This is a genomic window from Kutzneria chonburiensis, from assembly GCF_028622115.1.
GTDB classification, from domain to species: domain Bacteria; phylum Actinomycetota; class Actinomycetes; order Mycobacteriales; family Pseudonocardiaceae; genus Kutzneria; species Kutzneria chonburiensis.
Map to the genome: position 1 here is coordinate 5300079 of NZ_CP097263.1, position 229839 is coordinate 5529917.

Here is a 229839-nt window from a genome sequence, read left to right on the forward strand (position 1 = left end):
CGTCTCAAGCTCGCCCGCCAGCGGCGTCAGCTGACCGCCGCGGCCCTCGCGCGAGCGCTGGACGTGGGCCCGCGGTCGGTGTCGGACTTCGAGCACGGCCGGCGGACGCCGACCGGGGCCGAGCTGGCCGAGCTGGCGCGGGTGCTGGGCTTCCCGGTGGAGTTCTTCGCCGCCGGCGAGCCGGCGGAGCTGGCCGAGGACGTGGTGTCGTTCCGGGCCCGGGCCAAGCTGCCGGCCCGGCGGCGCACCGGCGCGCTGGCCGCCGGCCGGCTGGCGATCGAGTTCAACGCCTTCCTCGAGCGGCGGTTCACGCTGCCCGAGGTGGACGTTCCGGTGGTCGACAGCACGCCGAGCGCGGCCGTTGACGCCGTTCGCGAGCAGTGGCAGCTGGGCAGCAAGCCGGCGCCGAATCTCGTGCATCTGTTGGAGGCACACGGAGTTCGGGTGTTCTCGCTCGGCGTGGACCACACCGATGTTGACGCCTTCTCGTTCTGGCACGACGGAACCCCGTATGTCTTCCTCAACACGGCCAAGTCGGCCGAGCACGGGCGGTTCGACGCCGCGCACGAGCTCGGGCACCTCGTCCTGCACGCCGGCGGCCGGCCGCTGAACGGCGTCGACGTCGAGGCGGAGGCCGATGCCTTCGCCAGCGCCATGCTGATGCCGGACGTGGACGTGCTGACCTACGTGCCGGACGACCCGACCAAGGACCAGGTGCTGCGGGCCTGTCCGCGCTGGCGGGTGTCGCCGCTGGCGCTGACCCGGCGGCTGCGCGAGCTCCGGCAGGTCGGCGACGACGTCTACCGGGCGCTGGGCGCCGACCTCGCGAAACTCGACAGCGACAGCGACCAGGCCCGGGAGTCCTCGCAGCTGCTGGCCAAGGTGTTCAAGGCGCTGCGTGAGCAGGGCATGAGCCCGCACGAGCTGGCGGCCGAGCTGATGCTGAGCACGCAGGAGCTGAACAACATCGTGTTCGGGCTGGTGGTCACCGCCCTGCCCGGCCGCTCCTCCGCGCTGCGCACGCCCGGCGGCCGGACCGCCCACCTGCGGCTGGTGTGACCACCCGCCAGGGTCTTTCCGCCGCCGCGTCCCACCGCCTATCGTCGAGTGATCTTGTTCAGCCGGCGGAAAAGGGTGAGTCATGGCGACGTGGGGCGACCTGGTGGCCTTCGTGCGCAGCGAGTACCAGGTCGTCGACCTGACGGCCGACGAGGTGAGCATCCACGTCGAGTTCGACGACGAGCGCAGCCAGGTGATCTGGCTCAGCCACGAGGTGCTCGACGGCAAGGAGGACTGGGTGCAGATCGCCTCGCCGTGCGGCTTGGCGGCCAAGGTCGATCTGGCCGCGCTGCTCAAGGAGGTCGGGCACACCACCGTGGTCGGCGGCGTCGCGATCATCGGCGAGCACGTGGTGCTGCGGCACGCGCTGCCGCTGGAGAACCTGGACATCAACGAGTTCGTCGACCCGCTCACGCTGCTCGCCGGCACCGTGGACACGCTGGAGGAGCAGTTCTCCGGCGGGGACTCGTTCTAGCGCCATGAGACACGCGCTGGTCGGCCTCGCCGCGCTGTCACTGCTCGCCGGCTGTTCCGGCGGGCCGGCCACGCCGCCCGCGGCCACCTCGACGTCCACAGTGGACCCGGTGGCGGTGTGCACGAACCAGCTTGTCTACTGGGCCAAGGACATTCTCGGCAACGCCAAGGACACCGGGCTGGACTACCAGGAGATGGGCCTGGACGGCGACCAGTACGAGGCGTTGCAGGCGTTGATCGACGAGGCCCGCAAACACCAGTCCGGCGGCGCGGTGCCGCCGGACTGGTTGCAGGAACAGGCAAAGGCCGCCTGCGTGAAGCTCGCCGCCAAGCCGACGCCGACGTCACGCGGCAACGGCTGGCCGTAACGCCTCAGGCGCCGGCGTTGAACGTGTCGGGGTCCGGGCCGGTGCGGTGGCCCCGCTCAAGGGTGGCGATGGCCGCCAGGTCGTCGCCGTCCAGCTCGAAGTCGAACACCTCGATGTTCTCCTTGATGCGCTTGGGCGTCACCGACTTGGGGATCACGACGTTGCCGAGCTGGAGGTGCCAGCGCAGCACGACCTGGGCCGGCGACTTGCCGTGCTTCTCAGCCGCCTTGGTGATCTCCGGGGCGTCCAGCACCTCGCCCTGGGCCAGGGGGCTCCAGGCCTCGGTGGCGATGCCGTGCTCGGTGTGGAACGCGCGCAGCGTGGCCTGCTGGAGCGCCGGGTGCAGCTCGATCTGGTTGACCGCCGGCAGGGTCAGGCCCTCGTCCAGCAGCCGGCGCAGATGCGTGGGCTGGAAGTTCGACACGCCGATGGCCCGGATCCGGCCGTCGGAGTGCAGCTGCTCGAACGCCTTCCAGGTCTCGACGAAGCGGTCGGCCTTGGGCACCGGCCAGTGGATCAGGTAGAGGTCCAGCTGCTCGAGGCCGAGCTGCGCCATGCTCTTGTCGAAGGCGCGCAGCGTGTTGTCGTAGCCCTGGTCGGCGTTCCACAGCTTGGTCGTGATGAACAGCTCGTCGCGCTCGATGCCGGACGCCTTGATGGCCTCGCCGACGCCGCGCTCGTTGCGGTAGGCCGCCGCCGTGTCGATGCTGCGGTACCCGGCCTCCAGCGCCGCCGTGACGGCCGCGGTCGTCTCCTCGTCGGGCACCTGGAACACGCCGAACCCGAGCTGCGGGATCTCGACGCCGTTGTTCAGCTTGATGGTGGGCACGAAAGGCATGGAGACGCTTCCCTCACACTTTCTCGATTCACGGTCCCTGTGGGCAACAGCGGGGCCGCAGGGTCTTCTTCCACCCTGAGAGCCATGTCTCACCCTCGCAACTCGAACCCCCGCGAGTCCCGCTCAGCGTCAGGCCGAAACGCTGAATCGGTTTCACACATTCGGTGTGACGCTAGGCGGGACTCGCGGGGGTTAGGGGCGGGCTGGCAGGCGGACGGTGACCGCCAGGCCGCCGCCGGGGACGGCGTCGGCGTGCACGGTGCCGTGATGGGCCAGCACGGCGGCCCGGACGATCGACAGGCCAAGGCCGGTGCCCGTACGGGCGGTGCGGTCGACGCCGCCGCGGCGGAAGGGCTCGAACAGCTCGCTGACCAGTTCCGGGGCGATCAGCTGGCCGCTGGACGACACGCGGAGCTGGGTCCACTCCGGATCGCTCTCCGTGGCGACCTCGATCCAGCCGCCGTCGAGGTTGTGCCGGACGGCGTTCTCCAGCAGGTTGCCGGCGACGCGTTCGAGCAGCGCCGGATCGCCGACGGTCGGGGCCGGCGAGGTGGCGAAGCGGGCTTGCACGCCCTCGCAGCCGCCTCCCGGCCGGCTGAGCGCCAGGCCGAGGCGACGACGGCGGCGAGGTCGACGGGCTCGTGCACGGCCAGGCCGATGCCGTCCGTGCGGGCCAGCAGCAGAAGGGCCTCGACGAGCTGTTCCGCCCGCAGCGCGGCGGTGCCGACGACGTCAGCCATCCGGCGCAGCTCCTCCACGTCGGCCTTGTCGTCGGACAGGGTCACGTCGAGCTCGGTGCGGATGACGGCCAGCGGGGTCCGGAGCTCGTGGCTGGCGTTGGCCACGAACCGGCGCTGGGAGTCGAACGCCCCCTGGAGCCGGTCCAGCATGGCGTCGAAGGTGTCGGCCAGCTCGGCCACCTCGTCGTTCGGGCCGTCGAGGGCGATCCGCTCCCCCAGCGACTCGGCCGACAGCCGCCGGGCCGTCGAGGTGACGTCGTGCAGGGGCCGCAGGGCACGGCCGGTGAACGTCCAGGCCAGGATGGCGGCGGCGGTCAGCAGCAGCACGAAGGCGACGATGCCGGCGCCGAGGACCTGGGTGCGGGCGTGCTGCTCGAGCACCGCGCCCAGGCTGGAGGCGTCGACCGCGACCCCCTCGACGAGGATCTTGCTGCCGGTCGGCAGCTGCGGCACCGCCCCGCGCACGACGAGGCCGACCAGCAGCCAGCCCAGCCACAGCAGCAGGGCGCTCACGGCAGCGACGATGACCACGGCGACGGCGGTGATGCGCAGCCTCAGCCCCGGCCCACGCCGCCGGGGCGATGCCGCGGGCACGTCAACTTTCAGCAGGTCGGGCTCCTGTTGCCGAGTCCAGTGCCGGCCCGGTGGCCCGGCCGGCGGCAGGCACACGGTAGCCGGAGCCCACGACCGTCTCGATGATGCCCGGCTCGCCCAGCTTCTTGCGCAACGTCATCACGGTGACCCGGACCGTCGTGGTGAACGGGTCGGCGTTCTCGTCCCAGACCCGTTCCAGCAGCTCCTCGCTGCTCACCACGGTGCCGCCGGCCGCCATCAGGACCTCGAGGACACCGAACTCCTTGCGGGTCAGGTCGACCAGCTGGCCGGATCGCGTCACGGTCCGCTTGGCCGGATCCAGCTCCACGTCCGCCGCCACCAGCACCGGCGGCGTCGCCGGCGTCGCCCGCCGGGCCAGCGCCCGCACCCGGGCCACCAGCTCGGCGAAGGCGAACGGCTTGGCCAGGTAGTCGTCGGCGCCCAGCGACAGGCCCTCCACCCGGTCCTCGATGGCCGAGCTCGCGGTGAGCATGATCACCCGGGTCAGCGCCCCGGATCGCACGATCTCCTGGCACAGCTCGTCGCCCGACATCTTCGGCAGGTCGCGGTCGAGCACGACCACGTCGTACCGGGTGACGGTGACCTTCTCGTGGCCGGACTCGCCGTCGAAGGCGACGTCCACGGCCATACCCTCACGCCGCAGGCCCCGGGCGATCGCCTCGGCCAGCGGCTGTTCATCCTCGACTACCAGGATCCGCACCTGTCCACCGTGCCACAGCCCGGCGGGAAAGGGCGCGGCGGGAGGTCGGGGCGGAGAAAGCCGGCCGGGCGAAACGGGCGGCCGGGAGCCGTGCGGGCGGGAAAGCCGGCCGGGGCTGGTGGCTCCCCGGCCGGCGTCCTCACAGGTACTCAGCCGTGCTTGCGCTCCTCGGCCGGCACGTCGGCCTGCGCGGCGGTCGGCTCGCCCATGCGGCCGGCGACCCACTCGGTGACCCGGCGGGCGACGTCCTGGGCGGTCAGGCCGACCTGGGCCAGGACCTCGGAGCGGGAACCGTGCTCCAGGAACTGCTGCGGCACGGCCAGGTCGCGCATCGGCACGTCGACGCCCGCGTCACGCAGCGCGGCGGCCAGGGCCCAGCCGAAGCCGCCGTGCCGGCCGCTGTCCTCGACCGTGACGACGAGGCGGTGCTCGGCGGCCAGCTCGGCCAGCTCGGCCGGCACCGGCAGCACCCACCGCGGGTCGACGACCGTGACGCCGATGCCCTGGTCGGCCAGCCGCTGAGCGGCCGCGACACCGAGCTCGCCGAAGGCGCCCACGGCGATCAGCAGCACGTCGGAACCGGTCGAATCGGCCGGCTTGCTGAGCACGTCGACGGTGCCCACGCGCTCGAGCGCCGGCACGTGCTCCACCACCGCGCCCTTGGAGAAGCGCAGCGCCGACGGCCCGTCGTCGATGGCCAGCGACTCCCGGAACTCCTCACGCAACGTGACGGCATCCCGCGGCGCGGCGACCCTGATGTTGGGGACGATGCCCAGGATGGACAGGTCCCACATGCCGTTGTGGCTGGGTCCGTCGGAGCCGGTGATGCCGGCCCGGTCCAGCACCAGCGTGACCGGCTGCTTGTGCAGCGCCACGTCCATCAGCAGCTGGTCGAAGGCCCGGTTGAGGAAGGTGGAGTAGATCGCCACAACCGGGTGCAGCCCGGCCATGGCCATGCCGGCGGCCGAGGTCAGCGCATGCTGCTCGGCGATGCCCACGTCGAAGCAGCGGTCCGGGTAGGCCTTGGCGAACTTGTCGAGACCGGTCGGGCCGAGCATGGCCGCGGTGATCGCCACCACGTCCTTGCGTTCGGCCCCGGCCCTGATCAGCTCCTCGGCGAAGATGGACGTCCAGGAGGTCGCCTTGGGGCCGAGCGGCTTGCCGGTGACCGGGTCGATCGCGCCGGTCTGGTGCATCTGGTCGGCCGGGTCGTTCTCGGCCGGGGCGTAGCCGTTGCCCTTGCGGGTCACCGCGTGCACGATGACCGGCCCGTTGAACGCCTTGGCCCGCTTGAGCGCCGCCTCCAGCGCCACCAGGTCGTGGCCGTCGACCGGGCCCAGGTACTTCAGGCCCAGGTCTTCGAACATCGCCTGCGGGGCCAGCGCGTCCTTGATGCCGCGCTTGGCCGCGTGCAGCGCCGCGTAGACCGCCGGGCCCACCACCGGAGTCCGCTGCAACGTGCGCTTGCCGCTCTCCAGCGCCCGTTCGTAGCCCGGCTGAAGGCGCAGCGACGCGAGGTGGTCGGCGAAGCCGCCGATCGTCGGCGAGTAGGAGCGGCCGTTGTCGTTGACCACGATCACCACCGGCCGGGTCTGGTCGGCCGCGATGTTGTTCAGCGCCTCCCAGCACATGCCGCCCGTGAGCGCGCCGTCGCCGACCACCGCCACCACGTGCCGCCGGCTGCCGGCCAGCTGGAACGCCTTGGCCATGCCGTCGGCGTAGGACAGCGCCGTCGAGGCGTGGCTGTTCTCGATGAAGTCGTGCTCGCTCTCCGCGCGGTTCGGGTAGCCCGAGACGCCGCCGGTCTGCTTGAGCAGGTCGAACCCGTCGGCCCGGCCGGTCAGGATCTTGTGCACGTAGCACTGGTGCCCGACGTCGTAGAGCAGCGCGTCGCTGGGCGAGTCGAACACCCGGTGCAGGGCGAGCGTCAGCTCGACGATGCCCAGGTTGGGGCCGAGGTGGCCGCCCGAGCGGGCCACCTTCTCCACCAGGAAGGACCGGATCTCGGTCGCGAGCTGCTCCAGCTCACCCTGCTCCATCCGCTTCACATCGGTGGGTCCGTGCACGGATTCCAGCAGCGTCACCGCTTCACCTCGCCTTTGGCGCCGGGGTCAATTCCTCGCCGTCCACTGCGTCACGTCGCCGCCGCGGCGGCGCATGTCAGTCTACGGAGATCGTGGGATTTCACCTGTCGAGGTGGTGACGGAACGTACCGTCACCGCCCCGGGTCCCTCGCCCGTCCAGCAGAGCCGGCGTCTCCGACGGCCGGTCGAGTCCCCGCTCAATTAGACGCTCGGTGCGCGGCGCAGTTGACGTTCTGCACAGGATCACCACATCGATGAGTCCTTACTCACGGTCGGTCGCCGGCCGGCAAGGGTTGGCCCGCGACGCACATCACTGGCGTCGCCCTAGAAACGCCGCCAGCGCGTCGGCTGCGGTGGCCCCGTCCGGAACCGGTTGCGGATCATCGAACGGCATCGCCGGCGGCCGTGGGCCGTCCCCGAGCCGGGCCCGCCATGCCGCCAGGGCGTTGGCCGCCAGCGTCGGGGCGATGTCCGTCTCCTGACCGGTCGCGGCGGCAATGTCCCAGCTGTGCACGATCAGTTCGTTGATCCGCATCGTCACCAGGAACGAGCCGGGCTGCGGTCCCAGGGGCGTCGGATAGACCTGCTCCAGTACCCCCGGCTCGGACAGCGCCGCCCGCAGATCGTCCAGAGCCGCCTCGAACGTCGCCACCGGACGCGGGCCGAGGTGGTCCGCCTGTCTGTCCGGCGGCGGTCCTCCGCGGATCGCCGACACGGCCATCAGGCCACCGGTCACCATGTGGTTGAGCACGTCTCTCACGGCCCAGCCCGCGCACTTGGACGGCGCGCCGAGCTGGTCGGCGGTAAGGGCCCTCGCCACGCGTCGGGCCTCGTCAGCGGCTACATCGAAGTCATCGAGAACGGCCATGCGTCGATGGTGGCACCGCACCCTGACAGAACCGGAGCGGCGAGGTCGTTGTTGCGTGTCGGTCCGGTCTGGTGCCCGCGCCGCGCGCTCACCGCGTTAGTGATTGCCAATCGCCCACGGATCGACAGCGCCTGGCGGGCAGAAGGTCGGCAAATGCGCGGCGCGGGCACGAGACGTGGCCCCGCACCAACCGACCGGCGCGGCCCTACACGACCTGGTGGTCCGGACTAGCGCCCGCCCCGCGCGCTCACCACCCTGCCCGTCGCCAACCACCCACGAATCAACAGCCCCCAGGCAGGCAGAAGATCGGCAAGCGCGCGGCGCGGGCACCACACGCAGCCCCGCACCAATCGACCGGCGCGGCCCTACACGCCTGGTGGTCCGGACTAGCGCCCGCCCCGCGCGCTCACCACGTTGGTGATTCCCAATCGCCCACGGATCGACAGCGCCTAGCGGGCAGAAAGTCGGCAAGCGCGCGGCGCGGGCACCAGACGCCACCCCGCGCCAACCTCCATCACGACAAGGCCGAGATCAATCTGGTGGCCGAGTCGGATGCCCGCACCGCGCGCGCACCACCCTGGTGATGGCCAACCACCCACGAATCGACAGCTCCCCGACGGCAGAAGATCGGCAAGCACGCGGCGCGGGCGCCCCAACGCGACCACAACCCAACCGCCCAGAACGGCCCTACAAAACCTGGTGGTCCGGACTAGCGCCCGCCCCGCGGGCTCACCACCCAGCCGGTCGCCAACCACCCACGAATCGACAGCCCCAGGCAGGCAGAAGACCGGCACACGCGCGGGCACCACACGCCACCACGACCGATCCCTACCCGACACCAAGCCGCACAGCGACATCGCCCGCCACACCCAAGGGGGCCACCGCCACGGCCAATTCTACCGCCGCGAAGCCCTGAGCGATCTTGAACTGGGCTCGCCTGTGGACAGCCCGGAGTTGTCCACAGTCCTGGCGGGAAGGCTTGACAGGTCAGCGAACCAACAGCGCGATGCACTCCACGTGATGGGTCATGGGGAAGGCGTCGAACGCCCGAAGTCGCTCCAACCGGTAGCCGTGCTCGGCGAAGCCGGCGACGTCGCGGGCCAGAGCGGCGGGGTCGCAGGCGACGTAGATGACCCGAGAGGGCTGGCAGGCGGCGATGGAATCCACCACAGCCTTGCCGGCGCCCTTGCGGGGCGGATCCAGGACGACGACGTCGGGCCGGCCGGTCAAGGACGTCTCCTCGACCAAGCCGGTCTTGAAACGGACCTGGGGCAGGTCGGCGAGGTTGCGACGGCCATCGGCGACGGCGCTGCGGGAAGACTCGACGACGAGCACGGAGCCGTCGGGACCGACCTGTTCGGCCAAGACGGCGGCGAAGAGGCCGGCGCCGCCGTAGAGGTCCCAAGCGGTCCCGCCGACGGGGGCGGCGGCCCACTCGGCGACGATGTCGGCGTACAGGTCGGCGGCCTCGGGATGCACCTGCCAGAAGCCGTGGGCGTCGACCCGCCACTCACGGCCGCCGGCCCGCTCTACGGCGACGCCGTCACCGGTGACGGTCCGAGGCCGACCCCGCTGCGGCCGCTCGACGATGTCCATGTGCCCCATGGAGTCGGCGGTCAGGTCGAGCTCGGCCCCACGGGTCCAGTGCCGAGCGGTGACGTCCTCGACCAGGTCCGGCGCGGCGATGGTGCAACGGCGCACGGGCACAACCTTGTGGCTGCGATGGGCCCGGAAACCGGCCCGCCCCTTGCCGTCCACGACCATGCGCAAACGTGTGCGCCACTCACCAAGGCCGCCGGGCAACGCCTCCATCTCCACGGCGACGTCGAGCCCGGCCAAGCGCTGGAGCTGCTCGGCGACGACGGCGGCCTTCAACGACCGCTGCGCCTCGGCGGAGGCGTGCTGCCAGTCGCAGCCGCCGCAACCGCCGGGACGGGCCACCGGGCACGGCGGCTCCACACGGTCCGGTGACGGCGACAGCACCTCCACGGCGTCGGCGCGGCAGAAGGAGCCGCCCTTGTCCTCGGTGACCTCGACGACGACCCGCTCCCCTGGCAACGCATGCCGGACGAACACCACCCGCCCCTCGGCGCGGGCGACGCAGTGGCCGCCGTGGGCGACCGGGCCGACCTCGACCTCGAGGCGGCGGCCGGTCCAGGGCTGAGTCTGCGTCACGTGCGCGTCTTCCGTTTCTCGATAGGGGTGTCCAGGCCGCGGCGGATCTGGCCGGGAGTGACCAACTGGTCGGACTCGGACCGCGCCTTGGCCGACGCCAGCTGCCACGGCACGCTGGTCACCATGACGCCGGGCTGGAACAGCAGCCGGCCCTTGAGCCGCAACGCGCTCTGGTTGTGCAGCAGCTGCTCCCACCAGTGGCCGACAACGTACTCGGGCAGGAACACCGTCACGACATCACGGGGGTTGTCGGTGCGGACCCGCTTCACGTAGTCCAGCACCGGCTTGGTGATCTCCCGGTACGGCGACTCGATCACCTTCAGCGGCGTCTTGAACGCCTGCCGGTCCCACTCGGCCACCAGCTCGCGGGTGTCGGCGTCGTCCACGTTGACGGTGACCGCCTCCAGGATGTCCGGCCGGGTCGCCTTGGCGTAGGACAGCGCCCGCAGCGTCGGCAGGTGCAGCTTGGAGATCAGCACGATGGCGTGGTTGCGGGACGGCATGACCGCGTTGTCCCGCTCGGACTGAGCCATCCTCAGCTCGGTGGCCACCGTGTCGTAGTGCTTGCGGATGGCCGTCATCAGGGCGAAGATCGCGGCCATCGCGGCGATGGCGATCCAGGCGCCGGCCAGGAACTTGGTGATCAGCACGACGATCAGCACGGCCCCGGTGCAGACCAGGCCGATGGTGTTGATCGTCTGCGAGCGCCGCATGCGGCGCCGCACCGACTTGTCCTCCTCGACCGCCAGCAGCCGGTTCCAGTGCCGGATCATGCCGGCCTGGCTGCACGTGAACGACACGAACACGCCCACGATGTACAGCTGGATCAGCCGGGTCACCTCGGCGTCGAAGGCGACGATGAGGATCACCGCCAGCGCGGCCAGGAAGATGATGCCGTTGCTGAAGGCCAGCCGGTCGCCACGGGTGTGCAGCTGCCGGGGCAGGTAGCGGTCCTGGGCCAGGATGGAGCCGAGCACCGGGAAGCCGTTGAACGCGGTGTTGGCCGCCAGCACCAGGATGATGCCGGTGACGAACGAGATGTAGTAGAAGGCCGGCGGGAAGTTGCTGAACACCGCGGCCGCGATCTGGGCCAGGATCGTCTTCTGCTGGTAGCCGGCCGGCGCGCCGACCAGCTGGGAGGCCGGGTCGTCGGCGAAGTTGACGTGGGTCAGCGAGGCCAGCGAGATGATGCCGATCAGCATCACCACCGCGATCAGGCCCATCATCAGCAGCGTGGTCGCCGCGTTGCGGGACTTCGGCTTGCGGAAGGCCGGCACGCCGTTGCTGATCGCCTCCACGCCGGTCAGCGCGGCGCAGCCGGAGGAGAACGAGCGCAGGATCAGGAACGCGAAGGCGACGCCGGTCATCGAGGTCTCGGCGTGCAGGGTGAAGCCGGCGCTCTCGGCCCGCAGGTCGGCGCCGGCGATGGCCCGCACGAAGCCCCAGATCATCATGCCGACGATGCCGATCATGAAGCCGTACGTCGGGATGGCGAAGGCGGCGCCGGACTCGCGCAGGCCGCGCAGGTTCATCGCGGTCAGCAGGCCGACCACCAGCAGGCAGAACAGCACCTTGTGCTCGCCGACGAACGGCAGCGCCGAGCCGATGTTGGCGATGCCGGAGGCCGTGGACACCGCCACCGTGAGGATGTAGTCGACCAGCAGCGCGCTGGCCACGGTGAGCCCGAAGTAGCGGCCGAGGTTGGTGGTGGCCACCTCGTAGTCGCCGCCGCCGCTGGGGTAGGCGTGCACGTTCTGCCGGTACGAGGCCACCACGACCAGCATGACCAGGGCGACCACGACGCCGATCCACGGCGCGAAGCCGTAGGCCGACAGACCGGCCACGCTCAGCGTCAGGAAGATCTCCTCCGGGGCGTAGGCCACCGAGGACAGGGCGTCGGACGCGAACACCGGCAGGGCGATCCGCTTCGGCAGGAGCGTGTGCGCCAGCCGGTCGCTGCGGAAGGGTCGGCCGAGGACGAGGCGTTTGGCCGCGGTCGCAATCTTGGACACAACGGCACAGCGTAGGCGAGGTCGTCACCACTTCGGAGCAGTCGTCGGTAGGTTGGGGAACAAACCGGTCCATTGGTGCATTGGGGGGTTGCGGGGGATCGCCGTCTCCGCCGCCAGGTACGGTGCAGCCGCATCGCGGAGGAGGACTATTCGTGCACGTGGTGGTCATGGGCTGCGGCCGGGTGGGGGCATCGCTGGCCAAGGCGCTGGAGCGCCTCGGCAACCAGGTCGCCGTCATCGACAAGAACGGGCAGGCCTTCCGCCGGCTCGGCAGCGATTTCCACGGCCAGCAGGTCGTGGGCAACGGCTTCGACCGGCAGGTACTGGTGGCCGCCGGCATCGAGCGGGCCGGCGCGCTGGCCGCCGTCTCCAGCGGCGACAACTCCAACATCATCGCGGCCAGAGTGGCCCGCGAGACCTTCGGCGTGCAGCACGTCGTGGCCCGGATCTACGACCCCAAGCGGGCCGCCGTCTACGAGCGCCTCGGCATCCCGACGGTGGCCACCGTGCCGTGGGCCACCGACCGCTTCCTGCGCATGCTGGTGCCCGAGGGGCAGGCCGCGGCGTGGCGGGACCCGTCCGGCACGGTGGCGGTGATGCTGCTGCCGGTGCACGAGGGCTGGGTCGGCCGCAAGATCGCCGAGCTGCAGGAGACCGTGGGCTGCCGGGTGGCCTTCATCATGCGCTTCGGCACCGGCGTGCTGCCCGAGCCGAGCACCGTCGTGCAGGCCGACGACGAGATCTACGTCGCCGCCCTGTCCGGCACCATCACCGAGATCACCGCGGCGGCGGGCCAGGCACCCGAGGAGAGCCACTGATGCGAGTCGCGATCGCGGGCGCCGGCGCCGTCGGCCGGTCCATCGCCCAGGAGCTGCTGGGCAGCAATCACCAGGTGATGCTCATCGAGCGGGACGCCGCGCACTTCGAGCCGAGCACCGTCGAGCAGGCCGAGTGGGTGCACGCCGACGCGTGCGAGCTGTCCTCGCTGGAGGACGCCGGGCTCCAGCTGTGTGACGTGGTCATCGCCGCCACCGGCGACGACAAGGTCAACCTGGTGGTGTCGCTGCTGGCCAAGACCGAGTTCGCGGTGCGCCGCGTGGTGGCCCGGGTCAACGACCCGACCAACGAGTGGCTGTTCACCGACGCGTGGGGCGTCGACGTGGCCGTGTCCACGCCGCGCATGCTGGCCGCCATGGTCGAGGAGGCCGTCAACATCGGCGACCTGGTGCGGCTGATGACGCTGCGGCAGGGCCAGGCCAACCTGGTGGAGATCACGCTGCCGGACGACACCTCGCTGGCCGGCCAGGCCGTCAGCCAGCTGGCGCTGCCCCGGGACGCGGCGCTGGTGACCATCCTGCGCGGCGGGCGGGTCATCGTTCCGCAGGCCGACGACCCGTTCGAGCAGGGCGACGAGCTGCTGTTCGTGGCCTCGGCCGACGTCGAGCACGAGATCAGGATCGCGCTGGGCCTGGACTGACCGACGTACGAAAATGGCCCCCGGCATTCGCCGGGGGCCATTTTCGTGCTGACGTCAGGTTGCCGGGTCGGCCTGGGGCGCCGAAGGCTCGACGGCCGGCGGCTCCTCCTCGGCAGCCAGCTGGGCCAGGCGCTTGTCGGCCTTGCGCACGGCCCACACCGTCACGGCGATGGCGATCGCCGTGAGCGGGTAGCCCATCGCGATCCGGGCCAGGCCGAGCAGGCCGACGTTGTCCTCGCTGTACAGCCACTGCTGGACCACGAACTTGGACCCGAAGACCAGGATCCAGACCAGCGTGGCGACGTCGTAGTAGAGGCGGGCGGCCTTGTCGGACCGCCACTTGAAGCCCGAGTTGTTCAGCGTCGACCAGATCACGCCGGCCAGCGGCCAGCGGACCAGCGCCGAGACCAGGAACGCGCCGCAGTAGACCAGGCTGCTCCAGATGCCGAAGGCGAAGAAGCCCTTGGCCGAGCCGGTGCGGATGGTGATGAACGCGGCCACGGCGATGCCGAACAGGCCGGAGATGGCCGGTTGCAGCGGCTCGCGGCGGACCAGCCGGACCACGGCGATGGCCACCGCGACGCCGACCGCCGCCCACAGCGCGGCCTGCCACTCGAACAGGTAGTTGACCAGCACGAAGACCACGATCGGCACCGAGGAGTAGATCAGGCCGCTGATGCCGCCCATCTGCTCGAGCAGCGTCGGCATCGGCTTGGACGACTCGTCCTGCGCCGGTTCTTCGGTGACCGACTCGGCGGCCGGGGCTGGCTGTTCGCTCATGAACTCGTCTGCAACTCGTAGTAGGGGTTGTAGAGCACCTTGCGGCCGTCACGGACCGCGATCCGACCCCGGGCCTTGATCGTGCGCCCCGGCTCGATGCCGGCGATGCGGCGACGGCCGAGCCAGACTAGCGTCACGCCCTCGGTGCCGTCGTAGAGCTCCGCCTCCAGCGTCGCCGCCGCGTCCCGGGGGCACAGCTCGACGCTGCGCAGGCGGCCGAGCACGGTGACCTCCTCGCCGGAACGGCAGTCGCACGCCCGCTGCGCCCCGACGGCGTCGACCTCGCGCGACAGGTCGTCCGCGTCCAGTTCGGTGACGTCGCTGGTCAGTCGGCGTACGAGACGGTTCCAGTAGCCGCCCCTTGTGCTCGCCATGGTCCGCGCTCCAATGCGCCTCGTCGGCCCCCACGCCGGGCCGTTCACTCGCCAGGGTAACCGCGCCGGGGCTCCGAGAACCGCCTCCGAACCGGCAAGATCTGGCAATGTGAGCGACACGGCCGTCCTGCTGCCCGGAACCGGATCGGATGACGTTTTCATCCGTTCGGTCTTCGCCGCCCCGGTGGCCGCCGCCGGGGTGACCCTGGTCGCTCCGGAACCGGTTCCAGGGCCCGATCTGGGCCGTCGGCACCTGCTGTCCCTCGACGCCGCGTTCGATGCGCACGGCCCCGTGCTCGCCGGCGGCATCTCCTTCGGCGCCCACCTCGCCGCCGAGTGGGCTTGCGCACACCCTTCCCGCTGCGCCGGTCTGCTGCTCGCCATGCCCGCCTGGCACGGCTCCCCCGGCGACTGCCCAGCCGCCGTCGCCGCCCGCCACTCCGCCGCCACCGTCCTGCGCGACGGTCTCTCTTCCGCCCTCACGTTCGGCCCCGACGTGCCCCCTTGGCTCGCCGCCGAGCTCTCCCGCGCCTGGCACCGTCACGGCCCCGGCCTCGTCGACTCCCTGCTCGCCGCCGCCGACCGCCCCGCGCCGACCTTGGCCCAGCTCGCCACCCTGTCTGTGCCCGTCGGCATCGTCGCCGTGCACGACGACCCCCTGCATCCCGCTTCGGTCGCCGCCCAGTGGGCGGCCACGATTCCCGGGGCCGAGCTGCGCTCGATCTCGTTCGCCGACTTCAGCGCCGACCGCTCCGCCCTCGGCCGCGCCGCCGTCGCCGCCTGGCAGGCGTCTAGGTCAGGCTCTCGGCCAGCTGCCTGAACAGGGCGGTGCCGGGGTCGTCGATGCCGCGACGCACGTGGGACATGAGCAGGAGGACGGCCAGGGCGCGGGACCACTCGTAGGCGCGGTCCTCGTCGAGCACGTCCAGGGCGGCGATACGGGTACGGACCTCGTCGACGGTGGTGACGTCGAACAGGGTCCAGTCGACGACGTCAAGGTCGGGGTCGCCGAGGCAGGGTCGGGGGTCGATGGCGACGGGGCCACGGGCGGAAGCCAGGACGTTGCCGGGATGGAGGTCGCCGTGCACAAGACGCGCGACGGAGCCGGTGTCAGCGAGGCGTCGGGCGGCGGCGTAGGAGGCGTCCAACAAGGCAGCGGGCACGCCGGGGTTGCGGCGATGAGCCAGGGTGAACATGAAGTCGACGCGGTCGGCGACGGTGGGGAAGCCGATGGGCGCGGGCACCTCGCGGAGTTGACGGAGGAGTGCGCCGGCGGGGCGCCAGTCGGACAGCGGGGTGCCGGGCTCCAAGGCCTCGATGAGCAGGGCGTTGTCCTCATCGGCGACGTCGAGCAAGGAGACGACGGCGGGGCAGGAGGCCCAGGCGCGCAACGCGGCCGCCTCGGTCCCGAAGACCTCGGCGTCGGGGGTGAGCTTCAGGTACGCCAAGGAGCCGTCAGCACGGCGGCAGCGGAACGTACACGAGGTGCTGCCGGCGCTCATGGTGGCGAGCACGGTCAGCCCCCACCGGACGGCCAGCCGCTCGACCAGGGCGGCGACCCCGTCGAGCCACGGCTGGACGTCCGGCCCGAAGCGCAGGCGGAGGCGCTCGGTGAGACCGTCGGAGAGCATCAGCCCTGCTGCTGGGCCTGAATGTGCTGGGCGATGGCCGGCGGCAGCTCGACCGGCAGCGGGGTGCGGACGGGCTGGGCGGAGTCGCCACGGACCACGACGGTGCCGCGGATGACATTGCGCAGCAGGTCGGAGGCCATGACGTTGTGCTCACCGGGACCGGCGACGACCCCACGCAGCATCCAGCGCGGCCCGTCGACGCCGACGAAGCGCAGCACGACGTTGTTGGCGGTGGCGGCCAGCTCGGTGCCCCACTCGCCGGCTTCCTTGATCACCCGGGCGCCGTCGCCGCGCAGCTGGGAGACCAGCTCCTCGCAGATCTCGGGCCACAGGTCGCCGCTGCGGGGCGCGGCGTAGGCGCTGACGGTGATCTGACCGATCGGCGTCACCAGGTGCACGGCCCGCACCGGACCGGAAGGGTCGACCTCGACCTGGAGCTGGGCCCCATCGGGCACGGGCACCCGCACGGACCCGAGGTCGAGCCGGGACAGGCCGTCCTGCGGGGCGTCCGCCTCGTCGAACGGACCGGCGGTGACGACCGCCTCCTCGACGACCTCGTCGACGTCGTAGTTCGGTACCCCCAGGCGGCCGCTGTCCTTGCTGACATGGTGCCGCCCGCGCTTGCCGCGCTTGCCGAACATTCCGCTACTCCTTCGTCCCCTGCTGGGCCCCGGCGCCGGCCGCGGCCGCGAGCACCGCGTGCCCGCCGGTGGATCCGTAGCCGCCGGTGCCGCGCTCGGAGTCGGGCAGCTCGTCGACCTCCTCGAAGACCACGTGCTCGACGCGCTGCACGACCAGCTGCGCGATCCGGTCGCCCCGGCGCAGCGTGATCGGCTCACGGAGATCGTGGTTGATCAGGCATACCCGGATCTCGCCGCGGTAGCCCGCGTCGATGGTTCCCGGGGTGTTCACCACGGACAGCCCGACCCGCGCGGCCAGCCCGGACCGCGGGTGCACGAAGCCGGCGAAGCCGATCGGCAGCGCGATGGCGACGCCGGTGCCGAGCACCGCCCGTTCGCCGGGAGCCAGGACGACGTCCGAGGTCGTCACAAGATCGACACCCGCGTCGCCGGCCGTGGCATAGGACGGCACGGGGACCCCGGGATCGATTCGGGAGAGGAGGACCTGCACGCTGGGCACGGCGCGTGACACTACCCTGGACCCGTGACCGAGAGCGTGAGTGCGGTGGCAAAGACCGAGGCCAAGTCCAAGCCGGTGTTCTTCGAACGGCTGTACGTGCCGGCGTGGGGCTGGCCGCTGCCGCTGATCGCGGCCGTGCTGATGGCCGCCGAGGTGCACATGGGCTACCCGGGCGTCCGCGCATGGCTGCCCTACCTCATCACGATCCCGCTCGTCGTCGGCGTGATGCTGTGGCTGGGACGGGCCACGGTGAAGGTGGTCGACGGCGAGCTCTGGGTGGGCGACGCCCACGTGCCGCTCGCGCTGATCGACGAGGTCGAGGTCATCCCGGCCAAGGCCAAGCGCAAGGCGCTCGGCCCCGACCTTGACCCGGCCGCGTTCGTGTCGCACCGCGGCTGGGTGGGGCCGGTCCTCCGGGTCTACCTGAACGACCCGGCGGATCCGACCCCGTACTGGCTGTTCAGCGTCCGCAAGGCGGACAAGCTGGCCGCCATCGTGCACAACTGACCCCCAGAACGCCCGAAGGCCGCGCCGACGACGGCGGGACGGGCCCGCGCGCCGTCGGGACGCGTCCGCTCAGGCGCAGTCCCGGCAGATCAACTGCCCGTTGTGCTCCTCGGCCAGTCGACTCCGGTGGTGCACCAGGAAACAGCTGGAACAGGTGAACTCGTCAGCCTGCTTCGGCAGCACCTTGACGGTAAGTTCCTCGTTGGACAGGTCGGCGCCTGGCAGCTCGAAGTTCTCATCCGGTGCATCCACGTCGACGTCGACCACGCCGGACTGCGTCTCGTTGCGCCGCGCCTTCAACTCCTCGAGGGAGTCCTCGGCCAGGTCGTCATCCTGGCTCCGGCGCGGAGCGTCGTAGTCGGTCGCCATACTTCTTTCACCCCTGCAGTCACAATTCAGACTGTGTTCGTGCCGCTGGTCAACGCTCCAGGGCCCCAATTTGTGCCCGCCGCCGGAAGTGACGGTGGTCTCGCTCCCCGCCGGCTGCCACCCAGTGATCGTCAAACGATTCCAGCCGCACCCGCAGTGGCTCGGAGCGCGTGGATGATAGCCCACTACGCAAGGGCGCACGCACACACTCACCCATCCGTGGCCCTAGCTGGCGGGACGGGCAGCGCCCTTGAGGGAATTCGGCCGGGAAAACCCTTGCCGGGACGGCGCGGCCGTGGTGCGATTCCGCCCGTGCGGGGTTGACGGTACGCGCACGGCCGATCGCGGGGTGCGATCACGGCCCACAGCGGGACACGGACCGGACACGGACGGCGGTGCCGGCCGACGCCGGTCGGCGGTAACGCCTAGGCTGATCACAGGCGACGGTCCGGGCACGGGGTTTCACCAGTCACGAAGCGTCGTGTTGGCCGGGGTCGAGGAGGGGTGGGGACGTGACTGCGCCAGTCGGGGTCAGAGGCAACGGGAAGCCGCTGTACCGGAAGCGGCGGCCGTGGCCCGCGCTGGTCCTGTTCGCCGTCCTCGTCGTCGTCGCCGGCTTCGTCTGGGTCAAGGTCATCAACGCCACCGACGACGTGGACGCGGCTGTGCACTGCAACACACCGGGCCCGCTGCCGGCCGGGGCCGCCCCGCCGGCCACGCCCGCGCCCAAGCTCGGCACCGAGCTGGCCCACGACGCGCTGGACAAGACCGCGCCCGCCCCCGCCGCCCAGGTGCAGGTCCGCGTCTACAACGCCAGCGAGACCCGCAACCAGGCCTCGATCGTCAAGTCCGCGGTCGACCAGGCCGGCTTCGCCAGCGCCGGCACCCCGGCCAACGACCCGATCTACCTGGCCGGCGACATGAACTGCCGGGCCCAGATCCGGTTCGGCCCCAACGGCGCCGCCGGGGCCCGCACGCTGAGCATCGTCGAGCCGTGCGCCGACCTGATCCGCGACGACCGCCAGGACGCCACCGTTGACCTGGCCGTCGGCAAGAAGTTCGACGAGTTCCGGGTCAACCCCAGCGCCAAGCAGGTCCTCCAGCAGCTGGCGACGTGGGCCAAGAGCCAGCCGCCCGCCCAGGGCGGACAGCTGGCCCAGCCGACCGGTCAGCCCCCGGTCAGCTCCGACCTCATCGACGCCGCCCGCAACGTGCATTGCGCGGGCTGAGCAGCCCCTTCACCCCCCGCCCCACTGTCACATGAGCGTCATACTTGCCTCCCAGAGGCACATCCGGACCGCATGTGCCGATTGAGGGGGTAGGGGCTACACCTTTCCGAAGCCGCTTTCCACCAACGCTGCCCTGAGCTGCTCGGCTACGCCGGGGGCGGCGGCGAAGGTTGCTTCCGTGCCCAAGCCGTCGGTGTCCGGGCCGGGTGGGCGGAAGACGGCGCCGGCCTCCTCGGCGATCAGGCCGCCGGCGGCCCAGTCCCAGCGGTGCAGGCCGTGCTCCAGATAGGCGTCCTCCCAGCCCGCGGCGACGGCGCACAGGTCGAGCGACGCGGCCCCACAGCGGCGGATGTCCCGCACCTTGCCGAGCATGCGGCTGATCGCGTCGGCCTGACGCAGCCGCCGCGCGTGGTCGTAGGAGAAACCGGTCCCCAGCAGAGACAGGTCCAGCCGGGTGGTGGCGGCGGCCCGCAGCCGACGGCCGTCCAGGAAGGAACCGCCGCCCCGGCTGGCGGTCCAGATCCGACCGGAGACGGGCTCGACGACCGCGCCGGCCACCGACACCCCGTCCAGCTGCGCGGCGATGGACACGGCGTAGAAGGGCAGTCCGTAGAGATAGTTGACGGTGCCGTCGATCGGATCGACCACCCAGACCAGCCCGTCCAGCGACGAGGTCCCGCCCTCCTCCTCGCCGAGCACGGGCTCCCCCGGCCGCAACTGGGCCAAACGGTCCCGAACCAGTTGTTCGGAAGCGCGATCTGCGGCCGTCACCACGTCAGTTTCGCTGGACTTGGTGTCCACCTGGGTGACAGCGTGGCTTCGGGCGTTGGTGACCAGCTCGGCGGCTTCCGTCGCGACGGTGACTGCGATCCTGACGAGTTCCTCGGATTCAGCGGCTAGCACGCTGTCCACCGAACCACACACGTTAGGGTCTGCGCACACTCCCGAAGACCCGCGCGCAGGGTCGAGGACTGACAGCGGACTGAATCGAGTAGGAAGGGTCCGACGGATGGGCACAACCCGCGGGTTCGGGATCGACATCGGTGGATCCGGCATCAAGGGCGGACTTGTCGACCTGGAGACCGGCGAACTGGACGGCGAGCGCCTGCGCATCGTCACGCCGCAGCCGTCCACCCCGGACGCGGTCGCCGACGTGGTCGCCGACATCGTGGAGAAGTTCGGGTGGACCGGCCCGGTCGGGGTCACCCTGCCCTGCGTGGTCAAGCGCGGTGTCGCGCTGACCGCCGCCAACGTGGACAAGGGCTGGGTGGACACCGACGCGGCGGGCCTGTTCGCCCGCAGGCTCGGCCGCGAGCCGGGCGGGGTCGTCGTGCTCAACGACGCCGACGCCGCCGGGCTGGCCGAGGTCCGCTACGGCGCCGGCAAGGGCCAGGACGGCGTCGTGGTGCTGCTGACCTTCGGCACCGGCATCGGCAGCGCCGTGTTCCTGGACGGCAAGCTGCTGCCCAACACCGAGTTCGGCCACCTCGAGGTGGACGGGCACGACGCGGAGAAGCGGGCCGCGGCGTCGGTGAAGGAGGAGAAGGACCTGTCCTGGGAGGAGTGGACCCACCGGGTCAGCAAGTACCTCCGCACCCTGGAGGACCTGATCTGGCCGGACCTGGTGATCGCCGGCGGCGGCGTCAGCAAGAAGGCCGACAAGTGGCTGCCGCTGCTCCAGGTGCGCACCAAGGTCGTCGCCGCGGCGCTGAAGAACGAGGCCGGCATCGTCGGCGCGGCCGCGGCGGCCGCCCACGGAATCGGCCACTAGTGGTACCCCGAAAAAACTGACCGAATCGTGTTCCGGCGATCTACCTGCGGGAACACCGCAATTGGGCCCGACGGCGGCCGTGTGGCGGCAACGCGGCACGGCCGCCGTCGTTACAATGGAACAGCGCCCACGGTCAGCGACCGCCGGGCGATCCCCCGAAACCCCCTGGCGGCCGAGGTTCGCGCCCTTCGGTCTGCCGTGAAGGACCGTCGCGAAAGGGCGTACGTGGCAGCCGCAGAAACCGCAACCCGACGCTCCGCCACCCCCGCGAGCGCCGCCGCGAAGGCACAGCAGCCGGGCGATGCCGAGGAGGCCGTGAAGGCCACCCCGGCGCGTGGCGCGGCCAAGACGGGCGCCGCGAAGCCGGCGGCCAAGAAGCCGGCCGGCCCCCGCGCCGCCGCCAAGAAGGCCCCGGCCGGTGGCAAGGCCGCGCCGGCCAAGGCCAAGAAGGACGGCGAGGAGCCCGAGGACCTCGACGGCGACGTCGAGATCGACGCCGCCGAGCTCGAGGACGTCGTGGTCGAGGACGTGACCGTCGAGGAGCCCGACGAGGAGGAGAGCAAGAACAGCTCCGACTTCGTCTGGGACGAGGAGGAGTCCGAGGCGCTGCGGCAGGCCCGCAAGGACGCCGAGCTCACCGCGTCGGCCGACTCGGTCCGGGCCTACCTCAAGCAGATCGGCAAGGTCGCCCTGCTCAACGCCGAGGAGGAGGTGGAGCTGGCCAAGCGGATCGAGGCCGGGCTCTACGCCGCCGAACGCGTGCGCAAGGCCGAGGACGAGACCGAGAAGCTGCCCCCGCAGATGCGGCGGGACCTGCGCTGGATCGTGCGTGACGGCGAGCGGGCCAAGAACCACCTGCTGGAGGCCAACCTCCGCCTGGTGGTGTCGCTGGCCAAGCGCTACACCGGCCGCGGCATGGCGTTCCTTGACCTGATCCAGGAGGGCAACCTGGGTCTGATCCGCGCGGTCGAGAAGTTCGACTACACCAAGGGCTACAAGTTCTCCACGTACGCCACCTGGTGGATCCGACAGGCGATCACCCGCGCGATGGCCGACCAGGCCCGCACCATCCGTATCCCGGTGCACATGGTCGAGGTCATCAACAAGCTCGGCCGCATCCAGCGCGAGCTGCTCCAGGACCTCGGCCGCGAGCCGACGCCGGAGGAGCTGGCCAAGGAGATGGACATCACCCCGGAGAAGGTGCTGGAGATCCAGCAGTACGCCCGGGAGCCCATCTCGCTGGACCAGACCATCGGCGACGAGGGCGACAGCCAGCTCGGCGACTTCATCGAGGACTCCGAGGCCGTCGTCGCGGTCGACGCGGTGTCGTTCACGCTGCTGCAGGACCAGCTCCAGTCGGTGCTGGCCACGCTGTCCGAGCGGGAGGCGGGCGTGGTGCGGCTGCGCTTCGGCCTGACCGACGGCCAGCCGCGGACCCTGGACGAGATCGGCCAGGTCTACGGCGTGACCCGCGAGCGGATCCGCCAGATCGAGTCGAAGACGATGTCCAAGCTGCGTCACCCGTCCCGGTCCCAGGTCCTGCGCGACTACCTGGACTGAGCGCCGGTTTTCTCCCGAACGCCCCGTTCGACCGTTTCGGTCGGGCGGGGCGTTCGGCGTCTCTTCGGCCGGGAGATCGACTAGAGGTGGGGTGTTCACCCCGCGGCCGGCCGTTCGTGGCCCCCAGTTGGCCCGTGGGACGCCCGTGACGCGGTCGCCGGGCTGGCGGGACCCCCGAGCCGTCGGCACGCTCACGACGGCCGAAACCGAGCCCCGAACAACTGTTCGCCAGAAGCGAATATCACGCTCTGTAGTGTGACTCATCCCACAACTGGGGTGGTGATACGAACCCGGTCGTGGTTCGCTGACGTAGCTTGAGTCACTGAGTTCGTTGCACTGAGTCAGATCGGACCCGATCCGACGACAAAATGTAACCGACTCGGCACCTGTGGGTGGCCCCGGCAACGGACCATCGACAGAGTGGGATGTCACGGAGTGTGGCTTGCTGCATCTGGGTACATCTCACGTGACGGGCGTCGCCACTACGGTGGGGAACACCGACGAGGCGCCGAACGTCTGCAATGGTGATGGCAGCGAACACCGCGCGACGGGCGGCGACCCGGAAGCGTTGTGGTCGCAGCTGTGTAGTAGGCACCGGAGCACCGGTGCCGGGACGGAGGGAGATTTCCATGACGACCTTGCTCACCCGCCCCGAGCTGACCGCTGTCGACCGCTGCGACCGGTGCGGCGCAGCCGCTCAGGTACGCGCCGTTCTCCCGTCCGGAGGCGAGCTCCTCTTCTGCGGACACCACGCCCGTGAGCACAGCGCCAAGCTGCGTGAGCTCTCGGCCGAGATCCAGCAGGGCTGAGCCCGGAGGGTTCGGGACCGGACAAGTCCACCACTTTCATAGCGACACAAGAGGCGCGGGCCAGGTGTGGGCCCGCGCCTCTTCGCTACCCGACAACGGCAGTGATGCAGGGAAGGACGCCTTACCTGCGTCCAATGCAGGTAAGGCGTCCTTCCCTGCATTGACTGGTCAGCCGGCCAGGGCCTGCTGGAAGGCCAGCTCGGCGGCACCGATGATCTTGGCTTCCTTGCCCAGCGGGGAGGCCACGATGCGGATACCGCCGACGGCCCGGCTGACCAGGCTGCGTTCCCGCACGGTCGCGGCCGCCTCGTCGACGACCGCGTCGGGCAGGGCGGCCAGCAGGTCGCCCAGCACCACCAGCTGCGGCCCGAGCAGGTTGACCACGTTGATCAGCCCGAGCCCGAGCCAGTCGGTGAACTCCCGCAGCCGGTTCAGCGCGACCTGCGGCGGCTCACCGGCCAGTGACCGCAGCTCGCCGACGACGGCCTCACGCGGCGAGCCCTCGGGCAGGCCCAGGGCTCGGCACAGGGCGTCCTCGCCGATCTCGGTCTCCCAGCAGCCCTGGCAGCCGCAGTAGCAGGGCCGGCCGCCGGGCCGGACCACCATGTGCCCCAGCTCGCCGACGTAGCCGCCGCTGCCCCGCAGCGCCGCCCGTTCGGAGATCACCCCGCCGCCGACGCCCACGTCCACCGACACGAACACCATGTCGGCGGCCTCGGTCGCGACACCACGCGTGTGTTCGGCCAGCGCCCCGAGCTCGGCGTCGTTGCCGACCAGCACCGGCCGGTGCAGGGCCGCGGACAGCCGCTCCCCCACCGGCACGCCGGCCCAGTGCAGGTTGGGCGCTTCGTGCACGTAGCCGTCACGACGGACCACACCGGGCACCGACACCCCGACGCCGACCGGCTCGGAGCCGATCCGCTCGGCCAGCCGCCGCCCGGCGGTGCCGACCTTGGCCAGCAGGTCGTCCGGCGACCCGGAGCCGCGCGGCAGCGTCCAACCCCTGGTGCCGAGCACCTCGCCGCCGAAGCCGACGGCCGCCACCGTGGTCTGCTCGACGCCGACGTCGACGGCGAGCACCCACAGGGACCGCGGCTGCGGCAGCACCAGCAGGGACGGCCGGCCGGCGCCGGTGCGCTTGACCGAGACCTGCTCGACCACCACACCGGCATCGGCCAGCCCGTCCACCAGGGCCTTGATCGTGCTGCGGTTCAGCCCCAGCTCGGCGGCCAGCTCCGCCCTGGTGCACGGGCCGCCGACGTGCAGCCGGCGCAGCAGGGCGGCCCGGTTGTGCCTGCGGACCTCGTCGGGACGGGTGCCCGCGGTTGGCGGACCGCTCACCGCACACCCCCTCGTGTCCCTTCGGGACTGCTAGTGGCCGGTCGCCTTGGCCCGTCGACGGGACAGCGCGTCGACGCTGGCGGCCAGCAGCAGGACCGCACCGGTGACGATGCTGACCACGGCCGCGGGCGCGCCGATCAGACCAAGGCCGTTGCTGACGATCTGGATCACGAAGCCACCGATGATGGCGTTGGACAGCCGGCCCTTGCCGCCGAACAGCGACGTGCCGCCGATGACCGCGGCGCCGACCGCGAACAGCAGCACGTTGCCGCCACCGGCGTTCGGGTCGACCGAGCCGACCTTGGACGAGTAGACGATGGCGCCGATGGCCGAGACCGTCGAAGCGATCACGAACACGCTCATCCGGATCTTGGGCACGTTGATACCGGCGCGGCGGGCCGCCTCGGCGCTGCCGCCGACCGCGTAGATGTGCCGGCCGTACTTGGTGCGGTCCAGCACGAACGTGCCGACCACCAGCAGCACCAGCACGATCGGCACCACGTAGGGCACGCCGGAGATGGTGATGCGGTCCGGGTTGGGCGAGCGGTTGACCGTCAGCAGGTAGGTGGCGACCGCGCCGAGCACGACGACCACGGCCACCTTGATCAGCAGCAGCGAGGTCGGCTGGGCCACCAGGCCGCGGCGGACCCGGCCGGCGTGGCGGAACAGCACCACGGCCGCGTAGCCGCCGGCGAAGATCACGAACAGGATCCAGCTGCCCAGCGTGTTCAGGTTGTTGTTGGCCACGCCGAACAGCACCGGGTCCTGGCTGATGGACAGCGTGCCGCCGTCACCGATCAGCTTGAGGATCACGCCGCCCCAGGCCAGGAACAGGGCCAGGGTCACGACGAAGGACGGGATGCCGATCTTGGAGATCATCACGCCGGTGAGGCAGCCGATGACCGAGCCGACGCAGACGGCCAGCAGCATCTCGACCCACGGGTTGGCCGGCACGCCGAGCAGCAGGATCAGCGTCGCGACCGCGGACAGCACCGCGCCCAGCCAGATCCGCTGCCAGACGGCGACGCCGATGGCCAGCACGCCGCCGATGATGAAGGCGTAGAAGACGGTGTCGCCCATGCCGGCCTGGAGGTTGCCGCCCTTGACGTAGTGCAGCGCCATCACGGCGGCGGCGACACCGGAGCCGGTGCCGGCGGACAGGTCGATCTCGCCCAGCAGCAGCACGAACACCAGGCCCATCGCGATGATGGTGATGCCGGCGGCCTGCGCGAGCAGGTTGGAGATGTTGTTCAGGCTGAGGAAGGTGCTCGACGAGAGGCCGAACAGGATCACCAGCACGATCAGGCCGGCCAGCGCCGGCAGCGAGCCGAGCTCGCCGCCGCGGACGCGGTCGACGTAGTCGCGCAGGGCCTGGCCGGCGGAGCGGCGGGTGGTGTCGATGCCGAAGTCGGCGACGGCCTGCTCCTGCTCGGCCGGCTTCTGGTCCGACGGCGGGGCGGCGGCGGCAGGTGTGTCAGTCATTGGAGGAGATCCCTTGCGATTCAGACCGTGGCGACTTCGGGCTTGGCCAGGCCGATGTCACCCGACCGGCCGGCGGTGATCAGCTCGACGACCTGCGTGTTGGTCAGGCTCTTGGTCGGCAGCTGCGCGACCATGCGGCCCAGGTAGAGCGTCGCGACGTTGTCGGCGACCTCGAAGACGTCGTTCATGTTGTGGCTGATGAGCACGACGCCGAGGCCCTGGTCGGCCAGCCGGCGCACCAGGTCGAGGACCTGGCGGGTCTGGGCGACGCCCAGCGCGGCGGTCGGCTCGTCCAGCAGGACGACCTTGCTGTCCCACAGCACGGCCTTGGCGATGGCCACGGTCTGCCGCTGGCCGCCGGACAGCGACGCGACGAGCGTGCGCACCGACTTGACCGTGCGGACCGACAGCGAGGCCAGCGTCTCGCGGGCCGCCTGCTCCATGTCGGACTCGTCGAGCAGGCCGTACTTGCCGCGCTCACGGCCGAGGAACATGTTCTGGACGATGTCGAGGTTGTCGCACAGCGCGAGGTCCTGGTAGACGACCTCGATGCCGTAGGCGGCGGCCTCGCGGGGGCCGGAGATGTGCACCGGCTCGCCGTTGAACAGCACCTCGCCGGAGTCGATGCCGTGGATGCCGGCGATGCACTTGACCACCGTGGACTTGCCGGCGCCGTTGTCGCCGACGAGCGCGGTGACCTCGCCCGGCCGGATCGTCAGGTCCACGTCGTGCAGCACGTGGACGGGCCCGAAGCTCTTGTTGATCCCGCGCAGTTCGAGGATCGGCTGCTCGGTCATGGGGGTGTTCTCCAGACTGTCACTGCCCGCCCCGGTGGCGGCGGGGTGGTGGGCATGGGAAGCCGCCGCGGCCGGCCCGGGTCGGGGGTCCGGGTCGGTCGCGGCGGCGGCCTGAGCATCGGCCGTCAGCTACTAGCTGATGCCGTTCGCGGTGCAGAGCGCGGCGATGTCGCCGGTGCAGACGTCGGACTTCGGCACGGCGCCGGCCGAGATGACGTCCTTGACCTTGTCCTTGGTGATCGCCTGCGGGTCGAGCAGCAGCGACGGGACCTCACGCTTGGTCTTGGGGTCCGTGGTCTTCTGCGTGGCGATCTTGTCGGCGTCGGCCTTGCTGTTCTTCAGCAGGGCGGTGGCCAGCTTGGCGGCCGCCTCGGCCTCCAGCTTGATCGGCTTGAAGACGGTCATGTACTGGTCGCCGCGCAGGATGGCCTTGAGGCCGTCGGCGGTGGCGTCCTGACCGGTCACCGGGACCTTGCCGTTGAGGCCGTTCTTCTGCAGCACGGCGATGACCGCGCCGGCGAGGCCGTCGTTCGCGGCGAGCACGCCGTCAACCTTGCCGCCGTTGGCGGTCAGGAAGTTCTCGAACGTGGTGCCACCGGTCTGGTTGTCCCACTTGTCGATGAACTGGCTCTTGACCAGCTTCAGCGTGTTGTTGGCGTAGAGCGGCGCGAGGACCGACTCCTGGCCGTCGTGGAACAGCGTCGCGTTGTTGTCGGTCGGCGCACCCTCGATCTCGATGACCTGGGCGCCCGGCTTGTCCTTCAGCGCGGTGGCCAGCGCCTGGCCCTGGAGCTTGCCGACGCCCGGGTTGTCGAACGAGACGTAGTAGTCGGCGCTGCCGCCGGCGTTGAGGCGGTCGTAGTCGATGACCGGCACGCCCTGCTGGGCCGCCTTCTTCTCGACCGCGGCGCCCACGTCACCGGTGGTGGAGGCCAGGATCAGCACCTTGACGCCCTGGCTGAGCATCTGGTCCGCCAGCTGCGAGACCTTCTGGTCGTCACCCTGCGCGTTCTGGATGATCGGGTCGAAGCCCTCGGCCTTGAGCGCCGCTTCCAGCAGCGGGTGGTCGAAACCCTCCCACCGGGCGGACGTCGTGGTCTCGGGCAGGATCACGCCGACCTTCGCGCCGTTGCTGGCACCGCTGCTGCCCGACGTCGGGCTGCTGCCATTGCTGCTGTTGGCGCCACACCCGGTGACCGCCAGCGCGAGCCCGGTGCTCACGGCGAGCACGGCGAGAGTTCTGCTCCGCATCCGGCTGTTCCCTTCATCGTGGCGCGGGTCACTGGAGGAGCCCGCGAAAATGTTGTGGCGCAGAACATATGCCCCCGGAGCCCGCTCCGAAAGGCAGCTGAAGCGGTTAAGTTCGGTTCTGGCGACACGACTCGGCAACGACCCGGTAACCGGAAGGCCGCCGCTACACCGAAAGGCCGTCTGTCAACTACGCGTTGTGACTAATACGGGGTGAACTGCCCCACGCTCGCCGCACGGTTGGCCGCTGACGCTGCGGCGAAAGGTTCACGGGTTCGATCACGGACAGGCATGAGAGCGCTACCAAGCGCCCTGCATCCATTCGGTCGTGCGGTCTAGACCACCCGCCTGGGTGAGACCCGAATGCGAGGCACGATCACAGCCGAGGGTAGCGACCGGCTGCCGCACCCCAGCAGGAGGGCCCCGTTGCCACATGCGCTTCCTATGTGGCGTCTGGTGCCACATAGGAAGCGCATGTGGCACCAAGCAGCGGGGGTGTGGTTCCCGGCGGGCGCGATGCGTGCGAGCCGGCTACCAGGAGCGCAGGGTGGCGATGCGTTCCTCGAGCTGCTCGACCGAGGCCATCGCCGTGGGTGGGCCGCCGCAGTAGGCGCGGAGCTCGCTGTGGATCTTGCCGTGGGGCTTCTTGGTGCGGTGGTGGTGCATGGACACCAAGGTGTTGAGCTCACGGCGGAGCTCGGCCAGGCGCTCCTGGGTGGTGCGGGTGCGGGCGGGCTGGGCAACGGGGTCGGGCTCGGCGGCCTTGCGGGCGGAGACGTCGGCCAGCTGCTTGGCCTGGCGCTGGCGGAGCAGGTCACGGACCTGGTCGGGGGCGAGCAGACCGGGTAGGCCCAGGTAGTCCTGCTCCTCCTCGGTGCCGACCATGGCGGCGGTGCCGAACGAGGAGCCGTCGAAGATGAGCTGGTCCAGCTCGGCGGACGCGCCCAGCGAGGTGTAGCCCTTCTCCTCCTCGCCCTCGTCCTTGGTCCGGTTGGCGTCCTTGAGCAGCTCGTCGTCCCAGCCGTCGGACTCCCGGTGCGGCTTGCCGAGGACGTGGTCGCGCTCGGCCTCGAGCTCGGCGGCCAGCTGGAGCAGCACGGGCACGCTGGGCAGGAAGACGCTGGCGGTCTCGCCGGGCCGCCGCGAACGCACGAAGCGGCCGATGGCCTGGGCGAAGAACAACGGGGTCGACGAGCTGGTGGCGTAGACGCCGACGGCCAGCCGAGGAACGTCGACGCCCTCGCTGACCATGCGGACGGCGACGAGCCACCGCGACTGCCCGGCGGCGTACTCGGCGATACGGCCGGTGGCCTTGGGGTCGTCGGAGAGCACGACCGTGGGCTCGACGCCGGTGAGCTGGGTGATGATCGTGGCGTACGCCTTGGCCGACTCCTGGTCCGACGCCAACACCATGGCGCCGGCGTCGGGAATCGACTGGCGCACCTGGTTGAGCCGCTGGTCGGCGGCGCTGATCACGGCGGGCATCCACTCGCCGGTCGGGTCCAGTGCCGTGCGCCAGGCCCGGGCGGTCTGCTCGACGGTCAACGGTTCACCCAATCGAGCGGTGAACTCCTCGCCGGCACCGGTCCGCCAACTCGCCTCGCCGGAGTAGGCCAGGAACAACACCGGCCGGACCACGCCGTCCCGCAACGCGTCGGAATACCCGTACGAGTGATCCGCACGGCTGCGCATCGCCCCGGCGCTGTCGGGCTCGTAGTTGACGAACGGGATCGGGCTGTCGTCGCTGCGGAACGGGGTTCCGGTCAGCGCCAACCGGCGCACGGCCGGCGTGAAGGCCTCACGGATGGCGTCGCCCCACGACTTCGCGTCGCCGCCGTGGTGCACCTCGTCCAGGATCACCAAGGTCTTGCGGTTCTCGGTGCGCACCCGGTGCAGCGTCGGATGGGCCGCGACCTGGGCGTAGGTGACGGCGACACCGTTGTAGTCGTTGGACGTCTGCCCGGCGCCGTTGCGGAAGTTGGAGTCGATCGCGATGCCGGCCTCGGCCGCGGCCTTGGCCCACTGGTGCTTGAGGTGCTCGGTCGGCGTCACGATGGTGACCCGCTCGACGGTGCGGTCGGCCAGCAGCTCGGCGGCGACCCGCAGCCCGAACGTGGTCTTGCCGGCGCCGGGCGTCGCGACCGCGAGGAAGTCCTGCGGCTTGGACGTCAGGTACCTGGTCAGCGCGCGGCGCTGCCAGGCCCGGAGCGGTCGTGCGGCGGTCGTCGTCGGGTTGAGGGTGTCCGTCAACGCCGTTCACCCTCCCTAGCTGCGACAACCTGCCGATGACGTGCGAATGCCCTCACGGTGGGGTTCCCTGAGGGCTGCCAGCAGCTTACCGAACGCCTCGGCGACGCACCGCTCGATGGCGTGTGCCGATGGACACGAGATGACGTTTCGGGGGGTGATCCAGCCGCGGCTGCCCTTATGCCGCATGCTTTGGGGTGCCATGGGTCAGCAGCCTGAGCAGGACACCGGCGCGGTCGCACCCGTCAAGCGGGGGCCGTGGCGACTCGTGGTGCGCACGGCCGGCAAGGCCTGGCACGGCGACATCTTCTCGGAGGCCGCGGAGGCGGCGTTCTGGCAGACGCTGTCGCTGCCGCCGCTGCTGCTCGGTCTGCTGGGCTGCCTGAGCTTCGTCGGCGACTGGTTCGGGCCGCAGATCGTCACCGCCGTGCAGTCCAAGATCCTTTCGTTCTGCCACACCATATTCAGTCCGAACGTCGTTGATCAAATCATCGCCCCGACGGTGGTGAGCATCCTCACCGGCGCGCACACCGAGGTGGCCTCGATCGGCTTCCTGATCTCGCTGTGGGCCGGCTCGTCGGCGATGGCCTCGTTCGTGGACGCCATCACCGCCGCCTACGGGCAGCACGACGTGCGGCATCCGGTGTGGCAGCGGATCTTCGCGCTGTTCATGTACGTCGTCGGCCTGGTGCTGGCGGTGATCGGGCTGCCGCTGCTGGCGCTGGGACCGGACCTGCTGGCGACGGTCGTGCCCGGGCAGTGGCGGCCGCTGGTGCAGCAGCTGCTGAGCACGTTCTACTACCCGGTGATGGCCGTGCTGCTGGTGCTGGCGCTGACCACGCTGTACAAGGTCGCCCTGCCGCGCAAGCTGCCGTGGCACCGGGGGCTGCCCGGCGCCGGGCTGGCCATGGTGCTGTTCCTGCTGTCCAGCATCGGGTTGCGGCTCTACATCGCGTGGATCACCACCACCGGCTACACCTACGGCGCGCTGGCCACGCCCATCGCGTTCCTGCTGTTCACGTTCTTCCTGGGCATGGCGATCATCGTCGGCGCGCACTTCAACAGCGCCATCGAGGAGATCTGGCCGGCGCGGATGACCCGCCGGCAGCGGCGCAAGTGGCGGCGGCTGGAGCTGGAGCGGGCCGCGGTGCAGATCCGGGCCGGCGAGCAGGCGGCGAAGTGGCTGGCCGAGCAGCCCGAGACCCGCGAGCTGGCGACCCCGCCGCCGGCGCCGACCAACGGCGCCGAGGGTGTCACCGAGAAACTCGACACGAACGGCGTCGAGCTCACCGAGAAGTGGCAGGCGCCGTCGCCCGCCGACGTGAACGACACCGAGCAGCTCGAGCGCCCGTCGGCGGAACGACAGAGCAAATAGCCAGCCTCACCCGGCCGCCACCCGGAGATCGCTCGGCCCCGCCCCTGTTTCGCCCGGTTGCTGGATTTTCGAGGGCCGCGACCTACGCGCCCCACGACCGAGCCGGATGCGGCCCTTGAAAATTCGGCAAGGGCGAGGCAGGGGTCACGAGGGGCCGAGCCGCCCTGCCGGAGGCAGGGCCATTCAACACAGTGCCGAGCCGCGACGCCGGAGGCGGCGCCAACAAGCACAGCAAGTAGCTGCTACTCGCTCATCATCTCGTAGATCTTCTTGCACTCCGGACACACGGGCGATCCCGGCTTCGGCGACTTCGTGACGGGGAACACCTCGCCGCACAGCGCGACCACGTGGGTGCCCATGACCGCGCTCTCGGCGATCTTGGCCTTCTTCACGTAGTGGAACATCTTCGGCGCGTCGTCGCCGGTGGTCTCGTCGGCGTCCCGCCGGGTGTCGGTCTCGGGCAGCGTCTGGGTCATCGGGCTCACTCGTTCATGATGCCTGATACACGCTGACGGCAGGAACGGGAGAAGATGGCTACACAACCGCAGGTCAGCAACGAGGTGCGGGCCGCGCTGGACGAGGGCCGGGCGGTGGTCGCGCTGGAGAGCACGATCCTGGCCCACGGGCTGCCGCCGGGCCGCAACCGCGAGGTCGCCGACCGGGTGGAGCAGGTGATCAGGGACGCCGGCGCGGTGCCGGCGACGATCGCGGTGCTGGACGGGCGGCCGGTGGTCGGCCTGGACGCCAAGCAGCTGGACCGGGTGTGCGACCCGGCGTCGGCGCTGGTCAAGCTGTCGCGACGGGACCTGGGGCCGGCGATCGGGCTGGGCCGGGACGGGGCGACGACGGTGGCCGGCACGGCCTCGATCGCGGCCAGGGCCGGTATCGGGGTGTTCGCGACGGGCGGCCTCGGCGGCGTGCACCGGGGCGCGGCCGAGACCTGGGACGTGTCGGCCGATCTGGGCGTCTTGTCGGAAACGCCGGTTCTGGTGGTGTGCTCGGGCGTGAAGTCGGTGCTGGACATCGGGGCCACGCTGGAGCTGCTGGAGACCAGCTCGGTGCCGGTGCTCGGCTGGCGTACGGACCGGTTCCCGGCGTTCTACCTGCGGGAATCGGACTTCGAGGTGCCGTGGCGGGTGGACGACGCGAAGCAGGCGGCCGCGGCGGTCCGGGCGCACCGGGAGTACGCGCCGGGCCAGGCCGGAGTGCTGCTGGCCAACCCGGTGCCGGTGGAGCACGAGATGCCCCGCGAGCTGCACGACCGGCTGCTGGCCGAGGGCCTGGAGCTGCTGGTCACGCGGAACGTGCGCGGCAAGGACGTGACGCCGGTGCTGCTGGAGCACTTCCACACCGCCAGCGGCGGCGTGAGCCTGGACACGAACGAGCAGCTGGTGCTGTCCAACGCGCGGGTCGCCGCCGACGTGGCTGTCGAGCTGGCCCGATGACGGTGATCGTGGTCGGCGACGCCGCGATGGACGTCGTCGCCAAGCACCACACCGCGATCGAGCACGCCGGCGACTCACGGGCCGACATCACGCTGGCCGTCGGCGGCGCGGGCGCGAACACGGCCGCCTGGCTGGCCTCACTCGGCGTGGACACCGTGCTGGTCGGGCGGGTCGGCGACGACATGGCCGGCCGGCAGGTGCGCTCGGAGCTGGAGGCGGTCGGGGTGCGGTGCGCCTTCGCCACCGACCCGGCCGCGCCGACCTGCTGCGTCGTCGTGCTGGTCGACACGGAGGGCCAGCGCAGCATGCTGGCCGATCGCGGCGCGAACGCCCGGCTGGCCGGGCCCGATCTGACCGTCAACCTGCTGGAGACGGCCAGTCACCTGCACCTGTCCGGTTACGTGCTGCTGGATCCGGCGTCACGGGACGCGGGGCTGGAGATGCTGGCCGCGGCGCGGGGTGCGGGGCTGACCACGTCGGTCGATCCGCAGGCCGCGCTGCACATCGTCAAGCAGGGGGCGGAGACGTTCCTGGCCATGGTGGCCGGGGTGGACCTGCTGCTGCCCAATTCCGAAGAATTGTCCGCTTTGACCGGTTCACGGGATCCCGGGTCGGCGGTCGAGCTGTTGGGCCACGTCGGCGCGGTGGCCGTGACGACCGGACCGGACGGGGCCAGCTGGATCGACCGGATCGGCCGCTGGGACGTGCCGGCCGTGCCCGCGACCTGCGTGGACTCGACCGGCGCCGGGGATGCCTTCGACGCCGGCCTGCTGTCGGCCTGGCTGGACGGCAAGCCGCCGCTGGACGTGCTGCGGGCCGGCGTCACCGCCGGCTCCAAGGCCGTCTCCCACGTCGGCGGCCAGCCGCAACCGTGACCCCGAATGTCACATGAGCGTCATACTTGCCTCTATTCGGCACCTGCGGACCGCATGTGCCGAATAGGGGCGGGACTCTCTCAGCCCTCGATGGACTTGGGCGGGGTCGCCGGCTTCGGCGGCTCGTCGTGCTCGGAGACCTCGCGGGCCAGGGCGCGGCGGGCGGCCTTCTCGGCGTTGTAGCGGTTGATCTCCTCCTGCTTGCGCGGCGGGCGGTCGTTGGCGATCAGCACGGCCACCCACGGCAGCGGAATCGACAGCACCAGGAACAGCAGGCACAGCCACCAGATGTTGATGAACGCCACGGCCAGCAGCAGGCACGGCACACGCATCAGCATCATGATCGTGTACTTGCGTTTGCGTGCCCGTGACTCGTCCGCGTACGAGGGCGCGGCCCCGGTGATGAGAACCGGTGTGTCGTCCCGGTCAGAGCCCTTCACGACACCACCTCCTGCCGTTGATGCTAGTCGCCGTCAAGGGCGTGCAAACATTCCGGTCGTGTTTTCTGACAAGTTCTGTGACCAGCTGCGAGACGCCTTCCGCGAAGCCCGCTACGAGCCGGACGCGGTCGTCGACCTGCTGGGTGGCCCGGCTCACGCGGCGCTGGGCCGCGGCGAGCCGGAGCCGGCCCGGCGGGCCAGTGCCGACGGCGGCGCGCTCGGCACCCTGATCCGCGTGTTCCTGCTCGGCGACAGCGCGTCACGCGCCGAGACGCAGGCGGCGCTGGGGTCGCTGTCCGTGTCCGACGCGGTGGCCGAGGGCTTGCTCCGCGAGGATGGCGGGAACCTGCGCGCGGATCTCGACGTTCGACCGTACGGAGACGATCAGGGCTCCTGGTGGGTGGTGTCGGACCAGGACTCCGACCTGCGCGGCGCACCTGTCCGCCCGGACCACGTGCTGGGCGTCGGACACGCGTCCCTGAGCCTTGCTCGCGCAACGGCCCGCCGGCCGGTGGACACCTTGCTGGACCTGGGAACCGGCTGTGGCGTGCAGGCGCTGCACGCCACCCGCCATGCGCGCAGGGTCACCGCCACCGACCTGTCCGAACGGGCGCTTTCCCTTGCCTCGGCGACGTTCCGGCTCAACGAGCTGGACGTGGACCTGGCCCGCGGCGAGTGGTTCCAGCCGGTCGCCGGCCGCCGCTTCGACCAGGTGGTGTGCAATCCCCCGTTCGTCGTCGGGCCGGCCCGCGTCGACTACACCTACCGCGACTCCGGCCTGGCCGGCGACGACGCGAGTGCGTTGGTGGTACGGCAATTGCCGGCGTTCCTGAACGAGGGCGGGGTCGGCCAGCTGCTGGCGTCGTGGGTGCACCGCAAGGGCGAGGACTGGACCGACCGGGTCGCGTCCTGGCTGCCGCGCGGCGGGGTCGACGCCTGGTTCGTGCAGCGCGATGTGGCCGAACCCTCGCTGTACGTGGGCACCTGGCTGCGTGACGCCGGCATCGACCCGCGGTCCGACGAGGGCCGGGTCAAGGCGGCGGCGTGGCTGGACTGGTTCGAGGCCAACGATGTTCTCGGTGTCGGCTTCGGTTTCGTCACGCTGCGTCGCACCGGCGCGGCCCACCCGGAGATCGTGTGCGAAGACCTGCGGCACGCCTTCGACGACCCGCTGGGCCCGGAGGCCGCGGCCTGGCTGGATCGAGTGAGTTGGTTGCGGCAGCACGGATCCGCCGAGGGTCTGCTGGCCACCCGGTTCCTGGTGCCCGCAACCGTGATGCTGGAAGAGGTGTCGCAGCCGGGCGACGAGGGCTGGGACGCGGTGGTGCGGCGGCTGCACCGTACGGACGGACCTGGTTGGCAGCACGAGGTCGACGAGCTGGCGGCCGCGCTGCTCGCCGGTTGTCGCGGCGCGCTGCCGCTCGGTGACCTCTTGCACCTGTTGGCGTACGGACACGGCCAGTCGGTCGATGACCTTGTCGCAGCGGCATTGCCGATCGTGCGCGACCTGGTCCGGCATGGAATGGTCATCCCCGCATGAGGGCAGTTGTCATGCGGGTGACAAGGGCGAGCGTCACCGTCGGCGACGAGGTCGTCGGCGAGATCAAGGAGCCCGGTCTGTTGGTGTTGCTGGGGATCACCCACACCGACGGCGCCGAGCAGGTCGACACCATGGCGCGGAAGCTGCACGAGCTGCGGATACTCGACGAGGAGCAATCCTGTGCGAGCACAGGGGCTCCGCTGCTCGTGGTGAGCCAGTTCACGCTGTACGGCGACACCAGGAAGGGCCGCCGTCCAACGTGGACGAAGGCCGCGCCCGGCTCGGTCGCCGAGCCGCTGGTGGACGCGGTCGTCGACGCGCTGCGGGCGCGGGGCGCCACCGTGGCCACCGGTCGGTTCGGCGCCGACATGGCGGTGGAAAGCGTGAACGACGGTCCGTTCACGGTGCTTGTCGAAGTGTGATGATTCGCGGGTTTCCTGGCATTGGAAACGTATGGACCGGCGATTCGGTTCAGTCGTCCAACATGGACTTCACGTTTCACCGGGACGGTTGCCGGCCGAACGGGTAGAGGTGGCCCTCTCTCAGGGAAACCTCAGGTTCTCAGGGCAACCGCTCCGGCCGCGGAGACGTCATGAGGGGTGAGAAGACGGGAACGATTTCGCGATCGCTCGCGTTTTCACCAGTGTCCAGCCAGCAAGCGCAAGGCATTCCCGACCCGGGTGCCTCGCCCGAAAGGCTCGCCGCGCAACGCAGCGCCGGTGTGTGACGCGACAACACACCAGCCCGCGACCGGGGAGGGAGTCACCGTGACCATCCCGTTGACCATCGACAAGGAGATCGGCCACGAGGCCGATCTGGACGCGCAGGGGCCGGCCGCCGACCTCGTTCGCGTCTACCTCAACGGCATCGGCAAGACCAAGCTGCTCACCGCCGAGCAGGAGGTGGGGCTGGCCAAGAGGATCGAGGCCGGCGTGTTCGCCCGGCACATGCTCGAGACCGCACGTGTGCTGGACGCCACCAAGAAGAGCGAGCTCACCGCGCTGGTGCGGGACGGCGAGCGGGCCAAGAACCACCTGCTGGAGGCGAACCTGCGGCTGGTGGTGTCGTTGGCCAAGCGCTACACCGGGCGGGGCATGCCGCTGCTCGACCTGATCCAGGAGGGCAACCTCGGTCTGATCAGGGCCGTCGAGAAGTTCGACTACACCAAGGGCTTCAAGTTCTCCACGTACGCGACGTGGTGGATCCGGCAGGCCATCACGCGCGGCATGGCCGACCAGGGTCGCACCATCCGGCTGCCCGTCCACCTGGTGGAGCAGGTGAACAAGCTGGCCCGGATCAAGCGGGACCTGCACCAGCAGCTGGGTCGCGAGGCCACCACCGAGGAACTGGCGCGGGAGTCCGGCATCGCCGAGTCCAAGATCGCCGACCTGCTCGACCACTCGCGTGACCCGGTGAGCCTGGACATGCCGGTCGGCACCGACGAGGACGCCCCGCTGGGCGACTTCATCGAGGACGCCGAGGCCACCGACGCCGAGAGCGCCGTCATCTCCGGTCTGCTGTCCGACGACCTGCGCCGGGTGCTGGCCACGCTGGACGAGCGGGAGCAGTCGGTCATCCGGCTGCGCTACGGCCTCGAGGACGGGCAGCCCCGCACCCTCGACCAGATCGGCAAGCGCTTCGGGCTGTCGCGGGAGCGCGTCCGCCAGATCGAGCGCGAGGTCATGTCCAAGCTGCGCCAGGGCGACCGGGCCGAGCGGCTGCGCGCCTACGCCAGCTAGCCCGAACAGCCGTCTTGACTTGTGATCTGCATCACGGCAGAGTCACTCCACACGACGAGAAGCTTCGCGACGCGAACCATCGGGTGACCGACTGTTTCGCGATCGCTCCCCACAGGAGGTCGGGGCGGCCGGGGGCCGCCCCGGCCTCTTGATTTGGCGCCGCCTCCGGCGTCGCGGGCTCGGCCCCCTTGAGCCCCTGCCTCGCCCTTGCTGGATTTTTCGAGGCCCGCATCGGCTTGTGTGGTGGGGCGCGTCGGGTGGCGGACCTCGAAAAATCCAGCAACCGTGCGAAGCAGGGGCGGGCCGAGCCGACTTCGGGTTGGCGGACAGCCAGCTGTGCAGGTGTGATGTGCACCGTCACACCGGGGATGGCGCTGGGCCTGCGGATCGCGGCAGTACCGTAGGCCGGGTTACCCGAGTTGCGTGCAAGGGAGCCCGCGGACGTGTCCACCACCTCGTTCCAGTACGTCGATCCGCTGCCGCTGGGTAAGGACACCAGCACCGAGTACCGACTGGTCAGCCCGGACGGCGTCCGGGTGACCGAGGTGGCGGGGCGGAAGTTCCTCGAAGTCGAGCCGGAGGCGCTGCGGCTGCTGGCGCGGGAGGCGATCAAGGACATCCAGCACCTGCTGCGGACCAGCCACCTGCGGCAGCTGCGGGCCATCATCGACGACCCCGAGGCCAGCGGGAACGACCGGTTCGTAGCGACGGACCTGCTGCGCAACGCCTGCGTGTCGGCCGGCGGCGTGCTGCCGATGTGCCAGGACACCGGAACGGCGATCGTGGTGGGCAAGCGCACCGAAACCGTGCTTACCGGCGGTGACGACGAGGCGGCCCTGTCGGAGGGCATCTACGACGCCTACCAGCAGCTGAACCTGCGCTACTCGCAGATGTCGCCGACCACCTTCTGGGACGAGCGCAACACCGGCACCAACCTGCCGGCCCAGATCGAGCTCTACCACAAGACGGGCCAGGAGCCGGTCTACGAGTTCCTGTTCATGGCCAAGGGCGGCGGCAGCGCCAACAAGACGTTCCTGTACCAGGAGACGAAGGCGCTGCTGAACCCGACGCGGCTGGCCCGCTTCCTGGACGAGAAGCTGCGCTCGCTGGGCACCGCGGCCTGCCCGCCCTACCACCTGGCGATCGTGGTCGGTGGCACGTCGGCCGAGTACAACCTGAAGGTCGCGAAGCTGGCCTCGGCCCGCTACCTGGACAACCTGCCGACCGAGGGCTCGGCCGACGGCCGCGCGTTCCGGGACACCGATCTCGAGCAGCAGGTGCTGGCCATGACCCGCGAGTTCGGCATCGGCGCGCAGTTCGGCGGCAAGTACTTCTGCCACGACGTGCGCGTGATCCGGCTCCCCCGGCACGGCGCGTCCTGCCCGGTCGGTATCGCGGTGTCCTGCTCGGCCGACCGCCAGGCCAAGGCCAAGATCACCGCCGAAGGCGTCTTCCTCGAGCAGCTGGAGCACGACCCGGCGCAGTTCCTGCCCGAGGTGCACGACGAACAGCTGTCCGACGACGTCGTCCGCATCGACCTCAACCGGCCGATGGACGAGATCCGCCGGACGCTGGCCGCGCTGCCGGTGAAGACCCGGCTGTCGCTGTCCGGCCCGCTGGTGGTGGCCCGCGACATCGCCCACGCCAAGATCAAGGAGCGCCTGGACGCGGGCGAGCCGATGCCGCAGTACCTGCGCGACCACCCGGTCTACTACGCCGGCCCGGCCAAGACGCCGGAGGGCTACGCCTCGGGCTCGTTCGGCCCGACCACGGCCGGCCGGATGGACTCCTACGTCGAGCAGTTCCAGGCGGCCGGCGGCTCGCTGGTGATGCTGGCCAAGGGCAACCGCTCCAAGCAGGTCACCGACGCGTGCCAGTCGCACGGCGGCTTCTACCTCGGCTCGATCGGCGGCCCGGCGGCCCGGCTGGCCAAGGACTGCATCCGCAAGGTCGAGGTGCTCGAGTACCCCGAGCTGGGCATGGAAGCGGTGTGGAAGATCGAGGTCGAGGACTTCCCGGCCTTCATCGTGGTCGACGACAAGGGCAACGACTTCTTCTCCGAGACCTCCGCGCCGACGCTCCAGATCTCCTTCCGGCGGTAGCGGCGGTCCGATGTGGACGATGGCCGCCAGTTCGGCGGCCGTCGTCGGCACGGAGTAACAATGGCCGGCATGCGTGAACTCACCGGCAAGGTCGCGGTTGTCACCGGCGGTGTGCGGGGCCTTGGCCGGCAGATCGCCACGGCGCTGCGTGCGGCCGGGGCCGAGGTCGCCATCACCGGCCGTGACGTCGACGCGGTGGCGGTGGCCGCCGAGGAGATCGGCGACGGCGTGCTGCCGGTGGTCTGCGACATCCGGCACGAGCGGTCGGTGGACGGGCTCGTGCCGGCGGTGCTCGAGCGGTTCGGGCGGATCGACGTCCTGGTCAACAACAGCGGCATCGCCGGGCCGACGGTGCCGCTGTGGGAGTGCTCGCCGGGCGCGTGGCGCGAAGTCATCGACACCAACGTGCTGGGCACGTTCCTGTGCTGCCGCGCGGTGCTGCCGACGATGATCCGGCAGCGGTCCGGGTCGGTGATCGTCATCGGCTCGGCCACCGGCAAGCGGCCGCTGGCCGGCCGGACCAGTTACGCCGCCAGCAAGACGGCGCTGATCGGGCTGACCCGGTCACTGGCCACCGAGGCCGGCCCGCACGGGATCCGGGTGAACCTGGTGTCCCCCGGCGCGATCGACGGCGACCGGTTCCGCGGTGTCGTCGACGCCATGGCGGCCAGCCGTGGTGTGCCGCCGGAGATCCTGCACCGGGAGGCGACCGCCGGCTCCCCGCTCGGCCGCCTCGTGCAGCCCGAGCAGGTGACCGACGTCGTCACGTTCCTGGCCGGCGACGGCGCGGGCGGCATCACCGGCGACGACATCAACGTCTCCGCCGGTTTGGTCATGTACTGACGGCCGCGTTGACCGTCCGGAACCGCCGGACCGCGACGAGCACCACGGCCAGCAGTGCGCCGAGGGCGAGCAGTCCGACGTACGGGTCGGGGGCCTCGATCCGGCTCTCCAGCAAGGGATCCGCCGCACCGGGTGCGTCCAGGACCGGCACGAACCGTTCGGGCCCGTACGTGACCAGGGCCCAGGCGACGGTCGTGATCAACAGCGCCGACGACATGGCCGCGGCCAACCCCGCCACCGGATTGCGCGTCAGCCACACGCCCACGACACCGGCAACGGCGACGGAAAGCAGGGCCAGGGCAAGGGATACGGGCGGAATCAACGCGACCACGGCCAGCCACAGCACCGCGGCGGCCACACCAGTCGCGACCGCCGACAGATCCGGGCGTCCGTACAGGAACGCGACCAGGTAGGCCGCGAGCAGCACGCCGAACACCGGGCCACCCTCGCCCGCCTTGTCGGGCGAGGCGACCAGCATCAGCACGACCAGGGCGGCCATCGCGGCCACCAGCACGCATCCGAGCACCCGAGCCATCGCGGTCGCCTCTCGTCGACGGACAACGCGGGTTATCGCCGGCGGCGGGTCTAGCGTTGCACCCCGGTCTTCATGGTGAGCACGACCTTGCGGGTGCCGAGCGGGGCGTCGAGGTGCGCGGCCACGGGGACGTTGCGGATGTACTGCGGGCAGATCTTCTGCGTAGTGGCCACGGTGAGCAGCGTGATGTCGACCTCGTCGGCGGTCTGCTTGGTGACCTGGGCGTCGACCTTGGAGCAGCCGCCCTCCTCGGCCATCAGGACGAGGGTCTTGCCGTCGTCCTGCTGCCATACGGTGTCCGGCACGGCTTCGGGGGCGACGTAGGTGACCTGGTTCGGCGGCACGGTCGGGCCGCTGGCCTTGGGCGGCGTGCCGGCGTCGGAGGTCGGGGCGCCGGAGGTGGGAGCCCCGGAGCCGGACGGCGACGGAGTGCTCGTCGGGGCGGACCCGGTGATGCTGGGCGAAGAATCGCCGACCGGGACGTTGGCCCCGGTGCTCACGGCCTTGCCGCAGGCGGCCAGGACGAGCAGTCCGGTGCCGAGGACCGCGGCTCTGAGCCAGCGGTGTCCCGACAGCTGCGGCAGGGCCGCTCTGCGCCGGCTGTGGGGACGGCGCCCAGCCGGCTGGGGCGAGCCGGCCGGGCGCCCGGTGGTTGGCTTCGTCATGACCGCACTGTCCTCTCCTCGAGCACGACCTTGCGCTCGGCCAGCGGTTTGTCCAGCTGCACGGTCAGCTGCGTCAGCCGCAGCTCCTTGGTGCAGACCCGGTTGGTGTCGGTGAGGTCCCGGACGAGCACCACGTGCACCTCGCCCGGGTCCTGAGCGGTCAGCTGCGCGCGCGAGTGCTCGCACCCGCCCTCCTGACCCTGGACGGTCAGCACGGCGCCGTTGTCGTCCAGCTGGACCCGCGCGGGATAGCCCGCCGGCAGCCTGCTGGTGTCGACCTGGGCCGCCGGCACGTCACGAAGGCTGCCCTGGCCACTGGCGGCGATGCCGTTGGCCCCAGGCTCACTGCCGGGCTGGGTCGTCGTCCGGGTCGAGGTCTGGCCGCAGGCGCCGATCGCCAACACCAGCGCGCCCGCGCCGACCACTGTCGTCAGTCCCTTCATGCACCAGGGACGGAGTCACCACCGGGATGGGTTGCATCGCCCTTGCCGGATAGCGCTACCACGGTCGTGCGGCCGTGATCCGGGGCGTGAACGTCGGGGTGAACGTGCTGATCGGCGGCAGGGCACCTGGCAGATGCTGGTGCTGTGGCTGGTCGCCGTCGGTCGGCACTTCGGCATCGACTACCTGTCCGAGCGACAGGGCGCGCCGGCCGGGCTCGGGTCGTCGACCATCGTGCTCTACCTGGCGGTGACGCTGGGCATCCAGCGGTACCTCACGCAGCAGCGGGCCGCGCGGGTCCGGTCACAGGTCTAGCAGCTGGATCGGGTCGAAGCAGACCGGGAACGGCTCGGTGATCTCGAAGCGGCCGCCGGTGTGGGCCACCGCGACCTCCTGGTACTCGCCGTCCTCGAGCCGGTAGAACCACAGGGTGGCGGTCTCGGTGCGCAGGTCGACCTCGCCGCGCAGGTAGTACGGGATGCCCTCACGGGCGCACATGGCCGGCTTGTCGAGGCGGTCGCGCTGGCGCGAGGAGGGCGAGACGAACTCGCCGACCACCACGGCGTCGGCGGCCTGGGCCCAGGTGCTCGGCACCGGCGAGCGCATCACCGTGATGTCGGGCTGGATCCACCGCTGCGCGGTCATCTGGAGGTTGACCGTGGTGTACACGCGCAGGCCGACGGCCCGGGCCGGCCCCTTGAACAGGCCGCGTAACTCGTCCGCGGCGTACACGTTCGGGCCGGCCTCGTACGGGCTCAAGATCAGGTTCCCGTCAACGCACTCGTACTTGCTCGGCAACAGCCCGGGGTCCGGGAGGTAGCGCTCGGCCAGCTCCGTGGTCCACATGCCGGCGAGCTCGACGAGCGGGTCGAACGAGACCGAAGCGGACATGTGGTCACCTCCCATGGGTGACCAATAGTACTGCGCCCGGTGGCCGCCGAGCAGTATCGGCGGCCACCGGGGAGCAAATGTCACATGCGCGTCGGACTTGCCTCCATTCGGCACATCCGGACCGCATGTGCCGAGAGGGGCGGCGGGGTCAGGGGAGGCGGGAGAGGGCGTCGCGGATGGCGTCCAAACGGCCCTGGGAGGCCAGACCCGGGTGGTAGACGTGCAATTCGGACGCGCCGGCGTCGAGGTACTGCTGCCATTCGGCGGCCAGGGCGGCGCCGTCGACGGGACGCGGCGGCAGGGCGAGGACGTAGGCGGCGAGCGCCTTGTCGGTGATGCCCTGCAACGCCTTCAGCACGGGCAGGGCGGCGTCGGGCCCGGGCCACGCGGTGAAGGTCAGCGTGTCCACGTCGGCGTCGACCCCACCGGCCACGGTGGCGAACGGGCCGGTGGCCCACTCGTCGGCCGCGGCGTGGGCGATGATCTTGGCGGACGGGTTGAGCTCCTTGATCCGGCCGACCAGAAGCTGCCGCAGGCCACGGGAAAGCCCCGTGCGGACACCGGAAACGGTGTCGGCCAGCTGCTCCCCCAACGCTGCGCGAACGCTCTCGGCCCGGCCGTCGACACCGGCCTTCACGGTCCGCCGGAAGGCCACCACGTCGATGCCGGCGTCGCCGTACAGGCCGATGCAGGCGGTGCAGAAGCACAGCGACAGCAGCTGTGTCTGGGCCGGCGACCAGTCGGTGCCGTCGGTCTTCTCGTGGTGCCCGCCGTGCACGAAGCCCAGCGGCCCGCAGGCCTCCAGCACGACACCGTCCAGCGATCCACTGTGGACGATCTCGGAAACCAGGGTCTCGCAGTACTCGACGACATCGGCCTGCGCCGGGCACAGCGCGTACGGGTATCGATCACCGAAAGCGTTCTGCACCACGAGGTCCGGGTTGGAGTCCCCGAGACGGCTGGAGTGCGTGAGCACGGTCCAGGCGTGCACGGGAAGACCGACCGCCCGCAGCCGCTCCGCCGCGACACCGAACGAGTCACCGTCCACCCAGGACGGTTCCGCCGGCACGAGTCGCTTGCCCTGCCACGCTTGCGTCCGCACCGGCACGTACGAAGCGGCGTGCCGGGCGTCGATCATCCGGTGCCGCGGGTGCAGCGGCGTAGCGGCCCGGGTGGTGTGGTACGACGCCGCCAGGGCGACCGCGCCGACGCCGAGGCCGGCGAACCGCTCCGCCGCGGCGTCGTCGCCGACCAGGTCCCACGAGTAGGCGTGGGCGAGCGTGGTCACCACCGGGGGTTCTTCCTCTCGTACGACGGGACGACCCGCTGCATGTAGCCGGTGTCGTCCCGGCCGCGGATGTCGGTGTCCAGGAAACGCTGATGCGCCACGGCAAGCGCGTCCCGATCGAGCTCGACCCCCAGGCCGGGCCCGCTCGGCACGGGCACCGCACCGTCCACGAAGGACAGTGCGCCCGGCTTCACGACGTCGTCCGCGGCGTTCCACGGATAGTGTGTGTCGCAGGCGTAGCGCAGGTTCGGGGTGGCGGCGGCCAGATGCGTCATCGCCGCCAGGCTGATGCCCAGGTGCGAGTTGGAGTGCATGGACAGCCCGATGCCGAAGGTGTCGCACAGCAGCGCGAGGCTGCGGGACCGGGTCAGACCGCCCCAGTAGTGGTGGTCGGACAGCAGCACCTGGATGGCGTTCTGCCGGATCGCCGGCGGCAGGTGGTCGAAGGACACCACGCACATGTTGGTGGCCAACGGAATTTCCACCCGGGAGGCGACCTCGGCCATGCCCTCGATGTCGGCCGTCGGGTCCTCGAGGTACTCCAGCACGCCGTCCAGCTGCTCGGCCACCTTCACCGAGGTGTCCGGCGTCCACACGGCGTTCGGGTCCAGGCGCAGCGGGTGGTTCGGGAACGCCTCGCGCAGCGCGCGGATGGCCTCCATTTCCTCCTCCGGAGGAAAGACGCCGCCCTTGAGCTTGATCGAGCCGAAGCCGTACTCGTCGATCAGCGTGCGCGCCTGGGCCACGATGCCGGCCGGGTCCAGCGCTTCGCCCCACTGGTCCGGTTCGGCACCGGGGTGCCCGGCCCACTTGTAGAACAGGTAGGCGCTGTACGGCACGGCGTCGCGGACCTTGCCGCCCAACAGGTCCACCACCGGGCGGCCCTGGTGCTTGCCCTGGATGTCGAGGCAGGCCACCTCGAACGGGGAGAAGACCCGGTCGACGGTGCCGATGCTGGACATCTGGCCGGTCAGGCCGTGCTGGTCGGAGCCGATCGTGCCGCCCAGCCCGGCGGCCACCGCCGCGTGCAGGCCGTTGAGGTCGTAGACGTCAAGGCCGATCAGCCCCGGCAGGACCTTGCGGGTGCGCTCCAGATGCCCGGCGTCGCCGTAGGTCTCGCCGAGACCGCTGACGCCCTCGTCGGTGTGGATCTCGATGATCGTGCGCAGGGCCAGGGGCTCGTGCACGCCGACCGAGTTCAGCAGCGGCGGGTCGCGGAAGGCGATCGGCGTCAGGTTGATCTCGGTGATCTTCATTCCGCGATCAGCTTCCGGCCGGCCTCGATGATGCGGTCCAGTTCGGCCAGGTGCTCCTCGGTCGGGTCGAGCAGCGGCGGCCGCACGCCGCCAACGTCCAGGCCGCCGCGCACGACGGCCGCCTTGACCAGGGACACGGCGTAGCCGGGCACCTTGTCGCGCAGCTCGACCAGCGGCTTGTAGAAGCCGTGCAGCAGGGCGTTGACCTTGTCGGTGTCGCCGGCCGTGACAGCGTTGTAAAAGGCCAGCGAGATCTCCGGCGCGAAGCAGAACACGGCGGAGCTGTAGAGCTCGACGCCGATGCCGCGGTAGGCCGGCTGGGTCATCTCGGCCGTGGGCAGGCCGTTGAAGAACTGGAACGGCTTGTCGACGTTCTCCCGGACCGACAGCACGATGCGCTGCATCAGGTCCAGGTCGCCGATGCCGTCCTTGAAGCCGATCACGTTGGGCAGCTTGGCCACCTCGACCGCGGCCTCGGGCGTGAAGACGGCGTTGTTGCGCTGGTAGACGATCACCGGCAGGTCGGTGGAGGCGGCGACCTCAGTGACGTAGCGGGCCACACCGGGCGCCGGGCAGCCGACGAGGTACGGGGGCAGCAGCAGAATGCCGTCCGCGCCGGCGTTCTTCGCGGCGGCGGCGAACTTGCGGGCCATCGGGAGGGAGCCGCCAGCCCCGGCGAAGACGGGCACGCGCCCGGCGGTCGCCTCGACGGCGACGCGCACCGTGCGCTCGAACTCCTCGGGCTCGAGGGCGTGGAACTCACCGGTGCCGCAGGCCACGAACACCCCGCCGGGTCCGGCGGCGACGCCGTGCTTGACGTGCTCGGCCAGCACGTCCTCCGCGACCTCCCCGTCCGGGGTGAACGGGGTCACCGGGAAGAACAGCACTCCATCCAGTTGCATTCCAGACCTCTCGACTTCGCCCTGTGACGGCATCCGTGACGATCGTTGCTCGTGAAAACGTTTACACGCCACGACGCGGTCTGCCCAAGACCCGAAGGGTGGGTACCCGCGAGGCGGTGCGTCGGGCACCGCCTCGCGGGCTTGTGGGACTCAACGACACCGCCGCCGTTAGCCGTCGAGCCCACGCCTGTCGCGACCGCCATCAGGTGATCCACCGCGACGATGGAGCCCTGGCTGCGTCCGCGATCCCTGGCGCGGACCCGGAGGCCGACTGCCTGGAGATCGGGGCTGCCATTGACCCTCTCCTCGCGGTTCACGTATCTGAATGCCGGTCGTACTTGTGAACGTTGGCACGGACTGTAAGAATCAGAACCACCGTGTGTCAAGGTCCTGGAGGCCGATCAGATGTCAGAGGCAGTCGACAACGCGGCCCCCACCAGGCCGGCAGCGGTGAAATCCGCGGATCGAACCGTGGAGCTGCTCGAGGTCATGTCCCGCTCCGAGCGCCAGCTCACGCTGACCGAGCTGCACAAGGAGCTCAGCTACCCCAAGTCCAGCCTGTACATGCTGCTCCAGACCCTGGTCAGCCGGGGCTGGGTCGAGGTCGACCCGCAGCGCGGCAGCTACGGCATCGGCGTGCGGGCGCTGCTCGTCGGCACGTCGTACCTCGACCACGACCCGGTCGTGCGTACGGCCATCCGGGTGATGGAACAGGTGCGCCAGCAGATCAACGAGACCGTGCACCTGGCCCGGCTGGACGGCGCGGACGTGGTCTACCTGGCCAGCCGCGAGTCGGAGCACCACCTGCGCGTGGTGTCCCGTGTCGGCCGCCGGCTGCCCGCGCACGCCACCTCGCTGGGCAAGGCGCTGCTGGCCGAGCGCAGCCGTCCCGAGGTGGACGCGCTGCTGCCGGAGCGCCTGGAGGCGCTGACCCAGAACACCGTGACCGACCGCAACGAGCTGCACGCGCAGCTCGCCCGCTTCCACGCCGAGGGCTACGCGCACGAGCGCGAGGAGAACACCCCCGGACTCGGCTGCTACGCCGTCGCGCTGCCGTACCGCAACCCGGTGATCGACGCGATGAGCTGTTCGGTGCCGCTCGGCCGGCTGGACGCCGAGCACGAGCGCCAGGTCGTCGGGGCGCTGCTCGCCGCCGCCCGGACCATCACCGAGGTCTTGCGTCAGTTCGGTCGCTGAGTACCGTTCTGAAGCAATTGTAAACGTTTGCAAGATGGAGGCCACATCCCGTGACCGAACGCATCCTGATCACTGGCGCCGCCGGCGGCGTCGGCACCCTGATGCGGCCAAGACTCGCCGCCGCCGGCCGGGTCCTGCGGCTGCTGGACATCGGCGAGCTGCCGACCGGCGCCGACGGCGAGCACGTCGAGCTGCTCACCGGGTCGGTGACCGACCAGGCCGCGATGGACGCCGCGTGTGCCGGCGTGGACGCCGTGATCCACCTCGGCGGGCACAGCCTCGAGCAGCCGTGGAAGGACATCCTGTCCGTCAACATCGACGGCACCCACACGGTCCTGGAGGCCGCCCGGCGCAACGGCGTCAAGCGCGTGATCCTGGCCAGCTCCAACCACGCCGCGGGCTACCACCGCCGTGGCGCCGAGGACACCCCGGACTACGCCTTCCCGCGCCCTGACACGTACTACGGCGTCAGCAAGGTCGCCGTGGAGGCGCTGGGGGCGCTGTACTCCGACCGCTACGGCCTCGACGTGATCGCCGTCCGGATCGGCTCGTGCTTCGAGAAGCCGCGGGACGTCCGGATGCTGTCCACGTGGCTGTCCCCCGACGACTGCGCCCGCATGCTGGAGGCGTGTTTGGCCACCCCCTCGCCCGGGTACCGGGTGATCTGGGGCGTGTCCGACAACACCCGGCGCTGGGTATCGCTGGACGAGGCAAAAGCGTTGGGATATCAGTCGGAGGACGACTCGGAGCGGTTCGCCGACGAGGTCATCGCCGAGCACGGCATGCCCGCGCCGGACGGCCCCGAGCTGAACTACGTTGGCGGCGTCTGGGTGACATCCGCCTGGGACACCGCCGTCAAGGAGGCAACGCAATGACCGCTGTGCAAGGGTACAACCCTCGCACCGGGGAGGCTTTCGGTTCACCGGTCCCGTCCACTTCGGACGCAGAACTGGATCTTATCGTCGCCAAGGCTGTCGCTTCTGGTTGGTCGGCAACGACTTCGGCCGACCGGGCCGAGGCGCTGGAGCGGGTGGCCGACGCGCTGGACGCGGAGTCCGAGCTGCTGGTGTCCACTGCGGACAGTGAGACCGCGCTGGGCCTGCCCCGGCTGACCGGCGAGCTCAAGCGGACCACGAACCAGTTGCGGCTGTTCGCTTCCGTGCTCCGTGAGGGCAGCTACCTCGAGGCCACCCTCGACACCGCGGACGCCAACACCGTGCCGCCGCGGCCCGAGCTGCGCCGCATCCTGCGGCCGATCGGCGTAGTCGGCGTGTTCGCGGCCAGCAACTTCCCGTTCGCCTTCTCCGTGGCCGGCGGCGACACCGCGTCGGCGCTGGCCGCCGGCTCGCCGGTGATCGTGAAGTCGCACCCGTCGCACCCGACGACGTCGGTGGAGACCGCGCGGATCGTGGCTTCGGCGTTGCCGGAGGGCGTTTTCGGCATCGTGCACGGGTTGGAGGCCGGTCCTGCACTGGTCAAGCACCCGTCGGTCAAGGCGGTCGGCTTCACCGGGTCCACCGGCGGCGGGCGGGCCCTGTTCGACCTGGCCAGCGGCCGGCCCGACCCGATCCCGTTCTACGGCGAGCTGGGCAGCGTCAACCCGACCGTGATCCTGCCGGGCGCGGCCACCGCGGAGACAGCGGCCGGCTTCGCCGGGTCTTTGACCCTTGGCGTCGGCCAGTTCTGCACCAACCCCGGGCTGACCTTCGCGCCGGCGTCGATGGTGGAGGCGCTGACCGCTGCCGTTGGCGCTTCTTCCGGCGGGCCGATGCTCAACGAGCGTATGCAGCAGGGCTATCAGTCCGGTGTGGACTCGTTGGCCGCCAGCGATCTCGTCGAGCTGGCCGCTACGGGGTCCGACCCGGCGCAGGGCTACAGCGTGGCGCCGAAGCTGTTCACCACCGAGCTGAAGACGTTCGCCGCCAACCTCGGCACACTGACCGAGGAGCACTTCGGGCCGGCGGGCGTGGTCGTCACGTACACCGATCCCGAGGAGCTGCTGGAGGTTCTCCCGCAGCTGCCGGGTTCGCTGACCGCGACCGTGCACGCTTCCTCGTCCGAGCACGCGCTGGCCGGGCGCATCGGTTCCGCTTTGCAGGCCGTCGCCGGGCGGCTGATCTTCAACGCGTGGCCGACCGGCGTGGCCGTGGCGTGGGGCATGCAGCACGGCGGCCCGTGGCCGGCCACCACCAACGCCCTGTTCACCTCCGTCGGCTCCACGGCCATCCGGCGCTGGCTGGTGCCGGTGTCGTACCAGAGCTGGCCCGAGGACCTGTTGCCGCCGGAGCTCCAGGCCGGCAACCCCCTCGGCATCCCCCGCCGCTTCGACGGCGTGCTAGGCACCAAGTAGTTGATGCTTGGAAGGGGGCCTTCCAACACTCGGAGTGGAGGAAGGCCCCTTCCAAGCGTTCAGGCTTGCGCGGCGGGGGTGCGCTGGGGTAGGGCGAGGAGGCCGAGGAAGGCTACGACGGCGCAGCCGACGATGTACCAGCTGATCCACGTGCTGGAGGCGGTGCCGGCGAGGATGGCGGTGGCGATCAGGGGCGCGGGGCCGCCGGCGATCACCGAGGCCAGCTGATAGCCGAGGCCGGCGCCGGAGTAGCGGACGTTGGTGCCGAAGGACTCCGCGATCAGCGCCGCCTGCGGGCCGTACTGCATGGCGTGGAACACCAGGGAAGCGATGATGGCCAGCAGCACGAGGCCGGTGACTTTGGTGTCCAGCAAACCGAAGTACGGGAACGCGAACAAGCCGACGCAGCCGATTCCGATGCCGTACATGAGCTTGCGGCCGATGCGGTCGGACAGCCAGCCGAACAGCGGCACGCACACGACGCCGAACGCGGCGGCGATCAGGGTGTAGCCAAGCAGGTCGTCCTGGTTCAGCTTGAGCTGCTTGGTGCCGTAGGTCAGCACGAAGTTCGTGAACAGATAGAACGGCGCCTGCTCGGCCATCCGCAGGAACGCGGAGCTGAGCACCTCGCGCGGGTGGTCCACGATGGCCCGCCAGACCGGTTGGCGCACAACGGCCGCCTTGGCCACCACGCTCTCGAACTGCGGCGATTCCAGCACACGCAACCGGACGTACAGGCCGATCCCGATCAGCACCACGCTGAGCAGGAACGGGATCCGCCAGGCCCAGGCCAGGAAGCCGTCGCCGGCCCAGGTGGAGATCAGGCGCACCACACCCGTGGACAGCAGCAGCCCGATCGGCACACCCAACTGCGGCAGGCTGGCCATGAACCCGCGTTTGTTCTGGTCACCCCACTCCATGGCCAGCAGCACCGAGCCGCCCCACTCGCCGCCGACTCCGATGCCCTGCACGATGCGCAGGATCGTCAGCAGCACCGGTGCGGCGAGGCCGATCGACGCCGCCGTGGGCAGGCAGCCGATCAGCAGGGTGCCGATGCCCATCGTCAGCAGCGTGCCGATCAGCGTGCCGCGGCGGCCGATCCGGTCGCCGAAGTGGCCGAACAGCGCTGCGCCGATCGGCCGGGCGGCGAAGCCGACGAACTGCGTGCCGAACGCGGCCAGGGTCCCCGCGTACGGCGTGCCACCGGGAAAGAACAGGTGCGGAAAGATCAACGCCGCAGCCGTGTTGTAGAGGAAGAAGTCGTACCACTCGATCGAGGTGCCGATGGTGCTCGCGACCGCGGCGCGCCGCCGCTGGGTGCGGATGAGAGCCAGGTCACTCATGCGGACACCTTGATCGCACACCGTTGCCATGTCAAGAACGTGTGAGTTTCTGGCCCGCAAGGTTCGAGGCGGCCAACATATAAACCCCTTTCTGCATTAGTTAAAACAAGTCGTGGCTTTGCATCCGGACGGCGCTTGTGAAGCCCATGACCGGGCCATTACCTTCCGTCAAACCCTGCTCACCGGGAGGTACCAGTGCTCCGTCGGCGTGGTGGCATCTTGCTCGCCGTTTTCCTGGCCATGGCGGGCCTTCCGGCGGTCGCCGGGGCATCACCCGGACCCGCGCCGGCCGACGCCGTCACGCTGCTCACCGGCGACAAGGTCATCCCGGCCACCAACGGCGGCCCCGGCCGGCTGCTGCCGGCCCCCGGCCGGGAGAACGTGCACTTCACCAGCTACCAGTCCCCGGGCCACAGCTACGTGATCCCCGAGGACGCGATGTCGTTGCTGGCGGCCAAGACCGTCGACCTGCGGCTGTTCGACGTCGACGCGCTGCGGGCCTACCACGGCACGCTGCCGTTGATCGTCCAGTACTCGGGGACGCGGCGGGCGCTGGCCCGGACGACCGGGGCGATGGACCTGCCGAGCATCAACGCGACGGCGGTGAAGGCCGACCCGGCCACGTTCTGGCGCGACCTCACCGGTTCCTCGCTGCGGGCCAACGCCTTGCAGAGCAACGGCATCGCCAAGATCTGGTTGGACGGGCAGAAGCACGCCACGCTCGACCACAGCGTGCCGCAGATCGGCGCGCCGACCGCGTGGGCCGCCGGTTACACCGGTACCGGGGTGACCGTCGCCGTGCTCGACACCGGCGTCGACAACGCCCATCCCGACCTGGCCACGCAGGAGATCGGCGAGAAGAACTTCTCCGGCTCCGCCGATGACAAGGACCACTACGGCCACGGCACCCACGTGGCGTCGATCGTCGCCGGCACCGGCGCGAAGTCCGGCGGCAGGTATCGCGGTGTCGCGCCGGGCGCGCGCATCCTTGACGTGAAGGTGCTGGGGGACAACGGTTCCGGTGCCGACTCGGGCATCATCGAGGGCATGCAGTGGGCCGCCGAGAACGGCGCCAAGGTGATCAACATGAGTCTCGGCGGCGACAACGGCCCCGACATCGACCCGGTCGAAGAGGCCGTGAACACCTTGTCGGCCAAGTACGGCGTGCTGTTCGTGATCGCCGCCGGCAACTACGGCCCGGTCAAGGGCACCATCGACTCGCCCGGGAGCGCCGACGCGGCGCTCACCGTCGGCGCGGTCGACCGGGACAACCAGATCGCCGAGTTCTCCGGCCGCGGTCCCCGTGTCGAGGGCGGTTTGATCAAGCCGGACATCACCGCACCCGGCGTGGACATCACCGCCGCGCTGAGCACGACCGCCAAGATCGGCGACCCGGCCGCCGACGGCTACACCAAGCTGTCCGGCACGTCCATGGCCACCCCGCACGTTGCCGGCGCGGCCGCGCTGCTGGCCCAGCAGCACCCCGATCTCACTGGCGCACAACTGAAGGCGCTGCTCGTCGGGGCCAGCACGCCGACGCCCGGCGCGACGCCGTTCGAGCAGGGCGCCGGCCGGGTCGACTCGGCCAAGGTGCTCACCCAGACCGTCACCGCCTCGCCGATCAGCCTCGGCTTCGATCCGCAGCAATGGCCGCATGTCGGAAAGCCCGCTGCCACCAAGGAAATCACGTACACCAACACCGGCACCGCGCCACTGACGCTCTCGTTGAAGACCGACAGCAACGGCGTTTTCGGTGTGTCACCGGCCCAGCTGACCGTGCCGGCCGGCGGCACCGCGGCGGCCACCGTCAGCGCCGAGGTGAGCAAAGCCCCCAACGGCGGCAAGTTCGGCGGTGCTGTCGTGGCCACCAGCGGCACCATGAGCGTCCGCACGGCCATCGAGATCGATCTTGAGGTCGAGAGCTACGACGTCACCTTCACCGCGCACGACCGCACCGGTGCCGCACCCGACTACGCGCACTTCTTCGTGACCAATGTGGACACCGGCGAGCTCTTCTCCCCCGCGGACTTCGTTGCCGGCAAGGTGGTTCAGCGCCTGCCGGCCGGGCGATACCTTCTGTCCGGCTCCGTCTCGACTTCGTCATCCAACGGCTACGACGTGATCAGCGCACCCAACCTTCGCGTCAGCAAGGCCACCACCATCGACCTCGACGCCCGTACGGCCAGGCCTCTGGACGTCAAGCTGCCCGATGCCAAGGCCCAGCTGGCGCAGTTGAAGGTCGGGTTCCAGCGGATCGCCGGGGCCAACCGTTGGACCATCACCAACTTCGAGCGCAGCGGTTACGTCGGCGACGTCGGCTTCGCCCAGCTCGGACCGGATGCTCCCGCCGGCGAGGCCACCGGCGAGGTCGCCACCACCTGGAGCAGTGACGCCGGCGTGTACGGTCTTTCCTGGTACCGCAAGGGCGGCGCGCAAACCGGTCTGTCCACTGTGGTCAAAGCCAAGGACCTCGCCACTGTCAACGTCCAGGTCGGCAATGTCGGCGAGGCCTACCTGTGGTTGACCTCCATGCCGCACAACGCCCGTAACGACTGGGGTTACGACCAGCCTTTCCCGGTCAAACCCGGTCTGCACAAGGAGTTCTTCGGCGGCGACAATGTCGATTGGGCCCGGCGGGTCAGCCTTCCCGGCGACAACTACGAGGACTTCGAGGGTCCGGTCAGGTACTACGCTCCCGGCTACACCTACTCCGAGTCCGTCCACCGCGGCGTTTTCGGCCCCGCTTTCCCTGACACCCGCGACGATTTGTGGGTGCAGCAACGCGGTGACCTCATGGTCGTCGCCACTCCCCTTTTCGGCGACGGTTCCGGCAATGCCGGCTTCTCCGCCACCACCTCCGCGTCGACCAAGCTCTACCGTGACGGCGTTCTGTTCGGGCAGACCAACCAGGCCGGCTCCGGCCGCTTCACCCTGCCTGCCGGGAAGGCCTCCTACCGCGTGACCACCGAGGCCACTCGGACCGGCCATGCCCAGGCGACGAAGGTCAGCGCCACTTGGACTTTCTCCGGCGCACCCAAGGCCGGCGTCTCCCAGTACCCCGTCTCCGCCGTCCGCTTCACCCCCGCTCTGGACGACAACGGCACCGCTCCCCGGGGCACCTTCTGCCTTCCCGTTTCCGTCCAGGACCAGCCCGGCACCACGTCCCGGCAGCACTTGCGTTCTTTGCAGGTCTCCTACGACTCCGGCTTGACTTGGCAGACCGTTCCCGTCGTCGGCGGTTACGCCACTTTGCACCACCCCGCCGACGCCAAGACGGTCTCTTTGCACGCCACCGCCGCCGACAACGCTGGCAACTCCGTGGACCAGACCATCATTGACGCGTACCTGCTGCGCTGAGCCGTCCCACCGAATGGCCGATCCCTTACCGGGGCCGGCCATTCGGCCGTTTTCGGGCAGCGCGATCCCCGCCCACCTAAACTCCAGGCGACATCCGTCCGCCAGGTTCCAAGCTCGACAGTCGGCCGCAAGGGGTGAAGATGTACCGCGAGTTCGTTTCACACTATCCACCCGACTCGACCGGAATGACGGTCTCCAGCAGCGATCCACGACTGGCAGCCCTCGAAGGGTTCGCGGAGCTGGCGGCAATCGGGGCCGGAGCTTCCTTCGGAAACGGCATTGTCCGAGTGCACTCGGAAGGCGAGATGCGCCGCGCGCAGTCCCTCATCAAGGAGGCGTTTCCCGAGTACACCAACCGAATCCTCCCGGTCGCGAAGGATTGGCTCGGGCGACAGTACGCCGGACTTCTCGACGAAGAGGCCGGCATGGTCAGCCAACTACTGCTGATCGAACCCGGATCGGGCGACGCGTTCGAGATCGACTGCGGGATTGCCACCCTCTTCGACGTCGAGTTCGTCGCCGACCCGGTCACCTACCTGGCGACGGACCTCTTCGCGGAGTGGACGATCGATCACCCGGAGACTCCCAAGAGCGGGGACTGTGTCGGATTCAAGGTTCCGCTCTTCCTCGGCGGAGCTGGTGCCGTCGACAATCTCGAAGTGACGGACGAGGAGGTGTACTGGTCGATTTTCGGCCAGCTCAAGGCCAAGACCAGGGATCTCCCGCCCGGCACAGGCATCGGTGGAGTCCAGATCGACTGAGCACAGGCCCTGCTGCGTCAAAATTGCCTCGACAGTAGTCGGCGAACCTGGCAGAGCTCGGACGGTGGGTCGACCGCCGATAGGCCTGATGGCACGGCTGCGAGACGATTCGGGCCAGGAAGCACGGCACTGGCGGCACCGTTCGGACACGGGTCGTCAATAAGTCGATCGTGCCGACGGCGGTTGTCGCTCTAGCCTTGCCGGCATGGCGATGACGACCGTGCCCGGGAAGCACGTGGATATCAAGATGTGGACGCGGGTGGACGAGGTGGAGCCCGCGGCCATGGCGCAGCTGCGCAACATCTCGGCGCTACCGTGGGTGGTCAAGCACGTCGCCGTGATGCCGGACGTCCACCTGGGCAAGGGGGCGACGGTCGGCTCGGTGATCGCGATGAAGGACGCGGTCTCGCCGGCGGCGGTGGGGGTGGACATCGGCTGTGGCATGACGGCGGTGCGGACCTCGCTGACGGCGAACGACCTGCCGGGGGATCTGGCGGGCATCCGCTCGGAGATCGAGCAGGCGGTGCCGGTCGGCTTCAACGCGCACAAGGACGCGGCGTTCGGGGAGCGGGATGCGGGTGACTGGAAGCAGTTCTGGGCCCGCTTCGACGACCTGACGCCGGCGGTGAAGGCGCGCGCGGACCGTGCGGTCAACCAGCTCGGCACGCTGGGCGGCGGGAACCACTTCATCGAGGTCTGTCTGGACACGTCCAAGCAGGTCTGGGTGATGCTGCACTCCGGCTCCCGCAACATCGGTAACGAGCTGGCGCAGCACCACATCGGCGTGGCCCGCAAGCTGGCCCACAACGAGGCGCTGCCCGACCGCGAGCTGGCGGTGTTCCTGGCCGGCACGCCGGAGATGGAGTCCTACCGGCACGACCTGTACTGGGCGCAGGAGTACGCGCGGCGCAACCGCTCCGTGATGCTGCGCCTGATCAGTGACGTGCTGCGCAAGCGGTACAAGCACATCCGCTTCGACGAGGCGATCAGCTGCCACCACAACTACGTGGCGGAGGAGAAGCACTTCGGGGAGGACGTGCTCGTGACGCGCAAGGGCGCGATCCGGGCGGGCAACGGGGATCTGGGCATCATCCCGGGTTCCATGGGCACCGGCTCGTTCATCGTCCGCGGCCTCGGCAACCCGGACTCCTTCGAGTCCGCGTCCCACGGCGCGGGCCGCAAGATGTCGCGGACCAAGGCCCGCAAGATGTTCAAGCGCACCGACCTCATCGAGCAGACCAAGGGCGTCGAGTGCCGCAAGGACACCGGCGTGATCGACGAGATTCCGGCGGCTTACAAGAACATCAACGAAGTGATCGCGAACCAGTCCGACCTCGTGGAGGTCGTGGCCAAGCTGAAGCAGGTCATCTGCGTGAAGGGCTGAGCCCCGGCCCCGTGATGCCGGTGTCGGTGATCCGATAGATCGCCGGCATCGGCATCGCGTTGCTGAAGGGCCAATCGACCGGGATGCCGAAGCCGGCGAGGGCACGGGCGACGAAAGTGCCGTGGCTGCCGATGACGACGGTGCCGGCGAAGGTATGGAGAACGGACACGGCTCGCTCGGTGAGCTGGTGCAGGCTTTCGCCGCCGGGACGGGCGAAGGACGGGTCGGCCCAACTGGCGGCGTAGTGGCGGGCGTAGTCGGGGGTCGGTTCGAGGCCGGAGTCCCATTCGCGGAGCGAAGGGTCGGTGTCGACGGCGAGGCCTAGGCTGTGGGCCAACGGTTCGACGGTCTGGACGGCCCGGAGATAAGGGCTGGCAACGATACGGTCGGGTTCGAAGGCGGCCAACTCCGAGACGAGGTGGGCGGCCTGGGCATGGCCGATCGGGGTCAGCGGGCGGTGATACTCGTCCGGCCCGCCGGCAACGGGATACACGGACTCGGCATGGCGGACAAGGATGATCTCCACGTCACACGAGTACCACACCGGCGGGTACGGTGCTCAACCCCAGGTCGGTGGTGGAAAGAACCGTCAAGGACTGGGCGTCGATCTTGGTGACGGTGCTGGACGCGTTGTTGGTGACCCAGATCTGGTCCTTCGAAGCGGTGATGCCGGTGGGGATGTGTCCAACCGGGATGGTGGAGACGACGGCGCGGCGAGAGGTGTCGATGACGGATACGGTGTCGGAGTTGGCATTGGTGACGTAGGCGACCTCGCCGTCGGGGCGGAAGGCTATGTTCCACGGGGCCTTGCCGACGGAGATGGTGGCCTTGACGGCATGCGTGACACTGTCCACAAGGGACACACTGTCGTGCCAGGTGTTGGCGACGTAGACATGCCGGCCGCCAGGGCAGGCGGTGACGCCATGGGCTCTGGCCAGACCGGGTAAGCAACCCCGGACGCGACGGGAAGCGGTGTCGACGATCCACAGCCCGTCCTGACACGAGACGTACAGGGTCGCACTGTCGGGACTGACGGAAACGGACTGGGGCGCAAGGCCGACGGAGATGGACCCGAGGACGGAGTTGGTCCTGGCGTTGATCACCGACACGGACTTGGAGCCGCCGGGGCCGGTGTCGGGACCGGTGTTGGCGACGTAGAGGAAACGTCCGTCGGGCGAAGCGGCTATGCCGTGCGGGTAAAGGCCAACCCTGATGGTGCCGGTGATACGGCCGGCGAAAGTGCTGAACACGGTGACCTTGTCGGCGCCGCTCTCAGTCATGTACACGGTCCCGCCATCGGCCGAAGCGACGATGCCGTAAGGGTTGATGGGCCCCTGCACGGTGGACAGCAGCTTGCCGGTGTCGACGTCGATCACGGACAGGGTGCAGGCGACAATGCCGGTGGCATAAGCCTTCTTGGACGGTGGGGCGGCCTCGCCCGCGGCCTTGTTGCGGGCGAACAGCTGTGTGCCGGGGAAGCTGCTGCCGGCCACGCCGTCGGGGAAGTCGGAGGCGTGGGTGGTGAGGGTCTCGTCGAGCCGGCTCCTCCCGCCCTGGTGCGGCGGAGTCTGGCCAACGCCGGGAATCTGCACCGACGGCAGGTGTTTGACGTTGTATTCGGCCTGCCACAAGGGAGCCTTGGTCGGCGGCAGCGGAGCCAACGGCTGGGCGGAGCCGCCGAGCCCCAGGGCTGACGTCAGATCGCCGAAGGTCCGCCGCCGCCAAGCGCTGATGTTGGTCTCACGCACACCGGTGACGGCCTCGATCAACCGCAGCACCGAGGTGTGGTCGAACGGCTCGGTGGCAACGAAACCGCCGCGCGTCCACGGCGAAACGATGGTGCACGGCACGCGAATGCCGGCACCGATGGGCAGTCCGTTGACGAACTCGTCGGGCGTGCCGGCGGGCGGCAGGGGCGGAACCATGTGGTCGAACAGGCCGTCGTTCTCGTCGTAGTTCAACACCACCACGGTTTTGGCCCACACGTCGGGATTCGCGGCGATGGCCTCGAGCTTGCCGGCCACGAAGTCGGCGCCGGCGGCGGGAAGGTAGTCGGGGTGCTCGCACTGCGGGGAAGTCGGGATGATCCACGAGACGGTCGGCAACCGGTCGTGCCGCGCGTCGTACTCGAACTGGTCGGCCGGCCCGATGGCCAGACCATGTTGGTGCAGCGGGGAATCCGGCCCGGCGTCCTGATACGCCTTGAAGAACTCCAACGGGTTGCAGCCGTAGTCGTCCTCCTGCTGGTACACGTGCCAGCTGACACCGGCGGCGGTGAGCCGCTCCGGGTAGGTGGTCCACGTGTACGGGGACGGCACGATGTTGCTGACGATCGGCCCGCCGTGCCGCCCGCCGGGGTCGATGGTGCCGCTCCAGTGATAGAGCCGGTTGGGCCAGGTCGGCCCGAGCACCGAGCTGAAGTAGGCGTCGCACACGGTGAACTCGCGGGCCAGCGCCCACTGGAACGGAATGTCGTCCTCGGTGTAGTAGCCCATGGTGTACGGGCCATGCCCGTCGCCGTCGGCGGCCCGGTGCGCGGGCAGCCAGCTGTCCATCTTGCCGCCGTTGACCGCCGCGTGCTGCACGGCGAAGGCGTGACTGGTGGACGGGATGGACTGCGAACTGGTGCGCCGCGTGTCGAGGTGGAACGGCAGCAAGTAGCCGTCGGGGCTCTTGGTGTCGGGCTGGTAGAACACCGACCGGCCGGTGGACAGCGTGATGGCGTGCGGGTCGTCGAAACCGCGAACGCCGGGCATGGTGCCGAAATAGTGGTCGAACGACCGGTTTTCCTGCATCAGCACGACGATGTGCTTGATGTCGCCGAGGGTCGCCGGGCCACGGGCGGCGACGGCGTTGCGCAGGGCAGGCGGCAGCGCCGAGGCGACGGCCACGCCGGCCGCCGATCCGAGCAGGCGCCGGCGCGAGATCCCAGCCATCGGTCCTCCCTGGCACGGACGTACACGCTCAGCAGACACCACGCCGGCAGCCGTCGCAACGGTTCACTCCGCCGTTCGGCCGAACCCCCTGTCCCGTAAGAGGTCTAGACCTCCCTTGACAGCAAAGACATGGGACGTCACCCTGATTGCACGCCGCCGCTTAGTTAAGAAACTTTCCTAACTGGAGCGAAGATGCGCGATCGATCCGGTCGGCTGGTGGCGGTGGCCGCTGCTGCCGCGACGATTTCCCTGTCCGTGTTGGTCTCCTCGGCTACTCCCGCCGCAGCCGCCGGCGAGAGCCACCCCTTCCCCACGCACGTCACGTACAAGACCGGGGTGATGCCGTCGGCCAGCGCCGCCGATCGGGACGCTGCCGTCAAGAAGCAGTACGACTCCTGGAAGAAGGCCTACCTGCGCTCGGCCTGTGGCGGCTACCTGGTGTACGCCACCGGCGACGCGCCCAACAAAGGCACGGTCTCCGAGGCCCAGGGCTACGGCATGAACATCGTGCCGCTGATGGCCGGCTACGACACCAACGCCAAGGCCGAGTTCGACGGCCTGTGGAAGGTCGTGCAGGACCACCGGGACAGCCAGGGCATGATGATGTGGAAGCTCGACGGCTCGTCCTGCAAGTACGCCGACTCCGGCACGCCGGACGCGGCCACCGACGGTGACCTCGACGTCGGCTACGGCCTGATCCTGGCCGACAAGCAGTGGGGCGGCTACACCGCGGCGGCCAAGGACTGGCTGGCCAAGTTCTACGCCGCCGACGTGGCCCCCGACGGGCACCTCAAGTGCGAGGACGACGGCCCGAACACCGACACCCGGCCGTCCGACTTCATGCTCGACCACCTGCGCGCCTTCGCGGCCTACGACACCGCGCACGACTGGAACAAGGTCGTCACCCGCACCGAGGCGGTGATCCAGGAGTTCACGGCCAAGTACTCGGCCACCGCGAACCTGCTGTCCGACTTCGTGGTCAGCGCCAACACCACCAGCCCGAAGCCGGCCCCGGCCGACTACCAGGAGAGCCAGCCGGACAACATCGTCGGCTACAACTCGGTGCGCGTGCCGTGGCACATGGGCACCGACGCGCTGGTCTACGGCAGCTCGGTGGCCAAGTCGGTGGCGACCAAGGAGTCCGCCAGCTACAAGGCCAAGGCCGGCGGCAACCCGGCCAAGATCTACCCGCACACCAAGCTGGACGGCACCCCGACCAACACCGGCGACCAGTGCGAGTGCGCCAACGACCCGGTCGGCGTGGCCGCGATGGCCGCGGGCGACCAGGCCTGGACCGACTCGCTGTGGAACTTCCTGGCCACCAACCCGTACGGCGACACGTACTACGGCGAGACGATCAAGATGCTCGTCTACATCGTGATGGCGGGCGACTACTGGACACCCGCGTCCTGAAGTAGATCGCCGGTAGGTCCACCTCCCGGGGCTCCCCGACCCGGGAGGTGGACCGATTCAGCATTTTCGTCCACACTGTCCGCCCATGAGAGGCGGCACCGATGCCGACCGCGCGCTGCCGGTGATCGCCGCCGCCTGCGGTCTCGGCTTCAGCAGAGTGAAACCCCTGTCCGGCGAGCACGGCGCGGTCGAGGCGACCGTGGCCGGGCGCGGCCGGTACGTGGTGAAGTGGACGTGGCATCCGCACTCGTGGCCGCACGAGGTGGCCGAGGTGACGGCCCGTCTGCGGACGCTGCGCTACCCGGTGCCGCGGGTCATCGCCGCCGACCGGCTCGACGGAATCGCCTTCTACGTCCAGGAAAAGCTGCCCGGCGCGCCGTCCGACGAGCTCGACTGCGACCAGCTGGAACAGATCGTCGACCTGGTCGAGCTGCACGCCGGCTCGGCCTCCGGGCTGTCCTCGCCGCGGAGCACGCTGCCGTGGGCCGAGCAGATCCGCCGCGACCTGGCCGATCCGGGGCACTGGACGCCGCGAAAACGGGCGCTGGCCGCGCATTCGCCCCGTGCCGCCGACCTGCTGCACGGCATCGAGGACCGCGCCGGCCGCCTCGATTTGTCCCGGGTGCCGCAGGACGACGTCGTACACGGCGACTACGGGCTGGGCAACATGCTGTTCCACGCGGGCGGTCTGTCCGGCGTGATCGACTGGGACGGCTGGCGGCCCGGCGACCGGCGGGCCGACCTGGTCACGCTGTGGTTCGCGCTGCGCATCGGCACCGACCAGACCCGCACCTCCACCGAGCTGCGCCGCCACCTGCGCCGGGTGATGGAACCCGAGCTGCTGTGGGCCTACTCGGCGCACAACGTGCTGCGCACGTTGGGCTGGTTCGCCTTCCGGCACGGCGGTTTCCCGGCCCCGACCTGGCTGGCCGCCAGCGAGCTCCTGCTGCGAACGGCGTTGGCCTAGATCAACACGTTGCCCACACCTCGCCATGTAGAAGAGCTCGGTATACGGCTCGCGAACGTCGGCTCGCTCGGTCATCCACTGCTCGACCTGCGAGGGAACCTGGCCGACCACGGGCATGCCGTCCGCGAGGACCTGGGGCCCGCACAGGGCGTCGACCACGATCCCGGCCAGTCGCTCGTCCCAGTAGTAGAGCTTCAAACCGAACTTCCGGTAGACGCCTTTGGTCGCCACAAGGTCTGTGCTGCCCGCGGGACGGTGCCACGTGTGCTGCTGCGACTCGGCCGTGAAGTCGCTCAGCGCCTCCGACACCTGATCAGGGGCCATGCCAAAACGCAGCGGCCCCACGCCCACGAAGGGCTCCAGCGTCTACCGCAGCCGCTCCTCCTCCGGCAAGATGTGCCACCACTTGAACATGACCATGAAAGCTACCGCGACTCGTCTGCCGCCGGACCTGAGCGGCTCATGTGCCTTCCAGCGCCGCCCTGAGCCACTCAGGTGCGGCGCTGATACATCGGATGTAAACGTCTGCATCTTGCTGAAATCGGGTTCAAGGCGCAGGATTCACCCGATGACCCGTCCGCCGCCGGGGCCCTTCGACGAAGGAGTGCAGCATGACCAGGTGGCGGATCGGCGCTGCCCTGCTCACGGCGGCGGCCGCCCTGCTGGCGACCGGCGGCGCGGCGGTGGCGCTGCCCGAGCATCACCCGACGATCTCCAGCACCCCACCGATGGGATGGAGCAGCTGGAGCTCCTTACGCGGCAACATCTCCGAGGCGATCATCGAGGCGCAGGCCAAGGTCATGCACGACCAGCTGCGCAGCCACGGCTACCAGTACGTCAACATCGACGCGGGCTGGACGGCCGGCGTCGACGAGTTCGGCCGCAGCACGTGGAACACCACGAAGTTCCCCAACGGCATGGCCGCGGTGGCCAAGTACGTGCACGACCTCGGCCTGAAGTTCGGCATCTACATGGTGCCGGGCATTCCCAAGGCGGCGGTGGACGCGAACTCGCCGATCAAGGGAACTCCGTACCACGTCAAGGATGTCATCGACCCGACCGCGCCGGGCAACACGGCGGCCGACGGCTCGGGCAAGCTGGACTTCAGCAAGCCGGGGGCGACGGCCTACGTGCAGTCGCAGGCGGATCTGTTGGCGTCCTGGGGAGTCGACTACATCAAGATGGACTTCGTCGGCCCCGGCGGCGGCCGGGTGGCGACCGACAACCGGGCCGACATCCAGCAGTGGCGCCACGCGCTGGACGCCACGCGCCGACCGATCCACCTGGAGCTGTCGAACTCGCTGAGCTTCGACAACGCGGCGGTGTGGCAGCAGTACAGCAACGGCTGGCGCATCGAGGGCGATATCGAGTGCTACTCACATTGTGTCGGCCTGACCAACTGGGCGGTGCGGGCCTCGCTGCGCTGGGACGACGCGCCCAAGTGGGTGCCGTTCGCCGGCCCGGGCCACTGGAACGACCTGGACTCGCTGGAGATCGGCAACGGCGCGAGCGACGGACTGAGCGCCGACGAGAAGCAGTCGGTGATGACGCTGTGGGCCATCGAGTCCTCGCCGCTGTTGCTGGGCACCGACCTGACCAAGCTGGTGCCCGAGGACATCAAGATGATCACCAATGACGAGGTGCTCCGGGTCGACCGGTCCGGCCATGCGGCGCATCCGCTGTCGCAGGCGACCAAGCAGCAGGTGTGGGTGAGCGACAACCACAACGGCAGCTACACCGTGGCCCTGTTCAACCTCGGCGACGCCCCGGCGACGGTGACCGCCAACTGGACCGATCTAGCACCCCATCGGCACAACGCTTTCGTCCGCGACCTCTGGTCGCACCAGAGTCTCGGCGTGGCCCGGGATGCCTTCTCGGCCACACTGGCGCCGCACGCATCGCGCCTGTTGACGGTATGGCTCTGAGATACATCGGCAATACCACGGGGCCCGCATTCGGCGGGCCCCGTTCCGTTTCACGACCAACGGCGGCGGCCGAACGGAGTAGCCAGGCAACGGTCTCCCTATTGGTCTAGGCCAAAGCCTTGACTTCGGTAATGGTCTAGTCCACATTTCTGAACACCGGGCCCGGCGAAAGACGAACGTGCAAGTGCCTTCGACGAGGAGGGACCTATGCAGCGAGCCAGACTCGCCGCTACTGCGATGGCGGCGGTTGCCGTGGCGGGCGTCGCCGCGGCAGTAGCCGCCAACGCCAGCACGGCGCAGGTCCAGCCGGCCGCTTCCGCCGCCGCGCTAGCGCCCAACGCCCTGTCCAACAACTGGTACGCATCAGCCCCGTACCTCATGCCGGTCAGCAACAACCCGCCCGACCCGACCGTGGTGATGGCCGCGACCGGGCAGAAGGCGTTCCAGCTGGCCTTCATCCTGGCCCCCGACGGCGGCGGCTGCAGCCCGACCTGGGACGGCAAGAACGCCGTCTCCAGCGACACGGCCGTGGCCGGCGTGATCAGCAAGATCCGCGCGGCCGGCGGCGACGTGTCGGTGTCGGTCGGCGGCTACGGCGGCACCAAGCTCGGCCAGACCTGCGGCACCGTGGCGGCCACCGCCGCGGCCTACCAGCAGGTGATCGACAAGTACTCGCTGCACGCCATCGACTTCGACCTCGAAGAGCCGGAGTACGAGAACGACGCGGCCGTCAACAACGAGCTGGGCGCGGCCAAGACGTTGCAGGCCAACAACTCCGGTCTGTTCGTCTCGGTCACCATGCCGGGCACCTCGGCCGGCACCGGCTGGTTCGGCACCCAGCTGCTGGACAAGTCCAAGGCGTTGGGCTTCTCCCCCAACAACTTCTCCATCATGCCGTTCGACGGCGGCTTCGCCGGCGGCTCGGCCCAGGTGAGCGCGCTCGAGGCGCTGCACGGCCTGCTGACCAGCCACATGGGCTGGGACAGCGCGACCGCGTACGCCCACGAGGGCTTCTCCGGCATGAACGGCCACTCGGACAACGGCGAGGTCTTCGCCCAGTCCGACTTCCAGACCGTGTACGACTACGCGACCAGCCACGGCCTCGGCCGCTTCACGTTCTGGTCGGTCAACCGGGACCGCCAGTGCGGCTCCAGCACGGACAACGGGATCTGCAGCAACATCACGCAGAACGACTGGGACTTCACGAAGTTCACCACCCGGTTCGCCGGCGCGACGCCGCCGCAGTCCCCGCCGCCCACCACCACGACGACCACGACGACTCCCGGCGGCGGCTCCTGCACCGCGGCGGCCTGGAACGCGTCGACCCCGTACAACGGCGGGGCGGTCGTCTCGTACGGCGGGCACCAGTGGACGGCCAAGTGGTGGACGCAGGGCGACACCCCCGGCGGCTCGCAGAACGTGTGGACCGACAACGGCGCGTGCAGCGGCGGCACGACACCCCCGGGTGGCGGCACCTGCCCGACGGCCTGGAACGCCTCGACCCCGTACAGCGGCGGTGCGGTGGTGTCCTACGGCGGCCACAAGTGGACCGCGAAGTGGTGGACCCAGGGCGACACCCCCGGGGCCAACAGCCAGAACGTCTGGACCGACAACGGTTCCTGCTGAGCAACGCTTTCGCCGGCGGGTCGGTGCCCCCGATCCCGACCCGCCGGCGAACACCAACCTTCTTTTCCTCCCGCCCACCCACCCTTTCCGCCTTCGGCTCAGCTTCCGTCACTCTCCCTGCTCTCGGAAGGCCCCCGCAGATGAAGTTATCCGTGAGAACGGCCCTGATCGCGGCGGCGGCCGCGACCGTGGCCGTCGGCAGCCTGACTGCCGTCGGCTCCGTCGCGGCGCAGCAGCAACCCCAGTCGGTGGCGGTGACCCCGGCGGCGGCGACCGCCGCGGCGACCAGCGGCGGTCTGCGCATCGCGTACTTCGACCAGTGGTCGATCTACCAGAACGCGTACTACCTGAAGAACGTCGACTCGATCGCCAACAACCTCGACTACCTGATCTACGACTTCGAGAACATCGACCCGTCCGCGCTGACCTGCTTCGAGGCGACCAAGGCCAGCACACCGGACCCGGGCGGCGAGAACGACCCGAACGCCGGCGACGGCGCCGGTGACGCGTTCGCCGACTACCAGAAGTCGTTCGGCTCGGACATCAGCGTCGACGGCACCGCCGACGCGTTCGGCATGCCGATCGTGGGCAACTTCCACCAGCTCCAGGAGCTGAAGAAGCGCCACCCCAACCTGAAGGTCGTGCTGTCGATCGGCGGCTGGTCGTACTCGAAGTACTTCTCCGACGCGGCGGCCACCGACGCGTCGCGCAAGAAGCTGGTCAGCTCCTGCATCGACATGTTCATCAAGGGCAACCTGCCCTCGCAGGGCGGCTACGGCGGCGCCGGCACCGCGGCCGGCATCTTCGACGGCTTCGACATCGACTGGGAGTACCCGGCCTCGACCGGCGGGCACCTCGGCAACCACACCAGCGCCAACGACACGGCCAACTTCACCGCGCTGCTGGCCGAGTTCCGCACCGAGCTGGACGCGCTGGGCAAGCACTACTCTCTGTCCGCGGCCCTGCCCGGCGGCCAGGACAAGATCGCGAAGATCCAGACCGACAAGATCGGTCAGTACATGGACTTCGCCGACGCGATGACCTACGACATGCACGGCGCGTGGGACGCCACCGGTCCGACGAACTTCCAGGACCCGCTGTACTCCTCGCCGAGCGACCCGTCCGGCACCATCCCGCCGGGCACCGAGAAGTACACCATCGACTCGGTGATCAAGGCCTACACCAAGGGTTCCAGCGCCTACGGCATTCCCGGCGGCTTCCCGGCCAACAAGCTGACCGTGGGCATCCCGTTCTACTACCGCGGCTGGACCGGTGTGCCGGCCGGCAGCAACCACGGTCTGTACCAGAGCGCGACCGGCCCGTCCCCGGGCCACGCGCTCAGCGGCAACGTGCCGGGTGTGGCGATGTACAAGGAGCTGTCCGGCGTCGTCGACAACCCGGCCGACACCTTCTTCGACTCCACCACGCAGTCGGCCTGGTTCTACGACGGCACCAACTTCTACGGCGGCTCCTCGCCGCAGTCGATCAAGGCGCGGACCGACTACATCCACTGCAACGGCCTGGCCGGCGCGATGATGTTCTCGCTCTACGACCTCGACCCGGCCTCGACGCTGTTCAACGCCGTGGTCAACGGCCTCGGCGCCGGCACGCCGAGCTGTGGGGCCCCGCCGACGACCACCACGACCACCACCACTACGACGACCACGACGACCACCACCACGACCACCCCGCCGGGTAGCTGCACGGCGCCGGCGTGGAACGCCTCGACGCCGTACAACGGTGGCGCCGTGGTGTCGTACAACGGTCACCAGTGGACGGCGAAGTGGTGGACGCAGGGCGACACCCCGGGCGCCAACAGCCAGGGCGTGTGGACCGACAACGGCGCCTGTGGCGGCGGGACCACCCCGCCGGGCGGCGGCACCTGCCCGACGCCTTGGAGCGCAACGGTTCCGTACAACGGCGGCGCGGTCGTCTCCTACAACGGCCACAAGTGGACCGCGAAGTGGTGGACCCAGGGCGACACCCCCGGGGCCAACAGCCAGAACGTGTGGACCGACAACGGTGCTTGCTGAGGTAGGGGAGTAAAGGAAAGGGCCCGGCTTTCAGCCGGGCCCTTTCTGTTTGTCAGTAGGAGAACTGCTGTACCTGGTGGGCGTCGCCGGAGAACGTCCAGCCGGTCCGGGTGGCCGGATCGAGCTGCACGCCGCGGCCGGAGCCGGGGCCGACCAGGCCGGTCGAGTAGTTCATGCCTCGCACGGTGCCGACTGCCTTGCCGGTGGCCAGATCCACGACCGCCAGCTGGCTGGTGGCGTTGTTGTCGAAGATCAGCCCGCCGACCGCGCCGAATTGCGGCACCGCCGGTGGCGTCTGGAACGCGACCAGGGCCAGGTGGTGCCCGCTGTCCACGGCCAGGGTCAGCGGCGGCTGCTGCCGCACCGCGATGGCGTTGCTGGGCACCAGGGTGTCGCCGGCAACCGGGATCAGGTTGGCGGTGCCGTTGATGTTCACGCTGAACGACCGGTACGACAGCTGGTACGCGGTGTTCGTGCCCTCATCGACGGCCAGCGCGCCGGCGCAGCCGTCCGATTGACCGGCCGGCGTGACGGTCGCGGCGTCGAGGTCGACGCGGGCGACGAGCGCATTGCCGCCGGCGAAGCAGATCAGCCCGCCGCCGGCCTTGGACAGGAACACCTGGCCCGTCTTCTGATTGACGTCGATCAGGAAGTACGTGCCCGCGGCGACGCCCTTGTCCGCGGCGATCGGCTGGCCGACCGTCACGGTGGCGAGGTCGACCGACACCACGGCGTCGGCACGGTCCCCGTTGTGCCACAACAGGATTGCCGCTCGATGCCGGGTGATATCGACCCGACCGCCGATCGGCAGGTAGTCGCCGAGCGACGCGGTGCCGGCCAGCTTCGCCGTCTGGACGTCGTAGACCTCGAGGGCGTTGCCGTGCAGCACGGCCGCGCGGTGCGAGGACGGGTCGACGCCGACGAGCCGGAAACCGTTGCCGGTGGCCAGGTTCGCGCCGTAGGTGCCGGTGATCGGGTCGTAGCGGCGGACGGCCTGGTGGCCGTTGCCGTCATCGGTGACGACGACGGAATCCGTTCCATGGGCGGCGAAATCGACGACCGCGGTGTTGTCCGGCGTGAAACCGTCGTCCAGTTCAAGGAACGAGCTCGGGCTGGCCTGCCCGACCGTCTTGCCGTCGCGACCGAGCGCGATCACCCGCACGTTGTACGAATCCGAAAGGCCGAGGCCCAGCCTGGTCGCGTCGAGCTTGACGGAACCGTTGCGGCCGGCCAGTTTCCGCACCAGCGCGGAACCGCCGTCGATGCCGTCGTTGTCCGGCTGCGTGCCGTTGGCGTTGGTGACCGTGTTGTAGGAATTGAACAGGGTCGGGGCGGGCGAGGAGAATTCCAGCTCGGCGTCGACCGCGCCGGGAAGGCCTCGCACGTCGTAGTTGACGGTGAAGTTCGGCGTGACTCGGTTGAGCGTCAGGCCGTGCAGATTGTCGTTGAAGGTCGGCGCCTGGGCTCGGTGGTCGGCGGTGCCGCCGTCGACCCGGATGGCCACGAATTCGCCGTACACCGGGCGAAGGCTGGTCGAGTCCTGGACGACACCGAGGCCGTAGAGGCCGCCACCGCCGTTGAAGGCGCTGGCCGGGATCGTGACGTCACCGGCGGTCGCGGTCAGCGGAACCTTGTACGGGGCCGAGAAGATCGGCGCGGTCAGCGGGTTCCAGTGGCCGATCGAGGACACCACGAGCTGCGGCGACTTGGTGCTGCGGACGCCGGTCAGGTCATAGTGCACGGTGACCGGCGCGCCGAGCTTCGCCGTGGCCGGCGCGATCGGGGCGGTCGCCTCGGCGTAGGTTCCGTCGGTCGGGCCGATCGCCAGGGTCTTCTTGGCCGACGCCAACACCTTGTGGCCGTCACGCACCTGGAACGTCAGGTCGACAGTGCGGTCGGTCGTGGACACGATCGGCAGCCCGGCGGCCTGGAGCAGCTGCGTCGGCGTGATCCGCACGGCCGGCTGGTCGGCGTGGAAATCCTTGCCGTTGACCGTGACCACGTAGTCCAGCTTGTGGTTGGGCGCGCCGGTGACGTCCGCGCCGATGGTCACCGGGCCGACCAGGCCCTCGCCGCTCGTACCGGTCTGGAGGTCGATGCGGTTCGGGTCGGACGCCTCGGTGAAGTTGCCGCCGAGATTGCCGAACGTGACCCGGTGGGCGACGGAGATCCGTTGGATCTCCGTCTTGGAAGCCTTGGGCAGCAACGAGTCCACTGCCGCGGTGATGTCGACCTGGTTGCCCACGGTGAGCTTGCGGTCGATCTGCGGCGGCGTCGCCACCGCCCGGCCGGTCTTCTGCAACACCTTGCGCACATCGGTCGGGTCCAGGTGCTTGCCGGCGATATGCGCCGCCTGCAACACGACCGCCGCGGCCGCCGCGACTTCCGGCGCGGAGGCCGAGGTGCCGCCGTTGAACACCGCGGTCACGGCCTGCGGCGTGCCGCCGGCCGTGTGGATGAACGACGGAATCCCGTTGCCCGGCGCGGAAACGTCGACCCGGTCGCCGAAGCCCGACGAGTAGCTCATCGCGCCGTTGGTGCGGGTCGTGGCGTACGTCCCGTTGGCCGAGCCCGGCTGCGACAGCGTGTCGTCCAGGGTCGTGCCGCCGACCGCGATCGCGCCGCTGTCGACCACCTTGCTCGGGGCGGTGGAGAAGCTGTCCTCGCTGATGTCGGTGGTCTCGGACACCTTGCGCGCCAGGTCGGTCGGCGTGCTGCCGCCGTCCGGGCCGACCGCCGCCGGGGTGTAGAGCCGCGTGCCGTCGTTCGAGGAGATCGTGACGACGATGTGGTAGTCCCGCACGATGGTGCCGACCACGGACTGGAGCAGGGCGTCGTCCTCCAGGTACCGGCCGGGGAAGCCGTACTGGTCGACGCCGAAGCCGAGGCTGGCGGTGATCACGTTGGGGCGCGGGTTCTGCCGGGCCGCGGCCAGCAGCGCCTCGGCGACGCCGTCGGTGCTGGCCTGCTGCGGCACCACCAGCCGGTACTGCGCGCCGGGCGCGATGCCGAGCAGGTCGGTGGACTTGCTGCCGAGCGCCTCGGGGCGCTGCCTGTCGTGCGGCAGCGGGGCCATCACGGCGAAGTCGAGCAGCACCTCGGCCAGCTGCGCGTCCTGGCCGGTGGTGGTGCCGGTGGCGTCGAGGCCGCCGGAAGTGTTGACGTAGGTCGGGATCAGCGGCATGGACGGGATGTCCAGGTAGCGCTGGCCGTCCTTGACCACCGTGGTCTGGTCGGTCAGGTCGCCGCTGCTGACGTTGGTGATGATTTCGCCGGCGCCGGGCAGCTGGCCGTAGCGGGAGGTCAGGGTGTCGTACGCGCCAAGGGCATTGACACCGTTGGCGTTGAGAAAGCTTTGCAGGGACGAGGTGACGCCGTAGTTGTCGGGCCCGGTGACCGGCAGGTTCGCGGCGTAGCCGGGCAGCGGCAGCTGGCCCGAGCTCATGCTCGTGACGGCCCGGTTCGGCTCGGCGAAGCGCACGCCCGGCTGCTTGCGCAGTTCCTGCGCCGCCTTGTCGACGTCGCCGTCGACGTGCACCAGGGAGGTGTTCGGGAGGCCGTCGATCGCCTTGGCGTTGGCCCCGAACTTGGCGGTGCCGTCCGTGACGACGATGACCGAATCCGGCTTCGGTGACGCCGGTGCTGTTGGTCTGCCGACGAGGTCGCCTAAAGCGGAAGTTCCTTGCTCGGTAAGGGGTAATGGTGCCGCCGAGGCGACGGATGGACCGGCTGCGGTCAGGGCGACGGCCGAAGCCGCCGCCGTGACCAGGACCAGACCGCGCAGCATGGTGCTCCTTCAGGGTCAGCCTGTGTGCCCGAAAACGACCGTGGCGGCGGTCATTCGGGCAACATCGCAGGCTGTCCCGAAGGGAGCAACGTGACGGCAGTCACCTAATGATGGGAGGTGTCCGCGCTTGCGCCTGTTGGACTAACGATCTCCTCGGGCAGCCGGCTGACTGTGTTCAAAGCGCCCACACCGACCGCGGCCAGGGCTGCGACCACGGCGAACGCGTAGAAGCCCCACGGGTAGACGACGCCTGCGGTGAGCAACAGGCCGCCGAGCAGCGGACCGCAGATCGCGCCGATACGTCCGATGCCTGCCGTCCAGCCCAGTCCGGTGGCCCGGGCCTCCGGCGGATAGGCCCGGGTGGTGTAGGCGTAGACCAGCACCTGCGCGCTGAACACGAACGAACCGGACAGGAAAACCGCCACGTACAAGGCAAATCCGGGCATCTTGACACTGAGCACGGCCAGCAGCACGGCCGCCACGACGAACCAGCCCAGCGTGGCCCGCTTCATGCCGACCCGGTCGGCCACCAGGCCGGCCACCAGCAGGCCGACCACGCCGCCGAGGTTCAGCGTCAGCAACAGGCCCAGCGCCGCGCCGAGCGGATAGCCGGCCTGCCGCATGATCTCCGGCAGCCAGGTGTTCAGGCCGTACACCAGGATCAGGCCCATGAACGAGGTGACCCAGAACGCGATGGTCACGCCGATCATGCGGCCGCGGAACAGGGTGGCCAGCGCCTGCTTGATCGAACCGGCGCGGTGTTCGGCCGGTGTCGTCGAGTCGGGCAGGTACTTGATCATCAGCGGCACCACGGCCAGCGCCGGCAGCGCGCCGACCACGAACATGGCCTGCCAGCCCAGCGGCTCGATCAGCGCGATGCCCAGCAGGGCGGTGGCCATCGCGCCGACGTGGTAGCCGGTCATCACGGTCGTGGTGGCCGTGCTGGGCCGGCCGGTGCGGGCGTAGTGCTCGCTGACCAGCGTGATCGCCGTGGGCAGACAGCCGCCGAGGCCGAGGCCGGCGACAAAACGCAGCAGCCCGAACAGGAACACCGACGGGGCGAACGCGCACAGCAGCGTGCACACGGAGAACACCGTCACCGACGCGATCAGCGCCCGGCGGCGGCCGAGCACCTCGGTCACCGTGCCGAGCACCAGCGCGCCGATCGTCATGCCGACCAGGCCGATGGTGGACACCACGGTGGCCGCGGCCGGCGTCAGCCCCCACACGTGGCCACGCAGCAGCACCGGCAGCACGGTGCCCAGCACGACCAGGTCGAAACCGTCCAACAGGACGGCCGACCAGCACAGCGGCAGCACCCACCCTCTTGGGGGAGCTTCGGCGGAAGTCACAGGGCCTCCCTTTTGTTCGCAATGCGCACGGACATGCGTGATGCGAACAGAGTAACGCCGGCGGGGCAACCCGGACAGAAACTCACAGACTTCTCTGCGAATCGGGCAACATCAGGGCGGCGACGTGCCCAGTTCGGTCACGCCCGCAGCAGTTGGTAGGCCGGCAGCTTGGCCGTGACACCCTCGCCGGCGGGGCGACCGGTCAGCCGCCGCCACAGCCACGGGCCGACGTGGTCGGCCACCCACCGCAGCTGCTCGACAAGCCCGGCCGCCACCGTCTTCTCGTGGGTCGAGCCGTCGATGCCCGACGGCAGGCCGTGCAGGAAGGCCAGGAACTCGTCGGCGATGAGCTGATGCCCGTACGGACTGGGGTGCAGCTTGTCCGAGCTCCAGATGGCCGGGTCGACCGGCGCCGTACGGGCCAGGTCAAGGCAGCGCACGTCGTGCTCGGCGGCGGCCTGGCGGATCGTGTCGTTGAGCCGGTGCGCGCGGCGGACGAAGCTGGCCCGCATCTTGGCCGGCAGCGGCACGCCGATCCCCGGCTCGGGCAGCGTCGCGGTCAGCACGGTCGCGCCGGTCGCGGCCAGCTCGCCGTAGAGCGTGCCCAGGTCGCGGCGGAGCGCGCCGAGGTCGAGCCGGGGCCGCAGCAGGTCGTTCATGCCCACGATGACGCTGGCCAGGTCGGGCGCGAGCGCGACGGCCGGCCGCAGCTGCGTGGCCAGCACTTGGCTCGTGGTCAGGCCACGAACGGCCAGGTTGGCGTACTCCACCTCGCCGCGCCTCGCCGCCAGGCCCTGCGCGAACCGGTCGGCCCAGCCGCGCGGGCGACCGTCGTCGGCCAGGTCGCCGATGCCTTCGGTCAGGCTGTCGCCCAGCGCGACATAACGTCTCACAGCATTCGACGGTACCGGGCTCACGGTGACGCGAACCGCTTCTCGTCCCAGCGGCCGTGCGCCTCCAGCATCTTGCGCCCGATCCGCGCCGCGGCGGCGATGTCGTCGGAGTCCAGGATGGACTCGAAATGCTGGTTCACCGCCTGCCAGTAGACGACCATCGTCGTGCCCTGGAGCATCCGCAGGCCTTCCTCGGTCGGCGTCGCGCAGACCGTGCGGCGGTTGTCCGGCGGCTGCACGCGCTCGACCCAGCCGCGCTTGACCAGCCGGTCGACCAGCCGCGTCGTGCCGCTGGGGCTGATCGACAGCAGCTCCGACAGCTCGGCCATGGTCAGGCGACGGTCCTTCGCGCTCTTCAGCCGGTACAGCGCCGCGTGCTCACTGAGCGTGCAGCCGCAGTGCTCCTCCATGATCGCGCTGAGCGCCTCCTCGATGGTCTTCACACCCTGCTGGATGTACAGCCACGCGAGCAGTGGATCGTGATCCGCCATGGCCAAGAGTTGACGGCAGAACACTTCCACTGTCAACTAAAGGCTCACCTGGGGAGTCTTCGTGGAGTTGCAACTGCTGGGGCCGGTGCGCGTGCGCGTCGGCACGGCGGCGGTGGAGCCGGGACCGCGGCAGCGGCGGCTGGTGCTGGCCCTGCTGGCGCTGGAGGTCAACCGGCCGGTGTCGCGGGAGCGCATCATCTCCTGGCTGTGGCCCGACGACCCGCCCCGCAGCGCCGCGCACGCCGTCCAGGTGCACGTGTCCCATCTGCGAGCCGTGCTCGGCGACGAGATGACCATCACCGGCAACTATGTGTTGCAGGCTGATCCGCGGCGGATCGACGTGCACCGGTTCCTGGACGGGGTGGCGCGGGCGGCCGCCGCCCCGAACGACCGGGCCCGGGTCGGCCTGCTGGACCAGGCCTTGGCGTTGTGGGTCGGGCCGGCGCTGGCCGATGCGGCCACGCCGGAGATCCGGTCACGGCTGTGCGGCGGGCTGGAGGAGACCCGGCTCGTCGCCATGGAGGACCGGTTCGACGCCCTGCTGCGGCTCGGCGGGGACGCCGTCGTCGGCGAGCTCACGGCGCTCGTGGACGCCCATCCGACCCGGGAACGCCTGGTCGGGCAGCTGATGCTGGCCCAGCACCGCGGCGGGCAGACCGCTCAGGCGTTGGACGTCTTCCGGCGCACCCGGGCGCTGCTGGCCTCGGAGCTGGGCATCGACCCCGGGGCCGAGTTGCAGCGGCTCGAGCTGGCCATTCTCCGTGACGACCCGGCATTGTCCCCGGTTGCCTCGACCGTGTCCGAGTCGGTCGGCCGGACCCGGTTGATCGGGCGGGACGGGGACATCTCCGATGTCGTCGAGCGGCTGCGTCAGGGCACCAGGCTGCTGACGCTGACCGGGCCCGGCGGCGTCGGCAAGACGCGGCTGGCCGTGGCAGCCACGCGTCGGCTGGCTGAAGACGTGCCGATGGTGTCGCTGGCGCCGGTGCGCGATCCCCGTCTGGTGTTGGCGGCGATCGCCGACGCACTGTCCATTCAGGACACCGGCGATCTGCGCCATACGCTGCCGGCGTACCTACGGGAGCGGCGTTTGGTGCTGCTGCTGGACAATCTCGAGCATCTGCTCGACTCCGCGCCGGACATCGGGTGGCTGCTGGATGCCGCGCCCGGGCTGACCGTCGTCGCCACCAGCCGTGCGCCGTTGCGGTTGAGCGGCGAGCAGGTGCGACCGGTGGAGCCGTTGGACGGGCCGTCGTCGGTGGCGTTGTTCCTTGAACGGGCCCAGCAGGCAGGGTCGCCCGGTGTGTTGGATCCCGTTGTGGTGGCGGAGATCTGCGCACGCATCGACCGTCTGCCGCTGGCCATCGAGCTCGCCGCTGCTCGCACTCGGCTGCTGTCGGCGTCGGCGCTGTTGGACCAGCTGCGTGGTTCGCACGACCTGCTGACCGACGGTGCCCGGGACCTGCCGGCCCGGCACCAGACGCTGCGCGCCACCATCGCGTGGAGCTACGACCTGCTGCCGTCCGAAGAGCAGGCCCTGCTGCGGGCGGTGGCGGTGTTCGCCGGCGCCTGGACGGTCGACGCCGCGGCCGCCGTCGCCGACCTCGACACGACGACAACCTTGCGGCTGCTCGGTTCCCTGCTGGACGGCAGTCTCGTCGTCCGGCAGGACGATCGGTTCCTGCTGCTGGAGACCGTGCGGACTTTCGCTTTGGCCCAAGGGGATTCCACTCTTGCCCGGGACCGGCACGCCACGTATGTCGTGCGCACCTTCGCGGCGGCTCGGCGCGATATGGAGGGGCCGGACCAGGCGCTGTGGTTCGACCGTCTGCACCGCGAGCAGGACGACCTGCGGGCCGCGCTGCGGTGGCTGCTCGACCGGGGGCGGTTCGAGGAGTGCGCGTCGGTGCTGTTCTTCATGCCGTACTGGGTGGTCGGCGGGCACCAGGCCGAATACCGGCGTTGGGCCGCCGAGGTGCTGGCCGGCCCGCTGAGCGTCGACGCCCGCGCCGGCGTGCTGGGCATCCACGGGTTCGCCGTGTACGGCGTCGACCAGGCCGAAGGCCTGCGGGCCACCGAGGAGGCGGTGCGGCTGGCCCGTCAGGCCGCCGATCCCGCGATCCTCGGGCCGGTGCTGCTGATGCGCGGACATGTCGTGATGTGGCGTGAGGACAACGCCCTCGCCGACGAGGTGTTCGCCGAGGCCGAGACCGCGCTAATGGAAAGCGGCCAACCGAGCCATTACGCCGTGGCTCGGGCCGCGCACGCCACCGTGGTGCTGGCGCTCGGGCGGCCCGACGAGGCCCGTCGGATGCTGGCCCGGCTGGAGGCCGACCGCCGGCAGGCCGGCATCGGCTGGGACCTCGGCGTCACCCTGGTCTACCGGGGGCTCGTGCTGATCCGGCTCGGCGACTGGGACCGGGCCGAGCGGCTCATCCGCGACTCCGTCGCGCTGACCCACCATTTCGGCACCGGCACCACGATGATGTACGCGCTGAACTACCTCACCGTGATCGCCGCACACACCGACCGTCCCCGTCGCGCCGCCCGTTTGGCCGGTGCCGCCGCACGCCTCGTCGAGCAGGCCGGGCCCCACACGCTGCGGGACATCGTCCGCCACCTGACGCAGGAGGCCACCGACAAGGTGCGGGCCCTCGTCGGTCCGGCGGACTTCGACGTGCTGTTCGGCGAGGGCCATGCCCTGACCTGGGCGGAAGTGGTGGCGCTGGTGGCGACCGAATAAAAGACTTGCTTGCGGAACATTTTCACGGTCAAACTTTGTGCATGGAACCTTTGACTGTTGCGGTGACCGGCGCGACCGGAACCCAAGGCGGCGCGACCGCCCGAGCGCTGGTGGCGGCCGGCCATCACGTTCGCGCCCTGACTCGACGGCCCGATGCCGTCGAGCTCGACGGCATCGAGGTCGTCGCCGCCGACTTCGACGACCCGGCGTCGCTGGACCGGGCGTTCGACGGGGTCGACGCGGTCTTCCTCGTCACGACACCGTTCGGCACCGACCTGGACACCGAGGTCCGCCAGGGCGTGACCGCTGTCGACGCAGCCGTGCGGGCCGGCGTCGCGCACATCGTGTTCACCTCGGCGACCAACGCCGACCGGGCCACCGGCATCCCGCACTTCGACAGCAAGTGGGTGGTGGAGCAGCACCTCGCGCAGGCGACCGACAACTGGACGGTGATCGCCCCGGCGGCGTTCATGGACAACGTCGCCGGCGGCTGGGCGGCACGGTCGCTGCGACAGGGCCGGTACTCGCTGCCGCTGTCGCCGGGCACGCCGCTCAAGCTCATCGCCGCGGCCGACATCGGTGCCTTCGCGGCCCTGGTCATCGGCCGGCGCGAGGAGTTTCTCGGCCGCCGCATCGACATCGCCTCGGACGAGCGCACGGGCAAGGAGATGGCCCGCACGCTCGGCACCCGACTCGGCCGTGCCATCGAGTACGACGCGGCGAGCGTCCAGGACGTGGCGCACTACTCGACCGACCTGGCGGCGATGTTCGAGTACTTCGAGCGCGTCGGCATGGACGTCGACATCAGCCGACTCCGCTCGGACTACCCCGAGGTCGGCTGGCATACCTTCACCGAATGGGCCTCGTGCCTCAGCTGACCAGCACCGGCAGGCTTTCCACGGCCCGGCTCAATCTCGTGAACTGCCAAGGGATCCGCGCGGCCGGCACGGCCAGGCGCAGGTCGGGGAAGTCGCCGATCAACAGCTCCAGCACGGTCTCGGCCAACACGCGGCCGAGCAGCGCGCCGATTCGGTACTGCACGCCGAGCCCGACCGTGCCGACGAAGCGGCGGTCGGACGGACAGTCGATGCCGGCCAGCATGACGACCTCACCGGCCGGGATCACCGTGCCGCCCAACCGAACCGGTTCGGTGGTGCAGCGGAATGTGCCGACATGCAACGGATCGCTGCCGGTGACCAGATCGGCGACGACATCGCCCAGCAGCGCGGGCTCGTTGCGTACCAAGGCAATTCGGCGCGGGTCGGCCAGCAGCGCCGTCATCGCGTTGGCCACGAAGCCGCCGGCGATCTCGACGGCGCCGATGACCAGCATGGCCACGAGGTTCAGCATCTCGTCGGGCGACGCCTTGGTGGCAGCCAAGGCCGACATGAGCTCGTTGTCGGCCTGGGCCGAGCCGGCCCGTTCGTGGACGGCGAGCAGAATCTCCGTCCACGAACGGGTTTTGTCGTCGGCCGGCAGCCCGAGCAGCTCGCACGTGAGCAGCAGCGGCAGCGGCCGGGCCACCTCGGCGACCAGGTCCACCGACCGCTGGTCGTGCAGCGGCGCGAGCAACTCTGTTGCCAGCAACCCGATCAGCGGCCTTAGTGGTTCCACGTGATCAGGCGTGAACACCTCGTCGGCGAGCCGCCGCAGCCGGTCGGCCGATTCGGGGCACAGCAAGGGTTCCGCGACCGCCAGGGGCAGCGCCCGCAGCGCCTGGCCGTCGATGTCGCAGCCGTCGATCACGTGCTCGACGGCCCGCGTGTCCTTGCTCAGCCGCTGGTCGGCCAGCCCGGCCCGGACGTCCTGATATCCGGTCACCAGCCACACTTTCGCCCCGGCCGGCGTCGCCGTCGGGACGATCCTCGGTAACTCCGGTCGCTCACACATGTCCCACGCACCCCCGTGCCGATCGAGTCGAGTGTGGGTGACACGAGCGGTAACGCGGGTCGGTTCAACCCCGAACGAAATCGGCCAGCCGCGCGGCCACCTCCGGCGGCGACGGCATGGCCGCGACCTCGGCGGCGACCTCGGCCGCGGCGGTGCGGAACTTGTCCTCGGCGAGCAGGTGGTTGATCACCCCGGCGTCGAGCTCGTGCTCCTCCACCTGGAGGCCGACGCCGCGGTCGTGCACGGCGGCCGCGTTGATGTGCCGGTCCGCGCCGCTGGGCGCGACCAGCTGCGGGACGCCCATGGCCAGCGGCGTCATCGCGGCGCCGGCGCCGCCGTGATGGATGAGCAGGGAACTGGTGGCCAGCAACGAGTTCAGCGGCACCCAGCCGGCCGCCCGGACGTTCGGCGGCAGCGGGCCGAGGCCGTCGAGGTCGACCTTGTCGCCCAGCGCCAGCACGAATTCGGCGTCGACGCCCGGCGCCGCCTCGATGATCCGCTCGACCGGGCCGAGGCCGTTCATCGAGGGCGCGACCGTGCCGAGGGTGACCGCGACGCGTGGCTTGTGCGCCTCCGCCAGCCAGGACGGTTCGACGCCGCCGCCGTTGTACGGCACGTACCGCATCGGCCACCCCTCCGGCTCGGCCATGCTCGGCGGCGCGACATCGACGTAGGCGCGGCGTTCCGGCAGGTCGACGCCGTACTGCTCGAACCCGTCGGCCATGTGCTCGCGGAACGTCTCGGCCAGTTGGCCGCCGCGCAGGAAGCCGAAGCCGTGGCCGACCCAGGGCACGCCCAGCTTGGCCGCCGCGACCAGGCCCGAGCCGCCCATCGCGCCTTGGAGCACCACGTCCGGGCGGAATCGCTCGGCCGCCGCCATCGTGCCCGGCAGCAGGGGGCGGGTCAGCCACGGGAGGATCGCCCCCACCTCGCGGACGTCCGTGACGCGGCGATTGGCCAGTTCGGCGAAGCGTTCCGGGTCCTGCCGGCGGAGCTGTTCGAACTGGTCGCGGACGTTGCTGCCGGGCAGCGCGTCCACCACCGGCAGGCCCGCGTCGGCGACCGCCAGGCCGTCACTCGACGTGACGACCAGCACGTCGTGTCCGGCCGCGCGCAAAGCCCAGGTCAACGGCACCATCGGGAAGACATGCCCCACGCCGGGGGCCGAGACTACGAGAACACGCACGAGGACTCCCCCATAGAGAACGAAACGTTTTCTATCTCCACGGTAGCCTCGGGCGTTAGAGAACGCAACGGACTCTATTCGAACGGACGGGTGGCGTGGATCACCGCAAGGGGCCGCGGCGGCGCGGCGACGAGCTCAACAGGGCGATCTTCACTGCCGCCTTGGACGAGTTGGTTGAGGTCGGCTACCAGCGCCTGACCATGGAGCGGGTCGCGGAGCGCTCCCGCACCAGCAAGGCTTCCCTCTACCGCCGTTGGCCCGGCCGCGCCGAGTTGATGATGGACGCCATCCTCAACGTCTTCCCCACCGTCGAGGAGCTCCCCGACACCGGCGACCTCCGCGCTGACCTCCTCGCCGCCCTCCGCGCCATGGCCGATGCGCTCAACAGCCCCCTCGGCGTCGCCGTCCGCTCCGTCATCGCCGAGCTCGACGCCGTCCCCGGCGCCCTCACCTTGCACCGCGAGCGCTTCGTCGAGCGCCGCAACCAGCTCATGCTCGACCTCATCCAGCGCGCCGTCCTCCGTGGCCAGGCCCGCCCCGCCGCCCTCACCCCCCGCGTCGCCTCCGTCGGCCCCGCCCTCATGCGCGACCACTTCCACACCCACAACGGCCCCATCACCGACGACGTCATCCTCGCCATCGTCGACGAGGTCCTCGTGCCCTTGATCAGCGTCTAGCCGACCTGCCCGCCGCAACACGACCGGATCAGGGCCGGGGTCAGTTCCGTCGGCGCGTCCGTGAGGAACCGGCGCACGGTCGGTTCCAGGGAACGCAGCGGTTCCGGGATCTCGCCGTCGGCCTTGATCACCTCGATCAGCTCGGGATCGCGTTCCAGGTGGCCGGCCAGCAGGGGCCACCGGATCAGGATGATCGTCCACAGCGCCAGCGGGTCCGTGCCCACGGTGGTGCTCTCCATCGTGCGCAGGATGCGCAGCACGCTGTACGTGTTGACGAAGCGTTTCATGCCTCGGGGTTGGCCAGCAGCAGCGGGGCGAACTTCTGCAGCGTGTGCTCCGTCGCCTCGCTCACCTCCGGCGCCGACATCTTCGTGACCGCGTCGGAGATCACCGCCTGCCTCGCCGCCGGGCTGGCGTTGTCCAGCGCCTCGAGCACGTCTCCCTCGGTGCGGCCGCTCACCACTCGGGCGCGTACCTCTTGGACCTCCTCCGTCAGCTCTCTTCGCGCCGCCGGGGCGATGCCCAGCAGCGTGTCGAAGTAGCCCGATTGGACCTGCGTTCCCATTGCCGGCATCGGCACGCTCAGCTGGAACAGCTTGTCCAGGAACAGATGCCCCAGCGGTCGGCCCGGTTCATCCACCGCCCCTTGGAAGTTCTCGTACGTCTTCTCGTACGCCCTGCGCAGCCACGCCCCGTCCGCCGCCACCACGAAGTTCGCCGCCCGCGGGATCCTCCCCGTGCCCGCCGGGGCGTCCCGGACCAGGTTCTGCACCGCTTCCAGGATCGCCACCACGAACTTCTCGTCGCACCGGTCCAGGTCGTCGATGAACAACACCACCGGTTTGCGGGAATGCTCCACCAGCCAGGCGAAGTGCTCGGTCACCTCGTGCATCGGGTTCGTGTGCGACTGCTCGAACAGCCGCGCACCCCGGGCCGAGTTCCACAGCAGCAGGCGGCTCACGACCTTCCCCGCCGACCACAACACGGCCAGCGCGGCCAGTCCCCCCGCCACCGCTTTGCCGTAGTCCCCAAAGTCCTTCGGTGTCAACGGAATCGGCCCCAGCAGCATCACCACCCCGACGCCGAGCAGCACCAGCACCAACATCGCCAGCAGATAAGACGCCCCGGATCTCCTTATCCGGGCCACCGTCTCCCTGATCCTCAGCCACCATTGCCGCCGGCCGATCAGCTGATCGCGCATGCAGGTGATCAACGCCCACCAGGGCGGTTCCACGCGCGCATACCGCCAGGCATTGAACATCACGACGTTCGTGCCGTGCAGACGGTCTTGCAGGAGATTCAGCAGGCTCGTCTTGCCCGCTCCCCAGGGCCCATCGAGGTGGATCAGGAAGGACACATCTGGTTGCTCCTGCTGCGCCTTCCGTAACCGATCCGCCAGGACGCCCGCCAGCGGCGTGCGGTTGAGCCGGTCGACCCGCGCCGGCATGTCATCGGCCCAGTCCACGTTCTGCCGGGGCTGCCTGGTGATCTTCCGCAGCCGCCCCTCGGCCGCCAGCCGTTCCTGCTCCTCCTCCCAGAGCAGCAGTTCGTGAGCATAGGAATGGACCAACGCGTGCAGCCGATAGTCACCGGCGAGCATGTTCTGTCTGACGAGCTCGTCGAGTGCGTCAGTCGCGGTGTTCGGGGGCAGGTCGACGAGCGCGGCGGCCTCTTCGACCGTGACCTGACCACCGGGATGCAGGCCGAGAAACCTGAACAGCCGCGCCGCGTTGGCCGAGAGGTGCTGGTACGTCCAGGAGAACGCGGTCTCCACCGAGATCTCGCCGAACTCTCCGGCCCCGACCGCCGCCAACTCGGTCGCCAGCTCGGCCAGCGGCCGCTTGCTGTCCGCCGCACGTGCGCCCACGATCCGAAGGGCGAGCGGCAGACCCGCGCACTCGTTGATGATGGTTGCCACCGCGTCGGGCTCTGCGTCCGTCCGGTCAAGGCCGAGCACCTGATCCAGCAGCTCTCGCGCCAGATCAGGACTCATCGGGTCGACTCTGAACGCCGAGACACGGGAGGTGGCCAGGGTCAGTTCGCTCAGCGACTGGCGGCTGGTGACCACCAGTCGACAGTCGCCGGATCCGATCACCAGCGGCAGCACCTGCTCGGCGGCGGCCACGTTGTCAAGGATGATCAGCAGCCGTCTGGAGCTGACCAGGGTGCGGAACTGACTCGCACGAGCGTCCAGATCGGCTGGCAGCTCATCGGCGGTGACCCCGAGGGAGCGCAGGACCAGTCCCAGTACCTCGGCCGACGAGAGCGGCGTGCCGGCGGCCGAATACCCCCGCATGTCGACAAAGATCTGGCCGTCCGGGAACTTGCCGGCCATCCGTTCGGCCCACATCACCACCAGGGCCGTCTTGCCCACACCGCCCATGCCCTGGACCACGCACATGGTCGGCCCGCCGGCCTCGGTCAGCCGGTCGAGAGTCCTGAGCTCGTCCTGCCGCCCGACGAAGTGGGCCGGCATGGGCGGGGTCTCTCGCGGCACCAGAGCAGGCCCGCCTCGGAACGACAAGGCCTCGATCCGGCCGGCCTGGATGACCTGGCCGCTGACTTCGCCGCTGATGAAGTTGTGCGGCTCCGCCATTTCGGTCTCCTTCTCCGCGCGATCCGTACAGGATGGCACCGGGAGGTCGCCGAGGATGACGGTTCGGACAGTGCTCGGAGTTTTCGCCCATCCGGATGACGAGTGCACGAGTGCGGGCGGGGTGTTGGCCCTGTATTCGGACGCGGGCGTCCGCGTGGTGCTGGTGTCGTGCACGAACGGGGAGTTCGGGGATGACGTGGGCGGGGTGAAACCTGGGGAGGCGGGGCACGACCGACGGCGGGTGGCGGAGGCGCGGAGCCGGGAGCTGGATGCCGCGTGCGGGAGGCTCGGCGCGCAGACCGTGGAACGGTTGGCATATCACGACTCGGGCCTGCCGGGCTGGGCGAAGTGGGCCGACACAACGGTGTTCAGCGCCGTAGGGGTCGAGGAAGTAGCGGCGAGGGTGCGAGTCCTGCTGGCCCAGTACCGGCCGGAGGTGGTTCTGACGCACAACCCGGACGCGGGCCACGAGCACGTGGATCACCGGCACGCGGCCGCCGCGACGGCGCTGGCGGTATTGCCGGAGACCACGCTGTACTTCGGGGCGCACGGGGCGAAGCGGGCCGAGCAGCTGAGGGAAGCGCTGGGACGTAACGGGATCGAGCGGCCGAAGCCGGACGGGGAGCGGAAGCGGGTACTGGAGCTGATCGAGCAGCGGATCACCACCCGCATCGAGCTGGGACCGTACGTGCACCGCAAACGCCAGGCGCTGTTCGAACACCGCAGCCAGCTCACCAGCTCCGCCGCCGCCCAGCTGACACCTCAGCAATACGAACAGGTCTTCGCCACCGAGACCTTCATCCGCGTGCAAGGGGACATCGAGCTGTAGTCAGGAGGCTCGCAGTCGGGCCTTCACCTGATCCCGGAACTGCTCGAAGCGGGCCCGGTCGGTGTCGACGACGTTGAGGATGTCCATCACTTCCTCGGTATCGGCCGGATTCCCGTGCAGCAGCTCGCGGTAGAACAGCCACAACCCGGCCCTGGCAACCTCCTGGGCCCGCACCTCCAGGTCCGGTCGGCCCGCCTCGATCTCGCTGTGGTGGGTGTCGCCGTTGACGATCTCGCTGATCAGCAGGAGCACATCACGCCGAGCCGCCGCCGACAGGTCGTCGGTCAGCGCGGCGCAGAGCACCGACACCAGCGGCACCGCCGCCTCGAACAGGTTGGACTGCACGACCACCCCGTTAACCAGGCAGCCGGTGTGCCGGTCAGCCTCCTCGGCAGTGGTCGCGGCGACCAAGCCCGCCACCGCCGCGGGCACCTCGGCGGCCGTGCCTTGGCCCGCGACGAGCGACCCCCAGTCGTGGCGGCTCAACTCGATCGACACAGCGGACAACACGATGCCCTCTCCCATTCTCGAACCCACTGGCCGGACACCCGTGCCACAAGGAGTAACGAATGGGGTCCCGACGCGGGCCCTCGCCGGGTCTCGGGCAGCCGCGACCACATCAGGTCACCGAGCACGCCGAAACTCCACCCCATCGCTGTCACGTCGGCATCGTAAGCACATCGGCCGGGAACGTACCTCGCTATATTCGGACGTGATGGAACTACGGCTGCTGGGGGCGGTGAGCGCACACGTCGGGGGCGACGTGGTGGCGCTGGGGCCGCGGCAACAGCGGCTGGTGCTGGGGCTGCTGGCGTGGGAAGTGAACCGGCCGGTGGCGGTGGAGCGGCTGGTCGACCTGGTGTGGCCGGAAGGCCCGCCGAGGAGTGCGCCGCACGCGGTGAAGGTGGCGGTGTCGAACCTGCGGGCGATCCTGGCCGACGACGGGGACATGACGATTGCCACGGAGAGCGCGGGATACGTGCTGCGGGCGGATCCGATGAGGATCGACGCGAACCGGTTTCTGGACGGGGTGGCGCGGGCGAGGCTGGCGCCGAATGACGTGGCCAAGCTGGGACTGCTGGATCGGGCGCTGGAGCTGTGGCGGGGGCCGGCGCTGGCGGAGGCGGCACAGGAGACAAGAGAGCGGCTGTGCGGAGGCCTGGAAGAGACGCGGCTGGTCGCGATCGAAGACCGGGTGGATGCGCGGCTGCGGCTGGGACAGCACAACGAAGTGCTGGGGGAGCTGACGACGCTGGTCGAAGATCACCCGACCCGGGAACGGCTGGTGGGGCAGCTGATGCTGGCGCTGCACCGGGCGGGCCAGTCGACGAAAGCGCTGGAGCTGGCGAGGAAGACACGGGCGAGGCTGGCGGACGAGCTGGGGATCGACCCGGGAGCGGAGCTGCAACGGCTGGAAGTGGCGGTGCTGCGCAACGATCCGACGCTGGATCCGCTGCCGCCGCGAGAGCCGGAAGAGGCGCTGCCGGCGCACCGGACAAGGCTGATCGGCCGTGATCGGGATGTGGCGGACGTGGTGGAGCGGGTTGGGAAAACCCGCCTGGTGACGCTGACGGGCCCGGGCGGCGTTGGCAAAACGCGGCTGGCGCTGGCGGCGGCACGGGAGTTGGAGACGAGCTTCGCCGACGGCGTCACGGTGGTGCCGCTGGCCCCGGTCCGCGACCCGAGCCTGGTGCTGCCGACGATCGCGACCAGCCTGGCCATCAAGGACCTGACCGGGGTGTCGCTGCGCACCACCGTGCAGACGTACCTGCGGGACCGAAATCCGTTGCTGCTGCTGGACAATCTGGAACACCTGCTGGACGCCGGCCCGGATATCAGCTGGCTGCTGGACGCCGCGCCGAGGTTGACGGTGCTGGCGACCAGTCGTGCGCCGCTGCGGTTGGGCGGGGAGCAACTAAGGCCGGTGCAGTCGCTGGACCGGCACGCGGCCGTCGAGTTGTTCACCGAACGCGCGCAGCAGGCCGGGGCTGCCGACGACCTCGACGCCGAGACGGTCGACGCGATCTGTGAGCGGGTGGACCGCCTGCCGCTGGCCATTGAGCTCGCGGCGGCCCGAACCCGGCTGCTGTCGCCGAAAGCGTTGCTGGAACAGCTTTCCTACTCCCACGACCTGCTCGCCGACGGTGCACGGGACCTGCCGGCGCGGCATCAGGCGCTGTCGGCGACGATCGCCTGGAGCTACGACCTGTTGACGGCCGACGAGCAGGCCATGCTGCGGGCGACCTCGGTGTTCGCCGGCGGTTGGACCGCGCCCGCCGCAGCCGAGGTCGCCGACCTGGACCTGACCACGACGCTGAGGCTGCTCGGCGCGCTGCTCGACGCCAGCCTGATCGTCCGCGACGGCGACCACCGCTTCACCATACTGGAGACGGTCCGCGGCTTCGCCCTGGCCACCGGCAATCTGGACCAGCTGCGCGAACGCCATGCCGCGTATGTCGAGGGCTTCATGCGGCAGGCCCGGTACGGAGTCGACGGGTCGGACCAGCGGGCATGGTTCGTCCGGTTGACCGCCGAGCAGGACAACCTGCGGGTGGCCATGCGCCGGCTGCTCGACCGGGGTCAGTTCACCCGCTGCGCCGCCATCCTCGACTTCCACCCGCTCTGGCTGGTCGGCGGCAGCTTCCGGGAGTACCAGCAGTGGGCAAGGGAGATACTGGCCGACAGCGACCAGGCCGGTGTGCTCGCCCACTACGCGTACACGGTGACCGGCCGGGACCTGGCCGAGGTGGCCCGGCTGACCGACGATGCCGTTGCCAGGGCCCGGCTCGGCGGCGATCCCGAGGTGCTGGCCTCGGCGCTGTGCCGGCGGGCCCACATCGGGATCTGGTCCGAGGACTACGCCCTGTCCCACGCCACCTTCACCGAGGCCGAAACCGTGCTGCGGCACCTGGACTGGCCGAGCACCCATGGCGGCGTACGGGCGCTGCGGGCCAATATGGACTTTCAGCTGGGCCGGCGTGAGCAGGCCGAACGCGAGCTGATCGCGTTGGAGGCCGAACGCCGCCGGGCCGGCGCGCCATGGGACCTGGGAGTGATCCTGTTCTGGCGGGCCGTCATCCTGACCTGGCGAGCCGAGTGGGCGGCGGCCGAACCGATGATCCGCGAGGCGGTCATGATCCTCGAGCCGGTCGGCGCACCCCTGATCATGGTGCACGGACTGATCTATCTCACGGCCATCGCCGCGCGCCGGCGCGATCCGGCCCGGGCCGCCCGCCTTGGTGGGGCCGTTGCCCCGCTCGCCGACCAGTTCAGCCCGGGGATGATCAGCCGTTCGGTGACCCGGATGTTCACGAGCGGATTGGCCACGGCCCGAGACGCCCTCGGCGCGCAGTCCTACGACACCCTGTTCGCCGAGGGCCGGGCCATGAACTGGCGTCAGACCGTGGAACTGGCCCTCAGCTGAGCAGGGCCGGCAGGTCCCGCACCGACTCCAACACGTGAGTTGCTCGCACCGCCTCGAATTCCGACCGGGTCGAAGCCCCGGTGAGCACGCCGGCGGCGATGGACGCGCCGGCCCGCAGGCCGCTGACCACGTCGGACGGGGTGTCGCCGACCACGGCGACGTGCCGGACGTCGTCGATCCCCAAGCGCAGCACGGCCGTGAGCACCATGTCGGGGAACGGCCGTCCGCGACCGGCATCGGCCGGCGTGAGGGCGATGTCGGCCAGGTCGGACCAGCCCAGGGCGGCGATGATGGCGTCCTGGGTGGGACGGGCGAAACCGGTGGTCAGTGCGACCTTCACGCCGGCGGCCCGCAGATCCTTGATCGCCTGTTCGGCCCCGGGGATCGGCTCGCAGTGCCCGGCCTCGACCAGTCGGCCATAGGCGGCCTCGAAGGCGGAATTGGCCTGCTGCGCCTCGGTTTCCGGCAACAATGCCCGGAACACGACGATCTTGGACTGGCCCATGGTCGCCCGCACGTGGTCCAGCATCGCCGGGAACCGATCGTCCGATGTGGACACTCCGACGGCCCCGACGGCCTCGGCGAAGGCGCGCTCCACCAGGCCGTCGTCGGCGACCGTCGTGCCGGCCATGTCCATTACTGCCAATGTTATCCCGAGGTTGATCATTACAGTCCAGCCTCCACGAAAGTGCACTCGGCGATGGCCGGCGAGCAGGTCATGCCCCGGCCACCGGGTCCGGTGATCAGCCAGGCGTTGTCGGCGATCGCGGCCCGGTGCACGACCATCGCCGGATCGGTGTGCTGCGCGTACACGCCGGCCCAACGCCGGCGGATCGGCGGAAGTGCCCGCCCCAACAGGGATTCCGCCACGGTGACGAGGTGCCCGTACGGTGCCGAGTCGACGTCGAAGGTGAACGGCTCGTCGTACTCGTGGGTGTCGCCGATCGTCAACGAGCCGTCAAGTCGTTGCACCATCAGGAGTTGCATCTTGTGCTCGACGGCAACGGCCGACTGGGGCTGCTCAGCATTCAGCGCATCCAGTGCGGCACCACGATAAGCCGGGTAGTACCGGAAGCTGTCACCGTCAGCGATGGACGTGGTCAGCCGAGAATCCAACGGATCGGTCTGCATCATCTGCAACCGAACCCGCCGCACCGGCACCTCGCCGACGATCTCCCGCACCAGCCCGCCGAGCACCGCCCCCGTGCACAGCAGCACCAGATCCGCCTCGTGCACATCGCCGTGATCATCGCGTACGCCATGAGGTAGCAACGCCCGAACCTCACGCCCCGGCAGCCAGCTATACCGCCCAGACGCCACTAAGTGTTGCCGCAGCGCGGGTTGCGCCACGCGGGGTTCAACCGCAGCGTCCCGCTCACACAGCAAGCCGCCCAGCATCTCCCCACGCAGGGCCGGGTTCACGGCCCGAACCTCGGCCGGCGTCAACAACTTCAGACCACGCTCGGCGGCATCATCACGGGCCACCACCTCCGAAGCGACCGCCAGCTCCAGCGGCGTCCGCAGCGCGGTCAAGGAACCGTTGGCCCGGAAGCCGATGCCGTCGACCTGACGGCCGATCTCCTCCCACAGCTCACGGGCCCGCTGCGCGGTCGCCAACTCCTCGCCGGGCGCGCGGCCGCCCACCCACACCAGGCCGAAGTTGCGCACGGACGCGCCCCTGGCCTGCTGTTCTCGTTCGATCTGAAGGACTTCGTGGCCGCGTTGCACGGCCTGCCATGCGTGCATCGTCCCGAGCACGCCTCCGCCGACGACCAGTACTCGCACGGGCCCGACCGTAGCATGGACTAGAGCAGTTACCAATTCGTTATCCCAGGGCGGATCGAAGCCGATACCACCCAGACGGCAGAATCGACGCCGTGATGTCCATTGAGCAGAGGATCGCCGACGAGCTCGGCGTGCGGGACGGGCAGGTGACCGCGGCCGTCGGCCTGCTCGACGGCGGTTCGACGGTGCCGTTCGTCGCCCGCTACCGCAAGGAAGCAACCGGCGGCCTTGACGACGCCCAGCTGCGCACCCTGGAGGAACGCCTGCGCTACCTCCGGGAGATGGAGGAGCGGCGCACCGCGATCCTGGAGTCGATCGCCGAGCAGGGCAAGCTGGACGACGCGCTGCGCGAGCAGATCATGGCCGCCGACTCCAAGGCCCGGCTGGAGGACATCTACCTGCCGTACAAGCCGAAGCGGCGGACCAAGGCGCAGATCGCCCGCGAGGCCGGGCTGGAGCCGCTGGCCGACGGCCTGCTGACCGACCCGACCCAGGACCCGCAGGCGACCGCCGCGAGTTACGTGGACGCCGAGAAGGGCGTGGCCGACGCCGCGGCGGCGCTGGAAGGCGCGCGGGCCATCCTGGTCGAGCGCTTCGGCGAGGACGCCGACCTGATCGGCGCGCTGCGTGAGCAGATGTGGACCCGTGGCGCGATGGTGTCCAAGGTCCGCGACGGCCAGCAGGAGGCCGGCGCCAAGTTCAGCGACTACTTCGAGTTCTCCGAGCCGTTCACCAAGCTCCCGTCGCACCGCATCCTGGCCATGTTCCGCGGCGAGAAGGAGGAGGTCCTCGACCTCAGCCTGGAGCCGGAGGAGCCGGTCGAGGGCCAGCCGTCGGACTACGAGCTGCGCATCGCCGCCCGGTTCGGCATCGACAACCAGGGCCGCGCGGCCGACAAGTGGCTGACCGACACCGTGCGCTGGGCCTGGCGCACCCGCATCCTCGTGCACCTCGGCGTCGACCTGCGCGGCCGGCTGCGCCAGGACGCCGAGGACGAGGCCGTGCGCGTGTTCGCGGCCAACCTGCGCGACCTGCTGCTGGCCGCGCCGGCCGGCACCCGCGCCACCATGGGCCTCGACCCGGGCTTCCGCACCGGCGTGAAGGTCGCGGTCGTCGACGCCACCGGCAAGGTCGTGGCCACCACCGCGATCTACCCGCACCAGCCGGCCAACCGCTGGGACGAGTCCCTGGCCACGCTGGCCAAGCTGTGCGAGCAGCACAAGGTGGAGCTGGTCTCCATCGGCAACGGCACGGCCTCCCGGGAAACCGACAAGCTGGCCGCCGACCTGATCAAGCTGCGGCCCGAGCTGAAGCTGACCAAGATCGTCGTCTCCGAGGCCGGCGCCTCGGTCTACTCGGCGTCCGCCTTCGCCTCGGCCGAGCTGCCGGACATGGACGTGTCGCTGCGCGGCGCGGTGTCCATCGCCCGGCGGCTGCAGGACCCGCTGGCCGAGCTGGTCAAGATCGACCCGAAGTCCATCGGCGTCGGCCAGTACCAGCACGACCTGGCCGAGGCCAAGCTGTCCCGGTCGCTCGACGCCGTGGTCGAGGACTGCGTGAACGCCGTCGGCGTCGACCTGAACACCGCGTCCGCGCCGCTGCTGACCCGGGTGTCGGGCATCGGGGCCGGGCTGGCCGAGAACATCGTGCAGCACCGCGAGGCCAACGGCCCGTTCCGCTCCCGCGACGCGCTCAAGGGCGTGGCCCGGTTGGGCCCCAAGGCGTTCGAGCAGTGCGCGGGCTTCCTGCGCATCCCGGGCGGCGACGACCCGCTGGACTCCTCCAGCGTGCACCCCGAGGCCTACCCGGTGGTGCGGCGCATCCTGACCGCCAACAACCTGGCGCTGACCGAGCTGATCGGCAACAGCGGCAAGCTGAAGGCGATCAAGCCGGCCGAGTTCGTCGACGACAAGTTCGGCCTGCCGACCGTCACCGACATCCTCAAGGAGCTGGAGAAGCCCGGCCGCGACCCGCGCCCGGCGTTCAAGACGGCGACCTTCGCCGACGGCGTCGAGAAGCTTGGCGACCTGAAGCCGGGCATGGTGCTGGAGGGCGTGGTCACCAACGTGGCCGCGTTCGGCGCGTTCATCGACATCGGTGTGCACCAGGACGGCCTCGTGCACGTGTCGGCGATGTCGAAGACCTTCGTCAAGGACCCGCGGGACGTCGTCAAGTCCGGTGACGTGGTGCGGGTGAAGGTGCTGGACGTGGACATCCCGCGCAAGCGCATCTCGTTGACGCTGCGTCTGGAGGACGAGCCCGAACGCGGCGGTTCGGCCGCACAGAACAAGGGCGGCGGCGGTCAGCGCCGGCCGGACCAGAACCGTGGCGGCAAGCGGGGTGGCGGTCAGCCGCGCCGCGAAGAGCGCCCGGCCAGCGGTTCCATGGCCGACGCGCTGCGCAAGGCCGGGTTCGGCAAGTAGTGCCCACAGCGGGGTAGTCGCCTTCGGCGGCTACCCCGCCAGGACCTTGGCCAGCGTGTCGAGCTGGCTGGTCACGCCCTGCTCACGCCATTCCGGCTGCTCCATGTCGTCCAGGAACGCGCCCTGCTCGGCCAACACCAGCCGCGTGCCGCCGCCGTCGGCGATGAACTCGACGGTGGTCTGCGAAACCGTGGACAGCTTGTCCCCGTCGTGCAGCGTCGCGCTGTAGACGATCCGCTCGCCGTCGACGATGTCCCGGTACGTGGCCTCGAATCGCAACTCGCCGCCGCGGGCGATTTCCGTGCCACCGACCCGGAAATCCAGCTCGTGCTGGTGGCCGGGAGCCATCAGCCAGCTCGCTTTCGTTGCCGGGTCGGCAAAAGCCGCGAAGACCTTGGCCGGCGGCTGCGGGTAGGTCCGGTCGATGGTGAACGTCGAATGCTTGACGGTCATGGCTTCTCCTCCAATACGTCGGCGAGCCGGTCCAGCTTTCGTTCCCAGGCGGTGCGGCGTTCGTGCAGCCAGTCCTCGGCCGCCCGCAGCCCCGCCGGGTCGATCTGGCAGGTGCGGACGCGGCCGACCTTCTCCGTACGGACCAGGCCGCACGCCTCCAGCACCTGAAGGTGCTGCACCACCGCCGCCAGCGTGATCGGCAGCGGCTCGGCCAGCTCACTGACCGAGGCCGGGCCGCGGGTCAGCCGGTCGACCAGCGTCCGTCTGGTCGGGTCGGCCAGCGCCTGGAACACCCGGTCCAGCTCATGGTTAAGCACACACTTGAGTATCGGCGCGTTCAACACTCAAGTCAAGGCTTAAGTGTCTGGGCAAGATCAAGGGACCGAACCTCACGTTGAACGTCAGTAAGGGGCCCTTCCTGACATGCCCGTCAGGTCGCGGTGGACGGCGCGGTCGCTGCCGCGGTCTGCATCGCTGTGATTCGTCGGACCAGCAGAATCGCCATGACGGTCGTCGCGGCCTCCAGCACCGTCATCACGATCCACAGCGACAGCGTCGAGTGCAGCGTGTACCGCTGCACGTGGTACTCGACGATCTCGCCGCCACGGGTCACCCACGAGTAGGTGTTGAAGTAGCCGTGGCCGGCAATCTCGGTGATCAGGAACAGCAGCCACCACAGCGTGACGAACCGCCGCGACGACCGCCGCCAGCCCGAGCTCGCGTCGGCCACGTTGGCCACGACCAGCGCCGGCAGCACGAAGTTGGCCAGCGGCACGAACCAGCTGCCGATCGTCCAGCCGCGCTGCCAGCGCATCTTCCGCGGCGCGACGATCACTTCGGCATTGCCCCACGCCTGCCAGAGCCAGGCGATGAACAACCCCGCCGCGCCGGCCAGCACCAGCGCGTCCACCGCCATGAACACCATGGTGACGACGGGATTCTGAACCCTGAAGTCGGACTGCGTCGCACCGACATGCACCACGGCGCTCAGGCCGATGGCCACCTGAACAAGACTGGCCAGACCACCGTTGGGGCGAACCACCGCCGGCTGCTCATACGTCATTCTCGTCCCCTCCCCGCCGGCAACCGTACGCCGGAAAACCCGGTGGGGAGGGGCAAATCAGCTGTCGGTCCGGCGGGTCACACCGGGGAGACGCGCTGCCACTTGCTGATGCGCAGGATGATGACGATGGCCAGCACGGCGGCGGCGATCTCCAGGACGGTGGCGACGACGGCCACCGGGATCCGGTCGGCCACGCCGCGGTCGAGCGCGGGCACGAGCTTGCTGGCCAGCCAGGTGATCCACCAGGCCATCACCAGGCGCTCGCCGCCATGGCCGTCGGGCGCGCTGGCCCGCCACACATCGCTCACGTACCGCGCGACCCAGGAGAACCGGGCCCAGTAACCGCGCTGCCGCGGCGCGAACCGCTGACCGGCGACGAGATGGACGTTGGCCCGGGCCCGCCGCACCCACACGATGAACACGACCGCGGCGGCGATCAGCGCGACGACGTAGAGCAGGATGTACAGCAGGGCCAGCTGGACGCGCCCGCTGACCACCGCGATGGTGCGCAGGCCGGCGAGCAACGCCACCAACCCGATCAACACCGACGCGGCCATGCCCAAACCGCCGACCGGCTGCCAGCCGGTGTGGCCACGCCGGTAATCGGCCGACATCGGCGCGCCGAGCGGCGGTCTGTGATTCGACTCCACGACTTCCCCCTTCGGGCATGAAACCCCGACCCGGAGGGCACAGTACAGCCGAAAAGTCACGGATCAACCCCCGTTATGTGCGGGGCAGCGCCTGCCAGTCGCTGATTTGCCGCACGACCAGCAGGGCGAAGACGCCGGAAGCCAGATTCAAGGCGCACGACAAGAGGAGCGGGGCCACGTCGACAATGCCGACCAGCGTGATGAATCGGGTGAAAAGCCACGAAACCGCGAAAGTCATCCACCACCACACGACCAGCCCGTCGCGAAGGCAGCCGCGATCGGGGGCGCTGGCCCGCCACACGTCGACCACCACCTGGTACGGGAACCAGAGGTTGACCACCGGGCAGAACCAGGAGCCGATGACCCACTCGCGGGTCAGCCGCTGGCCGTGCGGGCCGACGAGCAGTTCGGCATTGGCCCGGGCCCGCCACAGCCACCCGATGAACGCCACGCCGGCCAGCACGAACAGGCCGGCGTTGATCCACAGGACGACGTCGTCCACCGTGGCGGCGCCGGCGATGTCGGCGGCGGTCTCCACGATGTCGGTGACGAGCACCAGCGCGATCAACACCGAGGCGATGAGCGCCGGCCGGCCGACGGCACGCCAGTTCTTGGGCAGGCGCCGACGTGCCGGCGGCGCAACCGTTCTGCTCACAACACTCCCCTGTCGACCCCGGGGAAACGACGTCACAGATTCAGCTGCGTTATGAAGCTGAAACGGTCACCGCGATACAGAGATCGCACACGCTCGATCGGAACACCGGCTTCGTCCCTGGTCAGCCGGTGCAGCAACAGCATGGGGACGGCCGGATTGGTGCCGATGAGCAGCGCTTCCCGCGGGGTGGCCAACACCGTCTCCACCCGTTCCTCGGCCTGCGCCAACACAATACCCGCCGCCTGTGTCAAATAGGCGTACAACGAGGTGGCCGGATCGAACTCCGACAACAGATCGGGAAAGCGACGGGCCGACAGATAGGTCGATTCCAGCCCGATCCGCTCCGAATCGGCCAGCAGCACCCGCTCGATGTGCAGCGCCGGGTCGCCCGGCGCGATGGCCAGGTCCTCGGCCAGCCGGTCGTCGGCGGCCATGTGCTCGGCCGTGACGAGATAGCGGCTCGGCTCGACGCCCTGGCTGCGCATGCCCTCCGTGTACGAGACCAGGGCCAGCGGCTGCACCAGCTTGGGCGGCGCGACGAACGTGCCGGCGCCCTGCCGACGCACCAGCCGCCCCTCCAGCACGAGCTCGCTCACGGCCTGCCGGAACGTCACCCGCGACACCTCGAACCGTTCCGCCAGCTCACGTTCCGACGGCAGCGCCACGCCCTCGCCGAGCTCCTCGATCAGCCCGAGCAGCCGCGTCTTGACCGCGTAGTACCGCGGCACGCGCCCGTGCTCCGGGATGCCGGCGCGAACGGGTTCCCCTGCGCGATGCGACGGCGTTGGCATGGCTCACCACCTTAGAGTGGGTCTCGTGGAGATCAACGAGGGGTTGCGCCGGATCACCGAGCTGGCCAGTCGCGAGCACTGGCTGGCCGTCCTGGTCACCTTGCGCGCCAACGGAAAGCCCAGCACGTCCGTGCTCAACGCGACAGTCTTCCCGCATCCGGTCACCGGCGAGCCGACGGTGGCGTTCGTGTCCCGTGGCAACACGGCCAAGCTGGCCAACCTGCGCGGCGGCGGCGAGGCGACGCTGGTGTTCCGGGCCGGCTGGGAGTGGATCTCGGTGTCCGGCCCGACCGAGATCGCCGGTCCGGACGACGAGCTGCCCGGCGTCACCGACCTGCCGCGGCTGCTGCGCGACATCTACCACGCGGCCGGCGGCCAGCACGACGATCTCGACGAGTACGACCGCGCGATGGCCGAGGACCGCCGCGCGGCGGTGTTCGTGAAACCGGTGCGGTTCGCCACCAATCCCTGACCGCTACTCCGAAACCGCGCCAGCTACTCGGATACAATCTGTCTCAGCCGGCGGGGGCCGGTGTCGGGTTGCGACGGCGGCTCGCCGACGGTGATCCGCGCGGAACTCACATACGCCCCCGCCGCCGAGGCCAGCACCGGTTCGAGCACCAGTTGCCGCACCTCGGGCAGGTCCTCGGCCAGCGCCGACAGCCGCAGCGCCAGGTCTTCCAGCGCGGCCAGGTCGGCGGGATGCCCGCCGCGATAGCCGGCCAGCAACGGGGCGGCCTTGGGCGCGCGGACCAGCGCCGCCGCGTCCACGTCGGTCATCGGCACGGCCCGGTAGGCCCGGTCGCCGAGCAGGTCGCTGACCACGCCACCGAGCCCGAAGCTGACCAGCGTGCCGAAGGACGGGTCGTCCTGGAGCCCCAGCTGGCAGGAGACACCCTTGGGCGCCATGCGTTGCACGTACATCTCGGTCGACCCGGAGACTTCGACCAGGTCCTGGTACGCCGCGCGGACGGCCTCCAGGCTGCCCAGATCCAGCCGTACGCCAAGGAAATCCGTACGGTGTCGAAGTTGCTCGCTGGTCGACTTGAGCACCACCGGGAAGCCCAGCTCCTCGCAGGCGGCCACGGCCGAGTCCACAGTGGACACCGTGCGGAACGGAACGACCTCGATGCCGTAGCAGGCCAGCAGAGCCACCACGTCCTCGTCGCTGGACGTCTTCAGCACCAGCTCACGGGCCCGCTCGGTGTCGATGCCCTCCGGCCGCAGGAACTCGCCGCGCGGCCGGGACCGCCACTGCGCGTACCGCGTGGTGCGGGCCAGCGCCGACACGGCTCGTTCCGGGCTCGGATAGGACGGCACGGAGCCGCGCGACGGCGACCCGTCCGGACCGGGCACCGCCAGCTCGTCCGGCACGCCCTCGACCGCCAAAAACGTTGTCACCACGGGCTTTCCCGTGGCGGCCTCGCGCAGCGCCTTGGCGTACGCGGCGGCCGGCATGGCGATCGGCGGCACGAACACGACCACCAGCGCGTCCACGTCCTCGCACCGCGCGGTGGACCGGACGGCCTCGGCGAACTCCTCCGGCCCGGCGTGCGCACCCACGTCGACCGGCTCCCGCGCCAGCTCCAAACCCTGCGCCAGCAACGCATCCGCGGCCAGTAGCCCGATGGCGTTGGAGTTGCCGACGACCGCCACCCGCGGCCCGGCCGGCAGCGGCTGGTGCGCCAGCAGCAGAGCCGTGTCGAACAGCTGCCCCAGCGACTCGACGCGGATCACGCCGGTCTGCTCGAACAGCTGCTGCACGCTGGCCTCGTCCACCGCGACCGTGCCGGCGATACCGGTGTTGATCGCGTGCCGACCGGTCTTCACGGCCACGATCGGCTTGCGCCGCCCCAGCCTCCGGGCCAGCCGGGCGAACTTGCGCGGATTGCCGAACGACTCCAGGTACAGCAGCACGACATCGGTGTCGGGGTCGTCGGCCCAGTACTGCAACAGGTCGTTGCCGGAGACGTCGGCCCGGTTGCCGGCCGACACGAACGTCGACAACCCGAGGCCACGCTCCGCCGCCGTGGCCAGAATGGCGATGCCCAGCGCGCCGGACTGGCAGAAGAAGCCCGTACGGCCACGCCCCGGCAGCTTCGGCGCCAGCGTGGCGTTCAACCGCACCTCGGGATCGGTGTTCACGACGCCGAGCGCGTTCGGCCCCACGACGCGCATCCCGTGCGCCCGCGCCTGCGACACGAGCCGCCGCTCGGCCTCACGGTCCATCACCGTCGACACCACCAGGAGCGCCTTCACGCCCTTGGCCAGGCAGGCGTCCAGCACGTCCTCGATGCCGGCGGCCGGGATCGCCACCACCGCCAGGTCGACGTCGTCGGGAATGTCGAGCACCGACGCGTACGACCGCACGCCGCGCACCGAGCGGTGCTCGGGGTTGACCGGGTACACCGGCCCGGCGAAGTCGGCCACCAGCAGGTTGGTCAGCACCGCGTGGCCGACCTTGGCGTGGTCCGTGGACGCGCCGATCAGCGCCACCGAGCGCGGCGTGAGCAGGTTGCGCACGCTGCGCGCCTCCGCCGCCTGCTCACGGGAGCGCGCGACCGCCACCGACTGCGCCGTCGGGTCCAGCGCGAACTCCAGGTGCAGCGTGCCCTCCTCGAACGACCGCGCGATCTGGTAGCCGGCGTCGCGGAACACGCGCACCATCTGGCCGTTCTCGGCCAGCACCTCGGCCACGAAGCGGGTCAGCCCGCTCTCCCGCGCCGCCGCGGCCAGGTGCTCCAGCAGGATCGACCCCAGCCCACGGCCCTGGTGCGGGTCCTCGACCACGAACGCCACCTCGGCCGAGTCCGTGTCGTGCAGCCGGTCGTAGCGGCCGACGGCGACGATGTCGTGCCCGAGCATGGCCACGAAGGCCACCCGGTCGCAGTGGTCGACCGTGCTGAACCTCTCCAGGTCGCGCTGCGGCATCCGCGGGTACGGCCCGAAGTAGCGGAAGTAGCGGGTGCGCTCGGACAGCCGGCCGTGGAAGGCCAGCAGCCGGTCCGCGTCGTCCGGGGTGATCGGTCTCAGGTGGACGGTGCCGCCGTCGGACAGCACGACGTCGGCCTCCCACTGCCGCGGGTAGTCGTACGGGTCCACGGCTTCAGTCTCTCGGGTCGTCGGGGTCGAGCCCGAACAGCGGGAACGCCGCGCGGCGCGTGCCGAGCACGGCCATGTCCACCGGGTCGCCGCCGCCGCCGGACCAGCGTTGGAACGCCGTGCCGCCGCCGTCGGTCATGTCCGGCACACCCAGCCGCTGCGCCCAGTCCCCCGGCAGCGCCGTCTTCACGGGGATGTCGCGGTCCAGCGCCGTGGCCAGCAGGTGCGTCCAGGACCGTGGCACCACGCGCCGCAGCTGGTAGCCGCCACCGCCCACGGCCAGCCAACGGCCGCCGTGCTCGATGGCCAGCTCGCGCAACGCCTGGTAGATCGCACGGTGGCCGTCCACCGTCAACCCGAGGTGGGCCAGCGGGTCGTCCCGGTGCGTGTCCACGCCGCACTGCGTCACCAGCACCTGCGGCCGGAACGCGCGCAGCAGCGACGGCACGACGGCGTGGAACGCACGGAGCCAGTGCTCGTCCGTGGTGCCCGGGGGCAGCGGCAGGTTCACCGACATGCCGTACGCGTCGCCGGCGCCCAGCTCGCGGGCGTAACCGGTGCCGGGGAACAGCGTGGCCGGGTGCTGGTGCAGGGAAATCGTCAGCACGCGCGGGTCGTCGTAGAACGCCGCCTGCACGCCGTCGCCGTGGTGCACGTCGGTGTCCACGTACGCCACGCGCTCGATGCCGCGGTCCAGCAGCCGGTCGATCGCCCCCACGCAGTCGTTGTACACGCAAAAACCGGCAGCCGAGTCCCGCATCGCATGGTGCAGGCCGCCGCCGATGTTGACCACGCGGTCCGTCTCCCCCGACAGCAGCAGCTCGGCCGCGGCCAGCGAGGAGCCCAGCACCAGGCTCGCCGCCTCGTGCATGCCGGCGAACACCGGGTTGTCCGGTGTGCCGAGGCCGTGGCCGACGTCCACCGGCGACTCCGGCGCGGCCTTCACCGCCGCGATGTACTCGGCCGAGTGAACCCGTAAGACCTCGTCCTCGGTGGCTCGGGCCGGTCTGACCGGCTCGATCCCGTCCAGCACGCCCAGCGCCCCCGCCAGGCCCATGGTCAGGTCCAGCCGCACGGGGTTGAGCGGGTGATCGGCCCCCATGTCGTAGCCCAGCAGCGTGTCGTCCCACACGACTCCGGCAAGCTTGCCCATGACCACAAGGTAGGCGTAACGCGCCGGGGTTGCCCGGGTACGCCTGCCTGGTGGACTCTTGAGGGGTGAGTGAGGAACTGATCCGCCTGGATCTCGATGAGTCCGGCGTCGGTGTCGACCTGCCCCGCCCGAACGATCAGAAGGACCAGGTGCAAGGGGTCCCCTACCGTCCCGTCGAGTTCCGGGACGACGACCTGCCCACCGCCCTCGAGCGCGCCGCGGCCTGGCTGCGGCAGGCTCAGCAGTGGCTGGGCGAGCCGATCGACGTGATCGCCATCCATCTGGACTACGACGACACGCCCAGCGCGCCGTACTACGACGTCAAGCTGCTCTGCAACGAGGAGGACCTGGCCGGCGCGCCACTGGCCCTGCGTGAACGGGAGCAGACCCCCTAGCGCCACACCGCCGCCGGTGGGCCGACGGGCCCACCGGCGGTCAGTTCAGCGGTCGCCGTGTACCGCCTGGTACACGGTGTCCCGCAGCGCGTTCGCGCGGGCGTCGGTCAGAGTCCGCTCCAGGTCCCGCAGCACGATCCGGAGCAGCACGTTCTTCTCGCCCGCGCGCAGTCCCAGCCGGTCGCGGGCGACCGGCGGCAGGAGTTCGCCCGGGGTCTCCGACAGGACCGTGACCTCTTCCACGACGTGCGCGTCCGGGCCCAGCGCCTCCCGTACCGCCTCGCCCAGCTGCTCCGCGTCGACGTTGTCCCCGACGGCCACGGACAGATCCCGCCGGATCGGCGGCTGTAGTGACACCGTCCGGTACTTCGTCAGATCCAGTAATTGCCGGGCGATCCGCGGCTCGGCCGAGCGCAACAGGCGGATGTCGTCGATTCCCTTGCGCAGCATGAGAAGCCGGTCAAGACCGAGGCCCATGGCCAGGCCGTGGCACAGATCAGGACGGGCCAGTCCACATTCGCCGACCTCCATCCCGTCGACCCGGATCTCCTTGCCCCGCACCGTGTACGGGTGGTCGGACGGCGTCAGCTCGGCGTGGGCGCCCGGGATCGCCGCGTGCACGACCGCCTGAGCCATGTCGTGGAGATCCTTGTCCGCCAAGCCTTTCCGGACCAGCCAGAGATCCAGTTGGTGCGGCTGGCCGACATGCTGCCGGTCGATGGCGTCGCGGCGGTAGCACATGCCCGGCACGCTCAGCAGCGTCTCGGTCGTCGTTTCTCGCAGCAGCGGCGGAATCATCGCGGTCGTGTGCGCCCGCAGCATCAGATCCGGCCTGAGATAACGGGAATAGCGCTCGTCGCGGGCGACCGCGTCGGCGGGATAGCCGAGGCGGTCGTAGTTGTCGGCCGTCGGCACCACGGGACTGCCGCGATGCCGGCGCACCGGCAGGCCGGCCCAGCGCGACACGGCCTGCTCGATCTCGTCGAGCAGCAACTGCATCGCATGCGGGCCTTGGTTGGGGTCGGTGAGATCGCGTACGGACAGCGCCGCGCGCACCTGGTCGGCGGTCATCAGCTTCATCGGGCTTCCTGACGTGAGCTGGAGCGGTGGCCGCTAGCCCCCTCGGCTCCCGTCAGAACGCGTGACTCAACGCCCTCGGGACACCGAGGGGCGTCGAAATCGCCGCTGACTCACACCTTCATGGTGCGGGTCGGGTCAACCGGTTTCGACCGGGCGCTGCGGGTCCACGCACCAGTGCGACCAGGAGCCGGCGTACAGCGGAGCGGTGCCGAGGCCCGCGACCTCCAGCGCCAGCACCACGGAGGACGCCGTCACGCCCGACCCGCAGTAGGCGCCGACCTGACCCTCCTGCACCTTGAGCTCGGTGAACCGGGCGTTGAGGTCCGCGGGCGAGCGCCAGCGGCCGTCCGGGCCGATGTGTCCGGCGAACGGTGCGTTCACCGCGCCCGGGATGTGCCCAGCCCTCGGGTCGATCGGCTCGACGTCGCCGCGGTACCGCTCCGGGGCGCGGGCGTCCAGCAGCACGCCCGTACGGGCCAGCTCCGCCGCCTCGTCGGCGTCCAGGACCGGCATGTGGCCCGGGTCGACCTCGATGTCCCCCGGCTCCGGGGTGGGCGTCTCGGTGCTGGTCGGGCGGCCCTCCGCCGTCCACGCCGCGAAGCCGCCGTCCAGCACGGCCACCTGCTCGTGGCCGGCCCAGCGCAGCAGCCACCAGGCCCGGGCCGCGGTCGAGCCGTCACCGGCGTCGTACGCCACGACCGGGTGATTTCGCCGCACGCCCGCCGTGCGCAGCGCCGCCTGGAGCTGCTCCGGGGTCGGCAGCGGGTGCCGGCCGCCTTCGCCCGGCTCGGCGGCCAGGTCGCGGTCAAGGTCCAGGAACACGGCGCCCGGCAGGTGCCCGGCCCGGTAGTCGTCGATCGCGGGCGGCCCGGCCAGCCGCCAGCGCACGTCCAGCAGCACCGGGGCCTGGTCGAGGCCGGACAGCTCGGTGGGGGTGATCAAGGCACGCACTTCGCCATCCTGCCCCGTCGCGGTGGGCCACGACCAGGTAACCCGCCGCATAGGGCACCGACCTTGTCGGTCCCACCCACTAATATTGACGGCATACGTGCGGGAACGGCTGTGGCGACCTCGCGACCCCGGAAAACCGGGGGCGCGCCCACGCCGTCCGACAAGCGAAGGAGGCGGTCATGCCCACCTTGCCCGGCCGCCCTGACGCGCGCCCGGACCACCACATGTTCCGCAGCCTCCGACAGTCCCGGCCGTCCCGACGGCCCGATACCATCGGATCGGCTCCTGCCCGGCCTGCAGGCCGCAGCCTCCGCCGATTGGAGTCTTGGTGAACGACCTCATCGACACCACCGAGATGTACCTGCGCACCATCTACGAGCTCGAGGAAGAGGGTGTCGTCCCGTTGCGCGCCCGCATCGCCGAGCGGCTGGCCCAGAGCGGCCCCACGGTCAGCCAGACCGTGGCCCGCATGGAGCGTGACGGCCTGCTCGTCGTGGCCGGCGACCGCCACCTCGAGCTCACCGACGCCGGCCGCGAGCTGGCCATCGCCGTCATGCGCAAGCACCGGCTGGCCGAGCGGCTGCTGGTCGACGTGATCGGGCTGGAGTGGGAGCAGGTGCACGCCGAGGCGTGCCGCTGGGAACACGTCATGAGCGAGGCCGTCGAGCGCAAGCTCGTCGCGCTGCTCGGGCACCCCACCACCTCGCCCTACGGCAACCCCATCCCCGGGCTGGACAAGCTCGGCGAGGGCGGCAAGCCCGCCCCGAGCCCCGAGCCCGGTCTGGTCCGGGTGGACGAGGTCGCCCGGCGCGGCGGCGGGCAGGTCGAGGTCCGGCGCATCGCCGAGCACGTGCAGATCGACGAGGAGCTGATGGCGGAGTTGAAGACGGTCGGCCTGATCCCGGGCAACACCGTGCAGGTGCAGGGCGGTCCCGCCGCCGCGGCCGTGGTCGAGGTGCACGGCCTCGGCGCCGTGGCCAAGATCGACGCCGCCGTCGCCCACGCCGTTCTGGTCACCGCCCGGTGATGGGGGCGCAGAAGGCCGCGAAGGCGTTCACCGAGCTGCACGGCCACGCCCCCGCGGGGTGTGGTCCGCGCCCGGGCGCGTCAACCTGATCGGCGAGCACACCGACTACAACAACGGCTTCGTGGCCCCGTTCGCGCTGCCCCACCGGGCCGCCGTCGCCGCGTCTCCGCGCACCGACGGCGTGCTGACCGTCGCCACCCTCGGCGACGACGGTCAGCTCCAGGCCGCCGACCCCGTCGACATCGCCTCCGTCGCCCCCGGCGACGTCTCCGGCTGGGCCGCCTACCCCGCCGGCGTCGCGTGGGCGCTGCGTGAGCACGGCATCTCGTTGTCCGGCGCCGACCTCGTCGTCTCCGGCAACGTGCCCACCGGCGCCGGTCTCTCGTCCTCGCACGCGTTGGAGTGCGCCACCGCGTTGGCCCTGCTCGGCCTGGCCGGCCGTGAGGTCGACCAGTCCGGCTCCCCCACGCGGCCCGAGATCGCGCGGATCGTCCAGCGCACCGAGAACGAGTTCGTCGGCGCCATGACGGGGTTGTTGGACCAGACCGCGTCCCTGTGCTGCGTGGCCGGGCACGTGCTGTTCCTCGACGTCCGGTCGGGCGAGTCCGAGCAGGTCCCGTTCGACGCCGAGGCCGCCGGTCTCGAGGTGTTGGTGATCGACACCCGGGCCAAGCACGCCCTCGTCGACTCCGGCTACGGCGACCGCCGCCGCGGCTGCGAGGAGGCCGCCTCGCTGTTGGGTCTGCCGTCTCTCCGTGAGATCGAGGACCTCTCTGCCGCCTTGGCCGCTCTCCCCGCCGAGCTCCAGCCCTTGGTCCGGCACGTGGTGACCGAGAACGCCCGGGTCCTGTCGGTCGTCGGCAAGCTCAAGTCCGGCCAGCTTGCCGAGATCGGCCCCGAGCTCACCGCCTCCCACGTCAGCCTGCGCGATGACTACCAGGTCTCCTGCCTTGAGCTCGACGTCGCCGTCGACGCCGCCCTCTCCGCCGGCGCCCTCGGCGCCCGCATGATCGGCGGCGGCTTCGGCGGCTCCGCCATCGCGCTCGTACAGGCCTCGTCGCGCGCCGCCGTCGAGCAGGCCGTTGTCGACGCCTACGCCACCCACTCCCTCACCCCGCCCCGCCTCTTCGTCGGCGTGCCCTCCCCCGGCGCCGGCCGCGACGAGTAAGACATGGCCACGTGGGGACCCCCGTTCGGCGGTCCCCACCGCCACGCCGCGAGTTCCCGACCCACAACCGAAACCGGATCCGGCCACCATCGGGCCGCGCCCATGCCGAATCGGGACCCATCCCACAACTGAACTGGTCCCCGGCCACCACCTGGACCAGCTCCACGACACCGGGATCCGCGCCCGCATCGCCCGGCCCGGCTCCGTCGTCGACAACCCGACCCTGGTCCTCTCGCCACCTCCGGGCCGGCACCCGGCAGACTGAACCTGGATGCCCGGTCCGCTCCCGGCAACGGGCCCGGGTCCCCGCCCCACCACCGGACCCGCACCCGGCAGACTGGACCCCGGATCCCACAACTGAATCCCTTCTTTCTCGTCCCACACACCTGAATCGAGAGGCGGAACCCTCGTGAAGCTGGTCGTCACCGGCGGAGCTGGCTATGTCGGAAGCGTGAGCGCCGCCCGGATGCTCGAGGCCGGCCACGAGGTTGTCGTGGTGGACGACCTGTCCACCGGGCACGCCGACGCCGTCCCGGCGGGGGCACGTTTCGTCGAGGGCGACATCGCCGAGGTGGCCGGGCCGCTGCTGGCCGAGGGCTTCGACGGCGTGCTGCACTGCGCGGCCAAGTCGCTGGTCGGCGAGTCGATGCAGGACCCGGCCAAGTACTGGAACGGCAACGTGGTCACCTCGCTGCGGCTGCTGGAGGCCATGCGGGACAACGGCACCCAGCGGCTGGTGTTCTCCTCGACCGCCGCCACCTACGGCGAACCCGAGCAGGTGCCGATCGTGGAGACCGCGCCGACCCGCCCCACCAACACCTACGGCGCCAGCAAGCTGGCCATCGACTTCGCCATCACCTCGTTCGCCGCCGCCCACGGCCTGGCCGGCGTGAGCCTGCGCTACTTCAACGTGGCCGGCGCCTACGTGGCCCCGGACGTGCAGCAACTCGGCGAGCGGCACGCCGTGGAGACGCACCTGATCCCGATCGTGCTCCAGGTCGCGCTCGGCCAGCGCGAGAAGGTGCAGATGTACGGCGACGACTGGCCGACCGAGGACGGCACCTGCGTCCGCGACTACATCCACGTGCTGGACCTGGCCGAGGCGCACCTGCTGGCCATGGAGCACGCCAAGGCGGGCCGGCACAGCATCTACAACCTGGGCAGCGGCTTCGGCTTCTCGGTCAAGCAGGTCATCGACACCTGCCGCCAGGTCACCGGGCACGAGATCCCGGCCGAGGTGGCGCCGCGCCGTGCCGGCGACCCGGCCGTGCTGGTCGCGTCCAGCGAGCGGGCCCGGCAGGAGCTGGGCTGGCAGCCCAAGCACGAGGACCTGGCGTCGATCGTCGGCGACGCGTGGGCGTTCGCCAGCGCCGGTCGGGGGGAATGATCATGACTGATTTCGCTGATCTGGATGCCGTGGCCAAGCTGCCGCGGATCGGTTCGCTGGCGCTGTCCCCGGACGGCGGCCGGCTCGTCGCCACCGTCTCCGAGCTCGCGCCGGACGGCAAGACCTGGCAGGCCGCGCTGTGGGAGGTCGACCCGGCCGGCTCTCGCCCGGCGCGTCGCCTCACCCGGGCGGCCAAGGGCGAGTCCTCGCCCGTGTTCACGCCCGACGGCTCCGTGCTGTTCGTGACCTCCCGTGCCGACGCCGAGTCCAAGCCCGGCGACGAGAAGGAGGCCTCCGCGCTGTGGCTGCTGCCGCCGGCCGGTGAGGCCCGGCAGGTGTACGCCCCGCGTGGCGGCGTCTCCGCCGTGTCCGTCGCCCGCGACGCCGGCACTCTCGTCATCACCACCGCCGCCCTGCACGGCACCGCCGTCGGCGACGAGGACAAGGAGCGCCGCAAGGCCCGCGAGGACGCCGGCGTGACCGCGATCCTGCACGAGGCCTACCCGATCCGGTACTGGGATCATGACCTGGGGCCCGACAAGCCGCGCGTCGTGTCCGCTCCCGCCATCACCGGCGACGAGCGCGTCACCGACGTCGTCGAGCTCACCCGGGACGTCCCGTCCCCCGTGTCCGGCGCCGCCGTCAGCCTCGACGGCCAGTGGGTCGTCTACACCGCCGACGAGGTGCTTTCCGCCGCCTACGGCGCCCGCGACACGCTCCGGGTCGTACGCACCGACGGCACCGGCGACCGCGAGCTGGCCGCCGACCGCAGCCTCGGCGACGGTCCCGCCTACGGCTACTTCGCCGCCACCTGGCTGCCCGACTCCTCCGGCGTCATCGCCATTCGGGCCACCGAGTCCACCGAGCAGGAGTGCCCGCACATCGAGCTGGTGCTCATCACGCTGGCCGACGGCTCCGTACGGCGGCTCACGCCCGACTTCCCCGACTGGGCCGAGGGTCCCGTCGTGTCGGCCGACGGGCAGGCCGTGTACTTCACCGCCGACCGGGGCGGTCGGCGGCCCGTGTGGCGGGTCGAGGTGGCGTCCGGTGAGATCACCCGGCTCACCGGCGAGGGTCACTACACCGACGTCTGCGTCGCCTCCGACGGCTCCGCCGTCTATGCGCTTCGGGACTCGTACGCCCATCCCGCCCAGCCCGTTCGGCTCGACCCCGTCGCCGCCGAGCAGGATCCCGTCGCGCTGCCCGCTCCCGGCGTCGTCGACTCGCTGCCCGGCACCCTCACCGAGATCGACACCACCGTCGCCGACGGCCGTACCGTCCGGGCTTGGCTCGCCTTGCCCCACGGAGCCGCCGCCGATTCCCCCGCCCCGCTGCTGCTCTGGATCCATGGCGGGCCCATGATGAGCAGCAACGGTTGGTCGTGGCGGTGGAACCCGTGGCTGATGGTCGCCCGGGGCTATGCCGTGCTCATGCCCGACCCCGCCTTGTCCACCGGCTACGGCCGGGACATGATCCAGGCCGGTTGGGGCTCTTGGGGCGGCGCGCCTTTCACCGACTTGATGGCCATCACCGACACCGCCGTCGAGCGCCCCGACATCGACGAGGGCCGCACCGCCGCCATGGGCGGTTCTTTCGGCGGGTACATGGCCAACTGGGTCGCCACCCAGACCGACCGCTTCGACGCCATCGTCACCCATGCGTCCCTGTGGAACCTCGACGCCTTCACCGGCACCACCGACGCGTCGTTCTACTGGATGCGGGAGATGACCGATCCTTTGCGTTCCACCGAGCGCATCATCGCCAACTCCCCCACCTGCGGGCCGCCGACATCAGCACCCCCATGCTCGTCATCCACGGCGACAAGGACTACCGCGTCCCCATCGGCGAGGGCATCCGCCTGTACTTCGACCTCGTCCGCCACGGCGTGCCCGCCAAGTTCCTCTACTACCCCACCGAGAACCACTGGATCCTCACGCCCGGCAACTCCAAGGTCTGGTACGAGACCGTGCTGGCCTTCCTCGCCGAGCACGTTCTCGGCGAGAAGTGGGAACGCCCCGCCCTGATCTGATCGCCGAACCAATCCCAGCACCCCCAAGGCCCGCCGGCCACCCGGCGGGCCTTGTGCTGTCACCCAAGCCCGGCCACCTCCTCCAGCAGACCTCCAGCTGGCTGCCCGCAGGCCTTGCGCTGCCACACCAAGTCCAGCCGACCAATCCCGGTCGGCCTCGAGCTCTCCCCAGCCGGCTGCCCCGCGGACCTTGAGCTGTCGCCAAGCCCGGCTGGCTGATTCCGGCGGATCTTCCCTGGTCCAGGCCAGGTCCCGCTACGCCTTCGCGAGGCCCCACCCGCGCACGCTGCCCTCGCAACGTGGCCCCGCCGCCGAGGCCGCCACGCTCATTCCCTTGGCGTACCGGCTATTCCGCGGCAGCGTCCCGCATCTCCGCTCCCCAGCGGGCCCGGATCAGCGCCGCGCTGCGGCGGCACCAGTCCAGGTTCTCCTGCTCGAACCGCCAGCCCCGCAGGCAGGTCAGGTAGGGGCCGATGCGGTCACCGGTCGCGAGGAAGGCGGCCTCGTCCAGGTCGCCGCGCAGGGCCCGCAGCGTGCCGTCGAACAGCTCGGCCTTGGCCGCAGCCTGCACGGCACGCTCCTCCAGCCTCGCGACCACCGCCGCCGCGTCGGTCCGATCCACCGCGTGCACCTTGACCAACAGGTCGTCCCGAATCACCGCCGGCTTCGCCTCCGCCTCGGCGAACCGCACCAGCTCGGCGACCCCCGCTTCGGTCACGGAGTACACCCGCTTGTTCGGCCGATCGAGCTGGATCACCAGCTGCCCGTCGACCAACCCGGCCCGCTCCAGCTTGGTCAGCTCGGTGTACAGCTGCTGCGGCGAGGCATACCAGAAGTTGGCCACCCCGGTGTCGAACACCTTGGCCAGCTGATACCCGCTGAACTCGCCCCCCAGCAGCACAGCCAGCACCGCATGCCGCAACGCCATCGGCCGCCTCCCTCTCCTCCGACCCCGGTCCCCGAACCGCCGTCGCCATCCCTACCTCGAGCCATCCCGAGTCGTTCCGATCCTTGACCGGCGCGGCCACCCTACGCAAGACTGAGACTAGTCAATTTTATGACTATGGACGGCGCACAGGGAGGCCCACCGTGTCCACCACCCCAGCGGTCGAGACCCACACCGCGGACCCCGCGGCCGCGGACACGCCGGCGGCCCGGACGGCTGCCCGCCTGCGTGCGGCGGTCGAACAGGGCGACCACGCCGCGATCGTCGGCCTGTTCCGCGACGACATCGTCTTCCACAGCCCGGTGAAGTTCCGCCCGTTCGAGGGCATCGCCACCGTCGGCGCGCTCTTCGCGGTGCTGATGCGCACGTTCGAGGACTTCCGCTACGTCGGCGACCTGACCGGCGACCTCGAGGGCGACGCCGACTCACGCGTGCTGGTCTTCCGCGCCAGGGTCGGCGACAAGCAGATCCACGGCGTCGACATGCTCCAGTTCGACGACGAGGGCAGGATCGGCACGTTCACCGTGATGGTGCGGCCGCAGTCCGCCGCCATGGCGCTGAGCGAGGCCGTGTTCGCCGGCCTCGTGGCCGACGGCGTGGTGCCCGCCCCGCAGGCAGGAGGTCAGCAGTGAAGCTCGGCTACCACACCGGCTACTGGTCGTCCGGTCCGCCGGCGGGCGTCGCCGAGGCCGTGATCGAGGCCGACCGCCTCGGTTTCGACTCGGTCTGGACCGCCGAGGCCTACGGCTCCGACGCGCTCACCCCGCTGGCCTGGTGGGGCGCGGCGACCAAGAACATCAAGCTGGCCACCAACATCATGCAGATGTCGGCCCGCACCCCGGCCGCCGCCGGCATGGCCGCGATCACCCTGGACCACCTGTCCGGCGGCCGCTTCATGCTCGGCCTCGGCGCCTCCGGCCCCCAGGTCGTGGAGGGCTGGTACGGCCAGCCCTATCCGCGTCCGCTGGCCCGGACCCGCGAGTACATCGACATCGTGCGCAAGGTCGTGGCCCGCGAGACCGTCGAGCACCAGGGCGAGTTCTTCCAGCTGCCCTACCCGGGCGGCGCCGGCCTGGGCAAGCCGCTCAAGTCGACGGTGCACCCGCTGCGCCCGGAGGTCCCGATCTTCCTGGCCGCCGAGGGCCCGAAGAACGTGGCCCTGGCCGCCGAGATCGCCGACGGCTGGCTGCCGCTGTTCTACTCGCCCAAGGTCGACGGCTTCTTCCGAGCCGCGCTGGCCGAGGGCTTCGGCCGCCCCGGCGCCCGGCACACCCTCGACGACTTCGAGGTCGCCGCGAGCGTGCCGGTGCTGGTGCACGACGACGTGGAGCAGGCCGCGGACTTCATCCGCCCCATGCTCGCCCTCTACATCGGCGGCATGGGCGCGAAGGGCGCCAACTTCCACCGTGACGCCATCGCCCGCCTGGGCTACGAGGCCGAGTGCGACCGGATCCAGGACCTGTACCTGGCCGGCGACAAGAAGTCGGCGATCGCCGCCGTGCCCACCAGGATGGTCGAGGACCTGGCACTGATCGGCCCCGCCGCGAAGATCCGCGACGAGCTGCCGGCCTGGGAGGAGACCGTGATCACCACCCTGCTGGTGCAGGGCGACGTGAATGCCGTGCGCAAGGTCGCCGAGCTGTTCTCCTGACGCACCACCACCTTTCTCGCGAGGTGTGCCCGGGGCCCGTCCGTCGCCGGACGGGCCCCGGTCCGTCCCGGCCCGCCGCCGTGGCAGGAGAAGGGACCACGGTGACGGGCCGAGCCGTCCGACCGAGGCCCGCAGTCACCCGCGTGCAGGCCTCGGCCCACCGGTCCACCGCACGCCGCGACGAGCGCACACCGCGACGACGATGTCCCCGGTCAGTTCCCCACCAGCGAGATCACCCCACCGGCCGGGAAGCCTCAGCGGTCCACAGTGGACCGGCAAGATGGGGATCCCGCTCCGACTGATCAGCGGGATCCCCACCGGTCCCGGACCTCACCGGCAAAGGGGCGCCGGCGACCCGAGGTCCGGAACCTCATCCGCCGGCTGACCAGGCCGGCGGAAGACACAACGCCGAACAGCAACCACTCTGGGCAGCGCTCGGGGACGTCCTCCACGAGCGCCCCCGGTGAGTGGGTGTGGTGGGGACCCCGCAACGGCTCGAGACCCCCACCGGCCCTGGCCCATCCCATCGGCAAGGAGAAACCGACAGCGTGTGTACCCAGGACCCCTCTGCCGGGTGACCAGCCGGCAGAAGTCATCGCGCGATCCGCTCACCTGAGGCGAAGGAGCGGGAGTGGTGGGGATCCCGCCTTGCACGGGATCCCCACCGGTCCCGGACACCGCCGGCGAGGGGGTTGCCGGCGACAGTGGTCCGGGACTTCGACTGCCGACTGACCAGGCCGACAGACGACACTGAGGCGCACACCGCGCTCCGGCGGCAGGCAGCCCCACATGCGTTGGGGTGGTGGCGGGGATCCCGGTCACCTCATCAGGAGATCCCCGCCGCCCCGAACCGGGCACGTCGGCGAAGGGGTGCCGACGAACTCGGGTCCGGGACCGCATCCGCCGGTGGAGCGAACCGGCGAATGACGTCATGGCCAGCGACACCGGTGATCCGAGGACCACTCACCCAGATCCGGTCCGCACTGCTTCCGGGGCGAGAAGCAGCCGCTGCCGTTGGCGGCGACAGGAAGGATCTGATCCGGCGTCGAGGGTGAGGGGCCGGGACCCGTCGGGCGGGGGACGGGTCCCGGCCGGCCCCGAGCCGTTCGCGGCGAACTGGCTGCGGCAGTCGCGGGCGGGCGCGGCTCGGGGCGGTTGCCTGCCGGGGCGCGCGGCCGGCAGGCAGCTGGAAAGAACTCAGGGGGACATGTCGGAAGCCTCCGGGGAGTCACGATCGCCGTCGATGTCGATCTGTGCGTCGACGGCGGCGTCGGTCAGGACCAGCCGGAGCTGCTCCATGGGCACGCCGTAGCTGATGGCGCCGTACAGCAGACCGGCGAGGCTGTGCCCGGGTTGGACGGACCAGGCCTCTTCCAGGGCGATGTTGGCCATCGCCCCGTCGCCGCGCATGTAGGCGGACACACCGAGCAGGACGGCGGCCTCGGCCCGTTCGGGCGGCGGCAGGGAGCGGGTGAGCTCGAGCCACAGGCGCTCGGCCGCGGGGACTTCCTTGCTGTCCAACGCATAGCGGAGGCACACGTCGCGGACGCGATAGTCGGACAGCGCCAGACCGAACCGGACGAACTCCTCGTCCGTCGTGGGCAGGGTGGCGGCGGCGATCGCGTCGCGCAGGACGGCCAGGTGCTCGGCGCTGGTGGTGCGATCGGACCGGATGGCCGTGTCGAGCAGGTCGGCGAGTTTGATCGTGCGGTTGAGGTCGGGCGGTTCGAGCTGTCGGACCAGATCCTCGCGACGGTCGAAGGTCACCAGGCCGGACTGGACCACCGCGGCGGCGAACTCGCTGGCGGAGCTGTCGGGCACCTCGCCTTCGCAGTCATCGTGCAGGTAGCAACGCCACCGCACGCCAGCCTCGGCGGACGGCATCCCGATCGCGTGCCAGACCGACACGCTGATCCGCGTCAGCGCGGCGAAGGCTCGCCGTATCAGGTCTTCATGCCGCGGATCGGCTTGTTCGCACACTACGAAGAGCACGGCAATCCGCGCGTCGGTCTGGCGCAGAGATCTCACGAGGCTGGCGACGAGTCCGCTGTACAGCGAGGGCGGGGCCAGGTCGATCCGGGCGGTGGGCCCGATCAGGCCGTCGCCCCGCATCGTCACCGCGATGAGCGAGCCTTCGGGATGAAAGCCCAGCAGCGACGGGATCGCGGCGGCGAGCTCGCCGATGTCGGCGAGCCTGACGACGTGATCCTCGTCAGGGTGATGTTCCTGATCGGGGTGATCCGGGTCGGGGTGAGCGGCGGTGTGCATGGCGCCACTGTGCTCGGTCGCGGGGCTCGGCGGAGACGACGAAGATCAAGGTGTGGACAACTCGGTTTTGTCCACAGGGTTGGTCTGGCGCGGGTTTTCGGGCCGGGCGGTGTGCTATACGGCGAGGTGCCCGGTGGACGGACGGGACCGGTGCAGCTCGAGGCCGGTGTCCACCAGGTCGACGCGGGCCAGCGAGGCCACCTCGGGCAGCGGGATCCAGGCCGCCTTGTCGGTCGAACCGTCGATTTCGTCGCGCAGCTCGCCGCCGACGATCCGGGCCTCGTAGACGATGCGCAGCGCATGGAAATCCGTCTCGCCACCGAACCTTCGGGCGTACCGGCGGCGCATGGTGTGCACGCCGAGCAGGCTCTGCACCTCGGCCTGATAGCCGGTCTCCTCGGCGACCTCGCGAAGCACCGCGTCGAACGGGTCCTCGCCGTGGTCGATGCCGCCACCGGGCAGTGTCCACAGCTTGCCCTCCGGCCCCACCCACCTGGCCAGCAGCACCGCGCCGTCACGCACGCAGACCGCGTAGGCCGCGACCCTCAACCGCTCGTACGCCATTCCCACCTCCGTGTGTCCACCCACGGGTTGATACCGCATTCAACCCGGCTCCCACCTGGGGACCGACGAAATCCGCGTCGCCGGAGACGAGTCTTGGACCCGTGCCGGAGCGGCACCCGGAGATCGAGGAGAGAAGAGCCCATGTCCACGTTGGTGTTGGTCCTGGTCGGCGCGCTGGTGGTGCTGCGGGTGCTGGGCAAGCAGCTGACGGGGTCGTTCGTCACCGCCAGGTCGCTGGTGCTGATGCCGGCCATCCTGATCGTCATCGGGTTCGGCGGCGCGGCCGCCGCGGTGAGCGTCGCACGGCCCGGCGAGATCGTGTTCTTCCTGGTCGACGCGCTGATCGTGGTGGGGCTGGGGCTGGCCCGCGGCGCCTCCACCCGGCTCAGCATGCGGGACGGCAGCCTGTTCCAGAAGGGCACCGCGCTGACGATCGTGCTGTGGCTGACGACGATCGCGGTGCGGGTCGGCGCCGGCTTCCTCGGGCACGCGCTGGGTATCGAGGGCGGCCTGACCGCGGCCTCCGCGCTGATGCTGTTCGGCATCACCATCGCCGCCCAGAACGCGGTGATCTACCTCCGGGCGCAGCAGCAGCGGCTGCCGCTCGCGGTGGCCGCGCCCCGCCGCTAGAACCTGCGATGATGACGACCATGTTCGACGATCAGGGCTTCGTACCTTCGGACCGGAGGTACGGAGCCCTGTCGTTCGTCCGGTTGATGCCGTCGGTGTTCGCACTGACGCTGTTCCTGCCCCAAGGGTGGGTGCTGGCCGGCACGCCGCTCCAGACGTCGGAACTGCCGTGGCTGATCCCGCTGGTGCTGATCGTCGTCGCCGGCAACATCATGGTGCTGCCGTTCTCATGGGCGGCGCTGCGGTCGCCGCTGGTATTGCAGGTCGGCTTGCTCGCCGTCACGCTGGCGTCGAGCGGGATCCTGCTGCTGCACCCGAACGGCGTGGTGTACGCGCTGCCGTTCTGGACGGCGCGGCTGGCGGTCCGCTACCGCGGTCCCAGGCCGTTCAGCTACATCGTGATCGGCCTGTCCATGCTCGGCGGGGCGCTTCCGCAGCTGGTCAGGGACTTCCAGTGGCTGGCCGGGCTGGGCATCGCGCTCGGCGTGCTGGCCCTGGTGCTGCTCACGGCCAACCGCCAGGGCCGCGAGGAGCGTCTGGAGCAGGCCGAGCTGCTGGTCGCGCGGCGGCAGCAGGTGATCGAGGAGCACGCCCGCGCGGCAGCGCTGGCCGAGCGTGCGCGGATCGCGCGCGAGGTGCACGACGTGCTGGCGCACTCGCTGGCGGGACTGTCACTGACGTTGCAGGGCACGCGCCTGATGCTGCAACGGGACAACGCGTCGCAGGAGGTCATCGACCAGGTGACCAAGGCGCAGCGGCTGGCTGCGGACGGTCTCGCGGAGGCACGGCGCGCAGTCGCGGCGCTGCGCGAGGACAAGGTGCCGGATGCACGGGCGATCGCCGACCTGGTCACGGCGTTCCGACTGGAGTCCGGCGCGGCCGCGGAGCTGGTCGTCAACGGCGAGCCACGCGATCTGCCGGCGGAGGCCGCCGCGGCGCTGTACCGCACGGCGCAGGAGGCGCTCACCAACGCCCGTAAGCACGCGCCGGGGGCGCCCGTGGAAGCGGTGCTGGACTTTGAGGACGGACGCACGGTGCTCACGGTCACTGACCACCCGGGAAAGCCGCCGGCACACGCGACGAACGGCGGCTACGGTCTGTTGGGGATGCGGGAACGGGCCGAGCTGATCGGCGGAGAACTGGAGACTGGGCCCATGGAGGACGGGTGGCGCGTGCGACTGGTGGTGCCGGCGTGAGCGATCTGCGGGTGGTGCTGGCGGACGACCAGACGGTGGTGCGCGAGGGTCTCGTGACACTGCTGAAGCTGCTGCCTGGAGTGGAGGTCGTGGGGGCGGCGGCCGACGGGGAGCAGGCGGTGGCGTTGGTGGCGGAGCAGCGGCCCGACGTGTTGCTGGTGGACCTGAGGATGCCTCGGTGTGACGGGGTTGAGGCGACGCGGCGGGTGCGGGAGCAGTACCCGGAGACCGAGGTCGTGGTGCTGACGACGTATACCGACGACGACAGCGTGCTGTCGGCTTTGCGGGCCGGGGCAAGGGGATTCCTGACCAAGGACGCGGATGCGGAGGCGATCGCGCGGGCCCTGCACGCGGCTGCGGCGGGGCAGTCCACGGTGGACGGCGAGGTGCAGCGGCGGCTGGTGGAGGCGGCGATGGGCGGCGGCCAGCCGAACAAGCCGTCCGCGGAGCCGGCGGACGGGCTGACGCCGCGGGAGATCGATGTGCTGCGGCTGATCGCGGCGGGCATGTCGAACACGGAGATCGCCCGCAAGCTGGTGGTGACCGAGGCGACGGTGAAGACGCACGTGAACCACCTGTTCGCCAAGGCCAACCTCCGTGACCGGGCGCAGGCGGTGGCGTACGCCTACAAGACGGGCCTGGTGACTGACTGAATGGACATCGAGGCGTTCATCGCAGCCCTGCCCAAGGCCGAACTGCATGTGCACCTGGTCGGCGCGGCGTCACTGGACACGGTGTTGGAGCTGGCGCGCCGCCATCCCACGACCCGGGTGCCGAAGGATCGCGTCGAGCTCGCGAGGTACTACGAGTTCACGGACTTCCCGCACTTCATCTCCGTCTACAGCGCGGTGAACAAGCTGGTCACGACACCCGACGACGTGCAGACGCTGCTGCTGGGCCTGGCGCGTGACCTCGCCGCGAACAACGTCCGGTACGCCGAGGTGACGGTGTCGGCGATCGCGCATTTCCCTTACGGCGTCGATCCGGACGCGCTGTCCGAGGCGCTGGTCGCCGGCCGCAAACGGGCGCTCGCGGAGCACGGCGTCGAGCTGGCGTGGATCTTCGACGTGCCGATGCCGTCCGATCTCCGCGAGGGCTACAGCACCCTGGAATACGTGCTCGACCAGCGGCCGGAGGGCACCGTCGGCCTTGGGCTCGCCGGTCTGGAGGCACCATACCCACGCGCAGGGTTCAAAGCTGCCTTCCACGACGCGAAGGCGGCCGGGCTGCGCAGCATCCCGCACGCCGGTGAGACAACCGGCCCGGAGGAGATCTGGGCGGCGCTGCACGACCTCGGCGCGGAGCGGATCGGGCACGGCGTCAGCGCGGCCACCGACGAGAAGTTGCTCAAGCACCTCGCCGAGACCGGAATCCCGCTGGAGGTGTCGCTGACCTCCAACATCTGCACGAAGGCGGTGCCGTCGCTGGCTGAGCACCCGCTGCCCCGACTCTTGGACGCCGGCGTGACGGTCACGCTGAACACCGACGACCCGGGCATGTTCGGCACGAACCTCAACCGCGAGTACCTGCTGGCCCATCAGCTGTTCGGCCTGGGGCGACCCGAGCTGGCGGAGCTGGCGCGCAACGCGGCGCGGGCGGCGTTCTGCTCGGAGCAGACGAGGTCACGCCTGCTCGACGGCATCGACGCGGTCGAGCGCGCGGCGGCCGACCAGTAGCAGGCCACCGATCAGCACGACCCCGACCACGACGGCCAGCCAGGACCAGCGCTGGTACGCCTCGCTGGCGCCGTAACCGACCGCCACCCACACCAGGCCCCATATCGCCGCCGACGGCAGGTTCCACGGCAGGAACCGTCGGTACGACAGCCCGGCCGCGGCGGCGAACCGGGGCGTGAGCGTCCGCGCCCCGACCACCCACTGTCCGACCAGCACCGCGGAGCCGCCGTAGCGGCCCAGCACTGCCCGCGCCCGCTGCCCCTTGGCGCTTGTCAGCCACCGGCTGCTGAGCGCGCCGGGACGGTAGCGGCCGGCGGCGAAGGACAGATTGCTGCCGACCAACGCCGCGACCGTGCCGACGGCGAGCGCCACCGGCAGCGCCACCAGGCCGCTGTCGGCGAAGACGCCGAGCGTCAGCAGGGCACTGGAGCCGGGCAGCACGACCCCGACGACCAGCGCCGCCTCCGCGACCACGAGCAGGCCGATAGCCAGCACGACCAGCGGCCCGGGCAGGCCGACCAGCAGGTCAGCCAGCATCGTCGCCCATGGTCGGCCGCCGGCAGACGTAGCTGATCGCGGGCGGCACGTTGGCCCACACCACCCGGGACACGATCACCTCGTCGAAGCTGCGGTCCAGCAGCGCACGGAACTGCCGCGCCTGCCGCATGCCCAACGCGTGCACGTACGCGAACGTGGTGAACGCGCCCGCGGGCGTCAGCACCGAGCCGACCTGGCGCAGGATGGCCCGCTGCAGATCCTGCGGGAACAGCGCCCACGGCAGGCCGCTGATCACGGCGTCGACCTGCTCGACACCGCGGTCGGCCAGCAGTTTGCCCAGCTCGGCCGCGTCCCCGTGCACCACGTCCAGCCGCGGGTACGTGGTCCGCAGGTGCTCCACCAGCGTGCCGTCGAGCTCAACGGCCATATGCCGGCCGCCGGCCGGGATCCGACGCTGCACGGCCTTCGACGCCGATCCAGTGCCCGGCCCCAGCTCGACCACGGTCGGTGTGCCGGTGCTGGGCACGACCGTGGCCAGCAGGCCGGCGAGGGCGGGTCCGCTGGGGGCGATCGCGCCGACCGCGGACGGCTGGCGGCGAACGGCCCCGAGGAAGACCCGGAGGTCATGGAACGGCTGCGTCATGGCGACCATGGTGCCCGGTCCCGTGCTGTGCTCGCGTCAAACCCCGGTCGCGCGTCGGCCCCGCTGAGATCATCCTCAGGGTTGACCCCGGGAAAACCGGTCGCCATCCGCCGTCCCGTGATCCAGATTGGCCCTATGAGCGCACGGGGAACGGCACTGGTGACGGGGGTCGGCCGGTCGGCCGGCATCGGTGCGACGGTGGCCGCTGACCTGGCCGAAGCCGGCTGGGACGTCGCGATCAGCCACTGGCGGCCCTACGACGAGAAGATGCCGTGGGGCGGTGACCCGGACGCGCAGCGGGAGCTGACCGACCGGATGACGGCCGCCGGCGCGCGGTCGGTGGCGATCGAGGCCGACCTGGGCGATGCGGCCGTGCCGGCACGGCTGTTCGACGAGGTCGAACGCGAGCTGGGCGCCGTCACCGCGCTGGTGATGTGCCACTGCGAGAGCGTCGACTCGGGACTGCTCGACAGTTCAGTCGATAGCTTCGACCTCCATTTCGCGGTCAATGCCAGGGCGACCTGGCTGCTGATCAAGGAATTCGGGCAGCGGTTCCGCGGTGACCACGGCAGCGGCCGGATCGTGGCGTTCACCAGCGACCACACCGTCCACAACATGCCCTACGGCGCCAGCAAGGGCGCACTGGACCGGATCACGCTCGCCGCCACCCACGAGTTCGCACACCTGGGCATTACCGCCAACGTGATCAACCCAGGGCCGAACGACACCGGGTGGATGACCCCGCAACAGCTGTCCGACGTCACACGGGCCACGCCGCTCGGCCGGGTCGGCACGCCACAGGACTCCGCGAACCTGGTGACGTTCCTCTGCTCGCCCAAGGGCGGCTGGATCAATGGCCAGCTGCTCTACAGCAACGGCGGCGTCAAGTAGCGCCGGAACCAGTCACTGAACGCCTCGTCCACGCGGCGGGCGTCGTCGTTGCCCGGCGCCAGCTCGGTGGCCAGGGCGTGGTCCAGGCCCGGGATGTCGATCAATTCGGCGTCCAGCGCCTTGGCCAGTCGGCCCAGCGGCTCACGGAACTCCGGCTCGTCCTCGTCGCCGCGGACGAGCAGCAACGCCAGTTCGGGGTGCCGCCGACGGAGTTCGTCGGCACGCGCGACGAAGTCCAGCCGAGCCGCGGCGGCCCGCGACTCGTAGCACCATCGAAAGGGCGTGCCGAACCAGTTCGCCGTGCTGTCGGCGACCGGCTCCAGTTGCGCGATCGGATTCACCAGCGCGACCGCGCCCACATCGACGTCCTGCTCGGTGAGCACTTGCAACGCCACCGCGCCACCGGCGGAGCCGCCGAAAAAACCGAGGGGTCCATCAGTTTCGAGCTGGGATCGCAGTTGTGACAACGCCGTCGGAAACATGCCGGACGCGGTGCTGACCATGGGGTCGATGAGCATGAGCACGTAGTCCTCGGCGGCCCGACGATCGGTGTCGTCGCACTCGGGCAGTCGCATGTAGACACGCCAGGCCGGCACGTCGGCCATCGGCAGCGCGGCCGCCATCGCCGTTTCGGTGCGCGGCGGATCCAACATGTGCCAGCCGACCAGCAGTGGCGTGCGGTCGGTCGGGTGTTCGGGCGGGCGGGCCAGAAACGGTACTCCGGCGGCGGTGCCGCGGATCATTTCGTCCATGAGCACACCATGGCAGACGAGCCTGACAATCCCGCCCGGGTAGCTTCGCGGTCACCGCCCGGAGCCGTTCCTAAGAGCTTCGTGAAATGACTCTGTCGGTTCCCAGTCGATGGGGATGGACGGCGCTCGCACCCCGTTTGACCAGGCATGAGACGTCTTCCGGCGACCTTGGCGCTGCTCACGGCGACAGTAGCAGTGGGTATCGCGCTGCTCGCGTCAACCCCGGTCACCGCCACCCTCGCCGCGGAGCGCCAAACCGTCCCGCCGCCCACGACGACAACGGTCCCGACAACGACCACGACCACCATGACGACGACCACGACGCCCGCCCCGACGGTGGCGCCGGAGGTCGTCGGCGAACTCGTGGACAAGGCCGCCAACAGCGTCGTCCCGGGTACGACCGTTGGCGTGCTGGCGGTCGACACCGACAGCGGCGAGACAGTGGCCAGCTACAACGCGACCGAGCCGATGTACACCGCGTCGGTGGTGAAGCTGCTGATCGCCATCGACCTGCTGCACAGCGAGAACTGGCAGCCGGACGACGCGACGGCGGCCCGGCTGGAGCAGATGATCTCCTACAGCGACGACGACATCGCCAACGCCCTGTGGGACGAGGACGGCGGCAACTCGATCGTCACGCGGGCGGCCGCGCTGATCGGCCTCACCGAGACGCAGCCGCCGGACGATCCGGCGCAGTGGGGCGAGGCGATGATGTCCGCGCAGGACGTCGTCAAGACGTACCAGTACATCCAGGACGAGATCCCGGCGCAGGCGCAGGACGTGCTGATGACCGGCATGCGCAACGCCGCCGCGACCGCCGCCGACGGATTCCAGCAGTACTTCGGCATCCCGGACGGCCTGCCGGGCACCTCGTGGGCCATCAAACAGGGCTGGATGCTGCTGATGTCGACGACCGTGCTGAACACCACCGGCATGGTCGGTCTGGGCCCAACCATGCCCTACGCGGTGGCCATCATGACCGAACTGCCGGCCGGAACCTCGTGGGCGGATGGAATGAATGCGGTTTCCGTGGCGTCTGGCGCAATCAAAGCGGCTTTCGTTCGCTGACGAGGTCCGCGGTCGTGACGCCGGACAGGGCACCCCGCAACGTCGGCACCGCCTGGACCAGCTGCCGGGTGTACGGATGCCGCGGCTCGCGGTAGATCTGTTCCACATCACCGATTTCCACCAGTTCGCCGGACCGCAGCACGGCCACCGTGTCGCAGACGTGGCGGACCACGGACAGGTCGTGGGAGACGAAGACCAGCGTCAGCGCGAACTGGTCGACCAGCTCGGCCAACAGATTGAGGATCTGCGCCCGCACCGACACGTCCAGCGCGCTCACGGGCTCGTCGGCGACCACGACGCGGGGCTTCGGCGCCAGGGCCCGGGCCAGCGAGATCCGTTGCCGCTGGCCGCCGGAGAACTGGTGCGGGAACCGCCGGCCGGCGTCGACCGGAAGGCCGACGGCCGCCAGCAGCTCGGCGACACGCTCGTCCTGGCCAGGGATTCGTTGCGCGACAAGAGGTTCGGCGATGATGTCCCGCACCCGCATCCGCGGGTCGAGTGAGCCCATCGGGTCCTGGAACACAACCTGAAGATCGCGTCGAAGGAAGGACAGCTGCCGCTCGGAACGTCCGTCCACCCGCCGGCCGTCGAACGTGACAGTGCCCGAGGTCGGCTGGTCGAGGCCGGCGAGCAGCCGGACCAGCGTGGACTTGCCCGAGCCCGACTCGCCTACGATGCCGAAGCGCCGGCCCGACTCGATCTCGAACGACACGTCGCGCAGCGCGTGCACCTCCGCCCGCGGCCCGAATGCCGACGTCCGCGCGCGACGGTAGACGCGACTCAGGTTCTCCACCTTGATCATTCGTCGCCTCCGACCGGGTGCCAGCACGCGTGCCCGCGTGTCGACTCGCCGAACCAGGGCGGCTGCACGCGGCACTGGTCGTCGGCGCGCGGGCAGCGGTTGCGGAACACGCAGCCGCTCGGGAACTGCCCGGCGGCCGGCACCGCGCCGGCGATGGCGTGCAGGCGGCCTTGCTCGTCGACAGCCTCCAGATCGGACGCGTCGAGCAACCCCTTGGTGTAGCGGTGTTTCGGCTCAGTCAGCACGTCGGCGACCGGTCCTGACTCGACGATCCGGCCGCCGTACATCACCAGCACCCGTTCGCAAACCGTTGCCACGACTGCGAGATCGTGCGTGATGAACAGCAGCGCGGCGTCCCTTTCCTTTACTCCCTTGGCAATCAGGTCGAGCAACTGCGCCTGGACCGTGACGTCGAGAGCAGTGGTAGGCTCGTCGCAGATGAGCACATCCGGGTCATTGGCGAGAGCGATGGCCAACAGCACGCGTTGCCGTTGCCCGCCGGAAAGTTGGTGCGGATAGGCATTCCCCAGTTCAGCGACATCCCGCAGGCGCACCTGCTCGAGCAGCCGCAAGGCATCCCGGTGCGCGGCGGCGCGATCCCTCGCCGTGCGGTGGATCAACCGGGCTTCCGCGACCTGGTCGACGATCCGCATGGACGGGTTCAACGCCGTCATCGGCTCCTGGAACACCATGGCCAGCCGCGAGCCACGCAACGTCGAGAGGAGGTTTTCCGTTGCCCCCACAAGGTCTTCCGGCACGCCGTCGAGCCGGACCGACCCCGTGGCCGTGACGTCGTCGGGCAGCAGGCCGAACACCGCCGACGCGGTCAGCGACTTGCCCGAACCCGACTCGCCGATCAGGCCGACCCGTTCACCGCCCCCGACCGTGAAGGAGACATCGCTGACCAGCGGCAGCTCGCCGGCCGCCACGCACAGTCCGTCAACCTCGAGCACGACGGCCCTCCAACCTGGGGTCGAAGCGATCACGCAGGCCGTCGCCCAACAACGTGAAACCCAGCACCGCGACGGCGATCGCCACGCCCGGCACGATCAGCAGCCTCGGCTGCACGGCCAGGAGTTCCTGGGACTCCTGCAGCATGCGCCCCCATGACGGCGTCGGCGGCTGCGTGCCGAGACCGAGGTAGGACAGCGCCGCCTCGGCCAGCACCGCGATGCCGAACGACACCGAGCACTGCACGATCACCAGCCCGGCGATGTTCGGCAGCACATGCCGCACCGCGATCGCCGGCCCGGACCGGCCGGCCGACCGCGCCGCCAGCACGTACTCCGTGTTCAGCACCTGCAGGGCGGAGCCGCGGGCCAGGCGGGCGAAGGACGGCACGGTGGCGATGCCGATGGCGATCATGGCGGTCAGCGTGCTGGCCCCGAACGCGGCGCCGAACATGATCGCCAGCAGCAGCGCCGGGAACGCCAGCACGATGTCGTTGGCCCGCAACACGATCTCGCCCAGCCAACGCGGACCGGCCGCCGCGAAGACACCGAGTGGCGTGCCGACGACCGCGGCGACGCCGACGGCGACCACGCCGACGTACAGCGTGGTTCGCGCGCCGACCATGAGCTGGCTGACGAGGTCCCGGCCGAACCGGTCGGTGCCCAGCCAGTGGGCGCCGCTCGGGCCTTGCAACCGCAGCGCCGCGTCGACCTGAGTCGGGTCGAACGGCGTCCACAGAAAGGAGAGCAGCGCCGCCAGCACGATCAGCCCGACCAGCACGGCCCCGATCACGAGGTTCCTCACCGCGCCCTCCGCAGCCTCGGGTCAACGACCGTGTAGAGCACGTCGACGAGGAGGTTGACCACCAGCACCGCCGCCACCAACACCATCACCACGTCCTGCACGACGATCAGGTCGCGACTGCCGACGGCGTCCAGCAGCATGCTGCCGAGGCCGGGGATGACGAAGACCCGTTCCACCACCACGGCCCCGATCAGCAGTGTCGCCAGTTGCAGGCCGAGCACCGTCACGACGGGCACCGCCGCGTTGCGCAGACCGTGCCGTACCAGGGCCTGCGTGGGCTTGAGGCCCTTCGCCCTCGCGGTGCGGAGGTAGTCCTCGCGGAGCACGTCCAGCACGGCCGAGCGGACGTACCGGGTCAGCACCGCCGCCTGGACCAGGCCGAGCGACAGTGCCGGCAGCACAAGGCCTTTCAGAAACGCCACCGGGTCGGCGTCCGGCGGTGTCCACCCACCCGACGGGAGGATGTGTAGCGACACAGCGAAGATCTCGACCAGGACGATGCCGGCCAGGAACGCGGGAACCGCCGCGCCGAGCTGGCTGAGGCCGGACACGACCGTGCCGGACGCCGTGCGGTGCTTGGCCGCGGCGAGCGTGCCGAGTGGGATGGCGACCAGCACCGCCACCACCGTCGCCGCACCGACCAGCCACAGGGTCACCTCGAAGCGGTCGAGGAGCTGGGGGCCAATCGCGTCGCCGGTGACGTAGGAACGGCCGAAGTCGCCGGTGAACAGGCCGCCGATCCAGTCGAGGTACTGCACCGGCAGCGGCCGGTCGATGCCAAAGGCGTGCCGGGTCTGGGCAAGGAGCTCGGGCGTGGCGTTGACGCCCAGCGCCACCTGCGCGGGATCACCGGGCAGGACGGCCATGAACGCGAACACGACAAGGGAGGCGATCGCCAGTGTGAGCAGGAAGATGCCGGCCCGGCGGAGCAGCGCCATCACGACCGTCCCAGTGCTGAGAGGTCGAAGGCCTCGCCCACCTGGTTGGGCGGCAGGCCGGTGATGCCCTTCTTGGCCACGATCAAGTTGGGCAGCAGGAATAGCCAGTCCGCGGCGGCGTCGGCGTTGATGGTGCGAGCCACCTGCTTCATGTCGGCAATCTGCTGCTGTGGTGTGCCGGCGTCGGCCTCGGCCAGCAGCTGGGTGACGGCCGGGTTGCGGTAGCCCCAGTAGTACTTGGGGTTGCCGAAGGTCGCGATGTCACGGGCCTCGACGTGGGCGACGATCGACATGTCGAAGTCGTGGCCGGTGAACACCTGTTTCAGCCAGACCGCGGGAAAGTCCAGCTCCTCGATGGTCACCGTGACGCCGATCGCGGCGAGCTGGGAGCGGATCACCTGCGCGGAGTCCACGGCGTAAGGGAGGTTGGGTATACGCAGCCGTAGCGTGAGGTGCTGGTGGCCGGCGTCGGCCAGCAGCTGCCGAGCCTTGGCCGGGTCGTACGGATAGACGGTGGACAGATCCTCGTACCAGGGGTCCGAGGGCGGGACCATGCTGCCGATCAGCAGGCCCTTGCCCGCCCACGCGGTGTCCAGCAGGGCCTTGCGGTCGATGCCGTAGGTGAGGGCCTGACGGACGCGCTTGTCGTTCAGTGGCGCCACGGCGTTGTTGAAGGACAGCACCACCTCGGCGGTGGTCGTGCCCTGGATCGTGGTGAACCGTTCGTCGCTGGCGAACTGGGCCAGGGAGTCGGGCGCCTGCACTGAGCTGATCACGTCGATGCCGTTGCTCAGCAGGGCGTTGTTCAGAGCGGTCGGGTCCTGGAAGTACTTCAGGACGACCCGGCGGTAGGCCGGTTTCGGGCCCCAGTAGCCCGGATTCGCCTTCAGCACGAGGGAATCGCCGCGGTTGAAGCGGTCCAGCTGGTACGGGCCGGTGCCGATCGGGGTGGTAGCCAGCTGCCGCACGCCGCCCGGCGCGAACATCGCGCCGACGCGGCCGGTCATGGAGAACAGCCAGCCGTTGCTGGGCTGCTTCAGGACCACGTGGGCATGCGCCGGGTCGACGACCTCGACGTGGTCGACCACGTCCATCTGCGACTTCAGCGAGATGGTCCAGTCGGTGTGGACGCGGTCGATGCTGAACTTGACCGCATCGGCGGTGAAGGGCTCGCCGTCGGTGAAGGTCACGCCGGTGCGGAGCTGGAAGTCGTAGGTGCGGCGGTCGGGGCTCACGGTCCAGGACGTCGCCAGTTGCGGCACGATCGCGCCGTTGGCGTCGAGACGGACGAGGCCCTGGTAGACGTTGTCCAGCAGGGCCTGTGGGATCGCGGCGCCGTCGGTGTGGGTGAAGTCCAGGTTCGCGGGTGCGGCGCTGGCGCCGATGGTGATCGAGTCGGCGCTGGGTGACGAGTACGCGGTCGAGCCCGCCGAGCAGCCGGCGAGGGCGGCGACCAGCGTCAAGGCGAGCAGCGCGCGGAGCACGGTGATCACCCTAGCCAGGGTGACGGGCGGTGTCCCGCCATGTGGGCGGCCGGCTCGTCACATCGGGCAGCGGGCCCCGGCGACGGTGTTCGTGCTTTCGCGGACCTGGAGCGCGTGGGGGGCGATGACCTCGCGGGGCGGGGCGTCGAGGCCGTTCACACGTTCCAGGAGCATGGTCACGGCCGCCTCGGCGATCTGGGTCTTGTCCGGGGCGACGGTGGTCAGCGTGGGAGTGCTGAAGCGGCCGTCCTCGATGTCGTCGACGCCGACGATGGCGACGTCCGCCGGCACTCGCAGGCCGGCGGCCAGCAGGGTGCGGAGGGCGCCGAGGGCCAGCAGGTCGTTGAAGCAGAACACGGCGTCCGGCGGGTCGGCCAGGGACAGCAGCAGGCGCATGGCGGCGGCGCCGTCGGGTCGATGGTACGACTCGGCCGGCACCACCAGGTCGGGGTCGTAGGCGATGCCGGCCGCGGCCAGCGCCTCCCGGTAGCCCTGGAGCCGCACGTTGGCGGTGCCGGCGGCGGACACGCGCTGGTCGCCGATGGCGGCGACGCGGCGTCGCCCGAGGCCGAGCAGGTGCTCGGTGGCCTCGCGGGCGGCGGTCACGTTGTCGATCGCGACCAGGTCGGCGATGCCGGGGCCGACCTGCTCGCCCAGCAGCACCAGTGGCAGGTCGGCGCGCATGGCCGTGAGGAACTCGGCGTCCAGGGCGAGCGGGCTGATGATCAGGCCGTCGATGGTCCGGGACCGGGCCCCGGAGGAGGTGAGGCGTTCACGGTCGCCACGGCCGTCGGTCTGGTCGATGAGCACCGACCAGGACTCGCGCTCGGCGGCGGCAATGACCTCCTCGGCCAGTTCGGCGAAGTACGGGATGCCGAGCTCGGGCAGGGCCAGGCCGATGATGCCGGAGCGGCCGTAGCGCAGGTGCCGGGCAGTGAGGTTGGGCCGGTAGCCGAGCTGGTCGATGGCCTCGCGGACGCGGCTGCGGGTGGCCGCGCTGACATGCCGGTACTCGTTGACCACGTTGGAGACGGTCTTGACCGAGACCCCGGCCAGCTTGGCCACGTCCTTCAGGCTGGCGCCCACCCACGCTCCTCCTGCCGCGGTCGTCTTCCCTGCTGCCGACTGTACGGCTACCCTCGCGTAGGGCCGGTTTACAACGTTGGAAACCGAGGAGGCCCGCCCTGAACCAGGGGAAACTGTTCAGCGGTGGCCACGGCTGCCGCATGACGGGAGTTCCTACGGAGTCCGGTACGCCCAGGTGCCGGCCGCCGCTCTGCGGAGCGGGCCGCCGTTGGTGGCCCGCTCCGGCCGGCGGCGGCTGGTGACCGCGATCGAAGGATGACAACACGGTGCGACAGGCACGACTGACGCTCGACCCCGGCTTCGCCGTCGGCGAGGTGGACCCGCGGCTGTTCGGCTCGTTCGTGGAACACATGGGCCGCTGCGTGTACACCGGCATCTACGAGCCGGGGCATCCGGCCGCCGACGAGGACGGCTTCCGCGCCGACGTGCTGGACCTGGTGCGGGAGCTGGGTGTCACGGTGGTCCGCTATCCCGGCGGCAACTTCGTCTCCGGCTACCGCTGGGAGGACGGGGTGGGGCCGCGCGGTGAGCGCCCCAGCCGGTTCGACCTGGCGTGGCGGCAGATCGAGACGAACGAGTTCGGGCTGAACGAGTTCATGAAGTGGTCACGCAAGACCGGCGTGGCGCCGATGATGGCGGTGAACCTGGGGACGCGCGGCGTCCGTGAGGCGGCTGACCTGGTCGAGTACTGCAACTTTCCCGGCGGCACCGCGCTTTCCGACCTGCGGGCCAAGCACGGCAATCCGGAGCCGCACGGGATCTCGTTGTGGTGCCTCGGGAACGAGCTCGACGGCCCGTGGCAGATGGGCCACAAGACGGCCGACGAGTACGGCCGGCTGGCCAACGAGGCCGCGAAGGCCATGCGCATGGTGGACCCGAGCATCGAGCTGGTGGCGTGCGGGAGTTCGAGCAGCGGCATGCCCACGTTCGGGTCGTGGGAGGCGACCGTGCTGGAGCACACGTACGACAACGTCGACTACGTGTCGCTGCATGCCTACTACGAGGAGCACGACGGCGACCTCGGCAGTTTCCTGGCCAGCGCGGTGGACATGGACCGGTTCATCGACGCCGTGGTGGCGACCTGCGACCACGTGGGCGCGAAACTGCGCAACCGCAAGCAGATCCGGCTGTCGTTCGACGAGTGGAACGTCTGGTACATGCAGCGTTTCGTCGGCGAGAAGAACCTCGTCGCGGAGCGGGTGCCGCGGTTGATCGAGGACAACTACCACGTGGCCGACGCTGTGGTGGTCGGCTCGCTGCTGATCACCTTGCTGCGCCACGCCGACCGCGTCGGCGTGGCGTGCCAGGCGCAGCTGGCCAACGTGATCGCGCCGATCCTCACCGAGCCCGACGGCGGTGCGTGCCGGCAGACCATCTTCTTCCCGTTCGCCCATGCCGCACGCCATGCGCGTGGGCGGGTGCTGCGCGTCGAGCCGGATTCGCCGCGTTACGACACCAAGCGGTTCGGTGACGTGCCGTTGCTGGAGGCCGTGGCCACTCAGGACGGCGACGAGGTGGTGCTGTTCGCCGTGAACCGTTCGGTCGAGGATTCGTTGGCGTTGACCGCGAACGTGCGTGCGCTGCCCGGCCTGTCGGTGGTGGAGCACGTCGTGCTGGCGTCGGAGGACCGGTCGCTCACCAACACCGTCGCCGAGCCGGATCGGGTGCTGCCGCGGCGGATCGACGGCGCGTCGGTTGTGGACGGTGAGCTGACCGCCGAGCTGCCGGCGCTGTCGTGGAACATGATCCGCATGAGCAGCCCCCGAATCCAGCCTAGCGCCCAGGACTGACAGCTTGGATTCTTGATCGAATCGAGCAGCCCCCGTTTCCATCCAACCAGATCAACCTGGGAGCCGGCCCCGGCCGAGTGGTGGCCGGGCCGACGAACGCCGGTTGCCAGGTTCGTGTGGTTGGATGGAAACGGGGGCTGCATTTTTCGGGGCCGCGCGGACGGTCGCGGTCACGAAATCGGTCGGGTTGGCCGCTGCGGTCGCCTGGCCAACGGATCGCCTTCGGAATCGACCCAAGAAGTCACGAGGATCGGTCCGAAGCGGGCGGAAGAACTCGCGGATCTCGGTGACCAGGTCGTCGGGACGCTCGAGGGCGGCGAAGTGGCCGCCACGGGGGAACGCGGTGAAACGCTGGAGGTTGTAGGCCCGCTCGACCCACGAACGAGGCGGGACGAAGTTGTCATGGGCGAAAGCGGCGAAACCGGTGGGAACCGAGACGTAGCCGGGAGTGTGACGGCCGAGCATGCCCTCGGTGTGCATGGTCTCGTAGTAGAGCCGAGCGGACGTGGTGATGGAGTTGGTCAACCAGTACAGGGTGATGTCGGTGAGCAGCTCGTCCTTGCTGAACACGGACTCCACGTCACCGCCGCAGTCGCTCCACGCCCGGAACTTCTCGACGATCCACGCGGCGAGCCCGGCCGGCGAATCGGACAGGCCGGCGCCGAGGGTGGCGGGCCGGGTGCCCTGAATCTGCGCGTAGGCGCCCTGGGCGGAGAAGAATTCCGAAGCCTGGTCAAGGAATTTCTGCTCGACGGAGGTGACCGGCGAAGAGACGACCGGAGTCGCGCCCATCAGGTTCAGGTGGATGCCGATGACGGAGGAGGCGTGATCGCGGCCGATGCGGCTGGTGATCTGGGCGCCGAAATCGCCGCCCTGCGCGCCGTACCGCGAATAGCCGAGCACCTCGGTCATGAGCCTGTGAAACAGGCCGGCGATGGCGGTGGGGTTGATGCCGGACGTGCCGGGGTGCGGCGAGAAACCGAAGCCGGGCAGGCTGGGCGCGACGACGGTGAAAGCGTCGGCCGGGTCACCGCCATGGGCGGCGGGGTCGGTCAACGGACCGAGAATCTTGTGCACCTCGAAGAACGAGCCGGGCCAGCCGTGGGAGAACAGCAGCGGCAGCGGACGGGGACCAACACCCTTGGCGTGTACGAAATGCAGGGTGGTGTCGTCGAACGAAGCCAGGAACTGCGGCATCTCGTTGAGCCGCTTCTCGGCGGCGAGCCAGTCGAATGAGGTACACCAGTACGTCACCAGTTCAGCGAGGTAGCCCGGTGGAGTGCCGTGCGTCCAGTCCTCTCCGGACAGTGCCGGCGCGAACCGGGTGCGGGCGAGCCGCTCCCCCAGGTCCACGAGCTGCTCCTCGCTGGTGACACTCTGAAATGGACGAACCTGCGCCATTGTCCTGCCCCTCTCGAACGGCCTCTATGGAGAGCATGGCGCGGTCACGAGGTGCGAGCTGGCAGAAAAACGACATCAGATTCAAGACAGGTACTGGCCAGCATAGGCTCGCCAGGGTCGCCAAGTGGTGGAATGCGTTGCCAGATCGGTGATGCCGAGCTTTCGGACGCCGCACCGGATCGCGGGATCGGCGGCGCTGAAGGCGTCGGGATCACCCAACGCGCGCTTGGCGATCGTCTCCACGGTCACGACGTCGATGCCCAGAGCCGAGAGTTGCTCACGAGCTTGAAACCAGTCGCTGCCCACGCCGAGATCCACCTCGGCCAGCGCCCGGGCGATGGGAAGATCGAGCGAGGCCAAGTCGGGGAAAACATGCGTGAGGCCGCCGGCCGGATCCGAGATCGGGGTCCCGTAGCCGACCACGCCCGAGCCGACAATTGCCCGCACGGCGAACTCCTCGGCTGACACGGTTCGCGGCACGCGGCGGCCGGGATCCTTGTCCACCAACGGGGTCAGCACGGGATCGGCCCGTAGCGCCTCGTCCACGGCGACCGGATCGGCGTCCAGGTCAAGCAGCCGGCGGCAGCGGGTGATCGCCGTGGACAGGTCACGGAGATCGGCCAGCGTGAGCCGGCACTCGATGTGCTCGGGCAGCGGGCGCAACGCCACAATGCCGTGACCGTGTGGCAATCCGAGCGTCCGCCGGTACGCGCCGTCGCGCCACTCCTCCACGCCGGGCAGCATCTCGGCCTTGAGCCGGGCGAACAGATCGTCGGCATCGAGCGGCTGACGGAACGGGAGTCGCAGGGTCAAGGTGCCCGGTGCCGCCGACTGCTGACGGCTGCGCGCCCGCAGGCGCAGCTCGCTCGGCGTCTGGGCGAAGATCTCGCGCACGGTGTCGTTGAACGTCCGCACGCTGGCGAATCCCGCCGCGAAGGCCACGTCGCCCAACGGCACCGGCGTCGTTTCGATCAGCAGCCGCGCCGTTTGCGCCCGTTGCGCACGGGCGATCGCCAGCGGCCCCGCGCCCAGTTCCGCCAGCAGTTGACGTTGGATCTGCCGCACGCTGTAGCCCAACTTGGACGCCAGGCCTGGCACGCCGCCCCGGTCCACGACGCCGTCCGCGATCAGCCGCATCGCGCGGGCCACCAGGTCCGCGCGCTCGTTCCACTGGGGCGAGCCCGGGCTGGCGTCGGGCCGACAGCGCCGGCACGCCCGGAAACCGGCCTGTTGTGCCGCTGCCGCGCTGGGAAAGAAGCGGAGGTTCGCGCTCTTCGGCGGCGTCACCGGGCAGCTCGGTCGGCAGTAGATGCCGGTGGTGATCACCGCGGCGTAGAACCAGCCGTCGAAGCGGGCGTCCTTGGCGCGGACGGCCCGCAGGCAGCTCTGCGTGTCCTTGTGCACGTGTACAGCATCGTCGCTGGTCGGGGGCTTCGCCAGCGGAAATGCGACGGGGCGGGGCATGATCGAAATGAGGCGCCCCCGAATCAATCCAACCAGGTCGGCCGGGGAACGCGGGGTGGGCGAGGTCGACCAAGATCGCGAAAAGCCCGACTGCCAGGTTCGTGTGGTTGGATTGATTCGGGGGCTGCGTTGATCGGGTCTACTTGAATGCGTCGGCGAAGGCCAACGGGCTCTGGCTGACGCCGCTGCACGTGGGCGAAGCCTGGGGTGAGAAGGCCGAGCAGGACTGGTCGCGGTTGATCGACCAGAAGGCCAGTCGGCCGATGCCGTTGGAGTCGGCCCACGACTTCACGGTGCGGGCGTTGTCCAACGAGAACGTGGAGTTGTCGTCGTTGGTGCCGATCATGGGCGTGATGCCCACATTCCCGTACCCGTAGCCGGAATCGACGGACTGGAGCTGGGCCAGGGTGTGCTGGGTGGCCTGGATGGCGGCCTGGCCCATGTCCTGGTTGCCGGCGTAGTAGTCCATGGTCATCAGATTCACGTTGTCGACCTTCACCCCGGCCTGGTGCGCGGCCTTGATCAGGTTGACGCCGTCGCCAGTGAGACCGCTGGGCAGCACGGGCAGGGTGAGCGAGAAGGTGAGTCCGGGGTTGCCGGCCTTGAGGTGCGAGATCGCCGTCATCTGACGAGCCGCCGCGGCGGCGTCGGCGATGGCGGCGCCCTCGATGTCGAAGTCGAGCGACGTCACGCCGTAGCTGCTGATGATCTTCTGGTAGCCATCGTCGATCTTCCCTTGGTCGGTGCAGGTCCAGGCCAGCGGCTCGCCGGCGGCGCCGCCGGAGGAGATGATCACCGACGCCCCGGCGGCCTTGGCCTTGCTGATGGCGCCGTCGGTGGCGGGATCGTTGCCGACGGGCAGGGTGTCGCCCCAGATCTGGTCGCACCCGGAGCCGATGACGAACGCGGCGGTGAACGCCTTGACGCCGTGCTGGCTGACGGCGGTGTCCAACATGCCGGGGTTGGTCATGTCGACGTACGGGACGAACTGGTCGGCGGTCACGGCCTGGGCGGGCGCGGCCGCGAAAACCAGCCCGACAGCGGCGAGGACGGGAACCAGGCGCTTCACGCGGCACCACCACCGATCTGGTTGAAGATCTTCGAATACGCGTAGCCGGTGGCCTTGTCATAGCTGGCGACCTCCCAGAAGGCCAGCAGCTGCACACCGTTGGACTTGGCGAAGTCGGCCAGCTTCGAGGCGTCGTCCTGGCTGAAGGTCTCGTTGTCGTCGTTCTTGCCGGCGATGGGCGTGACACCGAGCCGCCCGTACGCCTCGTCACCGGAAATCCCGTACAGGCCAGCAAGTTGGGCACTGGTGGCCTTGGCCGCCGACAATGCGTCGTTCAGGGCGTTCTCGCCGTCGCCGAAGTCCATGGCCATGATGTCAACCGTGGAAACGTTGACACCCTTGGCTTTGGCGTCCTGAAGCACGCCCATCTCAGTGCCGGGCAAACCATCCGGCGCTACCGCGAGGGTGTAATCCACCTGTACTTCCGGGTTCTGTTGCTGCAAGGCGGCCAGCGCCTGGTTGCGACGCTCGTTGGCCGCGGAGTCGCCGAGCACGTCGCCCTCGATGTCGAAGTCCAGCCGGTTCACGCCGTACGTCTTGACCACGTTGGCGTAGGCGGCGGTCAGGTCCTCGACGGAGGTGCAGGTCTGGGCCAGCTCGCCACCCTGCGCGCCACCGAAGGAGATGATCACGTCGCCGCCCTTGGACTGGAGATCCTTGATCTCCGAGGCATACGCCCCGACCGGCGTGCCGCCGGCCTCCCACTGCGGGGTGCAGCCGTTCTGCGGTATCAGGAACGCCAACGTGTAATGGCTGACGCCGCTGGACTGCATGTCCTCGGCCATGAGGCCGGCGCTGGAGTCGGACAGCTCCAGGTACGGCGCGGCGAAGTGCGCGGGCAGCGTGTGTGGCGCGGCGTGGGCGGCCGGCGCGGCGAGGCCGACCAGCCCCAGCGCCAGCGCGCTGGTGAGCAGGGATCGCGTGCAGGGCATGGGTTTTCTCCAGGTGTGCAGGGATCAAGGCTCCGCCGCCGGGCAGGGGGCGGCGGCGCGGTTCGGGGGAAGTCAGCCGGTCGTCACGTGCACGTAGTCGACGACGAGCTGCTGCGGGAAGGACGTGCTGCCGTCCGGGTCGCCGGGCCAGTAGCCGCCGACGGCCAGGTTGAGAATGATGTAGAAGGGATGGTCGAACACCCACTGGTTGCCGCTGATGTCGGCCGGGGTGCGGGTCTCGTAGACGTTGCCGTCGACCGACCACTGGATCTGGTTGGGCGACCAGTCGATCGCGTAGGTGTGGAAGTCGTCGGCGAACACCGGGCCGTTGTAGGCCGCGCCGACGCCGGCCGAGCCGGAGTAGCCGGGGCCGTGGATGGTGCCGTGCACGGTGTTCGGCTCGTTGCCGACGTTCTCCATGATGTCGATCTCGCCGCACTGCGGCCAGCCGACGTTCGGCTCGCCGATGTTGTCGCCGAGCATCCAGAACGCCGGCCACATGCCCTGGCCGCGCGGGATCTTCATGCGGGTCTCGACGTGCCCGTAGGCCTGGGTGAACTGGCCCGCCGTCGACAGCCGGGCCGAGGTGTACTCACACGACCCGTACCAGCACTGGTAGTTGCCCGGATTTTCCTTTTTGGCGGTGATGACCAGGTGGCCCTGTCCGTCCAGCGCGGCGTTGTCGGTGCCGGACGTGTACCACTCGCGTTCGTGGTTGTTGACGTTGTCGCCGGTCTCGAAGTGCCACTTGCCGGTGTCGACGCCTGCCCCAGCGGGCCCGTCGAAGTCGTCGGTGAACGAAGCGTCTAATGGTTGCGCGACAACCGAAGCGTTACCCGATAACGCGAGCGCCACCGTGAACAGGACGGCGAGGCCGGCGCGGGCCCGCAGTGGACGTGAGCGCCGCAGGGAAGGCGTCACAGTCGATCACCTCTCAGATCAAGTTCCGATGCTCCCTCATGATTGATCCGTGGCGGCGGTCCCAGCGAGTATCCGAGGTCTAGACCATCAATGGCAAGGGGCTTCGTGCAAGTCGCGCGAGAACTGCTCACACGGGGTAGGGTGCGCCCGCCGCGCGGTCAGTCGAGCAGCGTCCCCACGAGACGTTCACCGGCGTCGACCAGCCATTTCGGACCGTGCCGGTGCCCCAACAGCACGGCACGGGCGGTGCGCACCAGCGCCCAGCGCCGCGCCCGTTCGCGATCGATTTCCGCCGCCTCGCAGAAGATGTCCAACGCCCGCAGATGGCCGGATGTGAGCAACAGGCGGGGACTGTGGATCACGGTGAAGGCGTCGTAGGCCGGATCGCCGGCCAGCCCCTTGGGATCGATGGCCAGCCAGGGTTCACGGTCCGAGGACAACACGTTGGCGTCGTGCAGATCGCCGTGCACCACGGTGTCGGGATGATCGAGTTCGCGCAGCGCGGCGACGGCCGCATCAACCACGCGTCGGGGCAGGGACGAGGCGGCCAGGATCTCGGCCTCCCAGCCGGCGACCTCGTCCCGGATCCGCGGCAGCCCGGGCGGCGCGGGGACGGCCAGCCGCCGCGACAATTCGCCCAGCGTAGTAACGGCCTTGTCGTTATCTGCGACGTCGGCGAGCGAACCGGGCCCGGCCCGTTCGAGCAGCATCGCGAACCGGGCGTCGTCACGCTCGTACAGACGGACCGCGCCGCGACCATTCCACGCGGCGAAGGCGTCGGGCTGGTCGACGTTGCCGGGGTGTGGAAAGGACACCTTGATCGCGGCCGATGAGCCGTTCCGACGTACCGGCAGCACCACCCCGACGGCACCATGGCGAACCGGCCCGTCGAGCACGCATGACCAGCGTTGCAGCAGGTCAGCGGCAATATTCGGCAGTGCGCGGAGCCAAGCCCGACCGGCCTCGCCCGCACGCTCAGCCGTCGAGCGGGCGAAGGCCTCCGGCACATCGATCATGGCCCCGAGAGTAGATCGGCAGGTAGCGTCGCGGCATGGCCAAGTTGACCGCCGCCGTCGTGCAGGCCGCCGCCCCGCTGTTCGACACGCGCGGGGCGTTATCCCGGGCCGAGAGTCTCATCCGCGAGGCCCGGGCGGAGGTGGTGGTGCTGCCGGAGGCGTTCCTCGGCGGTTACCCCAAGGGCCTGGACTTCGACATCACCGTCGGCCGGCGCACCGACGCCGGCCGTGAGCTGTTCCGGCGCTACCTCGAAGCGGCCATCGAGATCCCCGGCCCCGAGGTCGACGCGCTCGCTGCCGTCACCCGCGACCTGCGCTGCCACGCCGTGGTCGGCGCGGTCGAACGGCGCGGCGCGACCCTGTACTGCGTGGCGCTGTTCTTCGGGCCGACCGGCTATCTCGGTCTGCACCGCAAGCTGATGCCGACCGCCGCCGAGCGTTACCTGTGGGGGCAGGGCGACGGCTCCACCCTTCCCGTGATCGACACCGGCGCGGCGAGGCTGGGCGCGGCGATCTGCTGGGAGAACTACATGCCGCTGTTCCGCACCACCATGTACGCCAAGGGCGTCGACCTGTGGTGCGCGCCGACCGTTGATGATCGCGACCAGTGGCAGGCCAGCATGCGGCACGTCGCGTTGGAGGGTCGGTGCTTCGTGTTGAGCGCCAACCAGTTCCTGCGCCGCGAGGGCGTTCCCGCCGAGCTGCACCGGCACGACATGGGGCCGGTGCTGATCAACGGCGGGTCGGTGATCGTGTCCCCGCTCGGCGAGGTGCTGGCCGGTCCGCTGCGGGACTGCGAGGGCATCCTCACCGCCGAGCTCGACCTCGACGACCTGCCGCGCGCCCGCTTCGACTTCGACGCCGTCGGCCACTACGCCCGGCCGGACGTGTTCAGCCTGCGGGTGGACGAGACGGCGCGAAACGCGGTGACCGGCCTCGGGGCATGATCGAAATGAGCATCCCCCGAATCAATCCAACCAGATCAACCTGGGAACAGGGGTCGGGCGGGGTTCGGCAAGATCACGAAAACCGGGTCTGCCAGGTTCGGCGAGTAGAATTGAATTATGGGGGATCCCAGGGAAGTTGATCTAGGCGCGCGCATTCGGCCGGGTACTTGTCTTGGGCGCCACATGCGCTTCCCATGTGCGTCCTGATGCCACATAGGAAGCGCATGTGCCAGGGGTTGAGCTAATCGGCGAGCAGCGGGATCTGGGCGGCCGTCACCGCGCCGACGTGCGCGGGCGGCGGATCTGACAGGCAGCGACCGCTCCGCGGCACCAGATCGGGCCGTAGCCGCGGGTCCGTGCCGTCGGCGGTATTCGCCGTGACGGCAAACATCATTGGCTCGATCCGGCCGCCCGTGCCGCTGGAGCACAACGCCACATGCGCTTCCTATGTGGCATCTGATGCCACATAGGAAGCGCATGTGGGGAACCTGTCACGCCTGCGGGGGTTCCCAATTGGGGCGCAGGGGCATGTGCGAGGTGGTGCCGTCCAGCTTCACGCCGAGAATCTGGTGCAGCTGGATGTTGTTGGCGTCGAAGCCCCACTGGCATGCGGCCAGGTAGAGGCGCCAGATGCGGGCCTTGGGCAGCCCGACCTCCTCGACGGCCTCGTCCCAGTGCGCGTCCAGGTTGGCGCACCAGCCGCCGAGCGTCTTGGCGTAGTGCTCCCGGATGTTCTCCGAGTGCCGGATCTCGAAGCCGGCCTCGTTCATCCGCGACATCAGGTAGCCGGGGCCCTCGAGCTCGCCGTCCGGGAAGATGTAGCGGGTGATGAAACCGCCGGCCTTGAACGGGAAGTCATCGCTTGGCCGGGTGATGCAGTGGTTGAGCAGCCGCCCGCCGGTACGCAGCTTGTCGTACAGCGAAGAGAAGTACGACGGCAGGTTGGCCGCGCCGATGTGCTCGGTGAGGCCGATGGAGCTGATCGCGTCGAAGCCGCTCTCGGGCACGTCGCGGTAGTCCATGAACCGGACCTCGGCCAGGTCCTGCAGACCCCGCTCGACGATGGCCTTCTGCGCCCACTCGGCCTGCGAACGGGACAGCGTGACACCGAGGGCCTTGACGCCGTAGTGCTCGGCGGCGTGCATGACCATGCCGCCCCAGCCGCAGCCGACGTCCAGCAGCCGCATGCCCTCGGTCAGCCCGAGCTTGCGCGACACCAGGTCGAACTTGGTGAACTGGGCGGTCTCCAGCGAGGCATCGTCGGTCGGGTACACCGCGCAGGTGTAGGCCATGGACGGCCCGAGCACCCACTCGTAGAACCGGTTGGACACGTCGTAGTGGTGCGAGATGGCCTGCGCGTCCCGGCTCTTGGAGTGCCGCCACCCCTTCTGCCGGGCCTCGTACGGCGGCGGGCTGACCGGCCACCAGAACCGGTGCTTGGCCAGCAGCGCCACCAGCTCCATGGTGGTCTTGGCGTCCAGCTTGCCCAGCTCGATGTCGCCGAGCATGTGGAACGTCTTGTACAGGTCGCCGACCACCTCGAGGTGCCCGGTCACGTACGCCCGCGCCAGACCGAGCTCGCCGGGCGCGGATGCCAGGTACGACAGCGCGAACGGGGACCTGATCTCGATGCGGACCTCGGCGTCGGCCGGTCCGGACCGGCTGCCGTCGTAGGCGACGAACTCGATCCGGCCGTCCGCCTTGAGCGTCCGGCTGAACAGCTCCGCTAGCCGCATGCGCGACCCCTCTCTATCCACGCCCCCGGGTGCTAGCGCCCTCGGACACACTTGTCATACAGGTCGGGCAGGCGGTTCGCCGGGTCGTAGTCCCGCTTCACCGCCCGGTACGCCTCGCCGTTGTAGAACCGCCAGAACTCCTCCGGCGGGTAGTACGAGTCGGAGTACAGCGACTTGTGCCCGCCGAGCTCGGCGACCACCCGCTCGATGCGCCGGTTGTAGACGCCCTCCTCGTCGCCGAACCCGAGCCGCACGCCCGACCAGAACCCCACGTTGACGTACAGCGTCTTCGGGTCGAGCGGGTACAGCGGCCACGGCCGGTCGTCGGTGACCTGGAGCGGGCACAGCCACACCGGGCTGATGCCGATCTCCTTGTCGAAGAACTCCAGGAACTCGGGCAGCCGGTCCACCGGCACCTCGATGTCCTGGATCACCGGCTCACTGGGATACCCGTGCAGCAGGGTCTCCACGCGCCGGCTCAGGCCGTAGTGCCGGTCCAACGCGACGATCTTGCGGTAGACGTCGGAGCGCAGGTACTTGCGCGGCACGAACCGGCGCACGAACGGGTCCTGCACGCCCAGCGCCTTGGAGCACCAGAACCAGTCGGTGTCCCAGCGCCACAGATAGTCCCGCACGGTCAGGTAATCGGTCTGCTTGAACGGGATGGACTTGTAGTAGATCTGCTGACCGGTGTAGTCGCTGGTGTACGGGGCGGTGTCGACGAAGTCGCCCAGCGTCAGGAACATCGCGCCGCGGCTGAACACGGTGCCGTCGATGAATTCGACGGCTTCGCCGTCGTACGAGCGCTCGGCGCAGATGCGGGCGATCGCGGCGGCGCAGTCGTGGGCGTTGTCGAAACGCACGTGCCGCAGCCGCACGAACGGCTTGACCGGCTGGAGGTCGATCTCCAGGCGCAGCGAGTAGCCGAGCGTGCCGTACGAGTTGGGGAAGCCGGAGAACAGCTCGGCGTGCTCGTTGTCGGCCCGGGCGACCACGACCCGGCCGTCGCCGGTGAGGATCTCCATCTCGCGCACGGACTCGTGCGGCAGGCCGTTGCGGAAGGAGGAGGACTCGATACCGAGGCCGGAGACGGCGCCACCGAGCGTGATCGTCTTCAGCTGCGGCACCACGTGCGGCATCAGGCCGTGCCGCAAGGTCGCGTCGGCCAGGTCCTCGTACGTGGTCATGCCGCCGACCTGGGCGGTGCGCGTCGAAGGGTCGACGCTCAGCACCTGGTTGAACCGGCTGACGTCCAGCCCGGGATGGGCGTTGGCGTCACGGAACCGGAACAGGTTCGAGGTCGGCTTGCGCAGCCGCACCGGTGTGCCCGGCGGCAGCGCGTCGTACTGCGCCCGCAACGCCGCGACGTCCGCGGCATGTCGGTCGGAAATCGCCGTCCCACCTGCTTGGTTGCCCACGGCAACCGACTCTATTGGGCCGGGTGCCCCACGTCACCTCGGAATAACGTGATCCGTTGTCATCCTCGACACACGCTGCCCGGACGGGCGGGGTGTGAACTGCGATACTCGACGACATGCTTGCGCTCAGTGAGATCGCACCCGCATTCGTGGCCATGGCTCACCGGATCGTGTGGTGCACGGTGTCGACCGTGGACGGCGCCAACCGGCCCCGCTCGCGCGTGCTGCACCCGTTCTGGGAGTGGGACGGGGCCCGCCTGACCGGCTGGATCGCCACCATGCAGACCGGGCCGAAGAAGGCTCACCTGGAACACAGCGCGTACACGGCGTGCAACTACTGGGCCCAGGACCATGACACCTGTCTGGCCGAGTGCCGGGCGACCTGGGAGCAGGACGCGGTGGTCAAGGAGCGGGTGTGGCGGCTGTTCGCCGACGCCCCCGAGCCGCTGGGCTACGACCCCGGCGGCATCGGCGTGCCGGGCTGGGACGGCCCTTCCTCGCCGGCGTTCTCGGTGCTGAGGCTGGATCCGTGGCGGATCCGGGTGCTCACCGGCGAGCAGCTGGCGACCGGCAAGAAGGCGGCGGTGTGGCGGGGTTGAGACGGGCGCTGGTGTTCGGCCTAGCGGCCCTTGCACTGGCCGGCTGTTCGGCGACTTCTGACGCGAACCCGGCCCCGGTGAAACTGGACGATCTCGACCTGAAGCCCTACGTGGCCAAGCCGTGCTCGCTGCTGACCGATGACCAGCGGTCGGATCTGGGCCTGACCAGGCCGCCGGTGGATCACTCGACCGGGCCGGGCATCGGGACCTGTTTCCTGACCGCGGGCGAGACGGACCGGACAGTGACCCTGGAGGTGGCGACCGACTGGCCCGATCCGTCGAAGATCCCGGACAAGATCAAGATTGCCGGCTACCCGGCGGTGGAGATCAAGGGCCCCACCACCTGCAAGGTCCAGGTGAGCGTGGGCGGCAAGCAGCAGATCTCCGGGTTCGCCACCGGACCGAAAGCCTGCCATTCGGCTGAAAACGTTGCGACTTCGGCGATAGGGACGATCAAACAGCACAGCCCGTGACCATGCGTGGGGGATGATGGGACCGCTGTGGAACCGCAACCGGAAGACCTCAACGCCTGGGTGAACGCGGGGTTCGCTCGGGGAGAAGCGGCTGTCTGGCGCCGCTGGGGCTTCACGGTGGCGACCGCGCGGGCCTGGATCTCGGCCGGCGTGACCACGGGTCTGACGGCGGCGCAGTGGGCGATCGCGGGCGTCACGCCGAGCACGGTGCCGGGCTGGCGGGACGCGGGCATCAGCCCGGCGGACGCGGTGCGCTGGCACGAGTTCGGCGTCGGCCTGCGGGCGGCGGCGGAGTTCCGGTCCCGCGGCATCTCGCCGGAGCAGGCGTGGTCGCAGCGCACGCACGGCACCGACGACCCGGCGGACATCGAGGTGGTGCAGCGCTGGCGCGAGGCCGGCGTGGCGGGCCCGGTGCTGAGCTCGTACCTGCTGCGGCAGTGGCTGGACGACCAGGCGCTGGAGTGGGCCCGCCAGGGCGTGGACGCGGCGGACGCGATGGGGTGGCGCGAGCTGGGCCTGTCCCCGGCCGAGGGCGGCGAGCTGGCCCGCGGCGGCCGGCGGCCGGTGGCGGAGCTGCGCGAGTGGTGGCGGGTCGGCATCCCGTTCGAGGAGGTCGCCGACTGGCTGGGCGCGGGCCTCGGCCCGGATGAGGCGGCCGGGCACCGGGCCAACGGCGTCACCGTCGAGCAGGCGGCGCGGCTGCGGGATCAGCGCCGTCGCCGCCGCGAACGGGAGTCATGACCGAACACGGGTCACCCTCGGAGTGGGCACCCGTTTACTCTTTCGACTGACGGAACGGCCCCATCCAGCGCACATCACTTACCGTCATCACGGGGTGACGAGAAAGGTGACGTGCGGGTGGGGTCGATCGAACCCATGGTATCGGTGGCCGGCCGCCGCGTGCCGCTGGCCGAGTTCATCGCCGACTGCCTCGACCCCGCCGGGGACGAGGAGCTGGTCGCGGCCCGGCTGACCTTCCTGGCCGGCGGGCTGGACGCGCTGCGCACGGCGGGCGCGCCGCGCTGGACGCAGGTCGGCCTGGCCGGCATCGCCGCCGGGCTGTACCCGGCGCTGCGCGACGACGTCGAGCAGCTGCTGGCCGACGGCGAGATCACCGACTTCCTGTTCACGCACGGATCGCCGGGCATGCGGGTGCGGTTCGCGGCCGCGCCGGGTCGGGCCACTCAGGTACGGGCCGAGGTGCGTCGGCTGGCGGCGCGCTGGCGGCGGCGCGGTCTGGTGGCCGAGGCGGTGCCCGGCGTGTACGAGCCGGAGGCGCACCTGTTCGGCGGCCCCGATTCGATGCGGCACGCCTATCAGCTGTTCACCGTGGATTCGCTGTTCTGGCTTCGTCTGCACAGTGCTGATGGCTTCGGGTCCCTCAGCGACAGCGCACCGGCCTGGGTGGTGTCGTTGCGCATGCTGCGCGCGGTCTTCGACGGCCTCCAGATCACCGGCTGGGAGGACCGTGACGTGTGGGCCCGGGTACGGGAGATCACCGGCGGCGAGGCCGGGATGCCCACCGAGGAGCTGGTCGGTTGGTGGACCGGCGACGAGGACCTGCTGTCCCGGCTGCCCGAGCCGACCCGGGAGCTGTTGGCCCGGCACGAGGAACGGGTGACGCCGGTGCTGGACCGGTGGCGGGCCGAGTACTTCGCCACCGACCAGGCCCGGGTCGGGCCGCGCGAGGCGGCGGCGTACCACGTGGTGCAGCACTGGAACCGAGCCAAGCTCGGTCCGGCGCGACAGGCCCGCATCCTGGACGCACTGGTCGGTCGCCGTGCCGGATGACGCGTTGACCATCGGCGCCGGCGGCCTGCTGCGCGTCGCCGGCCTGCCGGCCCGGCTGTGGACCGCAGTCGGCAACCCGGAGCTGTTCACCTTCCTCCGCGAGCGAGAATGCGAGCAAACCTCGTATGCCCGGTTCGCCGACACGCTGGCCGGGCGGCTGGGCGCGGAGCTGGTGCCGCACCCGTACCTGGAGCCCGAGGAGCGGGCCGAGCTGCTGGCGCTGCGGCGGCTGCTGCACCGCGGCGAGCCCGTGCCCGAGGAGGACTGCTACCGCGTCGCCGCCTCGGTCGTGGGGCTGTCGCCGGAGCTGGCCGACGATCTCACGCACGCCGGCGACTGGTCGACGGCGATGGTCGGGCGGCTGGTCGAGGCCGAGAAGGCTCTCGCCACGGAACGTGAGCGTCTTTCCGATCTGCCCTGGCGGCTGGTGAACTCCTCGGAGTTCGCCATGCGGGCGGTCACCGAGGCCGCGCCGGGCATGGTCGACGACATCCGGCGGCGGCTGTCGTTCGGCGAGACCTGGGACAGCAAACGCTTGCGACACCGGTCGGACTATCTGCTTCGCGTGCTCGCGCGCGGCGCGGCCAAGCCGACGCCGCGGGACTGGCTCGGGCACGTGGCGCTGCTCGGCGTCGGCCGTCGGGCCGGCGCGTGGACGACCGTCGGCGAGTCAGCGGCCAATCGCGTGGCCGCGACGCGGGGCGACCGCGCGCTGCCGGACCTCATCGGCGCGACCGTGAGCCTCACGGGACTGAACTGGGTCGAGGGCGATCACTTGTGTTGCTGGGTGGTGGATCCCGTCGACAGCGGCACCATGCGCCGCGTGAAGGTCCGCCGCACGCCCGCGCTGGACTCGATCCGGCGCGCGCTGTCGACCGGCGCGTTCGAGGCGGACGAGCTCGTCATGCGGCTGTCCCCCGACGCACCGGACGTGTTGCGCAACTACCTGCGCCACTTGGCCGGACTGGGCGTGTTGGTGGTATCCGCGCCGCCGTCGAGCGAGCTGACCGGCTGGGGGCCGACGGCCGCCGCGCCGCCCAAGCCCGGCTTCGTCGACGTGTACCGCAAAGCCGGCGGCACGATGCCCACCGAGGCCGCGTCACGGCTCCAGACCCTGCTGGGCCAGGCCGGCCGCGTCGGCGCGATTCTGGCCGACGCCGCCGGGCCCGCGCCGGAACACCCCATCCTGGCGTTGGTCGGCCCGCAGCCGCGGCCGGTGACCGAGGTGCTGGCCGAGTTCCTGGGCAAGCACGAGGACTCCCGCGAGCCGGCGCTGCACGACTGGGACAGCGGCCTGCCGCGGCAGCGGCCCGGCTGGCCGGCGGCACCGTCCGATGTGGACAGCCCGTACGGCCGCCTGCTGGCGCTGCTCGACACCGACGCGGACCAGGTTCTGTTGACGCCGCAACAGTTGGACGCGATCGGCGCGCCACCGGCGACCATCCCGGCCTGGCCGGTGGACTGCCTGGTGCGGCCGATCGGCGTCGGCGGCGGTCACGGGGCAGTGCTGGAAGGTGCCGCGCCGGCCGGTGTGGTGGATGCCCGGTTCGTCGAAGCGCTTCGACATCTGCACGGCGAACTTCCCCACGTGACCGCCTATCGCGCGTTTCTGGACGAACTTGGCCGGCGCTGTGGGGCCGAGACCGTGGAGATCCTGGTGCCGCCGCAGGACGCCCAGGCCGCCGGGGCGGTGCGCCGGCCGCGCTATTGTCCGATGTGGACCGGCGACGCCGATTCGTCCGCCTACCAACCGGCTGGCGGCCGCTACCTGGCGCTGGACCGGATCACCGTGCGGCGGGTGGGCGACCGGATCGTGGCCGAGGACGCCGACGGGCCCGACGGCCTTGCCCTGTGGCCGATGTACCACTCGGCCCGAGCACCCCTCGCCCCGTGGGGCTTACTCGTGACACTTCTGACCGCCGCGTCGCCGGTGCGACGCCTGGCCGGACCGGTGGCGCTGGGCAACCCCCTGGCCGCGCTGCCCGGCCGCAATCGATTGCCACGCTTGGTTCTCGCCGGTGGGCTGGTGCTGTCCGGGGCCCAGTGGCGGATCGCCCGCGAGCAGCTGCCGGCGGCCGATCTCGCGCCGACCGAACGGATCCGAACCATTGCCGCGCTGCGCATCGGCACCGGCATCCCACGCTGGGTGTTCGCCCGCTCGCAGGGCGGCCACCAGCCGCGGCCGGTCGACCTCGACTGCCTGTCCGCGGTGCGGGCACTGGACAAACTCCTCGCCGACGACCCGGAATCCGGCCTGGTGTTCGAGGAGATGCTGCCCGATCCGCACCACTTCCCGCTGCGTGACGCCGACGGCGAGCCGGTCGCCGGACAGCTGCTGGCGCGACTGCCGGTGGACGCGACGCCGGGACGCCTGGCCGCGCGGGCGATGTTGGCCTGGAACGGGGTCGTCACCGCCGAACAGGAACGGGCACTCCCCCGACAGCGTGACAACACGGGCAGCAAGGTGCCGGCATGAGGGTCCGACTCACGTTCACTTTCAACAGCCATCCGAGCGAAACGTGACTCATGCGCCGACGGAATCGCCTGGTCAGAACGTGGGCGTGGGCAACAAGTCGCAACACTTTCGGCGGTTGGGCTTTCAGCCGGCGACCAAGTAACGTAGAGTCGTAATCGGTGCGGTTCTAGTAACAACGATCTTGCTCGAACGATGTGACCGGAACGCGGCGCCCACAACCACAGACACCCCGCTACTCCTCCCCCGGTAGCGGGTTTAGCGAGACCCCCGTCCACCTCCCCCTCTGGGACGGGGGTCTCGCCCTGTTTAATGGCGCCGCCTCCGGCGGCGCGGCTCGGCCGCTCGTGACCCCCGCCTCGCCCTTGCTGGATTTTTCGAGGCCCGCATCGGGCTCGGGTGGTGGGGCGCGTCTGGTGGCGGACCTCGAAAAATCCAGCAACCGTGCGAAGCAGGGGCGCGGCCGAGCGATCTTCGGCGTGGCGGCGAAGCAAGGAGCGCGGCCAGGCCTATCAGTTGGAAAATCGGACTGACGGCGTAGACTTCGAGCTATGGCTCGGGACTGTTCCATTGCCAATGCGCTTGAGGTGCTGGGCGAGCGGTGGACGCTGCTGGCGCTGCGCGAGGTGCTGCTGGGGCAGCGGCGGTTCGACCAGATCGTGCAGCAAACGGGGGCGAGCCGGGACATCCTGGCGACCCGGCTGCGCAAGCTGGAAGCGGCGGGCCTGCTGGAGCGGCGGCAGTACGAACAGCACCCACCGCGCTACGAGTACCACCCGACGGACGCGGCGAAGCAGCTGCACACGGTGCTGCTGACGCTGATGGACTGGGGCGACCGGCACATCACGCAAGGCCCGCCGCCGACGGTGTGGGAGCACAGCTGCGGTCACGAACTGCACGCCAAGGTCGTGTGCGAGCACTGCGGCCAGCCGGTAGAACTGGGGGAAAGCCGGGCGGTGCGGCTCGGCGGACAGCCCGTCGAGAGGACGGTGTCGAATGGTTAGGGCAATGCGCTTCTCCGTCGCCATCCCGCAGTTCGCCGTCGACCCGCGCGAGGTGCGCCGGTTCCTGGTCCGAGCCGAGGAGCTCGGCTTCGACGGGGCCTGGACGCAGGAGCAGATCATCGGCAGCAAGCCGGTGATCAGCCCGCTCGAGCTGCTGGCCTACGCCGCTGCCTGCACGGAGCGCATCCGCCTTGGTTGCGCGGTGTTCGTGACGCCGCTGCGCAACCCGGTGCACCTGGCCAAGAGCATCACCTCGCTGGACCAGCTCAGCGGCGGCCGCATCGACGTCGGTGTGGGCACGGGCGGCAAGTTCCGGCCGTTCGCGGCCTTCGACTCGAGCCCCGAGCACCTGGTCACCCGCTTCACCGAGGGCCTCGACCTGATGAAACGGCTGTGGACCGAACCTTCGGTGACCTTCGACGGCCAGTTCTGGCAGCTCAAGGACGCGCCCATGGAGCCGAAGCCGGTCCAGCGCCCGCACCCGCCGGTGTGGTTCGGGGCCAACCACCCCAACGCCGTGCGCCGGGCCGTGCGGCTGGGCAACGGCTTCATCGGCGCGGGGTCGTCCACCACGGCCAAGTTCACCGAGCTGGTGCCGATCGCCCGCGCGGCGATGCAGGAGTACGGGCGACCCGACTTCCAGATCGCCAAGCGGGTCTACCTGGCGGTCGACGACGACGCCGCCCGCGCGAAAACCCGTATCGGCGAGGCCCTCGGGGCCCTGTACGCCGGTTTCCCGCTCGGCGACCTGACCTCGGTGGCCGTCCACGGCACGCCCGACGACGTCGTGCGCGGGCTGCGGGAGGTCAAGGACGCCGGCGCGGAGATGATCCTGCTCAACCCGATGTTCGACGAGCTGGAGCAGATGGAGCGGCTGAGCAAGGACGTGCTGCCTCAGCTCACCTGAGCCGTCACCGGCCAGCCCCCAGCTGAGCGTAGCAACCCCCGCACCCCCTTCTGCCACATGCGCTTCCTACTTGCGCCCTGGTGCCACATAGGAAGCGCATGTGGCAGAAGAGGGGTGTTCAGCCGAGGGTGGCGATATCCTCATCGGTGTAACCGAGTTCCGACAACACTTCGGCGGTGTGCTCGCCGGAGAACGCCGGCGGGCCGGGTGTTGCCGACGGCGTGCGGCCGAATCTCGGGGCCGGCGCGGGCTGCACGATGCCGGCCAGCTCGACGAACGACTCCCGGGCCTTGTTGTGCGGATGCTGCGGTGCCTCGTCGGGGGCCAGGATCGGGGCCAGGCAGGCGTCGCTGCCAACCGACAGCGCGGCCCATTCGTCACGGGTGCGTCGGCGCACGGCAGCGGCGATCTGTGAGCGGAGCTCAGGCCAGTTGGCCGGATCGTGCCGGTTCGAAGGCAACAGCGCCGGGTCGAGCTCCAGCAGCGTCACCAGTTCGGCGTAGAACTTCTCCTCGAGAGCGCCGATGGCCACGAACTTGTCGTCGGCGGTGACGTAGGTGTCGTAGTACGGCGCGCCGCCGTCGAGCAGGTTTCCGCCGCGGGGCTGGGAAAGGGCCCCGTTGCCCTTGAGCCCGTAGACGAAGGTCGAGAGCATGGCGGCCCCGTCGACCATGGCGGCGTCGATGACCTGGCCCAGACCGGATTGTGAGCGTTCATGCAGCGCGGCCAGGATGCCGGTGGCCATCAGCAGGCCGCCGCCGGCGAAGTCGCCGATCAGGTTCAACGGCGGAACCGGCCGACCCCCGTTCTGCCCAATGGGTTCCAGCGCACCGGCGATGGCGATGTAGTCGATGTCGTGCCCGGCGGTGTCGGCCAGCGGCCCGGACTGGCCCCACCCGGTCATCCGCGCGTAGATCAACCGGGGGTTGCGGGCCTGGCAGTCCGCCGGCCCGATGCCGAGCCTTTCCGTTACGCCGGGCCGAAATCCCTCCACCAGGACGTCGCTGCGTTCGACCAGTCGGAGCACCGCCTCGATCGCCGCCGGCTTCTTCAGGTCGAGGGACACGGAACGGCGGCCGCGGGTCAGCGGGTCGTTGGGCACGGGCGGCGGCGCGCCGGGCCGGTCGATGCGGATGACGTCCGCCCCCATGTCGGCCAACACCATGCAGCCGAACGGAGCCGGTGCCAGACCGGCGAGTTCGATCACACGAAGTCCAGTCAGCGGCCCGTTCATAGGGACCGCCCGATGATTTCCTTCATGATCTCGTTGGTGCCGCCGTAGATCTTCTGCACGCGGGCGTCGGCCCAGATCCGCGCGATCGGGTACTCCTTCATATAGCCGTAGCCGCCGAACAGCTGGAGACAGCGGTCGGCCACCCGGCAGAGCCGCTCGGTGGTCCACATCTTGGCCATCGCGGCGGTCGGCACGTCCAGCCGGCCCTCGACGTGCTGCTCGATGCACTGGTCGAGGAAGGCCCGCGCGACGGCGACCTCGGTGGCGCACTCGGCCAGCTCGAACTTGGTGTTCTGGAACTTGATCAGCTCACGGCCGAAGGCCTGCCGCTGCTTGACGTAGTCAAGGGTCAGTTCCAGTGCCGTCTCCATGCCGGCGACCGCGGCCACGGCGATGAGCAGCCGTTCCTGCGGCAGCTGCTGCATGAGCTGGACGAAGCCCTGCCCCTCCTGCTCCCCCAGCAGATTGCCGACCGGCACCCGCACGTCGTCGAAGAACAGCTCGGAGGTGTCCTGGCCCTCCAGCCCCAGCTTGTCCAGCACCCGCCCGCGCCGGAAGCCCTCGACCTCGGCCGTCTCCACGACGATCAGGGAGATGCCGTGCGCGCCCTGGTCGGCGTCGGTCTTGGCGACGACGATGATCAGCTCGGCCTGGGCTCCGTTGGTGATGAAGGTCTTGGCCCCGTTGATCACGTACTCGTCGCCGTTGCGCACCGCCCTGGTCCGCACGGCCTGGAGGTCGGAGCCGGCGCCGGGCTCGCTCATGGCGATCGCCGCGACGAGATCGCCGCTGGCCAGGCGGGGCAGCCAGCGCCGTTTCTGCTCCTCGGAGCCGTAATTCCGCAGGTAGTGGGCGACGATGCCGCTGTGCACGCTGTTGCCCCATGAGCTATCCAGCGCCCGCGCCTGCTCCTCGATCAGCACGGCCTCGTGCGCGAACGTGCCGCCACCGCCGCCGTACTCCTCGGGGATGCTGATGCAGACCAGCCCGAGCTCGCCGAACCGCCGCCACAGGTCCCGGTCGACCTCATGCTGCTCGGCGAAGCGCTCCTGGTGCGGCGTCAGCTCCTTGGCGAACACGTCCCGGGCCAGCGAACGCAGCTGGTCGAGGTCCTCGGTCATCCAGGACGAGCGGTGCTTGGCCACGGGCGACCTCCGTCACAGAAACAATCAGGCCTGCCGGTAAACTTACCGGCAGCCTGGATTGTTTGTGAAGACCTCGCTAGCATCGGCCGGGTGACCAGGCCACGGCTGACCCAGCAGGAGCGCACCGAACGCACGCGTGAGCTGCTGCTGGACGCCACCGTCGACTGCCTGGTCGAGCTGGGCTACGCCAAGACCTCGACCAACGAGATCTGCCGGCGGGCCGGCGTGTCGCGGGGCGCCCAGCAGCACCATTTCGCCACCAAGGCCGAGCTGATGGCCGATGCCATCGAGCACCTGGTCAGCAAGCTGCTGGCCAGCATGAGCGAGCACCCGCCGTCGTCACTGCCCGGCCCGGACCGGGTGGCCATGGGCATCGACATGCTCTGGCAGGGCTATTCGGGCTCGCTGTCCACCGCCGTGATGGAGCTGTGGGTGGCCGCCCGCACCGACCCCGAGCTGCGGGCGGCGATGCACCCGATCGACAAGGGCCTGGCCCGCCGGACCTCGGAGCTGTTCCGGGAGATGCTGGGCGATGGCGTGACCCTGGACCAGCCCGACGTGCCGCTGTGGCTGACGGTGAACCTGATCCGGGGCCTCGCCCTGGACGCCATGCTCGGCGGCGATCCGGTCCGCCGCGATCAACTGCTCCAGGAATGGAAGACGATCGCCGTCAAAACCTACGGCGTTTAGCAGTGCCTCCGCGGCGCCTTGAGCGTGTCCAGCAGCCGGGCCAGCACGTTCGGGTTGCCCGGCAATGAGAAGTGGTCGACACCTGGGTTGTCGTTGAGCACGTAGCTGTGGCACTTCATCGCCGCCCACACCCGGTTGGCGTTGTTGGTGATGTCCTCCTGATTGCTGTCGCCGCTCATCGTGATGAACTGACTCTGGTCGACCAGCTGGCCGATCTTCAGGTTCGGCAGCGCCGCGCCGACAATGGTCGGCAGACCGGAACCCTTTTCGGCGGTCACGTCCACATCCGGGAAATATTTCGGCGTGCTGAACCGGACAAAACCGATGTAGTACCGGGCGATCTCGGCTTCCGTGGTCAACCCGGCATCGCGCAGCAGCTGCGGCCAGTCCCGCGGGGTGTAGCTCTTCCCGGTTGAATTGTCCTTGATGACCGTCTCCCGGTCACCGAAGATCGTCGGGTCGGAGGCGCTCAGATAGGTCGACGGCGCGGTGAGGTACAGCTGGGCGCTGCTGACCGCGTTCTCGATCGTCTTCGGATAACCGAAGTCCGGCACGTTCAATCCGGTGAACAACACGGAGTAGAGCAGCCCCTGGCCCGGGAAGTTGCCGGCCAACGGGGTGAAGCCGTGGATGTAGGTGTCACGCCAGGCCTTGCTGGTGTGGGTCAGCAGGTACTGGATGTAGATCGGCCCGTTGGAATGGCCGATCAGCTGCACCGGCCGGTTGCCGTTCTGGTGGTACGTCTGCTCGACCAGCGCCTTGGCCCGGGCGAGAAAGCCGCCCTGGTCGGGCGTGAGCCGGGCGTCGTAGCCGGCCACCCGGATGTCCCGGTTCCGGGTGTAGCCGGCCGATTCCAGGGTCTTGTACAGCGGCTCGTAGAACGGCGCGCTCTCGGTCCGGCCGTAGTCGATCACGTTGACCCGCACGCCCTGCTGCTCGGCGAAGCGCAGCGGCATCGGCTTGGCCGGATTGTCGTCGTAGCGCAGGGTTTCCAGCTCGTCCTGGCACACCTGGCTGAACGCGCTGGGCTGGTCGTTCTGGAACCAGTCCTGGAAGCCGCCCGAGCGTGGGCAGTTCGGGTCGGTGGTCTGGTTCCGCACCGTCACCTGGAGCTTGGTCAGGTGGAAGGCCGGGAACAGCACGACCGGCGTGCGGCCGGGTGAGGATGCCTCGGCCACACCCGGCAGCACGGCGAGCGCGACGGCGGCGGCCACCACCGCGCGGAGGAGGAACCTGGGGGTCATGCCGGCCAACATAACGCCGGCCGGCCGGGCGAGCAGTCCTCAGTGCGTGACGGGGAAGGAAAGTCGGTCCGGCAGGTGGACGACCCTGTCCGCCAACGCCACCAACCGCGGGTCGTGGGTGATCAGGATGGTGCTGCGGCCGCCGGCCAGCCGCCGCAGCGGCTCGATCACGCGCCGCGCCGCCGGCCCGTCCAGGCTCGACGTCGGCTCGTCCAGCACGAGCACCGGTGCGTCGGCCAGCAGCGCCCGAGCAATGGCGATGCGCTGCCGCTGTCCGCCGGACAGGCGATACCCGCGGTCGCCGACGAGCGTGTCGTAGCCGTCGGGCAGGCTCTGCACGAAATCCTCGGCATCGGCGGCCCTCGCCGCCGCGACGATCTCGTCGCGGGTGGCGTCCGGCCGGCCGTAGGCGATGTTGTCCGCGATGGTGCCGTGGAACATCAACGTCTCCTGGCTGAGCAGCGATATGTCTCGACGGAGCGCGGCCAGCGGCAGCGTCCGGACGTCCACGCCGTCCAGCCGCACGGTGCCCTCGGACGTGTCGTAGAACCGCAGCAGCAGCCTGGCCACCGTGGATTTGCCGGCGCCGCTCTCCCCGGTCACGGCCACCAGTTCACCGGGCCGCACGATCAGCCGGAAGCCGTCGAGCACCGGCTCGTCCGTGTCGGGATAGCGGAAACCCACGTCGTGGAAGGAAACCAGGCCCTTCGCGCGACCCGGATCGACCGCGGTCGGCTCGTCGCGGACGGTCGGCTCGGCGTCCAGCAGCTCCAGCAGGCGCGCCGAACCGCTGGTGGCCTGCGCGACGGTCAGCGACAGTTGGCCGAGCGCCCGGATCGGCGGATACAGGTAGCCGAGGAAGGCGGCGAACGCGAAAAGACCGCCAATCGTGAGCCGGTGCTGGGCGATCTCCCACGCGCCGAAACCGATCACCGCCAGCACGCTCACCGTCTCCATCACGTACACCATGGCCGGGTACAGCGCGCCGAACCGGGCCAGCGCGAGCTTGCTGCGCATCCAGCCGAGGCCGAGCTCGCCGACCCGTCCGGGCCGGCCGTGTACCTGGACCAGCGCCATGTTGGCCAGGTCCTCCTCGATCACGCCCGTGAGCAGGCCGTGCCGGGCCCGTTCGACCTGGGCCAGCTTCGTCACCCGGCGGGCGAACCAGCGGGCGAGCAGCACGAAACCCGGGATCACCGCGACTGCCGCGAGGGCCAGCTCCCAGCTCAGCAGCACCGCGGCCGCCGCGAAGAACACCACGCTGACCAGCGAGGTGAACGTCTGCACGACGCCGGAGCCGACCAGCGCCTCCACCGACTCGACGTCACTGGTCAGACGGGCGACCAGGTCGCCGCGCTGCCGCTTGGCGAAGAAGTCCGGCGACAACGTCCGCAGATGGGCAAACACCTTGTCACGCAAGGAAAGCAGGAACCGCTCGCCGGCCAGCGCGGTCAGGTACTGGCCGACGGAGCCGACCACGCCGGACAGCAGCGCCACGCCGGCCCACACCGCCGCCGGCCGCCAGAACGCGGCCAGATCCCCGTTCTTCAGCACGGTGTCGGTGATGCCGGAGAACAGCCAGATGGCCGTCGTGTCACAGCCGGCTGCCGCCACCAGCAGCAGCGCGGCGGCGCCGAGCAGCCGGCGGTTGGACCGGGCCAACGGCCAGAACCGGGCGAAGACCACCCGTGCCGGTGCCAGCACGACACCCTCCTTCATGGTGGTGGGGCCGGTCCCCCGACGGACACCGGCCCCACCGTCACCGGATCCGGCTCAGCGGCGGCGCGCCGGCACGAAGATCACGCCCTGGGCCGGCCGGCCCAGCACCACGGTCGCCCAGCCGGGGCCGCACGGCAGACCCGGGATCGTGGTGACCGGCGCCGCCACGACCGGAACGGTGGGAATGCAGTTCGCTGCCATGGGAAACTCCTTCTCGTTGTCGGATCGACAAGAGAAACGCTATGCGGCAACGCCTTTCCACGATGTTTCCAGCGACTGAGAAGTATCTGAGTGAAGCTCAGGTGAACTCGACCCGGACGGTGAGGCCGCCGTCGCGGCGGGCCTTGGCGTGCACCCGGCCGCCGTGGGCCCGCACGATGGACTGCACAATGGAAAGACCCAGTCCGGTGCCCTCGTCGCTGGTCCGACCGCCGCCGCGCCGGAACGGCTCGAACAGCTCGGCCACCTGGTCGGGATCCACCACCGGCCCCGAATTGGACACGACCAGCCCACGCGCGGGATCGGTGCGCACCCGCAGTTCACCGCCGTCCACGTTGTGCCGCACGGCATTGCCGATGAGATTGCCGACCAGTTGCCGCAGCAGCATGGAATCCCCGAGCACCTCGCACGGCACCAACTGCTCGGTCACCGTGAGCCGGCGGCGCTGGATCGCCTCGGTCTGCTCGCCCAGCTGCTCCTCGACCAGGGCGTGCAGCGCGACCGGCTCCCGGTGCTCCAGTCCACGATCGCTGCGGGCCAACAACAACAGCCCGTCGATCAGCCGTTCGCTGCGCCGGTTCGCGTCCAGCAACTTCTGCACCACGTCCGGATCGGCGTCGGCCAGGCCGATCTGCACCGCCGCCCGCTGGATGGCCAGCGGCGTGCGCAGCTCGTGCGAGGCGTTGGCGATGAACCGGCGCTGGCTCTCGAACGCCGCCTCCAGCCGGGCCAGCATGTCGTCGAAGGTGCTGGCCAGCTCGGTCAGTTCGTCGGCCGGGCCGGCCAACGCGATGCGCTCGTGCAGGTTGTCCGAGGACAGCCGCCGCGCGGTGGCGCTGATCCGGTGCAGCGGGGCGAGCACCCGCCCGGAGACCCACCAGCCGACGGCGATCGCCAGCACGGCCAGCACCGGCAGCGACACCGCCGACACCACCAGCAGCTTGTCCAGCACGGTCTGACTGGAGACCTCGGCGATCTGGGCCGGCGTCACCGTCACGTCGTAGGGCTCGGTCTCGACCGGCACGCCATCGCCGAAGACGACCCCCTCCGCGCCGACCGCCGAGGACAGCTGAGACACCAGGTTGTTGCCCAGCAACAGGTACACCACGACCATCAGCACCAGGCCCGCGGCGAACACCAGCAGCCCGTACAGGGCGGTCAGTCTGGTTCGGACGGTCAGCCGCACGGGACGACCCGGTACCCGACACCGGGCACGGTCTCGATCGGCGGCGGGTCGCCGAGTTTGGCCCGCAGCTTGGACATCGCCACCCGAACCGCGTTGGTGAACAGGTCGGCATGCTCGTCCCAGGCCTGAGCCAGCAGCTGCTCGGTGCTGACCACGGTGCCGCCGGCCCGCATCAGCACCTCGAGCACGGCGAACTCCTTGGGCGTCAAGCGAATCCGCCGGCCGCCTCGCGTGACGGCATGGTTGGCCGGATCCAGCACCAGGTCCGCAGCGTGCAGCACCGGCGGCAGCGCCACCGGCGACCGCCGGCCCAGCGCCCGTACTCGGGCCAGCAGCTCGGGGTACTCGAACGGCTTGGTGAGATAGTCGTCCGCGCCGAGCTCGAGGCCGTCCACCCGATCATCCAAAGTAGACGACGCGGTGAGCATCAGCACCCTGGTCCGGGAGCCCCGTGCGACCAGCTCGCCGCACAGCACGTCGCCGTGCACACCGGGCAGGTCCCGGTCCAGCACCACCACGTCGTAGTCGTGGACGCCGAGGCGTACCTGGGCAGCCAGGCCGTCATAGCAGACGTCCACCGCCATCGCGGCCGCGCGCAGCCCGGACGCCACCAGGTCGGCGAGCACCCGCTCGTCCTCGACCACCAGCACTCGCATCTCGCCTCCCGCGCGAGGGTATCCCGCACCACCTTTCCAGAATGTTTCCGAACCGGCGAAACGTTCCGGAAACACCGCCTCGGCTAGAACCGGTCCATGAGAACCGTCGTGCAGGCGCTGGCGATCGTGCCCGTGCTGGCGGCTGCCCTGGCGCTGGGCTCCCTGCTGGGCAACGGCGCCGCCCCGGCGCGGTCGTCGGACATCGCCCGGTGCATCCGCGGGCTGCCGGCTGGACACAAGGCGCATCAGGCGGTCGCGGCGTGTGTGCAGTCCTCGCCCGTCATCAGGAAGCCGCGCCACTGAGGGCTCAGCGCAGTCGCCGCCGGCCCCGCCACACGGAAGCCAACCGCTGCACGCCCTCCAACACGGCATCCGGGCCGGCGGCGAACGACACACGTACCCGATCGAGCTGGCCGTCCGTGGCCGAGAACACCGATCCCGGCGTGATCAGCACGCCGCCCCGCCGTGCGGCCTCGGCCACCGCCAGGGCGTTGCCCTCGGGCAGCCGCACCCAGAGCGACGCGCCGCCGTCCGGCTCCACCCAGGTCCAGTCGGGCAGGTGGGTGGCCAGCAGGTCGGACGTCCACTCGTAGCCGGCGCGCAGCTGGCCGGCCCGGGTCCGCCGCGCCCTCGGCACGTACTCCAGCAGCCGCAGCGCGGCCAGCTGGCTCGGCACCGAGCTGCCCATGTCGGCCGACGACCGGTAGGTCGCCAGCTGCTTGACGAAGTCCACAGTGGACCGGATCCAGCCGACCCTGAGCCCGCCCCAGAACAGCTTGGACAGCGAGCCGATGGACAGCACGGCCGCGTCCGGGGCCAGCGAGGCCATCGACGGCGGCGGCGGGCCGGTGAACAGCGTGTCCACTGAGGACAGATCCTCGATCAGCGCGGTGCCGGTCTCGGCGACCGCGGCGGCGATCACCTTGGCCACCGCCGGCCGCAGGTTCACGCCGACCGGATTGTGCACGGTCGGGGCCAGGTACAGCAGCCGCGGCCGACGGCTGCGCAGCAGGCGGACCAGCACGTCCGCGTCCACCCCGTCGTCGCGCAGCGGAATCGTGCGCAGCCGCGCGCCCCGGTCCCGAAACGCGTCCAGCGCGCCCCAATTGGTCGGATCCTCCACCAGCACTTCGTCGCCGGGCGCCAGCATCGCGGTGGCGATCAGCTGCAACGCCTGCTGCGAGCCACTGGTCACCAACACCTGGTCCGGTTCGGAAATCAGGCCGTCCTCGGTGCAGTGCCGGGCAATCGCGGTGCGCAGCTGCGGCAGGCCGGCCGGATGGTAGCCGTGGCCGCGAACCCAGCGGCGCAGATCGTCCGGGCTGACCGAGCCGACCACATCGGCCACCCAGTCCTGGCCGGGCAGCGCCGCGCCGGACAGGTCGATCACCGAGCTGTCGGCCGCGCCGCTCAACGGGTTGAGCCGGGTGGCCGAGCCGGGCAGCCGCGGCTGGGACACGCCGCGCACCCGGGTTCCGCTGCCCTGCCGCGAATCCAGTAAACCGAGTGATCGCAGCGTGGTGTACGCGGTGACCAAGGTGCCGCGGCTGACCGCAAGGGTGCTCGCCAGTGCCCGTTCGGACGGCAGCAGGGTGCCCGGCGGCAGTTCGCCGGAGGAGATCAACGCGGTCAGCGCGGCGGCGAGCTGACGGTGCAGCGATTCGCGCGCGTCGGTGCACCAGCCGTCGAGCAGCCGGGCCAACGCGGCCTCGCCGATTCTGGGGTTGTCCAAGAGACGTCGTCCACTTTCACCGAATTGGACTCACCCGGGCGGCCGGAATAGGGCGAGTCTTGACCATGACGGTAGCGCCCATCATGAGGAGATGATCATGGAGTCCACCGGTCCCGCCGAGACCGGGTCGTGAGCGGGTCCCGGCTGCGTCCGGCCGATCCCGGGCAGCAGCGGACCCTCAGGAGCGCCGCGCTGTGCTACGCGGCGCACGGGTGGCCGGTTGTGCCGGCCGCTTTCTTCGACGGCACACGGTACGCCTGTGTGCAGGCGGACTGCGTCGAGGACGGTCCGCATCCGGTGTGGCGGCTCTGGCAGGGGCGCGCCAGCACCGATCCCGACGTCGTGGCCAGCTGGTACCGGCTGTTCTCGTTCGCCGTCGCGCTGCCGACCGGCGTCGTCTTCGACGTCGTGGAGATTCCCGAGCCGGCCGCGGTTCGCGTGCAGGACGCACTCGTCCGCCACCGCACACCGACCCCGATCGCGGTGTGGCGGGAGCGCGGCGTGCGCCTGTTCTGGGTCAGCCGTGGGCTTTCCGCTGATCACCGGCTGCGCGCGGTGAGCGCACGCATTCGCGGCGAGGGCGGTTGGGTGCCCGCCCCGCCGACGCCGACCAGACGTGGTCCGGTGCACTGGTCGCTCGCGCCCGAACAGGCCGACTGGGGCATCGTGGCCCACGCCGATCTGGCCGCCGCACTGGACGCGGTGAACTGAGCCGTATCCCGGCGGCGCACTCCGTCGTTGGACCTGACTGAGTCGCTCGCGTCGCCCATTGCTCACACAGCCTGTCACCAGGCCGTTTTGTCAATTACACGAAGCGGCAATCAAGGCCGCGGATGGAGGGACCGAGCGCTTATACCGGGCGTGACTGAACCCCCGATCGGTCGATGTTCCGGCATCGAATCGGTAACCGTTCTGGCGGTGCTTTTCGACCGTGACCGGGACGTAGGTTCACTCGCCATGACCGCCCCCACTGGATGCCCTGTCGCCCACGAGCCGGTCGATGTCAGGGCCGAGGCCGAGGCATTCCTCCGCCTGTTCCACGGCGAGCACCCCAAGACCGGTCCCGTCGAGCCTCGGCTGGAGCAGGTGCTCGCCGAGATCGACGAGACCGGCACGTACCGGCACACCGAGGGCGAGCTGGCGTTCGGCGCGCGGGTGGCGTGGCGCAACAGCGCCCGCTGCATCGGGCGGCTGTACTGGCAGAGCCTGCGGGTCCGGGACATGCGCAAGGTGAGCGACGCGGCGACGGTGGCCGCGCAGTGCGCCGAGCACCTGCGTTCGGCCGGCAACGGCGGCCGGATCCGGCCGACCGTGACGATCTTCGCGCCGGAGACGCCGACCCGGCCGGCGCCGCGGATCTGGAACGAGCAGCTGATCCGCTACGCCGGCTACTGGGACGCCGAGACCGGCGCGGTCATCGGCGATCCGCGGTACCAGGAGTTCACCGAGGAGGTCACCCGGCTCGGCTGGCAGCCGCCGGCCCAGCGCACCCGGTTCGACGTGCTGCCGCTGGTCGTCGAGACGGCCGAGGACGGCGTCACGCTGCACGAGCTGCCACGGGCCGTTGTGCACGAGGTGGAGCTCGGCCATCCCGAGCACAACTGGTTCGCCGGGCTGGGGCTGCGCTGGCACGCCGTGCCGGCGATCAGCAACATGCGGCTGTCCATCGGCGGCGTCTCGTACCCGGCCGCGCCGTTCAACGGCTGGTACATGGGCACCGAGATCGGCGCCCGCAACCTGGCCGACCACGACCGCTACGACCTGATCCCCGAGGTGGCCGAGCGGCTGGGGCTCGACACGTCCAGCGAGCAGACGCTGTGGCGGGACCAGGCGCTGGTCGAGCTCAACCGGGCCGTGCTGCACTCGTTCGCCCGGGCCGAGGTGACGATCACCGACCACCACACCGAGTCCGCGCGTTTCCTGACCCACCTGCGGAAGGAGGAGGACGCGGGCCGCAAGTGCCCGGCCGACTGGAGCTGGATCGTGCCGCCGATGTCCGGCGCGCTGACGCCGGTGTTCCACCGCTACTACGACACCGAGCAGGTCGGCCCCGAGTTCGTGCTCGACGAGGACGCCCGGCTGCGTGGCACCACCGCCGCGCCGCGGGCCTTCCCCGAGCCGGCCGTCCCGGCCGCGCCCAAGCTGCCGCGGATTCGGCGGCTGAGCTGGTTCACCCGCCGCGCCCCCGTTCCCGTGCCCTGAGTTGTGTTCCGGCCGCCGATGTCACTACCGTGATCGTCATCGCGGTTGAGACACCAGCCGCAAGCTCCACGCGAGGCGCTGTGAACACGCGCCCGGGCTTGCTGGCTGGCGGCCGTTTCCTGTCCTCGCGCTGTGCATTCGACGGCGAGAGGGACACATGGTGGCGAGATCGACAGTGGGGCGGGCGTGACCGTCGCACCACCATCGGATCCGGACCGGCTGCGCGCGCGGATCGCCGAGCTGGAGAGCGAGTTGGACGGGCTGCGCCGCGCGCTGCGCACCCGGACGGTGATCGCGCAGGCGACGGGGCTGCTCGCGGCCGTCGGCGAGGGCGCGCCGGAGCAGGGTTTTCAGCAGCTGGTCGAGCTTTCCCAGCAGTACAACGTCAAGTTGCACACGGTCGCGCAGCAGGTGGTCGACCTGGCCGCCGAGCTGGGGCCCCGGCGGGCCGTCGCGCTGGTCGGCGCCGGGCAGGGTCAGGAACTGCTGGACGTCACCGGCACGTTGGTCGAGGCGCACAAGGCCCTGCTCGGCACGGCCGAGGGCACTCCGGAGTGGGAGCGCCGTCGGGACGACGTGGTGACGGCCAGCAGGCTGCTGTGCGAGCGCCTGCTGGCCGTCGAGCACGACTAGGGCTTCGGCAGGGCGCAGCCGGCCTTGTTGAGGTTGATCACGTTGCCGGTGTCGACACACGTGTTGATCAGGTACGTCTCCTCGGCGTAGCCGACGCCTTCGTGCACCGTGACGTTGCCGTTGGCGTCCACCTCACAGGGGTTGTCCAGCGTGCAGCGCTCGCCGCTCTCGTTGATCGTGTTGTTGACGGCCACCACCGCGCCGGTGCTGGCGTCGATCACCGGCGAACCGGAGGTGCCGCCGATGACCTCGCAGCCCGGGGTGCTGTAGCGGACCGAGTCCTTCCACACCCAGTGGTCCTCGTGCAGCTGGTTGACGAAGCCGTCGACCTGGCAGGAGTAGATCTTCTTCCAGTAGCCGGAGACGACCCGGATGGACGCGCCCTTGGTCGGGTGGGTGGCCGACAGGGTCAGCGGCTTGATGCCGTACTGGGACTGGATCTGGGCGTAGGTGCTGGTCAGCTGGTAGATCGTGACGTCGGTGTCGGTCATCGTGCCGTAGAGCAGCTTGCTGGCCCGCAGGGTCGCGACCGTGCTCTGTCCGTTGGCCGACAGCAGGCCGAACGTCCGCGAGGAGGCCCGGTTGACCAGCACCTGGCCCGGCTGGGGCATGCCGCCTTCGTAGCAGTGGCCGTTGGACAGCACGAGGGCCTTGTCGTTGACGCCGGCCGACGGCGGTTTGACCACCGAGCCGGAGCAGTTGCTGAGCTTGACCGTGCCGGTGAAGTCGACAGCCGCGACAGCAGGGCGTTCAGGCAGTGCGGCTTGGGCGGCCGGCGCAAGGGTGGCCGCCGCCAGGGCGACCGCGGCGAGGTACTTGAGCATGGAAGTTCCTCTCTCGCAGGGAACATCCACTTCAGCGCGTGCTGAGCAGTGCTCGCTACCTGCGATCGGAGGTTTCCGCCAGTATCGCGTCGTTGAACGGCGGCCAGACCTCGGTGGCCCACTGGTCGAATGGCCGGTCGGTGAGCGCGATGGTGGCCAGCCCCGCTTCCGGGTCGACCCAGAGGAACGTCCCCGCCGCCCCGAAATGGCCGTACGTCCGGGGCGAGTTCTTGTCCCCCGTCCAGTGCGGGCATTTCCGGGATCGGATCTCGAAGCCGAGTCCCCAGTCGTTGGGCCGTTGATTGCCGAATCCCGGCAGCACCCCGTCCAGTCCGGGGAAGGCCACCGTCGTCGCCTCTGTGAGGGTTTCCTCCGCCACCAGCGTCGGCCGTTGCAGCTCTTTGGCGAACGTGACCAGGTCCGCGCAGCTGGCTTCCGCCGCCGACCCCGCCGACCCGTTCAGCTTGGCGGTGCTCATCCCCAGCGGCTCGAACACCGCTTCGCTCAGGTACTGCGGAAACGCGATCCCGGTGGCTCCCTGCACCGCGTCCGCCAGCACTTCGAACCCGGCGGTCGAGTACACCCGCCGCGTCCCCGGCGCCGCCACCGTCTGGTGGTCGTTGAACGCCAGCCCCGACGTGTGGGCCAGCAGATGCTTGATCGTCACGCCGGGCGGTCCCGCCGGCTCGTCCAGCTCCACCGCCCCTTCTTCCACCGCGACCAGCACCGCGTACGCCACCAGCAGCTTCGTCACCGAGGCCAGCGGGAACACGTATTCCTGGTCCCCGTAGCTGCCCAGCAGCGCCCCTTCGGCGTCGACCACCGCCACCGCCGCGTGCTCGGCCGACCAGGTGTCGATCATCGACAGCGAATCCATGGTGGGAGCCTAACTAGCCACGCCATTCGTACTGGTGCTCGGGTCGGCCGGTCAGCCCGTACCGCAGACTCATCGTCGCGGCCCCTTCCTGCGCCAGAGCCGCCAAATACCGCTGCGCGGTGGCCCGGGCGATCCCCAAGCCGGAAGCGATCTCGGCGGCGGAGCAAGGACCGGGGGCTTCACGCAAAGCGTCGGACACGAGCTTGGCGGTGACGGGCGACTGTCCCTTGGGCGCATGGGGATGGTCGCCGTCATGCAAAGTCCGTACGGCACGGTCGATCTCTTCCTGCGTCAGAGCCCGATCTCCGGGAGACAGCTGGTTGTGGAAACGGGCGTAAGCCAACAGACGCGAGCCCAGCTGCTCGGCGGTGAAGGGCTTGACGAGATAGTTCAACGCCCCGGCCCGGATCGCGGCGCGAACGGCCGAAGCGTCGGAGGCGGCGGTGAGCATGATGGTGTCGACGGAGATCTCGGCCAGCAGCTCCAGACCGGAGCGATCGGGCAGATAGGTGTCCAACAACAGCAAGTCGGGCGACAGGTCGGCAATCATCACCGCGGCCTCGGCGGCGGTTCTGGCGGAGCCGACGACGACGAAACCGGGGACCCGGTCGGTGAAAGCGGAATGGACCTGTGCCACACGGAAGTCGTCCTCGACGACGAGAACCCGGATCACGCCAACACCTCCGGCAGGTGCGCGGCGAAGACGGCGCCATGGTCGGCGTCGCCGGGGAAGCCAATCGGACGTCACCGCCGAGGGCGCGAGCGGCCTGGCGGGTCAAAGCGAGCCCCAAACCGTGGCCGGGAGTGTCCTTGGTGGACACACCCTCCAGGAAGATCACGTCCCGCAGCTGTGACGGCACGCCGTCGCCGCTGTCGATGACCGAGACGTGCAAGGTCGAACCGTCGGCGACGAGGTCCAACTCGACCCGCGCCGGCCGGCGAGCGCCGAGGCGGGCAGCCTCGACGGCGTTGTCGACCAGGTTGCCCAACACGGTGGTGACCTCGACGGGCGCGATCACCTTGCCCGGCACCCAGCTGGCCTCGCCAACCTCCAGCGTCACGCCCTTCTCCGCGGCGGCAACGCTTTTCGCCGACACGAAGGCCTGCAGGTACGGGTCGGGAACGGCGCTGGGCCCCAGCGGCACGACGGGAGTGTCGGACAGCGCCTGCAAGTAGTCGACGGCCTCGTTGTGGTGGCCGGTCTGCAACAACCCGGACAAGGTGTGCAGACGGTTGGCGAACTCGTGTTGCTGCGCCCGCAAAGCATCGGTCAGCCGGTGCACGGAATCGAGCTCTCGGGTCAACGTCTCCAGGTCGGTACGGTCCCGCAACGTCAACACAGTGCCGAGATCGATGTCGTCCCTCCGCACGGGCCGGCAGGTCGCGACCAGCACCCGGTCTCCGGCCACGGCGATGAGGTTGTCCACCGCCGATCCCTCGGCCACGGCCTCGCCGATACGGGCCGGCAGATCCAAAGTGGACACCGGAGTTCCCGGAGATGGTGCGCTGCCAAGGAGTCGGGCGGCCTCGTCGTTGCACACGGACACGCGACCATCGGGATCGACGGCCAACACGCCCTCGCCGATCCCGTGCAGCACGGCCTCGCGCTGCTGCACCAACTCCGACAGCTCGGACGGCTCCAGACCCAACGTCCGCCGCTTCAACAACCGGTTCAGCAACGCCGAACCGGCCACGCCCAACGTCAAAGCGCCGGCCAACCCCAGCAGACACCACCCGAGCGCCGTCAACAACGCGCCCCAGATGGCCGAGGCGTCGAAGCCGACGCTGACCTCGCCGACGATCGCCCCGGTGTGGTCACGCAGCGGCACCTTGCCCCGGGCCGAGTACCCGAGCGTCCCGGTGTCCATGTTGGACACCTCCTTGCCGGCCACGACGTCGGTGAAGTCGGTGCTGACGAGCTCACCCACCTCGTCGGGATTGGGGTGCGCGTAGCGAATGCCCTTACGGTCGGTGACCACGACGAACAGCGCCCCGGTGCGGATCCGCACCGCCTCGGCCCGGATCTCGACCAGGCCGCTGGAGTCGGCCGCGGCGACCGCGTCGCCGATGTCGGGGTTGGCCGCGACCGACTGGGCCACGGCCAGGGCCTGAGCCTTGTACTGGCCGGTCAGGTTCGAATAGAGCAGCCACCCGACCAGGGCGAACCCCACTCCGACGACCAGCACGACCACGCCGATCTGAAGCAGCAGCACCTGCCGGGCGAACCGCATGCGGGGCGGCGCCATGGCCGGACCCTACGCCGCGAACCCCCGTGAGCAGAACGTGCGAAACACGGGAAACGCGCGATGGGCGAACAAGCGCGACAAGGGTTCGCAAGGTCGAAGCGCACACCTACGGTCTCGCGGCAATGAGAGAAGGAGCTGGCCAATGACGACCGCCCCCGTCATCGAGTTACGCGCGGCGACCAAACGGTTTCGCGGCGCGACCGGTGGTGTGCACACCGCCGTCCGGGAACTGACCCTGTCCGTGCAGCCGGGCGAGTTCGTGGCCGTGGTCGGCCCGACCGGCTGCGGCAAGTCGACCACGCTGTCCCTGGTCTCCGGCCTCGAGCCGCCGTCGAGCGGTGTCGCGCTGGTCCGCGGCGAGCCGGTGCTGGGCATCCCCGACGGCATCGGCTACATGTTCCAGAACGACGCCGTGCAGCCGTGGCGCTCGGTGCTGGACAACGTGGCCGCCGGCCCGCGCTACCGCGGCCTGTCCAAGGCCAAGGCCCGGGAGAAGGCCCGGGTCTGGGTGGACAAGGTCGGCCTTGGCAAGTTCGCCGGCTACTACCCGCACCAGCTGTCGGGCGGCATGCGCAAGCGCGTGGCGCTGGCCGCGACTCTGGTCAACGAGCCCGAGATCCTGCTGATGGACGAGCCGTTCAGCGCGCTGGACGTGCAGACCCGGGCCCTGATGCAGGACGAGCTGCTGCGCCTGTGGTCGGGCACGAACGCGGCGGTCGTGTTCGTCACGCACGACCTGGACGAGGCCATTGCCCTGGCGGACAAGGTGATCGTCATGACGGCCGGCCCGGCGACGGTCAAGGCCGGCTTCGAGGTGCACCTGCCGCGGCCGCGCCTGGTCGAGGAGATCCGGATGACGCCGGAGTTCCAGTCGGTGTACCGGGAGATCTGGGAATCGTTGCGGGAAGAGGTGGACAAGACCCGTGAGCGCAGTGTCGTTGCCAGCTGAGGCGATCCCGGCCCGCGAGCTGACCGGCGCGGCCCGGGCGCAGCGCAACCGGAAGATCAAGATCTGGTCCATCCGGGCCGCGCTGGTGGTGGTGTGGCTGGGCAGCTGGGAGCTGGCCGCCACCTACTGGATCGACCCGTTCTTCTACTCCAAGCCCAGCCAGGTGTGGGACAAGCTGGTCGACTGGTTCACCGTCGGCACCAGCCAGGGCTCGATCTGGACGAACATCGCGGCCACCATGGAAGAGGCGGTCGCCGGCTTCCTGCTCGGCGCGCTGGCCGGCATCGTGCTCGGTGTCCTGCTCGGCCGCAGCCCGCTGCTGTCGGACATCTGCGCGCCGTTCATCAAGGCGGTCAACGCGGTGCCGCGCATCGTGCTGGCGTCGCTGTTCGTGATCTGGTTCGGCCTCGGCATGCAGTCCAAGATCGCGACGGCGTTCATCCTGGTGTTCTTCGCGGTCTTCTTCAACGCCTTCCAGGGCGCGCGCGAGGTGGACCGGAACCTGATCAACAACGCCCGGGTGCTCGGCGCCAGCCGGCTCCAGGTGTTGACCACGATCGTCCTGCCCAGCGCCACCTCCTGGATCCTGGCCTCACTGCACTCGGCCTTCGGCTTCGCCCTGATCGGCGCGGTCGTCGGCGAGGTCGTCGGCGCGGAAACCGGCCTCGGCCTGCTGATCGCCCGCTCCCAGGGCAACTTCGACACCCCCGGCATCTACGCCGGCATGATCGTCATCACCGTGCTGGCCCTGCTGGCCGAGGCGATCCTCACCGCACTCGAGAAGCGGCTGCTGAAGTGGCGGCCGGCCGCGGCGCACGAGCAAGGAGCCCAGATTTGACCTCTCCCCTTGAATGCGAAGGGGATTCCCACAGCTCACGCCGAAGGGCTTCCTGTTTCACCGCCGACTGCCCGCCCGGAGAATTCCGATGAGGTCTTATACCGGCTCCACAGGCCGACACCGCCAGCCCGGCGGCCAGAATGTTTCGCGCCGCGTTCACGTCCCGGTCATGGGTCGCGCCACAACCACACGTCCAAGCACGAACGCGCAGCGGCATCTCGGTTCGCACGCCGCCGCACACCGAACACCGCTTGGAGGACGGAAACCAGCGATCGACCGCGATCACCTCACGGCCGTACCACAGGGCCTTGTACGTCAGCATGCTTCGAAACTCCGACCACGCGGCATCGGAGATCGCCCGGGCCAGTCTGCCGTTGTGCAGCATTCCGGCCACGTTCAAGTCCTCGACAACGATCGTTTGGTTTTCACGAACGAGTCGAGTGGTGATCTTGTGGAGGTGGTCCCGCCTTCGGTCGGTGACGCGAGCCTGGATGCGAGCGACCCGGCGCCTGGCCTTGGCCCGGTTCGCGCCGTCCCCATCGGCCTTGCGGGACAGCGCTCGCTGAGCCTTCGCCAGACGGGCACGATCACGCAGCTCGTATCTCGGATTGGCGATCTTGTCCCCGGTGGACAGCGTCAGCAGGTGGTCGAGGCCAACATCCACACCGACCGCCGTATCGATGGCGGGCAACGGCGCCACCGACGGGTCCGTACACCGCAGGGACACGAACCACCGGCCGGCCGCGTCCTGGCTCACCGTCACGGTGGTGGGCTTGACGCCCGGTGGCAGCGGACGCGACCACACGACGCGCAAGGGTTCGACCATCTTGGCCAGGGTGAGCGTGCCGTCACGGAAACGGAACGCGCTGGACGTGTACTCCGCGGCCCCGCGGGACCTCTTCTTCGACTTGAAGCGTGGATACCTGGCTCGCCTGGCGAAGAAGTTGGTGAAGGCGCTGTCCAGGTGCCGCAAGCACTGTTGGAGCGGGACCGACGAAATGGCGTTGAGATAGGCGAGTTCCTCGGTCCTCTTCCACTCGGTGAGCAACGCGGAGGTGCGGTTGTAGTTCACCCGCTCTCGTCTCAGCGTCCACGCCTCGGTACGCACGGCCAGCGCCAGGTTGTAGACCTTGCGCACGCACCCGAACGTGCGCGACAGCTCGGCTGCCTGCGCCTCGGTCGGATAGAAGCGGTACTTGAAGGCCCGCTTCACGGGGCTGGACACGCTTCACACAGTAACCCCCGGGCCGCCAAACCCTCGCGAGTAGTTCCCGACAACCAATCTGAAGGCAATTCGCCTTTTCCTGCCCTGCTCCGCAGGCGCTTCGTTTCCTCCCCGGCCGAGGGCACGGGGTATCCACAAAGGAGATCCGATGAACCTGCGTACCCCTGTCACGCTGGTGCTGGCCGCGGTCACGGTGCTCGGCCTGGCCGCCTGCCGCGACTCCCGCACCGACACGGCGAGTGCCGGTGGCACCGACCACGTCCGGATCATGGTCGGCGGCATCGACAAGGTCATCTACCTGCCGGCCAAGCTGGCCGACCAGCTCGGCTACTTCAAGGAGCAGGGCATCGACGTCGACCTGGCCACGCAGCAGGCCGGCGTGAGCGCGGAGAACTCGCTGATCTCCGGGGACGTGCAGGGCGTCGTCGGCTTCTACGACCACACGATCGACCTGCAGACCAAGGGCAAGTGCCTGGAGAGCGTGGTGCAGCTGGCCAACATCCCGGGCGAGGTGGAGATGGTGTCGCCGACCAAGGCCGACACGATCAAGTCGGCGGCCGACTTCAAGGGGCGCAAGCTGGGCGTGACCGATCTGGGCTCCTCCACCGACTTCCTCACCCAGTACCTGGGCCAGCAGCACGGGCTCAAGGCCGGCACCGACTACACCGAGGTGAAGGCCGGGGCCGGCAGCACTTTTGTCGCCTCGCTGGAAAACGGCCAAATTGACGCCGGCATGACAACGGACCCGACCGTGGCCCAGCTGGTGTCCACCGGCAAGGGCAAGGTGCTGCTGGACATGCGCACCGAGGAGGGCACGAAGGCGGCGCTGGGCGGCCTCTACCCGGCCAGCTCGCTGTACATGACCTGCGACTACGTCAAGGCGCACAAGCCGGCCGTGCAGAAGCTGGCCAACGCCCTGGTCAAGACGCTCAAGTTCATCGCGTCGCACTCCGGGGCCGAGATCGCGGCCAAGATGCCGGCCGACTACGCGGGCAACAACAAGGCGCTGTACGAGAAGGCCGTCGGCGACACCAAGTCGATGTTCAACTCGGATGGCAAGATGCCCTCGGCCGGGGCGGAGAACGTGCTGACCGTGCTGAGCCAGTTCTCCCCCAACGTCAAGGGCAAGAAGGACAGCGTCCGGCTCACTGAGACGTACACCACCGAGTTCGTGGACCAGGCGACGGCCTGAGCCCTTCAGCCCAGGACTTGACCGGCCGACTAGCTTATGGAGAGTCGTGACGTACCAAGCGGTAACTCCGCTCGGCGCACAGTCGGCTCAACCCTGGGGTGCAAGGAGGATCGGTGGTACGCGCGTTGGTGGCGTCGTCGGCCTGCGCGGTCGGCGCCTCGGCCATCGTCGGTGTGTTACTCGGCGCCTATCTGCACGAGCTGGACGCGAACGCGGCCACGCCGCCGTCGACGGTGTCGTCCGTGCCGGCCACGGTGAGCACTCAGGTGTCCACCCTGGTCGTCACGGTCACCCCGTCGTCGACCACGTCGTCCTCGACCACCACGACCTCGGCCGATGACACGGAGTCGCATCCGCGGAGCACCACGAAGAACGCTCCGCCGACCACGACGAAGAACAACCCACCGGCGACGACAACCACGACCCAGCCGGGGCTGCCCATCCCGACCACCACGACCTGTCACTGGCTCTGGTGCTGAGTCACTCGTCCGAGTGGCGACGGTCCGTCGGAACGGGATCGCTGATCGTGGCGGCAATCGTTTACCGAACCGGTTCAGTTGGGCGTGTGAGCGCTTCCACGGACCGTCTTGCGCGTTAAGCTTCTTGACGAAAGCCGCCAGTTCCGTGGCGGCCCGTGAGGAGCAACCGTGGTCGTGCAGCGTCCTAACGCCCGCCCCACCTTGGAGGACGTGGCGGCCAGGGCCGGTGTGTCCAGGGCGACCGCGTCCCGGGTGCTCAACGGTTCCCCGAAGGTGAGCCCGGCCGCGCTGGAGTCGGTCAACTCGGCCGTGTCGGAACTGGGCTACCAGCCCAACCAGGCGGCCCGCACGCTCGTCACGCGGCGCACCGGCGCGGTGGCGGTGCTGATCTCCGAGCCGCAGCCCAAGATCTTCAACGACCCGCACTTCGCCGGACTGGTGAAGTACTCGGCGGTGGCGCTGGGCGCCCGTGACTCGCAGATGGTGCTGGTTCTGGTGCACACGCCCGAGGACCAGCTGCGGGCGCAGCGTTTCCTGGCCGGCGGGCACGTCGACGGGGCGCTGCTGTTCACCCCGCACCAGGACGACCCGCTGCCCACCTCGGTGCGCAAGCTGTCGCTGCCGGTGGTGTTCGGCGGCCGGCCGTGGGGCTCGCTGCGCGGGCTGCACACCGTGGACAACGACAACGAGAACGGCGCCGCCACGGCCACCCGGTACCTGGCCGAGCGCGGCTGCCGGCAGATCGTCAGCATCACCGGCCCGAACGACGAGCTGGCCGCCACCGATCGGCTGGCCGGTTTCCGCGCCGCCACCGGGGCCGACGACGACCGCCTGGCCCGGATCACCGAAGGCGGGTTCTTCAGCCGCGAGGGCGGCGAGCGGGCGATGACCACGCTGCTGGCCCGGGTGCCCGACCTGGACGGCGTGTTCGCGGCCAACGACCTGATGGCCGCCGGCGCGATGACCGCGCTGCGCGCCGCCGGAAAGCGGATTCCCCAGGACGTCGCCGTGGTCGGCTTCGATGACGACGAGTCGGTCGCCCCGCACACCGACCCGCCGCTGACCTCGGTCCGCCAGGACATCGGCCGGCAGGTGCAGGCCATGGTGGACCGGCTGTACTCGCTCATCCGCGGCGAGGAGCCCCGCCAGCGCCACCAGCTCCTGCCGGTCGAGCTGATCCACCGCCACTCCGCCTAACCCCCGCGAGTCCCGCTCAGCGTCACACCGAAATGCGTGAATCCGTTTCACGCATTCGGTGTGACTGTGGGCGGGACTCGCGGGGGTTCAGACGGCGACGGCTGCCGGGTGGCGGACGGTGGCCTCGGTGACCATCAGCGGCAGCTCGGGGTAGTCGATGCTGAGCCGCAGCATGAGCTCGGCGAAGGACTCGCCGACCGTTTCCCCGAACTGCGGGGCCAGCAGCCGTACGCCGCGAAGGCCGGGATGGCCGCTGCCGGTGACGGCGAACGGGTCCTCGGTCGGGGCGACGTGCGTGGGCCCGTAGTAGGTAACGCCGTACCAGTTGACGGGCTCGGCGATCGCCGCCAGGTCGCCGTCCAGCACGACGTCGTCCCACGCCCCGAGCCAGGCGGTGTCGCGCAGCACGTCGACGGGGTAGCCGCGGTCGAACAGCGGGTCCAGGAAGAAGCGGTTGCGCAGGCCGTCGACACGGCGGAAGGCAGCGGTGTGCGCGCGGTCGTCCCGGTCGACGAGCACGGTCGTCAGGTTGAGGACGATGGACACCTCGTGCTCGGGGGCACGCTCGCGAATGGCGGCGACGGCGAGGCCGTGGCCCAGCAGGAGGTGGTGCGCCGCGCGCAGCGCGGCGACGGCGTCGTGCGCGTGGCCGAGGAACGCGGCGCGCGACGGCTCGTCGAGAGTGGTCCACAGCCGCACACGGTCGCCCAGCGCTGCGTGCACGGCCGTGGTGTATTCGGCGAACCGGAGGGCCGTCTCACGGTTCGTCCAGCCGCCGGCCTCGTCCAGCGACTGCGGCAGGTCCCACTGGTGGAGCGTGGCGATCGGGGTGACGCCCTTGTCGAGCAGGCGGTCGACCAGCCGGTCGTAGTACGCGAGGCACGCGCGCGGCACCGCGCCGCGGCCGTCGGGCTGCACACCCGCCCAGGCCACCGGGAACCGGTAGGCCGGCCGGCCGAAGCCGGCGAAGGTGTCCCAGCAGCCGTCGGCGGTGGCGGCGACCGTCCGGCTTCTACCCATCGTCGTCCTCCTCGACAGCACGCGCCAACGGGTGAGAGCGCTCTCACCATGACCGTGACTGCGCTCACTGTCAAGGCGTTGACAAGAATGCGCAGGTAGCGGCGACGGACCGGTACCATGACCGACGGTGACGAGAGGAGGTGGTCGCGTGAGTAGCGACGGAAGTAGTCGCAGTTCCGCGGCCGCGCCCATGCACTGACCCCGTGCCGGCGTGGCCTTCGCCCACGCGCGCTGGGAGTCTCCTCATGACCAGGACGACGCACGCCGTCGCCGCGACGCTCACCGAACTGTCCGCGATGGACGCCGACACGCTGATCCGCCACCTCGGCGTCAGCCCGGCCGGCCTCACGTCCCTCGAACGCAACGCCCGCCTGGCCCGACACGGCCGCAACCGCGTCGCCGGCGCGGACGGCCCGCACTGGACGACGCGGCTGCTGCGCTGCCTGCGCAGCCCGTTCGTCGGCCTGCTGCTGGGCCTCGACCTTGTGCTGGCGCTGACCGCCAACCTGGCCGGCGCCCTCACCGTCGGGGTGATGGTGCTGGTCAGCGTGCTGCTGCGGTTCGCCCAGGAATACCGCTCCGACCTGGCCGCCAAACGTTTGCGGGCGCTGGTCGCCACCACCGCGACCGTCGCGAAGCGCAGCAGTCGATCGCCGCGCCGGTTCGCCGACCCGCTGGGCTCCGTGACCAACGAGCTGCCGGTGGAGCTGCTGGTACCGGGCGACATCGTGCACCTCAAGGCCGGCGACCTGGTGCCGGCCGACTGCCGGCTGCTCGTCGCGCACGACCTCGTGGTCGAGCAGGCCACGCTGTCCGGGGAGTCGCTGCCGGTCCGCAAGACCGTGACGACCGACCGGGTCGCCGGCAACGTGCTGGACTCGCCGGTGTTCTGCTTCCTCGGGTCCACAGTGGTCGGCGGCTCGGCCACGGCCGTCGTGGTCGGCACCGGCGCGGAGACGTACCTGGGGTCCATCGCCGAGCGCATGACGCATGTGGACCGTGACGCCGACGCCGGCATGCGGTCGGTGAGCTGGACGCTGATCCGGTTCACGCTGGTGCTGGCGCCGATCGTGCTGGCCGTCAGCGGCCTTGTGCACGGCGACTGGTCCGAGGCGGCGCTGTTCGCGGTGGCGGTCGCTGTCGGCCTGACGCCGGAGATGCTGCCGGTGATCGTCGCCGCCAACCTGGCCAAGGGCGCGGTCGACCTGTCCCGCCAACAGGTGATCGTGAAGCAGCTGCGGGCCGTGCACGAGTTCGGACAGCTGGACGTGCTGTGTGTGGACAAGACCGGCACGCTGACCGACGACCGGATCGTGCTGGAGCCGACCGACGAGCGCACGCTGGAGCTGGCGTACGTCAACTCCGCCTTGCAAGCTGGCCTGCGCAATCCCTTCGACCGGGCGGTGATCGACGCCGTCGAGCCCGATCACCGGCTGCTCCTCGAGGCCCGGTACCGGCTGGTCGACGAGCTGCCGTTCGACCACAAGCGCCGCCGCATGTCGGTGATCGTCCGCGACACCGACGGCCGGCACCTGCTGGTCACCAAGGGCGCGATCGACCACGAGGCCGCCTTGCACGGCACGAGGGTGCTCGGCTTGTGGTGCAAGGAGATCGAGGGCCGGGAGATCTACCAGCTGTCCGATGAGGACGGTGCCGAGCTGATCGGCCACCTCTTCTTCCAAGACCCGCCGAAGAAGTCGGCCGCGCAAGCCGTGCGACAGCTGCGCGAGCTCGGCATCGAGATCGTCGTCGTCACGGGCGACAACGAGGCGGTGGCGCGCAAGGTGTGCCGGGACATCGGCATCCCGGACGCTGTCGTGCACGCGAAGGCGACACCGGCCCGCAAGGCCGAGATCGTCCGCGAGCTGCGAAAGAACCACACGGTCGGCTTCCTCGGCGACGGCGTGAACGACGCCGCCGCGCTGCGCGAGGCCGACCTGGCGATCTCCGTCGGCACCGCGCTGCCGGTGGCCCGCGACACGGCCGAGGTCATCCTGCTGCGCAAGGATCTCACCGTGCTGGCCCAGGGCGTGCTGGCCGGGCGGCGGACGTTCGCCAACACGATGAAGTACGTCAAGCTGACGGCCAGCTCCAACTTCGGCAACGTGCTCAGTGTGCTGGCGGCCGCCGTCTTCCTGCCGTTCCTGCCGATGCTGCCGGTGCAGCTGCTCGTCCAGAACCTGGCCTACGATCTCGCTCAACTGGCGATCCCGTGGGATGGCGTGGATCGTGAGCAGGTGAGCTCTCCTCGCAAGTGGGCCGGCGGCGACCTCGCCCGGTTCATGCTGCTGGTCGGCCCGCTCAGCTCCGTGTTCGACCTCGTCCTGTTCGCCGCCATGCGCCACTACGACCCGGCCACCTTCCGTACCGGCTGGTTCGTCGAAGGCCTGCTGTCCCAGCTGCTGATCGTGCACGTCATCCGCACCCAGCGGCGGTCGCGGGCCAGCCGGCCGGTGATCGTCGCGACCGTGCTGACGGCCGTGGTCGGACTGCTGCTGCCGTTCACCGGGCTGTTCGGCCTTGTCCAGCTGCCGGCCACGTATTTCCTGTGGCTGGCCGCCATAATCGTGGGCTACTGCGCGCTCGTGCAGGCCGTGAAAACCGGCTACGTCCGCAAGTTCGCCACCTGGTTGTGAGGCATTCTCGTGAACACCCTTGACATGTCGCTGCGCCTGCTGGCCGGCGTCGGCCTCGGCGCCGCCATCGGCTTCGAGCGCCAGTACCGGGCCCGGATGGCCGGCCTGCGGACCAACGCGCTGGTGGCCGCCGGCGCCACGCTTTTCGTGCTGCTGTCCGGTTACGGCTTCGACACCGTGCCCGGGCACGCCAGCGCCGACCCGACCCGGGTCGCCGCGCAGATCGTGTCCGGCATCGGCTTCCTCGGCGCCGGCGTGATCATGCGCGACGGCCTGAACGTGCGCGGCCTCAACACCGCGGCCACGCTGTGGTGCTCGGCCGCGGTCGGCGCACTGGCCGGGGCCGGCCTGTACCAGCCGGCGGTCGCCGGCACGGTCGTGGTGCTGGTGGCCAACGTGGTGCTGCGCTGGGTCGGCCGCGCCGTCGACCGCAGGCCGGCGTCCGGCGAGGAGACGACGACCGCATACACCTTCATGGCCGTCACGAAGGATGACGCAGAGGCGCACATAAGGGCACTCCTGGTGCAATCGATGACCGGCACTTCGTTCCAACTTCAGTCCGTGTCCAGTCGTAACAGCTCCGTTGACGGTTACGTCGAAGTGCGCGCCGACCTGCTGACCGAGAGCCGTGACGACAAGCAGATGGAGTCGGCGGTGTCCCGGCTGAGCATGGAGCCGCAGGTGACCAGCGTCCGGTGGACGGCGCGGGCCACGCGAAACGCCGCTTCGCGGGACGACGACTGATCGGCATTGGTAGGGTCACGCGTCGGCGGGGGCCGGTAGCGAAGACGGGGGTTACCCATGGGCTTGATCGACAAGATCAAGGGCGAGTTCATCGACATCATCGAGTGGACCGACGACAGTCGGGACACCATTGTCTGGCGGTTCCCCCGCTACGACAACGAGATCAAGATGAACGCGAAGCTGACGGTGCGCGAGTCGCAGGCGGCCGTGTTCGTCAACGAGGGGCAGATCGCCGACGCGTTCCCGCCCGGCATGTACACCCTGCAGACGCAGAACATGCCCATCCTGTCCACGATCAAGGGCTGGAAGTACGGCTTCAACTCGCCGTTCAAGGCCGAGGTGTATTTCGTCAACACCCGGCAGTTCACCGACTTCAAGTGGGGCACGCAGAACCCGGTCATCCTGCGCGACCCGGAGTTCGGCATGGTCCGGCTGCGCGCCTTCGGCGGCTTCTCGGTCCGGGTGGTCGACCCGCCGGCCCTGCTGCGCGAGCTGGCCGGCACCGACCCGCAGTTCCGCACCGAAGAGGTCGGCGAGTACATCAAGAGCATCATCGTCAGCCGGCTGGGCACCGCGCTGGCCACGGCCGGCGTGCCGATGCTCGACCTGGCCACCCAGCAGGGCACCATCGGCGACAAGCTGGCCCCGGTGCTGAGCCAGGAGCTGGCCTCGGTCGGCCTGTCCATCCCCAAGTTCGTCATCGAGAACATCTCGCTGCCGCCCGAGGTCGAGGCCGCGCTGGACAAGCGCACCCAGATGGGCATCGTCGGCGACCTGAACCAGTACACCCAGTTCCAGACGGCCAACGCGATCGGCGACGCCGCCAAGAACCCCGGCGGCGCCGGTGAGGGCCTCGGCGTCGGTCTCGGCATGGCGCTGGGCCAGCGGGTCGGCCAGCAGTACCAGCAGCCGCAGCCGTACCAGCAGCCCGGCTATCCGCAGCAGGGCTACCAGCAGCAGGGCCCGCCGCCGATGGCGCCGCCGCCGCTGCCGCAGCAGACCCAGTGGTACGTCGGCTCGAACGGCCAGCAGCTCGGCCCGTTCGACCAGAACGGCCTCCAGCAGCAGGTCGGCGCGGGCGTGCTGACGCCGCAGTCGCTGGTGTGGCACCAGGGCATGGCCGCCTGGACGCCGGCCGCACAGGTGCCGGAGCTGACGCCGCTGTTCGGCGCCACCCCGCCGCCGCTGCCCCCGCAGGGCTGAGCCGATGACCTTCAGCCCGGGTGGGACCGTGTCCCCCAACGCCTTCCCGTGTGGCGGCTGTGGCGCGCGCGTCGAGTTCGCGCCCGGCACGACCGCCATGCGCTGCCCGTACTGCGGGTACGAGCAGCAGATCAGCCACGGCGACCAGCAGGTGCAGGAGCACGACTTAGCCGAGCTGGCCACGTTGCCGCGCAAGCCGGTGGCGCAGCTGGCCGCCTACGTCTACGTGTGCCAGCGCTGCGCCGCGCAGACCCAGAGCAACGACACGGCGACCCAGTGCCAGTTCTGCGGCAGTCCGCTGGTGATGGACCCGCAGGCCAGCGGGCAGATCATGCCCGAGGCCGTGCTGCCGTTCGCCTTGGACCGCAACGGGATGCGGGAGGCGCTGCGCAAGTGGATCAGCTCCCGCTGGTTCGCGCCGAACGCGCTGAAGAAGGTCAGCGAGGCCGAGTCCACGCGCGGCACCTATGTGCCGCACTGGACCTACGACTCGCAGACCTACTCCAGCTACTCCGGGGCCCGCGGCGAGCACTACTACGTCACCGAGACGTACACCGACTCGGACGGCCGGACCCAGACCCGGCAGGTGCAGCGGACCCGCTGGTACCCGGTTTCCGGGCAGGTCGAGCGGTTCTTCGACGACGTGCTGGTGCCGGGCAACACGGGCAACGTGCCGCCGGCCAAGGTGGACGCGCTCGCGCCGTGGCCGCTGCCCGAGGCCGCGCCGTTCGCGCCGCAGTACCTGGCCGGCTTCACCTCGCTGCGCTACGACGTGGAGCCCGAGACCGGCCTGGAAGAGGCCAAGCGGCGGATGTCCTCGGTCATCCACGAGGACTGCCGCCGCGACATCGGCGGTGACGAGCAGCGGGTCGACGGCGTCAACACCAACTACACCGCGCTGACCTTCAAGCTGATGCTGCTGCCCATCTGGATCGCCTGCTACCTCTACGGCGGCAAGACCTGGCAGATCCTGGTCAACGGGCAGACCGGCGAGGTGCACGGGGAACGCCCGTACAGCAAGATGAAGATCTTCCTGGCGATCCTGATCGGCATCCTGGTGGTCGGCGTGATCCTGTACTTCGTGCTCAGCGGCCACCACACGACCACAACGACAACCCACCACCGCTAACCAAGATCAAGGGACCGACCCTCACGTTGAACGTCAGGAAGGGCCCCTTACTGACGTTGAACGTCAGTAAGGGGCCCTTCCTGACTTAAGCGGCAAGCAAAGCGCTGAGGCGGCGGGGCTGGGGGCGTCGCAGCGGCGGTAGAGGTCGCTGGCCTCGCGCCAGTGCGGCAGGGCCGCGGCCAAGCCGACCGTCTCCCGTAGCGCGATGCCGAGCACGCACAGCGTGGCGGCGATGCTGAGCCGGTCGCCGCACTGTCGCTGCACGGTCAGTGCCTCGGTGGCCAGCACGACCGCCCTCGACGCCTGCGTGCCGGCCAGTGCGATGTCGGCCAGCACCGACAGCGCCCGCCCCTCCAGCGCCCGGTAGCCGACGTCGCGGGCGATGCTCAGCGCGTGTTGCGCGTAGTCGTTGGCCTGCCCGACGCCGCCGGTCGGCAACACGTTGGCGGCCAAGGTGATCAGCGCGTTGCACTCGTCGTAGCGGGCGCCGATGGCCCGGGCCAGGGCGACCGCCCGCTCGCATTCCTTGGTGCCGCCGAGGATCGTGCCGAGCATGATCCAGCCGCCGGCCTCGGTCCGCAGGTCGCCCAGATCGGCGGCGATCTCGACGGCCGCCCGCGCGGCGGCCAGCGCCTCCTCGCGCCGGCCGGCGGCGTGCTGGATGTCCGAGATGTAGAGCTGTGACTGGGCTTCGTTGTTGCGTGCGCCGATCTCCCGGCTCAGCACCAGCCCGGCCTGGCAGCTCTCCAGCGCCTCGTCCAGGTCGCCGCGCAGCTCCAGCGAGCCGCCAAGGTAGATCAGCACGGCGCCTTCGCCGCGCTGGTCGATCTCCCGGGTGATGACCAGCGCCCGCCGGTAGAAGTCCACCGCCCGGTCCGGCTCGCCCCGCTGCTGGCAGGCGATGCCGAGATTGGCCAGCACCATCTTCTCGGTGAACCGGTTGCCCAGCATCAGGCCGATCCGCAGCGCCTGCTCGTAGTACGTGGTCGCCTTGGCCAGCTCGCCGGTGGAGGCGGCGATCAACCCGAGGTTGTTCAGCACGGAAGCCTGGCCCGGCCACCATTCCGTCTGCCGGCACAGGTCGAGCGACGCGGTCCACAGTTCGACCGCCTCGGGGTACTGGTTCACGGCGTAGTGCGCGGTGCCGAGGCTGAAGAGCGCGGCGGCCTTCGCCTTCGGATCGTCGACGGACACCGCCACGGCGAGGCGGGCCACCGCGAACCAGTCGGCGAGATCCCCGCTGTGGTACAGAAAACCGCGGATCGCGTCGGCCAGCAGCCAGGCCCGTTCGCGCTGTCCGGCCCGCGCGGCGTCGTGGACGGCGGCGACCACGCTGGGCCGCTCCGCGTCCAGCCACTTCCGCGCGGACGCCGAGTCGTCGAACACCTTTTCGGTCGGTGCCACCAGTTGCAGCATGTGCGGGTACAGCACGCCGACCGCCGCGCGGGTGTGCCGCAGGTACAGGTCGAGCAGCCGGCACAGCACGTTTTCCCGTTCCTCGGCGCTGTCCTGCTCGTGCGAGCGTTCACGGGCGTACTGCCGCAACAGGTCGTGACACGTGTAGCGACCCGGCACCGGTTGGTCGACCAGGTGCACCGCGGCCAGCTGGTCCAGCAATCTCGCGGCCTCGCAAGGAGTTGCCTCGATCAGCGCGGCCGCCGACTCGGCGCTGACGTCCGGGCCCGGCACCAAACCCAAGCGGCGGAACAGTTCCTGCGCCTCCGGCTTCAGCCCCGAGTACGACAGGTCGAACGCGGCGCGGACGGCGCTCTGCTCGTCGCCGTCGATTCGCAGTGACGCCAGCAGATCGCCCTGGGTCAGCGCCTCGACGTGATCGGCGAGCGGCCGCCACTGGTGGTTGGCCAGCTGCGCCGCGGTGATCCGCAGCGCCAGCGGCAGATGGGCGCAGGTGCCGGCCAGCGTGGCCGCCGCCTCGGCGTCGGCGTCGATCCGCTCCGCGCCGACCATCCGACGCAGCAAGGAAAGCGCCTCATCCGGGGACATCACGTCCAGCGCCAGCCGGTGCGCGCCTTCCATCGCGACCAGCCCGTCAAGGCGATCGCGACTGGTGATCAGCACCTGGCAGCCGGCGCCGGCCGGCAGCAGCGGCCGCACCTGCTCCGCGCTGACGGCATTGTCCAGCAGCACCAACACTTTCCGATCGGCCAGCAGCGTCCGGTACAGGCCCGTGGCCTCGGCCAGGTCGACCGGCACCTGATCCGGCTCCACGCCGACGGCTCGCAGGAACTGGGACAGCGCGTGCAGCGGCTGCACCGGCGCGCCGACGGAGTAGCCGTTGAGGTTGACGTACAGCTGCCCGTCCGGGAACTGGGCCCGGACCCGGTGCCCCCACTGCACCACCAGGGCCGTCTTGCCGACGCCGGCCGTGCCGACGACCAGCTTGACCGCGCCGGCCGCGTCCAGGGCGGCGAACTGCGCCTCGCGGCCGGTGAAGTCGCCGATGGCCGGCGGCAGCAGCGCCGGCGCCGTCATCGCCACCGACCGCGGCGGCGCGGTGCTGGTCAGCGCCTGGTCGTTGCGCAGGATGGACAGCTCCAGCCGGGCCAGCTCCTCACCCGGGTCGATGCCCAGCTCCTCGGCCAGCAGCGCCCGGGTCCGCCGCGACACCGCCAGCGCCCGGCTGCTCTGGCCGCCGCGGTGCAGGGCCAGCATCAGCTGCCCGACCAGGCGTTCCCGGGTCGGATACTGGTCGACGAGCGTGGTCAGCTCGCCCAGCGCCTCCTGGTGCCGGCCCAGCCGCAGCAGCGTGTCGAACCGGTCCTCCTGGGCCACCAGCCGGGCCTCGGTGACCCCGCCGACCAGCTGGTCGATCACCTCCGGGTCGGCCGTGTCGACCAGCGCCGGGCCCCGCCACAGCCCCAGCGCCTCGTCCAGCAGACGCAGCCGGGACGAGTCGGCGTCGGCTTCGCGGGCCTGCGCGACCAGGGCCTGGAACCGGTGCACGTCGATCAGCATCGGATCGGCCTTCAGCTGATAGCCCGAGCCGCGCGTGACCACGGCCAGGTCGGCGTCGGCCTCCGCGAGCAGGGCACGGATGCTCGACACCGAGACCCGCACCGCGTGCGCGGCCGTGCGCGGCGCCCGCACCGGCCACACCAGGTCGACCAGCCGGTCCACCGGGACCAGCCGGTTCACCTCCAGCGCCAGCACCGCGAGCACGAGCCGGCGCTGGCGCGGGCCGAGGTCGACCACCGTCTCCCCGATCCGCGCCTGCACCGGCCCGAGCAGCCGAAGTTCCATGTGTCCCCCAGGACATTCGCCACCTGGGTGTTCAGGAGCACCGTAGCCGGTCCTGGATACACGAATGGGGCTCGCCCCCGACGGACGAGCCCCACCCGGTCCATCGCGTTTAGGCTTCGGCCATCCCCGCGACGATCGACGTACGGGCCGCGCGGCGGGCCGGCATCAGGGCCGCGACCACCGCGGCCAGGATCGCCGCCAGCAGCAGCACGCCCAGCTGGCCGCCCGGGATCGACAGGCTCAGCTGCAGGTCGGGGCTGGACAGGGCCTCGATCAGCACCCAGGCGAACGCGCCGCCCATGACCACGCCGATCAGTGCGCCCATCACGCCCATCAGCACCGACTCGACCACCAGCATGAACCGCAGCTGGCCCTTGGTCAGGCCGAGCGCCCGCAGCAGCGCCGACTCCCGCGTGCGCTCCAGCACCGACAGGCCCAGCGTGTTGGCGATGCCGAACAGGGCGATCACCACCGCCAGCCCGATCAGCGCCCACATCAGCCCCAGCAGGCTGTCGATCTCGCCGTTGAGCTGCTCCTTGGTCGCCGCCGCGCTGTCCACCTTGGCCACCGCCACGTCGGCCGTGGCCTTGTCCATGGCGTTCTGGCCGTCCGTCACCGAGACGCCCGGCTTCATCTTGACCAGGATCTGGTCGTAGCCGACGACCTTCGGCGCGACCGCCGCGAACGTGTCCAGCGTGACCAGGCCGTCCGGCAGCTCCTTGGCGTCGTAGATCGCCACCAGCTTGAGCATCTTGTTGGCGTCGGCCGTGCTGACCAGCAGCTGGTCGCCCAGCTTGGCCGTGCCGACGGCCTGCTTGTTCAGCGCGATCGTGCCCGGGCCGAGCTGGCTCAGGTCACCGCTGGCCAACTTCGGGTTGACCATGGTGCCGACGGCCGACTTGTCCACACCCTCCACGCCCTGGTCGCCGGACTGGGCGACCGTCATGACCGTCTGCGTGGTGGCGGCGGCCTGGGCGATCTGCGGCACCGACTTGAGCTGGCCGGGCAGCGTGGCCGGCAGCGGGTGGTCGTAGACCGAGGAGGTGACCGTGAAGTCGGCCGGGAAGCGCTTGTCCACCTCGGCGCCCGCGGCCTGCTTGCCGCTGGTGGCCACCACCGTGACCATCGTGACGATGGTGACGCCGATGACCAGCGCCGCCGTGGTCGCCGCGGTGCGGCGCGGGTTGCGGCCCGCGTTGGCCGTGGCCAGCTTGGCCGGCACGCCGAACAGCATCGACGGGATCGCGCCGAGCAGCTTGTTGATCGGTCCCACGATGAGCGGGCCCAGCACGATCACGCCGAGCAGCATCACCATCGTGCCGCCGCCGACCACGAACAGCGCCGAGTCCGGGTCTTTCGAGCCCATGCCCAGTCCGATCAAGCCGGCACCGCCCAGCAGCAGCACCGCCGCGCTGACCATGCGCAGCACGCTCGTGCGGCGGACCTCGTCGTGGCTGTCCGGCTGGGCGCGCAGCGCGGCCAGCGGGGCCACCTTCGTCGCCCGCAGCGCCGGCAGGGCCGCCGACACCACCGTGACCAGGACACCGATCGCGAAGGCCGCGATCACCACCGTGCCCGACAGTGGGACGCTCACCTCCGTCGCCGCGCCGCTGAACCAGCCGACCGCCTTCTGCAGCAGGGCCGCCAGGCCGAGGCCCGCGCCGAGGCCGAGCACCGAGGCGACCAGGCCCATCACCAACGCCTCCAGCAGCACGCTGCCGAACACCTGGCCGCGGCCCGCGCCGATGCAGCGCATCAGGGCCAGCTCACGGGTGCGCTGGGCGATCAGGATGGTGAAGGTGTTGTAGATGACCATCGCCGCGACGACGAGCGAGATCAGCGCGAAGATCAGCATGAAGTTGGTCAGGCCGTTCGAGCCGCGGCCGGCGCTGTGCAGCGCCTCGTCGGTGATCGCGTCGCCGGTCTGCACCTTGTAGGACTTGCCCAGCTGGGCCGAGATCCGGTCGACCAGGGTCTGCTGGCTCACGCCCGGGGCCGCCGCCACCACGACCTGGTAGACGCTCGCCTGCTTCTGGAGTGCGGCCAGACCGCTCGGCGTCAGCAGGATCTGGTTGTCCGAGATGATGGAGATCGCGTTGGCGCCCTGGCTGTACGTGCCGACCACGGTCAGCGGCACCGGGGTGTCGGTCTTGCTCAGCACCGAGACCTTCTGGCCGACGCCGATACCGGTCGACTTGGCCGTGCGGGCGTCCAGCGCAATCTCGTTGTCCGCCTTGGGGAAGGCCCCTTCGACCAGGTCGAACTCACGCAGCTGCGGCGTCGTCTCGATGGTCGAGGCGAAGGCCTGCACCGCCTTGCCGTTGGTCTTGATCAGCGGCAGCGTGCCGCCGCCGCGGCCGTCCGCCCCGGCGACACCCGGGATCTTGCGGATCGCGTCCACCGTGTCCTGCCCCAGCTTCGGGGCGTCGGACGATGACTTCTGGCCGTCGTAGTTGACCTGCACCGCCGCGTCGACGCCGCGCGTCTGGCGGGACAGGTTGTCGTGCAGCTGTGCGTTGAGGGCGTTGCCCAGGATCAGCGTGCCGCTGACGAAGGCGACGCCGAGGATGATCGCTATCGAGGACAGCACCATCCGCGCCGTGCGGGCGCGCAGACCCGCGAGCGTGGCCCGGAACATCACGCTCCCAGGTGCTTGAGGGCCGACAGCACCGAGTCGGCCGTCGGCTGGTTGATCTCCCCCGCCAGCCGGCCGTCGGCCAGCAGCACCACCCGGTCCGCGTAGGACGCGGCCACCGGGTCGTGCGTAACCATGATCACCGTCTGCCCCAGCTTGCGCACCGACATCCTCAGAAAGTCCAGCACCTCCGCGCCACTCCGCGAATCGAGGTTGCCCGTCGGCTCATCCGCGAACACCACCTCCGGCCTGGCCACCAGTGCCCGGGCACAGGCCACCCGCTGCTGTTGGCCACCCGACAGCTCACTCGGCTTGTGCCCCAGCCGCTGGCGCAGCCCGATCGTGTCCACAATCGTGTCGTACCAGGCCTTGTCCGGCTTCTTCCCGGCCAATTCCAGGCCCAGCAGAATGTTCTGCTCAGCCGTCAGCGTCGGCAGCAGGTTGAAGGACTGGAACACGAACCCCACCCGGTCCCGGCGCAGCCGCGTCAGGTCCCGGTCGGACAGCTTCGTGATATCCGTCTGTCCGATGTAGACCTGCCCGTGGTCCACCGAGTCCAGGCCGGCCAGGCAGTGCATCAGCGTCGACTTGCCCGACCCCGACGGCCCCATGATCGCCGTGAACCGCCCCGCCTGGAACGACACGTTCACCCCGTCAAGAGCGCGCACCGCCGTGTCCCCCCGGCCGTACACCTTCACCAGCTCCCGCGCCTGAACCGCGGTCCGGAGTCCGACGTCGGACGCCACAGCAGACATGCCTTGCTCCTCACCTGGAAGTCGATGAGGCAGAACCTATGGCCGGCCCGGGTCCGTCAACATCCACTCGCGGGCGGGAACCCCCGTCGTCCCCAGGGCTGACGAGAGTCATCCCTCAGGCGTACAACCTCCGGCAGACATGCCGCTCCGACCAGGTCGAGGGCCATTTTCTTGGCGGCTCAGGACTCCAACAGCCCGCGGTCGTAAGCCGTCGCTACGGCCTCGGCGCGGCGGCTGGCGCCTAGTTTGGCCATGATGCGGGAGAGGTGGACGCTGACGGTCTTCTCGCTGATGAAGAGCTCCTCGCCTACCTCGCGGTTGGTGCGGCCGAGGGCGACGAGGGAGAGGACGGAGCGCTCGCGAGGGGTGAGGAGGTCGACGGTGTCGCGGGGGACGGCGTCGCCGAGCTGGATGCGGGAGCGCTTGGCCAGCTCGGACAAGGCGGAGGACAAGGGAAGGGCGCCGAGGCGGGAGGCGGACTCGGCGGCGAGGCGGAGCTGCTGGGCGGCGTCGTCGCGGGCGTCGTCGGCGAGTAGGGCGGCGGCGAGGCGCCAACGGGCGAGGGCGCGCTCATAAGCGTGGCCGTAGCCGAAGGCGTCGACGACGCGGCGCCAAGCGGCGGGATCGCCGGTGCCGTCGTCGAGGCGGGTGGCCTCGGCGGCGAGCCGGAGCTGCCAAGCGATGCCCTCGGGACCGAGCTTGCCGCTACGGGGACGCGCCGCGGCGGCGGCCTCGCCGAGGGAGAGGAAACGGGCGGCGGAATCCAGCGCGGAAGACTCGGCGTCGCGGCGGCGGCGGGCGAGGCGGGCGAAGTCGGCGGCGGCGGAAACACCAAGGGCGGCAAGGCGAATCTCGGCGGTGAGGGCGGGCTCGGCGGCCTCGAGAGTGTCCAAACCGTCCTGGGCGGCGGCGATGCCGAGCTCGGGACGGCCACGCCACAGGTGCAGCTCGACGGCGGCGGCGGTGCAGAACAGGGGCAGCTGGAAGTCGCGCCGCCACTCGGGACGAAGCCGCTGGAGCAAGAGCTCGGCCTGGTCCAGACGGCCGGAGCCGACCTCGGTGGGCAGCCCGGAGGCAGCCACGATGGCGGTGCCGAGGTTGGCGACGGGATCACCGGGAAGCTGCGCGGCGGCAGTGCTGCCCTCCCAGTCGCCGGCGACGTAACGGGCGATGGCGAGCAGCGCCCGGAGCTGGAAACCCGAAGGGCTCCAAGACAATCCGTTCTGCTCCGACCGCCGCAGCCCCTCGGAGAAGACCTTGACGGCCTCGCCGATGAGCCCCTGCTCGTACCGGTTGACGCCAAGGTTGAACCACGCCCGCAGCTCGACGTTCAACGCCCCGGCCTCGATGGCCCGGTCCCGGGCGATGATCAGACGGGAGCAGGCGTCCTCGACCAGCCCGTCCTTCTCGTCGATGACGGCGATGGTGATCAACGCATCGGCCTCGGCGCTGCGGGAACCGATCTGCACGGCGGAACGCACGGCCTCCTCGGCGGCCTCCCGCGCGCCGGGCCGGCAGACGGCGCGCATCAGCCGCGACCGAACGGCCATCACCCAAGCCTTGTGGACGGAGGCGGGCTGCTCGTGCACGAGCTCCCATGCCTCGTCGATCACGGCGGCGGCCTCGTGCTCACGACCGTCCAAATTGGCCACTGCCATGGCCAGGCGCCGCAACGCTTCGATCTTCGCGTCGCCGGAGGCGACGCGAACGGCCTGGCGGGCGAAGGCGATGCCCCGCTCCAGCTCCCCGGCGCTGATGGCGTACCAGCTGGCCTTCCTGATCAGCGCCAGCTCGGTGACGCCGGCATGCACCTCGGGATCGGTGACGGCGGGCCAGATCTTCAGGGCCTGCTCGGTGTAGTGCAATGCCTCGGACGGGGCGCCGGCGTCGTCGGCCTCGCCGGCGGCCTGCACGGAGGCGGCCAGCGCCTGCGGCAGATCATGGCTCTCCATGCTGTGGTACGCCAACTTTGCCGCAGTACCACGGATTCCCGGCTCTTCCTTGAGCAGCCGGGCATAGGCGGCGTGCAACCGGACCCGCTCCCCCGGCAGCAAGTCGGTGTAGATGGCCTCGCGCAACAGGGCGTGCCGGAACGCGTAGTGCTCGTTCACGTCGACCAACACGTTGTGCTGCACGGCTTCCCGCATCGCCTCTTCCAGCTCGGGCGGGGCCATGCCGGCAACCTCGTGCAGCCGCTCGTAGCGAACGCGACGACCGCCGGCGGAAGCGGCCCGCAGCACCTGCTGGGCCTGCGGGCTGAGCCGCTCGATCCGGGCCAGCAGCACATCGGCCAGCGCGGTCGGCACGCCAGGGTCGTCGCAGCCGCAGTCGGCGGTGCTGGCCAACAGTTCCTCGGCGAAGAAAGCGTTGCCCTCGGAGCGTTCGGCAATGCGCTGCACCTGCACGTCGGTGAGATCGTCGTCGGCCAGCGCCCGCACGAACAACGCCGCATCGGCGCTGTTGAACGGAGTCAGGTCAAGGCGTTCCACGGCGGTCAGCCGAACCAGCTCGGCCAGCACGGGACGCAACGGGTGCCGACGGTGTAGTTCGTCGGCCCGATACGTGACGGCGACGAGCAGACGCTCGGTGCTCAACCGGGACAGCAGGAAGGTCAACAGGTTCCGGGACGAGGAGTCGGCCCAGTGCACATCCTCGACGGTCAGCACGACCGTCCGTTCCGAAGACAGCTCGACCAGCAGGCTGTGCACGGCGTCGAACAGCTGGAGCTGCCCCAGCTCGGCGTCGTCCTCACGGCTCAACGGCTTGACGGCCAGGTCGGGCAGCAGCCGGGCCAGCGCCGGCCGGCTGCGCAGCGCCTCGGGATGGTCGCCGCGCAGCTGTCCGAGCACGTCGGCGAACGGCAGGTACGGCAGGCCGGCCCCGGAGCCGACGCACCGTCCGGTCAGGACGAGCGCCCCGTCCTGCTCGGCGGTGGCGGTCAGGTCGGTCAGCAGCCGGGTCTTGCCAACGCCGGCGTCCCCCGACACCAGCACGGCCCCGGCCTCACCGGCTGCCGCCCGCGCGAGGGCGGCACGCAGGCGGCCGATCTCCGCGCTGCGTGCCACCAGCGGAATTCCCGATCCCAGGCGCGGCACGGTGGGCATGGTCGCACACCTCAGGCCGCGTGGCGGGCTACTTTCACGTCATGCCCGTCACTGGACCGGTGCCAGCGGAACAGCCGTGGCAGCCGCAGCACCGGGCCCATCGGCCGCGCCAGCTCACGGGCCCGCCGCTGCCGGTACTCGACCTCAGCCTTGATCGACTCCGGCGCGCTGTACTCCAACATCTCGTCCTCCTCATCGGTTTCCGACAAGGTGGAGAGTCGTACTGAGGCCGGGCCACCGGCATCCGACGAACACCTACCCGATCCCTTACCCGCGGACCGTGACCCCACCTGAGGCCCAAGTAAGGCCCCTTACCCCCGCGAGTCCCGCCCAGCGGCACACCGAAATGCGGTTTCGCGCAGAACTGAGCCCTGAGTGCCAGATCTGCCGGAAACCGGGTTTCGGTGTGCCGGAGAGCGGGACTCGCGGGGGTTCTAGGCGGGGGTGCGGACGGAGACACGGGCCTGGGCGAGGCGGGCGCGGACGCCGTCGGCCTCGGGGGCGCCGAGGTCGCTCAACACCGACAGCGAGCGCTGCCAGTGCGGCACGGCCGACTGGTCGCCGAGGAAGTCGAGGGCCTGGGCGATGCGGTCGTGGGCGATGCCCTGGTGGTAGACGCTGCTGGCCTCGACGGCGACCTCCAGCGCCTCCTTGGCCGCGGTCAGCGCGTCGGGGCCCTTGCCGAGGGCGATCAGCGACTCGGCCAGGGTGCTCAGGCCGGCGGTCTGGCCCACGGCGTCGCCGAGCTGCCGGTAGAGGTCCATGGCCGCCCGCAGCTGCTGCACGGCCTCGGTGTGCCGCTGCTCCCCGGCGTACAGGCAGGCCAGGTTGTGCAGGTTGTTGGCCTCGGCGAACAGCGACCCGGTGCGCTTGCTGATCTCGGCGGCGCGCAGGTACTGCACCTCGGCCTCGCCGGCGCGGCCGGTGGACGTGAGGATGTTGGCGATCGAGGTGTACGCCCGCGCCTGCCATTCGCCGTGGCCCTGCCGCCGGCTCACGGAAAGCGCTTCCCGTTCCGCCTCCAGTGCCTCGTCGTAGCGCTCGTGCAGCGTCAGCACGACGCCCAGGTTGTGCAGCGTGACGAACTGCGCCAGCGGATCCTTCAACCTCCGCACCACGGGCGTGGCGGCCTCGTGCGTGGCCAGCCACGAGTCGCGGTCGGCCAGCAGCCAGAACAGCCGGCTCAGCGTGTACGGCAGCTGCCACGCGTGCACGGGCCAGTCGTGCGTGACGGCGTACGCGGCGGCGGCCAGCAGGTTGACCCGCTCGGCCTCCAGCCACGCCAGGGCCGTGGCCGAGGAGTCGATGACCGGGATCTCGGCCGGTACGAAGGACGGCGCGATCTCGACGGTTCCTCGCGTGATGGGCAGGAGCCCGTCGGCCAGGTCGGCGCAGTAAAGGTAGTAGTCGAGCATCCGTCCGGCCACGGCCCGCTGCTCGTCCTCGCTCAGCTCCTCGCCGGCCAGGGTGACGCAGTACGCGCGCATGAGGTCGTGCGGCATGTACCGCCCGGGTTCGCTGACGGTCAACAGGTGCGCGGCCTCCAGCGAGTCCAGCGCGCGGCTGGCGTCGCACAGTCGCACCTCGGCCAGCGCGGCGACCACGTGCGGGGTGATGTCGTGCCCCGGGTGCAGTCCTAGCAGCGCTAGCAACCGCGCCGGCAGCGGCGGCAGTGCACGGCGCGAGGCGTCGAACGCCGACCGTACGGCGCTGGCGCCCTCCTCCAACCCGAGCGCGGCGAGCCGTCCCTGCTCGTCGTCCAGTTCCGACACCAGCGCCGCCACGGGCTGCCGTGGCGCGACGGCCAGCCGTGCGGCGGCGATGCGCAGCGCCAGCGGCAGCCGGTCGCACAGCGACGCCAGCCGCGCGATCTGCGCCGGCTCCTCACGCAGCCGTGCGCTGCCGGCGATGCGGCCGAGCAGGTTGACGGCCTCATCGTCGCTGAGCAGGTCGACGTCCAGCAGCTTGGCGTCGGCGTGCGCGACCAGCCCGTCCAGCCGCCGCCGGCTGGTCACCAGCACGCAGCAGCCGGAGCCGGCCAGCAGCGGCATCAGCTCGTCGGAGCCGCGCGCGTTGTCCAGCACGATGATCATCCGGCGGTCCGAGACCAGGGTCCGGAACAGCGCCGACCGCTCCTCCACGGTCGACGGCACCTCGCCCGCGGCCACGCCCAGCGCGCGCAGGAAGCGCCGCAGCACTTCGTTGGCGTCCAGCGGGTCACGCTGCGGGTCGTAGCCGTGCAGGTCGACGTGCAGCTGGCCGTCGGGGAAGTCGGCCCGCACGCGGTGCGCCCAGTGCACGGCCAGCGCCGTCTTGCCGACGCCGGCCGGGCCGGTGATGGCCACGACCAGGCCGGACGGGGTCTCGGCGCGCAGCTCGTCCAGCCGGTCGAGCAGGTCCTCACGGCCGACGAAGCTGGCCGGATCGGGCGGCAGCTGCCCGGGCACGGCCGCCTGCACGACGACCTGCGGCCGCTGCTCCGCGCTGCCGGCGAGGTCCTCGCCGGCCAGTACGGCCTGGTGCAGCCGCTGGAGCTCGGGCCCGGGCTCCACGCCCAGCTCGTCGATCAGCACCTCGCGGGCCATCCGGTACGTGGCCAGCGCCTCGGCCTGCCGGCCGGTCTGGCACAGGGCCCGCATCGTCATGCCGTACAGGCGCTCGCGCAGCGGGTACTCGTCCACGAGCCGGGACAGCTCGGCCACCACGTCGGCGCCGCGCCCGAGGGCCAGCCGCAGGTCGGCGCGCTCTTCCAGCACGGTCAGGCGTCGCTCGACCAGCCGGCTGCGCTCGACCTCGGCGAACAGGCCGGGCAACCCGCCGAGCGGGTCGCCCCGCCACAGCGCGAGGGCGGCGTCCAGCTCCTCACCGGCGGCGACCAGGTCCCCGGCGGACCGCAGCCGGGCGGCCGCGGCGGTGCGGCCGTCGAAGACGTCCAGGTCCACCCACGACGGGTCCAGGGTGAGCCGGTAGCCGTCGCCGGCCGAGCGCAGCAGGTCGCCCGGCTGCCGGCTGGCCCGGGCCGGCTCCAGCGCTCTGCGCAGGCCGGCCACGTAGGTGTGCACGACGTTGACCGCGCTGCTCGGGGCGGTCTCGCCCCACAGCGCGTCGATGATCTGGTCGCGGCCCACGACTGTGTTGCGCCCCAGCACCAGGACCGCGAACACGACCCGCTGCTTGGGCGCCCCCAGCGCCACGTCCTGGCCGTCCCGGCTGGCGCGCAGCGCGCCCAGCACCTCGAACCACCAGGTTGATCCACCGTCCGACAAGCGATCAGTCCTCCAGGCCGCCACGTGCGGCGATCAGAGCCTAATCGGGCCTCCAGACGTACTCCAGAGGTTGTGTGGACGGTTCAGTAATCATTGTTACCAGTTCCACCCGATGGAACCAGCCAGGAGCCCGCAAGCTCCCCACAGACGACGCGGGCCGATCGATGTGCAGAGGGCAACAGCCCGCGGCGGCGGAACATCGATCGGTTCGCGTCCCCCATCACCGGCCTCGGACGCGCGCCTTCGTCCGAGGCCGTTGGCGTGCCGTGGGGCGCCTGTCCCCACGGCACGGTCGTCAGCGGGTCAGTCCCGGGAGAACCCGTCCCGGCTCGCGGTGGCCAGGAACCGCCGCCAGCCGGCCTCGCCGACCAGCAGCGAGCCGCCGGCCGGGTTCTTCGAGTCGCGGACCGCGGTGTCCGCACCGGCGAAGGCGATCTCCACGCAGCAGACGTCGCGGGGACCGCTGTAGCTGCTCTTCCGCCAGGTCAGGTCGGCCTGGGTTTCGATCACGACAGCACACTCCTTGGTTGCAGCCCCTTCGCGCGCCGCCTGCCGCACGGCCCGGCCGGGGCCTAGTCGAGTTGACCGGCCGCGTCCGCGATGAAGGCCACCGAGTCCTTGGGGCTCAGCCCCGCGGCCACCAGATGCCCCCACAGCATCGAGTAGTAGTCGACCTCATCGGCGTTCTCCTGGAACGTCCCGTCGACCGTGCCTTCGACGTAGACCACGTCGCGGTCGGCGGGATCGGGGAATTCCATGATCACGAATGACGCGCCCATACCGGGGTACGAGCGGTGCGCGAAAGGGATCACCTGGAAGGTGACGTTCGGTCGGGTGGACAGGTCCACCAGGTGTTCCAGCTGGGTCCGCATGACGTCGGGGCCGCCGACCGGACGCCGCAGCACGCTCTCGTCGAGCACGAACGAGACCCGGGGCGGGTCGTCGCGCTCCAGGATCCGCTTGCGCGTCAGGCGCATCGTGATCCGGCGTTCCGCCTCGTCCGGCGACATGTCCGGCGCGCCCTCGGCGATCAGGGCCCGGATGTAGGCCTCGCTCTGGGCGAGTCCGGGCACCAGCATCGCGTTGTAGGTACGCAGGATGGCCGCCTCGGCCTCGAAGCCGAGGAAGGCTCCGCGGCCGACGTCGCCGAAGGATTCCCACCAGCCCTTGATGCGGGCCTCGCGGGCGATCTGCACGAGATATTCTCGCTGTTCCTCCGGCACCCCGTAGAGCAGTAGCATGTCGCGCACGTCCCGGGGCGTTACCCCGACCCGCAGCGTCTCGATGCGACTGATCTTGGACGGCGAGCACTCCAATTTCTCGCCGACGTCCTCGATGGTCAGGCCGGCCGTCTCTCGCAGCCGACGCAGCTCACTGGCGAGACGACGCTTGCGAACCGTGGGGCTCGGTTGCATGGTCACCTGTCAACCGCCTTTCGCACGAACCTCAGTGTGGAACGGGACTTGAGGGGCCGCAAAGACCTGTCATCCAATCGTGTAGTGCAACTTGCAGAAACCCTCCGGCCGGTCGCAGGCTGCTAGCCAACACGCCGCTCCGGGGATGTCAAGCGGGTGCCACCCACCAACAGTGGAAGGACCAAGGATGACCGAGTTCACCGGACGTCGTTGGGACATCGCCTGCCTGGACGCGCTCGACCGGAAGCGGCAGGTGCAGGTGTGGTCCTGCCCCGGCCGGATCGTCATGATCTCACCGCCTGCCGAGACCTCCACCCTGTCGATCGCCGAGGCCACCCAGCTCCGCAAGAGCCTGGAACGCGCCATCGAAGAGGCAACCGCCCTGCTCGTGAACCGGGTGGGGTGACCCCACCCCATGCCCACCAGCGTGTTCAGTCAACTCGACAAGTCCCTGCACGAGCATTTGTCCGACCTGATGCGCTTGGCCGCCAAGGCTGACGACCGTACCGCGATCAGCCTGGCCCGGGCCGAACTACCCCGTATGGTGACCGCCCTCAAGGCGCTGCTGGACGAGCACACGCCGGACGAGAACGGCCGCTGCCCCACCTGTCGTACCCGCCGCTTCAGCCGGCGCCTGCCCTCGCCGTGCCGCGCCTACCTGGCCGCGCACCTGTGCCTGACGATCACCCGCGACGAACCGCGCGCGACCAGGTCGGACCAGGCGAGCAGCCGCCGCCACGGCCATCTCCGCAGCGCCGGTTGAGGGTCTGACCGGACATCCCCATGACGACGCGGACCCCGAGTCCGTGGTCGATCCGGGTGGCGCATCACCCCCGTACGCCCCCTCCCCGCGCCACCCGGGACACACACGCGATCCCCGCCCCACTCCCAGACCATCGCCGGGCGGGGATCGTGTGTGTCTAGCGATCTTCACTCGATCGAGTGAAGAAACCATTGCCGGAGCGCGGATTCCGCATCGCCGTCGCCGCGCCGGCCGGCCGCAGCAGCAGCGGCTCCGGGCCCTCGATGAACGCCGCGCCGAACTTCGTTGCGACACCAGCAAGTTCCGCATTGCCGACCAGCACCGGCCGGCCGTCGTGACAGTGATCGGCCAGCCGCGAGCCGTCCTCGAACACCAGCGCGCACGCCTCGGCCCGGGCCACACCGGAGATGTTCTTGACCACGTAGGTCGCGCCGTCGGCGGTGTCGAGCAGTTCTCGCATCACCGCCCGCAACGCCCGGCTCCGCGGATCGGGCCGCAGCAGCGCCACCCGGGCCATCGCCCAGTCCTGCACCCGCCTCCCGACCGGATGCCGCTCCTGGTGATACGTGTCGAGCAGTCCTTCCGTTGCCACGTCCCGGATCGTGGTGTCGGTGGACCGAGTGCCGTGACGACACCTGTTCCGGCTCGACACCGGGGAAATCGATGCCGGCCAGCCGCCGCACCGCACTGTGCGCGCCGCCGCCGATGACCCGGCGGCCGATGCGGCGCAGGTCGGGTCAGCCCGGCCGTCCACCTCGCGCCGCCGCTCCAGCACCAGCCCGGCCAGCCCAGCTCGTCGGATGATCCCTTGGGCGTCCAGAGGCGTCAGAAACCCAGATGCCGCAACGTGATCACTTGACGTGACGGAGTACCGGGCAGGGGTGGCCGGAACCTCACCCGATCGAGCGTGATCGTGACCACTTCTCCGCCGTCAGCTGTGGGTAAAGTAATATTTACAGTCCGTTGACCTCTGGTGGGGGTAACTCTCGGCATCATGGAGGTCACGGAAACATCAGCTACCGATTACTGGGGAGTCACATCTTGACCGTCTCCGAGGAGCGCTCGAAGAAGTCACACGCGGGTGAGCACACGACGGCGGGACCGCCGCCGGGCGGCCTGCGCTCGGTGCTGCGCTACGACCTACCCGCGTCGTTCGTGGTCTTCCTGGTGGCAGTGCCGCTGTCGCTGGGCATCGCGGCGGCCTCCGGCGCGCCACTCATCGCCGGCCTCATCGCCGCCGTGGTCGGCGGCATCCTGGGTGGCCTGGTCAGCGGGGCCCCGCTTCAGGTCGCGGGCCCGGCGGCCGGCCTCACGGTCATCGTGGCCGGCCTGGTCGCCCAGTTCGGCTGGGCCGCCACCGCCGCCATCACGGTCGGCGCGGGCCTCATCCAGATCCTGCTGGGTCTGAGCCGCGTCGGCCGGCTCGCCCTCTCCCTCTCACCGGCCGTGGTGCACGGCATGCTGGCCGGTATCGGCGTCACCATCGCCATCGGCCAGCTGCACGTCATGCTGGGCGGGGCCAACCAGGGCTCGGTCCTGGACAACGTCATCGAACTCCCGGCCCAGATCATCGGCCTGCACCCGGGCGCGCTGCTGGTCGGCGCGCTGACCATCGCGGTGATGGTGCTGTGGCCCAAGCTGCCCAAGGTCAACGTGGTGCCGGCGCCGCTGGTCGCGGTCGGTGTCGGCACGGCCGTGGCCGCGGGCTTCTCCCTCGACCTGGCCCGGGTCTCGCTGCCGTCGGACATCATCAACGAGGTCGTGCTGCCGCAGCTGCCCAGCGGTCCGGTACTGGCGATCATCGGCGGCGTGCTCACCGTCGCGCTGGTGGCCAGTGTCGAGTCGCTGCTGTCGGCGGTGGCCGTGGACAAGCTGCACGACGGCCCCCGGGCCAACCTGGACAAGGAACTCATCGCCCAGGGCGTGGCCAACACCGTCTCCGGCGCGCTCGGCGGTCTGCCGGTCACCGGCGTGATCGTGCGCAGCTCGACCAACGTGGCCGCGGGCGCGAAGTCTCGCTGGTCCACCATCCTGCACGGCCTGTGGATGCTGCTGGCCGTGCTGCTGCTGGCAGGAGTCCTGCGGCAGATCCCGATGGCCGCGCTGGCCGCGGTGCTGATCGTGATCGGTGTCCGGCTGGTCAGCGTCGCACACATGAAGCAGCTGTGGCGGCACCGCGAAATGGTCGTGTACGCCGCGACCCTGCTCGGCGTCATCGCGTTCGGTCTGGTCGAGGGCGTGCTGGTCGGCCTGGCCGTGGCCCTGATCCGCGCGTTCTACCGGCTCACGCATTCCACTGTGGACGTTCAGCGTGAGGACGGCCGCTGGTACGTCAGCGTCCACGGCTCGCTGGTGTTCCTCGGCGCCGGCCGGTTGGTGCGCGAGCTGCGGGCCATTCCGCTGCGCGAGAGCGTTGTGCTCGAACTGCACGTCGACTTCATGGACCACGGCGTGTTCGAGGCGATCAACGACTGGCGCATCGGCTACGAGCGCACCGGTGGCCGGGTGCGCGTGGACGAGGTGCTCGACAGCTGGTACCACCGGGCCATCGGCGGCCGGCCGCAGCGGCGCAAGGCCGTGCGGCAGGACGTGCCGCCGCGCTGGTTCGCGCCGTGGTCGCACTGGCAGCAGACCGAGCCCACCGACATCGAGGTGCCCAGCCAGGCCGACAGCGACGACCACCTGATCGCCGGCATCCGCGCGTTCGAGAAGCACGCGGCGCCGCTGGTCCGGCCGTTCCTGAGCGAGCTGGCCGAGCACGGCCAGAAGCCGAAGCAGCTGTTCATCACCTGCTCCGACTCCCGGGTGCTGCCCAACCTGTTCACCAGCAGCGGCCCCGGCGACCAGTTCAGCCTGCGCAACGTGGGCAACCTCGTGCCCAACCACGGCGAGGACGCCTCCGTCGGCTCAGCCGTCGAGTACGCCGTCGATGTGCTGTCCGTGCAGGAGATCGTGGTCTGCGGGCACTCCGACTGCGGTGCCATGAAGGCCGTGCTGGCCCAGTCGGTGACGGGCCCGTCGGCGCTGCACGACTGGCTCCGCTACGCCGAGCCCAGCCTGCTGCGGCTGGCCGCGACCGCCGGCGAGGACGCCGAGCTGCCGGCCAACGAGCGGCTCTGCCTGGCCAACATCGCCCAGCAGCTGGAAAACCTGCTCAGCTACCCCAACGTCGCCGCGGCCGTGGCGGCGGGCAAGGTCCGGCTGGTCGGCATGTACTTCGACATCTCGACGGCCAAGGTGTTCCTGCTCGACCCGGAGCGCCGGGCCCTGCTGGACATCACCGTGTAGTCACAGGGAAAAGCGGTGGTACGGACGGCAGCCGCACGCCCGTACCACCGCACTCCCTCGGGCTGGCGCGGTCCCCTCTGCTGCGCCAATCCCGTTGTCAGATCAGGCCTTCACGGACCGCGAACGCCACCGCGTGCGAGCGGTTGCGCAGCTCGAAGCGCACCGTCACGTCGTGCAGCAGGCTCTTGACCGTGCGCTCCGAGTAGCAGAGCTTCTTGGCGATCTCCCGGGTGCTCAGGCCCTGGGCGATCAGCCGCAGCACGTCGGTCTCCCGGGACGAGATGCCGGACAGCCGCAGCCCCCGCGGCTCCAGCACCTTGGCCTGGAGCCGGCCGACCCGGTCGAGCAGCCGACCGAGCATGTCCGGCGGCATCGAGCCCTCGCCGGCCTTGGCCACGTTGACCAGCCGGACCAGCGCGTCGGCGTCGATCTCGCCGCGCCGGGCCACCGCGCAGACCCCGGACTGCACGGCCGCCAGCACCTCGTTGTCGTCGATGTCTCCGGCCACCAGCACGATGCGCCGGTAGCCGCGGCCCCGCATCCGGCGTAGTAGTGCGGTGACCCGTTCGTCGAAGCGGTCCCCCACCGCGAGCACGACGGTGCGGGCCGGGTCGGCCTGCGCGTCGTCGACGAGTTGGATCTCCGGTCGTCCGCGCAGCGCCATCACGATGCCGCCACGCAGGATCGGGTCGGTCGCGCACACGAATACGGCGGTGCGAGTCATGGTGTTGAGCACGAGTTCCCCTGCCTCCCCATCAGGCACGCCCAGGTTCGGCGCGCCGTGACCTAACGATGCCCTTTGGGGCTTCCCGGCCGCATGGGTGCACGCTCCCGAGTAGCCGGGAGGTTGCACCCAAATTTGGCCCGCTACCGGGTCCTTTGGATCACGGAGCGGTCACGGCGGGGCGGCCGGGACGGGTGGACGGGCCTGTAACCATGGCACACATGCCACCGTTCGATGCCATCTGCTCACGGCCCGTGCACGAGCTCGTCGCGGCCCGGATCCGCCGGCACATCGCGCTGGGCCGGATCGAGCCCGGCGCCGCGCTGCCGCCGGAACGGGAACTGGCAAGGCTTTTCGGCGTCGGCCGGGCGACCGTGCAGCAGGCGGTGGCGCTGTTGGAGGCCGACCGTCTCATCGAGACACGACGTGGTCGGGCCGGTGGTTCGTTCGTGCGGCGGGCCGACACCGACGCGGCGACGGCCGAGGTGCGGGCGCGGAAGGCGGACATCGAGGCAGCGCTGGACTTCCGGCTGGTGATCGAGCCGAGGGCGGCCGCGCTGGCCGCCCGGCATCGCCGCCGTGAGGACCTGGCCGAGCTGCGGCGGCTGGTCGACCGGGACACCGCGTTCCACCTGGCCCTGGCCGCTGCCACCGGCAACGCGTATCTGGTGGACGCCGTGGAGAACACCCGGCTCAGCATGCTGCCGGCACTGCGGCTGCTGTCTGCGAGCAAGGCTCACGATGCCGATCACGCCGGCATCGTCGACGCGGTGGCGCGGCGTGACGCCGCAGCCGCCGAGGAGCGGATGCGACGCCACGCCGAGCGCACGGCCAGGGCCGTACGCGGGATCTTGCGGACCGTCTAGCAGGTGTGCGTGAAAGCGCACTCCAGGCTGTCGCGCGGGTTGGTCGCCTTGGCCGGGGCGCCGGTCTTGGCCCGCGGCGCCAGCCTCGACCCGTGCGTGACGTCGTTGGCCCCGTTGTACTGGGCCAGCCGCACGCCGACCGCGTCCTCGACGTCCTTCACCGTGGCCGGCAGGAAGTTGTTGGACATCAAGGAGAACACCAGCTTCTCCCCGTCGGCCGCGGTGACGTAGCCGGACAGGGCACTGACGCCGGTCATCGAGCCGGTCTTGCCGTGCAGGTTGTTCGCGGCCGGCGTGCCGCCCATGCGGTTGGCCAGCGTGCCGCCGATCGCCGGGTCGGTGTTGCCGGCCACCGGGAGCGCGTCGTACCAGCCCTGGAACCACGGCCGGGACTTGGCGTTGATCAGCAGCTGGGTCAGCTCGGCCGGGCTGACGATGTCGTACCGGGACAGGCCCGAACCGTCGAACTGGTTGTACTTGTTGGGATCGATGCCCAGCGCGCCCAGCTTGGTGGTGAGCGCGTTGACGCCGGCCCCGAAGCTGCCGGAGCCGAGCCGCTCGACGCCTGCCGCCTTGGTCAGCGTCTCGGCCAGCAGGTTGTTGCTGTGCTTGAGCAGCGTCGGCATCAGCTGGCCGATGCTGGCCGAGGTGTGGCTGGCCACCGTCGGCAGGCCGGTCGGCATCTTCTGGAACGCGTTCGTGCCGGCGACCGACACGCCGGCGTCGGCCAGCGCCTGGCGGAACAGCGAGGCCGTGAAGGCGGTCGGGTTGTCCACCGACATCTGGTTGGTGACCGCCGCCGCGCCGGCCGCGATGCTGCCGCTGACGGTGATCGTGTTGGTGCCGTGCACGCGGTTCACCGACAGGCCCGTGGTGGTGCCGGTGGTCGCGGTGTTGGCGATCGTGACGTAGGTGTTCGGCGGGTTCATGGTGACGACCGCCGGCTGGCCCGACGCGCCGGGCGCGACCGTCACGTTGACCGAGCCCGAGGTGGAGTTGCCGTCCGGGGACACCGTCAGCGCCGAGACCTGGGCCGCGTAGAAGTACGGCTCGTCGTCCCAGTTCCAGCCCGGGCCGAGCCGGGTGCTGTCGAAGTACGTGTCGTCGGCGACCAGGTGGCCGGTGACGGCGTTGATGCCGGCCGCCTTCACCTGGGCGGCCATCGCCTTGTAGTCGGCCAGCGTGGTGCTGGGGTCGCCGAAGCCCTTGAGGTAGAGGTCGCCGCTGACCGTGCCGTTGGCCAGGGTGCCGGTGTAGCGGACCAGGGTGTCGAACGAGTAGTCGGCGCCCAGCAGGTCCAGCGCCGCCGCCGAGGTGATCAGCTTCTCGTTGGACCCCGGCACCTGCAGGTTGTCGCCGAGGCGGGAGTACAGGGTCGCCCCGGTGTCGGCGTTGCGGACGACGAGCCCGGCCGTGGCCCCGGCCAGCTCGGAATTGGCCAGGATGGAGTCGAGGTCCTGGCCGAGGGCCGACGTGTTGGCCGAGTCCGCGCTGGCCGCCGCCGGCAGCGCGAGCAGGGCGGCCGCGACGCAGCCGATCGCGATGTTGCGCGAAGAGATTCTCACGGTGCCAAGACGAGCAGATCCCGCCCGAAGTTGCCACCGTTTTGCCATTACGGCCAAACGGCCGCACCCGCGTTGCGCCGCACCGCTTGGAAGGGGGCCTTCCTACACTCGGAGTGCAGGAAGGCCCCCTTCCAAGCATCAGATCAGGCGTTCTGTTCGGTGCGGTCGGCGCTCCAGAGGGTGTGGAAGCTGGCGTCGCCCTTGTCGACGCGCCGGTAGGTGTGCGCGCCGAAGAAGTCGCGCAGGCCCTGGATCAGCGCGGCCGGCAGGCGCTCGGCCCGCAGCGCGTCGTAGTACGACAGCGCCGAGGAGAAGCCCGGCGCGGGCACGCCGGCGCCGGTGGCCGCGACGACGACCCGCCGCCACGACTCCTGGGCCTTGATCACCGCGTCCGCGAAGTACTCGTCGACCAGCAGCGACGGCAGGCTGCCGTCCTTGTCGTACGCGTCCTTGATGCGGTTGAGGAAGCGGGCCCGGATGATGCAGCCACCACGCCAGATGGTGGCCATCGAGCCGAGGTCGATCTGCCAGCCGTAGGTGTCGGCGGCGGTGCGGATCTCGTCGAAGCCCTGGGCGTAGGCGACGACCTTGGAGGCGTACAGCGCCTGCCGGACGTCCTCGACGAACGCGTCGCGGTCGGCGATCGACGGCTTCGACGACGGGCCGGGCAGCACCTTCTGCGCGGCGGCGCGCTGGCCGACGTGACCGGACAGGGACCGGGCGAACACGGCCTCGGCGATGCCGGTGACCGGCACGCCCAGCTCGAGGGCCTCCTGGACGGTCCACCGCCCGGTGCCCTTCTGCTCGGCCTGGTCGGCGATGATCTCCACGAACGGCTTGCCGGTCGCGGCGTCGACGTGCCCGAGCACCTCGGCGGTGATCTCCACCAGGTACGACTCCAGGTCGCCGGTGTTCCAGCTCCGGAACACGTCGGCGATCTCGGCCGGGGTCATGCCGGCGACGTTGGTCAGCAGGTCGAACGCCTCGGCGATGAGCTGCATGTCGGCGTACTCGATGCCGTTGTGCACCATCTTGACGAAGTGGCCGGCGCCGTCCTCGCCGACGTGCGTGCAGCAGGGCACGCCGTCGACCTGCGCGGCGATGGCCTCCAGCACCGGGCCGAGGTGCTGGTAGGACTCGGCCGAGCCGCCGGGCATGATGCTCGGGCCGTTGAGCGCGCCCTCCTCGCCCCCGGAGATGCCGGTGCCGACGAAGTGCAGGCCGCGCTCCTTGAGCGCCTTCTCCCGGCGCCGGGTGTCGGCGAAGTGCGCGTTGCCGCCGTCGACGATCATGTCGCCGGGCTCCATCAGCTCGGCCAGCTCGTCGATCACGGCATCCGTCGGACCGCCCGCCTTGACCATGATGATCACCTGGCGGGGCTTCTGCAGGGACTGCACGAAATCGGCGGTCGTCTCCGCCGGCACGAACTCGCCCTCGGAGCCGTACTGCTCGACCAGGGCCTTCGTCTTCGCCGCGGACCGGTTGTGCACGGCGACCCGGAAACCGTGACGAGCCAGGTTGCGAGCAAGGTTGCTGCCCATCACGGCCAGGCCCGTGACGCCGATCCGAGCCTTCTGTTCAGTTGCCATACACCCAGCCTGCCCGGCTTGGCGCGCAATCTCCAGCCGAGACGGCTAAATCGATCCCGGGTGCTTCCCGCACGCATCCAGGCGCAGCAGCACGGCCAGCAGCTGCTCCCGCTCGGCCGCCGGCAGCGTGCCGAACATCTCCTCGGCCGCACCGCGTTTGGCCTCCTCGATACGGCTCACCAGCAGCCGGCCGGCCTCGGTCAGGCTGACCAGCAGCGAGCGCCGGTCGCCCGGGTCGGGCCGGCGCAGCACCAGGCCCTGCTCCTCGAGACCGTCCACCACCGAGGTGGCGGATCGGGGCACGATGTCCAGCCGGCCGGCCAGGTCGGCCATCCGGATGCCGTCGCCGGCCCGCGCGATCACGCCCAGCGCCCGGCCCTGGCCGGGGGTGAGGCCGAGCGGGGCCAGCTGGCGCATCCACCGGCCGCGCAGCCGTTTGGCCACGTGCGTGAACACGTCGGCCAGCCGGGCCGTGGTGGCGTCGGTCACGTCGACCTCCCTCCGATACTGATCTAATCTCACTATATGACAGGCTCATCATTCACGACGCAGGCGCTGGTCGCGACCGATCGGCCCTCCCGCTACCTGGTGCAGCTGTGCAAGCACTTCGGCCACAAGATCCAGACCGTGTGGACCGAGCACGAGGGCGAGCTGTACTTCGACTTCGGCACCGCCGTCCTGCGCACCCGGCCGGAAGGCCTGCACATCACCTGCACCACCGGCGACGCCGAGGCGCTGGACCGACTGGCCGACGTGGTCGAGCGGCACCTGGTCCGGTTCGGCGCCAAGGACGAGCTCGTGGTCGCCTGGAGCTCGACGGGCCAGGCAGCCTGACATTAGGGTTCGCCGGCATGGAGCTGCCTGACTGGGTGCCGGCGACCATGGACGTCAGCAAGCCGAGTCCCGCCCGGATGTACGACTACTACCTGGGCGGCACCCACAACTTCGAGGTCGACCGGGACGCCGCCGAGCGGGCCATCGCCGCGATGCCGTACACGATCCAGGGCGCACGGGGGAACCGCGACTTCCTGCGGCGGGCCGTGCGGCTGCTGGTCGACGCCGGCATCCATCAGCTGCTCGACCTCGGCTCGGGCATTCCCACCGTGGGCAACGTGCACGAGGTCGCGCAGCGCCGCGACCCCACCACCCGCGTGGTCTACGTGGACATCGACCCGGTCGCGGTGGCCCACTCCACCGCCATCCTGCGGCACAACCACCTGGCCGGCGTGCTACAGGCCGACATGCGCGACGTGGACGCCGTGCTGTCGCACCCGCGGGTGCGCGACCTGATCGACTTCTCCGAGCCGGTCGGCCTGATCATGGCCTCGGTGCTGCATTTCGTGCCTGACTCCTCGAAACCGGCCGACATCGTGGCCGCCTATCGCGACGCCGTGCCGACCGGCAGCCATCTGGTGCTGTCGCACATCGGCTCCAACGAGGAGCCGGGCAACCGGACCGGCATGCTGGCCGACTTCAAAGCCGTGTACCAGAACACGACCAACCCGGTGGTGCTGCGTACCCGGCCGCAGATCGAGGCGTTCTTCGACGGCTTCTCCCTGCTGGAACCGGGCGTCACGCTGGTGCACCAGTGGCGGCCCGACGCCGACCAGGAGCTGCCGGCCAAGCTGCCGCCCGGCTACGGCGGCGTCGGCGTGAAGCCGTGATGCGCGGCCCGGCCGGCCCGAAACACCTGGCGTTCATCTAGGGTTCACCGAACTCAGCACGGCACCCCTTACCGTGCCGCAAGACCCCGGTAGTCAGCATCGGAAGGCGTTTGATGTCGGACCTGAGCTACGTCGAGGCCATCGCCGTCGGGCTGCTCCAGGGGGTGAGCGAGCTGTTCCCGGTCTCCAGCCTCGGGCACAGCGTGCTGCTGCCGGCGCTGGCCGGCGGGCAGTGGGCCAAGGACCTCAGCCTGAGCGGCGACGAGACGCCGTATCTGGCCGTGCTGGTGGCCATGCACGTCGCGACCGCGCTGGCCCTGGTGGTGTTCTACTGGCGGGACTGGGTGCGCATCATCCGCGGCCTGTGGACGTCCATCGTCACGCGGAAGATCGAGAACGCCGAGCAGCGGCTGGGTTGGCTGCTGGTCGTCGGCACCATCCCGGTCGGCATCGCCGGCATCGCGCTCGACCACCTGGTCCGCAGCGTGCTCGGCAAACCCATCCCGACGGCGATCTTCCTGGCGCTCAACGGCCTGGTGCTGTTCGGCGTGGAGCGGCTCCAGCACCGCCGTCGCGACGCCGACGAGATCGAGGGCAACCCGGAAGAGACGATGGTCATCCCCAACGCCGCGTTCCCCTCCGACGACACCGCGCCGCTGCACGCCATCACCGCCGAGCCGCTGAGCGCCGACGAGGCCTCCGAGCGGCGGCTGTCCAAGCTCAGCTGGAAGGAAGCCGTGCTGGTCGGCGGCGCCCAGGCGCTGGCCCTGCTGCCCGGCATCAGCCGCTCCGGCATCACCATCGTCGCCGGCCTGACCCGCGACCTGCGCCACGTCGACGCCGCCCGGTTCGCCTTCCTGCTGGCCACCCCGGTCATCCTCGGCGCCGGCGTGTACAAGATGCCCGAGCTGTTCAAGCCGGCGGTGGCCGGCTCGCTCGGCCCGGCCCTGGTCGGCAGCCTCGTCGCCGGCGTCGCCGCCTACGTGTCGGCCCGGTTCCTGGCCTCCTACTTCGAGACCAGGACGCTCAAGCCGTTCGCCCTGTACTGCATCATCGCCGGCGTCGGCTCGCTGGCCTTCTTCCTCATCCACGGCACCCCCTAACACCCCCGCGAGTCCCGCTTAGCGTCACACCGAAATGCTGAATCCGTTTCGGTATTTCGGTGTGACTGTGGGCGGGACTCGCGGGGGTTTAGGGAGGACTCGGAGGAGGCCTTCCTGCACCACGGTCGCGACCAGCTGGCCGTCCCGGGTGAAGAAGCGGCCGGTGGCCAGGCCGCGGGCGTTGGAGGCGCTGGGCGACTCGCAGTCGTACAGCACCCACTCGTCGGCCCGGAACGGTCGGTGGAACCACATCGCGTGGTCGAGGCTGGCGCCGAGCACCTTGTCCGTGCCCCAGTACACGCCGTGGCGGGCCAGCACCGAGTCCAGCAGCGTCATGTCCGAGGCGTAGGCCAGCACGCACACCTGGAGCAGGTCCTCGTCCGGCAGCTTGCCGTCGGCGCGCATCCACACCTGGTTGCGGGCCTCGTGCGGGCCGCTCTCACGGGTGATCCACGGCGGGTCGGAGACGTAGCGCAGGTCGATCGGCCGCTGCCGGTCCCGGCCCAGCTTCACGGCGTCCGGGCCCAGCTGGGCGATGCGCTCCCCATAGGTGGGCAGCGACTCCGGGTCCGGCACGTCCGGCATCGGCTCCGCGTGCTCCATGCCCGCCTCGACCAGCTGGAACGAGGCCGACAGCGAGAAGATCGCCTTGCCCCGCTGCACGCCGACCACGCGGCGGGTGGTGAACGAGCGGCCGTCGCGGATGCGGTCCACCTCGTACACGATCGGGATGCGCGGGTCGCCCGGGCGGATGAAGTAGGCGTGCAGCGAGTGCACCTTGCGCTCTTCCGGCACCGTGCGGCCGGCCGCGACCAGCGCCTGGCCGGCGACCTGGCCGCCGAACACGCGGACCGAGGAGTCGGCCGGGCTGACCCCGCGGAAGATGTTCTCCTCGATGCGCTCCAGGTCCAGCAGCGCGATCAGGCGGTCGAGCACCGGCTGGCCGTGCGGCACCCCGTCGAGCGTCAACGGCACCGACCCCGGAGCTTTGTCAGCTCCGGGGTCGGCGGCCGCGGCGCGAGCCGCTTCAGTCACTTCGAACTCCTAGGCGTGGTCGTCCTCGCCCAAGCGGTGCACCCGGATGAGGTTGGTCGACCCTACGGTGCCGGGCGGCGAGCCGGCCACGATGACCACCAGGTCACCGGGCTGGTAGCGGCCGATGGACAGCATCGCGAGGTCGACCTGGCGCACCATCTGGTCGGTGGAGTCCACCTTAGGCACCAGGAAGGTCTCGGTGCCCCAGGTGAGAGCAAGCTGACTCAGCACGTCCGGCTCCGGCGTGAAGGCCAGCAGCGGCAGGTGCGTGTGCAGGCGGGCCAGGCGGCGCACGGTGTCGCCGGACTGGGTGAACGCCACCAGGGCCTTGGCGTTGAGGCGCTCGCCGATGTCGCGGGCCGCGTAGGAGATGACGCCCCGCTTGGTGCGCGGCACGTGGGTCAGCGGCGGCACCACGGTGGACTCGCTCTCCACCGCCGTGATGATCTTCGCCATGGTCTCCACGGACTCGATGGCGTAGCGGCCGACGCTGGTCTCGCCGGACAGCATCAGCGCGTCCGCGCCGTCCAGCACCGCGTTGGCCACGTCCGAGGCCTCGGCCCGGGTCGGCCGGGAGTTCGTGATCATCGAGTCCAGCATCTGCGTGGCCACGATGACCGGCTTGGCGTTCTCCCGGGAGATCTGGATGGCGCGCTTCTGCACCAGCGGGACCTGCTCCAGCGGCAGCTCGACGCCCAGGTCGCCGCGGGCAACCATGACGCCGTCGAAGGCCAGCACGATGGCCTCGAGGTTGTCGACCGCCTCCGGCTTCTCCACCTTGGCGATCACCGGCAGCCGGCCCTTGCCCGCCCGGTCCATCACCTGGTGCACCAGGTCGATGTCGGCCGGGGACCGGACGAAGGACAGCGCGATGAAGTCGACACCGAGGCTGAGCGCGAACTCCAGGTCCTCGATGTCCTTCTCGCTCATCGCCGGCACGGAGACGTCCATGCCGGGCAGGGACAGGCCCTTGTTGTTGCTGACCGGTCCGCCCTCGGTCACCTCGCAGACCACGTCCTGGCCCTCGACGGCGGTGACCACCAGGCCCACCTTGCCGTCGTCGACCAGCAGCCGGTCACCGACCTTGGCGTCCTTGGCCAGGTTCTTGTACGTGGTGGACACCCGGTCGTGGGTGCCGGCGACGTCGTCGACGGTGACCCGCACGACATCGCCCGTTCGCCACTCAACAGGGCCGCCCGCGAACGTGCCAAGGCGGATCTTGGGGCCCTGCAGGTCAGCCAGGATGCCGACCGCGCGGCCCGACTCGGCGGCGGTGGTCCGCACCAGGTCGTACACCTGCTTGTGGTCGGCGTGGCTGCCGTGGCTGAAGTTCATCCGGGCCACATCCATGCCCGCCGCGACCAGGTCGCGCATCTTCTCCGGGGTGGACGTCGCTGGCCCGAGGGTACAGACGATCTTCGCTCGTCGGCTCACGTTCCAGCAGCTTAGACCGCCGCACTGGACCGATCCCGAACTACCCGGGGGTAATGTTTGGGAAACCCCTTGGAAACGGTCCCGGCGCCCCTTCTTTTCAGCGCACCGTCACCATTCGATCACTGTTCGTTCACCCTCGGGCCGTTCTCGCGACCGAATCAGTCCTCGGTGTCGTCCTCCGCCGGCGTCTCGACGGCCACGGATTGCGCCGTCGTCATCTCCGGCTTCGACTCGACCGGCGTCGCCAGGCCGCGCTCGGCCGCCAGCTCCTCGAGGCCGTAGCGGGACACGATCTCGGCGTCGGCCAGGTCGATGACCCGCAGCCCCTCGGCCTCGAGGCGCTCGTTCACCTGGTCGAAGTGGTCCCGGATGATCTGCTTCTCGGCGTCGTTGACCTTGCCGCGGTGCGGCTTGCCGGCGTGCTCGAGGCTGCCGTAGTTGACCTTGACCTCGCCGGTGGACTTGGCCCGGGCCGGCTTGGCGTAGGACTTCTTGGCCGCCTTGAGGACCACGTCCATCGGGTCGTCGGTGGCCAGCTTGTCGAACTCGGCCAGCGGCATCACCACCGCGCGCGGCGGCTCACCGGCGGTGTGCACCTCGAAGCTGACCACGTCGATGGCCAGCTCGTCGATGTTCGCCAGCTCGCCCGGCGCGGCCTCGATCTCCACCGGACCGTCGGCCAGCGCGGGGTGCTGCGTGACGACGATCTTCACCAGCTCGCCGTCCTCGACGATCTTGCCGCTCAGGTCGGAGAACAGCACAACCTTCTGGCCCATGGCCGGTAATTCCTCTCGTCGTGGCGGGCGCGGACTAGGGGCGGAGTCTGCCACAGCAGAGCCCCGCACCCCGTGCCGCGACACGCTGGCTTAGAACGCGTGTTCGATACTAGCGCGGTCGCGGGATGTCGCATTCCGGTGTTCTGTTTCGACGTATGGGCATGCAGACAGTGACCTCCAAGGACGGCACCTCCATCGCGTACGACCGGAGCGGGCAGGGGCCGACGCTCGTGCTCGTCGGCGGCGCCTTCATGACTCGCGCCTCCTTCGCACCCCTCGCCTCCGCCCTCGCCGCGTCGTTCGACGTCGTCGCGTACGACCGCCGGGGCCGGGCCGACAGCACCATCGTCGAGCCCTATTCCGTCGACCGTGAGCTCGAGGACCTCGCCGCCGTGCTCTCCGCCGTGGGCGGCTCTTTCCTCTACGGCATGTCCTCCGGCGCCGCTCTGGCGTTCCTCGCCGCCTCCGCCGACCTCCCCATCACCCGCGTCGCCGGCATGGAGCCCCCGTACCGCCTTCCCGACGCGCCTCCCGTAGACCCCACCTACGGCCCCGTCCTCACGTCTTTGATCGAGGCCGGCCGCAACGACGACGCCGTCGCCCACTTCATGCTCAACGGCGTCGGTCAGCCCCAGGCCGTCGTCGACCACATGCGCGCCGACCCTTTCTGGCCCCACCTCGTCGCCCTCGCCCCCACCCTCGTCCACGACAACGCCGTCATGGCCGACGGCGGGCTACCCCCGTTCCTGTCGACCATCACCGTGCCCGCCCTCGTCGTCAGCAGCACCGGCTCGAGCCCTTGGCTCCAGTCGGCTGCCGCTGCCGCCGCCGCTGCGGTACCCGACGGCCGGCACGTCTCCCGCGACGGCGGCTTCCACGACCTCCCGCCCGAGGTCCTCGCCGCCGTGCTGACCGAGTTCTTCAAGGCGTGACAAGACCGACGAGATCCCGGACCGCCACATCGGCGATCCGGGATCTCGTCCGTACAGGACAGAAGCGCCAGCCCGCCGTCACCGTGCCGGGCGTTCGCTCACGCCGACGTGGTCGGCGGCCCATTCGTTGAAGGGGCGCAACGCCCGCCACGCCTTGCGGACGCGGTCGAAGGAGCCGCGCTCGTGCAGGACGTCGTCGGGGTCCCAGGTCATGGAGGCGTACAACGACTTGTGGCGCAGCAGGTCGATGCGCGGGTGGTCGAGCTCGTAGCCCCGCGGCTTGGTCTTGAGCTGCTCGCCCTTGATCTCGAAGCCGGCCTTGGCCAGCTTGGCGATGATCTTCACCAGGGCGTCGCCGCGACGGGAGTCGTCGATCGCGGTGCGGAAACGGGCGAGCTGGTCGGCCTCGAGGTGGAAGCAGCCGCCGCCGACGGTGAGGCCGAGCGGACCGACCTGCACGTAGTACGCCCCGCCGCCCCGGCCCTGCTCGATGACGCCGCCACAGTGGGTCTTGTACGGCGTCTTCTCCTTGGAGAACCGGGTGTCCCGGTACGGCCGGAACACCTTGGGCTCGCCCAGCCCGCCGAACTCCGGCTCCAGCTCGGCCAGCAGGGCCAGCATGGGCTCCCGCACGTCCGCCTGGTACAGGTGCTTGTTGGCGTCCCAGTACACCTTGGAGTTGTCGGCCTCCAGGCCGTCGTAGAAGTCGATGGCGTGCTCGCCGAATCCGAGGAACTTCACGTCGGCAACGATAGGGCCTAGCGGCGATCACGCGGCGAAGAGTTCGCCCGTCCCGGGATGAACGCGGCCATCAGCATGATCGCCGGCTCGATGGTGTGCCGGTCGAGGAGGACAAGTCCGAGGGACTGCAAGCGGTTCACGTCGCGGGTGACCGTCTTGTCGCTGCGGCCGGCGTACTGCGCGGCCAGCTCCGGCGTGAGCATGCGGATCGTGTTGAGCGGCGTCGGACCGTCCTGGAGGGACAGCAGCAGAGTGCGCTGACGGGCGGTGGCCTCGGTGTTGGGCAGCGTCTGGAAGCGCTGGTACACGAAGTTGATCCAGGACACGCGAAGTTGTTGGCGCTGCACGAGTTCGATCTGCTCGCGGAGCAGGTCGACGAAGCCCTGCGCGGCGTAGCAGATGAAGCCGGTGACGTCGCCGCGCCGGGAGGCGTTGGACAGCCGGCGGTAGTACTCGGACCGCGTGCGGTTGTAGTGATCGGACAACAGGTTCGCGGACAGCCACGGCACAAGCCCGCAGTTGGTCAGGATCGCGCACTCCAGCAACCGCGCCGTTCGCCCGTTGCCGTCGCCGAAGGGATGGATCCAGGCCAGGTAGAGGTGGCTCAGCGTGGCCGCGAGAAAGGCGCCGAAGAAGCGGATGTTCGCCGGTTGGGTGTCGTTGCCCTCGGTGAGCTGCGCGATCCACGCCACGAGCCGGTCCATCAGGTACGACACATCCTGTGGCGGAGCGCCGCGGTAGTTCCCGACGACCAGGTTGGCGGTGGTGAATTCGCCCGGCACCACATGCTCGTCGGTCTCCAGCCCGGCCAGCACCTGCCGGTTCTGCTGCTTGATCCAGTCGACCGTGATGATCGTGCCGCCGTGTCGGCTGTCCTCGTCGATGGCCCGCAGTGCGGCGACGACGTTCTCGATCTCCTGCTGGAGGTAGCGCCGGGACGGCGGCAGCACGCGACCGTCGTAGATGATCTCGCTGACCTCCTGTTCGGACAGGGTGTTGCCCTCGATCGCGGTGGTCGCGAGCGCTCCCTTGGCCAGATAGACGGCACCGAGCTCCTGGGCGACAGCCGGGGTGAGGGGGCTGCCGGTCAGGTGCTGGCACTTCGAGAACGCCTCGCCAAGCCGAGCCCAGAGCTGGGCATTGGTGTCGAAGTCGAGGCGATAGGCGAAGGTCAGCCAGGGATGGCTGTCCACGTAGTCCCGCTCGTCCACACCTCGATACTAGATTTCACCCCCTTGGTTTGTCCAAAGCAGTGTCCGAGGTGATGTCCAGCTGCTTGACCAGCGACTTGGGCGCGACCGCGCGGTAGGCGTCGGTGACGATCTCGGCCAGCTCGGACCAGTCCTGGGGCACGTCGAGGTAGACGCCGAGCCAGCCGCGGTGGCCGACGTAAGGCGGGCGGTAGAAGCGGGCGGGGTCGGCGGCGACGAGCTCGGCCTGGACGCCGGGGGCGGCGGCGCACCAGAAGCCGAGGCGGTCGTCGTGGTGGTGGTCGGCGTACATGACGAAGGTCTTCTTGTCACGTACGAACCACGTGGGTTCACCATGGCTGAGCCGCTCGGTGGTCTCGGGCAGGGCGAGACAGAGGCGTCGCAGCCGAGGAAGGGGATCGGCCATGGGGCACAGCGTAGGCGCGGATCGGCTGCGACGACCGTCCATTGTGGACTAGGTGAGCCGGGCCATGGCGGAGTTGAAGGCGTCCGGACCGACGTTGGCCCCGCCGTTGAACGGGTCCTGGAGCTGGTAGATGGCGAACAGCAACAGGGTCATGGTCGCGGCCAGCACACCGACGATGATCACGTGGGCGATCAGCTTGGGGCCGCCGAACATGTAGGTGAACACCATGGACAGCACGCTGCCGACGATGAGCGCGAACCAGGTGACCGCGTTGACCCCGCTGCCGTCGGCGGCGTCGAGCCGGTCCTGCCGCAGCTGGTAGACCTGCCAGAGCTGGTTGGACGCCTCGGTCTTGCGGTCCTTGAGCCAGTCGTCGCCGTTGTCGGACGCCTGGTCGATGGCCTGGTGGATCTGGTCGAGGTACTGCGGGCCCGGGCCGCTGACGGTCTCGCCGGCCTGCATCTGCGGCCACTCCTGGTCGCGCACGGTGGTGGCGTACTTGCGGGCCAGGTCGTGGATCTGGGCGCGGGTGGCCTCCGGGAACGAGTCGGCCGACCAGGTGACCGCGACCAGGCTGTTGGCCTCCTGCTGGGCGTTGTCCTGGGCCGAGTTCACCGTGTCGAACAGCGAGATCAGCACGAAGGCGACGAGGACGGCCTGGAGGCCGCCGACGATCACGAAGACGTTGCCGGCCGACTCGTTGTTGACGGACCTCCCATCACCGGAGGTGAGACGGTGTATCAGCACGGTGAGCGCGCCGGCGACAATGGCGACGCCGAGCACCCACACCAGCCCTTGCAGGTAGATGTCCATTCACTCTCCTATGTGCTGACAGCCGATTCAAGCACCGTCTACGGTGGGGACCGTATCCGCCAACTCGTTGAAACAGGAAATCGGTGGGGTGTGACCAGGATTCTGCGCATGACGGGCGTTCTATTACCCGTTCTAGCGATAGCGGCGCTGTTTTCGCCCCAATCGGACGCGGTAACGCCCACCGTGTGTGAGGCAATCCTGGTCCGTACGGGTGAGCACGGCATCGGCACCACCCTTTCGACTGTCAGCCTGCCGAGTGGCGCCGAACGGCAGCTCCGGTCCGCGTCCGTCGAGATGAACGCGCTGGGTTACGTCTCGTCACAAGACCTGGTGTACGGCATCGGTGACCACGGTCACGTTCTGCGCATAGACCGATCGGGTGGAATCAAGGACCTCGGCTATCCGCAGGGGGTCCCGCGCGGCGATCTCGCGCTGGCCACCGCCGGCGCGGCCATGGGCGGCACCCTGGTGGTCCGGCTGGACGACCGGCTGTTCACCATCGACGTCACCCCGTCGAGCCGGACGTACCTGTCCGTCACGCGGGTGGTGCGGATGCGGCCGGAGGCCGACGGCGTTGACGACTTCGCCGTCGACCCGGTCGACGGGCTGTTCTACGGCGTGAACTCCACCCATGGCCGGCCCACCGTCGTCAGCATCGACCCGAGCACCGGCGCCGTTCACGTCGTCGCCACCCCCGCCGGCCTGCCCGCGCACGGCTCCAGCTACGGCGCCGCCGTCATCGACTCGTCCCGCACGCTGTACGTGCTCGACAACGACGACGGCCACCGCAGCCGCCTGTTCGCCATCCCACGCGGCGGTCCCGCCCGGGAGGTGTCGTCCGCACCGGCCGTCGGCACCTCCGACGCCGCCGGCTGCCTCGGCATGCCCACGCCCCCTCCCCCGCCGCCACCTCCGCCCACCACAACCACCACGACCCCACCGCCGCCTCCCCCACCGCCCACGACCACCACGACGCCACCGCCCACCACCACGACCACCCGGGCCGTGGTCATTCCGCCGCCCCCGCAACGCCCCGTAGTCGTGCCCTCCACGACCAAGCCGTGGAAGGCACCCCAGGTGACACCCGTGGCCTCCGCAGATCATGAGGAACGCACGAAACAGCGCCGTTGGGCCCTGACCGCCGTCATCCTTCTGGTCGGCGGCGGCGCCGCAACCCATGCGGCCGCACGGGCTAGGCACCGCTAGCAGCGCTTTTCCGACGAATAGTTGGTGAACACACGGAATGGGTGGGACCAACCCCGGTCCCACCCATTCGTGTAATTGCCACGTCAAACACTCAGGAAGGCCCGGGCTCTTTCGATCGCGCCTTCGCTTTCCGCCCACTCGTCGCCGTCAGGCAGCCACAAAGAAGGCAATCGCGCGGCGCAGGCGCACAACGCAACCACCGATCCGGCTGCCGGGCAGAAAAGGACCCGCACGGCAGCCGGAGCGACTAGACGACGGCCAGCGGCAACAAGTTGGGCTGGACCGGGGAAGGGAGCTCGGAGGAGCCGGTGAGGTGGCGGTCGACGGCGTGGGCGACGGAGCGGCCCTCGGCGATGGCCCAGACGACGAGGGAAGCGCCGCGGTGGGCGTCGCCGCAGGCGAAGACGCCGGGGGTGGAGGTCTGCCACGCGGAGTCGACGGAGAGGGTGTTGCGGGGGGACAACCCAATGCCCAAGCCGTCCAACAAAGGCATCTGCTCGACGCCCTCGAAGCCGATGGCGAGCAGGACGAGGTCGGCGGGGATGACCTCGATCTCGTCGGAGACGGGCTCGACGACACGGCGACCATCCGCATCGCGCCCCACGCGGACCTGGCGGAGTTCGATGGAGCGGACGTGGCCGTCGGCGTCGCCGACGAAACGCTGCACGGCAACGGAATGCATGCGGGAGCCGCCCTCGTCGTGGGCGGGGTAGTTGCGGATGATCAACGGCCAGGTGGGCCAAGGGGAGACGGAGAAGTCCTGAGTGGACGGAGGCTCGGGGTACTGGTCGAGCTGCACGACGGAAGCGGCGCCCTGGCGGTGGGCGGTGCCGAGGCAGTCAGCAGCGGTGTCGCCGCCGCCGATGATGACGACATGCCGGCCGGCGGCGTCGACGGAAGTGGGACCGTCGCCCTCGCACGCACGGTTGGCGGGGACAAGGTGCTCCATGGCCAAATGCACGCCGGCCAAACCACGCCCGGGGATCTCCGGTGCGTCACGGCCGCGAAGGGCGCCGACGGCGAGAACGACGGCGTCGTAAGAAGACTGGAGCTGCGACACGGTGAGGTCGACGCCGACCTCGCACGAGGTGACGAAGCGGGTGCCCTCGGCGCGAAGCTGGGCGAGCCGACGGTCGAGGACCTTCTTCTCCATCTTGAACTCGGGGATGCCATAGCGCAGCAAACCGCCGAGACGGTCGTCCCGCTCGTACACGGTGACGTCATGGCCGGCGCGGGTGAGCTGCTGGGCCGCAGCGAGGCCGGCGGGACCGGAGCCGACGACGGCGACGCGCTTGCCGGACGCCACGGCGGCCTGGCGGGGCGGGACAAGGCCGCTTTCCCAAGAGACGTCGGCGATGGTCTGCTCGACGCGCTTGATGGCAACGGCACCACCGGCGGCGGGGGTGGCGTTGAGAACACACGCCGCCTCGCACGGGGCGGGGCAGAGACGTCCGGTGAACTCGGGGAAGTTGTTGGTGGCGTGCAAGCGATCCCCGGCCTGGGACCAGTCACCCCGACGCACCAGGTCGTTCCACTCGGGGATCAGGTTGCCGAGGGGGCAACCGGCGGTTCCGCTGTGGCAGAAGGGAATGCCGCAGTCCATGCAACGACCGGCCTGGGTGCGCACCTGCTGCTCCCGCTCGGCCGAAGCCAACGGGGCGTAGACCTCGGCCCAGTCGTGCACACGCTCGGCGGCGGGCCGCTTGGGGGCCTCGGCCCGGGCGAACTTGAGAAAACCGTTCGGGTCAGCCACGGGACGCCTCCATGATCGCCTCGTCGACGTCGCGGCCCTGGGCCCGGGCCAGTCGCATCGCCTCCAACACACGCTGATAGTCCCGCGGCATCACCTTGGTGAAGCCGGCGGAACGCCGCGGCCAGTCGCCCAACAGCGACGCGGCCACCGCGGAACCGGTGAGCTTGTGGTGCCGCTCAACGGTTTCGCGCAACCACCGCAGGTCGTCGGCATTGGGCCGCTGAAGGTCGACCATGTCGGTGTTGACGAGCATCGGGTCGAGCTCGAGCACGTAGGCGATGCCGCCGGACATGCCGGCCGCGAGGTTGCGGCCGGTAGGCCCGAGCACGACGGCGCGACCACCGGTCATGTACTCGAAAGCGTGATCACCGACGCCCTCTGACACGGCGACCATGCCGGAGTTGCGCACGCAGAAGCGCTCGCCGACCCGACCGCGCAGGAAGATCTCGCCGCCGGTCGCGCCGTAGCCGATCACGTTGCCGGCGATCACCTGCCGCTCGGCGGCGAACGGCGCGTCCTCATGCGGACGCACGATGATCCGCCCGCCGGACAAGCCCTTGCCGACGTAGTCGTTGGCGTCGCCGATGAGCTCGACGGTGACACCGCGAGGAATGAACGCCCCGAGCGACTGTCCGGCGGAGCCGGACAGGGTCACGTGAATGGTGTCCTCGGGCAGGCCGTCGCCACCGTAGCGACGAGTGACCTCGGACCCGAGCAGGGTGCCCACGGTCCGGTTCACGTTGCGCACGGGCAGTTCCAGCCGCACGGGATGGGCGTCCTCAAGGGCGGCCTCGGCCAACTGGATCAAAGTGCGGTCCAGGGCGTGCTCAAGGCCATGGTCCTGACCACGCAGCCGCCGCCGGGCGGAGCCGTAGCGGGTCGCGGCGGGCACCTCGAAGACCGGGGAAAGGTCCAGCCCCTTGGCCTTCCAGTGCTCGACGGCCTCATCGGTGTCCAGCAGCTCGGCGTGCCCGATGGCCTCGTCCAGGGTGTGGAAGCCAAGCTCGGCCAGGATTTCCCGGACTTCCTCGGCCACGAACTGGAAGTACTGCTCGACGAACTCCGGCTTGCCGGTGTAACGCTCGCGCAGCACGGGGTTCTGGGTGGCCACGCCGACCGGACAGGTGTCCAGGTGGCAGACGCGCATCATCACGCAGCCGGCGACCACCAGCGGCGCGGTGGCGAAGCCATATTCCTCCGCACCGAGCAGAGCGGCGACGATGACGTCACGGCCGGTCTTCATGGCCCCATCGACCTGCACGGTGATCCGGTCGCGCAAACCGTTGAGCATCAAGGTCTGCTGGGTCTCGGCCAGGCCGATCTCCCACGGCGTTCCAGCGTGCTTCAACGAGTTCAGCGGCGAAGCGCCGGTGCCGCCGTCGTGCCCGGAGATCAGCACGACGTCGGCATGGGCCTTGGCCACGCCGGTGGCGACCGTGCCGACACCGAGCTCGGACACCAGCTTCACGTGGATGCGGGCCTGCTCGTTGGCGTTCTTCAGGTCGTGGATCAGCTGCGCCAGATCCTCGATGGAGTAGATGTCGTGGTGCGGCGGCGGGGAAATGAGACCCACACCGGGCGTGGAATGCCGGGTGCGCGCGATCCACGGGTACACCTTGTGCGCGGGCAGCTGGCCGCCCTCGCCGGGCTTCGCGCCCTGCGCCATCTTGATCTGGATGTCGTCGGCGTGCACGAGGTACTCGCTCGTCACGCCGAACCGTCCACTTGCGACCTGCTTGATGGCGGAACGCCGTGCCGGGTCGTAGAGCCGGTCGGCGTCCTCGCCGCCCTCGCCGGTGTTGGACCGGCCGCCGATGCGGTTCATGGCGATGGCCAGCGTCTCGTGTGCCTCGGCCGAGATCGAGCCGTACGACATGGCGCCGGTGTTGAAGCGCTTGAGGATCGACTCGACGGGCTCGACCTCCTCCAACGGAACCGGGGTTCGGTCGGAGGCGAACTTGAACAGGCCGCGCAGCCCGCCGCCCTCGCGGACGAGCCGCTCGACCTCGGCGGTGTACTGCTTGTAGACCTCGTTGCGGCGGGTCTTCGTGGCGTGCTGCAACAGGAACACGGTTTCCGGCGTGAACAGGTGCAGCTCGCCCTCACGGCGGTACGCGTACTCGCCGCCGACCTCCAGCCGCCGGTGCGACCGGTCGGCCGGGTTGTCGGGGTAGGCGCGGTGGTGCCGGACGGCGACCTCGGCGGCCAGCTCGTCCAGCGACACGCCGCCGAGCTTGGAGTGGGTGCCGGTGAAGTACTCGTCCAGCAACGGTTCCGCGATGCCGACGGCCTCGAAGACCTGGGCCGCGGTGTAGGCGCCGACCGTCGAGATGCCCATCTTGGACATGATCTTCAAGACGCCCTTGACCAGCGCCGTGACATAGCGGCGGATGGCCACCCGCGGCTCGATGTGGGCGATGGCGTGCTGGCTGATCAGGTCTTCGATGGTCTCGAAGGCCAGGTACGGGTTGACCGCGGCGGCACCGTAACCCAGTAGCAGCGCCACATGGTGCACCTCACGGCAGTCGCCGGTCTCGACCACGAGCGCCACCCGCAGCCGCTCCTTGGTGCGAACGAGGTGGTGGTGCACGGCGGAAACCAGCAGCAGCGAGGGAATCGGGGCCATGCGGTGGTCGGAATCGCGGTCCGACAAGACAAGCGTGCGCGCGCCGGCGGCGATCGCCTCGGACGCCTGGCGGCGCACCCGCTCGATCGCGGCGGCCAACGCCGCGCCACCACCGTCCACTTCGTACAGTCCGGAAAGGACGGTGCAGGCAAAGCCGGGCAGGTTGCCGTCGTCGTTGACGTGGATGAGCTTGGCCAGCTCGTCGTTGTCGATGACCGGGTACGGCAGCCCGATGTGCCGGCAGGAGGCCGGTCCCGGGTCGAGCAGGTTCTGCTCCGGGCCCATCACGCGGGACACCGAGGTGACGATCTCCTCGCGGATGGCGTCCAGCGGCGGGTTGGTCACCTGCGCGAAGTTCTGCACGAAGTAGTCGTAGAGCAGCCGGGATCGCTTGGACAGCGCGGCGATCGGGGTGTCGGAGCCCATCGAGCCGATCGGCTCGGCGCCGGTCTCGGCCATCGGGCCGAGCAGGATGCGCAGCTCTTCCTCGGTGTAGCCGAAGGTGAGCTGCCGGCGCACCACGGACTCGTGGCTCTGCATCACGTGCTCACGGTCGGGCAGGTCGGCCAGCTCGAGCAGGCCGGCGTGCAGCCACTCGTCGTACGGCTGCTTGGCGGCCAGGCTGTCCTTGACCTCGTCGTCGTCGACGATGCGACCGGCAAGGGTGTCCACCAGGAACATACGGCCGGGCTGCAACCGCCCCTTGGCCACCACGCGGTGCGGCGGCAGGTCGAGCACACCGGCCTCGCTGGCCAGCACCACGCGGTCGTCGTCGGTGCGCCACCAGCGGGCCGGGCGCAGGCCGTTGCGGTCCAACACCGCGCCGACCAGCGTGCCGTCGGTGAAGGTGACGCAGGCCGGGCCGTCCCACGGCTCCATCAGGCTGGCGTGGAACTGGTAGAAGGCGCGGCGCTTGGGGTCCATGGTGGCGTGGTTCTCCCACGCCTCGGGGATCATCATCAGCACTGCGTGCGGCAGCGAGCGCCCGCCGAGGTGCAGCAGCTCCAGCACCTCGTCCAGGGAGGCCGAGTCCGAGCCGTCGCCGTCGACGATCGGGTACAGCCGGGCCAGGTCGCCGGGGATGAGGTCGCTGGCCAGCAGCGACTCACGGGCGCGCATCCGGTTCCGGTTGCCGCGAATGGTGTTGATCTCGCCGTTGTGGGCCACGTAGCGGAACGGGTGGGCCAGCGGCCACGACGGGAACGTGTTGGTGGAGAACCGACTGTGCACCAACGCGATGGCGCTGGTCAGCCGGGAGTCGACCAGGTCGGGGAAGAACGCCGGCAGCTGGCCGGTGGTGAGCATGCCCTTGTACACCAGCGTGCGCGCGGACAGCGACGGGAAGTAGGCGCCGACGCCGGCGACCACGCTGTCCCGCTCGGACCGCTTGCGCAGGCAGAAAGTCAGTCGGTCCAGGTCCACATCGGACGGACGAACGCCGTCCGCGTCGGCGATGCCGGCGACCACGAGCATGGCGAAGTGCGGCATGACTGAGCGCGCGGTCGGGCCGACGCCGGCGGCCTCCGGGTCGACCGGCACGTCACGCCAGCCCAGCACCTCCAGGCTTTCCTCGCCGGCGATCCGCTCGATCAGCTCGACGGCCCGAGCCCGCTCCTCGGCCTCGGCCGGCAGGAAAGCGATGCCGGCGGCGTACTCGCCGGCCTTGGGCAGCGCGAACTCGCACACGTCCCGCAGCAGCGCGTCCGGCACCTGCAACAGAATGCCCGCACCGTCACCACTGGTCGGCTCGGCGCCCGCGGCCCCACGGTGCTCGAGATTGGCCAGCGCGGTCAGGGCATCCACCACGATGCCGTGCGACCGCCGCCCTTTGATGTCGGCCACCATGGCCACACCGCAGGCATCCCGTTCCGCGCTCGGGTCGTACAGGCCCTGTCGGCCGGGAAGGGCGGAGAAGATCGTCACGGGTCGAGACCTCCCTCGTCGTCCTTTTGCTTGCGCATCTCGGGACGACGGTGGCCCGTGGTTGACAAAACCTTAACAGTCACGAAACGCCGAGGCACCATCAAACGGGTGATCTCGAACCGCGATCCGTAACGATCTGGGCTGACCGGACGACATTGCCGCGGACTTCAACCAGAAACTTCGGTCGGCGAAGCATAGCCGACACACAGGCGTGCTGCGCGCGATCAAGCCGTCACGATTCAGTTCGCACCACCCGTGATTACGGTCACACGCCGCAGTCACTTGATAGCGTCCGGTCGTGAACCGCACAATGTCCGCCCTGTTCGTCGTGGCCGCGCTGGCCCTGACCGGCTGCGCGACCCACAGCGAGCCCGCTACCGGCACCAACACCCCGGCCGCCGGTTTCCCCGTCACCGTGACGCCGACCGGCGGCAAGGCGGTGACCATCGCCACCCGGCCGACGCACATCGTGTCGCTGAGCCCGGCCAGCACCGAGGACCTGTTCGCCATCGGGGCCGGTCAGCAGGTCACCGCGGTGGACAAGCTGTCGGACTTCCCGGCGACCGCCCCCAAGAGCGATCTCGACGCGTACAAGCCGAACGTCGAGGCCATCGCAGCCCGCAAACCCGATCTGGTGATCGTCTACAGCGACACCAACAACCTCGTTGCCGGGCTTGAGCAGCTCAAGCTGCCGGTGCTGCTGCTCAAAGCCGCCACTTCGCTGGACGACGCCTACGGGCAGCTAGCGCTGCTAGGAAAGGCCACCGGGCACAGCGCCGAGGCGGACAAGCTGGTCGGCGACATGAAGTCGCAGATCGCCGACGTGGTGGCCAAGACCGCGAAAAAACCGCTGAGCTATTTCCACGAGTTGTCCGCGGACGGCTACACCGTGACGTCGAAGACCTTCGTCGGCCAGGTGTACGGCTTGTTCGGCCTGCGCAACGTGGCCGACGCCGCCGGCGGCGCGGGTGACTACCCGCAGCTGTCGGCCGAGCAGGTGGTGGCCGCCGACCCGAACCTGATCTTCCTGGCCGACACCACCTGCTGCCAGCAGAGCGCCGCGACCGTGGCCGCCCGTCCGGGCTGGGGCACGCTCAAGGCCGTACGTAACGGCAATGTCGTTACTTTGGACGACAGCGTGGCCTCCCGCTGGGGCCCGCGCGTGGTCGACCTGGTCAAGGCGGTCGCGGCCGCCGTGCAGAAGGCTTCCTGACGATCATGGCCAGGCCGACCCGGCTGGCCTGGTGGCATCTCCTCATCACGCTGGTCGTGCTGGTCGCGGTGGCGGTCGGCGCGGTGCTGCTGGGCGCGATCGACCTCGGCTGGCAGCGGGTGCTGGCCGAGGTCTGGGCCCAGCTGACCGGCGGCGTCTCGCCGCTGAGCGAGCAGGAGTCGGCCATCCTGTGGCAGCTGCGGATGCCGAGGGTGGTGCTCGCCGGCCTGGTCGGGGCGGCGCTGGCCTGCTCGGGCGCGACGTTCCAGGGCGTGTTCCGCAACCCGCTGGCCGACCCCTACCTGCTCGGCGCGGCCGCCGGCGCGGGCATGGTCGTGACGATCGTCGTCGTGCTCGCGCCCGGGGCCGGCGTGGCCTTCCTGCCGGCGGCGGCGTTCGTCGGCGCGCTCGGCGGCGTGGCCCTGACCTGGGGACTCGGCCGCTCGGCCGGCGCCGGCACGGCCACCCTGCTGCTGGCCGGAGTTGCCGTGGCGTCATTCCTGACCGCCGTGCAGACCTTCGTGCAGCAGTTGAACACCCTTACGCTGCAACAGGTCTACGGCTGGATCCTGGGTGGACTGTCCACCGGGGGCTGGAGCCAGGTGCTGTCCGCCTTGCCCTATCTGGCGGTTGCCCTGACCGTGCTGTGCACCTGTTCGGGCCTGCTGGACGTGCTGACGCTGGGCGACGAGGAAGCGTCGTCGCTGGGCGTGCGGCCGGGTGTGGTGCGACTGATCGTGCTGGGCGCGGCGTCGCTGGCCACCGCCGCCGCGGTTTCGGTGAGCGGCTTGATCGGATTCGTGGGAATCGTTGTGCCGCACGTGATTCGGTTGCTGTTCGGGGCCAGTTACCGCGTTGTCGTTCCAATGTCGCTGGCCGGCGGCGCCATTTTCCTCATCCTCGCCGACATCGTCGCCCGCACCGCGCTGGCCCCGGCGGAATTGCCGATCGGCGTGGTGACCGCGTTTACCGGCGCGCCGTTCTTCGTTCTCGTGCTCCGAAGGAGACAGTCGTGACCGCGCTGCGGCTGGCCGCCGTGACCGCCGGCTATCGGGGCCGGACCGTGGTGCGGGACGTGAGCGCGCACGTGCCGGCCGGCAGCTGGCTGGCGGTCATCGGCCCGAACGGGGCCGGCAAGTCGACCCTGCTGAAGTCGATCGCCGGCCTGGTCCCGTCCACCGGTGACGTGTCGGTTGACGGCCGTTCCGTTGCGGCGCTTGGACATCGTGAGCGGGCCCGGCTGATCGGCTACGCCCCGCAGACGCCGTCGCTGCCCGAGGGCCTGACCGTCACGGACTACGTGCTGCTGGGCCGGACGCCGCATCTCGGACCGCTGGGCCGCGAGAGCCGGTCCGATCTGGACCTGGTCTCCGGTGTGCTGGCCAGACTGGATCTGGGAAAACTGGCTGACCGTCCACTGAGGACACTGTCCGGCGGCGAGCGGCAGCGGGCGGTGCTGGCCCGGGTGCTGGCCCAGCAGGCCGGCGTGCTGCTGCTGGACGAGCCGACGACCGGCTTGGACATCGGCCACGCCCAGGCGCTGCTGGAACTGGTCGACCAGCTGCGCAAGGCCGACGGCACCACGGTCGTCAGCACCCTGCACGACCTCACGCTGGCCGCCCAGTACCCGGATCGCGTGCTGCTGCTGGACGGCGGTGACGTGGCGGCGGTCGGCACGCCGGCCGAGGTGCTGACCGCCGACCGCCTCTCCCGGCACTACGCCGCGTCGGTCACCGTGCTGACCGGCCCCGACGGCAGCCTGGTGGTCGCGCCGACCCGGCGGTGAGCCAGCACCTCCCGCAGCCGATCGCGGTCCAGCTCCCCCTGCCAGCGGGCGATCACCAGGGTGGCCACGCCGTTGCTGATCACGTTGATGGTCGACCGCGCCTCGGACATGAACCGGTCGATGCCGACCAGAAGGGCAATGCCCACAACGGGAATCGCCGGGTTGTCGAACGCCTGCAAGGACGCGGTCAGCGTGATCAGGCCGGCCCCGGTGACGCCGGCCGCACCCTTGCTGGAGACCAGCATGAACGCCACCAGGCCCAGTTGCGTCGGCAGGCTGACCGTGTGCCCGGTGGCCTGCGCGATGAACAGCGAGCCGAGCGTGAGGTAGACGCAGATGCCGTCCATGTTGAACGAATACCCGGCCGGCACCACCATTCCCACCACCGACCGGCTCACGCCGGCGTTCTCCAGCTTGGTCATCAGCCGCGGCAGCACGGTCTCGCTGGACGACGTGCCGACCACGACCAGGATCTCGTCGGACAGGTACCGGATCACCTTGAAGACGTTGAAGCCGGCCAGCCGGGCCACCAGCCCCAGGATGACCACGACGAACACGATGCACGTGACCCAGAACGTCACCACTAGCAACGCTAGATTTCCGAGCACGCGGCCACCGAACGCCCCGACCGTGTAGGCGATGCCGCCGAACGCGCCGACCGGGGCCACGTACATGATCGCCTTGATCAGCTGGAACATGAGCTGTGCCAACAACTCCAGGCCCCGCACGATCGGCGTGGCCCGCGGGCCGAGCCCGCTCAGGGCGATGGCCACCAGCACGGCGATCACCAGCACCTGGATCGGCTGGCTGCCGGTGAACGCGCCGACGAACGAGGTCGGCACCAGGCTGAGGACGAAGTCGGTGATGCTGGTGCTGGTCGCCTCGGCCGACTTGATGGTGGCCTGCGCCAACGTGGGATCGGCCGCGATGTTCAGCCCGTCGCCCGGCCGCAGCACGTTGCCGACGACCAGGCCCAGCAGCAACGCAATCGCCGTCATGGCCAGGAAATAGCCCATGGCCCGCGCCGCGAGGCCGCCGGCTCGAGCCAGGCTGCCCAGCCTGGCGATGCCGACGACGACGGTCAGGAAGATGGTCGGCGCGGTGACCACCTTGACCAGGTCGAGGAAGAGATCCGCCAGCCACTTCGAGCCGGCGGCCTGCTTCGGGAACGCCAACCCGAACACGGCCCCCAGCGCGATGGCGGTCAACACCCAGACGTAGAGCCTTCGCATGACGCGAAGAATGGCCCCGGACGGGGACAGGGGTCCCGTCCGGAGACCACCCGACGCGGCGGATGTACCCGTACGGACCGGATACCGCGCAAACAGGAAAGGTCGGCGTGCCGTCGGCAGGAGGGACCACCGGCACGCCGACCCAGGTGTGGAAGGCGTGGGTCGCGACCTCGGGACGTCACGACCCACGCCACCGAAAGGGCCCTGCCTGTGACCCTCCCGGCAACGCCCCGCCGCGGCCGAAGTCGGGGGTTCGGCCGCGACGGCGCGGGTCCTACGGTGTTCCGGCCAGCTCCTCGGCGGCGCGCTCGACGTCGACCGAGGTCGGGTTGTCCAACACCTGCTTGAGCCGGTCCCGGTCCAGCTCGCCCTGCCAGCGGGCGATGACCAGGCTGCCGACGCCGCTGCCGATCACGTTGGTCAGCGCGCGGGCCTCGGACATGAACCGGTCGATGCCGACGATGAGCGCGATGCCCACGACCGGGATGACACTGCCGAACGCGCTCAGCGAGGCGGCCAGCGTGACCAGACCGGCGCCGGTGACGCCGGCCGCGCCCTTGCTGGAGATCAGCATGAACAGCAGCAGCCCGATCTGGGTGCCGATGCCGATGTCGTGGCCGGTGGCCTGGGCGATGAACAGCGCGCCCATGGTCAGGTAGATGCAGGTGCCGTCCAGGTTGAACGAGTAGCCGGTCGGCACGGTCAGGCCGACCACCGAGCGGCTCGCGCCGGCCGCCTCCAGCTTGGTCATCAGCCGCGGCAGCACCGTCTCGCTGGACGAGGTGCCCAGCACGATCAGCAGCTCGTCCTTGATGTAGCGCAGGAACTTGAAGACGTTGAAGCCGACCCAGCGGGCGATCAGGCCCAGCACCACCACGATGAACAGGATGCAGGTCAGGTAGAACGAGACCATCAGGAAGGCCAGGCTGCCCAGGATCTTGCTGCCGAACGCGCCGACCGTGTAGGCGATGCCGCCGAACGCGCCGATCGGGGCGACCCACATGACCGCCTTGATCACGCTGAACATGAGGGCCTGCAACGACTCCAGCGCCCGCAGGATCGGCTTGCCGCGCTCGCCGAGTCCGGAGATGCCGATCGCGACGAACACCGCGACCACCAGCACCTGGATCAGCTGGGGCTGGGTGAACGCGCCGACCAGCGAGCTCGGCACCAGGGAGAGGATGAACTCGGTGACCCCCTCGCTGGCCGCGCCGGCCTGCTTGAGGGTGCTGTCGGCGGCCTTCGGGTCGACGTGCAGGTTCAGGCCGTGGCCCGGCTGTAGCAGGTTCACCACGACCAGGCCGATGACCAGCGCGACCAGGGTCATCACGATGAAGTACGCGATCGCGCGCAGCGCCAGCCCGCCGGCCTTGGCCAGGTTGCCCAGGCTGGAGATGCCGACCACCACGGTCAGGAAGATGATCGGCGCGGTGACCATCCTGATCAGGTTCACGAACAGGTCGGCCAGCCATTTCGAGCCGGCGGCCTGGTGCGGGAAGACGAGCCCGAAGATGATGCCCAGCACGATGGCCGCGATCACCCAGAAATACAGCTGCCGGAACCACGGTCTACGGGCGGCGGTCGCCGTCGACATGCCCTACTCCTTCACCCGTCAGTGGGAATTGCAGTGATACTTGGCACACACTTACCGTGCTTCAAGGTTGCAAGGCGAAACTTTGGGTTCACCTGACGTTGACGGCTACCCTTCCTGCCATGCTGGACCGGCGAGCGTTCCTGCTGGCCGCCCTCGGCGTCGGCGCCGCGGCGGCCTGCTCCGGCCCGCAGGCGCCCCAATTGGCCAAGCTCGTGATGCTGACCGGCCCGCCCGGCGCGGTGTTCCGCGAGCTCGGCGCGTCGCTGGTGACCGCACTGAAACCGCACCTGCCGGACACGATGATCACCGCCCGCGAGACCGGGTCGTCGGTCGACAACCTGCGGCTGCTGGCCGAGGGCGGCGGGCAGCTCGGGCTGGCCTCCATCGACGCCGTGGAGAGCACCGGCCAGGCCCCGCCCGGGATCAGCGCCATCGGCCGGGTCTACGACAGCTTCCTGCACCTGGTGGTGCTGGCCGACTCGCCGATCAACTCGTTCGCCGACATCGACGGCCGCACGGTGTCGCTGGGCGCGCCCGGTTCCAGCACCGGCTTCACCTCCGACCGGCTGCTGGAGTTGACCGGCGTCAAGCCGGTCGGCCGGCAGATGAGCCAGTCCGACGGGGCCAAGGCGCTGGCCGACCGGTCCCTGGACGCGATGCTCACGCTGACCGGGATTCCCACGCCGGCCATCACCGACCTGGCCGGCAAGCGGTCCATCCGGCTGGTGACGCTGAAGGCCGAGGCCGCGCTGCTGGCCACCCACTACCCCGGGCCGTACGTGCCGGCGACCATTCCGACCACGACGTACGTGAACGTGCCGCCGTGCGAGACGGTGGCCGTGCCCAATCTGCTGTTGACCCGCAACGACCTGCCCGACGACGTCGTGCGCATCGTCACCGAGACCGTGTTCACCGAGGTCTCGGCCATCACCAAGGGGCATCCCGAGGCCAGCCACATCAACGTCCGTACCGGGATCGCCACCGGCATCGTGCCGCTGCACCCGGGCGCGGCCGGCTGGTTCCGGGATGTGAAGCGCTGAATGCTGTTGCTGCTCAACGGTCCGCCCGGGGTCGGAAAGTCCACTGTGGCCGCTCGTTACGTCGATGACCACCCGCTGGCTTTGAACCTCGACATCGACGTGCTGCGAGCCCAACTCGGTCGGTGGCAGGACGATCTCACGTCGGCCGGGCTGGCGGCCCGGGACCTGGCGGTGGCGATGGCCCGCACGCATCTGCTGGCCGGGCACGACGTCGTCGTGCCGCAGTTCCTCGGCCGGCCCGAGTTCATCGACCGGCTGGCGGCGCTGGCCGTCGACGTGGGCGTGCGCTTCGTCGAGGCGATTCTGTTGGACAGCAAGGAGAATACGCGGCGGCGGTTCCAAGAGCGCGACGATACCAGCAAGGCCGTCGACCCGCTGGAATTGTCCACAATGTACGACCGGCTGCTGGCGCTGGCCGAGACCCGTCCACAGGCCCGGATCGTGCCCACGACCGACATCGACGGCACCTATGCCCGCCTGCTGGCCGTTCTCTAGAGCAGCCGGCGGACGGTGTCGGCGGCCGGGGAGTCCAGGTCTGTGTACAACGTGAGGGCCTGTTCCAGATGCTCACGTGAGTCCAGGGCCCGGCCGAGGCCCGCATGCGCGCGAGCCTGCTGGTCGAGGGCCCCGATCTGCGTCGCGACGGCCAGGGCCTCGCTGTGGTGGACGGCATCGGCCGTCTCGCCGAGGCCGTTGAGGGCGTAGGCCTCGCCGTCCCGGTCCTCGATCTCACGGAAGATTTCCAAGGCCTGCCGGTACTTCTCGGCGGCGAGCTCCGGTTCCCCGAGTGCGTTGTGCAGAGTGCCGAGGCCCTCGACCGTCCATGCCTCGCCGTCGCGATCGCCCAGTTCGCGGTGGATGGCCAGGGCCTGGTCGAAGTGACGCCGGGCATCCGCGCTGTGGCCCGTGCACACCTCGACCGAGGCGAGACCGCTCAGCGCCCAGGCCTCGTCGTCACGGTCGCCGAACCGCCGGCACACGGCCAAAGCCTGCCTCAGGTGGTCGGCCGCCGCCTCGTACTGGCCGAGCCGCTCCTCGACGCCGCCGAGGTTGATCAGCACCCTGGCCTCGCCCATCTCGTCGCCGGCCTGCCGGCACAACGCGGCCGCCTGGCCGTAGTGCTCGGCGGCCAGTTTGTAGCGGCACAGTCGGGTGTCGGCCACGCCGAGATTGGTCAGCGCCCGGGCCTGGCCGGCCCGGTCGCCCGTCTGCCAGAACAGGGAAAGAGCCTGTTCGAGCCGGTCGACGGCCTGCTCCAGGTTGCTCAGCTGGAGATGCGTTGCCGCCAGCTCGGTCGCCGCCCGGGCCTGCACGGCCGGGTCGCCGCCGCGGCCGGCGGCGTCGTGGGCCCGGCCGTGGACGATCAGCGCATCGGCGAAGTAGCCGGTCGAGAGGTAGCGGAACAGGATGCTGGACAACCGAATCGTGTGGCTGGGCCAGCCGTGGTCGGCGGCGTACGAGGCGACCGCGACCAGGTTGGGCCGCTCGGCGTCCAACCACGCGAGGGCATCGCCCACTGTGGACAGTGCGGGAACCTCGGGCTGGCGGTGCGCGTCGGCCGGGTACAGCGTCGCCGCCGCGAGGGCGGCCGCGCCGAGGTAGTGGTCGAACAGACGGGTCAGCGCGGCCTGGCGCTCGGCGGGCGGGTCCTCGTCGGCCGCCCGGGCCACGGCATAAGCCCGGACCAGGTCGTGGCACGTGTAGCGGCCGGCGGCGTCCCGCTGCACGAGATGGTCGTGGTGCAGGAGATCCAGCTCCGTTTGGATAACCGCCGGGTCGGTGTCGGCCAGCGCGGCAACGGCGTGCGGCTCGAACTCCGGCCCGGGATGCAGCGCGGCCAGCCGCAACAGGCGCCGGCGCGGCGCGGGCAGACTTCGGTAGGACAGGTCGAGGGCCAGTTCCACGCCACTGTCCAGGCGATGGTCGCGGTGGCGTTCGTCGAGCCGGTCGGCGTGGTCGGCCAACGTCCAGCCCGGCGTGGCGCGGATGTGCCCGGCGACGAGGTCGAGGGCCAGCGGCAGATGGCCGCAGCGCCGGGCGATCCGGGTCATGGCCGCCGGATCCGGGTCGAGGTCGGGCAGCGCGTGACCGAGGAACGCCAACGACTCCGGCGGCGTGAACAGGTCGATGGTCACGCGGCGCAGCCCGGCCAGGCGGCGACGACTCGTGACCAGGGCCAGGCCCGCATCACCGGGCAACAACGGCTCGATCTGCGACTCGTCGGCCGCGTTGTCCAGGATCACCAACGCTTCCGTGAGCCGGGACCGGTACTCGGCCACCCGGGCGTCGAGGTCGGCGCCGATCTTGTGGCCGGGCACGCCCAGCAGCCGCAGGAAGCCGTCCAGCACGGCCCCCGGATCGGCCGGCGGCTGCTCCGGGTCGAAACCGCGCAGGTCGACGAACAGGACCTGGTCGCGGGCCAGCAGATGCCCGACGTGCACGGCCAGCTCCGTCTTGCCGACGCCGGCCATGCCCTCGATCACGGCCAGCCGGCTTTCCCGCAGCACCGCGATTTCCGCTTCGCGGCCGACAAATCCGGGCGGATCCGGCGGCAGTTCGCCGTGCACGCGGACCTGCGCCGCCGCCCGGGCCTCGCCGCCGACGACCCGCAGCGCCTGCCGCCACTGCGCGACATAGCCGACGTCCGGGTTGAGCGCCTGCACGACGGCCAGCACCAGATCGGTGTTCAACCGCCGCCGGCCGGTGCGGAAGCAGTCCACCACCGTGGTCTTGCCGGCCTGCTCGGTGTCGGGACGGCCGGCCTCGCGCCAGGCCGCGTTGACCCGGGCCGTGATGCGCTCGTACGAGAGATCGCCGGCCCAGAGCTTCAACTGCCGCAACGCGATGACGAGGTCGTCGAGCGCGCGGGCCCGTCCCGGATCGGGCGGCTGGTCGGCCATGGCCCCACGCTAACCAGTCGCGGTCGCCGGCGTTCGGATTCGGTCGGATTCCCCGGCCGGTTCTCCATCCGTCGCACATTTGCCCCGTCGGTATCCACGGGAGGGGAACACATGAGACCGTCCATCGCCGCACTCGCCGTCGGCGCGGCCGCCGCGCTCATCTCGATCGGTGGCGGGGCCGTCGCCGAGGCTGCACCCGCCGCCCCGGCGTCGACGCCGGCCACCTGCCCGTCCTCGGGCTCCGGCGACGTCATCGTCACGACCACCACGCTCACCGTACGGACCGGGCCCGGCACCAACTACGCCGCCCAGGGCGCCGCGGTCCACGGCGGCGACGTGCTGTTCTGCAGCCCCGTACGGGCCGGCGGCCGCTACACCGCCTGCGGGCACAGCAACGCCAACGGCTGGATCCCCGTGTACCGGGGCAGCCGCATCGGCTGGGGCTACATCGCCAGCACCTGCGTCTCGGACTACTAACCCCCACCCCCGCGAGTCCCGCTCTCAGACACACCGAAATACGGTTTCAGGCAGAACTGCCTGAAACCGTATTTCGGTGTGCCGCTAAGCGGGACTCGCGGGGTTATCACGACGTCGAGGCCGGGGTTGGCGTCGTCGAGGCGGAGGGTGCCGCCGGCGGCGGCCACGAGGTCGGCGCAGATGGCCAGGCCGAGCCCGGTGCCGCTGACGTTCTGGTGCTGCGGGGAACGCCAGAACCGGTTCAGGGCCTGGATTCGGTCGTCCGCGCTCAGGCCGACGCCGTTGTCGGCGACGTGCAGCTCACCGTCCACGAAGAACACTCGAACGGTGGTGCCGCCGGACAGCCGGGCGGCGTTGGCCACGAGCTCGTCCAGCACGCTGCCGTAGGAGACCGGAACCCGTTGCCCCGCAGGCACATCGGTCTCCACGGCCAGGCCGAGGTGCTGCCACTTGGGCAGGTGCACGGACACCAGCAGCGCGAGGTCGACGGTCTCGGCGGCGGCGTCCAGCCGGGTCGCGGCCAGCAGCGCGTCGAGCACGTTGCCCATCTCCTGGGCCTCCTCGACGGCGATCTGGTGCGCCTCACGGGCGAACTCCTCGCCGGGCAGGTGCGGCTCCAGGTTGTCGACGGCCAATCGCAGGCTGGCCAACGGATTGCGCAGCTGGTGGGAGGCGTCGGCGACGAAGTCGCGCTGCCGGCGCATGGCCGTGTTGACCACGTCCACCATGGTGTTGAAGGAATTGCTGAGCCGCCGCAGCTCGGGCGGCCCGCTCACGTCGTCCACATGGGTGTCGACGAGGCCGCCGGCGATGGCGGCGGTGGCCTCGTCCAGCCGCCGGATCGGCCGCAGGATCCAGCGCGACACCGGCCACGCCGCGGCGATCACGGCCAGCAGCGGCAGCACACCCAGCAGGGCCCGCCATCCCCACTGGGACAGGATGTCGGACCGCAGCCGGTCGGTCGGCGACACGGCCACCACCGCCGCCACGACCTCGCTGTCCCGGCCCACCGGCTCCACCACGACCAGCGGCGCCGGCTCCCACGGCATCACGGCGTCAGGCGGGCTGGGACGGTAGCCGGAGAAGGCGGCGGTCAGCCCGGCGGCCACGGCCGGGTCGGTGAGATCGGGCCGCTGCCGGGACGCGAACAGCACCTTGCCGCCGGGCTGCACCAACGCCACCGGAATGCCGTACAGCTGGTCGTAGCGGCTCAGCTCGTCCTGCAACGCCTCGGTCCGCCCCGAGGTCAGCGCCGTCTCGGCCAGCGTGGCGAACCGGCTCACGTCGGCCAGCCGGTCCAGGTACGTCGTCTGCGTCTCGCGCTCGGCCACGGCGTTGCCCAGCGGCAGGCCCAATGCCGCGCCCAGCAGCAACAGCAGCGGGATGAGCACCAACAGCAGCCGGCGCAGCATCAGCCCACCAGGCGGTAGCCGACGCCCCGCACGGTCTCGATCCGCACCCGCCCGCCGAGCTTGCCGCGCAGCGCCGCGACGTGCGTGTCCAACGTCCGGGTCGGCGCCTCCCACGACGCCTGCCAGACCTGGTCCATGATCAGGTCCCGGCTGACCACCTGGCCCGGCCGCGCGGCCAGCAGGGCGAGCAGGTCGAACTCCTTGCGGGTCAACGCCAATTCGCGACCCTCGACCGTGACCGCCCGGGTGGCACTGTCCAGTCGCAACGGTCCGACCTCGACCAGCTCGGCGTCCACGACCTCGCCTCGGGCCGACCGCGTCCGCCGCAGCACGGCCTCGATACGGGCCAGCAGCTCAGCCGTGCCGAACGGCTTCACCACGTAGTCGTCGGCCCCGGTGCGCAGGCCCAGCACCCGGTCGCGTTCCTCGCCGCGGGCGGTCACGGCGATCACGGCCGTGCCGGCATCGCGCCGCAGCCGGCGCAGCACCTCGATGCCGTCCCCGTCCGGCAGACCCATGTCGAGCAGCACGACATCGGCCGGCGGCGAGCTCAGCGCGTCGGCCACCGTGCCCACCCGGTGGACGTCGTAGCCGGCGTGGCGCAGCGCCGTCACCAGGCCCCGCGCCACCCGGTCATCGTCCTCGACGACGAGGATCCGCATGGACAGCGATGGTAGGCGCAATCAGCTCTTGCGCTCGGCGGCCTCTTCGACGCGGGTCTCGTCCGACTCCGAGGCCGGCTCCGACGAGTCCTCGGCCTTGGCCGGCTCCTCGACCTTGTCGCCCTCGGGCTCCTCGACGGCGTCCTCGTCGACAGCCTTCTCCGAAGGCTCGTCGCCATCTTCGGCGGCGTCCCCGGCCGCGGCACTCAGACCGGCCTCGTGCGCCTCGCGAATGGCGACCAGGTCCTCACGCGGCCCCCGGTTGCGCGCCACGATCATGTACACGACCGCGCCGATGAACACGATGCCCGCGACGAAAACGTTGATGCGGACGCCGAACACGTGCGTCGCCTCGTC

At 70.2% G+C, this 229839-nt stretch carries 201 protein-coding genes and 5 pseudogenes (2 of these 206 running past the window's edge); 90 read left to right on the forward strand and 116 right to left on the reverse strand.

Annotated elements, in window-relative coordinates; all coding sequences use genetic code 11:
• The 3 genes from M3Q35_RS23900 to M3Q35_RS23910 form a co-directional block, all read left to right on the forward strand.
• A protein-coding gene (locus M3Q35_RS23900; RefSeq protein WP_273934522.1) for a helix-turn-helix domain-containing protein crosses the window boundary here: on the forward strand, window positions 1-1059 show its 3' portion. It extends 15 nt beyond the left edge of the window; 1059 of the gene's 1074 nt are visible here — the last part of the coding sequence; the start codon falls outside the window, past its left edge; the stop codon is at window positions 1057-1059.
• 82 nt (window positions 1060-1141) lie between these two features.
• A complete protein-coding gene (locus tag M3Q35_RS23905; RefSeq protein WP_273934525.1) occupies window positions 1142-1534 on the forward strand; it encodes a type III secretion system chaperone family protein in 393 nt (130 codons plus the stop codon).
• A 4-nt stretch (window positions 1535-1538) separates the two neighbouring features.
• On the forward strand, window positions 1539-1901 hold the full coding sequence (locus tag M3Q35_RS23910) for a hypothetical protein (RefSeq protein ID WP_273934527.1): 363 nt from the start codon (window positions 1539-1541) through the stop codon (window positions 1899-1901).
• A gap of 4 nt (window positions 1902-1905) precedes the next feature.
• Here the strand turns inward: M3Q35_RS23910 and M3Q35_RS23915 are convergent, their stop codons facing one another.
• The 7 genes and pseudogenes from M3Q35_RS23915 to M3Q35_RS23945 all read right to left on the reverse strand — a co-directional run bounded on the left by M3Q35_RS23915 (window position 1906) and on the right by M3Q35_RS23945 (window position 11933).
• On the reverse strand, window positions 1906-2739 hold the full coding sequence (locus M3Q35_RS23915) for an aldo/keto reductase (protein ID WP_273934529.1): 834 nt from the start codon (window positions 2737-2739) through the stop codon (window positions 1906-1908).
• A gap of 192 nt (window positions 2740-2931) precedes the next feature.
• Window positions 2932-4073 (reverse strand): annotated as a pseudogene (locus M3Q35_RS23920) (HAMP domain-containing sensor histidine kinase).
• Between the two features lies 1 nt (window position 4074).
• Window positions 4075-4794 (reverse strand): response regulator transcription factor, encoded by a 720-nt coding sequence (locus M3Q35_RS23925; protein WP_273934530.1) that lies wholly within the window; start codon window positions 4792-4794, stop codon window positions 4075-4077.
• 149 nt (window positions 4795-4943) lie between these two features.
• The gene (dxs, locus tag M3Q35_RS23930) at window positions 4944-6878 is read right to left on the reverse strand and encodes a 1-deoxy-D-xylulose-5-phosphate synthase (protein WP_273934532.1); all 1935 of its coding nucleotides are present in this window, start codon (window positions 6876-6878) and stop codon (window positions 4944-4946) included.
• 310 nt (window positions 6879-7188) lie between these two features.
• Window positions 7189-7746, reverse strand: coding sequence for a TIGR03086 family metal-binding protein (locus M3Q35_RS23935; RefSeq protein WP_273934534.1), 558 nt, complete (start codon window positions 7744-7746; stop codon window positions 7189-7191).
• Between the two features lie 987 nt (window positions 7747-8733).
• Complete coding sequence (locus tag M3Q35_RS23940; RefSeq protein ID WP_273934536.1) at window positions 8734-9921, reverse strand: class I SAM-dependent RNA methyltransferase; 1188 nt, start codon at window positions 9919-9921, stop codon at window positions 8734-8736.
• Complete coding sequence (locus M3Q35_RS23945; protein WP_273934537.1) at window positions 9918-11933, reverse strand: APC family permease; 2016 nt, start codon at window positions 11931-11933, stop codon at window positions 9918-9920. Before M3Q35_RS23945 ends, M3Q35_RS23940 begins: the two co-directional genes overlap by 4 nt.
• Window positions 11934-12085: 152 nt before the next feature.
• Between M3Q35_RS23945 and M3Q35_RS23950 the strand changes: the two genes are divergently transcribed.
• Both M3Q35_RS23950 and M3Q35_RS23955 read left to right on the forward strand, forming a co-directional pair.
• A complete protein-coding gene (locus tag M3Q35_RS23950; RefSeq protein WP_273934539.1) occupies window positions 12086-12751 on the forward strand; it encodes a potassium channel family protein in 666 nt (221 codons plus the stop codon).
• Window positions 12751-13410, forward strand: a complete 660-nt coding sequence (locus tag M3Q35_RS23955; RefSeq protein ID WP_273934540.1) for a potassium channel family protein — start codon at window positions 12751-12753, stop codon at window positions 13408-13410. Before M3Q35_RS23950 ends, M3Q35_RS23955 begins: the two co-directional genes overlap by 1 nt.
• Window positions 13411-13464: 54 nt before the next feature.
• Here M3Q35_RS23955 and M3Q35_RS23960 read toward each other — a convergent pair whose 3' ends face one another.
• Both M3Q35_RS23960 and M3Q35_RS23965 read right to left on the reverse strand, forming a co-directional pair.
• Window positions 13465-14190, reverse strand: a complete 726-nt coding sequence (locus M3Q35_RS23960; protein WP_379794317.1) for a DUF3159 domain-containing protein — start codon at window positions 14188-14190, stop codon at window positions 13465-13467.
• Window positions 14187-14564 (reverse strand): OB-fold nucleic acid binding domain-containing protein, encoded by a 378-nt coding sequence (locus M3Q35_RS23965; RefSeq protein WP_273934542.1) that lies wholly within the window; start codon window positions 14562-14564, stop codon window positions 14187-14189. Before M3Q35_RS23965 ends, M3Q35_RS23960 begins: the two co-directional genes overlap by 4 nt.
• Before the next feature lie 109 nt (window positions 14565-14673).
• On the opposite strand from M3Q35_RS23965, the gene M3Q35_RS23970 reads away from it, so the two are divergent.
• Window positions 14674-15384, forward strand: coding sequence for an alpha/beta fold hydrolase (locus M3Q35_RS23970; protein WP_273934544.1), 711 nt, complete (start codon window positions 14674-14676; stop codon window positions 15382-15384).
• Here the strand turns inward: M3Q35_RS23970 and M3Q35_RS23975 are convergent.
• From M3Q35_RS23975 to dut, 3 genes are read right to left on the reverse strand one after another with little or no spacing between them, the layout of a single operon-like run.
• The gene (locus M3Q35_RS23975; protein ID WP_273934546.1) at window positions 15356-16195 is read right to left on the reverse strand and encodes an aminoglycoside phosphotransferase family protein; all 840 of its coding nucleotides are present in this window, start codon (window positions 16193-16195) and stop codon (window positions 15356-15358) included. The two genes, M3Q35_RS23970 and M3Q35_RS23975, sit on opposite strands and share 29 nt — an antisense overlap.
• Window positions 16195-16836, reverse strand: a complete 642-nt coding sequence (locus M3Q35_RS23980; RefSeq protein ID WP_273934548.1) for a DUF3710 domain-containing protein — start codon at window positions 16834-16836, stop codon at window positions 16195-16197. The genes M3Q35_RS23975 and M3Q35_RS23980 overlap by 1 nt, the downstream gene beginning before the upstream one ends.
• Window positions 16837-16840: 4 nt before the next feature.
• Entirely contained in the window at window positions 16841-17335 is a 495-nt protein-coding gene (dut, locus tag M3Q35_RS23985; RefSeq protein ID WP_273934550.1) for a dUTP diphosphatase, read from the reverse strand.
• 24 nt (window positions 17336-17359) lie between these two features.
• Here dut and M3Q35_RS23990 point away from each other — a divergent pair, with 24 nt between their 5' ends.
• A complete protein-coding gene (locus tag M3Q35_RS23990; protein WP_337960468.1) occupies window positions 17360-17842 on the forward strand; it encodes a DUF3093 domain-containing protein in 483 nt (160 codons plus the stop codon).
• A gap of 69 nt (window positions 17843-17911) precedes the next feature.
• Here M3Q35_RS23990 and M3Q35_RS23995 read toward each other — a convergent pair whose 3' ends face one another.
• Window positions 17912-18211, reverse strand: a complete 300-nt coding sequence (locus M3Q35_RS23995) for a DUF4193 domain-containing protein (RefSeq protein WP_116173883.1) — start codon at window positions 18209-18211, stop codon at window positions 17912-17914.
• Window positions 18212-18723: 512 nt separating this feature from the next.
• On the opposite strand from M3Q35_RS23995, the gene cei reads away from it, so the two are divergent.
• The gene (cei, locus tag M3Q35_RS24000) at window positions 18724-19440 is read left to right on the forward strand and encodes an envelope integrity protein Cei (RefSeq protein WP_273934553.1); all 717 of its coding nucleotides are present in this window, start codon (window positions 18724-18726) and stop codon (window positions 19438-19440) included.
• 96 nt (window positions 19441-19536) lie between these two features.
• Here the strand turns inward: cei and M3Q35_RS24005 are convergent, their stop codons facing one another.
• A complete protein-coding gene (locus tag M3Q35_RS24005) occupies window positions 19537-20343 on the reverse strand; it encodes an inositol monophosphatase family protein (protein WP_273934555.1) in 807 nt (268 codons plus the stop codon).
• A gap of 106 nt (window positions 20344-20449) precedes the next feature.
• Here M3Q35_RS24005 and ppgK point away from each other — a divergent pair, with 106 nt between their 5' ends.
• The 3 genes from ppgK (at window position 20450) to M3Q35_RS24020 (ending at window position 23580) form a co-directional block, all read left to right on the forward strand.
• The gene (gene ppgK, locus M3Q35_RS24010; protein WP_273934557.1) at window positions 20450-21211 is read left to right on the forward strand and encodes a polyphosphate--glucose phosphotransferase; all 762 of its coding nucleotides are present in this window, start codon (window positions 20450-20452) and stop codon (window positions 21209-21211) included.
• A gap of 150 nt (window positions 21212-21361) precedes the next feature.
• Window positions 21362-22771 (forward strand): RNA polymerase sigma factor, encoded by a 1410-nt coding sequence (locus M3Q35_RS24015; RefSeq protein ID WP_273944438.1) that lies wholly within the window; start codon window positions 21362-21364, stop codon window positions 22769-22771.
• A gap of 629 nt (window positions 22772-23400) precedes the next feature.
• Window positions 23401-23580 (forward strand): DUF7455 domain-containing protein, encoded by a 180-nt coding sequence (locus tag M3Q35_RS24020; RefSeq protein ID WP_273934558.1) that lies wholly within the window; start codon window positions 23401-23403, stop codon window positions 23578-23580.
• Between the two features lie 168 nt (window positions 23581-23748).
• On the opposite strand, the gene M3Q35_RS24025 is transcribed toward M3Q35_RS24020, so the two are convergent.
• The 5 genes from M3Q35_RS24025 to M3Q35_RS24045 form a co-directional block, all read right to left on the reverse strand.
• Window positions 23749-24921, reverse strand: a complete 1173-nt coding sequence (locus tag M3Q35_RS24025) for an ROK family transcriptional regulator (protein WP_273934560.1) — start codon at window positions 24919-24921, stop codon at window positions 23749-23751.
• A gap of 30 nt (window positions 24922-24951) precedes the next feature.
• On the reverse strand, window positions 24952-26403 hold the full coding sequence (locus M3Q35_RS24030) for a sugar ABC transporter permease (protein ID WP_273934562.1): 1452 nt from the start codon (window positions 26401-26403) through the stop codon (window positions 24952-24954).
• Window positions 26404-26423: 20 nt separating this feature from the next.
• Window positions 26424-27200, reverse strand: coding sequence for an ATP-binding cassette domain-containing protein (locus M3Q35_RS24035; protein WP_273934565.1), 777 nt, complete (start codon window positions 27198-27200; stop codon window positions 26424-26426).
• A gap of 132 nt (window positions 27201-27332) precedes the next feature.
• Complete coding sequence (locus M3Q35_RS24040) at window positions 27333-28451, reverse strand: sugar ABC transporter substrate-binding protein (protein WP_273934569.1); 1119 nt, start codon at window positions 28449-28451, stop codon at window positions 27333-27335.
• A 528-nt stretch (window positions 28452-28979) separates the two neighbouring features.
• On the reverse strand, window positions 28980-30698 hold the full coding sequence (locus M3Q35_RS24045) for a DEAD/DEAH box helicase (RefSeq protein WP_273934570.1): 1719 nt from the start codon (window positions 30696-30698) through the stop codon (window positions 28980-28982).
• Window positions 30699-30897: 199 nt separating this feature from the next.
• Between M3Q35_RS24045 and M3Q35_RS24050 the strand changes: the two genes are divergently transcribed.
• A complete protein-coding gene (locus M3Q35_RS24050) occupies window positions 30898-32070 on the forward strand; it encodes a YihY/virulence factor BrkB family protein (RefSeq protein ID WP_273934572.1) in 1173 nt (390 codons plus the stop codon).
• A gap of 242 nt (window positions 32071-32312) precedes the next feature.
• Here the strand turns inward: M3Q35_RS24050 and M3Q35_RS24055 are convergent, their stop codons facing one another.
• Complete coding sequence (locus tag M3Q35_RS24055) at window positions 32313-32546, reverse strand: DUF3039 domain-containing protein (RefSeq protein WP_273944439.1); 234 nt, start codon at window positions 32544-32546, stop codon at window positions 32313-32315.
• A gap of 54 nt (window positions 32547-32600) precedes the next feature.
• Here M3Q35_RS24055 and M3Q35_RS24060 point away from each other — a divergent pair, with 54 nt between their 5' ends.
• The gene (locus M3Q35_RS24060; protein WP_273934573.1) at window positions 32601-33515 is read left to right on the forward strand and encodes a pseudouridine-5'-phosphate glycosidase; all 915 of its coding nucleotides are present in this window, start codon (window positions 32601-32603) and stop codon (window positions 33513-33515) included.
• Window positions 33512-34390 carry a carbohydrate kinase family protein gene (locus M3Q35_RS24065; protein WP_273934575.1) on the forward strand — a complete coding sequence of 293 codons (879 nt, stop codon included), beginning with the start codon at window positions 33512-33514 and terminating at the stop codon, window positions 34388-34390. Before M3Q35_RS24060 ends, M3Q35_RS24065 begins: the two co-directional genes overlap by 4 nt.
• 80 nt (window positions 34391-34470) lie before the next feature.
• Here the strand turns inward: M3Q35_RS24065 and M3Q35_RS24070 are convergent, their stop codons facing one another.
• Window positions 34471-34830, reverse strand: coding sequence for a DUF3099 domain-containing protein (locus M3Q35_RS24070; RefSeq protein WP_273934577.1), 360 nt, complete (start codon window positions 34828-34830; stop codon window positions 34471-34473).
• Window positions 34831-34888: 58 nt separating this feature from the next.
• Here M3Q35_RS24070 and M3Q35_RS24075 point away from each other — a divergent pair, with 58 nt between their 5' ends.
• The 5 genes from M3Q35_RS24075 (at window position 34889) to M3Q35_RS24095 (ending at window position 41054) form a co-directional block, all read left to right on the forward strand.
• Window positions 34889-36370 carry a DUF7782 domain-containing protein gene (locus M3Q35_RS24075; RefSeq protein ID WP_379794316.1) on the forward strand — a complete coding sequence of 494 codons (1482 nt, stop codon included), beginning with the start codon at window positions 34889-34891 and terminating at the stop codon, window positions 36368-36370.
• The gene (gene dtd / locus M3Q35_RS24080) at window positions 36367-36792 is read left to right on the forward strand and encodes a D-aminoacyl-tRNA deacylase (RefSeq protein ID WP_273934579.1); all 426 of its coding nucleotides are present in this window, start codon (window positions 36367-36369) and stop codon (window positions 36790-36792) included. Before M3Q35_RS24075 ends, dtd begins: the two co-directional genes overlap by 4 nt.
• 345 nt (window positions 36793-37137) lie before the next feature.
• Complete coding sequence (locus M3Q35_RS24085; protein WP_273934581.1) at window positions 37138-38109, forward strand: sigma-70 family RNA polymerase sigma factor; 972 nt, start codon at window positions 37138-37140, stop codon at window positions 38107-38109.
• Window positions 38110-38552: 443 nt separating this feature from the next.
• The gene (locus tag M3Q35_RS24090; RefSeq protein WP_273934583.1) at window positions 38553-40211 is read left to right on the forward strand and encodes a fumarate hydratase; all 1659 of its coding nucleotides are present in this window, start codon (window positions 38553-38555) and stop codon (window positions 40209-40211) included.
• Between the two features lie 69 nt (window positions 40212-40280).
• The gene (locus M3Q35_RS24095; RefSeq protein ID WP_273934585.1) at window positions 40281-41054 is read left to right on the forward strand and encodes an SDR family NAD(P)-dependent oxidoreductase; all 774 of its coding nucleotides are present in this window, start codon (window positions 40281-40283) and stop codon (window positions 41052-41054) included.
• Here M3Q35_RS24095 and M3Q35_RS24100 read toward each other — a convergent pair.
• Genes M3Q35_RS24100 through M3Q35_RS24110 form a run of 3 tightly spaced genes read right to left on the reverse strand, consistent with a single transcriptional unit; the run spans window position 41044 to window position 42697 of the window.
• Window positions 41044-41589: a hypothetical protein gene (locus M3Q35_RS24100; protein WP_273934587.1), complete on the reverse strand. Its 546-nt coding sequence runs from the start codon at window positions 41587-41589 to the stop codon at window positions 41044-41046. The genes M3Q35_RS24095 and M3Q35_RS24100 overlap by 11 nt on opposite strands.
• Window positions 41590-41639: 50 nt before the next feature.
• The gene (locus M3Q35_RS24105; protein WP_273934589.1) at window positions 41640-42254 is read right to left on the reverse strand and encodes a hypothetical protein; all 615 of its coding nucleotides are present in this window, start codon (window positions 42252-42254) and stop codon (window positions 41640-41642) included.
• Window positions 42251-42697 (reverse strand): hypothetical protein, encoded by a 447-nt coding sequence (locus tag M3Q35_RS24110; protein ID WP_273934591.1) that lies wholly within the window; start codon window positions 42695-42697, stop codon window positions 42251-42253. The genes M3Q35_RS24105 and M3Q35_RS24110 overlap by 4 nt, the downstream gene beginning before the upstream one ends.
• A gap of 133 nt (window positions 42698-42830) precedes the next feature.
• Here M3Q35_RS24110 and M3Q35_RS24115 point away from each other — a divergent pair, with 133 nt between their 5' ends.
• Complete coding sequence (locus tag M3Q35_RS24115; protein WP_273934593.1) at window positions 42831-43010, forward strand: hypothetical protein; 180 nt, start codon at window positions 42831-42833, stop codon at window positions 43008-43010.
• Here the strand turns inward: M3Q35_RS24115 and M3Q35_RS24120 are convergent.
• The 4 genes from M3Q35_RS24120 to M3Q35_RS24135 form a co-directional block, all read right to left on the reverse strand.
• The gene (locus M3Q35_RS24120; RefSeq protein ID WP_273934595.1) at window positions 42999-43586 is read right to left on the reverse strand and encodes a Uma2 family endonuclease; all 588 of its coding nucleotides are present in this window, start codon (window positions 43584-43586) and stop codon (window positions 42999-43001) included. The genes M3Q35_RS24115 and M3Q35_RS24120 overlap by 12 nt on opposite strands.
• A gap of 148 nt (window positions 43587-43734) precedes the next feature.
• Window positions 43735-44877, reverse strand: coding sequence for a hypothetical protein (locus M3Q35_RS24125; RefSeq protein ID WP_273934598.1), 1143 nt, complete (start codon window positions 44875-44877; stop codon window positions 43735-43737).
• Complete coding sequence (locus tag M3Q35_RS24130; protein ID WP_273934599.1) at window positions 44871-46130, reverse strand: glucarate dehydratase family protein; 1260 nt, start codon at window positions 46128-46130, stop codon at window positions 44871-44873. Before M3Q35_RS24130 ends, M3Q35_RS24125 begins: the two co-directional genes overlap by 7 nt.
• Window positions 46127-47032 (reverse strand): 5-dehydro-4-deoxyglucarate dehydratase, encoded by a 906-nt coding sequence (locus M3Q35_RS24135; RefSeq protein WP_273934626.1) that lies wholly within the window; start codon window positions 47030-47032, stop codon window positions 46127-46129. Before M3Q35_RS24135 ends, M3Q35_RS24130 begins: the two co-directional genes overlap by 4 nt.
• 405 nt (window positions 47033-47437) lie before the next feature.
• Here M3Q35_RS24135 and M3Q35_RS24140 point away from each other — a divergent pair, with 405 nt between their 5' ends.
• Genes M3Q35_RS24140 through M3Q35_RS24150 form a run of 3 tightly spaced genes read left to right on the forward strand, consistent with a single transcriptional unit; the run spans window position 47438 to window position 50579 of the window.
• Complete coding sequence (locus M3Q35_RS24140; RefSeq protein ID WP_273934629.1) at window positions 47438-48229, forward strand: IclR family transcriptional regulator; 792 nt, start codon at window positions 47438-47440, stop codon at window positions 48227-48229.
• 50 nt (window positions 48230-48279) lie between these two features.
• Window positions 48280-49104: an NAD-dependent epimerase/dehydratase family protein gene (locus M3Q35_RS24145; protein WP_273934630.1), complete on the forward strand. Its 825-nt coding sequence runs from the start codon at window positions 48280-48282 to the stop codon at window positions 49102-49104.
• Entirely contained in the window at window positions 49101-50579 is a 1479-nt protein-coding gene (locus M3Q35_RS24150) for an aldehyde dehydrogenase (NADP(+)) (protein WP_273934633.1), read from the forward strand. Before M3Q35_RS24145 ends, M3Q35_RS24150 begins: the two co-directional genes overlap by 4 nt.
• Window positions 50580-50638: 59 nt before the next feature.
• On the opposite strand, the gene M3Q35_RS24155 is transcribed toward M3Q35_RS24150, so the two are convergent.
• On the reverse strand, window positions 50639-51922 hold the full coding sequence (locus tag M3Q35_RS24155; protein ID WP_273934635.1) for an MFS transporter: 1284 nt from the start codon (window positions 51920-51922) through the stop codon (window positions 50639-50641).
• A 219-nt stretch (window positions 51923-52141) separates the two neighbouring features.
• On the opposite strand from M3Q35_RS24155, the gene M3Q35_RS24160 reads away from it, so the two are divergent.
• The 3 genes from M3Q35_RS24160 (at window position 52142) to M3Q35_RS24170 (ending at window position 57424) form a co-directional block, all read left to right on the forward strand.
• Window positions 52142-55279, forward strand: a complete 3138-nt coding sequence (locus M3Q35_RS24160; protein WP_273934637.1) for a S8 family peptidase — start codon at window positions 52142-52144, stop codon at window positions 55277-55279.
• A 140-nt stretch (window positions 55280-55419) separates the two neighbouring features.
• A complete protein-coding gene (locus M3Q35_RS24165; protein ID WP_273934639.1) occupies window positions 55420-56040 on the forward strand; it encodes a T6SS immunity protein Tdi1 domain-containing protein in 621 nt (206 codons plus the stop codon).
• 205 nt (window positions 56041-56245) lie between these two features.
• Window positions 56246-57424: an RtcB family protein gene (locus tag M3Q35_RS24170; protein ID WP_379794314.1), complete on the forward strand. Its 1179-nt coding sequence runs from the start codon at window positions 56246-56248 to the stop codon at window positions 57422-57424.
• Here M3Q35_RS24170 and M3Q35_RS24175 read toward each other — a convergent pair.
• Window positions 57405-57950 (reverse strand): histidine phosphatase family protein, encoded by a 546-nt coding sequence (locus M3Q35_RS24175; RefSeq protein ID WP_273934641.1) that lies wholly within the window; start codon window positions 57948-57950, stop codon window positions 57405-57407. The genes M3Q35_RS24170 and M3Q35_RS24175 overlap by 20 nt on opposite strands.
• Before the next feature lies 1 nt (window position 57951).
• Entirely contained in the window at window positions 57952-60360 is a 2409-nt protein-coding gene (locus M3Q35_RS24180) for an alkaline phosphatase family protein (protein WP_273934644.1), read from the reverse strand.
• Between the two features lie 192 nt (window positions 60361-60552).
• Here M3Q35_RS24180 and M3Q35_RS24185 point away from each other — a divergent pair, with 192 nt between their 5' ends.
• The 5 genes from M3Q35_RS24185 (at window position 60553) to M3Q35_RS24205 (ending at window position 68324) form a co-directional block, all read left to right on the forward strand.
• Window positions 60553-61773, forward strand: coding sequence for a glycosyl hydrolase family 8 (locus tag M3Q35_RS24185; protein WP_273934645.1), 1221 nt, complete (start codon window positions 60553-60555; stop codon window positions 61771-61773).
• Window positions 61774-61858: 85 nt separating this feature from the next.
• The gene (locus M3Q35_RS24190) at window positions 61859-62740 is read left to right on the forward strand and encodes an aminoglycoside phosphotransferase family protein (protein WP_273934647.1); all 882 of its coding nucleotides are present in this window, start codon (window positions 61859-61861) and stop codon (window positions 62738-62740) included.
• A gap of 611 nt (window positions 62741-63351) precedes the next feature.
• Window positions 63352-64665, forward strand: coding sequence for a glycoside hydrolase family 27 protein (locus M3Q35_RS24195; RefSeq protein ID WP_273934649.1), 1314 nt, complete (start codon window positions 63352-63354; stop codon window positions 64663-64665).
• Between the two features lie 207 nt (window positions 64666-64872).
• Window positions 64873-66291 (forward strand): chitinase, encoded by a 1419-nt coding sequence (locus M3Q35_RS24200; protein WP_273934651.1) that lies wholly within the window; start codon window positions 64873-64875, stop codon window positions 66289-66291.
• A gap of 152 nt (window positions 66292-66443) precedes the next feature.
• On the forward strand, window positions 66444-68324 hold the full coding sequence (locus M3Q35_RS24205; RefSeq protein WP_273934653.1) for a glycosyl hydrolase family 18 protein: 1881 nt from the start codon (window positions 66444-66446) through the stop codon (window positions 68322-68324).
• 52 nt (window positions 68325-68376) lie between these two features.
• Here the strand turns inward: M3Q35_RS24205 and M3Q35_RS24210 are convergent, their stop codons facing one another.
• From M3Q35_RS24210 to M3Q35_RS24225, 4 genes are all read right to left on the reverse strand, one after another.
• Window positions 68377-72111 carry a YncE family protein gene (locus M3Q35_RS24210; protein WP_273934656.1) on the reverse strand — a complete coding sequence of 1245 codons (3735 nt, stop codon included), beginning with the start codon at window positions 72109-72111 and terminating at the stop codon, window positions 68377-68379.
• A 104-nt stretch (window positions 72112-72215) separates the two neighbouring features.
• A complete protein-coding gene (locus M3Q35_RS24215; RefSeq protein ID WP_273934658.1) occupies window positions 72216-73463 on the reverse strand; it encodes an MFS transporter in 1248 nt (415 codons plus the stop codon).
• Between the two features lie 137 nt (window positions 73464-73600).
• The gene (locus M3Q35_RS24220; RefSeq protein ID WP_273934660.1) at window positions 73601-74356 is read right to left on the reverse strand and encodes an SGNH/GDSL hydrolase family protein; all 756 of its coding nucleotides are present in this window, start codon (window positions 74354-74356) and stop codon (window positions 73601-73603) included.
• Window positions 74357-74376: 20 nt separating this feature from the next.
• On the reverse strand, window positions 74377-74847 hold the full coding sequence (locus M3Q35_RS24225) for a MarR family winged helix-turn-helix transcriptional regulator (protein ID WP_273934661.1): 471 nt from the start codon (window positions 74845-74847) through the stop codon (window positions 74377-74379).
• Between the two features lie 61 nt (window positions 74848-74908).
• Here M3Q35_RS24225 and M3Q35_RS24230 point away from each other — a divergent pair, with 61 nt between their 5' ends.
• Entirely contained in the window at window positions 74909-77590 is a 2682-nt protein-coding gene (locus M3Q35_RS24230; protein ID WP_273934665.1) for an AfsR/SARP family transcriptional regulator, read from the forward strand.
• Window positions 77591-77631: 41 nt separating this feature from the next.
• Complete coding sequence (locus M3Q35_RS24235) at window positions 77632-78468, forward strand: NmrA/HSCARG family protein (protein ID WP_273934667.1); 837 nt, start codon at window positions 77632-77634, stop codon at window positions 78466-78468.
• Here the strand turns inward: M3Q35_RS24235 and M3Q35_RS24240 are convergent.
• A complete protein-coding gene (locus M3Q35_RS24240; RefSeq protein ID WP_273934669.1) occupies window positions 78461-79411 on the reverse strand; it encodes a cytochrome P450 family protein in 951 nt (316 codons plus the stop codon). The genes M3Q35_RS24235 and M3Q35_RS24240 overlap by 8 nt on opposite strands.
• Before the next feature lie 133 nt (window positions 79412-79544).
• On the reverse strand, window positions 79545-80666 hold the full coding sequence (locus M3Q35_RS24245; RefSeq protein ID WP_273934671.1) for a nucleotide disphospho-sugar-binding domain-containing protein: 1122 nt from the start codon (window positions 80664-80666) through the stop codon (window positions 79545-79547).
• A 95-nt stretch (window positions 80667-80761) separates the two neighbouring features.
• Between M3Q35_RS24245 and M3Q35_RS24250 the strand changes: the two genes are divergently transcribed.
• Window positions 80762-81343: a TetR/AcrR family transcriptional regulator gene (locus M3Q35_RS24250; RefSeq protein ID WP_273934672.1), complete on the forward strand. Its 582-nt coding sequence runs from the start codon at window positions 80762-80764 to the stop codon at window positions 81341-81343.
• Here M3Q35_RS24250 and M3Q35_RS24255 read toward each other — a convergent pair.
• Window positions 81340-81630 carry a hypothetical protein gene (locus tag M3Q35_RS24255; protein WP_273934674.1) on the reverse strand — a complete coding sequence of 97 codons (291 nt, stop codon included), beginning with the start codon at window positions 81628-81630 and terminating at the stop codon, window positions 81340-81342. The two genes, M3Q35_RS24250 and M3Q35_RS24255, sit on opposite strands and share 4 nt — an antisense overlap.
• Window positions 81627-83939 (reverse strand): P-loop NTPase fold protein, encoded by a 2313-nt coding sequence (locus M3Q35_RS24260; RefSeq protein WP_273934676.1) that lies wholly within the window; start codon window positions 83937-83939, stop codon window positions 81627-81629. Before M3Q35_RS24260 ends, M3Q35_RS24255 begins: the two co-directional genes overlap by 4 nt.
• Before the next feature lie 55 nt (window positions 83940-83994).
• On the opposite strand from M3Q35_RS24260, the gene M3Q35_RS24265 reads away from it, so the two are divergent.
• The gene (locus M3Q35_RS24265) at window positions 83995-84768 is read left to right on the forward strand and encodes a PIG-L deacetylase family protein (protein WP_273934678.1); all 774 of its coding nucleotides are present in this window, start codon (window positions 83995-83997) and stop codon (window positions 84766-84768) included.
• On the opposite strand, the gene M3Q35_RS24270 is transcribed toward M3Q35_RS24265, so the two are convergent.
• Window positions 84769-85293, reverse strand: a complete 525-nt coding sequence (locus M3Q35_RS24270) for a hypothetical protein (RefSeq protein ID WP_273934680.1) — start codon at window positions 85291-85293, stop codon at window positions 84769-84771.
• A 190-nt stretch (window positions 85294-85483) separates the two neighbouring features.
• Between M3Q35_RS24270 and M3Q35_RS24275 the strand changes: the two genes are divergently transcribed.
• Window positions 85484-88192, forward strand: coding sequence for an AfsR/SARP family transcriptional regulator (locus M3Q35_RS24275; RefSeq protein ID WP_273934682.1), 2709 nt, complete (start codon window positions 85484-85486; stop codon window positions 88190-88192).
• On the opposite strand, the gene M3Q35_RS24280 is transcribed toward M3Q35_RS24275, so the two are convergent.
• Together M3Q35_RS24280 and M3Q35_RS24285 are read right to left on the reverse strand one after the other, a co-directional pair.
• A complete protein-coding gene (locus M3Q35_RS24280; protein ID WP_273934684.1) occupies window positions 88185-88859 on the reverse strand; it encodes a phosphonatase-like hydrolase in 675 nt (224 codons plus the stop codon). The genes M3Q35_RS24275 and M3Q35_RS24280 overlap by 8 nt on opposite strands.
• Window positions 88859-89977: a TIGR03364 family FAD-dependent oxidoreductase gene (locus M3Q35_RS24285; protein ID WP_273934685.1), complete on the reverse strand. Its 1119-nt coding sequence runs from the start codon at window positions 89975-89977 to the stop codon at window positions 88859-88861. Before M3Q35_RS24285 ends, M3Q35_RS24280 begins: the two co-directional genes overlap by 1 nt.
• Window positions 89978-90072: 95 nt before the next feature.
• Here M3Q35_RS24285 and M3Q35_RS24290 point away from each other — a divergent pair, with 95 nt between their 5' ends.
• Window positions 90073-92400: a Tex family protein gene (locus M3Q35_RS24290; protein ID WP_273944442.1), complete on the forward strand. Its 2328-nt coding sequence runs from the start codon at window positions 90073-90075 to the stop codon at window positions 92398-92400.
• A gap of 30 nt (window positions 92401-92430) precedes the next feature.
• Here M3Q35_RS24290 and M3Q35_RS24295 read toward each other — a convergent pair whose 3' ends face one another.
• The 6 genes from M3Q35_RS24295 to M3Q35_RS24320 form a co-directional block, all read right to left on the reverse strand.
• The gene (locus tag M3Q35_RS24295) at window positions 92431-92853 is read right to left on the reverse strand and encodes an SRPBCC family protein (protein ID WP_273934687.1); all 423 of its coding nucleotides are present in this window, start codon (window positions 92851-92853) and stop codon (window positions 92431-92433) included.
• Window positions 92850-93170: an ArsR/SmtB family transcription factor gene (locus M3Q35_RS24300; RefSeq protein WP_273934688.1), complete on the reverse strand. Its 321-nt coding sequence runs from the start codon at window positions 93168-93170 to the stop codon at window positions 92850-92852. Before M3Q35_RS24300 ends, M3Q35_RS24295 begins: the two co-directional genes overlap by 4 nt.
• Before the next feature lie 113 nt (window positions 93171-93283).
• Window positions 93284-93916, reverse strand: a complete 633-nt coding sequence (locus M3Q35_RS24305; protein ID WP_273934690.1) for a DUF4328 domain-containing protein — start codon at window positions 93914-93916, stop codon at window positions 93284-93286.
• A 77-nt stretch (window positions 93917-93993) separates the two neighbouring features.
• On the reverse strand, window positions 93994-94566 hold the full coding sequence (locus M3Q35_RS24310) for a DUF4328 domain-containing protein (protein WP_273934692.1): 573 nt from the start codon (window positions 94564-94566) through the stop codon (window positions 93994-93996).
• A gap of 73 nt (window positions 94567-94639) precedes the next feature.
• Entirely contained in the window at window positions 94640-95221 is a 582-nt protein-coding gene (locus M3Q35_RS24315) for a DUF4328 domain-containing protein (RefSeq protein ID WP_273934694.1), read from the reverse strand.
• A gap of 32 nt (window positions 95222-95253) precedes the next feature.
• Window positions 95254-96012 (reverse strand): GntR family transcriptional regulator, encoded by a 759-nt coding sequence (locus tag M3Q35_RS24320; RefSeq protein WP_273934696.1) that lies wholly within the window; start codon window positions 96010-96012, stop codon window positions 95254-95256.
• Between the two features lie 25 nt (window positions 96013-96037).
• On the opposite strand from M3Q35_RS24320, the gene M3Q35_RS24325 reads away from it, so the two are divergent.
• The gene (locus M3Q35_RS24325; RefSeq protein ID WP_273934698.1) at window positions 96038-96484 is read left to right on the forward strand and encodes a pyridoxamine 5'-phosphate oxidase family protein; all 447 of its coding nucleotides are present in this window, start codon (window positions 96038-96040) and stop codon (window positions 96482-96484) included.
• Window positions 96485-96507: 23 nt separating this feature from the next.
• Here the strand turns inward: M3Q35_RS24325 and M3Q35_RS24330 are convergent, their stop codons facing one another.
• Together M3Q35_RS24330 and M3Q35_RS24335 are read right to left on the reverse strand one after the other, a co-directional pair.
• Window positions 96508-99114: a bifunctional acetate--CoA ligase family protein/GNAT family N-acetyltransferase gene (locus tag M3Q35_RS24330; RefSeq protein WP_273934700.1), complete on the reverse strand. Its 2607-nt coding sequence runs from the start codon at window positions 99112-99114 to the stop codon at window positions 96508-96510.
• A 4-nt stretch (window positions 99115-99118) separates the two neighbouring features.
• The gene (locus tag M3Q35_RS24335) at window positions 99119-100267 is read right to left on the reverse strand and encodes an acetoin utilization protein AcuC (protein WP_273934703.1); all 1149 of its coding nucleotides are present in this window, start codon (window positions 100265-100267) and stop codon (window positions 99119-99121) included.
• A gap of 65 nt (window positions 100268-100332) precedes the next feature.
• Between M3Q35_RS24335 and M3Q35_RS24340 the strand changes: the two genes are divergently transcribed.
• Window positions 100333-100662, forward strand: coding sequence for a hypothetical protein (locus M3Q35_RS24340; protein WP_273934704.1), 330 nt, complete (start codon window positions 100333-100335; stop codon window positions 100660-100662).
• A gap of 45 nt (window positions 100663-100707) precedes the next feature.
• Here the strand turns inward: M3Q35_RS24340 and srmL are convergent, their stop codons facing one another.
• On the reverse strand, window positions 100708-101742 hold the full coding sequence (gene srmL, locus M3Q35_RS24345; protein WP_273934706.1) for a PheS-related mystery ligase SrmL: 1035 nt from the start codon (window positions 101740-101742) through the stop codon (window positions 100708-100710).
• Between the two features lie 135 nt (window positions 101743-101877).
• Window positions 101878-102693: a sulfurtransferase gene (locus M3Q35_RS24350; RefSeq protein ID WP_273934707.1), complete on the reverse strand. Its 816-nt coding sequence runs from the start codon at window positions 102691-102693 to the stop codon at window positions 101878-101880.
• A 328-nt stretch (window positions 102694-103021) separates the two neighbouring features.
• On the opposite strand from M3Q35_RS24350, the gene M3Q35_RS24355 reads away from it, so the two are divergent.
• The 5 genes and pseudogenes from M3Q35_RS24355 to M3Q35_RS24375 all read left to right on the forward strand — a co-directional run bounded on the left by M3Q35_RS24355 (window position 103022) and on the right by M3Q35_RS24375 (window position 108304).
• Window positions 103022-103720 carry an iron-dependent transcriptional repressor DtxR gene (locus tag M3Q35_RS24355; RefSeq protein ID WP_211766085.1) on the forward strand — a complete coding sequence of 233 codons (699 nt, stop codon included), beginning with the start codon at window positions 103022-103024 and terminating at the stop codon, window positions 103718-103720.
• Window positions 103717-104888 (forward strand): annotated as a pseudogene (gene galK, locus M3Q35_RS24360) (galactokinase). The gene M3Q35_RS24355 and the pseudogene galK overlap by 4 nt, the downstream one beginning before the upstream one ends.
• Before the next feature lie 409 nt (window positions 104889-105297).
• Window positions 105298-106275, forward strand: a complete 978-nt coding sequence (gene galE / locus M3Q35_RS24365; RefSeq protein WP_273934714.1) for a UDP-glucose 4-epimerase GalE — start codon at window positions 105298-105300, stop codon at window positions 106273-106275.
• A gap of 1430 nt (window positions 106276-107705) precedes the next feature.
• Window positions 107706-107951: pseudogene (locus M3Q35_RS24370) on the forward strand (prolyl oligopeptidase family serine peptidase); the annotation flags it as partial.
• 125 nt (window positions 107952-108076) lie between these two features.
• Window positions 108077-108304, forward strand: coding sequence for a prolyl oligopeptidase family serine peptidase (locus tag M3Q35_RS24375; protein ID WP_273934716.1), 228 nt, complete (start codon window positions 108077-108079; stop codon window positions 108302-108304).
• Window positions 108305-108650: 346 nt separating this feature from the next.
• On the opposite strand, the gene M3Q35_RS24380 is transcribed toward M3Q35_RS24375, so the two are convergent.
• Complete coding sequence (locus M3Q35_RS24380) at window positions 108651-109232, reverse strand: PadR family transcriptional regulator (protein WP_273934719.1); 582 nt, start codon at window positions 109230-109232, stop codon at window positions 108651-108653.
• Between the two features lie 161 nt (window positions 109233-109393).
• On the opposite strand from M3Q35_RS24380, the gene M3Q35_RS24385 reads away from it, so the two are divergent.
• Together M3Q35_RS24385 and M3Q35_RS24390 are read left to right on the forward strand one after the other, a co-directional pair.
• On the forward strand, window positions 109394-109882 hold the full coding sequence (locus tag M3Q35_RS24385) for a nuclear transport factor 2 family protein (RefSeq protein WP_273934721.1): 489 nt from the start codon (window positions 109394-109396) through the stop codon (window positions 109880-109882).
• Window positions 109879-110901 (forward strand): LLM class F420-dependent oxidoreductase, encoded by a 1023-nt coding sequence (locus M3Q35_RS24390; RefSeq protein ID WP_273934723.1) that lies wholly within the window; start codon window positions 109879-109881, stop codon window positions 110899-110901. Before M3Q35_RS24385 ends, M3Q35_RS24390 begins: the two co-directional genes overlap by 4 nt.
• Before the next feature lie 1197 nt (window positions 110902-112098).
• On the opposite strand, the gene M3Q35_RS24395 is transcribed toward M3Q35_RS24390, so the two are convergent.
• Entirely contained in the window at window positions 112099-113169 is a 1071-nt protein-coding gene (locus tag M3Q35_RS24395) for a DUF4192 domain-containing protein (protein WP_273934726.1), read from the reverse strand.
• Window positions 113170-113283: 114 nt separating this feature from the next.
• Complete coding sequence (locus tag M3Q35_RS24400; RefSeq protein ID WP_273934728.1) at window positions 113284-113733, reverse strand: NUDIX hydrolase; 450 nt, start codon at window positions 113731-113733, stop codon at window positions 113284-113286.
• Between the two features lie 141 nt (window positions 113734-113874).
• Between M3Q35_RS24400 and M3Q35_RS24405 the strand changes: the two genes are divergently transcribed.
• From M3Q35_RS24405 to add, 4 genes are read left to right on the forward strand one after another with little or no spacing between them, the layout of a single operon-like run.
• Entirely contained in the window at window positions 113875-114363 is a 489-nt protein-coding gene (locus M3Q35_RS24405) for a hypothetical protein (RefSeq protein ID WP_273934731.1), read from the forward strand.
• Between the two features lie 20 nt (window positions 114364-114383).
• Window positions 114384-115559, forward strand: a complete 1176-nt coding sequence (locus M3Q35_RS24410; RefSeq protein ID WP_273934733.1) for a sensor histidine kinase — start codon at window positions 114384-114386, stop codon at window positions 115557-115559.
• Window positions 115556-116212, forward strand: coding sequence for a response regulator (locus tag M3Q35_RS24415; RefSeq protein WP_273934735.1), 657 nt, complete (start codon window positions 115556-115558; stop codon window positions 116210-116212). Before M3Q35_RS24410 ends, M3Q35_RS24415 begins: the two co-directional genes overlap by 4 nt.
• Window positions 116213-117235, forward strand: a complete 1023-nt coding sequence (gene add, locus M3Q35_RS24420; protein WP_273934737.1) for an adenosine deaminase — start codon at window positions 116213-116215, stop codon at window positions 117233-117235.
• Here the strand turns inward: add and M3Q35_RS24425 are convergent.
• The gene (locus M3Q35_RS24425) at window positions 117182-117772 is read right to left on the reverse strand and encodes a DedA family protein (RefSeq protein ID WP_273934739.1); all 591 of its coding nucleotides are present in this window, start codon (window positions 117770-117772) and stop codon (window positions 117182-117184) included. The two genes, add and M3Q35_RS24425, sit on opposite strands and share 54 nt — an antisense overlap.
• Window positions 117762-118376: a class I SAM-dependent methyltransferase gene (locus M3Q35_RS24430; protein WP_273934741.1), complete on the reverse strand. Its 615-nt coding sequence runs from the start codon at window positions 118374-118376 to the stop codon at window positions 117762-117764. The genes M3Q35_RS24425 and M3Q35_RS24430 overlap by 11 nt, the downstream gene beginning before the upstream one ends.
• Window positions 118377-118511: 135 nt before the next feature.
• Between M3Q35_RS24430 and M3Q35_RS24435 the strand changes: the two genes are divergently transcribed.
• Window positions 118512-119267 carry an SDR family oxidoreductase gene (locus M3Q35_RS24435; RefSeq protein ID WP_273934744.1) on the forward strand — a complete coding sequence of 252 codons (756 nt, stop codon included), beginning with the start codon at window positions 118512-118514 and terminating at the stop codon, window positions 119265-119267.
• On the opposite strand, the gene M3Q35_RS24440 is transcribed toward M3Q35_RS24435, so the two are convergent.
• Window positions 119243-120019 carry an alpha/beta hydrolase family protein gene (locus M3Q35_RS24440; protein ID WP_273934746.1) on the reverse strand — a complete coding sequence of 259 codons (777 nt, stop codon included), beginning with the start codon at window positions 120017-120019 and terminating at the stop codon, window positions 119243-119245. The two genes, M3Q35_RS24435 and M3Q35_RS24440, sit on opposite strands and share 25 nt — an antisense overlap.
• Window positions 120020-120166: 147 nt before the next feature.
• On the opposite strand from M3Q35_RS24440, the gene M3Q35_RS24445 reads away from it, so the two are divergent.
• Window positions 120167-121087 (forward strand): serine hydrolase, encoded by a 921-nt coding sequence (locus tag M3Q35_RS24445; protein ID WP_273934748.1) that lies wholly within the window; start codon window positions 120167-120169, stop codon window positions 121085-121087.
• Here the strand turns inward: M3Q35_RS24445 and M3Q35_RS24450 are convergent.
• From M3Q35_RS24450 to M3Q35_RS24475, 6 genes are read right to left on the reverse strand one after another with little or no spacing between them, the layout of a single operon-like run.
• Window positions 121065-121889: an ATP-binding cassette domain-containing protein gene (locus M3Q35_RS24450; RefSeq protein ID WP_273934750.1), complete on the reverse strand. Its 825-nt coding sequence runs from the start codon at window positions 121887-121889 to the stop codon at window positions 121065-121067. The genes M3Q35_RS24445 and M3Q35_RS24450 overlap by 23 nt on opposite strands.
• Window positions 121886-122842, reverse strand: a complete 957-nt coding sequence (locus tag M3Q35_RS24455) for an ABC transporter ATP-binding protein (protein WP_379794310.1) — start codon at window positions 122840-122842, stop codon at window positions 121886-121888. The genes M3Q35_RS24450 and M3Q35_RS24455 overlap by 4 nt, the downstream gene beginning before the upstream one ends.
• The gene (locus tag M3Q35_RS24460) at window positions 122829-123644 is read right to left on the reverse strand and encodes an ABC transporter permease (protein ID WP_273934752.1); all 816 of its coding nucleotides are present in this window, start codon (window positions 123642-123644) and stop codon (window positions 122829-122831) included. The genes M3Q35_RS24455 and M3Q35_RS24460 overlap by 14 nt, the downstream gene beginning before the upstream one ends.
• Complete coding sequence (locus M3Q35_RS24465) at window positions 123641-124582, reverse strand: ABC transporter permease (RefSeq protein ID WP_273934754.1); 942 nt, start codon at window positions 124580-124582, stop codon at window positions 123641-123643. Before M3Q35_RS24465 ends, M3Q35_RS24460 begins: the two co-directional genes overlap by 4 nt.
• Window positions 124582-126072 (reverse strand): ABC transporter substrate-binding protein, encoded by a 1491-nt coding sequence (locus M3Q35_RS24470; protein WP_273944444.1) that lies wholly within the window; start codon window positions 126070-126072, stop codon window positions 124582-124584. The genes M3Q35_RS24465 and M3Q35_RS24470 overlap by 1 nt, the downstream gene beginning before the upstream one ends.
• A 51-nt stretch (window positions 126073-126123) precedes the next feature.
• On the reverse strand, window positions 126124-127152 hold the full coding sequence (locus tag M3Q35_RS24475) for a LacI family DNA-binding transcriptional regulator (RefSeq protein ID WP_273934756.1): 1029 nt from the start codon (window positions 127150-127152) through the stop codon (window positions 126124-126126).
• A 266-nt stretch (window positions 127153-127418) separates the two neighbouring features.
• Here M3Q35_RS24475 and arfA point away from each other — a divergent pair, with 266 nt between their 5' ends.
• Window positions 127419-128942 (forward strand): arabinosylfuranosidase ArfA, encoded by a 1524-nt coding sequence (gene arfA, locus M3Q35_RS24480; protein WP_337960469.1) that lies wholly within the window; start codon window positions 127419-127421, stop codon window positions 128940-128942.
• A 51-nt stretch (window positions 128943-128993) separates the two neighbouring features.
• On the opposite strand, the gene M3Q35_RS24485 is transcribed toward arfA, so the two are convergent.
• The 6 genes from M3Q35_RS24485 to M3Q35_RS24510 all read right to left on the reverse strand — a co-directional run bounded on the left by M3Q35_RS24485 (window position 128994) and on the right by M3Q35_RS24510 (window position 135745).
• The gene (locus M3Q35_RS24485; protein ID WP_273934758.1) at window positions 128994-130343 is read right to left on the reverse strand and encodes an epoxide hydrolase family protein; all 1350 of its coding nucleotides are present in this window, start codon (window positions 130341-130343) and stop codon (window positions 128994-128996) included.
• Window positions 130344-130424: 81 nt separating this feature from the next.
• Entirely contained in the window at window positions 130425-131747 is a 1323-nt protein-coding gene (locus tag M3Q35_RS24490; protein ID WP_273934759.1) for a DNA-3-methyladenine glycosylase 2 family protein, read from the reverse strand.
• Between the two features lie 199 nt (window positions 131748-131946).
• Window positions 131947-132876, reverse strand: a complete 930-nt coding sequence (locus M3Q35_RS24495) for a chitinase (protein ID WP_273934763.1) — start codon at window positions 132874-132876, stop codon at window positions 131947-131949.
• Window positions 132873-133808 (reverse strand): chitinase, encoded by a 936-nt coding sequence (locus M3Q35_RS24500; protein WP_273934765.1) that lies wholly within the window; start codon window positions 133806-133808, stop codon window positions 132873-132875. Before M3Q35_RS24500 ends, M3Q35_RS24495 begins: the two co-directional genes overlap by 4 nt.
• A 72-nt stretch (window positions 133809-133880) precedes the next feature.
• Entirely contained in the window at window positions 133881-134729 is an 849-nt protein-coding gene (locus M3Q35_RS24505; RefSeq protein WP_273934767.1) for a glycoside hydrolase family 16 protein, read from the reverse strand.
• 158 nt (window positions 134730-134887) lie between these two features.
• Window positions 134888-135745, reverse strand: coding sequence for an aminoglycoside phosphotransferase family protein (locus M3Q35_RS24510; protein WP_273934769.1), 858 nt, complete (start codon window positions 135743-135745; stop codon window positions 134888-134890).
• Window positions 135746-135780: 35 nt separating this feature from the next.
• Here M3Q35_RS24510 and M3Q35_RS24515 point away from each other — a divergent pair, with 35 nt between their 5' ends.
• Complete coding sequence (locus M3Q35_RS24515) at window positions 135781-136692, forward strand: nitrilase-related carbon-nitrogen hydrolase (protein WP_273934771.1); 912 nt, start codon at window positions 135781-135783, stop codon at window positions 136690-136692.
• Window positions 136693-136933: 241 nt separating this feature from the next.
• Here the strand turns inward: M3Q35_RS24515 and M3Q35_RS24520 are convergent, their stop codons facing one another.
• The 3 genes from M3Q35_RS24520 to M3Q35_RS24530 form a co-directional block, all read right to left on the reverse strand.
• Window positions 136934-137086, reverse strand: coding sequence for a hypothetical protein (locus M3Q35_RS24520; RefSeq protein WP_273934773.1), 153 nt, complete (start codon window positions 137084-137086; stop codon window positions 136934-136936).
• 97 nt (window positions 137087-137183) lie between these two features.
• Entirely contained in the window at window positions 137184-138428 is a 1245-nt protein-coding gene (locus M3Q35_RS24525; protein WP_273934775.1) for an SAM-dependent methyltransferase, read from the reverse strand.
• A gap of 32 nt (window positions 138429-138460) precedes the next feature.
• A complete protein-coding gene (locus M3Q35_RS24530) occupies window positions 138461-139846 on the reverse strand; it encodes an FAD-binding oxidoreductase (protein ID WP_273934776.1) in 1386 nt (461 codons plus the stop codon).
• 116 nt (window positions 139847-139962) lie between these two features.
• Here M3Q35_RS24530 and M3Q35_RS24535 point away from each other — a divergent pair, with 116 nt between their 5' ends.
• The 7 genes from M3Q35_RS24535 (at window position 139963) to M3Q35_RS24565 (ending at window position 147093) form a co-directional block, all read left to right on the forward strand.
• The gene (locus M3Q35_RS24535) at window positions 139963-140445 is read left to right on the forward strand and encodes a pyridoxamine 5'-phosphate oxidase family protein (protein WP_273934778.1); all 483 of its coding nucleotides are present in this window, start codon (window positions 139963-139965) and stop codon (window positions 140443-140445) included.
• Window positions 140442-140918: a DUF3558 family protein gene (locus M3Q35_RS24540; protein ID WP_273934780.1), complete on the forward strand. Its 477-nt coding sequence runs from the start codon at window positions 140442-140444 to the stop codon at window positions 140916-140918. The genes M3Q35_RS24535 and M3Q35_RS24540 overlap by 4 nt, the downstream gene beginning before the upstream one ends.
• Window positions 140919-140945: 27 nt before the next feature.
• Window positions 140946-141659 (forward strand): hypothetical protein, encoded by a 714-nt coding sequence (locus M3Q35_RS24545; RefSeq protein ID WP_273934782.1) that lies wholly within the window; start codon window positions 140946-140948, stop codon window positions 141657-141659.
• Between the two features lie 117 nt (window positions 141660-141776).
• Complete coding sequence (locus M3Q35_RS24550; protein WP_273934783.1) at window positions 141777-142709, forward strand: thiopeptide-type bacteriocin biosynthesis protein; 933 nt, start codon at window positions 141777-141779, stop codon at window positions 142707-142709.
• Window positions 142699-145185: a hypothetical protein gene (locus tag M3Q35_RS24555; protein ID WP_273934785.1), complete on the forward strand. Its 2487-nt coding sequence runs from the start codon at window positions 142699-142701 to the stop codon at window positions 145183-145185. The genes M3Q35_RS24550 and M3Q35_RS24555 overlap by 11 nt, the downstream gene beginning before the upstream one ends.
• A gap of 548 nt (window positions 145186-145733) precedes the next feature.
• Window positions 145734-146186: a winged helix-turn-helix transcriptional regulator gene (locus M3Q35_RS24560; protein WP_273934787.1), complete on the forward strand. Its 453-nt coding sequence runs from the start codon at window positions 145734-145736 to the stop codon at window positions 146184-146186.
• Window positions 146187-146190: 4 nt separating this feature from the next.
• Entirely contained in the window at window positions 146191-147093 is a 903-nt protein-coding gene (locus M3Q35_RS24565) for an LLM class flavin-dependent oxidoreductase (RefSeq protein WP_273934789.1), read from the forward strand.
• A 118-nt stretch (window positions 147094-147211) separates the two neighbouring features.
• Here the strand turns inward: M3Q35_RS24565 and M3Q35_RS24570 are convergent, their stop codons facing one another.
• Both M3Q35_RS24570 and M3Q35_RS24575 read right to left on the reverse strand, forming a co-directional pair.
• Window positions 147212-148327, reverse strand: coding sequence for a CaiB/BaiF CoA transferase family protein (locus M3Q35_RS24570; RefSeq protein WP_273934791.1), 1116 nt, complete (start codon window positions 148325-148327; stop codon window positions 147212-147214).
• Window positions 148324-149448, reverse strand: coding sequence for an acyl-CoA dehydrogenase family protein (locus tag M3Q35_RS24575; RefSeq protein WP_273944446.1), 1125 nt, complete (start codon window positions 149446-149448; stop codon window positions 148324-148326). The genes M3Q35_RS24570 and M3Q35_RS24575 overlap by 4 nt, the downstream gene beginning before the upstream one ends.
• A 114-nt stretch (window positions 149449-149562) precedes the next feature.
• On the opposite strand from M3Q35_RS24575, the gene M3Q35_RS24580 reads away from it, so the two are divergent.
• Window positions 149563-150162, forward strand: coding sequence for a TetR/AcrR family transcriptional regulator (locus M3Q35_RS24580; protein ID WP_273934794.1), 600 nt, complete (start codon window positions 149563-149565; stop codon window positions 150160-150162).
• Here the strand turns inward: M3Q35_RS24580 and M3Q35_RS24585 are convergent.
• The 5 genes from M3Q35_RS24585 to M3Q35_RS24605 all read right to left on the reverse strand — a co-directional run bounded on the left by M3Q35_RS24585 (window position 150159) and on the right by M3Q35_RS24605 (window position 155186).
• On the reverse strand, window positions 150159-151406 hold the full coding sequence (locus M3Q35_RS24585) for a lipase/acyltransferase domain-containing protein (RefSeq protein WP_273934796.1): 1248 nt from the start codon (window positions 151404-151406) through the stop codon (window positions 150159-150161). The two genes, M3Q35_RS24580 and M3Q35_RS24585, sit on opposite strands and share 4 nt — an antisense overlap.
• Window positions 151407-151445: 39 nt before the next feature.
• Window positions 151446-153110: an ABC transporter ATP-binding protein gene (locus tag M3Q35_RS24590; RefSeq protein ID WP_273934797.1), complete on the reverse strand. Its 1665-nt coding sequence runs from the start codon at window positions 153108-153110 to the stop codon at window positions 151446-151448.
• Between the two features lie 69 nt (window positions 153111-153179).
• The gene (locus M3Q35_RS24595) at window positions 153180-153326 is read right to left on the reverse strand and encodes a hypothetical protein (protein WP_273934799.1); all 147 of its coding nucleotides are present in this window, start codon (window positions 153324-153326) and stop codon (window positions 153180-153182) included.
• Between the two features lie 97 nt (window positions 153327-153423).
• Window positions 153424-154530 carry a sensor histidine kinase gene (locus tag M3Q35_RS24600; protein ID WP_273934801.1) on the reverse strand — a complete coding sequence of 369 codons (1107 nt, stop codon included), beginning with the start codon at window positions 154528-154530 and terminating at the stop codon, window positions 153424-153426.
• The gene (locus M3Q35_RS24605) at window positions 154521-155186 is read right to left on the reverse strand and encodes a response regulator transcription factor (protein ID WP_273934804.1); all 666 of its coding nucleotides are present in this window, start codon (window positions 155184-155186) and stop codon (window positions 154521-154523) included. Before M3Q35_RS24605 ends, M3Q35_RS24600 begins: the two co-directional genes overlap by 10 nt.
• A gap of 96 nt (window positions 155187-155282) precedes the next feature.
• Here M3Q35_RS24605 and M3Q35_RS24610 point away from each other — a divergent pair, with 96 nt between their 5' ends.
• On the forward strand, window positions 155283-155489 hold the full coding sequence (locus M3Q35_RS24610) for a hypothetical protein (RefSeq protein WP_273934807.1): 207 nt from the start codon (window positions 155283-155285) through the stop codon (window positions 155487-155489).
• Window positions 155490-155493: 4 nt separating this feature from the next.
• On the opposite strand, the gene M3Q35_RS24615 is transcribed toward M3Q35_RS24610, so the two are convergent.
• Window positions 155494-156918 carry an aminotransferase-like domain-containing protein gene (locus tag M3Q35_RS24615; protein WP_273934808.1) on the reverse strand — a complete coding sequence of 475 codons (1425 nt, stop codon included), beginning with the start codon at window positions 156916-156918 and terminating at the stop codon, window positions 155494-155496.
• A gap of 129 nt (window positions 156919-157047) precedes the next feature.
• Between M3Q35_RS24615 and M3Q35_RS24620 the strand changes: the two genes are divergently transcribed.
• The 3 genes from M3Q35_RS24620 (at window position 157048) to M3Q35_RS24630 (ending at window position 159753) form a co-directional block, all read left to right on the forward strand.
• Window positions 157048-157629, forward strand: coding sequence for a bifunctional DNA primase/polymerase (locus M3Q35_RS24620; RefSeq protein WP_273934811.1), 582 nt, complete (start codon window positions 157048-157050; stop codon window positions 157627-157629).
• 246 nt (window positions 157630-157875) lie between these two features.
• Window positions 157876-159120 (forward strand): nitric oxide synthase oxygenase, encoded by a 1245-nt coding sequence (locus M3Q35_RS24625; protein ID WP_273934814.1) that lies wholly within the window; start codon window positions 157876-157878, stop codon window positions 159118-159120.
• A 186-nt stretch (window positions 159121-159306) separates the two neighbouring features.
• Window positions 159307-159753, forward strand: coding sequence for an ANTAR domain-containing protein (locus tag M3Q35_RS24630; RefSeq protein ID WP_273934817.1), 447 nt, complete (start codon window positions 159307-159309; stop codon window positions 159751-159753).
• Here M3Q35_RS24630 and M3Q35_RS24635 read toward each other — a convergent pair.
• The 5 genes and pseudogenes from M3Q35_RS24635 to M3Q35_RS24655 all read right to left on the reverse strand — a co-directional run.
• The gene (locus M3Q35_RS24635) at window positions 159750-160577 is read right to left on the reverse strand and encodes a S1 family peptidase (protein ID WP_273934819.1); all 828 of its coding nucleotides are present in this window, start codon (window positions 160575-160577) and stop codon (window positions 159750-159752) included. The two genes, M3Q35_RS24630 and M3Q35_RS24635, sit on opposite strands and share 4 nt — an antisense overlap.
• A gap of 55 nt (window positions 160578-160632) precedes the next feature.
• Window positions 160633-161454, reverse strand: a complete 822-nt coding sequence (locus tag M3Q35_RS24640; RefSeq protein ID WP_273934821.1) for a serine hydrolase domain-containing protein — start codon at window positions 161452-161454, stop codon at window positions 160633-160635.
• A 13-nt stretch (window positions 161455-161467) separates the two neighbouring features.
• The gene (locus M3Q35_RS24645) at window positions 161468-161713 is read right to left on the reverse strand and encodes a helix-turn-helix domain-containing protein (RefSeq protein WP_273944447.1); all 246 of its coding nucleotides are present in this window, start codon (window positions 161711-161713) and stop codon (window positions 161468-161470) included.
• Window positions 161714-161860: 147 nt separating this feature from the next.
• A pseudogene (locus M3Q35_RS24650) lies at window positions 161861-162202 on the reverse strand (response regulator); the annotation flags it as partial.
• A 40-nt stretch (window positions 162203-162242) separates the two neighbouring features.
• Window positions 162243-163700: pseudogene (locus M3Q35_RS24655) on the reverse strand (sensor histidine kinase); the annotation flags it as partial.
• Window positions 163701-163842: 142 nt separating this feature from the next.
• Between M3Q35_RS24655 and M3Q35_RS24660 the strand changes: the two are divergent.
• The gene (locus tag M3Q35_RS24660) at window positions 163843-164649 is read left to right on the forward strand and encodes an ABC transporter ATP-binding protein (protein ID WP_273934823.1); all 807 of its coding nucleotides are present in this window, start codon (window positions 163843-163845) and stop codon (window positions 164647-164649) included.
• Entirely contained in the window at window positions 164624-165487 is an 864-nt protein-coding gene (locus tag M3Q35_RS24665) for an ABC transporter permease (protein WP_379794307.1), read from the forward strand. The genes M3Q35_RS24660 and M3Q35_RS24665 overlap by 26 nt, the downstream gene beginning before the upstream one ends.
• Here the strand turns inward: M3Q35_RS24665 and M3Q35_RS24670 are convergent.
• Window positions 165417-166712, reverse strand: a complete 1296-nt coding sequence (locus tag M3Q35_RS24670; protein ID WP_273934825.1) for an RNA-guided endonuclease InsQ/TnpB family protein — start codon at window positions 166710-166712, stop codon at window positions 165417-165419. The genes M3Q35_RS24665 and M3Q35_RS24670 overlap by 71 nt on opposite strands.
• Window positions 166713-166860: 148 nt before the next feature.
• On the opposite strand from M3Q35_RS24670, the gene M3Q35_RS24675 reads away from it, so the two are divergent.
• The 3 genes from M3Q35_RS24675 (at window position 166861) to M3Q35_RS24685 (ending at window position 169580) form a co-directional block, all read left to right on the forward strand.
• Window positions 166861-167904 (forward strand): ABC transporter substrate-binding protein, encoded by a 1044-nt coding sequence (locus M3Q35_RS24675; RefSeq protein ID WP_273934829.1) that lies wholly within the window; start codon window positions 166861-166863, stop codon window positions 167902-167904.
• A 113-nt stretch (window positions 167905-168017) separates the two neighbouring features.
• The gene (locus M3Q35_RS24680) at window positions 168018-168383 is read left to right on the forward strand and encodes a hypothetical protein (protein ID WP_273934832.1); all 366 of its coding nucleotides are present in this window, start codon (window positions 168018-168020) and stop codon (window positions 168381-168383) included.
• A gap of 168 nt (window positions 168384-168551) precedes the next feature.
• On the forward strand, window positions 168552-169580 hold the full coding sequence (locus tag M3Q35_RS24685) for a LacI family DNA-binding transcriptional regulator (RefSeq protein ID WP_337960470.1): 1029 nt from the start codon (window positions 168552-168554) through the stop codon (window positions 169578-169580).
• Between the two features lie 87 nt (window positions 169581-169667).
• Here the strand turns inward: M3Q35_RS24685 and M3Q35_RS24690 are convergent, their stop codons facing one another.
• Entirely contained in the window at window positions 169668-170600 is a 933-nt protein-coding gene (locus M3Q35_RS24690; RefSeq protein ID WP_273934834.1) for a family 1 glycosylhydrolase, read from the reverse strand.
• Window positions 170601-170845: 245 nt separating this feature from the next.
• Between M3Q35_RS24690 and M3Q35_RS24695 the strand changes: the two genes are divergently transcribed.
• From M3Q35_RS24695 to M3Q35_RS24710, 4 genes are read left to right on the forward strand one after another with little or no spacing between them, the layout of a single operon-like run.
• Window positions 170846-173236, forward strand: coding sequence for an HAD-IC family P-type ATPase (locus M3Q35_RS24695; protein WP_273934836.1), 2391 nt, complete (start codon window positions 170846-170848; stop codon window positions 173234-173236).
• Window positions 173237-173245: 9 nt separating this feature from the next.
• Entirely contained in the window at window positions 173246-173980 is a 735-nt protein-coding gene (locus M3Q35_RS24700; RefSeq protein ID WP_273934838.1) for an MgtC/SapB family protein, read from the forward strand.
• A gap of 57 nt (window positions 173981-174037) precedes the next feature.
• Entirely contained in the window at window positions 174038-175183 is a 1146-nt protein-coding gene (locus M3Q35_RS24705) for an SPFH domain-containing protein (protein ID WP_273934839.1), read from the forward strand.
• Window positions 175184-175187: 4 nt separating this feature from the next.
• Window positions 175188-176312 (forward strand): TFIIB-type zinc ribbon-containing protein, encoded by a 1125-nt coding sequence (locus M3Q35_RS24710; RefSeq protein ID WP_273934841.1) that lies wholly within the window; start codon window positions 175188-175190, stop codon window positions 176310-176312.
• A gap of 63 nt (window positions 176313-176375) precedes the next feature.
• Here M3Q35_RS24710 and M3Q35_RS24715 read toward each other — a convergent pair whose 3' ends face one another.
• From M3Q35_RS24715 to M3Q35_RS24750, 8 genes are all read right to left on the reverse strand, one after another.
• Window positions 176376-179573: an AfsR/SARP family transcriptional regulator gene (locus tag M3Q35_RS24715; protein ID WP_273934843.1), complete on the reverse strand. Its 3198-nt coding sequence runs from the start codon at window positions 179571-179573 to the stop codon at window positions 176376-176378.
• A 109-nt stretch (window positions 179574-179682) separates the two neighbouring features.
• Window positions 179683-182211, reverse strand: coding sequence for an ABC transporter permease (locus tag M3Q35_RS24720; RefSeq protein ID WP_273934845.1), 2529 nt, complete (start codon window positions 182209-182211; stop codon window positions 179683-179685).
• Window positions 182211-182963: an ABC transporter ATP-binding protein gene (locus tag M3Q35_RS24725; protein ID WP_273934847.1), complete on the reverse strand. Its 753-nt coding sequence runs from the start codon at window positions 182961-182963 to the stop codon at window positions 182211-182213. The genes M3Q35_RS24720 and M3Q35_RS24725 overlap by 1 nt, the downstream gene beginning before the upstream one ends.
• Window positions 182964-183142: 179 nt before the next feature.
• On the reverse strand, window positions 183143-186067 hold the full coding sequence (locus M3Q35_RS24730; RefSeq protein WP_273934849.1) for a helix-turn-helix transcriptional regulator: 2925 nt from the start codon (window positions 186065-186067) through the stop codon (window positions 183143-183145).
• 11 nt (window positions 186068-186078) lie between these two features.
• Window positions 186079-186249, reverse strand: coding sequence for a hypothetical protein (locus M3Q35_RS24735; protein ID WP_273934851.1), 171 nt, complete (start codon window positions 186247-186249; stop codon window positions 186079-186081).
• A gap of 252 nt (window positions 186250-186501) precedes the next feature.
• Window positions 186502-189333, reverse strand: coding sequence for an AfsR/SARP family transcriptional regulator (locus M3Q35_RS24740; protein WP_273934853.1), 2832 nt, complete (start codon window positions 189331-189333; stop codon window positions 186502-186504).
• A 303-nt stretch (window positions 189334-189636) separates the two neighbouring features.
• Window positions 189637-189843, reverse strand: coding sequence for a DUF397 domain-containing protein (locus tag M3Q35_RS24745; RefSeq protein ID WP_273934855.1), 207 nt, complete (start codon window positions 189841-189843; stop codon window positions 189637-189639).
• 62 nt (window positions 189844-189905) lie between these two features.
• Entirely contained in the window at window positions 189906-190754 is an 849-nt protein-coding gene (locus tag M3Q35_RS24750) for a helix-turn-helix domain-containing protein (protein ID WP_379794305.1), read from the reverse strand.
• A 181-nt stretch (window positions 190755-190935) separates the two neighbouring features.
• Between M3Q35_RS24750 and M3Q35_RS24755 the strand changes: the two genes are divergently transcribed.
• Window positions 190936-191154: a hypothetical protein gene (locus M3Q35_RS24755; RefSeq protein WP_184866336.1), complete on the forward strand. Its 219-nt coding sequence runs from the start codon at window positions 190936-190938 to the stop codon at window positions 191152-191154.
• 9 nt (window positions 191155-191163) lie between these two features.
• Window positions 191164-191511 (forward strand): hypothetical protein, encoded by a 348-nt coding sequence (locus M3Q35_RS24760; protein ID WP_273934858.1) that lies wholly within the window; start codon window positions 191164-191166, stop codon window positions 191509-191511.
• A 157-nt stretch (window positions 191512-191668) separates the two neighbouring features.
• Here M3Q35_RS24760 and M3Q35_RS24765 read toward each other — a convergent pair whose 3' ends face one another.
• Entirely contained in the window at window positions 191669-192103 is a 435-nt protein-coding gene (locus tag M3Q35_RS24765) for a hypothetical protein (protein ID WP_273934860.1), read from the reverse strand.
• A 449-nt stretch (window positions 192104-192552) separates the two neighbouring features.
• On the opposite strand from M3Q35_RS24765, the gene M3Q35_RS24770 reads away from it, so the two are divergent.
• A complete protein-coding gene (locus tag M3Q35_RS24770; protein WP_273934863.1) occupies window positions 192553-194799 on the forward strand; it encodes a bifunctional SulP family inorganic anion transporter/carbonic anhydrase in 2247 nt (748 codons plus the stop codon).
• 97 nt (window positions 194800-194896) lie between these two features.
• Here M3Q35_RS24770 and M3Q35_RS24775 read toward each other — a convergent pair whose 3' ends face one another.
• Entirely contained in the window at window positions 194897-195523 is a 627-nt protein-coding gene (locus tag M3Q35_RS24775) for a helix-turn-helix transcriptional regulator (RefSeq protein ID WP_273934865.1), read from the reverse strand.
• A gap of 221 nt (window positions 195524-195744) precedes the next feature.
• Between M3Q35_RS24775 and M3Q35_RS24780 the strand changes: the two genes are divergently transcribed.
• Window positions 195745-196389 carry a FadR/GntR family transcriptional regulator gene (locus tag M3Q35_RS24780; protein WP_273934868.1) on the forward strand — a complete coding sequence of 215 codons (645 nt, stop codon included), beginning with the start codon at window positions 195745-195747 and terminating at the stop codon, window positions 196387-196389.
• On the opposite strand, the gene dacB is transcribed toward M3Q35_RS24780, so the two are convergent.
• The 3 genes from dacB to M3Q35_RS24795 all read right to left on the reverse strand — a co-directional run bounded on the left by dacB (window position 196386) and on the right by M3Q35_RS24795 (window position 200032).
• Entirely contained in the window at window positions 196386-197954 is a 1569-nt protein-coding gene (dacB, locus tag M3Q35_RS24785; protein WP_273934870.1) for a D-alanyl-D-alanine carboxypeptidase/D-alanyl-D-alanine endopeptidase, read from the reverse strand. The genes M3Q35_RS24780 and dacB overlap by 4 nt on opposite strands.
• A gap of 143 nt (window positions 197955-198097) precedes the next feature.
• Window positions 198098-199543 (reverse strand): NADP-dependent phosphogluconate dehydrogenase, encoded by a 1446-nt coding sequence (gene gndA / locus M3Q35_RS24790; protein WP_273934872.1) that lies wholly within the window; start codon window positions 199541-199543, stop codon window positions 198098-198100.
• A 45-nt stretch (window positions 199544-199588) separates the two neighbouring features.
• On the reverse strand, window positions 199589-200032 hold the full coding sequence (locus M3Q35_RS24795) for a MarR family winged helix-turn-helix transcriptional regulator (protein WP_273934874.1): 444 nt from the start codon (window positions 200030-200032) through the stop codon (window positions 199589-199591).
• A gap of 36 nt (window positions 200033-200068) precedes the next feature.
• On the opposite strand from M3Q35_RS24795, the gene M3Q35_RS24800 reads away from it, so the two are divergent.
• From M3Q35_RS24800 to M3Q35_RS24810, 3 genes are all read left to right on the forward strand, one after another.
• The gene (locus tag M3Q35_RS24800) at window positions 200069-200377 is read left to right on the forward strand and encodes a DUF2218 domain-containing protein (RefSeq protein ID WP_273934876.1); all 309 of its coding nucleotides are present in this window, start codon (window positions 200069-200071) and stop codon (window positions 200375-200377) included.
• Between the two features lie 17 nt (window positions 200378-200394).
• The gene (locus M3Q35_RS24805; protein WP_273934878.1) at window positions 200395-201207 is read left to right on the forward strand and encodes an SAM-dependent methyltransferase; all 813 of its coding nucleotides are present in this window, start codon (window positions 200395-200397) and stop codon (window positions 201205-201207) included.
• Between the two features lie 113 nt (window positions 201208-201320).
• Complete coding sequence (locus M3Q35_RS24810; protein ID WP_273934881.1) at window positions 201321-202310, forward strand: undecaprenyl-diphosphate phosphatase; 990 nt, start codon at window positions 201321-201323, stop codon at window positions 202308-202310.
• A gap of 24 nt (window positions 202311-202334) precedes the next feature.
• Here M3Q35_RS24810 and tesB read toward each other — a convergent pair whose 3' ends face one another.
• The 3 genes from tesB to M3Q35_RS24825 all read right to left on the reverse strand — a co-directional run bounded on the left by tesB (window position 202335) and on the right by M3Q35_RS24825 (window position 205555).
• The gene (gene tesB / locus M3Q35_RS24815; RefSeq protein ID WP_420704697.1) at window positions 202335-203345 is read right to left on the reverse strand and encodes an acyl-CoA thioesterase II; all 1011 of its coding nucleotides are present in this window, start codon (window positions 203343-203345) and stop codon (window positions 202335-202337) included.
• 9 nt (window positions 203346-203354) lie between these two features.
• On the reverse strand, window positions 203355-204779 hold the full coding sequence (pyk, locus tag M3Q35_RS24820; RefSeq protein WP_273934883.1) for a pyruvate kinase: 1425 nt from the start codon (window positions 204777-204779) through the stop codon (window positions 203355-203357).
• A 158-nt stretch (window positions 204780-204937) separates the two neighbouring features.
• Complete coding sequence (locus M3Q35_RS24825; protein WP_273934884.1) at window positions 204938-205555, reverse strand: hypothetical protein; 618 nt, start codon at window positions 205553-205555, stop codon at window positions 204938-204940.
• A gap of 161 nt (window positions 205556-205716) precedes the next feature.
• Here M3Q35_RS24825 and M3Q35_RS24830 point away from each other — a divergent pair, with 161 nt between their 5' ends.
• Window positions 205717-206487 (forward strand): alpha/beta fold hydrolase, encoded by a 771-nt coding sequence (locus tag M3Q35_RS24830; RefSeq protein ID WP_273934886.1) that lies wholly within the window; start codon window positions 205717-205719, stop codon window positions 206485-206487.
• A gap of 78 nt (window positions 206488-206565) precedes the next feature.
• Here M3Q35_RS24830 and M3Q35_RS24835 read toward each other — a convergent pair whose 3' ends face one another.
• The 4 genes from M3Q35_RS24835 to M3Q35_RS24850 are packed head-to-tail and all read right to left on the reverse strand — an operon-like array spanning window position 206566 to window position 209658.
• The gene (locus M3Q35_RS24835) at window positions 206566-207228 is read right to left on the reverse strand and encodes a DUF2461 domain-containing protein (protein WP_273934889.1); all 663 of its coding nucleotides are present in this window, start codon (window positions 207226-207228) and stop codon (window positions 206566-206568) included.
• Between the two features lie 17 nt (window positions 207229-207245).
• Window positions 207246-208439: a Fic family protein gene (locus M3Q35_RS24840; protein ID WP_273934891.1), complete on the reverse strand. Its 1194-nt coding sequence runs from the start codon at window positions 208437-208439 to the stop codon at window positions 207246-207248.
• A gap of 16 nt (window positions 208440-208455) precedes the next feature.
• Window positions 208456-208845 (reverse strand): MmcQ/YjbR family DNA-binding protein, encoded by a 390-nt coding sequence (locus M3Q35_RS24845; protein ID WP_273934892.1) that lies wholly within the window; start codon window positions 208843-208845, stop codon window positions 208456-208458.
• Between the two features lie 48 nt (window positions 208846-208893).
• Window positions 208894-209658 carry a bestrophin-like domain gene (locus M3Q35_RS24850; protein WP_273934894.1) on the reverse strand — a complete coding sequence of 255 codons (765 nt, stop codon included), beginning with the start codon at window positions 209656-209658 and terminating at the stop codon, window positions 208894-208896.
• Window positions 209659-209841: 183 nt separating this feature from the next.
• Here M3Q35_RS24850 and M3Q35_RS24855 point away from each other — a divergent pair, with 183 nt between their 5' ends.
• Window positions 209842-210864 carry a DUF6923 family protein gene (locus M3Q35_RS24855; protein ID WP_273934897.1) on the forward strand — a complete coding sequence of 341 codons (1023 nt, stop codon included), beginning with the start codon at window positions 209842-209844 and terminating at the stop codon, window positions 210862-210864.
• Between the two features lie 247 nt (window positions 210865-211111).
• Here the strand turns inward: M3Q35_RS24855 and M3Q35_RS24860 are convergent, their stop codons facing one another.
• Window positions 211112-212617, reverse strand: coding sequence for a glutamate synthase subunit beta (locus tag M3Q35_RS24860; protein WP_273934900.1), 1506 nt, complete (start codon window positions 212615-212617; stop codon window positions 211112-211114).
• The gene (gene gltB, locus M3Q35_RS24865; RefSeq protein WP_273934904.1) at window positions 212610-217166 is read right to left on the reverse strand and encodes a glutamate synthase large subunit; all 4557 of its coding nucleotides are present in this window, start codon (window positions 217164-217166) and stop codon (window positions 212610-212612) included. The genes M3Q35_RS24860 and gltB overlap by 8 nt, the downstream gene beginning before the upstream one ends.
• A 298-nt stretch (window positions 217167-217464) precedes the next feature.
• On the opposite strand from gltB, the gene M3Q35_RS24870 reads away from it, so the two are divergent.
• The 3 genes from M3Q35_RS24870 to M3Q35_RS24880 are packed head-to-tail and all read left to right on the forward strand — an operon-like array spanning window position 217465 to window position 220165.
• On the forward strand, window positions 217465-218379 hold the full coding sequence (locus M3Q35_RS24870; protein WP_273934907.1) for an ABC transporter substrate-binding protein: 915 nt from the start codon (window positions 217465-217467) through the stop codon (window positions 218377-218379).
• Between the two features lie 5 nt (window positions 218380-218384).
• A complete protein-coding gene (locus tag M3Q35_RS24875; RefSeq protein ID WP_273934909.1) occupies window positions 218385-219395 on the forward strand; it encodes a FecCD family ABC transporter permease in 1011 nt (336 codons plus the stop codon).
• Window positions 219392-220165 carry an ABC transporter ATP-binding protein gene (locus tag M3Q35_RS24880; RefSeq protein ID WP_273934911.1) on the forward strand — a complete coding sequence of 258 codons (774 nt, stop codon included), beginning with the start codon at window positions 219392-219394 and terminating at the stop codon, window positions 220163-220165. Before M3Q35_RS24875 ends, M3Q35_RS24880 begins: the two co-directional genes overlap by 4 nt.
• Here the strand turns inward: M3Q35_RS24880 and M3Q35_RS24885 are convergent.
• On the reverse strand, window positions 220096-221397 hold the full coding sequence (locus M3Q35_RS24885) for a cation:dicarboxylate symporter family transporter (RefSeq protein ID WP_273934913.1): 1302 nt from the start codon (window positions 221395-221397) through the stop codon (window positions 220096-220098). The genes M3Q35_RS24880 and M3Q35_RS24885 overlap by 70 nt on opposite strands.
• Window positions 221398-221671: 274 nt before the next feature.
• Window positions 221672-222991 (reverse strand): C4-dicarboxylate transporter DctA, encoded by a 1320-nt coding sequence (gene dctA, locus M3Q35_RS24890; RefSeq protein ID WP_379794303.1) that lies wholly within the window; start codon window positions 222989-222991, stop codon window positions 221672-221674.
• Between the two features lie 119 nt (window positions 222992-223110).
• Here dctA and M3Q35_RS24895 point away from each other — a divergent pair, with 119 nt between their 5' ends.
• Window positions 223111-224031 (forward strand): TAXI family TRAP transporter solute-binding subunit, encoded by a 921-nt coding sequence (locus tag M3Q35_RS24895; protein WP_273934916.1) that lies wholly within the window; start codon window positions 223111-223113, stop codon window positions 224029-224031.
• Window positions 224032-224526, forward strand: coding sequence for an AAA family ATPase (locus tag M3Q35_RS24900; protein ID WP_273934917.1), 495 nt, complete (start codon window positions 224032-224034; stop codon window positions 224524-224526). It abuts the gene before it with no gap.
• Here M3Q35_RS24900 and M3Q35_RS24905 read toward each other — a convergent pair.
• Window positions 224523-226931 carry a tetratricopeptide repeat protein gene (locus M3Q35_RS24905; RefSeq protein WP_273934919.1) on the reverse strand — a complete coding sequence of 803 codons (2409 nt, stop codon included), beginning with the start codon at window positions 226929-226931 and terminating at the stop codon, window positions 224523-224525. The genes M3Q35_RS24900 and M3Q35_RS24905 overlap by 4 nt on opposite strands.
• 111 nt (window positions 226932-227042) lie before the next feature.
• On the opposite strand from M3Q35_RS24905, the gene M3Q35_RS24910 reads away from it, so the two are divergent.
• On the forward strand, window positions 227043-227408 hold the full coding sequence (locus M3Q35_RS24910) for a hypothetical protein (RefSeq protein ID WP_273934920.1): 366 nt from the start codon (window positions 227043-227045) through the stop codon (window positions 227406-227408).
• Here M3Q35_RS24910 and M3Q35_RS24915 read toward each other — a convergent pair.
• The 3 genes in view from M3Q35_RS24915 to lgt are tightly spaced (at most 21 nt apart) and all read right to left on the reverse strand, a layout consistent with a single transcriptional unit that may run on beyond the window.
• Complete coding sequence (locus M3Q35_RS24915; RefSeq protein ID WP_273934921.1) at window positions 227405-228820, reverse strand: sensor histidine kinase; 1416 nt, start codon at window positions 228818-228820, stop codon at window positions 227405-227407. The two genes, M3Q35_RS24910 and M3Q35_RS24915, sit on opposite strands and share 4 nt — an antisense overlap.
• Window positions 228820-229482 carry a response regulator transcription factor gene (locus M3Q35_RS24920; protein ID WP_273934923.1) on the reverse strand — a complete coding sequence of 221 codons (663 nt, stop codon included), beginning with the start codon at window positions 229480-229482 and terminating at the stop codon, window positions 228820-228822. Before M3Q35_RS24920 ends, M3Q35_RS24915 begins: the two co-directional genes overlap by 1 nt.
• 21 nt (window positions 229483-229503) lie before the next feature.
• Window positions 229504-229839, reverse strand: partial view of a prolipoprotein diacylglyceryl transferase gene (gene lgt, locus M3Q35_RS24925; RefSeq protein WP_273944452.1) — the final stretch only. The gene runs 729 nt beyond the window's last position; only the last 336 of its 1065 coding nucleotides appear in the window; its start codon lies off the right edge, out of view; it ends in the stop codon at window positions 229504-229506.

What these genes read in the sequence shown, in the direction of transcription:
- M3Q35_RS23905 (WP_273934525.1), top strand. Translation starts at nt 1,142, where the DNA reads ATGGCGACGTGGGGCGACCTGGTGGCCTTCGTGCGCAGCGAGTACCAG.
- M3Q35_RS23910 (WP_273934527.1), top strand. Translation starts at nt 1,539, where the DNA reads ATGAGACACGCGCTGGTCGGCCTCGCCGCGCTGTCACTGCTCGCCGGC.
- M3Q35_RS23915 (WP_273934529.1), bottom strand. Translation starts at nt 2,739, where the DNA reads ATGCCTTTCGTGCCCACCATCAAGCTGAACAACGGCGTCGAGATCCCG.
- M3Q35_RS23935 (WP_273934534.1), bottom strand. Translation starts at nt 7,746, where the DNA reads ATGGCCGTTCTCGATGACTTCGATGTAGCCGCTGACGAGGCCCGACGC.
- M3Q35_RS23955 (WP_273934540.1), top strand. Translation starts at nt 12,751, where the DNA reads ATGCGAGTCGCGATCGCGGGCGCCGGCGCCGTCGGCCGGTCCATCGCC.
- M3Q35_RS23960 (WP_379794317.1), bottom strand. Translation starts at nt 14,190, where the DNA reads ATGAGCGAACAGCCAGCCCCGGCCGCCGAGTCGGTCACCGAAGAACCG.
- M3Q35_RS23965 (WP_273934542.1), bottom strand. Translation starts at nt 14,564, where the DNA reads ATGGCGAGCACAAGGGGCGGCTACTGGAACCGTCTCGTACGCCGACTG.
- M3Q35_RS23975 (WP_273934546.1), bottom strand. Translation starts at nt 16,195, where the DNA reads ATGCTCTCCGACGGTCTCACCGAGCGCCTCCGCCTGCGCTTCGGGCCG.
- M3Q35_RS23980 (WP_273934548.1), bottom strand. Translation starts at nt 16,836, where the DNA reads ATGTTCGGCAAGCGCGGCAAGCGCGGGCGGCACCATGTCAGCAAGGAC.
- M3Q35_RS23995 (WP_116173883.1), bottom strand. Translation starts at nt 18,211, where the DNA reads ATGGCGACCGACTACGACGCTCCGCGCCGGAGCCAGGATGACGACCTG.
- ppgK (WP_273934557.1), top strand. Translation starts at nt 20,450, where the DNA reads ATGGGCACAACCCGCGGGTTCGGGATCGACATCGGTGGATCCGGCATC.
- M3Q35_RS24020 (WP_273934558.1), top strand. Translation starts at nt 23,401, where the DNA reads ATGACGACCTTGCTCACCCGCCCCGAGCTGACCGCTGTCGACCGCTGC.
- M3Q35_RS24030 (WP_273934562.1), bottom strand. Translation starts at nt 26,403, where the DNA reads ATGACTGACACACCTGCCGCCGCCGCCCCGCCGTCGGACCAGAAGCCG.
- M3Q35_RS24035 (WP_273934565.1), bottom strand. Translation starts at nt 27,200, where the DNA reads ATGACCGAGCAGCCGATCCTCGAACTGCGCGGGATCAACAAGAGCTTC.
- M3Q35_RS24040 (WP_273934569.1), bottom strand. Translation starts at nt 28,451, where the DNA reads ATGCGGAGCAGAACTCTCGCCGTGCTCGCCGTGAGCACCGGGCTCGCG.
- M3Q35_RS24050 (WP_273934572.1), top strand. Translation starts at nt 30,898, where the DNA reads ATGGGTCAGCAGCCTGAGCAGGACACCGGCGCGGTCGCACCCGTCAAG.
- M3Q35_RS24055 (WP_273944439.1), bottom strand. Translation starts at nt 32,546, where the DNA reads ATGACCCAGACGCTGCCCGAGACCGACACCCGGCGGGACGCCGACGAG.
- M3Q35_RS24060 (WP_273934573.1), top strand. Translation starts at nt 32,601, where the DNA reads ATGGCTACACAACCGCAGGTCAGCAACGAGGTGCGGGCCGCGCTGGAC.
- M3Q35_RS24065 (WP_273934575.1), top strand. Translation starts at nt 33,512, where the DNA reads ATGACGGTGATCGTGGTCGGCGACGCCGCGATGGACGTCGTCGCCAAG.
- dtd (WP_273934579.1), top strand. Translation starts at nt 36,367, where the DNA reads ATGAGGGCAGTTGTCATGCGGGTGACAAGGGCGAGCGTCACCGTCGGC.
- M3Q35_RS24095 (WP_273934585.1), top strand. Translation starts at nt 40,281, where the DNA reads ATGCGTGAACTCACCGGCAAGGTCGCGGTTGTCACCGGCGGTGTGCGG.
- M3Q35_RS24100 (WP_273934587.1), bottom strand. Translation starts at nt 41,589, where the DNA reads ATGGCTCGGGTGCTCGGATGCGTGCTGGTGGCCGCGATGGCCGCCCTG.
- M3Q35_RS24105 (WP_273934589.1), bottom strand. Translation starts at nt 42,254, where the DNA reads ATGACGAAGCCAACCACCGGGCGCCCGGCCGGCTCGCCCCAGCCGGCT.
- M3Q35_RS24110 (WP_273934591.1), bottom strand. Translation starts at nt 42,697, where the DNA reads ATGAAGGGACTGACGACAGTGGTCGGCGCGGGCGCGCTGGTGTTGGCG.
- M3Q35_RS24115 (WP_273934593.1), top strand. Translation starts at nt 42,831, where the DNA reads ATGCTGGTGCTGTGGCTGGTCGCCGTCGGTCGGCACTTCGGCATCGAC.
- M3Q35_RS24120 (WP_273934595.1), bottom strand. Translation starts at nt 43,586, where the DNA reads ATGTCCGCTTCGGTCTCGTTCGACCCGCTCGTCGAGCTCGCCGGCATG.
- M3Q35_RS24130 (WP_273934599.1), bottom strand. Translation starts at nt 46,130, where the DNA reads ATGAAGATCACCGAGATCAACCTGACGCCGATCGCCTTCCGCGACCCG.
- M3Q35_RS24135 (WP_273934626.1), bottom strand. Translation starts at nt 47,032, where the DNA reads ATGCAACTGGATGGAGTGCTGTTCTTCCCGGTGACCCCGTTCACCCCG.
- M3Q35_RS24140 (WP_273934629.1), top strand. Translation starts at nt 47,438, where the DNA reads ATGTCAGAGGCAGTCGACAACGCGGCCCCCACCAGGCCGGCAGCGGTG.
- M3Q35_RS24150 (WP_273934633.1), top strand. Translation starts at nt 49,101, where the DNA reads ATGACCGCTGTGCAAGGGTACAACCCTCGCACCGGGGAGGCTTTCGGT.
- M3Q35_RS24155 (WP_273934635.1), bottom strand. Translation starts at nt 51,922, where the DNA reads ATGAGTGACCTGGCTCTCATCCGCACCCAGCGGCGGCGCGCCGCGGTC.
- M3Q35_RS24165 (WP_273934639.1), top strand. Translation starts at nt 55,420, where the DNA reads ATGTACCGCGAGTTCGTTTCACACTATCCACCCGACTCGACCGGAATG.
- M3Q35_RS24170 (WP_379794314.1), top strand. Translation starts at nt 56,246, where the DNA reads ATGGCGATGACGACCGTGCCCGGGAAGCACGTGGATATCAAGATGTGG.
- M3Q35_RS24180 (WP_273934644.1), bottom strand. Translation starts at nt 60,360, where the DNA reads ATGGCTGGGATCTCGCGCCGGCGCCTGCTCGGATCGGCGGCCGGCGTG.
- M3Q35_RS24185 (WP_273934645.1), top strand. Translation starts at nt 60,553, where the DNA reads ATGCGCGATCGATCCGGTCGGCTGGTGGCGGTGGCCGCTGCTGCCGCG.
- M3Q35_RS24190 (WP_273934647.1), top strand. Translation starts at nt 61,859, where the DNA reads ATGAGAGGCGGCACCGATGCCGACCGCGCGCTGCCGGTGATCGCCGCC.
- M3Q35_RS24195 (WP_273934649.1), top strand. Translation starts at nt 63,352, where the DNA reads ATGACCAGGTGGCGGATCGGCGCTGCCCTGCTCACGGCGGCGGCCGCC.
- M3Q35_RS24200 (WP_273934651.1), top strand. Translation starts at nt 64,873, where the DNA reads ATGCAGCGAGCCAGACTCGCCGCTACTGCGATGGCGGCGGTTGCCGTG.
- M3Q35_RS24210 (WP_273934656.1), bottom strand. Translation starts at nt 72,111, where the DNA reads ATGCTGCGCGGTCTGGTCCTGGTCACGGCGGCGGCTTCGGCCGTCGCC.
- M3Q35_RS24225 (WP_273934661.1), bottom strand. Translation starts at nt 74,847, where the DNA reads ATGGCGGATCACGATCCACTGCTCGCGTGGCTGTACATCCAGCAGGGT.
- M3Q35_RS24235 (WP_273934667.1), top strand. Translation starts at nt 77,632, where the DNA reads ATGGAACCTTTGACTGTTGCGGTGACCGGCGCGACCGGAACCCAAGGC.
- M3Q35_RS24255 (WP_273934674.1), bottom strand. Translation starts at nt 81,630, where the DNA reads ATGAAACGCTTCGTCAACACGTACAGCGTGCTGCGCATCCTGCGCACG.
- M3Q35_RS24260 (WP_273934676.1), bottom strand. Translation starts at nt 83,939, where the DNA reads ATGGCGGAGCCGCACAACTTCATCAGCGGCGAAGTCAGCGGCCAGGTC.
- M3Q35_RS24265 (WP_273934678.1), top strand. Translation starts at nt 83,995, where the DNA reads ATGACGGTTCGGACAGTGCTCGGAGTTTTCGCCCATCCGGATGACGAG.
- M3Q35_RS24270 (WP_273934680.1), bottom strand. Translation starts at nt 85,293, where the DNA reads ATGGGAGAGGGCATCGTGTTGTCCGCTGTGTCGATCGAGTTGAGCCGC.
- M3Q35_RS24275 (WP_273934682.1), top strand. Translation starts at nt 85,484, where the DNA reads ATGGAACTACGGCTGCTGGGGGCGGTGAGCGCACACGTCGGGGGCGAC.
- M3Q35_RS24280 (WP_273934684.1), bottom strand. Translation starts at nt 88,859, where the DNA reads ATGATCAACCTCGGGATAACATTGGCAGTAATGGACATGGCCGGCACG.
- M3Q35_RS24290 (WP_273944442.1), top strand. Translation starts at nt 90,073, where the DNA reads ATGTCCATTGAGCAGAGGATCGCCGACGAGCTCGGCGTGCGGGACGGG.
- M3Q35_RS24295 (WP_273934687.1), bottom strand. Translation starts at nt 92,853, where the DNA reads ATGACCGTCAAGCATTCGACGTTCACCATCGACCGGACCTACCCGCAG.
- M3Q35_RS24305 (WP_273934690.1), bottom strand. Translation starts at nt 93,916, where the DNA reads ATGACGTATGAGCAGCCGGCGGTGGTTCGCCCCAACGGTGGTCTGGCC.
- M3Q35_RS24320 (WP_273934696.1), bottom strand. Translation starts at nt 96,012, where the DNA reads ATGCCAACGCCGTCGCATCGCGCAGGGGAACCCGTTCGCGCCGGCATC.
- M3Q35_RS24335 (WP_273934703.1), bottom strand. Translation starts at nt 100,267, where the DNA reads ATGGGCAAGCTTGCCGGAGTCGTGTGGGACGACACGCTGCTGGGCTAC.
- srmL (WP_273934706.1), bottom strand. Translation starts at nt 101,742, where the DNA reads ATGAAGCTGATGACCGCCGACCAGGTGCGCGCGGCGCTGTCCGTACGC.
- M3Q35_RS24375 (WP_273934716.1), top strand. Translation starts at nt 108,077, where the DNA reads ATGCTCGTCATCCACGGCGACAAGGACTACCGCGTCCCCATCGGCGAG.
- M3Q35_RS24380 (WP_273934719.1), bottom strand. Translation starts at nt 109,232, where the DNA reads ATGGCGTTGCGGCATGCGGTGCTGGCTGTGCTGCTGGGGGGCGAGTTC.
- M3Q35_RS24395 (WP_273934726.1), bottom strand. Translation starts at nt 113,169, where the DNA reads ATGCACACCGCCGCTCACCCCGACCCGGATCACCCCGATCAGGAACAT.
- M3Q35_RS24400 (WP_273934728.1), bottom strand. Translation starts at nt 113,733, where the DNA reads ATGGCGTACGAGCGGTTGAGGGTCGCGGCCTACGCGGTCTGCGTGCGT.
- M3Q35_RS24405 (WP_273934731.1), top strand. Translation starts at nt 113,875, where the DNA reads ATGTCCACGTTGGTGTTGGTCCTGGTCGGCGCGCTGGTGGTGCTGCGG.
- M3Q35_RS24410 (WP_273934733.1), top strand. Translation starts at nt 114,384, where the DNA reads ATGTTCGACGATCAGGGCTTCGTACCTTCGGACCGGAGGTACGGAGCC.
- add (WP_273934737.1), top strand. Translation starts at nt 116,213, where the DNA reads ATGGACATCGAGGCGTTCATCGCAGCCCTGCCCAAGGCCGAACTGCAT.
- M3Q35_RS24425 (WP_273934739.1), bottom strand. Translation starts at nt 117,772, where the DNA reads ATGCTGGCTGACCTGCTGGTCGGCCTGCCCGGGCCGCTGGTCGTGCTG.
- M3Q35_RS24430 (WP_273934741.1), bottom strand. Translation starts at nt 118,376, where the DNA reads ATGACGCAGCCGTTCCATGACCTCCGGGTCTTCCTCGGGGCCGTTCGC.
- M3Q35_RS24435 (WP_273934744.1), top strand. Translation starts at nt 118,512, where the DNA reads ATGAGCGCACGGGGAACGGCACTGGTGACGGGGGTCGGCCGGTCGGCC.
- M3Q35_RS24440 (WP_273934746.1), bottom strand. Translation starts at nt 120,019, where the DNA reads ATGGACGAAATGATCCGCGGCACCGCCGCCGGAGTACCGTTTCTGGCC.
- M3Q35_RS24445 (WP_273934748.1), top strand. Translation starts at nt 120,167, where the DNA reads ATGAGACGTCTTCCGGCGACCTTGGCGCTGCTCACGGCGACAGTAGCA.
- M3Q35_RS24450 (WP_273934750.1), bottom strand. Translation starts at nt 121,889, where the DNA reads ATGATCAAGGTGGAGAACCTGAGTCGCGTCTACCGTCGCGCGCGGACG.
- M3Q35_RS24465 (WP_273934754.1), bottom strand. Translation starts at nt 124,582, where the DNA reads ATGGCGCTGCTCCGCCGGGCCGGCATCTTCCTGCTCACACTGGCGATC.
- M3Q35_RS24485 (WP_273934758.1), bottom strand. Translation starts at nt 130,343, where the DNA reads ATGGCGCAGGTTCGTCCATTTCAGAGTGTCACCAGCGAGGAGCAGCTC.
- M3Q35_RS24500 (WP_273934765.1), bottom strand. Translation starts at nt 133,808, where the DNA reads ATGCCCTGCACGCGATCCCTGCTCACCAGCGCGCTGGCGCTGGGGCTG.
- M3Q35_RS24510 (WP_273934769.1), bottom strand. Translation starts at nt 135,745, where the DNA reads ATGATCGATGTGCCGGAGGCCTTCGCCCGCTCGACGGCTGAGCGTGCG.
- M3Q35_RS24515 (WP_273934771.1), top strand. Translation starts at nt 135,781, where the DNA reads ATGGCCAAGTTGACCGCCGCCGTCGTGCAGGCCGCCGCCCCGCTGTTC.
- M3Q35_RS24520 (WP_273934773.1), bottom strand. Translation starts at nt 137,086, where the DNA reads ATGATGTTTGCCGTCACGGCGAATACCGCCGACGGCACGGACCCGCGG.
- M3Q35_RS24525 (WP_273934775.1), bottom strand. Translation starts at nt 138,428, where the DNA reads ATGCGGCTAGCGGAGCTGTTCAGCCGGACGCTCAAGGCGGACGGCCGG.
- M3Q35_RS24535 (WP_273934778.1), top strand. Translation starts at nt 139,963, where the DNA reads ATGCTTGCGCTCAGTGAGATCGCACCCGCATTCGTGGCCATGGCTCAC.
- M3Q35_RS24560 (WP_273934787.1), top strand. Translation starts at nt 145,734, where the DNA reads ATGGCTCGGGACTGTTCCATTGCCAATGCGCTTGAGGTGCTGGGCGAG.
- M3Q35_RS24565 (WP_273934789.1), top strand. Translation starts at nt 146,191, where the DNA reads ATGCGCTTCTCCGTCGCCATCCCGCAGTTCGCCGTCGACCCGCGCGAG.
- M3Q35_RS24570 (WP_273934791.1), bottom strand. Translation starts at nt 148,327, where the DNA reads ATGAACGGGCCGCTGACTGGACTTCGTGTGATCGAACTCGCCGGTCTG.
- M3Q35_RS24575 (WP_273944446.1), bottom strand. Translation starts at nt 149,448, where the DNA reads ATGACCGAGGACCTCGACCAGCTGCGTTCGCTGGCCCGGGACGTGTTC.
- M3Q35_RS24585 (WP_273934796.1), bottom strand. Translation starts at nt 151,406, where the DNA reads ATGACCCCCAGGTTCCTCCTCCGCGCGGTGGTGGCCGCCGCCGTCGCG.
- M3Q35_RS24595 (WP_273934799.1), bottom strand. Translation starts at nt 153,326, where the DNA reads ATGGCAGCGAACTGCATTCCCACCGTTCCGGTCGTGGCGGCGCCGGTC.
- M3Q35_RS24605 (WP_273934804.1), bottom strand. Translation starts at nt 155,186, where the DNA reads ATGCGAGTGCTGGTGGTCGAGGACGAGCGGGTGCTCGCCGACCTGGTG.
- M3Q35_RS24610 (WP_273934807.1), top strand. Translation starts at nt 155,283, where the DNA reads ATGAGAACCGTCGTGCAGGCGCTGGCGATCGTGCCCGTGCTGGCGGCT.
- M3Q35_RS24625 (WP_273934814.1), top strand. Translation starts at nt 157,876, where the DNA reads ATGACCGCCCCCACTGGATGCCCTGTCGCCCACGAGCCGGTCGATGTC.
- M3Q35_RS24635 (WP_273934819.1), bottom strand. Translation starts at nt 160,577, where the DNA reads ATGCTCAAGTACCTCGCCGCGGTCGCCCTGGCGGCGGCCACCCTTGCG.
- M3Q35_RS24640 (WP_273934821.1), bottom strand. Translation starts at nt 161,454, where the DNA reads ATGGATTCGCTGTCGATGATCGACACCTGGTCGGCCGAGCACGCGGCG.
- M3Q35_RS24660 (WP_273934823.1), top strand. Translation starts at nt 163,843, where the DNA reads ATGACGACCGCCCCCGTCATCGAGTTACGCGCGGCGACCAAACGGTTT.
- M3Q35_RS24675 (WP_273934829.1), top strand. Translation starts at nt 166,861, where the DNA reads ATGAACCTGCGTACCCCTGTCACGCTGGTGCTGGCCGCGGTCACGGTG.
- M3Q35_RS24690 (WP_273934834.1), bottom strand. Translation starts at nt 170,600, where the DNA reads ATGGGTAGAAGCCGGACGGTCGCCGCCACCGCCGACGGCTGCTGGGAC.
- M3Q35_RS24695 (WP_273934836.1), top strand. Translation starts at nt 170,846, where the DNA reads ATGACCAGGACGACGCACGCCGTCGCCGCGACGCTCACCGAACTGTCC.
- M3Q35_RS24705 (WP_273934839.1), top strand. Translation starts at nt 174,038, where the DNA reads ATGGGCTTGATCGACAAGATCAAGGGCGAGTTCATCGACATCATCGAG.
- M3Q35_RS24710 (WP_273934841.1), top strand. Translation starts at nt 175,188, where the DNA reads ATGACCTTCAGCCCGGGTGGGACCGTGTCCCCCAACGCCTTCCCGTGT.
- M3Q35_RS24715 (WP_273934843.1), bottom strand. Translation starts at nt 179,573, where the DNA reads ATGGAACTTCGGCTGCTCGGGCCGGTGCAGGCGCGGATCGGGGAGACG.
- M3Q35_RS24720 (WP_273934845.1), bottom strand. Translation starts at nt 182,211, where the DNA reads ATGTTCCGGGCCACGCTCGCGGGTCTGCGCGCCCGCACGGCGCGGATG.
- M3Q35_RS24725 (WP_273934847.1), bottom strand. Translation starts at nt 182,963, where the DNA reads ATGTCTGCTGTGGCGTCCGACGTCGGACTCCGGACCGCGGTTCAGGCG.
- M3Q35_RS24730 (WP_273934849.1), bottom strand. Translation starts at nt 186,067, where the DNA reads ATGCCCACCGTGCCGCGCCTGGGATCGGGAATTCCGCTGGTGGCACGC.
- M3Q35_RS24735 (WP_273934851.1), bottom strand. Translation starts at nt 186,249, where the DNA reads ATGTTGGAGTACAGCGCGCCGGAGTCGATCAAGGCTGAGGTCGAGTAC.
- M3Q35_RS24755 (WP_184866336.1), top strand. Translation starts at nt 190,936, where the DNA reads ATGACCGAGTTCACCGGACGTCGTTGGGACATCGCCTGCCTGGACGCG.
- M3Q35_RS24760 (WP_273934858.1), top strand. Translation starts at nt 191,164, where the DNA reads ATGCCCACCAGCGTGTTCAGTCAACTCGACAAGTCCCTGCACGAGCAT.
- M3Q35_RS24775 (WP_273934865.1), bottom strand. Translation starts at nt 195,523, where the DNA reads ATGACTCGCACCGCCGTATTCGTGTGCGCGACCGACCCGATCCTGCGT.
- M3Q35_RS24780 (WP_273934868.1), top strand. Translation starts at nt 195,745, where the DNA reads ATGCCACCGTTCGATGCCATCTGCTCACGGCCCGTGCACGAGCTCGTC.
- gndA (WP_273934872.1), bottom strand. Translation starts at nt 199,543, where the DNA reads ATGGCAACTGAACAGAAGGCTCGGATCGGCGTCACGGGCCTGGCCGTG.
- M3Q35_RS24800 (WP_273934876.1), top strand. Translation starts at nt 200,069, where the DNA reads ATGACAGGCTCATCATTCACGACGCAGGCGCTGGTCGCGACCGATCGG.
- M3Q35_RS24805 (WP_273934878.1), top strand. Translation starts at nt 200,395, where the DNA reads ATGGAGCTGCCTGACTGGGTGCCGGCGACCATGGACGTCAGCAAGCCG.
- M3Q35_RS24810 (WP_273934881.1), top strand. Translation starts at nt 201,321, where the DNA reads ATGTCGGACCTGAGCTACGTCGAGGCCATCGCCGTCGGGCTGCTCCAG.
- M3Q35_RS24825 (WP_273934884.1), bottom strand. Translation starts at nt 205,555, where the DNA reads ATGGGCCAGAAGGTTGTGCTGTTCTCCGACCTGAGCGGCAAGATCGTC.
- M3Q35_RS24830 (WP_273934886.1), top strand. Translation starts at nt 205,717, where the DNA reads ATGCAGACAGTGACCTCCAAGGACGGCACCTCCATCGCGTACGACCGG.
- M3Q35_RS24845 (WP_273934892.1), bottom strand. Translation starts at nt 208,845, where the DNA reads ATGGCCGATCCCCTTCCTCGGCTGCGACGCCTCTGTCTCGCCCTGCCC.
- M3Q35_RS24850 (WP_273934894.1), bottom strand. Translation starts at nt 209,658, where the DNA reads ATGGACATCTACCTGCAAGGGCTGGTGTGGGTGCTCGGCGTCGCCATT.
- M3Q35_RS24875 (WP_273934909.1), top strand. Translation starts at nt 218,385, where the DNA reads ATGGCCAGGCCGACCCGGCTGGCCTGGTGGCATCTCCTCATCACGCTG.
- M3Q35_RS24885 (WP_273934913.1), bottom strand. Translation starts at nt 221,397, where the DNA reads ATGCGAAGGCTCTACGTCTGGGTGTTGACCGCCATCGCGCTGGGGGCC.
- dctA (WP_379794303.1), bottom strand. Translation starts at nt 222,991, where the DNA reads ATGTCGACGGCGACCGCCGCCCGTAGACCGTGGTTCCGGCAGCTGTAT.
- M3Q35_RS24895 (WP_273934916.1), top strand. Translation starts at nt 223,111, where the DNA reads ATGCTGGACCGGCGAGCGTTCCTGCTGGCCGCCCTCGGCGTCGGCGCC.
- M3Q35_RS24900 (WP_273934917.1), top strand. Translation starts at nt 224,032, where the DNA reads ATGCTGTTGCTGCTCAACGGTCCGCCCGGGGTCGGAAAGTCCACTGTG.
- M3Q35_RS24905 (WP_273934919.1), bottom strand. Translation starts at nt 226,931, where the DNA reads ATGGCCGACCAGCCGCCCGATCCGGGACGGGCCCGCGCGCTCGACGAC.
- M3Q35_RS24910 (WP_273934920.1), top strand. Translation starts at nt 227,043, where the DNA reads ATGAGACCGTCCATCGCCGCACTCGCCGTCGGCGCGGCCGCCGCGCTC.
- M3Q35_RS24915 (WP_273934921.1), bottom strand. Translation starts at nt 228,820, where the DNA reads ATGCTGCGCCGGCTGCTGTTGGTGCTCATCCCGCTGCTGTTGCTGCTG.
- M3Q35_RS24920 (WP_273934923.1), bottom strand. Translation starts at nt 229,482, where the DNA reads ATGCGGATCCTCGTCGTCGAGGACGATGACCGGGTGGCGCGGGGCCTG.